The organism is Paenibacillus sp. FSL R5-0517 (assembly GCF_037974355.1).
Taxonomy (GTDB): domain Bacteria; phylum Bacillota; class Bacilli; order Paenibacillales; family Paenibacillaceae; genus Paenibacillus.
On sequence record NZ_CP150235.1, the window covers coordinates 5,420,978 to 5,651,663 of the forward strand.

Annotated in this window: 193 protein-coding genes, 11 tRNA genes, 3 rRNA genes, 2 pseudogenes and 2 other annotated features (2 of these 211 cut by a window edge); of the genes and pseudogenes, 26 read left to right on the forward strand and 183 right to left on the reverse strand. The window is 47.4% G+C overall.

All coding sequences use genetic code 11. The features are described 5' to 3' along the window. Positions 1-103 carry the 3' end of a TIGR04086 family membrane protein gene (locus MKX40_RS24180; RefSeq protein WP_339237035.1) on the forward strand. It extends 290 nt beyond the left edge of the window, so 103 of the gene's 393 nt are visible here — the last part of the coding sequence; its start codon lies beyond the left edge, outside the window; the stop codon is at positions 101-103. A 128-nt stretch (positions 104-231) separates the two neighbouring features. Here MKX40_RS24180 and yajC read toward each other — a convergent pair whose 3' ends face one another. The 66 genes and pseudogenes from yajC to MKX40_RS24510 form a co-directional block, all read right to left on the reverse strand. Then, positions 232-546, reverse strand: coding sequence for a preprotein translocase subunit YajC (gene yajC / locus MKX40_RS24185; protein WP_339237038.1), 315 nt, complete (start codon positions 544-546; stop codon positions 232-234). A gap of 67 nt (positions 547-613) precedes the next feature. Beyond that, positions 614-1,750, reverse strand: coding sequence for a tRNA guanosine(34) transglycosylase Tgt (gene tgt / locus MKX40_RS24190; RefSeq protein WP_253440252.1), 1,137 nt, complete (start codon positions 1,748-1,750; stop codon positions 614-616). Between the two features lie 43 nt (positions 1,751-1,793). After that, entirely contained in the window at positions 1,794-2,822 is a 1,029-nt protein-coding gene (gene queA, locus MKX40_RS24195) for a tRNA preQ1(34) S-adenosylmethionine ribosyltransferase-isomerase QueA (protein WP_339237042.1), read from the reverse strand. 7 nt (positions 2,823-2,829) lie between these two features. Continuing rightward, the gene (locus MKX40_RS24200) at positions 2,830-4,914 is read right to left on the reverse strand and encodes a SpoIID/LytB domain-containing protein (RefSeq protein ID WP_339237044.1); all 2,085 of its coding nucleotides are present in this window, start codon (positions 4,912-4,914) and stop codon (positions 2,830-2,832) included. A 121-nt stretch (positions 4,915-5,035) separates the two neighbouring features. Then, positions 5,036-6,046 (reverse strand): Holliday junction branch migration DNA helicase RuvB, encoded by a 1,011-nt coding sequence (ruvB, locus tag MKX40_RS24205; protein ID WP_091020485.1) that lies wholly within the window; start codon positions 6,044-6,046, stop codon positions 5,036-5,038. Between the two features lie 55 nt (positions 6,047-6,101). Then, a complete protein-coding gene (gene ruvA / locus MKX40_RS24210; protein ID WP_036616866.1) occupies positions 6,102-6,716 on the reverse strand; it encodes a Holliday junction branch migration protein RuvA in 615 nt (204 codons plus the stop codon). Next, on the reverse strand, positions 6,713-7,216 hold the full coding sequence (gene ruvC / locus MKX40_RS24215; protein WP_076252971.1) for a crossover junction endodeoxyribonuclease RuvC: 504 nt from the start codon (positions 7,214-7,216) through the stop codon (positions 6,713-6,715). Before ruvC ends, ruvA begins: the two co-directional genes overlap by 4 nt. A 290-nt stretch (positions 7,217-7,506) precedes the next feature. Continuing rightward, on the reverse strand, positions 7,507-8,199 hold the full coding sequence (locus MKX40_RS24220; RefSeq protein ID WP_339237048.1) for a BofC C-terminal domain-containing protein: 693 nt from the start codon (positions 8,197-8,199) through the stop codon (positions 7,507-7,509). A gap of 244 nt (positions 8,200-8,443) precedes the next feature. Further along, positions 8,444-8,517: transfer RNA gene (locus MKX40_RS24225), tRNA-Pro, on the reverse strand. Between the two features lie 7 nt (positions 8,518-8,524). Continuing rightward, positions 8,525-8,603, reverse strand: a tRNA-Leu gene (locus MKX40_RS24230). A 17-nt stretch (positions 8,604-8,620) separates the two neighbouring features. Further along, positions 8,621-8,697: transfer RNA gene (locus tag MKX40_RS24235), tRNA-Arg, on the reverse strand. 6 nt (positions 8,698-8,703) lie between these two features. Then, a tRNA-Gly gene (locus MKX40_RS24240) sits at positions 8,704-8,778 on the reverse strand. 23 nt (positions 8,779-8,801) lie between these two features. Then, positions 8,802-8,879, reverse strand: a tRNA-Asp gene (locus MKX40_RS24245). A gap of 27 nt (positions 8,880-8,906) precedes the next feature. Beyond that, positions 8,907-8,980 (reverse strand) — tRNA-Met (locus MKX40_RS24250). An 18-nt stretch (positions 8,981-8,998) separates the two neighbouring features. Beyond that, positions 8,999-9,074: transfer RNA gene (locus MKX40_RS24255), tRNA-Val, on the reverse strand. A 6-nt stretch (positions 9,075-9,080) separates the two neighbouring features. Continuing rightward, positions 9,081-9,152: transfer RNA gene (locus MKX40_RS24260), tRNA-Glu, on the reverse strand. Between the two features lie 4 nt (positions 9,153-9,156). Continuing rightward, a tRNA-Asn gene (locus tag MKX40_RS24265) sits at positions 9,157-9,232 on the reverse strand. Positions 9,233-9,316: 84 nt separating this feature from the next. After that, a 5S ribosomal RNA gene (rrf, locus tag MKX40_RS24270) occupies positions 9,317-9,433 on the reverse strand. Between the two features lie 76 nt (positions 9,434-9,509). Next, a 23S ribosomal RNA gene (locus MKX40_RS24275) occupies positions 9,510-12,435 on the reverse strand. 314 nt (positions 12,436-12,749) lie between these two features. Continuing rightward, positions 12,750-14,301, reverse strand: a 16S ribosomal RNA gene (locus MKX40_RS24280). Together the 16S, 23S and 5S rRNA genes with 9 tRNA genes alongside form the textbook arrangement of a ribosomal RNA operon. Positions 14,302-14,847: 546 nt before the next feature. Then, a complete protein-coding gene (locus MKX40_RS24285; RefSeq protein ID WP_339237050.1) occupies positions 14,848-16,476 on the reverse strand; it encodes a LysM domain-containing protein in 1,629 nt (542 codons plus the stop codon). 195 nt (positions 16,477-16,671) lie between these two features. Continuing rightward, the gene (ilvE, locus tag MKX40_RS24290) at positions 16,672-17,556 is read right to left on the reverse strand and encodes a branched-chain-amino-acid transaminase (RefSeq protein WP_339237053.1); all 885 of its coding nucleotides are present in this window, start codon (positions 17,554-17,556) and stop codon (positions 16,672-16,674) included. 146 nt (positions 17,557-17,702) lie between these two features. Further along, the gene (gene pheA / locus MKX40_RS24295; protein WP_339237055.1) at positions 17,703-18,575 is read right to left on the reverse strand and encodes a prephenate dehydratase; all 873 of its coding nucleotides are present in this window, start codon (positions 18,573-18,575) and stop codon (positions 17,703-17,705) included. Then, positions 18,572-19,541, reverse strand: a pseudogene (gene thrB, locus MKX40_RS24300) (homoserine kinase). The gene pheA and the pseudogene thrB overlap by 4 nt, the downstream one beginning before the upstream one ends. Continuing rightward, on the reverse strand, positions 19,538-20,608 hold the full coding sequence (thrC, locus tag MKX40_RS24305) for a threonine synthase (RefSeq protein WP_339237058.1): 1,071 nt from the start codon (positions 20,606-20,608) through the stop codon (positions 19,538-19,540). Before thrC ends, thrB begins: the two are co-directional and overlap by 4 nt. 104 nt (positions 20,609-20,712) lie before the next feature. Continuing rightward, positions 20,713-21,999 (reverse strand): homoserine dehydrogenase, encoded by a 1,287-nt coding sequence (locus MKX40_RS24310; protein ID WP_339237060.1) that lies wholly within the window; start codon positions 21,997-21,999, stop codon positions 20,713-20,715. A 58-nt stretch (positions 22,000-22,057) separates the two neighbouring features. Further along, positions 22,058-22,495, reverse strand: a complete 438-nt coding sequence (locus tag MKX40_RS24315) for an ACT domain-containing protein (RefSeq protein ID WP_017692625.1) — start codon at positions 22,493-22,495, stop codon at positions 22,058-22,060. A gap of 229 nt (positions 22,496-22,724) precedes the next feature. Continuing rightward, positions 22,725-24,035: a GTPase ObgE gene (gene obgE, locus MKX40_RS24320; protein WP_339237061.1), complete on the reverse strand. Its 1,311-nt coding sequence runs from the start codon at positions 24,033-24,035 to the stop codon at positions 22,725-22,727. A gap of 17 nt (positions 24,036-24,052) precedes the next feature. After that, the gene (locus MKX40_RS24325) at positions 24,053-24,790 is read right to left on the reverse strand and encodes a Spo0B domain-containing protein (RefSeq protein WP_339237064.1); all 738 of its coding nucleotides are present in this window, start codon (positions 24,788-24,790) and stop codon (positions 24,053-24,055) included. A gap of 150 nt (positions 24,791-24,940) precedes the next feature. Beyond that, on the reverse strand, positions 24,941-25,252 hold the full coding sequence (gene rpmA / locus MKX40_RS24330; RefSeq protein ID WP_017692622.1) for a 50S ribosomal protein L27: 312 nt from the start codon (positions 25,250-25,252) through the stop codon (positions 24,941-24,943). A gap of 23 nt (positions 25,253-25,275) precedes the next feature. Further along, positions 25,276-25,605, reverse strand: a complete 330-nt coding sequence (locus MKX40_RS24335; RefSeq protein ID WP_036605912.1) for a ribosomal-processing cysteine protease Prp — start codon at positions 25,603-25,605, stop codon at positions 25,276-25,278. A 14-nt stretch (positions 25,606-25,619) separates the two neighbouring features. Beyond that, entirely contained in the window at positions 25,620-25,931 is a 312-nt protein-coding gene (gene rplU / locus MKX40_RS24340; RefSeq protein ID WP_017692620.1) for a 50S ribosomal protein L21, read from the reverse strand. Between the two features lie 14 nt (positions 25,932-25,945). Then, positions 25,946-26,030, reverse strand: a sequence feature (ribosomal protein L21 leader region). Between the two features lie 56 nt (positions 26,031-26,086). Beyond that, positions 26,087-27,337: an Rne/Rng family ribonuclease gene (locus MKX40_RS24345; RefSeq protein ID WP_339237066.1), complete on the reverse strand. Its 1,251-nt coding sequence runs from the start codon at positions 27,335-27,337 to the stop codon at positions 26,087-26,089. Positions 27,338-27,444: 107 nt separating this feature from the next. Further along, positions 27,445-28,305, reverse strand: a complete 861-nt coding sequence (locus tag MKX40_RS24350; protein WP_339237068.1) for a M50 family metallopeptidase — start codon at positions 28,303-28,305, stop codon at positions 27,445-27,447. Beyond that, the gene (locus tag MKX40_RS24355) at positions 28,298-29,146 is read right to left on the reverse strand and encodes a M23 family metallopeptidase (RefSeq protein ID WP_339237071.1); all 849 of its coding nucleotides are present in this window, start codon (positions 29,144-29,146) and stop codon (positions 28,298-28,300) included. Before MKX40_RS24355 ends, MKX40_RS24350 begins: the two co-directional genes overlap by 8 nt. A gap of 150 nt (positions 29,147-29,296) precedes the next feature. Beyond that, the gene (gene minD / locus MKX40_RS24360; protein WP_024633965.1) at positions 29,297-30,091 is read right to left on the reverse strand and encodes a septum site-determining protein MinD; all 795 of its coding nucleotides are present in this window, start codon (positions 30,089-30,091) and stop codon (positions 29,297-29,299) included. 3 nt (positions 30,092-30,094) lie between these two features. Next, a complete protein-coding gene (gene minC / locus MKX40_RS24365) occupies positions 30,095-30,757 on the reverse strand; it encodes a septum site-determining protein MinC (RefSeq protein ID WP_017692615.1) in 663 nt (220 codons plus the stop codon). A 74-nt stretch (positions 30,758-30,831) separates the two neighbouring features. Next, on the reverse strand, positions 30,832-31,365 hold the full coding sequence (mreD, locus tag MKX40_RS24370) for a rod shape-determining protein MreD (protein WP_339237075.1): 534 nt from the start codon (positions 31,363-31,365) through the stop codon (positions 30,832-30,834). After that, on the reverse strand, positions 31,365-32,237 hold the full coding sequence (mreC, locus tag MKX40_RS24375) for a rod shape-determining protein MreC (RefSeq protein ID WP_339237077.1): 873 nt from the start codon (positions 32,235-32,237) through the stop codon (positions 31,365-31,367). Before mreC ends, mreD begins: the two co-directional genes overlap by 1 nt. A gap of 185 nt (positions 32,238-32,422) precedes the next feature. Continuing rightward, positions 32,423-33,457 (reverse strand): rod shape-determining protein, encoded by a 1,035-nt coding sequence (locus MKX40_RS24380; protein WP_024633969.1) that lies wholly within the window; start codon positions 33,455-33,457, stop codon positions 32,423-32,425. A 183-nt stretch (positions 33,458-33,640) separates the two neighbouring features. Further along, positions 33,641-34,330 carry a DNA repair protein RadC gene (gene radC, locus MKX40_RS24385; RefSeq protein ID WP_339237080.1) on the reverse strand — a complete coding sequence of 230 codons (690 nt, stop codon included), beginning with the start codon at positions 34,328-34,330 and terminating at the stop codon, positions 33,641-33,643. 37 nt (positions 34,331-34,367) lie between these two features. Further along, the gene (locus MKX40_RS24390) at positions 34,368-34,979 is read right to left on the reverse strand and encodes a Maf family protein (protein ID WP_339237082.1); all 612 of its coding nucleotides are present in this window, start codon (positions 34,977-34,979) and stop codon (positions 34,368-34,370) included. A 93-nt stretch (positions 34,980-35,072) separates the two neighbouring features. Further along, positions 35,073-35,315 (reverse strand): DUF4321 domain-containing protein, encoded by a 243-nt coding sequence (locus tag MKX40_RS24395; RefSeq protein WP_047841183.1) that lies wholly within the window; start codon positions 35,313-35,315, stop codon positions 35,073-35,075. 145 nt (positions 35,316-35,460) lie between these two features. Beyond that, on the reverse strand, positions 35,461-36,684 hold the full coding sequence (locus MKX40_RS24400; RefSeq protein WP_339237084.1) for an SPOR domain-containing protein: 1,224 nt from the start codon (positions 36,682-36,684) through the stop codon (positions 35,461-35,463). 117 nt (positions 36,685-36,801) lie between these two features. After that, positions 36,802-38,121: a UDP-N-acetylmuramate--L-alanine ligase gene (gene murC / locus MKX40_RS24405; protein WP_339243187.1), complete on the reverse strand. Its 1,320-nt coding sequence runs from the start codon at positions 38,119-38,121 to the stop codon at positions 36,802-36,804. A 56-nt stretch (positions 38,122-38,177) separates the two neighbouring features. Next, positions 38,178-39,554 carry a folylpolyglutamate synthase/dihydrofolate synthase family protein gene (locus MKX40_RS24410; protein WP_339237086.1) on the reverse strand — a complete coding sequence of 459 codons (1,377 nt, stop codon included), beginning with the start codon at positions 39,552-39,554 and terminating at the stop codon, positions 38,178-38,180. Between the two features lie 78 nt (positions 39,555-39,632). Then, positions 39,633-42,299 carry a valine--tRNA ligase gene (locus MKX40_RS24415; RefSeq protein WP_339237088.1) on the reverse strand — a complete coding sequence of 889 codons (2,667 nt, stop codon included), beginning with the start codon at positions 42,297-42,299 and terminating at the stop codon, positions 39,633-39,635. A gap of 67 nt (positions 42,300-42,366) precedes the next feature. Further along, positions 42,367-42,648 (reverse strand) — a binding site (T-box leader). A 155-nt stretch (positions 42,649-42,803) separates the two neighbouring features. Then, positions 42,804-44,318: a LysM peptidoglycan-binding domain-containing protein gene (locus MKX40_RS24420; RefSeq protein ID WP_339237092.1), complete on the reverse strand. Its 1,515-nt coding sequence runs from the start codon at positions 44,316-44,318 to the stop codon at positions 42,804-42,806. A gap of 305 nt (positions 44,319-44,623) precedes the next feature. After that, the gene (locus tag MKX40_RS24425) at positions 44,624-45,529 is read right to left on the reverse strand and encodes an RluA family pseudouridine synthase (RefSeq protein WP_339237095.1); all 906 of its coding nucleotides are present in this window, start codon (positions 45,527-45,529) and stop codon (positions 44,624-44,626) included. Then, positions 45,526-46,830, reverse strand: a complete 1,305-nt coding sequence (gene hemL, locus MKX40_RS24430) for a glutamate-1-semialdehyde 2,1-aminomutase (RefSeq protein WP_339237097.1) — start codon at positions 46,828-46,830, stop codon at positions 45,526-45,528. Before hemL ends, MKX40_RS24425 begins: the two co-directional genes overlap by 4 nt. A gap of 26 nt (positions 46,831-46,856) precedes the next feature. After that, positions 46,857-47,858: a porphobilinogen synthase gene (hemB, locus tag MKX40_RS24435; RefSeq protein WP_017692601.1), complete on the reverse strand. Its 1,002-nt coding sequence runs from the start codon at positions 47,856-47,858 to the stop codon at positions 46,857-46,859. Between the two features lie 100 nt (positions 47,859-47,958). Further along, positions 47,959-49,521: a uroporphyrinogen-III C-methyltransferase gene (cobA, locus tag MKX40_RS24440; protein WP_339237099.1), complete on the reverse strand. Its 1,563-nt coding sequence runs from the start codon at positions 49,519-49,521 to the stop codon at positions 47,959-47,961. A 4-nt stretch (positions 49,522-49,525) separates the two neighbouring features. Beyond that, positions 49,526-50,482 (reverse strand): hydroxymethylbilane synthase, encoded by a 957-nt coding sequence (gene hemC, locus MKX40_RS24445; protein ID WP_339237100.1) that lies wholly within the window; start codon positions 50,480-50,482, stop codon positions 49,526-49,528. A 2-nt stretch (positions 50,483-50,484) separates the two neighbouring features. Beyond that, positions 50,485-51,135 (reverse strand): bifunctional precorrin-2 dehydrogenase/sirohydrochlorin ferrochelatase, encoded by a 651-nt coding sequence (locus MKX40_RS24450; RefSeq protein WP_339237102.1) that lies wholly within the window; start codon positions 51,133-51,135, stop codon positions 50,485-50,487. 5 nt (positions 51,136-51,140) lie between these two features. Beyond that, a complete protein-coding gene (ccsA, locus tag MKX40_RS24455) occupies positions 51,141-51,929 on the reverse strand; it encodes a cytochrome c biogenesis protein CcsA (protein WP_339243188.1) in 789 nt (262 codons plus the stop codon). Between the two features lie 53 nt (positions 51,930-51,982). After that, on the reverse strand, positions 51,983-53,368 hold the full coding sequence (hemA, locus tag MKX40_RS24460; RefSeq protein WP_339237104.1) for a glutamyl-tRNA reductase: 1,386 nt from the start codon (positions 53,366-53,368) through the stop codon (positions 51,983-51,985). A 343-nt stretch (positions 53,369-53,711) separates the two neighbouring features. Further along, positions 53,712-54,113 carry an adenosylmethionine decarboxylase gene (speD, locus tag MKX40_RS24465; protein ID WP_339237107.1) on the reverse strand — a complete coding sequence of 134 codons (402 nt, stop codon included), beginning with the start codon at positions 54,111-54,113 and terminating at the stop codon, positions 53,712-53,714. A 335-nt stretch (positions 54,114-54,448) separates the two neighbouring features. Then, positions 54,449-55,036 (reverse strand): non-ribosomal peptide synthetase module, encoded by a 588-nt coding sequence (locus MKX40_RS24470; protein ID WP_339237109.1) that lies wholly within the window; start codon positions 55,034-55,036, stop codon positions 54,449-54,451. A gap of 267 nt (positions 55,037-55,303) precedes the next feature. Next, positions 55,304-55,960 (reverse strand): ribosome biogenesis GTP-binding protein YihA/YsxC, encoded by a 657-nt coding sequence (yihA, locus tag MKX40_RS24475; RefSeq protein ID WP_339237111.1) that lies wholly within the window; start codon positions 55,958-55,960, stop codon positions 55,304-55,306. A gap of 156 nt (positions 55,961-56,116) precedes the next feature. After that, on the reverse strand, positions 56,117-58,456 hold the full coding sequence (gene lon, locus MKX40_RS24480; protein ID WP_339237113.1) for an endopeptidase La: 2,340 nt from the start codon (positions 58,454-58,456) through the stop codon (positions 56,117-56,119). 86 nt (positions 58,457-58,542) lie between these two features. Further along, positions 58,543-60,297 carry an ATP-dependent protease LonB gene (gene lonB / locus MKX40_RS24485; protein WP_339237116.1) on the reverse strand — a complete coding sequence of 585 codons (1,755 nt, stop codon included), beginning with the start codon at positions 60,295-60,297 and terminating at the stop codon, positions 58,543-58,545. Positions 60,298-60,462: 165 nt separating this feature from the next. Beyond that, positions 60,463-61,560, reverse strand: coding sequence for a flavodoxin-dependent (E)-4-hydroxy-3-methylbut-2-enyl-diphosphate synthase (gene ispG, locus MKX40_RS24490; RefSeq protein WP_339237119.1), 1,098 nt, complete (start codon positions 61,558-61,560; stop codon positions 60,463-60,465). Between the two features lie 120 nt (positions 61,561-61,680). Continuing rightward, positions 61,681-62,934 (reverse strand): ATP-dependent protease ATP-binding subunit ClpX, encoded by a 1,254-nt coding sequence (clpX, locus tag MKX40_RS24495; RefSeq protein ID WP_253440333.1) that lies wholly within the window; start codon positions 62,932-62,934, stop codon positions 61,681-61,683. Between the two features lie 12 nt (positions 62,935-62,946). Then, the gene (gene clpP, locus MKX40_RS24500; RefSeq protein WP_036605886.1) at positions 62,947-63,537 is read right to left on the reverse strand and encodes an ATP-dependent Clp endopeptidase proteolytic subunit ClpP; all 591 of its coding nucleotides are present in this window, start codon (positions 63,535-63,537) and stop codon (positions 62,947-62,949) included. 379 nt (positions 63,538-63,916) lie between these two features. Continuing rightward, entirely contained in the window at positions 63,917-65,257 is a 1,341-nt protein-coding gene (gene tig / locus MKX40_RS24505) for a trigger factor (protein WP_339237122.1), read from the reverse strand. A gap of 138 nt (positions 65,258-65,395) precedes the next feature. Further along, positions 65,396-66,238, reverse strand: coding sequence for a hypothetical protein (locus MKX40_RS24510; protein WP_339243189.1), 843 nt, complete (start codon positions 66,236-66,238; stop codon positions 65,396-65,398). A gap of 327 nt (positions 66,239-66,565) precedes the next feature. Between MKX40_RS24510 and MKX40_RS24515 the strand changes: the two genes are divergently transcribed. Further along, a tRNA-Arg gene (locus MKX40_RS24515) sits at positions 66,566-66,639 on the forward strand. A 652-nt stretch (positions 66,640-67,291) separates the two neighbouring features. Next, on the forward strand, positions 67,292-68,521 hold the full coding sequence (locus MKX40_RS24520; protein ID WP_339237125.1) for an MFS transporter: 1,230 nt from the start codon (positions 67,292-67,294) through the stop codon (positions 68,519-68,521). Positions 68,522-68,643: 122 nt separating this feature from the next. On the opposite strand, the gene MKX40_RS24525 is transcribed toward MKX40_RS24520, so the two are convergent. From MKX40_RS24525 to MKX40_RS24535, 3 genes are all read right to left on the reverse strand, one after another. Next, positions 68,644-72,603 carry a S8 family serine peptidase gene (locus tag MKX40_RS24525; RefSeq protein WP_339237128.1) on the reverse strand — a complete coding sequence of 1,320 codons (3,960 nt, stop codon included), beginning with the start codon at positions 72,601-72,603 and terminating at the stop codon, positions 68,644-68,646. Between the two features lie 382 nt (positions 72,604-72,985). Further along, positions 72,986-73,756, reverse strand: a complete 771-nt coding sequence (locus MKX40_RS24530; RefSeq protein ID WP_339237130.1) for a class I SAM-dependent methyltransferase — start codon at positions 73,754-73,756, stop codon at positions 72,986-72,988. Between the two features lie 370 nt (positions 73,757-74,126). Beyond that, a tRNA-Arg gene (locus MKX40_RS24535) sits at positions 74,127-74,200 on the reverse strand. A gap of 337 nt (positions 74,201-74,537) precedes the next feature. Between MKX40_RS24535 and MKX40_RS24540 the strand changes: the two genes are divergently transcribed. Then, positions 74,538-74,831 (forward strand): DUF4870 domain-containing protein, encoded by a 294-nt coding sequence (locus tag MKX40_RS24540; RefSeq protein WP_253440343.1) that lies wholly within the window; start codon positions 74,538-74,540, stop codon positions 74,829-74,831. Positions 74,832-74,998: 167 nt separating this feature from the next. Here MKX40_RS24540 and MKX40_RS24545 read toward each other — a convergent pair whose 3' ends face one another. Both MKX40_RS24545 and MKX40_RS24550 read right to left on the reverse strand, forming a co-directional pair. Next, positions 74,999-75,355 (reverse strand): hypothetical protein, encoded by a 357-nt coding sequence (locus tag MKX40_RS24545; RefSeq protein WP_339237134.1) that lies wholly within the window; start codon positions 75,353-75,355, stop codon positions 74,999-75,001. Positions 75,356-75,386: 31 nt separating this feature from the next. Beyond that, positions 75,387-75,686 (reverse strand): hypothetical protein, encoded by a 300-nt coding sequence (locus MKX40_RS24550; RefSeq protein WP_339237137.1) that lies wholly within the window; start codon positions 75,684-75,686, stop codon positions 75,387-75,389. Between the two features lie 193 nt (positions 75,687-75,879). Between MKX40_RS24550 and asnB the strand changes: the two genes are divergently transcribed. Further along, a complete protein-coding gene (gene asnB / locus MKX40_RS24555) occupies positions 75,880-77,724 on the forward strand; it encodes an asparagine synthase (glutamine-hydrolyzing) (RefSeq protein WP_339237139.1) in 1,845 nt (614 codons plus the stop codon). A 148-nt stretch (positions 77,725-77,872) separates the two neighbouring features. Here the strand turns inward: asnB and MKX40_RS24560 are convergent, their stop codons facing one another. The 9 genes from MKX40_RS24560 to MKX40_RS24600 all read right to left on the reverse strand — a co-directional run bounded on the left by MKX40_RS24560 (position 77,873) and on the right by MKX40_RS24600 (position 88,047). Beyond that, positions 77,873-79,570 carry a methyl-accepting chemotaxis protein gene (locus MKX40_RS24560; RefSeq protein ID WP_339237141.1) on the reverse strand — a complete coding sequence of 566 codons (1,698 nt, stop codon included), beginning with the start codon at positions 79,568-79,570 and terminating at the stop codon, positions 77,873-77,875. Positions 79,571-79,938: 368 nt separating this feature from the next. Further along, positions 79,939-80,799: an STM4011 family radical SAM protein gene (locus MKX40_RS24565; protein ID WP_339237144.1), complete on the reverse strand. Its 861-nt coding sequence runs from the start codon at positions 80,797-80,799 to the stop codon at positions 79,939-79,941. Beyond that, positions 80,796-82,166 (reverse strand): STM4012 family radical SAM protein, encoded by a 1,371-nt coding sequence (locus tag MKX40_RS24570; protein ID WP_339243192.1) that lies wholly within the window; start codon positions 82,164-82,166, stop codon positions 80,796-80,798. The genes MKX40_RS24565 and MKX40_RS24570 overlap by 4 nt, the downstream gene beginning before the upstream one ends. Positions 82,167-82,251: 85 nt before the next feature. Next, the gene (locus MKX40_RS24575) at positions 82,252-83,037 is read right to left on the reverse strand and encodes an STM4013/SEN3800 family hydrolase (protein WP_339237147.1); all 786 of its coding nucleotides are present in this window, start codon (positions 83,035-83,037) and stop codon (positions 82,252-82,254) included. Next, a complete protein-coding gene (locus tag MKX40_RS24580; protein WP_339237150.1) occupies positions 83,030-84,295 on the reverse strand; it encodes an STM4014 family protein in 1,266 nt (421 codons plus the stop codon). Before MKX40_RS24580 ends, MKX40_RS24575 begins: the two co-directional genes overlap by 8 nt. Positions 84,296-84,298: 3 nt before the next feature. Then, positions 84,299-85,141 carry an STM4015 family protein gene (locus MKX40_RS24585; protein WP_339237153.1) on the reverse strand — a complete coding sequence of 281 codons (843 nt, stop codon included), beginning with the start codon at positions 85,139-85,141 and terminating at the stop codon, positions 84,299-84,301. Positions 85,142-85,492: 351 nt separating this feature from the next. Next, positions 85,493-86,116 carry an XTP/dITP diphosphatase gene (locus MKX40_RS24590; RefSeq protein WP_091011846.1) on the reverse strand — a complete coding sequence of 208 codons (624 nt, stop codon included), beginning with the start codon at positions 86,114-86,116 and terminating at the stop codon, positions 85,493-85,495. Position 86,117: 1 nt separating this feature from the next. Continuing rightward, positions 86,118-86,873, reverse strand: a complete 756-nt coding sequence (rph, locus tag MKX40_RS24595; RefSeq protein WP_253440370.1) for a ribonuclease PH — start codon at positions 86,871-86,873, stop codon at positions 86,118-86,120. Between the two features lie 118 nt (positions 86,874-86,991). Then, the gene (locus MKX40_RS24600; protein ID WP_339237159.1) at positions 86,992-88,047 is read right to left on the reverse strand and encodes a GerMN domain-containing protein; all 1,056 of its coding nucleotides are present in this window, start codon (positions 88,045-88,047) and stop codon (positions 86,992-86,994) included. A gap of 192 nt (positions 88,048-88,239) precedes the next feature. Between MKX40_RS24600 and MKX40_RS24605 the strand changes: the two genes are divergently transcribed. Then, positions 88,240-88,806, forward strand: coding sequence for a phosphatidylglycerophosphatase A (locus MKX40_RS24605; RefSeq protein WP_105601152.1), 567 nt, complete (start codon positions 88,240-88,242; stop codon positions 88,804-88,806). A gap of 160 nt (positions 88,807-88,966) precedes the next feature. On the opposite strand, the gene MKX40_RS24610 is transcribed toward MKX40_RS24605, so the two are convergent. The 5 genes from MKX40_RS24610 to MKX40_RS24630 all read right to left on the reverse strand — a co-directional run bounded on the left by MKX40_RS24610 (position 88,967) and on the right by MKX40_RS24630 (position 93,088). Then, positions 88,967-89,620, reverse strand: coding sequence for a ferric reductase-like transmembrane domain-containing protein (locus tag MKX40_RS24610; RefSeq protein ID WP_339237176.1), 654 nt, complete (start codon positions 89,618-89,620; stop codon positions 88,967-88,969). 36 nt (positions 89,621-89,656) lie between these two features. Further along, positions 89,657-90,700 carry an FAD:protein FMN transferase gene (locus MKX40_RS24615; protein ID WP_339237179.1) on the reverse strand — a complete coding sequence of 348 codons (1,044 nt, stop codon included), beginning with the start codon at positions 90,698-90,700 and terminating at the stop codon, positions 89,657-89,659. Then, on the reverse strand, positions 90,697-91,110 hold the full coding sequence (locus MKX40_RS24620) for a hypothetical protein (protein ID WP_339237181.1): 414 nt from the start codon (positions 91,108-91,110) through the stop codon (positions 90,697-90,699). Before MKX40_RS24620 ends, MKX40_RS24615 begins: the two co-directional genes overlap by 4 nt. Before the next feature lie 214 nt (positions 91,111-91,324). Then, entirely contained in the window at positions 91,325-92,317 is a 993-nt protein-coding gene (locus MKX40_RS24625; RefSeq protein ID WP_339237183.1) for an MBL fold metallo-hydrolase, read from the reverse strand. A gap of 27 nt (positions 92,318-92,344) precedes the next feature. Then, positions 92,345-93,088: a methyltransferase domain-containing protein gene (locus MKX40_RS24630; protein WP_339237185.1), complete on the reverse strand. Its 744-nt coding sequence runs from the start codon at positions 93,086-93,088 to the stop codon at positions 92,345-92,347. Positions 93,089-93,327: 239 nt separating this feature from the next. On the opposite strand from MKX40_RS24630, the gene MKX40_RS24635 reads away from it, so the two are divergent. After that, entirely contained in the window at positions 93,328-94,203 is an 876-nt protein-coding gene (locus tag MKX40_RS24635) for a DUF72 domain-containing protein (RefSeq protein ID WP_339237186.1), read from the forward strand. A 140-nt stretch (positions 94,204-94,343) separates the two neighbouring features. On the opposite strand, the gene MKX40_RS24640 is transcribed toward MKX40_RS24635, so the two are convergent. The 9 genes from MKX40_RS24640 to MKX40_RS24680 form a co-directional block, all read right to left on the reverse strand. Beyond that, the gene (locus MKX40_RS24640) at positions 94,344-95,426 is read right to left on the reverse strand and encodes a nucleotidyltransferase domain-containing protein (protein ID WP_339237188.1); all 1,083 of its coding nucleotides are present in this window, start codon (positions 95,424-95,426) and stop codon (positions 94,344-94,346) included. Positions 95,427-95,583: 157 nt separating this feature from the next. After that, positions 95,584-95,850, reverse strand: coding sequence for a CD3324 family protein (locus MKX40_RS24645; RefSeq protein ID WP_339237191.1), 267 nt, complete (start codon positions 95,848-95,850; stop codon positions 95,584-95,586). A 334-nt stretch (positions 95,851-96,184) separates the two neighbouring features. Continuing rightward, on the reverse strand, positions 96,185-98,344 hold the full coding sequence (locus MKX40_RS24650; protein WP_339237194.1) for a glycoside hydrolase family 88 protein: 2,160 nt from the start codon (positions 98,342-98,344) through the stop codon (positions 96,185-96,187). A gap of 56 nt (positions 98,345-98,400) precedes the next feature. Then, positions 98,401-99,222 carry a polysaccharide deacetylase family protein gene (locus MKX40_RS24655; RefSeq protein WP_339237197.1) on the reverse strand — a complete coding sequence of 274 codons (822 nt, stop codon included), beginning with the start codon at positions 99,220-99,222 and terminating at the stop codon, positions 98,401-98,403. 17 nt (positions 99,223-99,239) lie between these two features. Continuing rightward, positions 99,240-102,593 carry a glycosyl hydrolase gene (locus tag MKX40_RS24660; protein WP_339237199.1) on the reverse strand — a complete coding sequence of 1,118 codons (3,354 nt, stop codon included), beginning with the start codon at positions 102,591-102,593 and terminating at the stop codon, positions 99,240-99,242. A 44-nt stretch (positions 102,594-102,637) separates the two neighbouring features. Continuing rightward, positions 102,638-104,143 carry an extracellular solute-binding protein gene (locus MKX40_RS24665; RefSeq protein WP_339237202.1) on the reverse strand — a complete coding sequence of 502 codons (1,506 nt, stop codon included), beginning with the start codon at positions 104,141-104,143 and terminating at the stop codon, positions 102,638-102,640. A gap of 18 nt (positions 104,144-104,161) precedes the next feature. Beyond that, positions 104,162-105,049, reverse strand: a complete 888-nt coding sequence (locus MKX40_RS24670) for a carbohydrate ABC transporter permease (protein WP_253440410.1) — start codon at positions 105,047-105,049, stop codon at positions 104,162-104,164. A gap of 12 nt (positions 105,050-105,061) precedes the next feature. After that, positions 105,062-105,991: a sugar ABC transporter permease gene (locus MKX40_RS24675; protein ID WP_339243194.1), complete on the reverse strand. Its 930-nt coding sequence runs from the start codon at positions 105,989-105,991 to the stop codon at positions 105,062-105,064. A 332-nt stretch (positions 105,992-106,323) separates the two neighbouring features. Further along, on the reverse strand, positions 106,324-108,729 hold the full coding sequence (locus tag MKX40_RS24680) for an AraC family transcriptional regulator (protein ID WP_339237205.1): 2,406 nt from the start codon (positions 108,727-108,729) through the stop codon (positions 106,324-106,326). A gap of 215 nt (positions 108,730-108,944) precedes the next feature. Here MKX40_RS24680 and MKX40_RS24685 point away from each other — a divergent pair, with 215 nt between their 5' ends. The 3 genes from MKX40_RS24685 (at position 108,945) to MKX40_RS24695 (ending at position 113,630) form a co-directional block, all read left to right on the forward strand. Next, positions 108,945-110,300, forward strand: coding sequence for a dipeptidase (locus tag MKX40_RS24685; protein WP_339237208.1), 1,356 nt, complete (start codon positions 108,945-108,947; stop codon positions 110,298-110,300). Between the two features lie 1,012 nt (positions 110,301-111,312). Then, positions 111,313-111,888, forward strand: a complete 576-nt coding sequence (locus MKX40_RS24690) for a TetR-like C-terminal domain-containing protein (RefSeq protein WP_339237211.1) — start codon at positions 111,313-111,315, stop codon at positions 111,886-111,888. A 155-nt stretch (positions 111,889-112,043) separates the two neighbouring features. Continuing rightward, positions 112,044-113,630 (forward strand): oleate hydratase, encoded by a 1,587-nt coding sequence (locus MKX40_RS24695; protein WP_339237215.1) that lies wholly within the window; start codon positions 112,044-112,046, stop codon positions 113,628-113,630. 586 nt (positions 113,631-114,216) lie between these two features. Here MKX40_RS24695 and MKX40_RS24700 read toward each other — a convergent pair. From MKX40_RS24700 to MKX40_RS24715, 4 genes are all read right to left on the reverse strand, one after another. Continuing rightward, a complete protein-coding gene (locus MKX40_RS24700) occupies positions 114,217-114,588 on the reverse strand; it encodes a hypothetical protein (RefSeq protein ID WP_339237218.1) in 372 nt (123 codons plus the stop codon). Positions 114,589-114,703: 115 nt separating this feature from the next. After that, a complete protein-coding gene (gene nagA / locus MKX40_RS24705; protein WP_339237221.1) occupies positions 114,704-115,918 on the reverse strand; it encodes an N-acetylglucosamine-6-phosphate deacetylase in 1,215 nt (404 codons plus the stop codon). Then, the gene (gene nagB / locus MKX40_RS24710; protein ID WP_221820902.1) at positions 115,915-116,643 is read right to left on the reverse strand and encodes a glucosamine-6-phosphate deaminase; all 729 of its coding nucleotides are present in this window, start codon (positions 116,641-116,643) and stop codon (positions 115,915-115,917) included. The genes nagA and nagB overlap by 4 nt, the downstream gene beginning before the upstream one ends. 4 nt (positions 116,644-116,647) lie before the next feature. Beyond that, positions 116,648-117,511, reverse strand: coding sequence for a MurR/RpiR family transcriptional regulator (locus MKX40_RS24715; protein ID WP_017692537.1), 864 nt, complete (start codon positions 117,509-117,511; stop codon positions 116,648-116,650). A gap of 227 nt (positions 117,512-117,738) precedes the next feature. Here MKX40_RS24715 and MKX40_RS24720 point away from each other — a divergent pair, with 227 nt between their 5' ends. After that, positions 117,739-118,089 (forward strand): hypothetical protein, encoded by a 351-nt coding sequence (locus tag MKX40_RS24720; RefSeq protein WP_339237226.1) that lies wholly within the window; start codon positions 117,739-117,741, stop codon positions 118,087-118,089. Between the two features lie 166 nt (positions 118,090-118,255). Here the strand turns inward: MKX40_RS24720 and MKX40_RS24725 are convergent, their stop codons facing one another. The 14 genes and pseudogenes from MKX40_RS24725 to MKX40_RS24790 form a co-directional block, all read right to left on the reverse strand. Continuing rightward, on the reverse strand, positions 118,256-118,795 hold the full coding sequence (locus MKX40_RS24725) for a DUF4303 domain-containing protein (protein ID WP_339237229.1): 540 nt from the start codon (positions 118,793-118,795) through the stop codon (positions 118,256-118,258). 486 nt (positions 118,796-119,281) lie between these two features. Beyond that, positions 119,282-119,380: pseudogene (locus MKX40_RS24730) on the reverse strand (LuxR C-terminal-related transcriptional regulator); the annotation flags it as partial. A 10-nt stretch (positions 119,381-119,390) separates the two neighbouring features. Next, positions 119,391-120,938 (reverse strand): recombinase family protein, encoded by a 1,548-nt coding sequence (locus tag MKX40_RS24735; RefSeq protein ID WP_339237232.1) that lies wholly within the window; start codon positions 120,936-120,938, stop codon positions 119,391-119,393. 12 nt (positions 120,939-120,950) lie between these two features. Continuing rightward, the gene (locus MKX40_RS24740; RefSeq protein ID WP_339237235.1) at positions 120,951-121,229 is read right to left on the reverse strand and encodes a hypothetical protein; all 279 of its coding nucleotides are present in this window, start codon (positions 121,227-121,229) and stop codon (positions 120,951-120,953) included. A 1,165-nt stretch (positions 121,230-122,394) separates the two neighbouring features. Beyond that, a complete protein-coding gene (locus MKX40_RS24745; protein WP_339237238.1) occupies positions 122,395-123,156 on the reverse strand; it encodes a hypothetical protein in 762 nt (253 codons plus the stop codon). 780 nt (positions 123,157-123,936) lie between these two features. Next, the gene (locus MKX40_RS24750; protein ID WP_339237241.1) at positions 123,937-124,104 is read right to left on the reverse strand and encodes a hypothetical protein; all 168 of its coding nucleotides are present in this window, start codon (positions 124,102-124,104) and stop codon (positions 123,937-123,939) included. Positions 124,105-124,349: 245 nt separating this feature from the next. After that, complete coding sequence (locus MKX40_RS24755; RefSeq protein ID WP_339237243.1) at positions 124,350-125,015, reverse strand: hypothetical protein; 666 nt, start codon at positions 125,013-125,015, stop codon at positions 124,350-124,352. Positions 125,016-125,131: 116 nt separating this feature from the next. Then, positions 125,132-126,520 (reverse strand): amidase domain-containing protein, encoded by a 1,389-nt coding sequence (locus tag MKX40_RS24760; RefSeq protein ID WP_339237245.1) that lies wholly within the window; start codon positions 126,518-126,520, stop codon positions 125,132-125,134. A gap of 1,005 nt (positions 126,521-127,525) precedes the next feature. Then, positions 127,526-127,768: a helix-turn-helix transcriptional regulator gene (locus MKX40_RS24765; RefSeq protein ID WP_339237248.1), complete on the reverse strand. Its 243-nt coding sequence runs from the start codon at positions 127,766-127,768 to the stop codon at positions 127,526-127,528. Positions 127,769-128,026: 258 nt separating this feature from the next. Further along, positions 128,027-129,016, reverse strand: a complete 990-nt coding sequence (locus MKX40_RS24770) for a YhcN/YlaJ family sporulation lipoprotein (RefSeq protein WP_339237251.1) — start codon at positions 129,014-129,016, stop codon at positions 128,027-128,029. Between the two features lie 268 nt (positions 129,017-129,284). After that, entirely contained in the window at positions 129,285-130,244 is a 960-nt protein-coding gene (locus MKX40_RS24775; RefSeq protein ID WP_339237254.1) for a DUF4340 domain-containing protein, read from the reverse strand. Beyond that, a complete protein-coding gene (locus MKX40_RS24780) occupies positions 130,241-131,635 on the reverse strand; it encodes a GldG family protein (protein WP_339237257.1) in 1,395 nt (464 codons plus the stop codon). Before MKX40_RS24780 ends, MKX40_RS24775 begins: the two co-directional genes overlap by 4 nt. Before the next feature lie 4 nt (positions 131,636-131,639). Beyond that, positions 131,640-132,356, reverse strand: coding sequence for an ABC transporter permease subunit (locus MKX40_RS24785; protein WP_339237259.1), 717 nt, complete (start codon positions 132,354-132,356; stop codon positions 131,640-131,642). Further along, on the reverse strand, positions 132,353-133,525 hold the full coding sequence (locus tag MKX40_RS24790; protein WP_339237261.1) for an ATP-binding cassette domain-containing protein: 1,173 nt from the start codon (positions 133,523-133,525) through the stop codon (positions 132,353-132,355). Before MKX40_RS24790 ends, MKX40_RS24785 begins: the two co-directional genes overlap by 4 nt. 244 nt (positions 133,526-133,769) lie before the next feature. Between MKX40_RS24790 and MKX40_RS24795 the strand changes: the two genes are divergently transcribed. Then, on the forward strand, positions 133,770-134,843 hold the full coding sequence (locus MKX40_RS24795; RefSeq protein ID WP_339237264.1) for a glycosyltransferase family 4 protein: 1,074 nt from the start codon (positions 133,770-133,772) through the stop codon (positions 134,841-134,843). A 64-nt stretch (positions 134,844-134,907) separates the two neighbouring features. On the opposite strand, the gene MKX40_RS24800 is transcribed toward MKX40_RS24795, so the two are convergent. After that, on the reverse strand, positions 134,908-136,392 hold the full coding sequence (locus tag MKX40_RS24800; protein WP_339237267.1) for a DHA2 family efflux MFS transporter permease subunit: 1,485 nt from the start codon (positions 136,390-136,392) through the stop codon (positions 134,908-134,910). A gap of 262 nt (positions 136,393-136,654) precedes the next feature. Beyond that, positions 136,655-137,053, reverse strand: coding sequence for a hypothetical protein (locus MKX40_RS24805; protein ID WP_339237270.1), 399 nt, complete (start codon positions 137,051-137,053; stop codon positions 136,655-136,657). A 145-nt stretch (positions 137,054-137,198) separates the two neighbouring features. On the opposite strand from MKX40_RS24805, the gene MKX40_RS24810 reads away from it, so the two are divergent. Beyond that, the gene (locus tag MKX40_RS24810) at positions 137,199-138,437 is read left to right on the forward strand and encodes a glycosyltransferase family 4 protein (RefSeq protein WP_339237273.1); all 1,239 of its coding nucleotides are present in this window, start codon (positions 137,199-137,201) and stop codon (positions 138,435-138,437) included. Then, a complete protein-coding gene (locus tag MKX40_RS24815) occupies positions 138,434-138,604 on the forward strand; it encodes a hypothetical protein (protein WP_253440469.1) in 171 nt (56 codons plus the stop codon). Before MKX40_RS24810 ends, MKX40_RS24815 begins: the two co-directional genes overlap by 4 nt. 182 nt (positions 138,605-138,786) lie before the next feature. On the opposite strand, the gene MKX40_RS24820 is transcribed toward MKX40_RS24815, so the two are convergent. The 22 genes from MKX40_RS24820 to modA form a co-directional block, all read right to left on the reverse strand. Further along, complete coding sequence (locus tag MKX40_RS24820; RefSeq protein ID WP_339237277.1) at positions 138,787-139,320, reverse strand: GNAT family N-acetyltransferase; 534 nt, start codon at positions 139,318-139,320, stop codon at positions 138,787-138,789. 255 nt (positions 139,321-139,575) lie between these two features. Continuing rightward, positions 139,576-140,292: a glycosyltransferase gene (locus MKX40_RS24825; RefSeq protein ID WP_339237279.1), complete on the reverse strand. Its 717-nt coding sequence runs from the start codon at positions 140,290-140,292 to the stop codon at positions 139,576-139,578. Between the two features lie 45 nt (positions 140,293-140,337). Then, positions 140,338-140,478, reverse strand: coding sequence for a hypothetical protein (locus MKX40_RS24830; protein ID WP_339237282.1), 141 nt, complete (start codon positions 140,476-140,478; stop codon positions 140,338-140,340). Between the two features lie 16 nt (positions 140,479-140,494). Beyond that, positions 140,495-141,211: a glycosyltransferase gene (locus MKX40_RS24835; RefSeq protein WP_339237284.1), complete on the reverse strand. Its 717-nt coding sequence runs from the start codon at positions 141,209-141,211 to the stop codon at positions 140,495-140,497. Beyond that, on the reverse strand, positions 141,208-142,149 hold the full coding sequence (locus MKX40_RS24840) for an NAD-dependent epimerase/dehydratase family protein (RefSeq protein ID WP_339237286.1): 942 nt from the start codon (positions 142,147-142,149) through the stop codon (positions 141,208-141,210). The genes MKX40_RS24835 and MKX40_RS24840 overlap by 4 nt, the downstream gene beginning before the upstream one ends. Then, positions 142,131-142,958, reverse strand: coding sequence for an SDR family oxidoreductase (locus MKX40_RS24845; RefSeq protein WP_339237288.1), 828 nt, complete (start codon positions 142,956-142,958; stop codon positions 142,131-142,133). The genes MKX40_RS24840 and MKX40_RS24845 overlap by 19 nt, the downstream gene beginning before the upstream one ends. Further along, positions 142,955-143,941 (reverse strand): polysaccharide biosynthesis protein, encoded by a 987-nt coding sequence (locus MKX40_RS24850; protein WP_339237290.1) that lies wholly within the window; start codon positions 143,939-143,941, stop codon positions 142,955-142,957. Before MKX40_RS24850 ends, MKX40_RS24845 begins: the two co-directional genes overlap by 4 nt. Then, positions 143,934-145,025, reverse strand: coding sequence for a UDP-N-acetylglucosamine 2-epimerase (non-hydrolyzing) (gene wecB, locus MKX40_RS24855; RefSeq protein ID WP_339237292.1), 1,092 nt, complete (start codon positions 145,023-145,025; stop codon positions 143,934-143,936). The genes MKX40_RS24850 and wecB overlap by 8 nt, the downstream gene beginning before the upstream one ends. A 14-nt stretch (positions 145,026-145,039) precedes the next feature. After that, complete coding sequence (locus MKX40_RS24860; protein ID WP_339237294.1) at positions 145,040-146,665, reverse strand: glycosyltransferase family 4 protein; 1,626 nt, start codon at positions 146,663-146,665, stop codon at positions 145,040-145,042. 66 nt (positions 146,666-146,731) lie between these two features. Continuing rightward, positions 146,732-147,871 (reverse strand): glycosyltransferase, encoded by a 1,140-nt coding sequence (locus MKX40_RS24865; protein WP_339237296.1) that lies wholly within the window; start codon positions 147,869-147,871, stop codon positions 146,732-146,734. Positions 147,872-147,931: 60 nt separating this feature from the next. After that, the gene (locus MKX40_RS24870; protein WP_339237298.1) at positions 147,932-149,026 is read right to left on the reverse strand and encodes a glycosyltransferase; all 1,095 of its coding nucleotides are present in this window, start codon (positions 149,024-149,026) and stop codon (positions 147,932-147,934) included. 355 nt (positions 149,027-149,381) lie between these two features. After that, on the reverse strand, positions 149,382-149,723 hold the full coding sequence (locus MKX40_RS24875; protein ID WP_339237300.1) for a hypothetical protein: 342 nt from the start codon (positions 149,721-149,723) through the stop codon (positions 149,382-149,384). Positions 149,724-149,727: 4 nt separating this feature from the next. After that, positions 149,728-150,024 (reverse strand): hypothetical protein, encoded by a 297-nt coding sequence (locus tag MKX40_RS24880; protein ID WP_339237302.1) that lies wholly within the window; start codon positions 150,022-150,024, stop codon positions 149,728-149,730. Further along, a complete protein-coding gene (locus MKX40_RS24885; protein ID WP_017692510.1) occupies positions 150,021-150,362 on the reverse strand; it encodes a hypothetical protein in 342 nt (113 codons plus the stop codon). Before MKX40_RS24885 ends, MKX40_RS24880 begins: the two co-directional genes overlap by 4 nt. A 23-nt stretch (positions 150,363-150,385) precedes the next feature. Next, positions 150,386-150,673, reverse strand: coding sequence for a hypothetical protein (locus tag MKX40_RS24890; RefSeq protein WP_017692509.1), 288 nt, complete (start codon positions 150,671-150,673; stop codon positions 150,386-150,388). 121 nt (positions 150,674-150,794) lie between these two features. Continuing rightward, entirely contained in the window at positions 150,795-151,547 is a 753-nt protein-coding gene (locus MKX40_RS24895) for an amino acid ABC transporter ATP-binding protein (protein WP_339237304.1), read from the reverse strand. Continuing rightward, on the reverse strand, positions 151,544-152,254 hold the full coding sequence (locus MKX40_RS24900) for an amino acid ABC transporter permease (RefSeq protein WP_339237306.1): 711 nt from the start codon (positions 152,252-152,254) through the stop codon (positions 151,544-151,546). Before MKX40_RS24900 ends, MKX40_RS24895 begins: the two co-directional genes overlap by 4 nt. Before the next feature lie 59 nt (positions 152,255-152,313). Beyond that, positions 152,314-153,069 carry an amino acid ABC transporter permease gene (locus MKX40_RS24905; RefSeq protein ID WP_339237309.1) on the reverse strand — a complete coding sequence of 252 codons (756 nt, stop codon included), beginning with the start codon at positions 153,067-153,069 and terminating at the stop codon, positions 152,314-152,316. Positions 153,070-153,092: 23 nt separating this feature from the next. Further along, a complete protein-coding gene (locus MKX40_RS24910; protein ID WP_339237311.1) occupies positions 153,093-153,932 on the reverse strand; it encodes a transporter substrate-binding domain-containing protein in 840 nt (279 codons plus the stop codon). Positions 153,933-154,229: 297 nt separating this feature from the next. After that, positions 154,230-154,562: a hypothetical protein gene (locus MKX40_RS24915; protein WP_339237313.1), complete on the reverse strand. Its 333-nt coding sequence runs from the start codon at positions 154,560-154,562 to the stop codon at positions 154,230-154,232. Positions 154,563-154,833: 271 nt separating this feature from the next. Further along, entirely contained in the window at positions 154,834-155,520 is a 687-nt protein-coding gene (modB, locus tag MKX40_RS24920) for a molybdate ABC transporter permease subunit (RefSeq protein ID WP_339237316.1), read from the reverse strand. After that, positions 155,517-156,389, reverse strand: a complete 873-nt coding sequence (gene modA, locus MKX40_RS24925) for a molybdate ABC transporter substrate-binding protein (protein WP_339237319.1) — start codon at positions 156,387-156,389, stop codon at positions 155,517-155,519. Before modA ends, modB begins: the two co-directional genes overlap by 4 nt. 238 nt (positions 156,390-156,627) lie before the next feature. On the opposite strand from modA, the gene MKX40_RS24930 reads away from it, so the two are divergent. After that, complete coding sequence (locus MKX40_RS24930) at positions 156,628-157,671, forward strand: helix-turn-helix transcriptional regulator (RefSeq protein ID WP_339237321.1); 1,044 nt, start codon at positions 156,628-156,630, stop codon at positions 157,669-157,671. A gap of 144 nt (positions 157,672-157,815) precedes the next feature. Here the strand turns inward: MKX40_RS24930 and MKX40_RS24935 are convergent, their stop codons facing one another. After that, a complete protein-coding gene (locus MKX40_RS24935; protein ID WP_339237323.1) occupies positions 157,816-159,888 on the reverse strand; it encodes a beta-galactosidase in 2,073 nt (690 codons plus the stop codon). A gap of 175 nt (positions 159,889-160,063) precedes the next feature. Here MKX40_RS24935 and MKX40_RS24940 point away from each other — a divergent pair, with 175 nt between their 5' ends. Beyond that, positions 160,064-160,921: an AraC family transcriptional regulator gene (locus MKX40_RS24940; protein ID WP_339237325.1), complete on the forward strand. Its 858-nt coding sequence runs from the start codon at positions 160,064-160,066 to the stop codon at positions 160,919-160,921. 116 nt (positions 160,922-161,037) lie between these two features. Here MKX40_RS24940 and MKX40_RS24945 read toward each other — a convergent pair whose 3' ends face one another. From MKX40_RS24945 to MKX40_RS25085, 29 genes are all read right to left on the reverse strand, one after another. Next, positions 161,038-161,373: a DUF3024 domain-containing protein gene (locus MKX40_RS24945; RefSeq protein WP_339237327.1), complete on the reverse strand. Its 336-nt coding sequence runs from the start codon at positions 161,371-161,373 to the stop codon at positions 161,038-161,040. Between the two features lie 112 nt (positions 161,374-161,485). Next, the gene (rpsN, locus tag MKX40_RS24950; protein ID WP_036605831.1) at positions 161,486-161,755 is read right to left on the reverse strand and encodes a 30S ribosomal protein S14; all 270 of its coding nucleotides are present in this window, start codon (positions 161,753-161,755) and stop codon (positions 161,486-161,488) included. Positions 161,756-161,836: 81 nt separating this feature from the next. Further along, positions 161,837-163,033: a GTP-binding protein gene (locus MKX40_RS24955; RefSeq protein ID WP_339237329.1), complete on the reverse strand. Its 1,197-nt coding sequence runs from the start codon at positions 163,031-163,033 to the stop codon at positions 161,837-161,839. Positions 163,034-163,369: 336 nt separating this feature from the next. Further along, positions 163,370-164,635, reverse strand: a complete 1,266-nt coding sequence (locus MKX40_RS24960; RefSeq protein ID WP_339237331.1) for an MFS transporter — start codon at positions 164,633-164,635, stop codon at positions 163,370-163,372. Beyond that, a complete protein-coding gene (locus tag MKX40_RS24965; RefSeq protein ID WP_339237332.1) occupies positions 164,632-165,825 on the reverse strand; it encodes an MFS transporter in 1,194 nt (397 codons plus the stop codon). Before MKX40_RS24965 ends, MKX40_RS24960 begins: the two co-directional genes overlap by 4 nt. A gap of 14 nt (positions 165,826-165,839) precedes the next feature. Further along, positions 165,840-166,592 carry an ABC transporter ATP-binding protein gene (locus tag MKX40_RS24970; RefSeq protein WP_339237334.1) on the reverse strand — a complete coding sequence of 251 codons (753 nt, stop codon included), beginning with the start codon at positions 166,590-166,592 and terminating at the stop codon, positions 165,840-165,842. After that, positions 166,593-167,402 (reverse strand): ABC transporter ATP-binding protein, encoded by an 810-nt coding sequence (locus tag MKX40_RS24975; protein WP_339237335.1) that lies wholly within the window; start codon positions 167,400-167,402, stop codon positions 166,593-166,595. It abuts the gene before it with no gap. Continuing rightward, positions 167,383-168,279 (reverse strand): nickel/cobalt ABC transporter permease, encoded by an 897-nt coding sequence (opp1C, locus tag MKX40_RS24980; RefSeq protein ID WP_339237337.1) that lies wholly within the window; start codon positions 168,277-168,279, stop codon positions 167,383-167,385. The genes MKX40_RS24975 and opp1C overlap by 20 nt, the downstream gene beginning before the upstream one ends. Further along, a complete protein-coding gene (opp1B, locus tag MKX40_RS24985; RefSeq protein ID WP_339237340.1) occupies positions 168,279-169,211 on the reverse strand; it encodes a nickel/cobalt ABC transporter permease in 933 nt (310 codons plus the stop codon). Before opp1B ends, opp1C begins: the two co-directional genes overlap by 1 nt. A 190-nt stretch (positions 169,212-169,401) precedes the next feature. Continuing rightward, positions 169,402-171,039, reverse strand: a complete 1,638-nt coding sequence (gene nikA, locus MKX40_RS24990; protein ID WP_339237343.1) for a nickel ABC transporter substrate-binding protein — start codon at positions 171,037-171,039, stop codon at positions 169,402-169,404. 215 nt (positions 171,040-171,254) lie between these two features. Continuing rightward, positions 171,255-172,556 (reverse strand): opine metallophore biosynthesis dehydrogenase, encoded by a 1,302-nt coding sequence (locus MKX40_RS24995; RefSeq protein ID WP_339237346.1) that lies wholly within the window; start codon positions 172,554-172,556, stop codon positions 171,255-171,257. Positions 172,557-172,622: 66 nt separating this feature from the next. Next, positions 172,623-173,417, reverse strand: coding sequence for an SAM-dependent methyltransferase (locus MKX40_RS25000; RefSeq protein ID WP_339237349.1), 795 nt, complete (start codon positions 173,415-173,417; stop codon positions 172,623-172,625). Between the two features lie 43 nt (positions 173,418-173,460). Then, positions 173,461-174,321 carry a diaminopimelate epimerase gene (locus MKX40_RS25005; protein ID WP_339237351.1) on the reverse strand — a complete coding sequence of 287 codons (861 nt, stop codon included), beginning with the start codon at positions 174,319-174,321 and terminating at the stop codon, positions 173,461-173,463. 328 nt (positions 174,322-174,649) lie between these two features. Continuing rightward, entirely contained in the window at positions 174,650-175,876 is a 1,227-nt protein-coding gene (locus MKX40_RS25010) for an amidohydrolase (protein WP_339237353.1), read from the reverse strand. 50 nt (positions 175,877-175,926) lie between these two features. Further along, entirely contained in the window at positions 175,927-176,988 is a 1,062-nt protein-coding gene (locus MKX40_RS25015) for an LLM class flavin-dependent oxidoreductase (protein WP_339237355.1), read from the reverse strand. Between the two features lie 239 nt (positions 176,989-177,227). Beyond that, on the reverse strand, positions 177,228-178,100 hold the full coding sequence (locus MKX40_RS25020; RefSeq protein WP_339237357.1) for a LysR family transcriptional regulator: 873 nt from the start codon (positions 178,098-178,100) through the stop codon (positions 177,228-177,230). Positions 178,101-178,169: 69 nt separating this feature from the next. Next, positions 178,170-178,718: an NADPH-dependent FMN reductase gene (gene ssuE / locus MKX40_RS25025; protein ID WP_339237360.1), complete on the reverse strand. Its 549-nt coding sequence runs from the start codon at positions 178,716-178,718 to the stop codon at positions 178,170-178,172. Between the two features lie 123 nt (positions 178,719-178,841). Beyond that, positions 178,842-179,759: an ABC transporter permease gene (locus MKX40_RS25030; protein ID WP_339237363.1), complete on the reverse strand. Its 918-nt coding sequence runs from the start codon at positions 179,757-179,759 to the stop codon at positions 178,842-178,844. 60 nt (positions 179,760-179,819) lie between these two features. Next, positions 179,820-180,752: an ABC transporter permease gene (locus MKX40_RS25035; RefSeq protein ID WP_339237366.1), complete on the reverse strand. Its 933-nt coding sequence runs from the start codon at positions 180,750-180,752 to the stop codon at positions 179,820-179,822. Between the two features lie 41 nt (positions 180,753-180,793). Next, positions 180,794-182,440, reverse strand: a complete 1,647-nt coding sequence (locus MKX40_RS25040; protein ID WP_339237369.1) for an ABC transporter substrate-binding protein — start codon at positions 182,438-182,440, stop codon at positions 180,794-180,796. Between the two features lie 117 nt (positions 182,441-182,557). Beyond that, entirely contained in the window at positions 182,558-183,901 is a 1,344-nt protein-coding gene (locus MKX40_RS25045) for an LLM class flavin-dependent oxidoreductase (RefSeq protein WP_339237372.1), read from the reverse strand. 342 nt (positions 183,902-184,243) lie between these two features. Beyond that, positions 184,244-184,522: a glutaredoxin family protein gene (locus MKX40_RS25050; RefSeq protein WP_253440555.1), complete on the reverse strand. Its 279-nt coding sequence runs from the start codon at positions 184,520-184,522 to the stop codon at positions 184,244-184,246. Between the two features lie 200 nt (positions 184,523-184,722). Continuing rightward, entirely contained in the window at positions 184,723-185,691 is a 969-nt protein-coding gene (locus tag MKX40_RS25055; RefSeq protein WP_339237376.1) for an aminoglycoside phosphotransferase family protein, read from the reverse strand. Positions 185,692-186,113: 422 nt separating this feature from the next. Then, positions 186,114-187,823: a glycosyltransferase family 2 protein gene (locus MKX40_RS25060; RefSeq protein WP_339237379.1), complete on the reverse strand. Its 1,710-nt coding sequence runs from the start codon at positions 187,821-187,823 to the stop codon at positions 186,114-186,116. A 66-nt stretch (positions 187,824-187,889) separates the two neighbouring features. Then, a complete protein-coding gene (locus tag MKX40_RS25065) occupies positions 187,890-188,729 on the reverse strand; it encodes a GT-D fold domain-containing glycosyltransferase (RefSeq protein ID WP_339237381.1) in 840 nt (279 codons plus the stop codon). A gap of 713 nt (positions 188,730-189,442) precedes the next feature. Next, positions 189,443-190,174 (reverse strand): sugar phosphate nucleotidyltransferase, encoded by a 732-nt coding sequence (locus MKX40_RS25070; RefSeq protein WP_339237384.1) that lies wholly within the window; start codon positions 190,172-190,174, stop codon positions 189,443-189,445. Next, positions 190,171-190,944 (reverse strand): glycosyltransferase family 2 protein, encoded by a 774-nt coding sequence (locus tag MKX40_RS25075; protein WP_339237387.1) that lies wholly within the window; start codon positions 190,942-190,944, stop codon positions 190,171-190,173. Before MKX40_RS25075 ends, MKX40_RS25070 begins: the two co-directional genes overlap by 4 nt. Then, on the reverse strand, positions 190,941-192,056 hold the full coding sequence (locus MKX40_RS25080; RefSeq protein WP_339237389.1) for a glycosyltransferase family A protein: 1,116 nt from the start codon (positions 192,054-192,056) through the stop codon (positions 190,941-190,943). The genes MKX40_RS25075 and MKX40_RS25080 overlap by 4 nt, the downstream gene beginning before the upstream one ends. 41 nt (positions 192,057-192,097) lie before the next feature. Beyond that, the gene (locus MKX40_RS25085; protein ID WP_339237391.1) at positions 192,098-193,054 is read right to left on the reverse strand and encodes a glycosyltransferase; all 957 of its coding nucleotides are present in this window, start codon (positions 193,052-193,054) and stop codon (positions 192,098-192,100) included. A gap of 770 nt (positions 193,055-193,824) precedes the next feature. Here MKX40_RS25085 and MKX40_RS25090 point away from each other — a divergent pair. Continuing rightward, a complete protein-coding gene (locus MKX40_RS25090) occupies positions 193,825-195,390 on the forward strand; it encodes a M4 family metallopeptidase (protein ID WP_339237393.1) in 1,566 nt (521 codons plus the stop codon). 173 nt (positions 195,391-195,563) lie between these two features. Here the strand turns inward: MKX40_RS25090 and MKX40_RS25095 are convergent, their stop codons facing one another. Continuing rightward, a complete protein-coding gene (locus tag MKX40_RS25095) occupies positions 195,564-200,813 on the reverse strand; it encodes a WIAG-tail domain (RefSeq protein WP_339237395.1) in 5,250 nt (1,749 codons plus the stop codon). 480 nt (positions 200,814-201,293) lie between these two features. On the opposite strand from MKX40_RS25095, the gene MKX40_RS25100 reads away from it, so the two are divergent. Together MKX40_RS25100 and asd are read left to right on the forward strand one after the other, a co-directional pair. Further along, entirely contained in the window at positions 201,294-202,427 is a 1,134-nt protein-coding gene (locus MKX40_RS25100; RefSeq protein WP_339237397.1) for a YheC/YheD family protein, read from the forward strand. 85 nt (positions 202,428-202,512) lie between these two features. Beyond that, positions 202,513-203,304 (forward strand): archaetidylserine decarboxylase, encoded by a 792-nt coding sequence (gene asd / locus MKX40_RS25105; RefSeq protein WP_339237400.1) that lies wholly within the window; start codon positions 202,513-202,515, stop codon positions 203,302-203,304. A gap of 346 nt (positions 203,305-203,650) precedes the next feature. On the opposite strand, the gene MKX40_RS25110 is transcribed toward asd, so the two are convergent. Further along, entirely contained in the window at positions 203,651-204,436 is a 786-nt protein-coding gene (locus MKX40_RS25110) for an AraC family transcriptional regulator (RefSeq protein ID WP_105601246.1), read from the reverse strand. Between the two features lie 178 nt (positions 204,437-204,614). Beyond that, positions 204,615-206,072 (reverse strand): PLP-dependent aminotransferase family protein, encoded by a 1,458-nt coding sequence (locus MKX40_RS25115; protein ID WP_339243197.1) that lies wholly within the window; start codon positions 206,070-206,072, stop codon positions 204,615-204,617. Positions 206,073-206,227: 155 nt separating this feature from the next. Here MKX40_RS25115 and MKX40_RS25120 point away from each other — a divergent pair, with 155 nt between their 5' ends. The 3 genes from MKX40_RS25120 (at position 206,228) to MKX40_RS25130 (ending at position 208,708) form a co-directional block, all read left to right on the forward strand. Further along, entirely contained in the window at positions 206,228-206,845 is a 618-nt protein-coding gene (locus MKX40_RS25120; RefSeq protein WP_339237404.1) for a pyridoxamine 5'-phosphate oxidase family protein, read from the forward strand. Between the two features lie 178 nt (positions 206,846-207,023). After that, positions 207,024-208,322, forward strand: coding sequence for an aminotransferase class I/II-fold pyridoxal phosphate-dependent enzyme (locus tag MKX40_RS25125; protein WP_339237406.1), 1,299 nt, complete (start codon positions 207,024-207,026; stop codon positions 208,320-208,322). A 260-nt stretch (positions 208,323-208,582) separates the two neighbouring features. Then, on the forward strand, positions 208,583-208,708 hold the full coding sequence (locus tag MKX40_RS25130) for a YjcZ family sporulation protein (protein WP_206759599.1): 126 nt from the start codon (positions 208,583-208,585) through the stop codon (positions 208,706-208,708). A gap of 169 nt (positions 208,709-208,877) precedes the next feature. Here the strand turns inward: MKX40_RS25130 and MKX40_RS25135 are convergent, their stop codons facing one another. The 5 genes from MKX40_RS25135 to MKX40_RS25155 form a co-directional block, all read right to left on the reverse strand. Further along, complete coding sequence (locus MKX40_RS25135; RefSeq protein WP_339237408.1) at positions 208,878-210,095, reverse strand: ABC transporter permease; 1,218 nt, start codon at positions 210,093-210,095, stop codon at positions 208,878-208,880. A 2-nt stretch (positions 210,096-210,097) separates the two neighbouring features. Next, entirely contained in the window at positions 210,098-210,850 is a 753-nt protein-coding gene (locus MKX40_RS25140) for an ABC transporter ATP-binding protein (RefSeq protein WP_253440582.1), read from the reverse strand. 27 nt (positions 210,851-210,877) lie between these two features. Further along, positions 210,878-212,251 carry a DEAD/DEAH box helicase gene (locus tag MKX40_RS25145; RefSeq protein WP_339237413.1) on the reverse strand — a complete coding sequence of 458 codons (1,374 nt, stop codon included), beginning with the start codon at positions 212,249-212,251 and terminating at the stop codon, positions 210,878-210,880. 435 nt (positions 212,252-212,686) lie between these two features. Continuing rightward, positions 212,687-213,460, reverse strand: a complete 774-nt coding sequence (locus tag MKX40_RS25150) for an SDR family oxidoreductase (protein ID WP_339237415.1) — start codon at positions 213,458-213,460, stop codon at positions 212,687-212,689. Between the two features lie 56 nt (positions 213,461-213,516). Beyond that, positions 213,517-213,975: a chemotaxis protein CheX gene (locus MKX40_RS25155; protein ID WP_062837913.1), complete on the reverse strand. Its 459-nt coding sequence runs from the start codon at positions 213,973-213,975 to the stop codon at positions 213,517-213,519. 456 nt (positions 213,976-214,431) lie between these two features. Between MKX40_RS25155 and MKX40_RS25160 the strand changes: the two genes are divergently transcribed. Next, on the forward strand, positions 214,432-215,334 hold the full coding sequence (locus MKX40_RS25160; protein WP_036605798.1) for a LysR family transcriptional regulator: 903 nt from the start codon (positions 214,432-214,434) through the stop codon (positions 215,332-215,334). Between the two features lie 30 nt (positions 215,335-215,364). Further along, the gene (locus MKX40_RS25165) at positions 215,365-216,174 is read left to right on the forward strand and encodes a histidinol-phosphatase (protein ID WP_339237417.1); all 810 of its coding nucleotides are present in this window, start codon (positions 215,365-215,367) and stop codon (positions 216,172-216,174) included. A gap of 471 nt (positions 216,175-216,645) precedes the next feature. On the opposite strand, the gene MKX40_RS25170 is transcribed toward MKX40_RS25165, so the two are convergent. The 6 genes from MKX40_RS25170 to MKX40_RS25195 all read right to left on the reverse strand — a co-directional run bounded on the left by MKX40_RS25170 (position 216,646) and on the right by MKX40_RS25195 (position 223,229). Next, on the reverse strand, positions 216,646-217,278 hold the full coding sequence (locus MKX40_RS25170) for a GNAT family N-acetyltransferase (protein WP_339237419.1): 633 nt from the start codon (positions 217,276-217,278) through the stop codon (positions 216,646-216,648). A gap of 167 nt (positions 217,279-217,445) precedes the next feature. Continuing rightward, complete coding sequence (locus tag MKX40_RS25175; RefSeq protein ID WP_339237421.1) at positions 217,446-218,177, reverse strand: metallophosphoesterase family protein; 732 nt, start codon at positions 218,175-218,177, stop codon at positions 217,446-217,448. Positions 218,178-218,441: 264 nt separating this feature from the next. Further along, positions 218,442-219,416 carry a metallophosphoesterase gene (locus tag MKX40_RS25180; protein WP_339237423.1) on the reverse strand — a complete coding sequence of 325 codons (975 nt, stop codon included), beginning with the start codon at positions 219,414-219,416 and terminating at the stop codon, positions 218,442-218,444. 175 nt (positions 219,417-219,591) lie between these two features. Continuing rightward, positions 219,592-220,356 carry a succinate dehydrogenase iron-sulfur subunit gene (gene sdhB / locus MKX40_RS25185; RefSeq protein WP_339237426.1) on the reverse strand — a complete coding sequence of 255 codons (765 nt, stop codon included), beginning with the start codon at positions 220,354-220,356 and terminating at the stop codon, positions 219,592-219,594. Positions 220,357-220,773: 417 nt separating this feature from the next. Further along, on the reverse strand, positions 220,774-222,516 hold the full coding sequence (sdhA, locus tag MKX40_RS25190; protein ID WP_253440597.1) for a succinate dehydrogenase flavoprotein subunit: 1,743 nt from the start codon (positions 222,514-222,516) through the stop codon (positions 220,774-220,776). A gap of 44 nt (positions 222,517-222,560) precedes the next feature. Next, positions 222,561-223,229, reverse strand: a complete 669-nt coding sequence (locus tag MKX40_RS25195; protein WP_315937826.1) for a succinate dehydrogenase cytochrome b558 subunit — start codon at positions 223,227-223,229, stop codon at positions 222,561-222,563. A gap of 295 nt (positions 223,230-223,524) precedes the next feature. On the opposite strand from MKX40_RS25195, the gene MKX40_RS25200 reads away from it, so the two are divergent. Then, a complete protein-coding gene (locus tag MKX40_RS25200; protein WP_339237432.1) occupies positions 223,525-224,448 on the forward strand; it encodes a LysR family transcriptional regulator in 924 nt (307 codons plus the stop codon). Positions 224,449-224,507: 59 nt separating this feature from the next. Here the strand turns inward: MKX40_RS25200 and MKX40_RS25205 are convergent, their stop codons facing one another. Further along, positions 224,508-225,179, reverse strand: a complete 672-nt coding sequence (locus MKX40_RS25205; RefSeq protein ID WP_091020848.1) for a TrkA family potassium uptake protein — start codon at positions 225,177-225,179, stop codon at positions 224,508-224,510. Between the two features lie 49 nt (positions 225,180-225,228). After that, positions 225,229-226,569 carry a TrkH family potassium uptake protein gene (locus tag MKX40_RS25210; protein ID WP_339237436.1) on the reverse strand — a complete coding sequence of 447 codons (1,341 nt, stop codon included), beginning with the start codon at positions 226,567-226,569 and terminating at the stop codon, positions 225,229-225,231. A gap of 499 nt (positions 226,570-227,068) precedes the next feature. Between MKX40_RS25210 and MKX40_RS25215 the strand changes: the two genes are divergently transcribed. Continuing rightward, positions 227,069-228,766 (forward strand): type II CAAX endopeptidase family protein, encoded by a 1,698-nt coding sequence (locus MKX40_RS25215; RefSeq protein WP_339237439.1) that lies wholly within the window; start codon positions 227,069-227,071, stop codon positions 228,764-228,766. Here MKX40_RS25215 and uvrC read toward each other — a convergent pair. Next, positions 228,735-230,686: the 3' portion of an excinuclease ABC subunit UvrC gene (gene uvrC, locus MKX40_RS25220; RefSeq protein WP_339237441.1), read on the reverse strand. 136 nt of this gene lie beyond the right edge of the window; only the last 1,952 of its 2,088 coding nucleotides appear in the window; its start codon lies off the right edge, out of view; it ends in the stop codon at positions 228,735-228,737. The genes MKX40_RS25215 and uvrC overlap by 32 nt on opposite strands.

Sequence of the window (230,686 nt, forward strand, 5' to 3'; positions counted from 1 at the left end):
GTTGGATGCTTCATTTAATTGGAAAGATAGTTTGCAACTGCTCAGCGCTTTCTTCATTTCAGCTCTCGGTGGCATGTTCGGCGTTAACACACATCGCTCCTAGCAGACTGGTGAAGAACATCGACTTTCCCTCATAAAACAAAAAAAAGAGAACCGGGTCTCCAGGAGATCCGGTTCTCTGCCAGGGAATACGCCATATAAACGCACCCTCGTTATTCTATGTTACAGCAACTATTCAACAGCCGTATCACGAGTTACAGCACTGCTGATTGCATTACGATCAAACGTCAGTTTAGTTACATCGTTTACACGCAATACAACTACATCATCTGTAATCTCAGCGATCGTACCGTGAAGGCCGCCAATCGTTACAATTTTATCGCCCTTTTTCAATTGGCTCAGCATGGAATTCCGTTGCTTTTGCTTTTTGTTCTGTGGACGAATCATCAAGAAGTAGAAAATTGCAACCATGAGTACCAAAGGTACGATCAAAGATACAATGCCTCCGCCCGCTTGTGTTCCTGCTAGAGTCATTCCCTGAAACATTCAAACTCCCCCTTATCGACTATACGTACAGATATTGCTTGTTACGCCGGTTTCCCTAAAAACTCAATCAGAAACCTTTGTCATTGTCATGAAGACCATATTGATCGAAAAATTCATCCCGGAAATCAAGCAAACGATCTTCCATAATGGCTTTACGTACATTACGCATCAAATTCTGCAAGAAATGAAGATTATGGATCGTTGTCAAACGCAGGCCAAATGTTTCATCTGCTTTGATCAAATGACGCAGATAAGCTCTGGAATAGTTGCGACAAGTGTAGCAATCACATTCAGGATCTAATGGCCCAAAATCAGTTGCAAACTTGGCATTGCGAACTACCAGACGTCCTTGGCTGGTCATTGTTGTTCCGTTACGGGCAATCCGAGTAGGCAGAACACAATCGAACATGTCCACTCCACGAATGGATCCCTCAATCAACGCATCGGGCGAACCTACCCCCATCAAATAACGTGGTTTATTGGTTGGCAACAAAGGTAACGTATAATCCAATACTCCATACATCAAATGTTTCGGTTCTCCAACACTCAGTCCACCAATAGCATACCCCGGGAAATCCATGGAAGTCAAATCTGCGGCGCTCTGACGGCGAAGATCTTCATGCATGCCTCCCTGTACAATGGCAAACAGACCTTGGTCATGCGGACGAGCATGACTTTCAAGACAACGTTCTGCCCAGCGACTCGTTCGTTCGAGTGATTTTTTGACATATTCATATTCAGCTGGATACGGTGGACATTCATCAAATGCCATCATAATATCGGAGCCAAGTGCATTCTGGATTTCCATGGCCACTTCAGGAGAAAGGAACTTCTTATCTCCGTTCAGGTGAGAGCGGAAATTAACGCCTTCTTCCGTAATTTTGCGCATCTCGCTGAGCGAGAACACTTGGAATCCGCCGCTGTCCGTCAGAATTGGACGATCCCAGTTCATGAACTTGTGCAATCCGCCAGCTTCACGAATGATTTCATGTCCTGGTCTCAGAAACAGGTGATACGTATTACTTAAAATAATCTGAGCATCCATGGCTTTTAACTCTTCAGGGCTCATTGTTTTGACGGTCGCCTGTGTACCTACAGGCATAAAGGTCGGTGTCTCAATCACACCGTGAGGTGTATGCACACGTCCCAGACGTGCGCCGGATTGTTTGCAAGTTTTGATATGTTCATACGTAATTGCTGCCATTGGTTTTAATCATCCTCTAAAAGTTAATCGTTATTCCGTTATATTAATATATCAACATGGCATCGCCGAAGCTGAAGAACCGGTATTGTTCTTGAATGGCTTCCTGATATGCCTGCATAATATGTTCCCTGCCTGCAAGTGCACTAACCAGCATAACCAACGTGGATTTTGGGAGATGAAAATTCGTAAGCATCCCATCGATCACTTTGAAGGAGTAGCCCGGATAGATAAAAATACTTGTCCATCCGCTGCTTGCTTGCAGTACTCCATCTTCAAACTTGCTGCCCACCGTTTCCAGAGTCCGGCAACTGGTTGTCCCAACCGCGAAAACACGGTGTCCATTCTCTTTGGTCTGGTTAATCAGATCTGCCGTTTCTTGTGACAAGGAGTAATACTCCTCATGCATGACATGATCTTCTACGTTGTCTACCGACATTGGTCTAAACGTCCCCAGTCCTACATGAAGCGTAATGAAAGCGACATTAACGCCCTTGGCACGAATCTGATCCAACAATTCATCCGTAAAATGCAATCCCGCTGTGGGTGCAGCCGCTGATCCTTCATGCTTGGCATACACGGTTTGATACCGTTCGCGGTCATCCAAAGTCTCTTTAATATACGGTGGCAACGGCATCTCACCCAGACGGTCCAGAATTTCCTGAAAGATTCCATCATACGTAAACGTAAGTGTACGTGCCCCCATCTCGCCTTCTTCTTCAATGATTGCCTTCAGTTCGTCTCCAAATACGATAACCGAACCGGCTTTCAGCTTTTTACCCGGCTTAACCAGTGCTTCCCACTTGTCGCCCTCCACATTTTTAAGCAATAAGACTTCCGCTTTTGCTCCGGTGTCTTCCTTTGTACCGAACAGACGGGCTGGAAGAACACGCGTATCATTCAGAATCAATGTATCCCCAGAATCCAGAAAATCGATAATATCAGGAAACGTTTGATGATTAATCTCACCACTATCTTTGTTCAAGGTAAGCAAACGGGAAGCCGTGCGATCAAGCAACGGCGTCTGTGCTATCAATTGCTCTGGTAATTCAAAATCATATAAGTTCACATTCATTTTAGTTTCATTCCTTAACAATAGTCGCATTTTGATAATAGTGTTTCAATATTGTCTGGTAATCATACCCTTCATCTGCCATGCCTTTCGCTCCCCATTGGGACAAGCCCAACCCATGACCATTGCCCTGGCCGATGAACATGAAGTTTTGACCCTGCGTTACCGCTCTCGCTTGACCATCACCACTCATCACCACAAGAGCATTACCGGATGATGAACCTGTACCAGAGGCAGACATTACAGCGGCACCATTTGAACCGGTTTTACTGGCTGTTTTGCCGTCAGCGCCTAATACAGTATAACTTCCGGTTCCTGCAATATCAAATAGAGTACTCGGTAATCCACCAAGCGCAGAACGGTATGTGTCAGCATATTTCACCGTCATAGCTTGGCCGTTGGCAGTGACTTCAAGTGCTCTTCCGGAAGGTCCACGCTTGGTTACTTCCAAGGTTGAGATTGAAGCAGGAACAGGTGCTGTCGTTTTACCCTGAAGGGATTTAACCAACTGGGCAGACGTGAATGGTCCTCTCACCCAAGCATAGTCATTGGATTGAGCCACTTTTGCCAGTACTACAGCTTCATTGCCTGGATTCATTTTGGCTACAGGTTCCACGGTGGACTGAATCAACGGAACAGGACGTACATTGGTGTTCTGAGCCGTTACCGTCACTTTTGCCAGACCCGCGTTGGTCTTGGTTGTTAATTCTTTGATGTTATCCTCACGAATGTACCCGCTAATGCCTGAACTGAGTAGCACATGGTACCACGTATGTAATCCTGCCTGCGCTGATGTATCCCCCGAGCTAATTACATTGGTGAACACACCTGCTCCGCCGTTCCATACCTCAGAAGGATGAGCCGTCTGACCGCCCGCATTGGAGGAGAATACAGCTTCGATGATTTTGCCACCGCTCTTAACCACTTCTCCGGCCGTTGCATCCACTGCACTGGTTACTTTATCGTTCTCCGAACCAATCCCGTTATAGGCTTGGCTGAGTGTCGTATCCACGACATTGGCAATTTTGAAACGCTCTCCTTGTTGAAGCGCATAGGATCGAGCAGCTACTGCTTGAACTTTCAGAGCCTCAGCAGGCCAGGAGGAATATACCTCTGCCCCTACGACAGAGTACAGGTATTGTTCCAGTGGAACGACATTGACCAATGCCAGATCACCGCTGACGATGCTGATTTCCATATCTCCACGATACGTTCGCTGGGAACGTTCCACTACTTTGATGCCATTGCTATTCCCTTGTACCAATGCTTTGGATTCAGTACCTGCAATCGTGTAATGCGGAGCTGTTTTAAGCGCATCCGCACTTAATCCCGCATCCTGACGGATGATGAGACCTGCACTATTGTTAACAGTTGAGAGACTTATCCCTGGAATGGCCTCCACACTTTTCTTCACTGAGGATAATTCCGCATCTGTTACAGCTTCACCTACCCATACCGCATATGCTTGGCTTCCTCCACTCAGTAGGAGGACCGGATAAGCACTACTAACTCCTGCTGATAAAAGGTTCGCTTGCGTTGCCTCTGCTTCCTGAAGCGAACCATACGTTCCAGCAGACAGGCGCTTACTTCCGGTCACAGTTGGCTTTTGACCAGCCAATTGAGCTGCTGCTACCTTTTGTACCCGTGTAACAGCTTGTCCAGCCAGTGCCTCTGTTGCATAGTTACCTGTGTAGAGTTGATAGATGGCATTTCCATTCACAGACGTTGTAAACAGCAACGGCTTATCCGCGGTTGCCTGCAACAATTTGGCTGCTGCAGATGCTGCCTTGAAATCCCCTGTTTCCAACACTTTCACTCTGAATCCATCTGCACTGAAACGGACCTGTCCAGCCGGAAGACCTACATTTGCGCCACTTTCCGATTGGATACTCCATTGTCCCGTTGATTCAAGTGTAATAAGTGGTGTAGTTGATTTATACGTACTGCCCAGATTCGCAAACATGGCTACACGGATTGTCTGTCCATCATTACCTGCTGCATACGCAGGCACTTGAAGACAACCTACTGTCAAAAGAGCTGCCGCCAGTACCTTCAATCGACGACTCCACTTCTTCGTTCGTATTGCTTTTCCCACATTCAGACTCCTCTCCATGCAATGCCTTCACTTTATATCGGATTAACAAACGTAAACTTCAATGTTTATGGTGAACCTTCAATTGGTAAACGTTCAAATCGTGGACTTTCACGTGGCTCGATTATTTTCCGTCTCTTGGTGGAACAGGTAGACCCAAATGATGATAGGCAAGATCTGTTACGATTCTCCCCCTTGGTGTACGCTGAATCATGCCAATCTGAAGCAGATACGGTTCGTAGACATCCTCAATCGTCTGACTTTCTTCACCGATTGTAGCAGCAATGGTATCCAAACCTACCGGGCCTCCCCGGAAGCTGTTGATCATCGATTTGAGCATCTTATGATCAATCTCATCCAGGCCACGCGGATCAATCTGAAGTCGTTGCAATGCTTCTTCAGCCAATGTCTGCGTAATAATCCCGTCACCACGAACCTGTGCAAAGTCACGTACTCGTTTAAGCAAACGGTTGGCAATCCTCGGTGTCCCACGTGAGCGCAATGCAATCTCTTGCGCAGCATCTCCCACAATCTCCACACCCAAAATCTCGGTAGAGCGCGAGACGATATAAGCCAGCTCATCAACCGTATAGAATTCCAAGCGGCTGATAACACCAAACCGATCTCGAAGTGGCGCAGACAGCAAGCCAGCACGTGTTGTAGCCCCAATCAGAGTGAATGGCGGCAGATCCAGCCGAACGGACCGAGCACTTGGACCTTTACCAATCATTATATCCAATGCCGAATCTTCCATAGCGGGGTACATGACTTCTTCAACCGTACGATGCAAACGATGAATCTCATCGATGAACAGCACATCGCCTTCCTGCAGATTGGTTAACAATGCTGCAAGATCACCCGGGCGTTCAATGGCCGGGCCTGACGTAGTTCGTAAATTAACACCCAATTCATTGGCAATAATATTGGCAAGTGTTGTCTTACCCAGTCCAGGTGGTCCATATAACAAAACGTGATCCAATGCCTCATTACGAAATTTGGCAGCTTCAATATATATCTTTAAATTTTCCTTCACCTGATTCTGTCCGATATATTCATTCAAATACCGGGGACGAAGACTCAACTCAACATTTTGGTCTTCCATCATCAGGTTCGCGGAAATAATCCGATCATCCATGTTCATCCCTACCTTTTTTTGCAGGCTACAGCTATATTATAATATGCAATTTGTATTATCCCGTAAACAGCATTTGCAGCGCTTTTTTCATCAACACATCAACGGAATCCGCTGTAGTAACATCCTTTTTCAATTTGAGCCATACTTTATCAAGTTCACTGTCAGTATACCCAAGTGCCTTGAGACCTTCACGTGCCTCATCCCAGGCTGAACCACTTCCCGACTCTTCCGATGGAGGAGCGAACAAACCTGTTGCATACGCTGCCGCTCCAAAACTATCCAGCTTATCCTTGAGATCCAGGATCATGCGTTGCGCTGTCTTCTTCCCGATGCCTGGCAATTTGGTCAAGAACGTTAAATTCTCTTGGTAAATCGCTGTAACCACATGTTCTGGTGTACCTCCAGCGAGTATGCCCAGCGCCACTTTGGGACCAATACCGGATACTTCAATCAGTTTGCGGAACAAGCGCTGTTCATCCCGTGTCACAAATCCAAACAGCAGCATCGCATCCTCACGCACATGATGGTGAGTGTACACGGTAATTTCGCCTTCTTGCTTAGCGAACGCAAATGGATTCGGACAAAATACGCGATACCCCACACCATGAACGTCCAACACAATATAATCATTCTCTACATGAATGAACTGTCCTCTTAGAAAATCAATCATTTTCGCAATACCTCATTCAACTTGGAATTTAATGTATAAGAGTGCGCATGGCACACGGCTACAGCCAACGCATCCGCTACGTCATCCGGTTTAGGAATGACTTGAAGACGCAAGAACATTTTGACCATCTCCTGCACTTGCTTCTTCTCAGCCTTACCGTACCCAACAACAGCCTGCTTGATCTGCATTGGTGTATACTCTGCAATAGGCAAACCCTTCTGTGCAGCAGCAAGTACCATGACGCCCCTAGCCTGACTGACAGACATCGCTGTTGTAACGTTCCGATTGAAAAAAAGTTTCTCTAACGCTACTGCGTCCGGTTTGTACTTATCAATTAATTGCACCATACCTTCATATACATGAAGCAACCGTTCCTCTTCAGGGGTATGAGCTTCCGTCTGAATACATCCATATTGTACGGGTACCACTTTACTGCCGATTTTATCAACAAAACCAAAACCAACAATCGCAATCCCCGGGTCAATTCCCAAAAAACGCAAAACCATCTCTCCCTCACAAAAGCGAACATATGTATCGTTCATTTCATTATAACAAAAGATAGACCCTGCGGCAGGAAAAACTTTGTCTAACCCATTACTCGTCTTTATTCGTGATTTTTTTCATGTTTATTCGTATTTTCATGTATTTCGGCAAAAACGACAAAAAGGACATCTCTTCGATGTCCATCACCACATTCCACGTATATTAGTTCGCGAAACACCAATGCCACTGGTCTCCAACCATCTAATTATTACTTCAGTATCTTAACGTTGTAAGTTAGCACAAAAGATTACCCGCCATTGCGGATTAAATGATGATCTTCATCCACCGCATAGTCACTAAACGTTGAGATTACGCTATCATACTCATCCTTGTCCTGAATCCGGATACCCTGCTGCAATTGCTCCAGCACCCCTTCAGGCAAAGAACTCTCCAACGTCCCCACATCCAACTGAAAAAACGTACGAATAACCTTCTCTTCTGCAGGCTTACCCTCATACAAATTAAGGTTCCCCACAGCATCTATGCTAATATACGCCTGCTGTTTGCAAAGCGGTGAAAGGTCATCTACACGTTGCTTCAAATGCAACTCATCTGATGTTCCAACGGTAGCATCCCATTCCGGATGTTGAACCAGCAGCATCTTCAACTGTGGTCTAGCCATCTTGCCCAACTGTTCTGTCTCCACTCCGCAAATGTACTGTGTTTCCAAAACCACACTCGTTAAATGATCCGGATCAGTATTAAGTTGCTCTACTAACGCCTGAATCTCCTGATCAGATCTGGTCTCCGGCGTAACAGGTCCCATCACACTAGTTGCCTCACTAAAATTAGTGGTCAGCAAACGTTCAATCGCCGATGAGATAGACAATCCGCTGTAAGCCAATATCGTAACTGCAAGCAAAGCAACCGTCATCCATACTGTTCGTTTCCACCGTCGCCAGCGTCTCTTGAATTGTTTCCTGAAGTTAAACGTGTTCACATGAACCCCTTCTATCACTTTTTAAACCTATTGTGACCTAAAGAACGAGGCTTTATGCAAAACTTGTCGTCTGAAGAGTAACCCGTATATTCATGAACCAAGGGACCATGGGCCAATAGCTGATGGCATATTGAAAGTTATGTTAAGCACACATCGTAATCGTATTCCCTTTGTAATATCGCAACGTAATAAAGATAAACACAAAAAAAGTACTATCTATAAGTTAGATAGTACTTTTTCGAGATCGGGATGACACGATTTGAACATGCGACCCCCTGGTCCCAAACCAGGTGCTCTACCAAGCTGAGCTACATCCCGTTATATATACCGGCGAGAGGACTCGAACCTCCACGGTTTCCCACTCGATTTTGAGTCGAGCGCGTCTGCCATTCCGCCACGCCGGCAAATTATGAAGTTATAATGGCGCGCCCTGAGAGATTCGAACTCCCGGCCTTTTGATTCGTAGTCAAACGCTCTATCCAGCTGAGCTAAGGGCGCAAATATTGGAGCGGAAGACGGGAATCGAACCCGCGACCCTCGCCTTGGCAAGGCGATGCTCTACCGCTGAGCCACTTCCGCATACGGTATTGATAGATATAAAATGGCGGAACCGACGGGATTCGAACCCGCGATCTCCTGCGTGACAGGCAGGCATGTTAGGCCAACTACACCACGGTTCCAGATCACTTTCCATTGGGAAAGTATAATTGCGGGGGCAGGATTTGAACCTGCGGCCTTCGGGTTATGAGCCCGACGAGCTACCGGGCTGCTCCACCCCGCGTCGTTATTAAAAATCTTATGGTGGAGGCTGAGGGGATCGAACCCCCGACCCTCTGCTTGTAAGGCAGATGCTCTCCCAGCTGAGCTAAGCCTCCATAATATGACCCGTAGGGGATTCGAACCCCTGTTACCTCCGTGAAAGGGAGGTGTCTTAACCCCTTGACCAACGGGCCTTAATGGCTCCCCGAACAGGGCTCGAACCTGTGACAACTCGATTAACAGTCGAGTGCTCTACCAACTGAGCTATCAGGGAATAATATGCATTTGCAGGGCAAATGCAATCCATCGTACAATGTCCACATGCAGAGCTTGTTTTCTATGTATGATGAAAGAGTTCGCTTGGCGGCGTCCTACTCTCCCAGGACCCTGCGGTCCAAGTACCATCGGCGCTAGAGGGCTTAACGGTCGTGTTCGGGATGGGTACGTGTGGAACCCCTCCGCCATCGCCACCAAACGCATAGCTTACATTTCAGAGTTCGTTCTCTGAAAACTAGATTCGAAACGAAACATGCGAATGATCACTTGCATATTTGGATAAGCCCTCGACCGATTAGTACTGGTCAGCTCCATGCATTGCTGCACTTCCACCCCCAGCCTATCTACCTCGTCGTCTTCAAGGGGTCTTACATACTGGGAAATCTCATCTTGAGGGGGGCTTCACGCTTAGATGCTTTCAGCGTTTATCCCGTCCGTACATAGCTACCCAGCGGTGCTCCTGGCGGAACAACTGGTACACCAGCGGTACGTCCATCCCGGTCCTCTCGTACTAAGGACAGCTCCTCTCAAATTTCCTACGCCCACGACAGATAGGGACCGAACTGTCTCACGACGTTCTGAACCCAGCTCGCGTACCGCTTTAATGGGCGAACAGCCCAACCCTTGGGACCTACTTCAGCCCCAGGATGCGATGAGCCGACATCGAGGTGCCAAACCTCCCCGTCGATGTGGACTCTTGGGGGAGATAAGCCTGTTATCCCCAGGGTAGCTTTTATCCGTTGAGCGATGGCCCTTCCATGCGGTACCACCGGATCACTAAGCCCGACTTTCGTCCCTGCTCGACTTGTAGGTCTCGCAGTCAAGCTCCCTTATGCCTTTGCACTCTTCGAATGATTTCCAACCATTCTGAGGGAACCTTTGGGCGCCTCCGTTACTCTTTAGGAGGCGACCGCCCCAGTCAAACTGCCCACCTGACACTGTCCCCGCACCGGATTACGGTACCAGGTTAGAACCTAGATACGATCAGGGTGGTATCCCAACGTTGCCTCCACACAAGCTGGCGCTCATGTCTCTCAGGCTCCCACCTATCCTGTACAGATCGTACCCAAATTCAATATCAAGCTGCAGTAAAGCTCCATGGGGTCTTTCCGTCTTGTCGCGGGTAACCTGCATCTTCACAGGTATTAAAATTTCACCGGATCTCTCGTTGAGACAGCGCCCAAGTCGTTACGCCATTCGTGCGGGTCAGAATTTACCTGACAAGGAATTTCGCTACCTTAGGACCGTTATAGTTACGGCCGCCGTTTACTGGGGCTTCGGTTCACAGCTTCGGATTGCTCCTAACCACTCCCCTTAACCTTCCAGCACCGGGCAGGCGTCAGCCCGTATACTTCGCCTTACGGCTTCGCACAGACCTGTGTTTTTGCTAAACAGTCGCTTGGGCCTTTTCACTGCGGCCCCCTCGTGCTATTCACACTACCGGGGCACCCCTTCTCCCGAAGTTACGGGGTCATTTTGCCGAGTTCCTTAACGAGAGTTCTTCCGCGCGCCTTAGAATACTCTTCTCGCCTACCTGTGTCGGTTTGCGGTACGGGCACCTTCACCTGGCTAGAGGCTTTTCTTGGCAGTGTGAGATCATGACCTTCGCTACTACAATTTTCGCTCCCCATCACAGCTCAGCCTTATGATGTGCGGATTTGCCTACACATCAGCCTTACTGCTTAGACGGACATCCATCAGTCCGCGTCACTACCCTACTGCGTCCCCCCATTGCTCATAACGGCTTACGGTGGTACAGGAATTTCGACCTGTTGTCCTTCGACTACGCCTTTCGGCCTCGCCTTAGGTCCCGACTTACCCTGAGCGGACGAGCCTTCCTCAGGAACCCTTAGGCTTTCGGCGGATCAGATTCTCACTGATCTTTTCGTTACTCATACCGGCATTCTCACTTGTATAATGTCCAGCGCTCCTTACGGTACACCTTCAACCCTTATACAACGCTCCCCTACCCCTGATGCAAAGCATCAAGCCATAGCTTCGGTGGTGTGTTTAGCCCCGTTACATTTTCGGCGCAGAGTCACTCGACCAGTGAGCTATTACGCACTCTTTCAATGGTGGCTGCTTCTAAGCCAACATCCTGGTTGTCTGTGCAACTCCACATCCTTTCCCACTTAACACACACTTGGGGACCTTAGCTGATGGTCTGGGCTGTTTCCCTTTTGACAATGGATCTTAGCACTCACTGTCTGACTCCCGGAAGTAAGTCTATGGCATTCGGAGTTTGACTGAGCTTGGTAACCCTTGCGGGCCCCGCACCCAATCAGTGCTCTACCTCCACGACTCTGTTTTCCGAGGCTAGCCCTAAAGCTATTTCGGGGAGAACCAGCTATCTCCGAGTTCGATTGGAATTTCTCCGCTACCCCCACCTCATCCCCGCACTTTTCAACGTGCGTGGGTTCGGGCCTCCAGTGCGTGTTACCGCACCTTCACCCTGGACAGGGGTAGATCACCCGGTTTCGGGTCTACGTCCACGTACTACATCGCCCTATTCAGACTCGCTTTCGCTGCGGCTCCGGCTCTTCACCTTAACCTTGCACGGGAACGTAACTCGCCGGTTCATTCTACAAAAGGCACGCCATCACCCCTAAAACGGGCTCTGACTTTTTGTAAGCACACGGTTTCAGGTTCTATTTCACTCCCCTTCCGGGGTGCTTTTCACCTTTCCCTCACGGTACTGCTTCACTATCGGTCGCTAGGAAGTATTTAGCCTTGGCAGATGGTCCTGCCGGATTCATACGGGGTTTCACGTGCCCCGCACTACTCGGGATCCGTCTCGGAGAGAATCAACTTTCAATTACAGGGCTTTTACCTTCTTTGGCGGGCCTTTCCAGACCTCTTCGTTTAACTGACTCCTTTGTAACTCCATGTGAGACGTCCCACAACCCCAAAGAGCAAGCTCTCTGGTTTGGGCTTCTCCGCGTTCGCTCGCCGCTACTGACGGAATCACTATTGTTTTCTCTTCCTCAGGGTACTTAGATGTTTCAGTTCCCCTGGTATGCCTCTACACAACCTATGTATTCAGTTGTGAGTAACTGGAAATTACCCCAGCTGGGTTTCCCCATTCGGACACCCCCGGATCAAAGCTTGCTTACAGCTCCCCGAGGCAGTTTCGTTGTTCGCCACGTCCTTCATCGGCTCCTAGCGCCTAGGCATCCTCCGTGTGCTCTTAGTAGCTTAACCAAATTGCTCCGGTTTCGATCGCTCGCTTCCCTTGTTTTGGACTGCGTCCAAAGCCAAAAGTCGCTCCCAGTCGATACCATCGCAACAGCAATTAACTACCGTTTTTATTGAAACTTGTTTACACAAGTTCAGCTAAAAAGGAATGTTCTAATTCGCATTTACTTTCGTTTCGATATCTAGTTTTCAAAGAACAAGCTCCATGCAAAAGCAAGCTGTTTGAGAGTTTGAGCTCTCAAAACTGAGCAACGAGTGAGTAGTTTTGCAGCTAAGCTGCGTATTTGAATGTTTCCGTTACAGGAAACGATTCTCCATAGAAAGGAGGTGATCCAGCCGCACCTTCCGATACGGCTACCTTGTTACGACTTCACCCCAATCATCTATCCCACCTTCGGCGGCTGGCTCCTTGCGGTTACCCCACCGACTTCGGGTGTTATAAACTCTCGTGGTGTGACGGGCGGTGTGTACAAGACCCGGGAACGTATTCACCGCGGCATGCTGATCCGCGATTACTAGCAATTCCGACTTCATGCAGGCGAGTTGCAGCCTGCAATCCGAACTGAGACCGGCTTTTTAGGATTCGTTCCACCTCGCGGCTTCACAGCCCGTTGTACCGGCCATTGTAGTACGTGTGTAGCCCAGGTCATAAGGGGCATGATGATTTGACGTCATCCCCACCTTCCTCCGGTTTGTCACCGGCAGTCACCTTAGAGTGCCCACCCGAAGTGCTGGCAACTAAGATCAAGGGTTGCGCTCGTTGCGGGACTTAACCCAACATCTCACGACACGAGCTGACGACAACCATGCACCACCTGTCTCCTCTGTCCCGAAGGAAAGATACATCTCTGCATCGATCAGAGGGATGTCAAGACCTGGTAAGGTTCTTCGCGTTGCTTCGAATTAAACCACATACTCCACTGCTTGTGCGGGTCCCCGTCAATTCCTTTGAGTTTCAGTCTTGCGACCGTACTCCCCAGGCGGAGTGCTTAATGTGTTAACTTCGGCACCAAGGGTATCGAAACCCCTAACACCTAGCACTCATCGTTTACGGCGTGGACTACCAGGGTATCTAATCCTGTTTGCTCCCCACGCTTTCGCGCCTCAGCGTCAGTTACAGCCCAGAGAGTCGCCTTCGCCACTGGTGTTCCTCCACATATCTACGCATTTCACCGCTACACGTGGAATTCCACTCTCCTCTTCTGCACTCAAGTCACCCAGTTTCCAGTGCGATCCGGGGTTGAGCCCCGGGATTAAACACCAGACTTAAATGACCGCCTGCGCGCGCTTTACGCCCAATAATTCCGGACAACGCTTGCCCCCTACGTATTACCGCGGCTGCTGGCACGTAGTTAGCCGGGGCTTTCTTCTCAGGTACCGTCACCTTGAGAGCAGTTACTCTCCCAAGCGTTCTTCCCTGGCAACAGAGCTTTACGATCCGAAAACCTTCATCACTCACGCGGCATTGCTCCGTCAGGCTTTCGCCCATTGCGGAAGATTCCCTACTGCTGCCTCCCGTAGGAGTCTGGGCCGTGTCTCAGTCCCAGTGTGGCCGATCACCCTCTCAGGTCGGCTACGCATCGTCGCCTTGGTGAGCCGTTACCCCACCAACTAGCTAATGCGCCGCAGGCCCATCCCCAAGTGACAGATTGCTCCGTCTTTCCAGTTTCCTTCAGGCGAAGAAAACAACTATTCGGTATTAGCTACCGTTTCCGGTAGTTGTCCCAAACTTGAGGGCAGGTTGCCTACGTGTTACTCACCCGTCCGCCGCTAAGTCTCAAAGAAGCAAGCTTCTTATCAACTCCGCTCGACTTGCATGTATTAGGCATGCCGCCAGCGTTCGTCCTGAGCCAGGATCAAACTCTCCAATAAAGTATTGAAAAGAGCGATAAGCTCATTTTGAATCTGACGAGATTAAACATCTCATTTGTGCTCCAGTCGATCCAAGCCAAGGCTTGTTTCAAACTTTCGCTTTCATTCTGCAAGCAGAATGTTTACTCACTCGTTGTTCAGTTTTCAAAGATCAAACTTGTTTCTTCATTTATTGTGTTTCCCGTGTCAGCCGTGTGTTTCAGCGGCGACTTAAATAATATATCATACGGCTGAATCTAATGCAACAGTTTTTTTTCATTTCTTTTCTTTACTAGTTTTGCATTAGCTAAAGCGATCATATCGGTTCCCTAACTTGTCCTATTATCGCGGTACGCTCATAGGGTACAACAAATATTTTAGCACATATATGAAAGGGTTTTCAATATTTCTCTACAAAATGCTCCCATTATTCCTGAAAAATTATATCTCCTTTATATGCAGTTCATTGTTCATTCAGAGTTAGCGGGAAGCCAACTCCCTATCACAGAGTTAACTTCCCGCTAATATTATAGGTAACTTACTTCTCTATCGATCGCAGTCCTCTGGTTAGTTTTGTATCCATGGATTACGACGCTTTTTATTTGATTTCCGTTGGTTGGAAGTAGCTACACCCTCTCTGGATGTTTTTCCTGACACAGATACTTTGGATTTGTTCTTCAGAGGAGCCTTGCTCGTTCTGCGTTTTGCGGCTGCTGGCTTATTTCCGGTTTGCTTGGACTTCGCCTCCGAATCTGATCCAACCTCTTCAATGCTTACCTGACTTAAGTTAGCGTCTTCACGCCCTCCCTTTTTGCCACCACTGCCTTGCCCTTGAGGAGGATACATTTCGCCAAATGCTCCAAGCGGGGACGGCGGAACCATGTTCTGTGTAGGATACGGATTCTGATATGCATACTCGATAGGCTGGTTTGGCATCGTTGATGTAGACATTTCAGGTGGCATACCATACGAAGGACCGTACATGTTCATGTTCCAAGCCGGTTCCTGGTAACCATAAGAAGGATAAGTATACTGAGGGACATGTGTATGTGATCCACATCCGCATGGAGGATACGGAAGCATCGAGTATGGAGATATGAATGGTGGCTGATGATTCATATGACTAGGTGCTGCATACGTTGGAAATGGACTATTCACTTCGCCAGCTGGTGCAATCGGAAATGAGTTGTTTTGCATTTCTGGAGACAGATTTGGCATAACGTTATTGTGGTTATAGCTCTGCTCCGCACCCGTCCACGGGCTGTTAGTCATTTCACTGCCACTGTAAGGGCTAACTTCCGAAATCCCTGGAAACGGCGCATTGTTACTCACTTCTGCCGTGTACATGTCTTGCTGAATACCATACACCTCTTGTGCAGGAACCGGAATTTGAACATAAGGATGCTCCGCTGACGCATGATGCAACTTGTTACCACAACCACAGGGCTTTTTCGTTGCTGGTGCAACCTCAGTTGGAGGCTCGGTATTAGGCATTACAGGCAAAGGCATAATTTCAGGCGAAAGATTAGGCATTGTGTATTTCTTGGATTCCGCTACAGGTTTAACTTGAACTTCGGGTTTAACCTCTTCTTTTTTCGGCATTTCCTTTTCGGGTTTCACTTCAGGAAGTTCTGGCAACTGCGGCAGCACCTCCAGTTCAGGCTTCACATTCGGTTTTTCTGGATTAGCTGGTGGTGGAGCAGGTACTGGGACTGGAACCTCTGATACCGGAGCAGGAGGAGTTGGTGCAACTGGAGCAGGTTGTTCCGGTTCTTTGACTCCCGTGTATTCCTTACCTTCAGGCGACAATTTTTCATTTGCAGCAATGTTGCTGGCACCCGAGTTAGACATCGTGTTTCCTTGTGCATGCATCGAGGGAATGTAGACCGTTTCCCCCACCAGAAGAGCATTCGGATTTTTCAACTGTGGATTGGCATTGATCATATCTTTTAAAGGAACTCCCCAGGCTTGTGCCAACTTCCATAACGAATCTCCTTGCTGAACCTTGTGACTGTGGAGCATACCCTCCGGCTTCGGTGTTACTGGCTCTGCAGGGATTTTGACTTTCATGCCAATAGCCAGCTTGTCGGGATTTGTGATTTGCGGATTAGCCGTGATCAATTTGTCCAGCGCAACATTGTATTTTTGGGACAGCAGATATAATGTGTCGCCTTTTTTCACCATGTGTATTTTCACAGGGAACTAACCTCCTAGACGTCATACTTGGGCAGTACATTCGCCCATACCGTTACTACATCCTATGCAGAAACCGGGCTAATGACATCAACTAAACAAAAAAAATCCTCCTGTCGCTAAAATCCCCATACACCAGGTATGCTGAATTTTATCGGACAAGGAGGATTCCTGTTCCCTATGCTATACAATTCTTACTTAAGATTCCCACACTTTATAACCATCTTTGTCAACAATCTGACGGAATGCTTCCAACAGTCTCAGCGTTACAGGACCTGCGACACCCGTACCAATTGTTCTTCCATCCACTTCACATGCAGCGATAACTTCTGCAGCTGTCCCGGTGAAAAAGACTTCGTCTGCGATATACACATCATGCAGGGTGAATGGCACTTCTTTTAATTCAAGCTCCAGTTCTCCACATAGATCGATAATGGCTTGACGTGTAATCCCTTCAAGAGCACCGAGATAACAAGGCGGCGTGTATACTACACCATTTTTGATGATGAAGATGTTATCACTTGAACCCTCGGTAACGTAACCTTGGGAATTCAACATAATCGCTTCTCCAGCACCTGAATAGTTAGACTGGATTTTAACCAGGATGTTATTCAGATAGTTCAATGATTTAATTTTCGGATTCAAAGCGTCCGGGATGTTCCGACGTTGGGATACGGAGACTGCTTTTAATCCAGTCAGATACGCTTCCTCCGGATAAATCGCCAATTGCTCCACGATGATGATTACGGATGCCTTAGGGCAACGAAGCGGGTCCAAACCAAGATTACCAGGGCCACGTGATACGATAAGACGAATATACCCATTACGCATATCATTGCGGCGCACCGTTTCAGCCATCACTTCCAACATCTCATCCATGGACAGCGGGATGTTCAAACTGATGGATTTTGCCGAATCATACAAACGATCCAAGTGAGCCTTACATCTGAAAATATTTCCGTTATAGATCCGAATACCTTCGAAAATCCCGTCTCCGTACAAAAATCCATGATCATATACCGAAACGGTTGCGTTCTCTTTGGTCACATACTGACCATCCAAATAGATCCACTGCTCTGCCACCGATGACTGCACCTCCATAAAATATCCATTTCCCTAACTCCGAACGTTATAACTCGTCCATTGTACACCAAATGAAAAGCTCTTACTTGTTCATTCTATCCAGAATTACGACAACCTTCTAACATTCCAACCATCATACAGGTCGATTACCTCGAAGGATATGTATAACAAGGATAGCTACCAAGAACACGCACCTGACAATTCAACGCCTCTATCTCAGCCATGGCTGCAGTGAGCAATACCGAATCGACCGTTTCCACAACATCAATGTAGAAATAATAGCTGCCCAATCGTTTCTTCGTTGGACGAGATTCAAGACGGGTCAGATTCAGCTTCCGCCAGGCAAATGCCGACAATACCTGATGCAACGCTCCCGGTGCATCTTCTGGCAATGTCACGAGCAAGCTGGTTTTCACATGATCCGGTTCACGAGGAATAACCACAGGTTCATGGCCGATAAGCACAAAACGGGTATAGTTATTGTCATGATCTGTAACTCGTTCAGCCATAATGTCCAGACCATGCTTCTGAGCAGCAAGCTTGGTACCGATGGCTACCCAGCCCTTACCCGGATTTTTCTTCACAATCTCTACAGCTTCGGCTGTACTGTTCACACCTTCAAGATCCGCATCAGGCGAATGCAGCCGAATAAAGTTCTGACACTGCGGAATAGCCACAGGATGAGACATGATCTTGGTAATTTTACTAAAATCATACTCGCCGCTCTCCGTCCTGAATTCAACCCCATGTCCAATGACATTCTGGATGGACGGGTATATCCACTCTGCTTGCATTGGAATATCCACTTCATTCACAAGCCAGTCCATGTGAAGGCTAACGGAACCTTCAATTGTATTTTCCATCGGAATGACACTGTATTGTGTTTTTCCACTATCTGTTGCTCGAAAAACATCTGAAATCAGCTTGGAGTGAAGCAAATCTAACGGTTCACTGTTAAAAAGGAAATCAATCGCCTCATGGGAAACTGAGCCTTCAGGTAATACTGCAATTCTTTTCATGCATTAACTTCCCCTTTGATTCTGTCCAAAAAAAGGACGTTCGTCTTGATCAGGCAGCACGGTTACACCGTCCAAATCCGGATCGAGCCACAGTGCAGAAGCAGATATGCCCTCCCGCTCCATGGTGTTCAGCAAATATTGTTCCAATTCCGCTTTGCGGGTGTCATGACGATCTACCAAGGTTAATACGGTCGGTCCCGCTCCGCTCAGGGCAGCTCCCAACGCTCCATGATCGACAGCATGTTCCAATATCTCAGCCATGCCTGGCACCAATGATGCCCGGTACGGTTGGTGAATTCGATCTGACATCGCCTTCTGAATCATATCCAGTCGCCCACTCGCCAAAGCGGCAACGAGCAGCGAGGATCTGCTAATGTTATGCACCACATCAGACATGCCAAATTGCTCTGGAATAACATTCCTTGCTTTTGAAGTAGACAGTTGGAATTCAGGTACAACAACCAAAGCCTGCAAATCCTGGTGTGGCTCAATACGAATATGATCTACCCGCACACCATCCCATGCAGCCGTAATAATACCCCCATAGAGTGATGCACCCACATTATCAGGATGCTTCTCGAGGGAGGTGGCTATATCCAGAAGTTTCGCATCCGATAAAGGAGTACCAATTAATGCATTCGCTGCCGCCAGTGCACCAACGATGGCTGATGCACTACTGCCGAGTCCACGCGTAAGTGGAATATCGGAATACATGGAAATCTCCAATTCAGGTACAGACACCCCAGCTTCATCGAATACCATCTGTGCGACTTCGTAAATCAAATTCGATTTATCCGTAGGCAGGCCTGTCAAATGATCGCCGTGTAGATGAAATGTCGTCTGCTCGGCAGGTTTCATCTCCAACCAGGCATACAGAGACAATGCCATACCCAGAGTATCAAAGCCCGGACCGAGATTGGCTGTGCTTGCAGGTATTTTTACAGTTACCTTTTCACGCAAACTCATACAGATTGCTGCTCCAATTGTGCAATGGCCGCCATTACTGCTTCTTCCGTATCTTCAACAACAAGCGGTTCAGTCGCTACTGTTTTGATCGCAATATTCGGATCTTTCAGGCCATTACCTGTCAGTACGCAAACTACAGTCTCTCCGCCTTTAAAGTACCCTTCGCTCTTCAGTTTGTATACACCAGCAAGGGAAGCCGCAGAAGCAGGTTCAGCAAAAATCCCTTCCCGAGATGCAAGCGTACGATACGCTGTCAGGATCTGTTCATCCGTTACATAGTTAATCTGTCCACCAGATTCCTCAGCTGCAGCTACAGCCGTTTTCCAGCTCGCCGGATTACCGATTCGAATCGCTGTGGCTACTGTTTCAGGCTCAAGAATCGGTTCACCTTTGACAATCGCCATCGCACCTTCGGCTTCGAAACCAACCATGCGTGGCAGCGTGTTGGATTTACCAGCCTCTTTATATTCTTTGAACCCTTTCCAATAGGCCGAGATATTCCCCGCATTACCAACTGGAATAGCCAGAACGTCAGGCGCTTCGCCCAGTTGTTCAACCACTTCAAACGCTGCTGTCTTCTGTCCTTCGATCCGGAACGGATTCACAGAGTTTACAAGCGTGATCGGATGTTTGGCTGTGATCTCACGCACAATCTCCAGTGCACGGTCAAAGTTACCATTAATCGCAATCACTTTGGCTCCATAAATCATGGCTTGGGCCAGTTTACCCAGTGCAATGTTATTATTAGGGATCAGCACGATACAATTGAGGCCACCACGTGCGGCGTAGGCAGCTGCAGCTGCTGACGTGTTACCTGTAGATGCACACATGATCGTACGGCTGCCCTCTTCCATCGCTTTGGCAACCGCCATAACCATACCGCGGTCTTTGAAAGATCCTGTAGGATTCAAACCTTCATACTTGAAGTATACTTTTAAGCCGAGCTCCTCAGACAGATTCTCTGCATAAATCAACGGTGTATTCCCTTCCTGAAGCGTAAGCAGTGGTGTATTTTCATTAACCGGAAGGTGCTCTCTGTACGTTTGCAAAAGTCCTTGATATCTCATTGTGGGTAAACTCCTTTATGTTTTAATAATCTGATATGATGACCTGATGATACGGGTATAATTTATAACGGAAATAATGAAGATGCAGTATGGGGTGAGGACAATTATCCTTCGACCCGGTATACACTCTTAATGCGACGAATGACGCTGAGTGATTCAAAATGTTTTAACACTTTATCCATGCTTGCCTTACTTGCATTATGCGTAACGATAATGATCTCGGCATCCGGGTTGTGCTCATTCGGCTGTTGAACAACCGACGCCAGACTGACATCATATTCAGCGAAAATTTGTGTAATCTGTGCCAATACACCGGCTTTGTCGTCCACGTGCAGTAAAATAAAGTTTTTCGACACGATCTGCTCATCGCTTTGCATTCGCTTCTGCTTATAAGGAACAATTGCTTTGAGACCGTTCACGCCAAGTTTGAGGTTTTTGGTAACCGCCACAATATCAGCTACAACCGAAGTTGCCGTTGGCAGTTCTCCCGCACCCGCACCGTAGAACATGGTCTCCCCTACAGCTTCACCGTGTACATATACTGCGTTGAACACACCATTGACTGAAGCAATGGGGTGATTCTGTCTAACCATTGTCGGCTGTACGCTAATCGTAATCTCATCGTCAATCCGGTCCGCAATACCAAGTAACTTCATCTCATAGCCCAGTCTTCTGGCATACGTTATGTCTTCACGAGTAACGGAGGATATGCCTTTAACAGTTACATCCTTCAACTCCACATTAGTGCGGAAACCCAGTGTGCTCAAGATCGCCATTTTGCGAGCTGCATCAAGTCCTTCCACATCGGAGGTTGGATCCGATTCAGCGTATCCCAGCGCCTGTGCTTCGGCCAGCACTTCTTCATAGGATGCACCTTCCTGACTCATTTTGGTCAGAATAAAGTTCGTTGTTCCGTTCACTATCCCCATAATGCGAGTAATCCGGTCGGAAGAGAAACCTTCAATTAACGTACGAATGATTGGAATCCCTCCCGCAACACTCGCCTCATAGAACACATCACATTGCTTTTCCTGCGCCTTCGCCAAAATCTCTGTACCATGCAGTGCCATGAGATCTTTGTTCGCTGTTACGATATGCTTCCCACGTTCCAACGCTTCAAGAATATACTCTTTCGTCTGATCAATGCCACCCATGACTTCAACGATGACATCAATATCCGGATGACGAATGACTTCCCAAGGATCTTCAGTGAGCTTGGCACGGTCTACAGCAATAACACGTTCTTTCTCTGTATTTTTCACCGCGATCTTCTCAATGACAATCGGCGATCCAACCTGACTGCTCAGATCCTCCTGATTTCCTTCCACAATGCGAACGACTCCCGTCCCCACAGTTCCCAGACCCAACAATCCGACTTTTACTGGTTTCACTAACGATCTACCCCCTAATGTCTATTCTTGTCTGTCAGTCCTGTATGTTAAAGCCTCATTAACCTTGGCCTACAATACGTGTGCGTCTTACTCCAGGCATATCTTGCATTCGATCCAGCATTTCACCAATTTCGCCATGAAGATGTGTCGTTTCCACTGAAATGACAACATTGGCTCTTCCTTGAAGCGGTATACTCTGATTAATCGTGAGCACGTTGGCTCCATAACCTGCTACATGTCCAAGCACACGAGACAAGATCCCTGACTGATGCTCCAGATCAATAGAGATCGTTACAATTCTCTCCCGTTCAAGCTGGTTGATCAGATGAATTCCATCCTTGTACTTGTAAAAGGCGCTCCGGCTTAATCCAACCTGTTCAACCGCCTCATGCACTGTTTTAACATCACCAGAAGCCAGTAGTTCTTTTACCTGCATGGTCTTCACCACTGCCTCCGGTAAAATATCTTCCCGTACCAAGTAATAGCGTTCGTTCACAGAACGTCCTCTCCTCAAAGACTCATGTATTCATATAGTGGACATTATATAGGATCTACGACAAAAGGGCAATACATGACATGCCTATTTTTTGAAATGTATTCCTCACAGTATACAAGTTTATGCCTCTCCCATGTCAGGAAAAAACAAAAAAAACGCAGAGCTGCGGGTCAACTTCCCACTTCTCTGCGTCTGTATATCAATCTGTCTCTCCACGGAAGACGGTTACTTAGTAGTAACTGCTGCCTTCCACAAATTCAAATTCAAAGTCTCCAATACGCACGATGGTGCCTTCTACAGCTCCACGCTTACGCAACTCAGCGTCCACACCCATATAACGCATTGTACGTGCGAGTTTCAATATAGCTTCATGCGAGTTCAATTGCATCCGTTTCATCATGCGATCAATCTTGGCACTTTCGACAACGAACATTTCATTCTCACGCAAGATGCGGAAACCATCGTCCTCTTTTTTGTCCAAGCTGTACACTTTACGTTCGGATACGTCTGCTACCTCTTCAACCACTGGCTCGTCCGGAATCTGATCCAGGAGATCAGCGGCACGATACAAGAGCTCTTGAATCCCTTTACGAGTCAGAGATGAAATAGGCATCACTTCAATATCCGGTTGCACCTCACGAACTTGCTGCAAAAATTGCTCCAGGTTTGCTTCAGAGTCCGGCATATCCATTTTATTGGCTGCTACAACCTGCGGTCTCTCAGCCAAAAGCGGATTATACAGTTTCAGTTCATCATTAATTTTCTGCCAGTCTTCAAATGGATCGCGTCCTTCTGAACCCGACATGTCCACCACATGAATAATAATACGGGTACGCTCGACATGACGTAAAAACTCATGTCCCAGTCCGATTCCTTCATGTGCGCCTTCAATCAGACCAGGCAAATCGGCCATAACGAAGCTTCGGCCTTCTCCTACACCAACTACACCCAGGTTCGGTGTAATGGTTGTGAAATGATATGCACCAATCTTTGGTTTGGCTGACGAAACGACAGAAAGCAGCGTGGATTTCCCGACACTCGGGAAACCAACCAGACCAACATCTGCCATCACTTTTAGCTCTAATACGATGTAACGCTCTTGGCCTTCTTCACCATTCTCGGCAAGTTCAGGCGCAGGATTGTTCGGTGTGGCAAATCGGATGTTACCCCGACCACCCCGACCACCACGAGCAATAACAACTTGTTGACCGTGACGTGTCATATCCGCCAGTACTTCTCCACTGTCTTCATCCAGAATGACAGTTCCTGGTGGAATGCGCACAATCATGTTCTCAGCGTTTGCACCGTGCTGACTTTTATTACGTCCCTTCTCACCACGTGGGGCCTTGAAGTGACGCTGGTAACGGAAATCCATCAACGTCCGCAGACCTTCATCCACCCGGAAAATGATGTCAGCCCCTCTGCCTCCATCGCCCCCGGCGGGTCCACCGTTTGGAACATACTTCTCACGACGGAAGGAAATAATTCCGTCCCCTCCGTCTCCGGCTTTTACATAAATCTTCGCTTTATCTACAAACATTGGTTAACCCCTTCTTCCTATATTCCACACGGCATTCTGAATTGTATAAACGTATCCTCAGACGGAAACTGCTCCGTTCTGACTTTTTTTCCTTGGAGTACGGCAGTAAGCTGCCGCAATGTTTCCGGATCGGGTGTTTGATCCCCCTCCAGTCGGACAACCACATCTCCATGATCCTGCCCGAAGTTCAAGGTCAGTTTGCGAACCTCTCCCCAAGAAGACCGGCCGCCGCCATATTGATAGGCTCTGATTGCATCCGCAATCGCCCCGGTAAGTGACTCGCCATCCTCGGGAGAGACCAGAGCACTAAGCTGCAACTCTTCTTCTATTTCCACATGCAATTCCAGCGGCATTCCACTGGCCCGAAAAGATTGAAGATAAAATACGAGCGAAGGAATACCCAACCTGGAGATTCGACTCTCTTCCGTAACCCGCTCTTTTATTCTTTCCACACATTGCAGGGATTTATCAAGTTTGCCCATCCGAAGATATCCATATAACACCTGAAGGTCGTTCATCCAGTCGTGTCGATGATGATTTAATGAAGCAATTGCTGTCTTTTCCATGGATTGTATGATGGTTCTGCGTTCCGCCTCCGCCTGTTTCTTCATCGCATTCACAGAAATGAACAATACTGCGACGGACCACAATGCGCATACGACGCTTGAGATCATCGCCGGATACAACATAACGAAAACCAAAGGAATCAGAAGTGAACATGCCGCAATCCACGGCACTCTTTTCCAAGATTTCATGGCTTCTCCCCGTTCTACAAAACTCGGTTGGTCTACACCCACCGTAACCAAGTATAACATGTCTTTTCTGCCAGTTCATTACCGAATAACCGTTGAATACAAAAAACCTTCGGCAAAAATGCCGAAGGCTCCTTAGGCGGAATGCCGATATTACGCTTCTACTGCTGCTGCTACAGGAGCAACATTAACAGGATAGATGCTTACTTTTTTGCGATCGCGTCCCCAACGTTCGAATTTTACAACGCCGTCGATTTTCGCGAACAAAGTGTCATCTTTACCGATGCCAACGTTAGTTCCTGGGTGAATTTTCGTTCCGCGTTGGCGAACGAGAATGCTACCACCAGTTACAGTTTGACCATCAGCACGTTTAACACCCAGACGTTGAGCATTACTGTCACGTCCGTTCTTCGTGGAACCTACACCTTTTTTCGATGCGAATAACTGAAGATTTAATTTCAACATGATTGGTTGTCCTCCTTCTTTGCTTATTTGAATTGCTGTATTTTAATATACTTCCCGTATGACTCTGCAATATTAGAGAGCATAACCACCATGGATTCGAGTAACAGTTGTACCTGGGACCAGGTTTCCCCTCTCTCCAACAAAGGTAAAGAACCACTTAGAAAGCCATTCTTCATCTTGGCATCCATTTCGACACCGGTCAATGTTTCAATTGAGTTCACCGTACCCACTGTAACAGCGGATACCCCGGCACATACGATATCTTCTCCCCGCTTGGCAAAATTGGCATGCCCTTCGATGGAAAAGCGTTCGATGTTCCCGTCCTCATCACGAAAGATTTGAACGATAATCACTTATCGCACCTTCTTTACGCTTTGATTGTTTCGATAGTTACTTTAGTGTACGGTTGACGGTGACCTTGCTTCACATGGTAGTTCTTTTTAGGTTTGTATTTGTATACGATAACCTTTTGTCCTTTGCCATGTTTCTCCACTTTAGCCGTTACAGTAGCTCCGGAAATCAATGGTGTACCTGCTGTCAAACCTTGATCGTTAGATACAGCCAGGACACGGTCGAACGTTACGCTTTCGCCATCGTTCGCAGTCAATTTCTCGATGAACAGAACATCGCCCTCTTGGACTTTGTACTGTTTGCCGCCTGTTTCAATAATTGCGTACATTTGCCTTGCACCTCCTCATGTCTCAGACTCGCCCGTTCTCAGGTGACAGCCTCCTTGCGGAACTGTTCTTATACCCGGCCAGTGCGGTTACAGCATGTGCAAGACCAATAGGCTAAACACATACTTGAAGATTATATCACGCAATATATCAAAAATCAATGCAAAGGTGAAATATATCTTTTTCCCGTTCCATGACAGGAAGAACACGGCTCAACATAGGGCAACGTACTTTCTTCCCGCACTTTCTTACGGGTAAGTTCGAGCAAACCCAGCTTGGTCCAACCCATTACAAACGCTTTGGTCCGATCCTTTTTGAGTTCACCCTCCAAGGTTGACGCAACTTCATGCCGATTCGAGGCTTCCTCCATATCAATGAAGTCGACAATTATCATGCCACCGATATCCCGCAGACGCATCAGACGGGCAATCTCCACTGCTGCCTGCATGTTGGTCTCCGTCACGGTCTCTTCCAGACTGTCACCGCCAGCTCCTGTATATTTGCCTGTGTTCACATCCACTACAGTCAGAGCTTCAGTATGGTCAATGACAATATATCCGCCTCCGGGCAGCCAGACTTTTCGGGCAAAATCCTTATTCAACTGCTCCTGTACACCATAGGCAGCAAAGATGGATTCTGTACCCCGATACACCTGAACTTTGGGTTGATGACCAGGACTAATCTCTTCCAGCAATGCTTTTACCTCACGGGCTTGTCCTTCACTATCGGTGATGACCTCATCACTGCCTGGTGTGTACACATCTCTGATGATTCGCTGCACCATGCTATGATCCCGATGCAGGAGGCTTGGCGAAGGCAAACTGTCCGCTTTTTCACGAATCAGGTACCACTGCGCACGTAATGTTTCCAAGTCCGACTTGATGGCTTCATGCTGCTCTTCTCCAGATACGGTTCGAATAATAAGTCCTTCTTCATCCCGCCTCAGCTGCTCCCCAAGTGCCTTAAGACGAGAACGATCCCCTTCACGGGCAATCTTCTTGGAAACCGCCACATAGTCGGCAACAGGCATGTAGACAAGCCATCGGCCCGGAAGTGAATAATGAGTCGTCACCCGGGCTCCCTTGCCTCCTACCGGTTCTTTCAGAACCTGAACAATGACTTCCTGACCTGGACGAAGCAACTCCGAGATGGAAGGCTTCACCTTAGGTTGCTTCTCCAGATGGGGATGTAACACATCATCCACATACAGAAACGCATTCTTTTTCTGACCGATATCCACAAAAGCAGCCTGCATACCCGGTAGCACATTAACTACCCGTCCCTTGAAAAAGGAACCCAACAGTCCACGCTCGCGTGTACGCTCTGCTGTAAATTCCACAGCTTTGCCTTCTTCCAGAAGCGCCATTTGCATGAGGTTATGTTCATTATGTACGATCATTTGTTTCATGGCTTCACCTCTAGAAGACAATTCAATTCATCCACATCCATTTCAGCTCTCTTTACCATTCTCATTGTACATGTATTAACCCATTTCAGAACAGGTCCACCAGAACACTACAATTTATCGCCATTTTGTTGAAAATAGGACCCGATAATGCGTTGTTCAGGCAATACGGCCATAATTTGTCCCTGTCTGTTCATCACGTATACCATATGGTATCTTTCTCTCTTTAATAGACGCAAAATAGTGTCCAAAGGTTTCGCTGGAAATGAGATTATTGGCTGCGCCAAACTGCCAGCAGCCGCGTGACGAGTGAACGCCCCTTCTCGATTCATCAGAAAACGAATAAAGCGATAAGGTACATTTCGGTAATCCGTCAGATTGGAATAGAACAAAAAAAGACCGATTAACAGAATGTTTAACGGTAAGCCGTAGTCTCCAGTAAACCATCGGCAGATCGCATACAAAACAACTCCTACGCTAAACAGAATGCTAATTCTGTAAGTCCACATTAATGTTGTATAGTAGGGTGCCCACAGACTGACAAGCGCCTGAACAATTTTTCCTCCGTCCAGAGGAAGTACAGGCAGCAGATTAAATAGGGCGATGAGCAGGTTTCCCTGAATGATATAATTGAGAAAAACCGGATCGCCGAGATGGCCATACTGCAACAATAAAACCACACCAACCATCAGCATGTTTTGTAATGGACCTGCAAGAGCAATCATGATTTCCCGGTAGGCCGTGATCGTACCTCCATCTTCAATAACCGCTACTCCTCCAAAAGGAAGCATCTGGATTGACAAAACACGATAGCCCAGAAGGGCCGCCGCCGCAGCATGTCCACATTCATGAATGAATACGATGGCAAACAGCGTAATAAGTTCAATGAAATGTCCAGTCAGGAGGGAGGCCATCATGATAATTACAAAAAACGGATGAAACGTAATACGGACCCCCCACACCCTAATCAAGGGCAACAACTTCCGCTGGGTCTACGTACTCCTCCCCCTCTTTGACCGCAAAATAGAGCGTGGCCGGTTGCTCACCACCCGTAGCTTTGAGACTCCCCACTGGATTCCCCGCTTCCACCCAATCATTCACGTTCACTTCACTTTCGTTCAGCCGACCGTATATTGCCGTGACATTGCCTGTATGTTGAATCACAACGGTGAATCCACTTGCTGCATCTCCGATAACCTCCATGACACGTCCAGCATCCGAACTTGCGACCTGTATAAGTTCTGCACCAGCAGCATCCGGAACGATCTCAATTCCTTTCATGCTCAGCGCGAATGGCTGAACCACTGTTCCTGAGATTGGTTTACCCAGTAATTGTCGTATGCCTGAGCCATTGACAGCATCCGTCGTATGACCAAGAACAGGCAGAAACGAAGGCGTTCCTCCAAAATGGCGTTCATACCAGGCTGCTGCAGAGGCAAAATCCATATCTCGATGGAGTGCATCGGCAATGACTGTTTTGGGAGCTTTCGTCCACGATGTATCTAATTGAAACAGCCCCCATACTCCGCCGAATATCAAAGCGCTAATGACCGTTCGTTTTAAAAGTGACTTGATTAGGTTGAATCTCGAATGCCCCCCTGGAACGAAACGACCGTTCTCTTTTTTCCACAACCATTCTGGATCTCTTTCTTGTATCCCTTCACTAGGCGTAAACGGTTTCCGGTGCATGATCTCATTCTTGTCCAACAATGAACCTACTTTTTGCTCCTGTAAGACCTCCACAGTGGCTCCATCCATCAGTCGCCGAATGCGTTCTTCTCGTCTCTGCTTGATTCTGAGTTTCGTGTTCATGGAATATCCTCCCGCCGAGGCTTGTTTACTACATCCTATGAAGAGGTGGATGATAATATGAACAAGCCTGCCGGTCAGATAACAAAAAAAGCCGGGCTATGCGCCACGGCTGTCATGTATTTAAAATTATGAATAAGTTCGTTTAACGAGTTAACCCATTCCGAAGAACTTTTTGAAGCGAGAAAAAGCACCCTTTTTCTGCTCCAGCTGCATTAATGGGACCGTATCTCCCAGAATGCGGCGTGCAATATTCCGATACGCAATCGCTGCAAGTGAATCCGGATTCATGACCGTGGGTTCTCCTGAATTGGCAGCTTTGATGACTAGTTCATCATCAGGCACGATGCCAATCAGGTCAATATTAAGTACTTGTAAAATACCATCGATATCTAACATGTCACCCGATTTAACCATATTATTGCGAATTCGATTCACCACCAGTTTAGGTGATTGAATATGTGAACTCTCCAGCAGGCCGATGACACGATCCGCATCACGTACTGCAGCATTTTCCGGTGTAGTGACCACGATGGCCTGATCTGCTCCTGCTACCGCATTTTTGAACCCCTGCTCGATCCCTGCGGGGCAATCAATAATGACGTATTCAAAATCTTTTTTCAATTCAAGGATAATATCCTTCACCTGTTCTGGCGATACCGAGTTTTTGTCTCTCGTCTGCGCCGCAGGCAACATGTATAATTCTTCGAAACGCTTGTCTTTGACCAAAGCCTGATTCAGACGGCAGCGGCCGTCCGCAACGTCGCACAGATCGTAAATAATACGGTTTTCGAGTCCCATCACGACATCCAAATTACGAAGGCCGATATCGGTATCTACCAGACAAACCTTTTTGCCGAGCAGCGCCAGCGCTGTCCCGATGTTTGCCGAGGTGGTTGTTTTACCCACGCCGCCTTTACCCGAAGTGATCACGATCGCCTCTCCCATGAGCTACACTCCTTTAAACACATTAAAATCTCGGCGTAACCGAACGATATTGCTCATTTTGTCTATCTGCATCTGATTGTCCTGTAAGTAAGCAAATTCCATTCCGGTCTCTCGGCTCTCCCATTCATCGGGAGGACGACTGATGATATCCGCAATACGTAGCTGCGTCGGTGCAAATACCGATGCCGCAATGATTGCTTCCTCGTCCCCGCCAATTCCGGCATGAGCCATACCTCTGAGTGAACCCAACACATATATATCTCCGGTACACGTCACTGTGCCCCCCGGATTGATATCTCCAAGAAACAGGAGATTTCCTTCATGATGAAGCACCTGACCAGAACGCACCATACCACACATGGTTACAATCGGCGGCGGTCCTTTAACCTCCGGTTGGAGTGCAGGTGAATCGATGGATCGAATAAGCAGATTCCCTTTTTGTTTCAGTATATCGAGAATTGCTTCTTTCTGGTCCTCTGTCACTTCGCGGGCACCCAACTTGATATCCACATGAACAATCGGTCCGGTCAAAATATTTTGATGGCTGTGTTCCAGCTTATAGCGGAGCTCATAGAGCAATTCCTCGAATTCACATTGATCGTCCAACAGGAAAACCAGGCCGTCTCGGATGCCTTTAATCGTTACGTGATTCGATTTTACCGTCATAAGCCTGTCCCTCCCATCTCATTACATTTCGTGCCCGGGGCCCCAAGTTCCTGCTTTGCGCTCCATAAATGTATTTAGGAAGCTTCTTCTGTCTTGCTCCGTCTCTTGCCGATCCGCTCCAGTTGTTTCCGAAGCGGGACATATATGATCAAGGCAAACACAAAATGAATGAACAAATTAGGAATCATGTATTCAATCAACGCCCAGTCAAAGGTCACGTGGTTAAGTTGGAAGAGCTTGTACAGGAAAAATAGCATGGTGTCATTCAGCAGACTTCCCAAAATGACAACCGATACCATAACGGGCAGTGGTGCACGAGGTGCTTGAAAAATGAGTCCCATCATGTACGCCGATAATCCCATCGAAAATCCATAAGGTCCAATCATCTCGCCGTAGAATACAACGTCATGCAATAGTCCAAAAAATATACCGAGCACTAGTGCCGTGTGTCGGTGATGATATACGGCGATAAACAAAATGACGATATAGACCAGATTGGCAGAAATACGCATCTGCCAGCCAGAAGGAATGAGCAGCGGCAAAATCGTACCTTCCGCAATGAACAAAACGAATAACAACAGGAACAAGACTTGCTTGCGCGTTATCATTATTCTTTTACCTCAGGCGGGATAATGACAATCAACTCTTTCCAATCAAGGAAACTTGCATATGGCTCAATTGTAGCTGTTTTGGTTAAACCATACTCACTTTTCTCGACACTCTTCACTTTCCCAATCCGCATGTACTTCGGAAAATTGTTTATAATTCCAGAGGAGATGATCTCATCATCCTTTTGGATATTAGAATCTTCTGAGATTTTGGTCATCTTGAGCATGCCCGTCTTCGGATCATAACTCTCAATCATACCAAACACTTTCTCCTTACCTACTGCCGTTGCTGCAATGGCGTTGGATGTTGGATCATTGGCGTCCATGGACGTTAACAGATTAACTGTTGATGTATAGGAGCTGACATGACTAATCACGCCGACTAGCCCTTCTTGCGAGGTTACAGCCATCCCCGGCTTAATTCCCGCATTTTCACCAATATCAATGTTAATGGTTCTGCTATTCGGATCTGAATTGGCACTGATAACCTGAGCAATTCGTGAACCATAATTATACCGATTCTTCTGTTCTTCGGTGAAATTGAGCGCTTTCTGAAGCTGCTCATTCACTTGCTCCATATCATTGTACTTCAGCCGATCCCGGGTATAGTGACCCATCGCGATACGAAGCTCTTCATTCTCTTGATATACCGTACGCATGTTCGCTACATCTTTAAAAAAGCCCGCTACATAAGAAGCGGGCTTGTAAAATACGTATTGTACAAATCCAACTGAATCCTTCAGGAATTTCTCCGGCCAGGATAGAGTGGTTCGCGGACTGAGCGTAAAGCCCATTAACGCGATAAATGTAACAAGGCCCACCAGCAAAACAAAAAGTCTTTTGTTGCCTAGCAGTTTAAACAGTTCGAACACCCTCTAACATCCATATTCTCTTCCGAGCCATGCCCGGCGGGGAGACTGTCAGACTTGTAGTCCCTGCGAGAATATCAGCCGATCCTCCCCTGTTAAGCGGGTAATAGCTCATCCCCGGGGTTAACCGGGTCCTCTATAAAGATATCTTGCCACTTATTCGCAATGTCAAGTTAGGCAAATACCGATTAACGTTTGGAACGAACTGCCGAACTGCTTCTGCTTTTGAACAAATGAATATTCTCTAACGCTTTACCTGTTCCGATTGCTACACAATCCAGCGGGTTCTCAGCCACAATGACAGGCATTCCTGTCTCACCAGCCAGAAGCTTGTCCAGATTGCGCAGAAGCGCCCCACCACCTGTAAGAACGATTCCACGATCCATAATATCGGCCGCAAGTTCAGGTGGGCATTTCTCAAGGGTTACTTTTACCGCTTCAACAATTGCATTCACCGTATCAGCCAATGCTTCGCTGATCTCGTCCGAAGTAATCGTAATGGTCTTCGGCAGACCTGTAACGAGGTCACGTCCACGAATTTCCATCGTTTCTACTTGCTCCAATGGCATTGCTGATCCGATGTCCATCTTCAACTGCTCCGATGTACGCTCACCGATCATCAGATTGTATTGGCGTTTGATGTATTGAATAACGGATTCATCCATCTCGTCACCTGCTACGCGAACCGAACGGCTCGTTACAATCCCACCAAGAGAGATAACAGCAACTTCCGTTGTACCGCCACCAATATCGACAACCATACTACCTGTTGGCTCCCATACAGGCAGATCCGCACCAATAGCAGCTGCAAAAGGCTCTTCAATGGTATAGGCTTCGCGTGCTCCAGCCTGTTTGGTTGCATCTTCAACCGCACGTTGTTCTACAGCCGTGATCCCGGATGGTACACATACCATCACGTTTGGATGACGTTGGAACATGGAGCGTTGTTTCTGCGCCTCACGGATGAAATATTTGATCATTGTTGCCGTTGTATCAAAGTCGGCGATAACGCCATCTTTCATTGGACGAATGGCACGAATGTTACCCGGTGTACGTCCAATCATTTTTTTGGCGGCTTCACCTACTGCCTCAATGCTTTTTGTATCTGTGCGTATAGCGACTACCGAAGGTTCGCGCACCACTATTCCTTTTCCTCGTACATAAACCAACGTATTTGCTGTCCCCAAGTCAATACCCAAATCTTTCGTAAAACCACCAAACATAACATAATCTCCTTTTCTGCCTCATATAGCCGCTCTATTCAGATCCAGAGCGTGATAATTTCATTCCCACGTAACACGTGGAGCTAATATTCGCATTTGTTTTTTTGCATTTGTAAAGTGAACCTATCTTTTACGGACAACGCCGTTAACATTCATAGGAAAACATCAACGCCAACCATTATATTATACTAAGCCCTTCTCCTTCAAACTTACGTACGTTCCATCTCCGATAATAATATGATCAAGCACGTCAATGCCAACAATAGCGCCTGCTTCAATCAGTCTCTTGGTTATTTGGATATCCTCCGGACTGGGCGTAGGATCACCGCTCGGATGGTTGTGTGCGCACACAATAGATGCGCTGCTGCATTTGATGGCAGCCCGGAACACTTCACGCGGATGTACAATCGAAGCGTTAAGGCTGCCCATGGAGAGTGTTTCCTGGGCAATAATATGATTTTTGCTATTCAGAAAGAGACACACAAAATGTTCTTTTTGCAAATAACGCAATTGTTCGATCAGGATGTCAGCTGCATCACGCGGTGTGCGGATTGAAGCCGACTGTGTGAGTCTGCTCTTGGCAATCCGATGCCCCAGCTCAATGCCAGCTTTCAATTGTACAGCCTTGGCATTGCCAATCCCTTTCATTGCAGTCAATTCTTCCAGACTCAGATCCATTAACGAGCGAATGCCACCCGTTTCGGTCAGAATCCGCTGTGCCATATGCACCGCGGATTCCTGTCTTGTGCCTGTTCGAAGTAAAATGGCCAGCAATTCAGCATGGCTTAAGGCGCCCGCCCCGTATTCCATCATGCGTTCTCTCGGGCGTTCTTCCTGGGGGATGTCGCGCATCATGTATTGAGGCGACTCCATATGTTCCCTCTTTTCATTTCACAACATTTGGCTTCATTCATGTTCGTGGCAACACATGTACGCCGAACCCGTCCAGCATGTCACTTAGCAAGGATAGCGGCAAGCCAACCACATTAAAATAACATCCTTCAATACGGTCGACCAGTGAAGCGCCAATGCCCTGAATGGCATAAGATCCTGCCTTGTCCGAAGGCTCACCTGTCTTCACATAAGCACGGATGGTCGCATCCGACAGTTCTTTCATCGTTACATCGGTCTGGCGGTAATGAACTAACGACTGTCCATTGCCCGTATCAATACAAGCGACGCCCGTAAACACCCGATGCACACGGCCCTGCAGCCGGGATAACATACGTTCAGCATCCGCTTCATCTACGGGTTTGCCCAGAATCTCACCATCCAGAACAACAACGGTGTCACTACCAACAATAATGGCTTCCTGCTCGCGGCCTTCAAGCCCCCGATACACAGCAAGCGCCTTGCGCAAAGCAAGCTCCTGTACCGTCTGTTCAGGGGTCCACTCTGGCGGTGTATCTTCATTGGCATGACTTGGTATTACATCAAACGCTAGGTGGAGTGATGCGATCAGTTCCTTGCGCCGAGGCGATGTGGAGGCCAGAATAATAGGGCGCTGCTTTGTGTTATCCAAAATGAACGGCTCCTTATGCCACGGCAACATCCTGTCCGGATCACGATAATAGATGTCACTGGTTAATTTTTTTCGTCATAACTCGTCATTCTCCTACAGTCTGCGATATAGCCACACAGCGGCAATCATACCGATCAGACTCAGAAGGCTCATTTGAAATTGAAGTGAAATATCATAACTGATAATATCAAGATCAGCCTGCGGCGACCAACGTATGGTCGTGGCTTTCGTAAGAAAGGCTACTGCCTTAACAGGCTGCAGTGCCTTGGCGATCCACGCTCCGGCCATCCAGCCGAGCAGCAGAAACAGCAATAACATGCCGAAGTTTTTTTTCATCGGTAATCTTCCCTCGCCATTTTTTGACACCCACATTATTATACGGGGTTTTGTACGTCAATACAAACACAAATCCGGCAAGGGGAACTATTTCCAGTTCCTTGCCGGATGGGTAATTCCAAGCGTTGTTATGGGAAAGAGCATGTTACTGCTTAATCGCTTCGAGCCATTTTTTCTGCTGTAGTACATATTCCATCAGATCGGACTGCACGGACCACATGTGCACATCATCCGGATTTTTGTTGTACTCTGCAATAGCCGTTATTGCATCGTTCATTGATTTCTCCATTCCACCAACAATAGGCTGTACCTCCGCAGTCAGGCCGGGTGAGAGACTATTCAAACCGGTTAACCATGACTGGTGTTTATTCTGAATCGCGGCCATCGTTTCTGCAGAGACTGCTGTCGGTGCAGATTGTCCCAACTGCTGAATGGACAAGGTAGACAATTGTTCGACCAGTGCAGAACTGTTTGTGAAGAAAAGCTGCACATCCTCTTGCTTGCCACCGAATATAGCCGGATTGATCTCAGGGTTCACGATCTCCTTGACATACAGTTCGACTCCCTGAGCTTTTAGCCTGGAGCTAAGTAGCTTGGCCTCTTCACGGTCAGCCGAAATGCCTGCATATACTCGATTACCATCTTCAGGATCAGACCCTGCGGCTATACCTGCCTGAGCCAGTTCAAGCTTGGCCTGCTCAGCTCGTTCAGGAGAACTGAACACGCCGTATTGAAGTGCATAATACGTGCTGCCAGTCGCCGCTGTCTGCTGTTCTGTACCTGCAGTCCCGTCCTGACCGGTCACAGTGGAAACTGCCTGATTGGCGGGCAGAAGATCGTCTGGCTTGACGGCTCCTTCTTTATTAAAAAATGAGAGAATCACCATGCCAAAGAGTGCTCCGGTAACAAGTGCCCCAGTGACAGAACCAATCATTTTCCAGCCCCTTGGAGGACGATTGCGCTTATAGGAATAGTTCTCCGAATCTGCAAGCCAGTCGTGGCCCTGATCCTCTTGGGCATTAGACCGATAGCGACGCTCTTCCTCCGGACCTTCTGAATAATTATCATAACCGTAACCGGAACGGTTTCCTAGATAATGGTGCTCATCAAAATTCGAGTTCGAATCAGGGCTCACCCTCTCGTCAGGTTCAGGTACAGTAGAGCTTGTCAGCACCGTCTCTCCCCAGTCTCCGGGAATATCCTCTGGCGTCCATGATGGGGTCGTATCCATCTGCTTAGGCGTTAGCAGTTGATTATGCGGTAATTCTTCACTTAACGACACCAATGGACTGGATGCGGAACTCCTCTTGTTTTCAGGCTTGTCCGACTCATGATCCCCGAAGCGAAACGTCATTCTAGCATTGCTCACCCGTACCCTCTCCTTTGTCCCATTTATATCAGCTATATGCAGAGAAGGCAGAAGACATTCCAATTAACGCAAAAAAACGCCTGCTTCATATCGAAGACAGGCGGTTTCGCAAATGATCTATTTCAAGCCTTGGGCAAGTGTATCTCCAACTTTCCAGATATCACCTGCACCCATCGTAATCACCAGGTCTCCTGGCTGCAAACGATGCTGCAGATCAGCTACAACTTCTTCTTTCGTAGGAAGGTACCGTGCAGAAGCATTACTGTTTTGAACGATTAGTTCAACCAGTTTGGCGGAGGTTACCCCTTCGATCTGTTTTTCGCCCGCAGGAGAATAGATATCCGTAATAAGCACCTCATCCGCTTCCGCGAAAGCACGACTGAACGCATCCAACAGGAAGAACGTACGCGTATAACGCTGTGGCTGGAATACCGCAATAATACGTTTGCCTGTCGCTTTGGCTGCACTAATAGTCGCTTCAATCTCCGTCGGGTGATGCGCATAATCATCGATGATCAGCATATCACGCGCCTCGCCCAATACCTGGAATCTGCGTTTGGCTCCGTGGAACTGGATGATCGCTGCCACAATCTTCTCAAATGGAATACCTGCTTCCAGACAGGTAATTACAGTAGCCATCGCATTATAAACGTTATGCTTACCTGGCACTGATAATTCCACCGTGCCCATAGGAGCACCCTGATGATTCATCGTAAAGGAGATACGGCGATCGCCCAATACAATATCCGTTGCCGTATAATCCGCAGCACGATCAATACCATAGGTTGTAATCCGTGACTTGAGTTCTGGCAAAATCGCTTGAACATTCTCGTCGTCTGAGCACACAATGGCTGTTCCTTCCGGACGAATCTGGCTCAGGAACTGCACATAAGCCTTTTTGAGTTCCTCAAAATCACTGTTGTAATTCTCCAGATGATCTGCCTCAATATTGGTTACAATACCGAGCCATGGATGGTACTGCAAAAATGAGCCATCGCTCTCGTCGGCCTCGGCAACTACCCAGTCGCCCTGGCCTGCCTTGGCGTTGGTGCCCACATTCATGATCTCTCCGCCAATGATATATGTCGGGTCCGTATCACATTTATCCATAACCAGTGCAATCATGGATGAGGTGGTGGTTTTACCGTGGGCTCCAGCCACAGCCACACCTTTACGTTCATTTAACAAACGTGCAAGCATCTGGGAACGATGCAGAATCGGAATGTTGAGCTCTGCAGCTGCTACCCGTTCCACATTATCAGCAGGCGCTGCCGTAGAGTAAACAACCAGGTCTGCTCCAGTGACGTGCTCTGCTGTATGGCCGATATATATTTTCGCTCCCTTGGCTGCCAACTTCTCGGTCAACTCCTGTGAAGCGACATCCGATCCGGTAACGGTGTATCCCATTTCCAACATAACTCTAGCGATGGCACTCATGCCATATCCGCCAATCCCTATAAAATGAACGTGTTCCGATGTATTTAACAAAACTTTCACCAACCTTTTTCAGAATCGGTTTGATGCAAAAGGGCTGCCCGCACATCCGCAATCAGGTACAGTGTGCCGGAGACCACCCCCAGATCCTCCGCTTCCGTCCGTGACTTCAATAGATCAAGAGCCTTTGCCCATTCGGGCTCGACGATGATTTCCAGTTCCTGCTTCGCAAAGGCGGGACGTACCCGTTCGACAATCTGCAGCAATTCATCTGCAGCCATTTTGCGTCGGAAGTCTGGCTCGGTCAGGATCAGCGTATCCACTAGTGGCAGTATATGCTGCAAATATGATTCGTGATGCTTATTTGCCAACATACCCATCATCAAAATTAACTTGTTGTGAGGATAGACATCCGTAATGCTCTTGGCCAGCGACTCTGCCCCTTCCGGATTATGTGCTCCATCGAGCACAATTCGGGGTTCATCGACGACTTTTTCGAATCTCCCTGCCCAGAAAGCATTCTCCAGTCCAAGTGCGATATCGTTATCATCCAGCATAAATGCCATGTATTGTCTAAGCAATTCGAGCACCATCAGTGCGGCCGCTGCATTGTCACATTGGTGTGAGCCCTGCATGCGGATGCGAACGTCCAGGTCACGAAAAGGGCCTGTAAAATGAAAAGATTGTCCGTTCTCATTACTCTCCAGTCGATGATAAGAGAATTGATTTCCAGCCAAATACAGGCTTGATTGAAGCTGCTGTGCTTTCTCCTGAATCACTTTCACAGCTTCGGGTTGCGTCGCGCAGGTTACAACGGGTACTCCCGGCTTGATAATGCCTGCCTTTTCTCCAGCGATCTGCTCAATCGTATCTCCAAGCACATCCGTATGATCCATACCAATGTTGGTGATGACGGACACAACAGGCGAAACAATATTCGTTACGTCCATCCTTCCCCCCAGCCCCGTCTCCCATACCACAACATCAGGGTAGCACTCTTCTGCATAATACAGAAGCGCGAGAGCCGTAGACACCTCAAACATCGTTGGGGAACCAAGCGGTGTAGATGCCATTTCCATAACCAGCGGTCGCAAACGGTTAGAGATCTTCAACAGTGTCTCTTCCGGAATATCCTCGCCGTTGTATTGAAAACGGTTCGTAAACTTGGTGATATAAGGCGATGTAAAGGTACCCACATCATATCCAGCCTGAAGAAGCACTGACGTCAAAAAAGCGCAAGTCGAACCTTTGCCGTTCGTTCCCGCGACGTGAATAAATTTGAGACGTTGGTGAGGATTGCCTAACATAGACATCAGACCCTCGATTCGTTCCAATCCAGGTCGGATGCCAAAAGGAATAAGGCCATTGATCCAGTCCACGGCCTCGTTATACGTAAGTAAAGGAGCTGCTGCATCTGTCCCGTCTAATTCCGTCATCTGATTCACCTTCGGTTCCGAGTTTGAGTGAAAAAAGCGGCCGGATGGCATACTGGCTCTCCATCCGACCCAAATATATTAACCTTTCAGTTCCTTGATTCGTGCGATCACTTTATCCCGTTTATCGGAATAATCTGCTTGCTTGGCGCGCTCTTCCTCAATAACTTTGGCAGGCGCTTTGGCTACAAAGCCTTCATTCGACAGCTTTTTCTCCACACGGAGTACTTCGCCCTCAAGGTTCTGCAACTCTTTCTCCAGACGAGCCACTTCCTGTTCGATATCAATAAGACCTGCCAGCGGCAAGTATAGTTCTGCCCCTGTGATGATTGCAGTCATTGCCTTATCCGGGGAGCTCAGATCCAGCCCACTATCGAACTCGGAGGTGTTACAGAAACGTTTGATGTAATGACTGTTACGTTCGATGATGCTGGACGCCTCAGGGCTGTTTGCTTTCACCATCAATTCAATCTTTTTGCTCATAGGCACGTTCACTTCTGCACGGATGTTCCGAACTGCACGAATGGTATCCATGAGCAGGTTCATCTCGGCAACAGCCTCTGGATTCTCAAAAGCAGGATCATATACCGGCCATGCTGCCAACGTAATCGTCTCACCTTCATGCGGCAGATGCTGCCAGATCTCTTCGGAGATGTATGGCATAAACGGATGAATCAGGCGCATGGTCTGATCCAGCACATAAGCCAGTACGGATTGTGTTTTCTTCTTGGCAACCGGATCTTCCCCATAGAAGGACAGTTTAGCGAACTCAATGTACCAATCACACAGGTCATCCCAGATAAAGTTATACAGCACACGACCTGTTTCCCCAAATTCATACGCTTCGATTAGACGCGTAATATCGCGGGAAGTTTCGTTCAGACGGTGCAAAATCCAATAATCCGCTGTACCAAGCTCTCCGCTGATGTCACGATCCTCATAGGTGAATCCTTCCAGATTCATCAATGCAAAGCGCGAAGCGTTCCAGATCTTGTTGGCAAAATTACGAGCCTGCTCCACCCGTTCCCAACGGAAACGGAGATCCTGGCCTGGCGTGCTGCTGGTTGAGATCATGTAACGCATTGCATCTGCGCCATATTTCTCGATCACATCCAGCGGATCTACACCGTTGCCCAGTGATTTGGACATTTTACGTCCATCTGCATCACGAACAAGACCATGCATCAGCACATCCTTGAACGGAATCTCATCCGTGAATTCCAGTGCAGTGAAAATCATACGTGCAACCCAGAAATATATGATGTCATACCCTGTCACAAGTACACTTGTCGGATAATAACGTTGCAGATCTTCCGTATCTTCCGGCCAGCCTAGTGTGGAGAATGGCCATAAGCCGGAGCTAAACCAAGTATCGAGTACATCTTCGTCCTGTCTAAGCTTGCGTCCTGCATTCTCTGGTAGCGTTGTAGGATCTTCAGCAGATACGATGATTTCACCCGTTTCCTCATCATACCAGGCCGGAATACGATGTCCCCACCACAGTTGACGGGAAATACACCAGTCACGAACGTTCTCGATCCAGTTCAGATATGTTTTCTCGAAACGGTCTGGAACAAAATTAACCCCTTCGCCGCTCTGTTGTTTCTTGATCGCTCTCTCTGCAAGTGGCTTCATCTCAACAAACCACTGAGTAGACAGATACGGTTCAACAACAGCGCCGGTACGTTCACTGTGTCCAACCTGATGCGTATGATCCTCGATGTTGATCAATATGCCTTGCTCTTTCATATCAGCAACAATCTGCTTGCGGCATTCACTGCGATCCAGTCCCTGATACTTACCAGCTTCTGCATTCATTGTGCCACTCTCATCCATTACCGTAATCTGTGGCAGATCATGACGAAGACCTACTTCAAAGTCATTCGGATCATGTGCAGGCGTGATTTTTACTGCACCACTTCCGAACTCTTTATCCACATAATCATCAGCGATAATTGGAATTTCGCGTCCAATGATAGGCAGTACAAGGACTTTGCCAATCATATCTGCATAGCGCTCATCCTTCGGATGAACAGCGACCGCTGTATCACCCAGCATCGTTTCAGGACGCGTTGTTGCTACTGTAACGTAGCCACTTCCGTCTTTGAGCGGATAACGCAGATGGTACAGGTGACCCTGAACCTCTTTATATTCAACCTCAATGTCAGACAGGGCTGTCCGGTTCACCGGGTCCCAGTTAATGATGCGTTTGCCGCGGTAAATAAGGCCTTTTTCATACAGTTGAACAAATACTTTGCGAACCGCTTGGGACAGACCTTCATCCAGCGTAAAACGTTCACGTGAGTAGTCAAGGGACAAACCCATTTTGCCCCATTGCTGACGAATGGTTGTGGCATATTGATCTTTCCAATCCCATACTTTCTCCAGAAACTTCTCGCGTCCCAGATCATAACGAGTCAGACCTTCTTCACGCAGCTTCTGCTCCACTTTGGTTTGGGTAGCAATACCTGCATGGTCGGAACCCGGAAGCCACAGTGCATCATAACCCTGCATCCGTTTGGTGCGGATCAGAATATCCTGTAGTGTAAAGTCGAGCGCATGCCCGATGTGCAGCATCCCGGTCACATTTGGGGGTGGAATTACAATCGTATACGGCTCGGCATCTTTACGTTGACCGGCTTTGAAATATCCGCGCTCCATCCAGGTGGAGTACCATTTGTCTTCTGCCGCTTTAGGATCGTAAGTGGTCGGCATTTCTGTTGCAGCTGATTTTTTTTCCTCAGACATGTGTCATTCCTCCGTTACTTCATCTTCATCATCTTCGCCAAAAAAAACAAAAAAAACCTTTCATCCATCAAAGGACGAAAGGTTAGCTTTCGCGGTACCACCTTTGTTTCACGCCGACAGCAAGGTAGACTTCCCCCTCTGTACATGACGTGACACTTCAAGCAGATAACGGCTGCTACCGGCCCATCCTACCTCAGAAATAAATGACGATAACGCTCATTCATCCCTTGAATTCAAACAGGCAACTCCCGGGCGACTTCGATCAGTTGGTTCCTGCGGAATCTCACAGCGTTGCAATTCCACTCTCTGAAAGGTCATACTGTCTACTACTCCCGTTCCACGTTGTTCTTCAAAAAACCTACACACATCATACCTTGCTCGTGCGCGATAGTCAACCTGACAACAGCGGATAAAGTGCGCTGGAATGCAGGTTTAGGGCAAATCATGCAAAAACCCGCAATCCTCAAGGGGATCACGGGTCATAACGAAGGCTTTAACTGCGGATTAAGGGATGTACAATATCTGACCTTCTTCCACAACTTGTTCAGATAATCGATTATACAACTGAAGTTCCCTCGTGCTCAATTGATATCGATCCGCAATGGCATCCAGTGTATCTTCCCGCTGGACGATACACAACTTCACTTTGCGGAATGGCGTCTGATCCACAATCGTTCCCAGGAACAGATTCTTCCATTCCACATCCTCAGGTGCATACGTTTCTTCCTGTATCACACCGGCTGGTACCTCTTCGCCTCTCTCCACTTCAGCATCTCGTGCTGATCTGCCGGAGGATAACAAGGAAGAGATCCCCACACCCTCCTCTTGTCTTGGTGCGGATTCCTTTTTACTGCCAAAAGCAACCTTCATCTCCGGCTTGTCTTCCGTCTCAGCAACAGGTTCAGGGACAAATGCTTCATTCTGCACAAACTCATCTACCTCAGTCGCTTCAAAAGACTGGCGTTCTTCCTCTGCATTGCCTGCTTCGGACGTACCGAATACACCTTGCCAGTTCTCCGCTTGTGGTTCAACCGGAACATCAACTGCCTGATTCTCCTGCTGAGGTACAGATCTCGCTGATTCGAAATGCCATACGTCCGGTCCGTCCGGTACATCTGCTGCTGCGAACTCATTAGATGATTGAGCAGCAGGTTCTTGGACTTCTTGATCTGAATTTCTAGGCTCTGTAGGCAATGCATCCACGGAAGGCTCGGACCACGCTGAAGACTCATCTTCCAGAGGAAGCAACGGTTCCGACTCTGGGTAAGAAGCTAACCGATCAGCGGTCTCAGCCATAAATGACGAGATGGGAGAAGGTTCGCTGTATGGCTCCTGGGATGCCAGTTCATCTCCATTCGCTGTCAGAGATGCAGGATCTTCGTTTGCATCAGGTTGTCTGTTTTCGTTAGCGTACTCCGCACTTTGCTCCGCCGAGGATAAGTTCGCATATTCCTGATGATATTCGGGGGCACCATAGGCAAGCTCTGCTGCATTCGCAAGTCTCTCTTCCTCACTCCGCTGGAGCAGATACTCTTGTGCAAATGTGTTAGGATCGCTATCTGTCTCTTCTGCTTCATCGGAACGGTTGGATTGCTGAGCATCCGGTGAGTGGACTACTGTAAACTCATCTGCTGACCACACTTGCGGCTCTTCAGCATGAAAGCCCTCGATGCCTCGCAGCGACAACACGCCAGTAATGTTCAGACTGCGGTTGGACAACAGATCCACGTCAAAATTTTCGATCTCAATGGAAATATCCTCAATTGATCTGACTCGGTTCAGCGGCACTGTAATCTCCACGGGAATGAAATGTTTGAGCTCTTCTGAAGCCTCATTTTCTCCTCTGTACGCACCTGTAAGTAAAAGATGCCCTCTTAAGGTGGCATGATCATCCTGCCCTATGACTTGAATGCGCGGGTATAATTCAATCTCCTCCAATTCCTCAATCGCAGGAACTCCCTCAGACAAATGAACGCGCTCATAAATATCGAACCGCAAACCATAAGGTTGATTCAACAAAGGTGGCGTCCTCCTTTCGGCATATGTTCACCATGATCCTTCTCATGGGACTGATCCATGGTCCAAATCCTTCGTTACCCCATCTATATGCCTTGAATGAGATGAGCATGCCACCTTTTGAAAAACCTTGCTATATAAAGCGAAATAGAGAATGTTGCACCTAGCCACTTCGATGACAGAATAACCTTCCGATCACTGTTATCCCCAGATTTTTTTGATTCCCTTCTTCAAAGGGAAAATCCGGGGATAGACTATGCTTCCGAAGCAGCTTTCTTTCAGAAAGCTTTTAGGCGACATAAATAGTATTAATACATCTTTTCGCGCTCTGCCAGTTGTGTAAAATCGGACGGCCAAGGGTCATTTACTTCAATCATGGCTCCAGTTAACGGGTGGTTAAACTTCAACACTTCTCCGTGAAGCGCCTGCCTATCAATGGCATCCGCTCTTCCTCCATACAACTCATCACCGATGAGCGGATGTCCCGCATAACTCAGATGTACACGAATTTGGTGTGTGCGTCCTGTGTCCAGCTTCAATCGTACAAGAGTTGCCCGTTCCCACACTTCGACGATCTCCACATGCGTAACAGCTTCTTGACCACCTTCAGAGACACGTCTGCGCTGTTTGTGATGTCTGTCCTTGCCAATGGGACCATCAATTTTGTGCAGTTCGCGGGATAGTTGTCCCCCTGCAATGGCTACATAATGGCGACCAATCTCTTTGCGGCGCATCGCTTCATCCAGTTTGGCGAGGGCAAAAGCATTTTTGGCATACAGGACAGGTCCGGTTGTATCCTCATCCAGTCGATGAACATGGCGTACACTTGCCTGTATTCCGTTCATCTCATAATAGGAGGCAACCACATGATCCAGCGTGATGGCCTGATCAGCGCGGCTTCCATCCGGATGAAGTTTCATGCCTGCCGGTTTGTGCATAACCAAACAGAAATCATCCTCAAACAAGACCTCCGCCTCAGCCCAGCGTGGTTCGACATCGATTGGCTGAGACGCAAAAAGGGCCAGCCGAAGCCGGTCCCCTGCGAGTTGTATTCCTCGGTTTGCTTTAAGCTGACGTAGCAGTTTCTCCGGAAACTGAAGTTCAGACAATAGCCATTGCTCTGCAGCCATCTGTTTGTCCGAGCTGCCGGTTACGGTTTTTCCTGGCATCAGCTCAAGCCATTCCCCACGGCGTTTCCAACTTTTGATCGTCATAGCGATTGAAGAGCTTTACGATTCGCCTCGATCGTATCGTCAATATCCTGCTCCGTGTGCACACCAGAGACAAACATGCCTTCGTATTGCGAAGGCGCAACACTCACACCTTGATCAATCATGGCCGCAAAATAACGACGGAATTGATCCAGATTGCTTTCTTTGGCAATATCATAATTGGTTACCGGAACGGCACTGAAGAATGGACAAACCATGGAACCCACCCGGTTAATGGTTATCGCGACACCCGCCTCAGATGCATTTTTCTCGAATCCGGCTTGCAGACGTGCAGACAGTGTCTCCAGACGGTCATAGACCTCTGGTGTTAACAATTTGAGCGTGGTATATCCTGCGGCCATAGCCAGCGGATTCCCGCTTAGTGTACCTGCTTGATAGATCGGTCCCGTAGGAGCAATCTGTTCCATCAGATCCCGGCGACCACCATAAGCACCAACCGGGAGTCCGCCACCGATAACTTTCCCCAGACAAGTCAGGTCGGGTGTAACCCCATATCGTCCCTGGGCACAGTTCAACCCTACGCGGAAACCGGTCATGACTTCGTCAAAAATAAGCAGGCTGCCATATTGCGTCGTCAAACTGCGCAAGCCTTCCAGGAAGCCGGAAGCCGGAGGTACAACCCCCATGTTACCCGCCACAGGTTCCACAATAACAGCGGCAAGTTCTTCACCATAACGTTCAAAAGCAAGTGTCACAGACTCCAGATCGTTATAAGGTACCGTAATGGTATTCACAGCTACGCCTTCAGGCACACCTGGACTATCTGGCAGCCCCAGCGTTGCAACACCTGAGCCAGCCTTGATCAACAAGCTGTCCGCATGTCCATGATATGATCCTTCAAACTTCAGAATTTTACTGCGTCCGGTTACCCCACGTGCCAGTCGAATGGCACTCATGGTTGCTTCCGTACCGGAATTAACCATCCGCACAATATCGATGGAAGGTACACGCTCACAGACCAGTTTCGCCATCTCGGTCTCCAGCAAGGTAGGTGCACCAAAGCTTGTTCCTTTAAGGGCTGTCTCACGCAAAGCTTCTACAACGTCAGGGTGTGCATGTCCCATGATGAGTGGACCCCACGATCCTACATAGTCAATAAAAACATTGCCATCAATATCGTAGATTTTGGACCCTTCGCCGCGCTCCGCATAGATTGGCGTAAGTCCCACCGATTTGAATGCGCGTACAGGGCTGTTCACCCCCCCGGGTATGTACTGCTTCGCTTCCTCAAACGCGCTACGTGAGCGCTCATCATTACGACGATTACCTTGTTGTACAGTCATGTGTATCCTCCCCAATGTCGATTATTTTATTTCTCAGCCAACCAGCGAGAAGCGTCTTTTCCGTAGTAGGTAATGATCATATCTGCACCCGCGCGTTTCATACTGAGCAGGATTTCCATGGCTACTTTTTTCTCATCGATCCAGCCTTGAATCGCCGCCGCCTTAACCATGGCATACTCGCCACTTACATTATAGGCAACAAGCGGAAGATCAAATTGATCCTTGATGGTGCGCATAACATCCAGATAGGAAAGGGATGGTTTTACCATCAACATGTCCGCTCCTTCCAGCACATCCGTTTCGGCTTCACGCAGAGCTTCTCGTGCGTTGGCCGGGTCCATCTGATACGACTTGCGGTCCCCGAATTGTGGCGTTGAATCTGCTGCCTCGCGGAATGGGCCATAGAATGCAGAAGCATATTTTACAGAGTAGGACATGATCGGAATGTGACTGAATCCATTCTCATCCAGCCCGGCACGGATCGCTTGTACAAATCCATCCATCATGTTGGATGGTGCAATAATGTCCGCTCCTGCTTTGGCTTGGGACACTGCCGTTTGCACGAGCAGATCAAGTGATTCGTCATTTAACACATCTCCGCAGATGTGACCGTCAATCTCCACGGTGTGTACCATACCGCAGTGACCGTGATCTGTGAATTCACACAGACAAGTATCTGCAACAACCAGCAGCTCTGGGTACCACGATTTGATCAATCTCGTCGCTTCCTGCACAATGCCATCTTCAGCGAAGCCAGATGAACCCACACTGTCCTTCGTCTCAGGAATACCGAACAATAACACGGCTGGAATTCCCAACTCGGCAATTTCTGTTACTTCTTCCTGAAGACGATCCAGCGAGAAACGGAATACCCCAGGCATGGATTTGATTTCGGATTTAACATTTTCTCCATACGTTACATAGATCGGTTGAATAAAATCATCCACGGTTAGATGGGTCTCTCTGACCATATTGCGAATACCTGTGGATTGGCGTAAACGGCGATGCCGTACAATTGGAAAACTCATACGTGTAAACCTCCCTGAAAGTGTAATAGAGCAAAAAGGGAAGCGCGCTGGTATCCTATCGAATTCAGCACGCTTCGTATGTCAACATATTACTTGTGTATTAATTCCGAAGAACGCCTTCCTTGGCGCTTGTCCGTTTCCAGTCACATAGAACTGTGATCAAGCTATCCATCGTCGCTTCCTCTGCCATGAGCGTAACACGCAGTCCAGCGGCCTCTGCAGTCTTCGCTGTAACCGGTCCGATACATGCAACCTCCACATCTTTTAACAAAGGCAGCGGATCTTGCAATCCCATCCGTTTCAACATACTCATGAAGTTGGTAACCGTCGATGAACTTGTGAAGGTCACCGCATGTATACCGCCTTCTTCAAGCAGCTTGAGCAGTTCATCATCATCTTCACCAGCGAGGATCGTATCATAGATGATGGCTTCGGTGACTTGAAGTCCTCGTTCTCGCAGCTGGTCACGTAACCACGTACGAGCCAGATCACCGTGCGGAAGCAGGACTTTCTGGCCTTCCTTCAGTTCACTTTCAAAAGTCTCAAGCATGCCTTCGGCCTGGAAAGGACCTTTGACAACCTCTGCAACGATGCCATGTTTGCGCAAAGCGTCTGCTGTGGATGGTCCTACGGCAGCAATTCTTGCCTGATGAATGGAGCGAATATCCTTGCCTTCCTGTTCCAGATGGCGGAAGAAGAACTCCACGCCGTTCACACTTGTGAAAAATACCCAGTCATAGGTATTTAAAGCACTGAACGCGTCTTTGACACTTTGCTGCGCAGATTCACTGGAAGGCATGACCGTCTCAATGACCGGAAACTCATACGGTTCGCCGCCGAGTTCCTCAATGCGATTCACGAGTTCACTCGCCTGACTGCGAGCACGGGTCACCAGAATTCGTTTGCCAAACAGCGGCAGCGCCTCTGCCCATTTCAACTGTTCCCGTTGATTCACGACATCCCCTACCACAATAACAGCAGGCGGTTGGAAATTGGCTGCGATCACTTTCGCTTCTATATCTTCAAGGGTACCTGTAATGGTATCCTGTTCCGCTCGTGTTCCCCAACGAATCAGTGCTACTGGTGTTTGTGCTGGACGACCATGACGAATCAACTGTTCGCTGATATAGCCAATTTTGGCAACACCCATCATAAATACAAGTGTACCCGTCGCATTCGTCACTTTATCCCAATGGATGCTGCGATCGAGCTTGTCCGGACTTTCATGCCCCGTAATGATGGAGATAGAGGACGCATAGTCACGGTGTGTCACGGGAATTCCGGCATACGCTGGCACACTTATCGCAGCTGTTACCCCAGGCACAATCTCAAATGGAATGCCGTTTTTGTGCAGCAAATCCGCCTCCTCGCCCACGCGTCCAAAGATCGTCGGATCGCCACCTTTAAGCCGTACCACAACCTTGCCTTCCAGAGCCAGATCAACCAACAGTTGATTGATCTCTTCCTGTTTCATCGTATGCCGATCCGGGCGCTTGCCCACGTAAATCTTGACCGCGCCAGGTTTCATTTGTTTCAACAATCTCGGACTTGCCAAACGATCATAGACTACAGCATCGGCTTTACCGATGGATTCCCACCCTTTTACCGTAATTAGCTTTGCATCCCCAGGACCTGCTCCTACCAAAAAGACCTTCCCCACCATGTCTTCATCCCCTAACTTCTGCCAGTATCTGCTCTGCTCCCCGTTCGATCAATCTCCAAGCCACTTCTTCTCCCAGACGAACCGGGTCTTTGCCAGTCAGAGCTTCCTTAAGAATCAGTCCACCATCCGGTGTACCGACCATACCTGTTAATTGTAACGTGTTTTTGCCATTCAGGGAATCTGCATCTTGCTGAGGCAGCCACACCGCATGAGCACCAATCGGGACCTGACAGCCCCCATTCAATACACTGAGAAAACGGCGTTCCGCCTGTACAGGAAATGCTGTCTCGGGATCATTATACAGCTGCAACAAGTGCAACAATTCCTCATCGTCTTCACGGCATTCGATACCAAGCGCCCCCTGGCCCACAGCCGGAAGGCAAGCTGTTTCGGTCAAGTACTCGGTAATCCGGTCTTCCCAGCCCATTCGGTACAACCCAGCAGCAGCCAGAATAATCGCATCAAGGCCTTCAGTCTCCAGCTTCCGCAGACGGGAATCGATATTGCCGCGAAGCGATTCCAATTGCAAATCTGGACGATAGGCTTTTAATTGACTGGATCGGCGCAGACTGCTTGTCCCAACTCTTGCGCCTTCTGGCAATTGATCCAGCGTAAGTCCACCATTGGAAATCAGCGCATCCCGTGGATCTGCACGACGGGGAACAGCGCCATTAATTAATCCTTCGGGTAACTCGGAGGGCATATCCTTCATGCTATGCACAGCCATATCAATGGTACGATCAAGCATCGCCTGTTCAATTTCTTTGACAAACAATCCTTTGCCTCCCACTTTTGACAGCGTTACATCCAGAATGAGATCTCCCTTTGTAACAATCTTATGTACTTCAAAGTCAAAAGCTAATCCTTCCCGCTCACAAATGTCGCGTAAATCCTGAATGACATGACCTGTCTGGGTTAGCGCAAGCGCGCTCTGTCTACTTCCAACTTTAATTGTACGCATATCTATACTTCCTCCTGATTACGGGATATCCAGTCCCCGATTTCTTCTTCGGTCCACCACCGGAAATGGCCTGTACGAATATCTTCTAGTATGTTCATCTCAGTTAACTGCCGAAGCAACGTACTTCTAAGACTAGCAGAAGATACGCGTGCCTTCACCTCGGTCCTCATCTGGTGCAAAAACTCAAGATACGTCTCATACTCATCACCGAACTGTCGTTCGAGTGTGGCTCGTATCTCAGCAGCTGCTGCCGGCCCCGCCCCTGCTGTGGATATCGCTATGCTTAATCTTCCACGTCTGACTACGCTTGGCGTAATAAAGCTGCTGTGCTCCGAAGACATCGCGTCATTCACCAATATGCCCGCATTCCCAGCATCCCGAACCACAGTTGAATTGACCTCTGATCGGTCAGTCGCTGCATATACGAGAAAGGCCCCCCGCAAATCTCCATTGCGGTAGGACCGGTCTATCCATTGAATTCGGGATTCATGATGCAGTTGTTTTAATAAGGGAGTAAGCTCCGGACTAATGACCGTAATCTGAGCCTCGGCATGCAGCAATCCCTTAATTTTACGTTCGGCAACACGTCCACCACCAACTACACAGCACTTCTTGCCTGAAGTATTCACAAATATTGGCGTGTAACGCTCCATTTCCCTCACTCTCCCGTCCAACGATGAAACGCTGAATACGCATTGGATAAAAAGCTCACAATGACCAATCCGTATCCAATCAGTGTCCATCTTGCCATGATGATCGTAGAGAACTGTTTTCTTCTCTTGAATACGAAGTAACCTACGTAGATGGCTATAGCAAGACCTGTAGCAATTACTTTGAGGTCCAGTAGCAAGATCCATCGTCTTTCCGCCACAATGGATAATACGGCAAGCATTACAGAAACACCAAGGAGCGGCGTTCCTATCAATGTAGCACCATCCATGTACTTACCGATCACTTCCAGGCTTGGCAGCCGGCGCATCGTATCATTCCACTTTTTTTTCTTCAACTTATGGTGCAAGAAAAGATATAACAAGGCAAATACCGTAGCAACGGTTAACGCCGCAAAACCAAGATTCGCCAAGGTGATATGCATGATGAGTAATCCATGTACTGTTTGCCAGTTATGCAGGGATATCTCTCCGGCCGTAAACCACAGGCGGTTTAATACCGTAACGGAAAAACCTACAACATTCAGCAATAAAATCACAAATTCAGAACGCTGGATACGAGTCATGACAAGAGACATCAGCACAATACTGAATGAAAATATAAACAAAAAATCAAAGGTGGTGTAGATTGGAAAATGTCCTTCAGTCCACATGCGCAAAATGACATGTGTGACCTGAAGTCCCCAAACAACGACAAGAAACCCTGTGCCTGTCCGCTTCGCCCCCGCATTGCGTCGAATGCAGTCCGAGAAATAGAACAGTAGGCTCAGGGCATACATATAGATTAAAGCTTCATAGACTTGTTCAGCAACGGTCAAGCTGCCCACCCGCCTTATACGCCTGCCGGAGCATAAGCCGGCACGGGGTCTTGCCGGTTTTCGTTAAGGTGAGCGGCTGGTTTAGCCAGAGCTGTGGCGTCACTCTGACTCACTTTTTCAGCGGCCATCTCCACTGCATTTTCCAAAGCGAAAATCTGAGTAAACATGCGCAGAGCTTCATCACCTTGCTTCGTTCCTGCCATTTCCTTAATCCGATTAATCGGATCTGTCGTCATTTGATTCACAATACTCTTGGTCAAACGACGAATGACTTTACGCTGATGTTCATCAAGCTCAGGCAGTTTATTAAACAGGCTATCCATCGTTTCTTCATGAATGGAGACACCTTTTTCCTGCAAAGCGCGAATAACGGGACGAACACCCAACGTTTTGAGCCAATGGTAATAATCTTCCATCTCAAGCTCAATCATTCTCTCAATCTTGGCAGCTTCCACCTTACGCATCTCCAGGTTGCTCTCCACGATTCCTTCCAGATCATCAATGTCATAGAGATATACGTTGGATAACTCAGCAATCGCCGGATCAATATCCCGTGGAACCGCAATATCAATCAGGAACAATGGACGGGATTGACGACGCTTCATGCTCTCCCGTACCACTGCCGCATCCATGACATAACGTTCAGCTCCAGTAGAACTAATCACAATGTCCACTTCATTAAGACGATCTAATGCTTGTTCCATCGTACAAGGTGTGCCCCGGAACTTGGCTGCCAACTCTTCGGCTCTTGCGAGCGTACGATTTGCCACGATGACTTCGGATGCCCCGTTGGCATAGAGATGTTTCACGGTTAGTTCACTCATCTTGCCGGCACCCAATATGAGCACCTTCTTATCTGTGAACATGCCAAAAATCCTCTTACCAAGCTCAACAGCAGCATAACTGACAGATACGGCGCTCTCCCCGATGGAGGTCTCCGAATGGGCCCGTTTGCCCAGTGTAACTGCCTGTTTGAACAGCATATTAAACCAGGTACCTGTTGATTTCTCTTCCTGAGCTTTAAGAAAAGCCTGTTTCACCTGTCCAAGTATCTGAGTCTCACCAATGACCATGGAATCAAGTCCGCAGATCACACGGAACAAATGGCGCATGGCTTGGTCATCTTCATATATATATAAGTGTTGCGTAAATTCTTCCCGTGGTACATTAAACCATTGTTCCATGAATGTTCGAATAAAATAACCACACATGTGAAGACGGTCCACCACAACATACAACTCGGTACGGTTACATGTGGCTACGATTACACCTTCCAATACACTCTTGGTCAGCTTGAGCTGCTGCAGCGCTTCAGACAAGTCCTTTTCTGCAAATGTGAATCGTTCCCTAACCTCTACAGGCGCCGTGCGATAATTCAAACCAACGACAACGATGTGCATTGCAAGTTCACCTGCCTAATAAATTTCCAATCAAAGTGCTTACTGCATATGTCTATCCATTTATGATTGACATGGTTAATTATATCACACATCATAGCCGTGACCGGGTCATTTTTATGAAATGTTTATGAAATCCCCATGTTCATCATCATATGCACTGTCATTTATTGTAGTGTCTCACCAAAGTTCCCCGTTATGCGTTAAAAAGTGTCGATTATGAATATTCATAATGATATGGACATTTAAAACAAATAGCCATGGAATAATTCCATGGCTATTAAAGTTTGGGAGGTTATGCGTCCATCCCGATATGTGAACATTGTGTATGCAATATACTATTTATTTAAACCCATTCTGAATGTTTGTTCATCTCTGGTGTTTCAACTTGCAATTCGCCCAATCCACGTACCAGCTTCTTTGCATACGTTTTTTCCGGCTTTAATACGGATACCAGGTAGTCAATGGCCAACTGTGGGTCAACGGTATCCCCGCAAGTGTAACAATCAATTGCTGCAAAACCTCTCTCAGGATACGTATGAATGGAGAGGTGACTCTCCGACAAGAGTACAAGAACGGTCGCTCCCTGTGGGTCAAACTGCTTGGACTGCACGGACATTACTGTCGCACCACATGCCTCCGCTGCTTCAACCATTTGGGCTTGCAAGTACTCCGCATTGTTCAGTAGATTAAAGTCGACACCCCAAGTATCAACAGCAACGTGTCTTCCGAAAGTTGAATATTCCACCCTTCGGTTCCCCCTTCCTAGGAATAAAATGTTTGAAAAATTTCATCCGCTAGGACCTACGTCATTCACTTCCCGAGGGAAAAATCTCTCGCAACATATAATGTCCTGAGTGAATCCTGGTTCCTATATTGTTTTCAACGAGATTAAAAATAACATTGAATCCGAGTGAAATCAACCCTTTTCCAGAAGATTGTAAAATAAATATTTTCATTCGGGATGATTTGACCCTACAACAAAAAATCCCCCTGAAACCTCCGCATTGGCAAGTGCCAAGACCCGGAAGATACAAGGGAATTCATTACATTTTTATACGTGTATAGACATACACTTTCAGGTTAATAAGCTTCAAGCTCAAACAACCGTTTTTGATAACGAACAAGAGTCTCATCAATCTGATGAAGCTGATCAGCAGTCGCATCTTTTCTAGTGTCCAGCAGTGAATCAATCTCGGCATACACACGGTTGATTTCGCGTTCTACATCTCTGGCCAGGAACAGATGTTGCAATTCGAGCAACGTATTTTTGTATTCATAGATCACTCGGGTATTCTCCCCGGTTTTCTCCACAATTTTACGGACAGTGCCTTGAGCATAAACATACGTCATGGTGAACCCTTTATAGATTCGATGAACGACCCCGTCACCCTTAAAAGTCATAAAGAGCTTCCGGACAACATTGGTCAGATGCAGATTCACCAGGCGGCAAGATAACTCACAGATATAAAATCCTTCTATGCGATCAAAAGGGAAATGAACCTCTTCTCCACTTACATCCCCCAACACAACCTCCTGACATCCATTGTCCAACACCTTAACCCGATGATGGAGTCGGCCGTCTTCCGTCATGCGCAAAAACTGATGCATCTGGGGTTCTGACAATTTCATAGTGGCCTTAACATACTCTGTGGCTAACCGCTGAGCCATACAAATCTCCTCAATTCTTTCCCGATTGTTTTGCCTTCCTGCACTGTAGCAGTAATCTCAAAATTCTTCAGGCCGGCGAAGCCGGTGTTTTGGGTACTGTTGGCAACATGCACCTATGCTCATTATACACTACCTTAACGCTATATTTCTCCAGACCCAGATGATGAATTCTCACGAAATCCCATAAATAACCGGATTAATCTTGATCTCATCCAAGATTCACTTAACATGCTCACTTTCCCACACTAAAACTGTATACTATCTCGGTTATCCGTTAATTTCGTTGTTTTCTTCCTCTTCAGCAGTACCCTCTGCATCCAGAACTGGTGCATACTTATCTATGCGGGCATGGCGGGTAATGATGTCCCATAACTCCTCTTTCCCCAATCCCTCTTCGGATGAAAACGGCACAAACAAATCCCCTGAACGAAGACCCAGTGATTCCTTAATAACTTTGATATGTTTGGCTCTACGTGTTTTGGGAATCTTGTCCATCTTGGTTGCTACGACAACCAAAGGCAATCCATTGTGACGAAGCCATTCATTCATCATCTTATCTTCCTTGGATGGCTCATGTCTCATATCCACCATCTGCATAACCAGTTTCAATTCCTCGCGTCCGAGCAGGTATTTCTCCATCATTTTACCCCAGGCAAAGCGCTGCTCTTTGGAAACCTTGGCGTAACCATATCCCGGGAAATCGACGAAGTAGAGATCCTGATTAATTTTATAATAGTTCAGCTGCTGTGTTTTACCTGGTGTCGCACTCGTCCGAGCCAGATTTTTACGATTGATCAAACGGTTGATCAGGGAAGATTTCCCCACATTGGATCGACCCGCCAACGCAATCTCTGGCAGACCGTCCTCTGGGTATTGTTCAGGCCGAACGGCACTGATAATAAATTCAGATTGATTTACTTTCATATTGTATCTTTCCTCTCTTGAACGCCTTTGCTATGCATAACCTGTTGAAGTTATTATGCCATGGATTGTTCTATCATACCAAAAAAACCGTTCCAGCGGACGCCGAAGCCTCCGCAGAACGGTCTACTCTTCATACGAACCTTTCGGATACGTGGATTACAGGTGGATTCCTGCCTGCTCAACAAGCGCATGCTGCAATACCTGATCCATATGGGCGACCGGGACAAACTCCACATCTTCCTTGATGCTGTCTGGAATGTCACGCAGATCCCGTTCGTTATCCTTAGGCAATAATATTTTTTTATAACCTGCACGATGGGCTGCCAGTGATTTCTCTTTCAAACCACCAATTGGCAACACACGTCCACGCAATGTTATTTCACCAGTCATGGCGATATCCTTGGATACATGTTTGTTCGTCAGAGCTGAGATTAACGCTGTTGCCATCGTAATCCCGGCAGATGGACCATCCTTCGGAATCGCTCCTTCCGGAACGTGGATATGAATATCGTTCTTCTCATGGAAATCAGGCGCGATCCCAAGCTGCGTAGCTTTGGAACGTGTGTAACTGAATGCGGCTTGTGCCGATTCCTTCATGACATCCCCCAGTTTACCTGTAAGAGTCAATTTACCCGTTCCAGGCACAACAGTCACCTCAATGACAAGGGTATCTCCGCCAACTTCAGTCCACGCCAGACCCGTTACGGTACCAATCTGATCTTCCAGTTCGGCCATGCCATAACGGAACTTGCCAGGTCCAAGATAGTCTTTGATCTCATCTGATGTGATGTTAATCTGACCTTCCACACCAGACACGATATTCTTGGCAGCTTTCCGGCACAACGAAGCCATCTGCTGTTCCAGATTACGTACACCTGACTCCCGTGTATATTCACGAATTACACGCAACAACGCGTCATCCGGGATTTCCAGTTGCCCTTCTTCCAGACCATGGTCCTGCTTCTGTTTGGGCAACAAATAGTTTTTCGCAATTTGCAGCTTCTCCAGCTCCGTGTAACCAGGGATGTTGAGCATTTCCATCCGATCCAGCAATGGACGCGGAATATTGTGTACCGTATTGGCAGTTGTTACAAACATAACGTTGGATAAGTCAAACGGCAATTCTACAAAGTGATCACTAAACGTATTATTCTGTTCCGGATCAAGGACTTCAAGTAACGCTGCAGAAGGGTCTCCGCGGAAATCTGAAGCCATCTTATCAATCTCGTCGAGCAGGAATACCGGATTAAGTGAACCCGCCGTTTTCATTCCCTGAATGATACGACCAGGCATGGCTCCTACATAGGTGCGTCGGTGTCCACGAATCTCGGCTTCATCGCGCACGCCGCCAAGAGAGATTCTGACAAACTCCCGTCCCAGCGATCTCGCGATCGAACGGGCAAGTGATGTTTTACCGACCCCTGGAGGTCCAACTAGGCAGAGAATTGGCCCTTTAAGCTTCTTGACGAGCTTCTGGACCGCCAGATATTCAAGCACACGTTCTTTGGGCTTTTCCAATCCGTAATGATCTGCATTGAGCACATCCTCGGCTTTTTGGATATCCAGATCATCTGCTGTCATCTGGCTCCAAGGAAGGCCAAGCAGCCAATCCACATAGTTGCGTATGACTCCGCCCTCGGCTGAGCTTGCAGGCATTTTCTCCAGTCGATCAATTTCTTTCTCAACCTTTTCTTTCACCTTGTCCGGCAAGCCGAGTTCTTCCATCTGCGTGCGAAGTTCCTCAACCTCACCCGCTCGGCCTTCTTTTTCACCCAGTTCTTTCTGGATTGCTTTCATCTGCTCACGCAAATAATATTCCTTCTGCGTTTTCTCCATCTGTTTCTTCACACGTTGGCTGATCTTGCGTTCAAGCTCCAGCACTTCGCGCTCATTGTTCAGGATATCCAGCAATTTCTCCAGACGTTCCCGAACGTCGATGGTCTCCAGAATTTCCTGTTTATCCTTGATCTTCAAGGACAGGTGACTCGTGATGACATCGGCCAAACGCCCTGGTTCTTCAATGTCAGACACCGCAGCAAGTGTCTCTGGCGTCACTTTTTTGGACAGATTAATATAATTCTCGAACTGGTTCAGAACGGTACGCATCAAGGCATCCGTCTCCGGATGGGTATTCTCCTCTTCAGGCAGCTCTTTTGCCAGTACTTCATAATATTCCTCGTTGTCCGTATATTCAATAATTTCAGCCCGTTCCAAGCCTTCCACGAGTACACGAATCGTACCATTCGGAAGCTTCAGCATCTGTCTGACCTTGGCCACGGTTCCGATTCTGAAAATGTCTTCTTGTGTTGGTTCTTCAATATTTACTTCGGCTTGGGAACATAGGAGAATCAGATGTTCTTCTACCATCGCTTTTTCTAAAGCCTTGACCGATTTCTCCCGGCCCACATCGAGATGCAGTACCATACTCGGGTAGACGAGAAGTCCTCTTAAAGGCAGTAAAGGAAAACGACGACCTTTCGCTTTGCTCGGTCCCATCGCTTTCGCACCTCCAATGGCTCTCAGGTTGTAGTCATTCATTATTCTATCAAATGTTCACATAAAAAACCAATGAAGGGAAGCGTTTAGCAGCTTCCCGAATCTGTAACCTGTCCTGGACGAGGCACGTCAGCACGCAAATAGGAAGCAGATGCCGGTGGAAAAATCTCCGGTGCAGGGGTAACTGTCTCCTCTGCAAGCTTCGTCTGTTCCAGCTGTTGTTCCGGAACCCAGGCGAACACTTCACGGAATACGTCCTGTACCGTATCTACCGGAATAACGCGCAAGCCATCCAAGTTCTCGAAAATGGACTGCCAGTTCTCGGCGGGAATAATAACCGTCTTCGCTCCCGCCTGAAAAGCAGCCTCCACCTTGGCCAGCACGCCACCAATTGGCTTGACCCGACCATGAATACTGATCTCGCCAGTCATCGCTGTCTCATGATCCACAGGACGTCCCTGAATGGCTGATGTAATGGCAGTCGCCATGGCAATTCCGGCTGATGGACCATCAATAGGCGTCCCACCTGGGAAATTCACGTGTAAATCGTAATCATTCGGACGAATACCCATGGCTTTTAATACGGTTAACACATTTTCAACCGAGCCTTTAGCCATACTTTTCCGCCGGAGTGTACGCGAACCGCCTCCAATCTCTTCTTCATCCACAACGCCTGTGATGTTAATTCGGCCTTGATCTTTAAGAGCCGGAACAGCAGACACTTCAATTTCCAAAATGGTTCCCATATTCGGTCCGTATACCGCCAAGCCGTTAACAAACCCCACCTGAGGCTGTGAAGGGACCTTTCGGTCAGGCCGTGGCTGAATCTGACTGCTACCAGCCACCCACTCTACATCGGAAGCTTGAAGCGTCTCACGCTTCTCTGTCAGCGCAAGTCCAGCAGCCAGCTGGATGATATTGACCGCTTCACGTCCGTTGGTTGCATATCGCTTGACCACCTCAACGGCTTCCGGACACGGACTGAACCCTATTTTCTGGACAGCATCTTCTGCAATTCGTCCAATCTCTTCAGGCAACAAAGGACGGAAATAAACTTCCATGCAGCGCGAACGCAAGGCCGGTGGCAGTTCATGAGGGGAACGTGTCGTTGCTCCAACAAGGCGGAAATCGGCCGGCAGGCCATTTTGAAAAATATCGTGGATATAAGCAGGAGTATGCGTGTCTTCAGAGTTATAGTACGCACTCTCCAAAAACACCTTGCGATCCTCCAACACTTTCAACAGCTTATTCATCTGAATCGAATGCAATTCACCAATTTCATCAATAAAAAGCATTCCCCCATGCGCTTTGGTCACAGCCCCCGGTTTTGGTTGGGGAATACCTGCAACGCCCATGGCTCCTGCTCCCTGATATATCGGATCATGAACCGAACCAATTAAGGGGTCCGCAATACCACGCTCATCAAAACGGGCTGTTGTTGCATCCAGCTCGGTGAATTTCGCGTCTGGTTTGAAAGGGGAAGATGGATTCTTCTTCGCCTCTTCTAGCACAACCCTTGCGGCAGCTGTCTTCCCGACTCCGGGAGGGCCATAAATGATAACATGTTGCGGATTCGCACTGCATAATGCAGCTTTAAGGGCACGAAGCCCGTCTTTTTGCCCAACAATATCATTAATGGTAGCTGGACGCGTCTTCTCCGACAGCGGCTTGGTGAGTGAGATCGAGCGCAGCTTGCGCAGTTTCTCCAGTTCCTTGCGAGATTCACGCTCAACAGCACTGCGGTTGGTTTTCTGGCCACGCAGCAGGTTCCAGAAATACAAACCAATCACCACTCCAAAAAATAACTGAATCAACATTATGAACATTCCGAAATCACCCATGTCTCAACATCCTCCTTCTGTCCCTATTCTCATATGAGATCATGCTAATACTTGGTAGTATAGCCTTTTCAACGAGACGTAAACGGGCAATGCGGAATTTGTAGACGAGAATATAAAAAGCTCGCCATTGCTGGCGAGCTTTTGTTGTGACAGGATATGAATCAATCAGTGCGAACGACCAGGAATAACACCTGTCTCTTCGTAAGCTTCGACGATTTTGTCGATCTCTTTTTTCAATTCCTCAACCATGATTTCTTCAGGCACTTTACGGATCATCTTGCCATGACGGAACAAGAGACCTTCTCCACGAGCACCGGCAATCCCGATATCCGCTTCTTTAGCCTCACCTGGACCATTAACCGCACATCCCAACACCGATACTTTAATCGGCACCTTAAGTTTGGAGATATACTCTTCCACTTCGTTGGCAATGGAGAACAGGTCGATATCCAAACGTCCACATGTTGGGCAGGAAATCAAAGTAGCTGCATTCGTAATCAGTCCAAATGTTTTGAGCAGATCACGAGCAACCTTGATTTCTTCTACAGGGTCCGCACTCAGTGAGATCCGCATCGTAGAACCAATACCCATGGACAACAAGGCTCCCATACCTGCAGAGCTTTTGATCGTACCGGAGAACAGTGTACCTGCTTCGGTAATCCCGAGATGCAACGGATACGGAATGATCTGAGCTGCTTTGGTATATGCCTCAATTGCCATCGGCACATCCGATGCTTTGAGAGACACGATGATATCGTGGAAATCAAGCTCTTCCAGAATACCAATGTGATACAATGCACTTTCTACCATAGCATCAGCCGTAGGATACCCATACTTCTCAAGAAGGTGGTTTTCCAGAGACCCCGCATTTACCCCGATCCGAATTGGAATACCGCGTTCTTTACATGCTTTCACGACTTCTTCCACTTTGGAACGTTTACCGATGTTACCTGGATTAATCCGTACTTTATCAATACCGTTCTCAATCGCAAGCAAAGCCAGCTTATAGTTAAAATGAATGTCCGCTACGAGCGGTATATTAATGCGTTTTTTAATTTCCTTGATGGCTGCGGCAGCTTCCTCGTTATTCACCGTGACACGTACCACTTGACAGCCCGCTTCTTCCAGTCGCAGAATCTCTGCAACCGTTGCTTCAACATCTGCCGTTTTGGTTGTACACATACTTTGGATAATGACTTCGTTACTGCCACCGATCGTTACGTTTCCCACTTTCACGGGACGTGTATCCTGTCTTAAATACATGAGTGATTTCTCTCCCCACAACGTCAAAGCTCCACCCTGACAGAGACATGAATTCGCCTTCTGCCAAAGTGGAGAACTGACAAGTCTATATTTCAGAGTTCAACGGGATTCAGGCCTTCATTAGGCGCTTTCTTCCTGCTTATCGTCCTTCGATTGGCTTAGTTCAGGCACAACTCTTTTCTCAACCACTTCTTCGGTAATGACACAATTCGTAACATCTTCACGTGAAGGCACTTCATACATGATTTCAAGCATGATCCCTTCAATGATGGCACGTAATCCACGTGCACCTGTGTTACGTTTAATTGCTTCTTTGGCAATCGCAAGCAATGCAGCTGGTTCAAATACCAGATTCACATTATCCAGCTCAAGCAGTTTTTGGTACTGTTTGGTAAGCGCATTTTTTGGTTCGGAAAGAATCCGTACCAACGTATCTTCATCCAGCGGCTCCAAAGTGGAGATGACTGGCAGACGGCCTACAAACTCCGGAATCAGACCAAATTTCAGCAAATCTTCCGGCAATACCATGCCCAGGTATTCGCCTGGTTTCAGATCTTTTTGCTCGGAAACGGTATTGAAGCCAATGACTTTTTTACCGATACGGCGTTTGATCATTTGCTCCAGACCATCAAAGGCACCGCCACAGATGAACAGAATGTTCGTTGTATCGATCTGAATGAATTCTTGATGAGGATGTTTGCGGCCACCTTGTGGTGGTACAGAAGCCACAGTTCCTTCAAGAATTTTCAAGAGAGCCTGTTGCACACCTTCGCCCGAGACATCACGAGTGATGGATGGGTTTTCGGATTTACGCGCTACTTTATCAATCTCATCGATATAAATAATGCCACGCTCTGCTTTTTCCACATCATAATCAGCAGCCTGGATCAGTTTGAGCAGGATGTTCTCTACATCCTCACCCACATAACCTGCTTCTGTTAATGACGTAGCATCCGCAATCGCAAAAGGTACATTCAAAATTTTTGCCATCGTTTGTGCAAGCAACGTTTTACCAGAACCCGTAGGTCCTAACAGCAAAATGTTACTCTTCGACAATTCAACGTCTTCGATCTTGCTTTGGGTGTTGATCCGTTTGTAGTGATTATACACAGCAACAGACAATGATTTTTTCGCTTGTTCCTGTCCAATAACATATTGATCCAGAATATTACGAATTTCTTTTGGTTTTGGAATATCTTTGAGGTCTATTTCTTCATCATGACCGAGTTCTTCCTCAACGATTTCGGTGCAAAGTTCGATACATTCATCACAAATGTACACGCCTGGTCCAGCGACCAGCTTACGTACCTGCTCCTGAGATTTACCGCAAAAAGAGCATTTCAGTTGCCCTTTCTCATCGTTAAATTTAAACATGAAACCACCCCTTTAGGAATTGATCGGTCTACTGAGCACCTGGTCAATAATGCCGTACGTCTTAGCTTCTTCAGCGCTCATGAAGAAGTCACGGTCTGTATCCCGCTCAATTTTCTCAAGAGGTTGACCCGTACGATCGACGTATATTTGATTCAGTTTCTGACGTGTTTTAATAATCCATTCTGCGTGTATCTTAATATCCGCAGCCTGTCCTTGAATACCGCCAAGTGGCTGATGAATCATTACTTCACTGTTCGTCAGCGCATATCTCTTGCCAGGTGCACCGGCTGTTAGCAATAACGAGCCCATGCTTGCTGCCATCCCTACGCAAATGGTAGATACATCCGGCTTGATAAATTGCATCGTATCGTATATACCCATCCCTGCGGTGACAGAACCACCAGGTGAGTTAATGTACAAGCTGATATCCTTTTCAGGATCGTCGGCTGCCAAAAACAAAAGCTGTGCTATGACAAGATTGGCTACATCGTCATCAATCGCACTGGTTAGAAAGATAATGCGATCTTTCAGCAAACGTGAATATATATCGTAAGACCGCTCGCCTCGATTGGTTTGTTCTATAACCATTGGCACCAGACTCATGAGACCAACCTCTTTTCTACATGTAATTAGACATAGGCCACCTGTAAAGCAAACCCAAATTCATTCTAACACTTTCCTGTGACAATGTCATTTTTCACAAGAGGGGTCAGATATCAGTTTGATTACTTTTTTAGCCTGATCATATTTAACCATGTTTTCTATGTATGTGCAAATTGAAGCCATCCTATGCCGTCTTGCCGTTTTTTATTTGCTTGAAGTACATAGGTATGTAAAAAGTGTACACAGATCAATAAAATTAGTTTACATCCATATAATTACTTCATTTTCTATAAAATGGATGTAATAATTTAAAAATAAGGCACGCAATAATTCACGTGCCTTATCGTTTATTCAACTGACAAGTTGATCACAGCTTGTCTTATTTTTCGTCAGCTTCTGCAACAACTTCTTCAGCCGGAGCTTCAACCGGTTCAACAACTGTGCTGTTCTCAACAAGAACGTCAATCGTTTTACGCAGTTTCACTTCATCGCGAAGGCTGTCCAGGGAACCATTACCTTCGAGGATGCCACGGATCTCTTCAGCAGGACGCTTGTAAGATTCAGCCATTTTCTCGAGTTCTTGATTCACTTCTTCATCAGATACTTCAATGTTCTCCGCTTTACCTACAGCTTCAAGCACCAGGTTGTTGCGAACACGTTTGGAAGCATCTTCTTGCATTTGTCCTCTCAGGTCAGCTTGAGTCTGGCCAGAGAAGCTCAGGAACATTTCAAGGTTCATACCTTGGTTACGCAGACGGTTGTCGAAATCACGCATCATGTTTTGTACTTCGCTGTCAACCATTGCAGCCGGAATGTCCACTTCAGCGTTCTCAGCCACTTTTTCTACAACTGCATTTTCTTGTGCAGCTTTAGCTTCGTCTGCTTTACGGGATTCCAATTGTGTTTTCAGGTCAGCTTTGTACTCTTCAAGCGTGTCAAATTCGCTAACATCTTTAGCAAACTCATCATCCAATGCAGGAAGCTGTTTGCGCTTGATTTCGTGAATTTTCACTTTGAATACCGCTTGTTTGCCAGCAAGTTCTGCTGCATGGTAGCTCTCTGGGAAAGTCACTTCAACGTCTTTGAAGTCACCTGTGGACAGACCCACAACTTGCTCTTCAAATCCAGGAATGAATGTGTTGGAACCCAGTTCCAGGGAATAACGCTCAGCTTGTCCACCTTCGAAAGGTACGCCATCAACGGAACCGTCGAAGTCGATTACTGCAACGTCGCCGTTAGCAGCGGAACCTTCGTCAAGTACAACGAGTTCAGCGTGACGTTGTTGAAGACGCTCAAGTTCTTCAGTCACGTCTGCTTCAGTTACTTCACCTTTTGCTACAGCAACTTCGATTCCTTTGTACTCACCCAGAGTCACTTCAGGTTTCACAGTTACTTTCGCTTTGAACTTGAATGTTTGTCCTTTAGCGAATTGTTCAACATCTACGTCAGGACGATCAACCGGGAAGATATCCGTTTGGTCGATTGCTTCTGTATAAGCTTCAGGAAGCAAAATGTCGATTGCTTCTTGATAAAGACTCTCTACACCAAAACGTGCTTCGAAGATGGAACGTGGTACTTTACCTTTACGGAATCCAGGTACGTTTGCTTGTTTAACCACTTTATTAAAAGCTTTGTCGAGTGCTGCGGTTACACGATCCGCATCCACTTCAACCTCAAGAACCCCAAGGTTCTTCTCTATCTTTTCCCAAGTTGCTTTCATTGTATACTTTCCCCTCCAAAATTCACATGTTCACGTAGGCAATCACGTACAAAATAACCATTTTAGTATAAACAAGATTAGATTCTTTTTCAAGGGGAATCCCTTGATAGAGTTTAAGGAAAACGTTTCCGGCCTCGATTACCCGTCCAAACCGGCAGATACAAACTGTTTCATGGAACGATAAGCCTGCTCGAGTCGAAAGCGCATCGCCCCTGTCACAGCATACATTGAGCGTGTATTCTCCTCATCATGCGAACCACCTAGACTGTCTGCAACGGTCATATGTAGGGCTGCTGCCCATATATCTGTCATGGAATCATTTTCTTCCAGCATCGATATATAATCGCGGGTTCCATACACCGCCATGACATATTGTATCCACAGTTCCTGGGCAAAGTAAAAGAGCGTAGGTTCGTGAACCTCCGTCTGATCTGCCACTCGTTCCAGAATCTGAACAATTTGAAGCGGGAATTCCTCTGGTTTAAGAGGCACCGTATCGATCTCGACTTCAACCTGCTCTTCGCCTCTCGTAAACTGGATCATACCTTGAACACCTCGGCGACGCAAGGTTTGCAACACCCGAAATTGAAGCAAAGGGTGAAGCGTCTTGTCTTTTAACCAATGGGTTAGTGCCTCGTCAATCTTCGGTAGATCCAGATAGGCCAGCTGCTCCAAGGCCAGCATCGTCTGTTCGGATAGCGGCTCCTCCATTACAGTACGAAGCATCTTATCTGCATATCCATCATCCTGTTCAAGCTTCATTCGAGCATGATGCCGTGCCATGTCATCCTCACTGATCTCTTCTTCCTCTTCCCGTTCTTCAAGAATGGCAGGCGAGGTTTCTTCATATTGAGGGAACGCCGCCTGAAGCCATTCGAGCAGGGCCCGCCATTCATCATAATGGCGCTCTTCCTGTCCCTGACATTGCAGCAAAAAGTGAAGCAATTTCATCGCTTCACCATACCGTTCATTTTCAAGCATAACTGTCAATTGAATCTGGTAATAGTCCAGCGTCTTAGGAAACAGCACAATATTGTTGTTATGCTCGGTTTCCGGGGTCGTGGATTCCTTAATGGGAGCACCTCCTCTATATCCTGAATCTCCAGTTGGAATCAACTTAAATAGATGTATATATTAAAACGAATGTCGATCTATTTTTTGAGTTCTCCTGATATTCTAACATAACCGTAAATATAATGAAAAAAACGTTACTGCCGCCAAATATCATATACGAAAAACAGATTAAAATAAAATGCTTGATATTCCTGTATGCATATGATAAAATCAATTTTGCTTGAAAAAATTCATGTCTCAGTAGCTCAGCTGGATAGAGCAACGCCCTTCTAAGGCGTCGGTCGGGGGTTCGAATCCCTCCTGGGACGTAAAAAAGAGAACTTCCTTCGGGAAGTTTTTTTGCGTTCTGGGGATGAGAACCCCAACGGTTCGTCGAAGCATTCGCTTCGGTAGCACCACTTCTCAGTCTCGACTGCAAGGAGAGTATCCCTCCTGGGACGTAAAAAAAGAGAACTTCCTTCGGGAAGTTTTTTTGCGTTCTGGGGATGAAAACCCCAACGGTTCGTCGGAGCATTCGCTTCGTTACATATCTATGTCCCTTCATCAATATGTTTGCATTAGCTCATTCCATGGGTCACCATTTCTTAATATCGATGTTAGTATCGAAGATCTAACGAACCTAGGACACTTTATTAGACCCAAACACAGCATCATGGAATTCTAACGAATTTTAGAGAGCTTATTTCACCATTCCGGCGGATTAACTCACACAGATTGCAGTAAATTACCTGATTAATGTTGCTGAGGTTCATTAGAATCTGCGCATAGCGGTTATCCATTACTATAAGACCTCTGCGATTCGTTAGAGGTTTGTCAGGACCATGATCGTCAGAGCTCCGCATTCTTGTGGGTGCTTTTTTCATTTCATTGCTCAATATTGACACGGAATGTTATGCTTGCGAAGTGGATAATGTAACAATCCATACATATCAACTTCATAGAAAACAGGAGATTTTATCAATGTCATCTTCAATACAGCAGCACTCGTCCCTCCATGCCGAGGAAGAACATTCTTCGACATCCAAAAGATTCGGCCTGTTATTAGCAGGCATTATCGTTATCGCCGCTACCATGAGGTCACCGATCACAGCAACCGGACCTGTAGTGGAGATGATTCGCTCAGATACAGGTATCGGCCATACGATGGCCGGGCTTCTGACCTCACTACCTTTGCTCGCCTTTGCAGCAGTCTCTCCTTTTGCACCACGTCTTGCCAAACGGTTAGGACTGGAATCTGCTCTGCTATTGGCTGTTATCATCGTGACCATCGGAGTGGCCTTACGCTTGTTGCCTTCCGTTCTCTCCTTATATACCGGAACCGCAATATTGGGATGTGGCATTGCATTAAGCAACGTGCTTTTGCCAAGTTTGATCAAACGTGATTTTCCATTGCGGGTGGGGATCGTCACCGGGTTATATTCTGTATCCATGAACATATTTGGCGCCATCGCCTCAGGCGTGAGCGTGCCCTTAGCTGGATCTACATCTATGGGTTGGCGCGCTTCGTTAGGTATGTGGGCCCTGTTGTCCATACTTGCGCTTCTCTTGTGGCTCCCCCAGATCGCAGCAGGACGCAAGCAGATGTTATATGTTACCTCCCAGAGCGAAGGGACACCCGTGCGTCTAAGGACCTCTACACTAGCCTGGTTCATTACTTTATTTATGGGTCTGCAATCTCTAATATTCTATACGACGATTACCTGGCTACCCGAAATTCTCGCTGAGCAAGGGTTCAGCCCCACTTCAGCAGGGTGGATGCTCTCCTTGATGCAGATGGTTAGTGTACCGGCTACCTTTATCGTTCCGATCCTGGCCGGCCGAACGCAGAATCAGCGTGTTCTAACCACGATAACGTGCTCTTCATTAATTGTCGGGTATGCATTATTGCTAAGTGGCATCGCTTCGCTCGTTACCATCGGTGTCACATTGGCCGGAATCGGTGCCGGAGCTTCGTTTGGACTGGTAACCATGTTCTTCGTCCTTCGCTCAAAAGATGCCAGACAAGCTGCCAGCCTGTCCGGTATGGCCCAGTCCTTCGGATATATGCTGGCGGCAGTGGGACCTCTACTGTTCGGCATGCTTCATGACTGGACAAAAGGATGGACCCTTCCGTTGCTCATTCAGGTCATTCTGGCCATTGCTTTATTAATCGCAGGGCTTCAAGCCAGTAAAAATCGGATGATCGGTTAGTCATACCATTCATTAACAAAAAATAAATTAACAAAACGGCCTCTATCCTCGAAATCAGGATGGAGGCCGTTTATGCTAGAACCATTCCTTCATTAAATTACTCAGTTTCAATGAGGAAGAACTTACTTCACCTTTACCTTAATCGTGTCTGTGCTGGTAACTCCAGCTGCGTTAATTAATTCGGCCCGATACGTATACGTACCCGATGCTTTGCCGGACAGTTTAGTCACAGCACTTTGCGCAAGAGGAGATACCGCACGGAGTTCTTGCGTGTCGATCAACTTATCATTCTCATAGAGACGATACTCGGTAGCATTGGTCCCCCACCATAGGTTCATGGTCACCTTATAATTGCCATCGCCGTCCCAGTTATCCTGAGATAGAACTGCTTTGCCTGGCGCTGCGTTGGTAACCTTAACAGTCAACGTCTGACTCCGCGTTGTTCCCTTGTCGTTAGTGAGCTCAGCCACGTACGTATATGTGCCATTGGCTTTGCCTGTGATTTTCGTCTGAGCAAACTGCGCCCAAGGCGCGTTGTAAGTCAACTTCTGCGTATCAATTAGAACCCCGTCCTCATATAACTTGTAGCTAGTTCCGTTCTCGCCCCACCATAGGTTCATGGAAACGATATACGAACCCTCTGGCAGGCCGTTACCTATCCAGTTATTGTGAGACAATACAGGTGTACCCGGAGCCTTGGTAGCCGGAGTTTCAGGTTCGGTCTCCACAGCTTCCAACTTCAGTACCGTATTGGCTGTACCCGAAAGCCCCTGTTGGTCTTTTACCGTAAGTTCAACGACATACTCACCTGCTTCTATTCCTTCCAAAGGAAGGCTAAAGGTGCCATCAGCTTGTACCTCAAAGCCCCCCTCTTTATAAACCGAACCATCCTCTTTACTCACAACATACGTTGCTTCCAGGGAAGCTGCCGCATCAAAAGCAATGTCCCATCCGCTGGCAAGCGCAGGCGCAACACGGAAGTACAAATCTTCCACGCTACCATTAAGGACAGCAGACTCATCCGCTTTGAACTCCAATGTTTCTGGTGCAGTTACAGCCGGAGCTGTCTTTTTCACCAAAAATGGCGAAGTGTCTTCCTTATAGGTTTTGCCGTCCGTTCCAATAGTAGTGATATCAACGGTGTATAAACCATCCGGAATCTCTGTCACTTCATCGGTTGTGTAATCCGCATATGTGCCATCCCAGGCAAGATTATATCTTGCGTTAGCATTGAAATTATAATAGTTACCGAAGATGGAGCCGATATAACCATCTTGATAATATCCACCTTCCGGATTAAGACCATCAAAAATCTCAATCAGGGCGAATGTCATCGGATTGTAGAATTCCATCGCTACATTAAGCGTATCCAACGTACCATCAGCCTTCAATGGATAGTGGAAAGGATTTTTTTCAGTGCCTTTTACGGTTTCAATATATTTAACTCCACTCAACGTAACGTTGAAATGAGCAACATATGGCACAGTAAATGTATTGGTTCCGTTCGAGAACTCAATGTATCCTTGTGCTTCTGTAGTCGCAGTAACCCCTCGCGGAACGGTAATTGTCACTGCAAGTTCTTCCTCACCATTCAGTGTGAAGGAACTCTTGTCTACCGCAACGGATACACCAGCAACATTACGAGTTGGATTCACATTTACAGTGTAATCCCCTCCACTGCCATTCCGCGCTTCAACTTTAATCGTTTTGGTAATCGTCTTTTCATCCGTGCTCAGGAAATTACCGTAGTTGATGCTTCCGGTGATATTCTCCTTTTCAACAACAGCGCCACTTTCGGTATATTGAGTTACATCAAGCACTTTGACAAAAGCAGCAGGATCAATAGTATTCACTGCTTGAATACGGCCAGCACCTTGATCAAATACATCAAATTGGGTTGTATCCAACACTTTACTATTGTTCATCAGCGCAACTTTGATATCAAATGGCGTCCAGTCCGGATGCTTCTCAATCAACAGTGCAATCAATCCTGCTACATGAGGTGTAGCCATACTTGTACCTGATTTACGGTCATAAGCTTGTGCGTAATCTGCGTCTGGCTCATCCTTGCCGTAGGCAGGAATCGTAGACAGAATGCTTGTACCTGGTGCAACAATATCCGGTTTGATGTCCAGTGTTACCTTGGCAGGTCCGCGTGAACTGGATGAATTCATTTCATCACCCGGCGTTTGGCTGCGTTCAAAATCACTAAAGCTCACTTCAACGGCTTGGCCTGCGTCCAACTCAGCCTTGATAACCTCTCCATCTTCCTTGGACATGCTCAGTGTTGGAATGAGTTCAAAGTTATCGCCCAGACTTACACCGATTGGGCCCGGAATGTTGTTATATACAATAACAGCCACGGCTCCAGCCGCTTTGGCATTGGCGATTTTCTCTACAAATGCGAGTTCACCACGTTGTATTAATGCTACTTTGCCTGTAAAATCCTTACCTTCAAAATCAGTGGGCTTACCCAGTGCTGCAAATTCAAGCTCATATTTCCCAGTCAAAACAGTCTCAGGGTCTGCTGACAGGCTCCATCCCATCACATCCAAACGGTAAACCGACTCTGTAACAGCCATTGGAGCTTCAGTTGGAGCAATTACAGGCTCTTCTTCCACAGGAGCAGCTTCAGGAGAAGCTTCAACTGGTGCAGAAGGTGATGCAGATGGCGTATTTTCTTCAGTTGCAGCCTCTTCTACATTCGAAACTCCAGCTTCGTCAGAAACGACATCCTCCACAGCTGCTGCACTATCTTCAGTAGCAGTTGCGGGTACACCTTGCTCCGAACCTTCAGGCTCTTCTGTTTCAGATGCCGTCCCCAGTTCAGGAGATGATTCAACCTCTGGCACCGGTTGTTGCTCAGGCAGAGTCTCTTCGCCTTCCTCACCAATCCAGAAGTGAGTATCCGCTGTAATAAGCTGGCTAGGGCCCGTGGAGTTACCTACAGTGATGGCCATGGCAGATGCCCCCGGAGAACCGAGTGTATAGCGGTTCGGTCCGTCATTGCCACTGGCAACTACTGCTGTCACACCAGACAGCATCGCATTATTCAGGGCTACCGAGGTAATATAACTTGGATCGTTAGCGGCATTCCCCAAAGAGAGATTAATTATATCCATGCCATCTTCAACGGAACGATCAATTCCGCCGAGCACCCATGAGGTTTGACCACTACCATACGGCCCAAGTACACGGTATGCATAGATATCTGCTTCAGGAGCAACGCCAACAATCCCGTAATCCCCTGCTTCACGAGCAGCAATGGTACCAGCTACGTGCGTACCGTGGGATGTGTAAAAGGCACTTCCCCTTTCGTTAAACTCAGGTTCCCCTGAACTTTTCCATTCCTGATATGTCGCTTCATACGGATCATTGTCGTTACCAACAAAGTCCCATCCGCCTTTGTAAGCTTCCTGCAAATTAGGATGCTCATAGTCAATCCCTGTATCGATGACACCCACTTTGATGCCATTTCCTTTGTAACCCAGATCCCATACTTCAGGTGCACCAATAAAAGGCGCCGTGTCTTTCATGTACGGGTTCACTTCATCGGTCTCAGGCGCTATTGTAACTTCAAGGTCAGGATATACGCTGACCACGCCAGGTATTTGAAGCAATTGTCCCACTTGGTTTCCTTTAAGCTCAATCGCTACACCATTTAGGGCATATGCATACTCTTCCAATACTTCATGTTTGATTTTCTTCTGAGTGAGGCTATGTACAAATGACTGTTGTTGTTGCTCAACTTGAGTCACAGCCTTTGTTTCCATAGAGGAGGTAAAAGATTTTCCGGAGAGGGTTGATTCACCTTGCGCTACTGCAACAGGTTTATTGGAAAGCTCAACGATCACTCGGGTGTTCTCTCCACCCAGCCCTTCCAGGCTTTTATCCAAAAATGGATCTGCGGCAAGTTTGGCTTCCCGTCCTGCAAGAATTTCTCTCCATTGTTTGGCTTCGGCTGTACTCGGTAAGTTTTCAAGCTGAATAAATGAATCTGCGGGAGCGGCTCCAGCCGCGGGGAGAATAATGGAAAAGACCATCAGAACACTTAATAACGTGGATATCAATCGTTTACTCAAGGCTTTGCCCCTCCTTTTAAATGTGAATACCTCACCAAATGATGGGTTCCTGCTGTTTGTGCGTACTGCAATACGCACTCCAATTTCACCACCTATCTGCAAGAAGATTGACCCTTGGTAAATTATTCTATCAAAATACCACATTTTCCTTCTAAATACTTACATAAATGATATAAAAATTACTTATATGGGTCTTGAGTATGATAAAAATATCTACTTGTAATTATTTGTCGTTCGAATATTTTATTTTTAAAATAATGCATTAAAAAAAAGACCAAGCGCCTCTTTGTCAGCAAGAGAATCTTGGTATATGGTAAAGTCATTTAGTGTACAAAGCATAAAATCAATTCGGTTAACATCGATAACTATCACAAAATCAACTTCATTCCGGCTTCACGGCTTCAATACGCAGACGCTTGTAATCTGCATACAAAGCATCACTCTTCCAAAGTTTAGGCACCACGATCTGACTGGTTTCATGGCATATTTGTTGTATCTCATCATGACTGAAACCTTCAAAATAGTCTCCTCCAAAATGAGCCAACCAGCCTACTATACCCTGCTCACCATCTTCCAATCTGGTAGGACGGTCATAGTGATAGGCATGACGTACCAGAAATCCGCCTTGTTCCAAAATATAGCTATATTCTCCGATCGACGGAAAATACCAAGGATTACGTTCAGAAGCACGAATGCCCGTGTTTCGCTCGATAACCTCTTCCAAGGCATTCACGATAGTCTGCACGTTCCCTTTACCACCGAATTCTGCAACAAATCGCCCTCCGGGCTTCAAAGATTTCCATATACTGTCCACCACTAATCTCGGAATTCGCATCCAGTGCAAGGCTGCATTGGAGAAGACGGCATCATACTGTCTATTCGTCTCAAACTGATGACCGTCTCCTTCCACGAACTCAATTCCAGAGAATTTCTCCCTCGCACGGCGAATCATGTCCAGCGATGCATCCATACCAACAACTTCAGCTTCGGCCAGAGAAATTTCGTACGTCAAATCCCCCGTACCGCAACCCAGATCAAGAATGTATTCCCCTTTTTGAGGTTGAAGCCAAGAGATCAGATTTTTGCCATATTCGGAGACAAAAGCCAGTTTGTTGTCATAGTCATCTGCTTGCCATTGATTTATTGATTTCATGGATACCACCGTCGCTTCCGTTATTGATATCCTCATTGTGGCACAGAATTGTTTATTATTTAAATATATAAATTCTATATTGTTTATAGGTATAACCAATAAACAAATTCAGGAGGGATACTCTCCTTGCAGTCGAGACTGCGAAGTGGCGCTAACGAAGCGAATGCTCCGACGAACCTTCGGGGTTCTCTTCTCCTGAACGCAAAAAAACTTCCCGAAGGAAGTTTTCTTTTTTTACGTCCCAGGAGGGATACTCTCCTTCCAGTCGAGACTGCGAAGTGGTGCTAACGAAGCGAATTCTCCGACGAACCATCGGGGTTCTCTTCCCCTGAACGAAAAAAAACTTCCCGAAGGAAGTTTTCTTTTTTTACGTCCCAGGAGGGATTCGAACCCCCGACCGACGCCTTAGAAGGGCGTTGCTCTATCCAGCTGAGCTACTGAGACAAATATGTATTATAAATTTTCGGCGCGGTTCTTATTATACTCTGATTTCTATATTTTTCAATAGTTTTATAAAAAAATTAATAATTATACTTCAATGCGAGTTCCACAGGCATCCTTCGTAATCAAATTCGGAATTTTTGAACAACCTTTCTAAATGTACTTTCGGTATTATTCTCATACTCCATTCCCTTTAAGAATATGATTACTTGAACCAGGTTATATTGAGGAGATGGGGACATTTAGAGCAAGATTAACATAAGACATGTTCAATGTTAGAATTGCTGGGTAATCTTTTGCATACATACATTTCAATGATGCATTTAAGGAGAGAATCGTCATGAGACAACTTTTATCAGCCCTATCCTACTTTAGTATTTTCTTTGCCCCGTTCCTGTTTCCAATCATCGTATGGATTGTTGCCAAGGATGCTTACATTGAGGGACATGCAAAACGCGCCTTATTCTCACATGTATTCCCCTTTCTTGCTGCCATCCCGCTATTTTATTTCTTCGTGACTGCACATAGTTTGGGTTCAGCCGTCGGCTTTGTCGTTCTATTCTTTGTGATCTACGGATTAAGCTTTGTATATAACGTGGTCAAAGGGATTCAAGTGCTGCGTGAGTACGCTTGATCACCTATCCGCCCGGACTGACTTGCATAACAAAACCCCGCTGTTTATTAACAGCGGGGTTTTCCAGTTGCAGCTGTGGTTAGAACAATTCGTTTACTATCGATGTATGGTCGACATGGAACTCCTATTCTGCCATCCATCAATCCAACTTATACAAACGTTCCCGGTTAAGCCTTTCCGATCAGATAACGCTGAAGCGTTGGACCAAGCAAACCAAAGGCAAATAACTCATTTTGAAACTGAGCCTTATCTTCCTCCACCGTCATACCTTCGCTGTTCTCAAAAGCGGTTTCTGTCGCCTCTTCAAATGCGGTGTGCATATTATTGTTATACCAGTCGATCGCTGAATCAGAGTGATTGCGTACAATCCGAACGACTTCCAGTGAATTTCCAGGTTGAGTAGAGGCCACGTATACAAGTAATGACGGATCTCCGGCATTTCCAGGTTGTACTTCCACTTCTGCACAAGATAATCCATCTACCTCGGTTAATCTGCGTATTTTAGCATCTTGAATGGCATACATTGCTCATCGCGCTCCTTTTCTTTTGTGCTTATCATGTCGTTTGTTCAATCTGGTATCGTGTCTCCGGTGTGCCCAATCGGTAAATCTCCCGATACACCTGCTGTAATATCGTTTCATACGCCCGGTTTACGGACTCCTCCGGTGTATCTGGCCATGGGAACACCATGCCAGGAAAGGCCTCTTCCTCCTTTTCCTGCATGAGGCTCAGCAGTCCCAGTAAGTGCTCCGCTTCCTGCGGCGTTGCCTGAATGATCCATTCATACGATGTTACCGACGGATCCGGAATAACGGAGCGGCCCATGACAGACACATAATACTTCATACTGTCCATTGCACGTTCTCTCCTTCACAGGCATGTTTAGGTCGTTGTCCCTAGAACTAGTTTCCGAAGAGGACAGACATTTTATGCCTGCTTTCGGCATATATTTGTTACGACCTCTGACGAAAAAGACAACATTTGCTGGTTGCCCGTAATTAAGCAGCCATACGGATGAATGACTCGACCAAGAAAGGATGAACAAACCATGTGCGGTATTACCGGCTTCATACAGTGGAATCGGGATCTGACCCAGGAATCAGAGCTGCTGGTCCGTATGACGGATAGCTTGTCGAACCGGGGACCCGACGCTTCAGGTACATGGATCTCCAATCCTTGTGCCTTTGGACATCGGCGTCTTAGTGTAATGGACCCCGAGAACGGGGCACAGCCCATGCATGCGTTACAGGGAGATACCTCCTATACCGTCGTGTATAACGGAGAACTATACAATGCACCCGAGTTGAAAAAGGAATTGCTACAGCGGGGGCATCCGTTCCGCACGCAATGTGATACGGAAGTGTTGCTCGCCTCTTATATCGAGTGGGGACCGGCATGCGTTGACCGGTTTAACGGTATTTTCGCTTTTGCCATATGGGACGGGGGACGCGAACAGGTTTTTATGGCACGAGATCGCCTTGGCGTGAAACCTCTGTTCTACAGTAATGCCAAAGACACACTCGTATTCGGCTCAGAGCCCAAAGCTCTGCTCATTCATCCAGATGTAGAAGCCGCGGTTGGCCCGGAAGGGTTGGCCGAAGTGTTTATTGTAGGACCTGCGCGGACACCAGGACACGGTGTATACTCTTCACTGAGTGAACTCAAGCCTGGGCACGCACTGATCTACAACCGAAACGGGATCCGAACCTATGCCTACTGGAAACTGGAAAGCCTGCATCACGAACATAATCTGGAAGAGACAGCAGCCGAAGTGCGAACACTCTTGCAAGATACACTGGAGCGCCAGTTGGCTTCGGATGTCCCAGTATGCTCTCTTTTATCAGGAGGACTGGACTCCAGTGCCTTGTCTGCTTTAGCCGTGGATTATTACAACCGGACCGGGCAAGGCCAAGTCAGTACGTATTCTGTCGATTATGTGGATAACGCCAAGCATTTCCAGGCACATTCCTTTCAGCCAGGTGCAGATGGCCCCTGGATTAAACGAATGGTAGATGAACTCAAGACCGATCATCACTGGATTGAGATTGAGAACGGAGAGCTGGTTCATGCCCTGACACAGGCTATGCTAGTAAGGGATTTGCCGGGCATGGCAGATGTAGACTCCTCGCTCTATCTATTCTGTAAAGAAATCAAAAAAGGGGCCACGGTTGCCATTTCAGGCGAAGCAGCGGATGAAGTGTTTGGCGGTTACCCCTGGTTCCATCGAGAAGATATGCTGAACTCCGGTACGTTCCCGTGGTCTGTAGCACCTGACATGAGAGCAGCGCTATTATCCCCGGATATTCGGGAATGGATTCGGCCACTCGACTATTTGGCAGACCGCTATTCCGATGCAGTGGCTGAAGTGCCTCTTCTGGATGGGGAAACGGGTAAAGATGCACAAATGCGGGTGATGTCCTACCTGAACATTACACGTTTCATGCCTACACTTCTGGATCGCAAAGATCGGATGAGTATGGGGGCAGGATTGGAAGTGCGGGTTCCATACTGTGACCATCGCCTAATTCAATATGTATTCAATATCCCTTGGGAGATGAAAATAACGGGCGGGCGGGAAAAAGGTATTCTGCGCAAAGCACTCGAAGGTGTCCTGCCTGATGATGTGTTATATCGCAAAAAGAGTCCTTACCCGAAAACACATAATCCGCAATATCTGGCCGCGGTTAAACAACAGGTCCTTGACATACTGGACGATCCAACCTCGCCAATTTTGCCTTTGATCGACAAAGCCCAAATTCGCAATTTAGCTTCTTCTGCAGATGCCGCATCCAATCTCCCATGGTTCGGACAATTAATGTCTGGTCCACAACTGTTCGCCTATCTAACGCAGATCAATACCTGGTTGCGGACGTATAAAGTCGCTATTCGTTAACCTATCTTATCTTGCAGCACATTGTTCTAGATCAAGACCAAAAAGGGTGCCCCGACAGCAGTTAGCTGCACGGACACCCTTTATTATGTGAGAGGCTACTTAAGCCTACCCCCAACCTTTCACCCACACTTTACTCTTAAGCCGGAATTTATTGAACTTTAAATTGACGGACAGTCTGTTGCAACTGCTCTGCCATGGACGAGAGATCATTGGCTGCGGAAGCGATCTCCTGCATTGCAGACAACTGTTCCTCTGAAGAAGCACTCACCTCTTCCGTTCCCGCTGCTCCACTTTCCGTCACTTCCATAATGGTTTTCATGGAAATACTAATCTGCTCTACACCTGCTGACATCTGCTCGATTGAAGCAGAGACTTCTTGTGTTTGACCCGCTACATTACCAACTGCTTCCCGAATTTCATTAAATGTAGCACCTGCCTGGTGAACAAGTTCAATTCCCTCTTGCACCTCTGCCGTCACTAAACTCATGGATTGAGCAGCGTTCCGCATCCCTTTCTCCATGGAGGCTACCAAAGGCACAATCTGTTCCGCTGAACGTGCTGATTGTTCAGATAATTTACGAACCTCTGTGGCAACAACCTGGAACCCTCTCCCATGTTCACCAGCTCTAGCGGCCTCAATGGCAGCGTTAAGGGATAAAAGATTGGTCTGGGCTGATATTTCAGAGATGCTCTCCACCATTTTCACAATATCCCGAGAATGTCTGCTCAATTCTTCGATAACTGCCGACAGACCTGAGACCGTATCATGTATGGAATTCATCTGTCCTACAGCGGATTCAACGGACTCACTGCCAGATACCGTCTTCGCTGAAACTTTCGTCGCTTCCTCTGACATATTTAAGGTGTTCACCGTAACCTGCTGAAAACCTGTCGTCAACTCAGTCATCGTCTGGAATCCGTCACTGACCATCCGTACCTGGGTATCCATTCCCGTCGCAATCTCCCCCATCGTGATGGCCACTTGTTCCGTGGCGGTGGATGTCTGCTCCGTACTTGCGGTCAGTTCTTCGGAAGAAGCAGCTACGTGTTCTGCGCTATTCCCAACCTGATGAATAAGTGTACGCAGATTCCCGGACATGATGTTGAAGGCTTGGGCCAGATCACCAATCTCATCCTTGTTACGAACTGTAATAGGTTCACCAGTCAGATCCCCTTCCGCAATGCGACTTGCGGCTTGAGCAACTGCAGCGACAGGCAGGGAGATCAGTCTGCCTATGATGAACGCAACGAGTGTTCCAATGAGAATGGAAGCGACCCCAATAATAGTAATCCAACGAAGAACTTGAGCAATCTGAAGATTGGCATTCACAACGCCAGCATCCATGGAGTCTTGTTGATGTTTCTCCATATTATTGACAATGGCTTCAAACTCACCGATCAGAGCTGGAGCCGTATCCTGCATTAGTCTCGAGATCTCGCTGTTATTCCCCTGTCTTGTCAGTGTCATAATATTCTTGGCAAATTGATGATACTTACTCATCGCTTCATCTGATTGGGTGAGGTAGTCTTTCATGCTCTGACTTGTAACCGTTGATTGTAACTCCTTGCTTAACGCTATGTAGTCTTCATATGCCTTATTGAATTCATCCTCGTTAACCTCATTGTCTTCCATCACAAAATTCCTCAAAGCAATCTGCTGTGTTTTAAGATCTATCGTCATATTTTTGATGAGCAATAGTTTACTTGTTCTATTATTAATTAATTCTGTATACGTTTTCTCAATGGATACAAATTGGGTATACGCTATAACCGTTACAGCCACCAGTAATAACAGTACCGATGAGAAACCCATAAGCAACTTGCGGCTAATTGATATTCTTTTCATGTCTATTCCCCCGAGATTCAAATAACGTGCGCGTTTCCCCGACATCGGTCCCCCTTCCTCAGATTAATAAAGATAAGACTTTAGACCTATAAATAGATACATATACAGATTGTATGTATAAATACTATTTGAAACAGGTCTTTTTTCCTATTTATATTAACCCAAAAAACACAGGATTTGAATCATAAACCCGGAAAATTTTTCAAAAAGAATAGTCAAGACCCTTTTTCATCAAAAATATTAAACAATATGTATCTGAGAATATCAAAAAAAACACACTTTTCAGCGTAGCCTGTTCAAACCCAAGGTCTGATCCCGCCTACACTGAAAAATGCATTTCAGAGTTATGCTAACATATGAAATTCGGATCAAGGAATCAGGACCGGATTACGCTCCAACAGCCCACTACCAAATGTTTCTCTGAAGGGAGAATCCTCCATATGAATGTAGCCGATGTAACAGCCACATTTTTTCATGCGGCAAGGCCGATCCTCGGCCAAAGCTTGCAGACCATCGCGATAGAGATGCCCAATGATCCGGCGATCCTTGTAACACCGCTTCACATGCCCTGACCCTTGTACATAAAATACTTCCGAACCGGCAGCACAACGTTTGCCCAAACTCTCATAGTCCTGCAGATTACCTTCAAAAAGCGGATCGATCCCACGTAAAAACTGAATTTCCTCCGGCGTGTAATACTTGGGCCGATCTTTGAAGGCATTTACCCACATATACACATCATCCGGCAAAGCCTGTCTCATGGACTCAATTGCGGGGAAAGCACTACGGAGTCCGACAGTACCGACACTAAAAGCAAGTCCCATCTGACGCAAGGTCAGACATTGTTTTACAAAAGAAGACTCTTTTGTCTCACGAGGATGATACGTCGCCCAAAAAGCTGCTTTATTCGCATCCAGCTCCCTCGCCCAATCCAGCTTGACGGACAGATTGGTTTGGATCGCAACTTTATCCACATGTGGCATATGTGACAGCTCAACCATAGCTTCCCGATACCAGCGTCGTACCAACGCTTCACCATAAGGATTGAAGAAAATGGAGAAGCGGTGACCTTCGTCTTCCTGAGCCTTAACCCAATTCACAAATTGACGCAATTGTTGTTCATCCACTTCCAGCGTCTCTTTGGAATCGATGGTTTTACTAAAAGGGCAGTATGGACAGTCATAATTGCAGGAAGACAACTTGCCGCGATAATACAAAGTCGCTCTCATGAGAAAACAAACCCTTCCATCTGTTCACGAATTTCGGCGGATATAAGCCAATCTCCAATTGCATCGGAGTAACCCAGTCCTTCTTCTGTCAGACGTAATACACGTTCGCCTTCCTCCAGTTCAACCCGCCCCATATCTTCCGTAAACAACTCGCTAAGCCAAGGATAATCAGCCATCACATCGGTACCGAAGCGCTGTTGGTAGTCAGACAACGTCAATCCCTCCCGATGCAGCAAGGCTTTCAGAATAAAGCGGCGTCTCTGTTCCTCACGACTTAACACGATACCATAATCCGCCACATCGTAGCGTTCAGTCGCCACATAATCGGCAATGATGCTCTGTGTAGCCTTGTAACTCACACCGTACTTGGAAGCATAGTGTACCTCACTCGTATAAGAGCGTGCGCCGCATCCCAGACCAACCATGCCCTCCTCCTGACAGCTATAAGGCAGAAGCACTTTGGAGGACGATTGTTCCTTGGCAAATCTTCGCATCGAATACTGCACATACCCTTTACTTTTTAAAGTCTCACGTGCAGCAATATACAGCTCCATCCGAATGTCAGGTCCCTGACGACGAATATCATCAGGCTTCACGATTGTATTTTCCCGAGTATACAAAGGATAGATAAAGACTTCGCCCGGCTCGTAAGCCAAAACTCTTTCCAGTGAATAGATCCACGATTCGACCGTTTGACCTGGCAGACCATAGATCAGATCCAGATTCAACAATGGGAAATCATAACGGGTAAGCTTCTCAAGCGCCCGTTCGACCTCCTGCGGTTTTTGTGGACGATAGATGGCAGATGCTTCAGCTTCTATGAAACTCTGGATACCCATACTAATACGATCCACACTTCGCTCCTTCATAATAGCCAGCTTGGCTTCCGTAACGGTATCCGGGGACGTTTCCACCGAAATCGATGCTTGCGCAGGGTCCAGCCCCATCACATGTTCAGCAATATCAAACAGACGATTCAACTGAACCTCATTTAATAATGTAGGCGTTCCTCCACCAATCGCGAACCGCGAATACGGTCTTCGAGATGTAATGGGTGCCCACTGTTTCGCCTGACGTTCCAGCGCATCCACATAACGTTCATGCGTATCATCCCGTCGATCCGGCAGGGTGAACAGATTACAGAATCCGCAACGTGCAGCACAGAAGGGAATATGCATATATAAAAAATACGTATCGGTATTTTCTCGTTCCCACATTGGTCCCAGCGGCAGTGGTGGGTCAAGCTCCCGATATGCGGTCTTGTGCGGGTATGAGTACAGATACGAACGATAAGGGAATGCGAGTACTTCACGAAGACCTGTAATCGTTGTATTGGATCCGGACTGATCGGAATCACCTGTTGTCATGGGTTGTGAATGATTGTCCATCGGTCTCCTCCTGTCTCCGGTTGTTATCATCATCATAAGATTAATACGTTAAGAGCAATACGTCCTATACTAAAAATTCACGGTATGGCACCGTCCAGACGACATCATGTGCAAGCCGGTGTCCTTGATACCCGTCTTCACCGTAAGCTGTACCATGATCGGAAAAAGCTAAACAAAAGGCAGGCCGGGAACGTTTCCTCATCGCCTCGAACAATGGCCCAAGTGCCTTATCTACATATCGAAGTGCAGCTCGCTGAGTCTCCACCGAGTCCTCCCTGGCACCTTCCACAAAGTAACGATTGGGGCCATGAATGGCAGACACGTTCAAAAACATAAATATCTTTTCATCCGGCGGCGTCTGTTCAAGCAGCTTTAATGCATGCTGTACCTGATGTTCTGTCGATTTGGGGTTGGTTACCCCAAAGTTCATTCGCCAGTAGCTCTGTTGGAAATAGCCGGGCAATACTTTCGCAAGTGGGTTTTTTTTCGTAAAAAAAATGACGCCGCCAATACAGATGGTACGGTAACCTTCAGCTGCGAACCCGGACACGATATCCGGTGTATCAAACAGCCAGGTATGCGGATGAGTCTTGAGTCCGGTATTCCGGGAATGGAACAATCTTATATGCGATGCCTTATCCGTATTGGCAGGGGTCGGCATAAAACCACCAAAAAAAGCATGGTGTGCCGCATATGTAAAACTGCCTGGAGTATGACGCTTCTCCCACGGACCGGAACCACACAGATTGGGACAATTCGCCTCTTCCAGCTTGGCTACGTCATAGCGTAACGTATCCAGCGTAATCATTAACAGATCATGGGAGCCCACAATGGTGTTCATATCAGGCATGTTGAATAGGCTCCTTTCGCAAAAGTTCCATTTCCCACTCATAGGTTCCAAGACCATGATGCTCAACCCTGTATAACAGATCTCCAAACGGATTCACATCCAGCACATAGGCACGCAGATTCGAATCACTTGTAAGCATCACATCAATCCCGGCTGACCACGAGTTGGGAAAAGCAGACATGGCTGCCTGCGCTGCCGTCCGAACCAGCGACATCCGCTGTTCATCCAGACCAGCTTCAGCAGGCAACATACGTTCATTGCGCAGATGCAGATTGGTTATAGGGGTACGACTTAGTCGCATAATCGCATGGCCTGCCTGTCCACCCGCAACCAGTTGGCGAATATCATAGGCCCGCTGATCAAACGTGGCTTTGGGCATCCACCGTTCAATCTGTGCGCCTTCTGCACATAACCAGTTCATTAACGCAGCAACCTCGCCATTACGGGAATACTTGCGTAAACGTCCTTCATTATAAAAAATTGTCTTGCCCTGCGCCTGTTCCATTCCCATCGTCGTTATGGCGATTTCGTCACCCGTACGTGGGTTAATCTGATACGCGACAACACCTGAGGCACCCGAACCACACGCAAGCTTCACAAATACACGGTTCATACCGGCCGATTGCATCGCTGTACGCAAGTCAGTGTAACTTCGAATCGGCAGTGAAGACTGGAGCGTAGGAGGTACATGAACCCCCTGAGAGTATAGATGCTGCTGACATGTTCTCTTGTCAAACATCAATTGGATGTCAGCAGGATCATTCATGAATCGAACTTCAGGCCATATTTCCCGAGTCTCACGGCCGATTCGATCCAGACATGCTTTCCAGCCGCGGAACCACTGAGCAGGGGCATAGATTCTTCCCCACTCCTGTTCCAACGCAAGTACCTGCTCTGCTGTGAATGCCTCTGCCGCCATTTCTTTTGTTAAGCATGACGTATCATTCATAACTCCAAGGAATAACAATTCACGCTCTACTTCCCAATCCTCACCAGGAGCGTCAATCCGAACGAGGGGCACAGGCAGATTGGAATCTACTATATCAACGATCGTTCCCCCCTGTCTCCAGTTCTGGAGCAATTGGGCATAAGGCAATACAACGGCAGGTTTCATCCCTAATCTATACCTGGCTTCTTGCATCCCTTGCGTTCGTCGGTTATGAGGATTTCCGATCAATAATAATGGCTGCTCCCGATCCAGATCAGGAACATCATCTGATTGATGCAGACTTTCAACTATTTTCGTAAAACCTGACATCCTCTACTCCGTTAATGACGGGTAACGCCAGTCATCCTCATCACTTTGTTGCTGGTCGCTAACGTCTACGGATATACCCGATTGGTTCCAGCGACGGATCATTTCATCGGTCATGTAATGGTAACTTAGATCGAGATGTTTCAGCTGCTTGATCTTGTCACTGGCAAGTAAGGCCTCTGCCCCTTCATCGGACAACGTTCCTTCCGATAGATCCAGTACTTCAAGTTGATCCAGAATAGGTGCTTCCGCTGCTGCTTTCGCAATCTCATCCTGAATTTCACTATCTTTTAGACCCAAGTAAACCAGCTTTGGAAATAATCCTTTTTCTAACAAAGGCAGTATATCTTCAATTGAACCATTGAAGCCATAATTATCGACGCCAATATATAATTCCAGTTTACGCAATTCAGGTAATTTGGCATGGGTGATCGAAGATAACACTTCTTTCGGGAGACCGCCACAGATAATAATCAATTCTTCAAGCTTGGCATGCTGGAGCGGTTCCAGACTAAGGCCGCTACTGCCCTTAATCGAGAATGATGTTAATTCTGGAAAGGCACCCAACAAGGGGGTAAGATTCGTCTGAATAATCCACGACACTTCACATTCTTCGAATCCCATATCCCCGATGAACAGTTTCTTCAATGACGGAAAGCTTGAAGCCGACTGGATGAGTGTGCTCATGAACTCTTGAGGTGAGCTCTCATAAGCCTGTCCCCAATCTCCGATGACCAGACTTTCCAGTGAGCTGGCCTCCGGTTTAGCCGCCAAATCCTTAATTAATTTTTCCATACGAATGCCGTCCTCATAATCATCGTAGGATACAACAAGCTTCACTTCTTGCATGAGCAAATCCCTCCGTTTAAGGTTCATATATGATTCGTTAATTTGAATGTTAACCCATACCACACACAGCTTGCAACTTCTTCCAACTCCAGTCCCAATGAGGTTCCCAATCATGCAATGTTAAGCATTTCTTATGTAGGTACAGGAACATACGTTCTGAAATGAAGTCGCGGAAATAGCCCCCATCATTAGGTATATGGAAGGAGCTTCCCTAACCCCGTTGGACAACTTCAATTCATATAAAAAAAGCGTTAATGGCTGGTGAATCATTCCATCGGAATGCTCCTTTCCTTCCATTAACGCTTTTGATGTTCACATCTGATACGCTAAATCAAAAATTCTCGTTGCGACTCAGCCTTCAAGTCTGGATACGAGTGCTCTCAGCGCATGACCACGGTGGCTAATCGCCTGCTTTTGTTCCAGCGTCAGCTCTGCCATTGTCATCTCGTATTCAGGTACATAGAAGAGAGGGTCATATCCAAAACCACCAGCACCCGCAGCTTCAGCCGTGATCCAGCCTTCCGCAGTGCCTTCCGATTCATATTTATCACCAGTTGTCGGGTCGTACAGGACCAATGCGCAGACGAATCGAGCCGGACTGAGAAGCGGCTGCTCAGTGTCCTCACCGGATTTCAACGATTCCAGCGTCTCCAGCAACTTCGCATTGTTCTGTGCATCCGTTGCTCCTTCGCCTGCATATCTCGCTGAATAAACTCCGGGCTCCCCATCCAACAGATCTACACAAAGTCCAGAATCGTCTGCCAGTACGGGCAAACCAAGCGCGTCGCCTACCGCCTTCGCTTTCTTCCAGGCATTTTCCGCAAACGTTACGCCATCTTCCACCACATCCGGCAGCTCCGGATAGTCAAACATGCTCTTGACCTCTTTGCCAAGCGGTGCGAAAGCATGTGCGAACTCACGGACTTTACCCGCATTGCGGGTAGCAACAATGAGGATTGGGCTGTCCAAACTCATCTTAGGCTTCTCCTAATCCACGCGCGCCAATCTTGAGCGCAATCGGTCCAAGTACTTCTTTTTGACGCTCGATCATCTCTAAAATTCCCTGCTCGCCCAGTTCCAGCATTGCGTTCAGCTCACGGCGATCAAATGGCGCTTCTTCACCTGTTCCCTGGAGCTCGACGTATTTGCCGCCGCCTGTCATTACCAGATTCATATCCACCTTGGCTTTGGAATCTTCATCATAGTTCAGATCCAGTACAGGCTGTTCACCCACAACACCTACACTTACTGCTGCTATGAAATCCGTAATCGGGAATACTTGCAGTTTGTGTTGTTGAGAAATCTTGTTCACAGCGAGTGCCAACGCTACAAACGCACCGGTAATGGACGTTGTGCGTGTGCCTCCGTCGGCTTGAATAACATCGCAGTCTAGCGTAATCGTACGCTCACCAAGCGCCTGCAAATTGACCACTGAACGCAGTGCCCGACCAATCAGACGTTGGATTTCCATGGTGCGTCCAGTCAATTTGCCGCGATTGGCTTCACGTTGGTTACGAGTATGTGTTGCACGTGGCAGCATGGAATATTCAGCCGTTACCCAGCCTTTCCCTTGCCCTTTCATAAAGGGAGGAACACGTTCCTCCACTGTAGCTGTACAGATCACCTTTGTATCTCCAACTTCAATCAGTACAGAGCCCTCGGCGTATTTATTCGTGTTCACTGTTAAATTCAGCGGGCGCAGCTGTTCGCTGTTTCGTCCGTTTGATCTCATTTTTTCTGCCTCCTACGACTTAAGCATCCTGTAATGTTGAGCTTGTTAACAATTTTACGAATCCCTTATATTTTACCAAAGAGTTCAATTAAAAGCATCCTTATGCATTCTGCGTTCATTAAATCGGAATTTCGTTGATATATTCAGGCTTGGAAACAGGCGTACTGTAATCCCGGTTATCATCACCCATGACCGTTTTTTGGCCGTTCCATTCGATCTGCACTTTGGCATCCTTGCCGGCTGTATTCTCCGCAGTGGTTAATACAACAGACTGTAACAGTTCGCTAGGTACGATATCCCCTTCGGCAAACATATCATCTTTCAAGGCAACTGTTACTGTGCCATCCTCGGCCGTTTTGACCGATTGCAGCTCTGTTCCGCCTGTCATGACTTCTTCCAGTTCGCCGCCTTTGTCAGGTCCCTTGATCAGCTCATTCAATGCTGCCTGCACCCGATCTTCGCCAGGGGTAACGAGACGTGTAACTGGAACATAATATTGGATGCCTGCTGGTGAAGCTGCTGAGAAATAGACCGTGACCGGACTGCTGTTCGCCACCAAAGTATCACCCAGATCCAGATTGATTCCCACAGCCCGATTCAGCGGTTCAGGCAACGGCGTACTGTTTACCGGCATTTGTGTTAACTTTTTGCCATCCACCCAGATCTGCACATTCTCCACATCTGGTGTTCCCGTCAATGTCCAGGTAACAGCTTCTAGCATTTTCCGTTCTTCCTTCGCATCATACTTGGCAAAATTACCCGAGAACTCCACGACTGCCAGCTTGTCATCCGCGTGAATCGTTACATTCTGTACAACCGTTCCCTGCGGGAGCACGCCCTGGAATCCTTCTGGCAACATACCCGCGTAGGCCCCGCCTGTGACAAGTGTATCCAGTGCTGTCTTGGGACTGCTGGCATCTGTTCCAGAAGGAAGAGTCAGGGATACCGGAGCGAGCAGTCCCTGCTGGTCTTGCAGATATACTGTCGTTAACGGGAGCGTTGCGAGTGCCCCATTCCCTTCGGCTGCCTGAATCATGGCTGCTTCCTGAATGGGCGGTGGCGGATCAACAGCTTCGGAAGACTGGGCTCCAAACATGCCACAACCTGACAACACCATAGGAATGCTCAGCAGCGCAGCTGCCGATACCGTACGCAAAGATTGGATCTTTCTCATGATCACGTTCCCCCTCATCATTTTTACAGTTTGTACTACCATGTATACGAGCCTTTGTCCAAAAAATAACTAAAAGATAAAAGCTTCGCTGAAAAGTTATACGTTCGATGATCTTAAAGAAACGTAAAACCGGTTAATACGTATTAGGAAGCAAGAGTAGGGACATTGCTAACTTCAGAGGAGGAATCGCCCATGGAACATCCTGAGCAAGAAAAAATCCCTTACAGCCTGAATAGCCGCAAGGTCGCGGAGGCAACTAGGGAATGGCTGCATAAGCGGGGCGTCACGATCCCTGAGATCGCAGAACTGGTCATGTTATTGCAGAAAAAATATTATCCTGGTCTTACGATGGAAGAGTGTATCGAAAATGTGGAGATGGTTCTCCGCAAACGTGAGGTACAGAACGCCGTCCTGACCGGGATTCAGCTTGATATTCTGGCGGAACAGGGGCAGCTCATATCTCCTTTGCAGGAGATGATTGAGAATGACGAAGGGCTGTATGGCGTGGATGAGATTTTGGCATTCTCCATCGTCAATGTATATGGCAGTATCGGATTTACGAATTATGGCTATGTGGACAAGCTGAAGCCAGGGGTGCTCGAACGACTGAATGACAAGAGCCTGGGTCCTGTCCACACCTTTTTCGATGATATTGTCGGTGCAATTGCATCGGCAGCGAGCAGTCGGATCGCCCATCGCAAACAATCCGAGCTTGAAGAAGCACTGGGAGAAAAACCGGTCAGCGATGACACGGTATAACACGTAACTCGTTTCGTACTTGAAATCAAGTGAAAGATTGGACATGTATGTAGATGCTTAGTGCAATAACTGTTTGAAGAAATAACTGTTCATGGAAAAAGCGGCCTGATGGCCGCTTCTTTTGCATGTGTACCATAATTTTTGGATGATCCACATGTTATTATTTGAGATGTTTAGGTCGTACCGTTCCCGCCAGACCATAACCTTCAACCCACTTCTGCTCGGCAGCTGGCTCAGCGGATGTCCATTTCGGTCCAATCGTGATCTCCGGGCCCTTGCGTTCTCGCAACATGCCACGTAATACGGTGATACCAAGTATACTGAGTCCGGTAAATACATACATCATTCGCATGATAATGTTGCCAGAATCTGATCCTGTTACCATGCCGTGAACCAGCAGACCAATGAACACGGGGTAGGACAGCATGTGGAACAAGAACCACCATTTGCGGCCCAATTTGCTCCGCAGGTCACTGGATAACAGGACGATCACTAATCCGTAGAAGGATAACGTTCCCAGACCACTGCCAATCGGATGCACGGAGGCGGTAAAAGGAATCAGAAGTTCTCCCCAGCTAAATGGGCTGTAATGATCAATATATAACGTTAACGCATGCACGAGTCCAAGTCCGAAGGCGAGCCAGGTCGTTCGAGTATGCCATTTGAACATGGCTGCTTTTGGTTTGCCCTTGGCCATAGGCATCCCTTGAGCAATGCCCAGAAATACACCGGCAAAGAGCAGCACATAAGCAGCAATTCCACTAATTCGAATGATATTCCACGTCGGCAGGTAATCTACAATCCATTGTGCCATAACCGGCTCCCCCATATCTGTTAGACTTGTCCTCGTTTAAATCAGACTGAAGCGATGATCCGGATCAAAACCGGGCCAGTGCTCAGCGAGCGTATCCGTATTTCCTCTAAAATAAGTGCTTCCCTCCTGTGTTATCCACAGGACGTCATGACGATCATAGTGTCGGTTTAACCAGCCCACCGCCTCGGCACTCCCCAGAATGCAGACCGTCTTGGCAATAATCTCGCATTGCGACGCATGCTGTCCCAAAACGGTACACTGTAGCACATCCGTATCCGCCGGTTCCATTGTCCGGGGGTCAATGAGATGATGCGCAAGGCTTCCGTCTGAATTTTGCCATTGCCTATGCGAGATACCCGAAGTGGCAACAGCTCCTCGCTGTAAACGAATCGTACCTGACACATCCCCCTGTTCTTGCAAAGGATCTGTTACTTTCAAGGTCCACTGGGGATAGTCCGGTGTACCCCATACTTGAATATCTCCACCCGCGTTAATTAAACCCGCCGGGATATGCAATGTTCGCTGCAACCAGTCCGCAATGCGCTCCACTGCCCATCCCTTAACAATTCCTCCCAGATCCAACTCAGCTCCAGGGTCCAGATGAACCATCCGGCTACCTTCCCGCTGAATCCATCCCGGACGACTGTGGTCATGACGATCTTCCATCATTCCTGAACTTTCAGGTGTTCTCGTTCGCAAAATGCGTTCAAGCAGCGGGCGCTGCAGTTGTCGTTGTTGCACTTTCTCGAAGCTTAGATCATATCCAGAAGCCTGAAGAGCCTGCGAGATACCCGGTTGGAAAATCCCTTCAGTCAGTCCAATATACCCATAGGCCAGACTCAAAACTTCATCCATCGCAGCGGAAATGGGCATCCATCCGTTTGCATGATTCAGACGATTCAGTTCACTATCTGCGACAAACCGGCTAAAGCGCTGCTCTTGCGTCTCAAACCAATTCTTCACTAAGTTTGCTGCATGTTCAACTTGTTCCTTCCCAGCAGACAGCTGTACTTCAACATCCGTGTTCATCGCACGGAATTGAAACCGGAGCGGACGAGCAACTTGCACTGTGCGGCTCATGATGCACCTGTGCGTGACTGATAGTTGCCACTGCTATATCCGGAATCTGAATCCTGATTATGTTGGCTCGGACGTTCAGAATCTGAGTACCTTCTCTCGTTATTCATGCTCTGATCAGGCCCAGCAGATTGTGTGTTATCGGTTGTTCCATTATATTGACTATCATCATTATCATTGTCCTGTGTATTCCAGTTGTTGCTGTCCGTTGTGCTGTTGAACCATTCATCCATCACATCATCCCGCGTATCCACCTGGCTTGAAGCAGTAACGCTTGTGTCTGTACCATTCGCTGCGTAGGCTACATCAAAGGCATCCGAAGTTCTTACATATTGAAAGAGTGCAGCCACAGTCAACGTTGCTGCCGCTGAAGCTTGCCATTTTCTCCATTGATTTCGTTTTTTTCTGGTCATCGCTCATCCCTGCTTTCTTTAGGGTGTGTCTCATAATCTGCTTCCTTCGGAGTTCTAAGACACGCCCTAGCGAAGTTCATAGTTGTATGATAGACGCGGTGGCTTAAAAATAGATGAATGAACTGTTAAGACAGGCTAAAAAGACCCCGAACAGGTGAGTTTCCTGTCCCGAGCCTCTATATAAGATCGAATTATCATTTTCTTAACGATATCATCATTCCGTATAGATTTGAAAATAGAGCGTACCATCCGATTGCTGCACTTGCTTCACTACTTCACGTCGAATTAACTCCTGCAAATGAGCCAACGTCTCACTCATGGCAAACCGCAGTTGATGGGTACCAAGCCGATTGCCAAACATGTATAGACAGATGTCATACGCATTCGCGGGTGACTCCTGCATTCGATCCGCCAGCTTCTGAAGTCGTTCCTCATGGTGTTCGAGCAGTTGAACGGTCCGTTCGTTGAATGTGGAAAATGGATTCCGATGCCCCGGATATGCCTGCTTGACGTTCAGCTCTCCGAGACGTTGCAATCCTTCCATATAAGACAATAATGGCTGAGGGTCACTGCCGGGTTGCAGACTGATATTCGGTGAAATCTGTGGCAAAACTGCATCTCCGCACAGAATCTCCATGGACTCTGGCGCATAAAAGGATAAATGGCCTGGGGCATGTCCCCCCGTCTCGACAGCAACCCAACGTCGCCCGCCCATATCGAGCCACTCGCCATCTTCAACAGGTATGACATTCGGAAGGGGCGTGATCTGCGAAGTAAATGTCTTCATATGTTCATATATCTGTTCAGTCTTGTCTACCGGCATACCATGACGACTATAGTAATCAGGTAATATTGTATTAATGTGTGAATCAGATCCCCACATATAATCGGCTTCTTCGCGTGAGCGTGTGGACATTCGGACGGGTGCCCCCGTCATCTGTTGCATCCAACCCGACAACCCAAGATGATCGGGGTGATGGTGGGTCAGTACAATTTGACGAATATCGCCAAAGGTCAGACCGAGATCTGCCAGCGCTTCACTCCACTCCTGTTCTGTTTCCGAATTACGCGGTCCGGGATCTATAATGGTTATCTTTCCATCCGGTTCTGATAACACATAACTGTTCACCCATCGCAAGGGAAAAGACATGCTGATCTTGACCCGGTATATGCCCTCTGTCATGGACATCTCTTCTGTTCGCTTCATATGATCCCCCTTCCTCACGATCTCCGTTCACTCCACAGGACGACGCCCCACAAAAATCATGCGTGGAGAAGTCTGCTCGTCATATTTCTCTTCATCATAGCCGCCGTGAACCTGATCTACCCGGAGCCCAGCTGCACTTAACATCTGACTCAGTTGATCACGTGTGTACAACTTTACACGCTCCTGATATACTCGCAGTTCATGTCCGGATGTGGTGTCGGTAATACGAATTTCCTTTTGCACAAATCCATCTTCAATCTTGCGGAATTCCTCAATTCGCTGCCCTTCATCCTCTCGGACGGAGTGCGGCACCAGATGACGAGTCACATACGCCGTATTCATAAAATCAATAATATAGCTGCCACCCGGCCGAAGCATGCGATGAATGGCTCGTAATACTTTCAGTTGTTCTCCGTCCTCCAGGAAATAACCAAACGATGTGAACAGATTAACTACGGCGTCGAAACCACCTTTCAGCGGCAGTTCACGCATATCCGCATGACACCACGATACTCGGTGTTCGGTATCTGTTAGGCGCGCTTCGCGTAAAAGCACATCGGACAGATCAACTCCGGTCACTCGCAATCCTGCATCAGCAAGTGCCAGGGAGTGTCGCCCCATACCGCAGCATAGATCCAATACTTCAGCATTAGGCTTAAGCTTCAACCAATTGATCATTTTATGTACTTCATGATAGGCACCGTGCACATCCCGGTGCTTGTATACGAGAAGATAATCTTCTCCAAAACTCTTTTCATACCATTCCGTCATTCAATCTCGCCCTCCACCTGGTCCTTGGCCCTCTATCTGTAGTGCGCTTTGTACAGGCCTGGTCATTTCCCCTAGCTTTAATGTATTGTAACGTCTTTATTCTGCAAACTCAAAAAAATCCCGGTACATTGCCTACATTGAAGAGCCAAAATGTACACGATATAATATTAATCATACGCATATCCCTGCGAATCGGGTAATTATAAGAGGTTGTTCAAAAAGCAACAGGAGGTGTTCTTATGATTCACATCGGACTTACCGGATGGGGGGATCAGGAAGATCTCTATCCGAACCGTACCAAAGCCAAAGACAAGCTCAGTCTATACGGACAATATTTCTCCACCGTGGAGGTGGATAGTTCCTTCTACGCCGTACAGCCGCGGGATCGCATGGCACGATGGGCTGCTGAGACGCCTGAATCCTTTGCTTTTATCATCAAAGCCTATCAGGGAATGACCGGACATCTTAGAGGCAAACCCTACTTCACCAGCACGTCGGAGATGTATAAAGCCTTTCGGGAATCACTGGAACCCGTCATAGAAGCGGGCAAAATGCAGGCAGCCTTATTTCAATATCCGCCCTGGTTCGAATGTAATAAGGACAATGTGAAAGAGCTTCGTGAAGTGAAGCTTCGAATGGAGGGCATTCCGTGCGCCCTGGAATTCCGCCATCGCAGCTGGTATGAAGATGACATGCGTGAGCGAACACTTGCGTTCATGAAAGAGCAAGGCTGGATTCACAGCGTCTGTGACGAACCTCAGGCGGGTTTGGGTTCCATTCCCATCGTGCCCCAGGCCACGGATTCGGACATGACACTGGTTCGCATGCATGGGCGCAATGTGTCCGGCTGGCATCAGAATGGTGCACCCAATTGGCGCGAGACCCGTTATCTGTACCGTTACAACAAGGAAGAGCTGTTGGAGTGGAAAGGTTATCTGGAGCAATTGCAGGAGCAGAGCAAGGATGTCTATGTTATTTTTAACAACAACTCCGGTGGCGATGCAGCGGCGAATGCACAGATGATGATGGATCTGCTGGATTTGCCAGTGAAGCCTTTTCCTGATCGCACTGAACCGGAGAAGGAAGAAGGACCGGAGCAGTTGGAATTATTTTGATCCATGTTTGGGGTCAACTAAAAGCGGCAAGCCCGAGGGCATTGCCGCTTTTTTCATCTCGTTATCTATAGCCACTATATCGATTGTCTTCATTTGAATTTATCGAACTTTCGTTAATTATTCAGGGCTCTAAGGTAAGGTCAATGATTCATATAATGGGCATATAGTTGCTCGAAGGTTGTAAAACGTTCGACTTTTCTGCCGACCTTATCATATTCGTCTAGATATTCATCCATCACTTCAAGGAACTTTTCTTTCACAACTGGTAAATTACTTGCATCAAAGTACTGCATAATATCAAATTTCTTAGTTCCTTTCTCCAGAGCCATTTCATCAAGATACCCTTGTGCTCCATAGACCGAAAGAAAGACGTAGGAAGCATCGTTCGTCATAACACTGTTCAGAATTTTATTGCGGTAGTTGCACCACAATTCTTCATATGTTCCCCTCAGATTATCAAAAGTCGGAGCAGGTTTAATTATGAAGTTATCACACATCGTGCTATATAACCTCGTAACACTATTCAACATATTAAAAGAGGCTATTCGAATATCTTCAATGGTATGAGCTTCGATGATTGACATGTATAAGGAATCGAGATCATCAGGAACATAGCGAAACGTACGAATCTCTTCCAAATATCGCTTGATTCCTCGTTGTATGCACGTGTTATTCATACTAACCAAGGCATTGACTAAATTAAACAGAACGTCTGCAGATGCATGTCGCACTGAACCGATATCTTCACCTAGCATCGTATCACTGTATGCTTGCTTAGCCAGATCGATCCATTTATTTGCTCGATCAAGACACGCTTCTCCTATCGGGTTCGCAAGTGCATCAAGTGCTTTTTGCCTGAAGTCGTTCAATCTCTCCAAATCCTCAGGCTTTGCATAGTAGAGTATTTTGAGCTCAGTTAAGCTCGATACGTTGGGACTCTCCAAAGTGGATTGCTCTTGTATTCTTGAATTCCATGGCGTGCAATAGATGTCATATCCAACGTCATCTAAGATAAAGCAATCGGATATTTCCCATCCTTTTTCTGTATTATTAATGATAATTAAATCAAGATCACTCTTCTCGTGATAGTCTCCGGTGCTAAATGAACCTGTAAGCCCAATTATTGCGATATCGTCTATAAAATCTCTTTTTACACGTTCAATCACCATGTTAATGAGTCGTTCATTTTTGCCCAGTAGTGTCTTCTTTATAATTTCGTCCATTCGTTGGCACCCCTTCTTATGATCGGGCCGTTCTTTATCACAACAACCTTAACTTGAGTCTATCGATTTAGATGTGCAGTTACTATGTATAAGTTGATTTAATTCATCTTTGAACAAAATCCGCTAAACCGTCGATAGGACGATTTAGCGGATTTCATTAGTTCTTTGTATAGACAATTTTCTTTATGCTTTCGCAGGACAAGAAATATCGCCCCGCCAACTCCTCTATGCTGACTCCATTGTGGAATAAAGATTTAATCTCAGCGTTTCGAGCAGAGACTCTACTCTTGCTGTTCGTTTTCTCGCCCCATTTTAAATGTGCCTCTTTGGGTTTGGGGATATAAACCAATTCCCCTTGAACGTATTCTTGAATGATACGTAGCAATTCTTCCGGAAAAATTGACTCGGCTTTTGAATATTTCACGGGCCTCACTCCCTTATTTAATAAATCAATAAGGTGCAAAGCCAGTCAGTAGAATATTACGATTCATCGTTGGCAATATGATTGTTTCTAAACTCTATGCAAAGCATTGCCATATCCTCCACTGGCTTTGCATAGAGCCGTACATGTAAGAATCCTACCCCGATTGTTTTCAATAGCCTCACCTCCATGGAAAACAGATAGTTGTTATGTGCTATTATATCAGAGCCTGTTGTTCAAGTGTTTAACGGATGAGTCGCCCTAATGCAAATTGACGGCACCAAAATTCTAAGTATTTTCTGAAATACTTATAGGTAATTATCCGATCCTTTTTTGGTTAAGCCTCAGATAGATGCCTCTGACGGAGCTGCTGGTTCATCTTATGTGCTTCAATACCTGCCAAGAGCACAATGCCAATCCCATGGGTGTCGTTCAGATTCCACCCCAGGTCATCGCGATAATACAAGGCAGTAAACGAGTACCCGGAACCCCGGCATACCCCATATACATTGCCCTTATAGTCAATTGACAAGCGCGTCATTCCCTCCCATCCTTTGCGTACCGCCTCCAGATAAGGCTCTGGCTGTTCCAGCCAGCCTTCGCGAATACCACGGGCATAAGCGTAGATGAACATGGATGTGCAGGAGGTTTCTTCATAGGAATCCGGGCGATTCAGCACCTGATGCCAAAGTCCATTTTCCCCTTGCAGCGCCAGATACCCTTGACTTAGATCACGATAGAAACGTAACAGTTCCGGCCGCTTCGCATGATCATGTGGCAAGATCGTTAACAGTTCGGTCAATGAAAAGAGCACCCACCCGTTCCCGCGTCCCCATGGAATACCTGTTGCCCGACCACGCACAAAATCATACACATGGGACATGATCTGTTGTTCGGGAAGGTATAGGTATTTGCGGAACATCAGGAATTGATTGATCGCATCATCCCAGTACGCCCTATCTCCTGTCAACTGACCATAACGCATCAGAAATGGTGTACTCATATACAAGTCATCACACCACATCGTCTCCTGACGCATCTCCCCGCTGCCGCGAACCCGGTAAAAGGCGCCATCCTCCAGACGTTCCTGCTCATCCGTTATGTAACCCGCAATCCGATCCGCGGTATCTCTTCCACCACGAATATCGCCCAACTCCATCGCAGCAAGCAGCGTGGACCCAAACGAACCGCAATCATCCAGACTGTCGATGGCAGACAGTTGATTATTGATCCCTGCCGCACCGTATGCTTCCCGATCCCACAGACCATAGCGGTCAAATGAAGTGCTCAGTTCAATATGTTGCCGAACATACTGAATGTAATCGTCCCGTCCCAATTCCTGTCCTGTCCGGAGCAGTCCAAGCAAAGTAACACCAAGCGGATAATTCCACTTTCCGTAATGTGTGTTCTCCAGGTAAGGACGAACATGGGTATCGGGAAGATCTACCCGCCAATAGACACCTTGTGCCCCATTATCATACACGGTATCAGTTCGCACGATTTCGGCATGGGATGGTTCAGCGCCAGGAGCAAACACACCTGTGTACAGCCAGGGGTCAGAGCACCCCGCAACCGGATGAGGTGATTTTAGTCTCCAGCCTGTGGAATCCGAACTTACGTCATCTTCCAACCTGAATCCCCATGAGCCACCTTGTTCCTGGATTTCACCTTTCACGACTAGATCCCAAGAACCGTAACGGCGCGGGAGTTCAACGTGCAATTTAGCACTGCTTCCAGCAGAGTATATTTCCTTGCCATCCACATACAGAGTCAAAGCACCATCATGATTGCCTTTTAAAATAATTGGCGTTGATCTTGGTAAGGTTACATCCAGCCTCGTCCAAGCATAGGCCACAGCAGGCTGTTCCATACCATAGATGCGTGCAAATGAACCCTTGCTCTGTTCCTCCCCTGTCCAGTTCCTACGTGGATACCAGGTAAGACCTGTTTCTTCTTCCGCCATGCCATCACGAGGAAGAGATAGTACAGGTTCATCGACAGGTTCTGAATATAACCAGCCTTCCTGACCCTGACGATCTGTCCCAGGAGTAAGGAAATGCAGCGGAAAATTTTTGAATGAGGCTGTTCCGTAGACACCGCCGAATCCCACTTCTGTTTTGACAAAACAAAGCAACACATCATTCCACCCATAGCTCACGGAGATCGGAATCTGGGTTCTTCGCTTGGGAAATAATTCCTGTAACAACTCGGACTTGAATACCTCTTCGCCGTTCACATAAATCGTCACTGGACTATAACAGTTCAGGCCTGTATTTAACGTTGCATTCTGCTCGCTCCATAACTTGCCCCATACATACACGTACTGCCCTGTACGCGCCTCTGCACATTTCTCATTCAGATTCAGGTCGTAGCGATAATCCCCCAGTCTGCGAAAACCTCCCTGATGATAAGCTCTGAACAAAAAGGATTGTTGCGGGTGATCGCCAATATAACGCTGAGCCACCGTGGTCAATATATCCGGAATTGAATCGTACACCTTGCCTGCAATCGCCTCGTTCTCATGGAAATAACGAATGATCGTCAGCCCCTTCCTTATACCTTGATTCGTTCGCTTAGCCGCAATGTCTCCCCACCCTGCACTTCAACTACCTGCTGATCTGCCGTGAACCAAACCGGGATGGCAGACGGATTATGAATGATGGATCGATCGGCTGAACACTCCAGTCGTTGCACCGCTTTCCAATAGGCAATCACTTCGATGTTCGTGGCGTACCAGATGTCGTTCCTGCGACCAATCTTCTCACCAAACTGTTCGATGATCTCCCAGTTGTCGTTATCATTGAACTCATAACTGTGGCCCCAGACGTAGAGTAATAGTGGTGTACCTGTTTTGGAATGTTGGATAAAACGTTCAGCATGCCCCGCCAGATCATGGTTATGATGACAGGTCGGATGCCATTCAAGCGGCCGGTCTGGCAGTGTGTATTTGCTATGAGATTCAACGGTACGAGCATAGTCGATGCCGAGCCACGCAAGCTTTGTGCTTAACGCACGGTCGTATCCTCCATTGGGATAAGCCATGCCTCGAACCGGATAACCGACGAGCTTCTCCAACGCTTTTCGGTCCTCGATAATCTCTTCGGTCAATAGTTCATTCGGAACATAAGGCAGCGTAGGGTGAGTAACCGTGTGAACGGCCACTTCATGACCCGCATACAGTTCAGCAACTTCCCCCGCCTCAATACGTCCTGGATTACCCAGGGTACCGGAGTTCAGATTAAAGGTTCCCCGTAGACCATACCGATTACAGATCTCCACCAGTCTGCGATCATGCACCACTCCGTCGTCATAACTTAGCGTTAACGCTTTCATCACACCACCTGGATAGCGGTCAAACTGAATACGATGTCCCATCCCTTACTTCCACTCCTTTATCCTAATTCTTCAACAGGTACATGACCTGCATCCTGTAATTGATGATGTTCTGAATCAAAATAGGTACCTTCCAGCAGACCAATCAACGTGTTGGTAATCCTCACCTCAATGTCGTTCGCCCCAGGACGCAACCATGAGGTATCTCCCTTCCAGCGATACGGAGACCAGCAACGTACACCCAGACTTTGTCCGTTCACCCGCACTTCCGTTACATCCTGCACCCGCCAATCGCTGAATTCCAGTTCAAATGAGGCAACATCTTCCCCTGGCTCATCCAGCCAGAACGTGCGTTTATAACTCATTTCCCCGGCAAAATAGGGATACAGCGGCTGCGGTTCAGGTCCGATACGAAGGGCCGTGTCCGACTCCCGTACAAGCGAGGTCATGCCTTCATGATGGAACTCCACGCCGAATCTTCCCTGTAGATACAGGGGATCCACGAGGCCATCCTCATCTTTCGTTACCTGCACAATCACTGTCATTTCGTTAAGACCGCTGTGCAGCAGCTCTGTAATATCACAAGCGATATTATTGTAGTCGGTTATTTCAATTGGATCGAATTGTTCCTTTTCAAGCAGATGCCCATTAATCTCCATCGACCAAGTGCCCGAGATCGCCGCTCTGTCCATGAATAAAAGGCATGCAGACAATGCCGTTCTCAGCTCAAATGTGGTCGTATAACGGCACTCGATCGGGTAAGCAACGGATGCCTTTTTCGGTGTGCCAAATACCTGATTAAACTGGACTGGCAGATGCTGCTGCTTCGATAATTCTGCCGCCTGATCAATAAACGGTTTTACAGCTACATGCTGGCTTTCCAGAATCACACCATTAGCATTGGAAGCCTGAAGATGGAATTGTCCCATTCGCAGGATGTTAGGCTGCACCGTTTCCAGTCGCCATGGTCCCTCCGCAGGAATACTGATCTTAGTGGCTTGCTTCACTTCTGCTGAAACATCCGTTTGGAATGTCGAATTTATTGGGTCTGTGACATCCACCTTCGTTGGTCCCGTCTCTACCTTCACTGGTTGTAAAGTAAGGCGTACAACATGCGCTTCGTAAGGCGCCAGCGTTAGTGAAATGCACCATTCCCCGCCACTGCTCGTATACGGCAATGCCTGAAGCTGTCCCGTCTCCAGATCAAGTCGTTCTGCCACCAGACAAGCACCATCTATCAGCTCCGCTCCATCCCACAGCTGTCGGGCAACCAACTTCAATTGCCCCTTCAACTCCTGACCCTCCTGATTAGTCAAGAAAATCATATGCTCCCCAGCCGACAATTGACGGGTGTGCATCAGCAGAGAGGCACTTTCCTCCTCCATGATCCAGCAGATGGGTTCAGGCAATACCTGATCGAGCAGGAGAGAGATTAGCTCCAGCGAAAAGTCATCTCCCTGCCCTGTTCCTGCGGGTAGAAAATAGGCATTCCCCTCACCTTGATGCCACATGGTTTCACGGTTATCGTGATCGGTTGTCACGCTACGGCCCCAGTACACCTCTTGCGGCTGCTCGCCCGCACCAAAGAACTGGGCAGCTTCATCTCCCTCCGGACTTCCCGGCTGGATAGCAATATGCGGAGGCATCCCAACAGAAATGGTGGTCCCTCCCTGCTGAACAAATCGCTTCACCTGTTCCCAGGCCGCGACCTCCAGATTCAGCATCGGTGGCAGAATCAATACGTCATAACGGGCAACGCCAATCTGAATGATGCCATCCGTTAAGTCAGCTTCAGCCAACAATTCGGGATCAAGGTGGTCATAGTCACGTCTGTTCTCGAGCAGATGTGTCGTGATCCGCATCCAGTCCTTCGTCAGACGATTCAATTGCACCCGTTCTGCTTCGTCTTCGCCGCTATACTCGAATCCATGCAGCGGATTGCCCATCAGACTCCAGAATGTCGTCGTTGGGTCAAGTACAGCAATACGAATGTCTGCTGCTCCGGTGCTCATGAGATAGCTCAACCGTCCGGTGTAATCCCCCAACTGCCGGAAATGCTTCCAGTAGGGATTTTGCAAAAATTGAGACGGCGGTGCATCATGCTTCGCAAGCCCACCGATTGTATAAAAAAAGGCGTGAAAATTATAGAAATTGGTGCCCATGGCGGCCATGCGGTCAATCATCCACTTGGCATCCTGTAGCGTCATGGACCAGCCTACACTGTGGAAACATTCAATCAGATTGCGGCTTCGGCCCAGTTGTCTGGCAAGCGAACTGACCATCTTGGGATTGTCACGCATCTTTTGGCCATATCGTTCCAGAATCCACGATAAGGATCGTCCGATTTTCTCATGTGCTGAATCACCGCCTGGCATATGGCTGAACAACTGGGTGGTCATCCGTACGCCAGGTACCTCAGCCGCGTAATTGATTCCTGCTTCCTCACACCAATCATGCACCTGTTTGTGATAGGACTCCCTGAGAAGCAGATGCAGGGACTGATAGTAGTCATACCGAATCCGGTACGCGTCCGGAACATCAGCATATAACAGGGCCGGTAGCGAATCGATCAGACTATAACCACAACGCTCACTGAAATAACAGGGAAGCTGTTGGGACCAGGGGATACGGCCCAGCGGTGCGATCTCATCCGAGAACATGCCTTTGATTACGCTCTCAAATTGATCTCCAACCGCTGCCTTATAACGCTCATGTGTCAGTTCAATAAAACGACTCATCGCTTCCTTATGGCAAGGATCAACAAAGTTGCCGTAATATTTGAAATCATCGATCTCCATCTCTTGAAATATAATCAACTCCCAATCACCCTCGGGCACATCCCACAACAATCGAAACGCTGTTTGGTAGGTGAAGAACCTCTTCCGGTTATACGAGGTGAGTCCGGTCTCCTGATACACCTGGTCCGTCTGGATATTGCCAATTTTATTTCGCAAGTCAATGAATTCATGCCACAACCGTTTGCCCTGTGCATCCTTGGGAATTGCCTTGGCAACCAAGACTCGTCCCCATGGCAGCTCCAGATTCACAGCTTCTCCGCCCTGAACCATCAGTTGATGATGGATGAGCTGACGCTGCTTGGCTTCAGGAAAATCAAGAGTCACTTCCCCGCCAGCCATTCCACTCGGATAAGGATACTCGTCATATAACCATACCTGCATGCCGTGAGCGGCCGCCGCTTCCACTGCAATCCGCACCTTATCAAACCACGCTTCGGAGAGATAGGGAATTTGCAGTCCTTGACGTGGACAGATAAAGAATCCACCCACGCCTTGCACGGCCATCTCAGCCACCTGCCGCTTCATCTGTTCTTCTTCCATATCCCCGTTCCAGAACCAAAAGGGATGAACCCGGTACTGCGCCTCGGGATTACTAAATGCATCCCCGTTCCACATGTCGCCTTCCTCCCTGCCTGTTCAAGAGTATCGTTGGTCTCCAACTACTTCAGTGCAGCGTACAGTTCATTGACTTCTTTCACATAATCATCTCCGCCGTTGTTCTTCCACAGGGTAACAGCATCTTCGAATCCTTTCTCATCAATCTGACCTACAATATATTTGATACGTGCATCGTTAATGATATTGTCCAGCTGCGGCCCTTTCTGAGCATAAACATCAGAGATCAGCGGTTCGCCAGGATTGGCAATGACAATCTCTTCGTTGGCTTTCTGTACCTGTGCAACTTTTTCACGGACAGGTGTCTGTTGCACGCGAAGGGTTTTGTCCTCCGGTACAAACATCAATATCTGATTCAAGCCCTGCAGATCGCGGAGAGCAAGCTTGTCAGTGGAAGGAATGATGTAGTTTTCTTTTTTCTCATACTGCTTGCCTTCCAGTCCATTCCCAAGCAGCGCCTGCAATTCTGGTTCATTGAGTTGGTCCAGGAAGCGCAGTACCTTCTTCAGTTCCTCTTCCGTTTTGACACTGCCTTTGGAGATGGCAATCATTCCGGAATATCCGGACGTTGGCATATCACGCAGCCCCTTCGGACCTTCCATGGCTTGCAGCACATCGACACGTCCTGTCGCATTCGGATCTTTATCCAGTATCTTCTGGTCCATGCGCTGGGCATTATCTGCTACATCCACCATGACACCCGCTTGCCCATTCACAAATGGATCAGGCAGTTTCGTTGCATCCATCACGGCAAAGTCCTTGTTCACCAGACCCTCGCTGTAGATCTGACGAAAAAATTTCAGGGCTTCCATGTATTCTGGTGTCTCATGCGCAGGGATTAGCCCCCCGTTGCCATCATCTCCCCATTTGTTGGGGGCACCGAACCATACCTGCATATTATCCCATGGGCCCGTGAACTTGCTGGCTACCAGACCGTACGTATCATCCTTTCCGTTACCGTCCGGGTCATCCTTCGTGAACGCTTTCAATACATTGTAAAATTCATCAATCGTCTTCGGCTCTTCCAGCCCCAGATTCTCCAGCCAGTCCTTACGGATAGTCACCCCATTACGTCCCAGAGGGCGAGCCCGATATATCCCATACGTTTTGCCATCGATAGAGGCATTGTTGGTGATGATTTCATTCATCTGGCTCAGATTTGGATAGTCCTTCAGATAAGGACCCAGTTCCCAGAATGCCCCTGTCCGGGCTGCATTGATAAAGCTTGGGGATTTCCCCAATACGACCATAATTTGCGGAAGTTTGCCCGAAGCCAGTGTGATATTGAATTTGTCCTCATAGGAACTGCTGGGCACCCATTGCAGATTGACATCAACCTTGGTCAATTCCTCCAGCTTCTGAATCACAGGGCTGTTGTCCGGCGGATTCTCCGCTTCAAAGTTCGGCAGCATAATCGTGAGCTGATCGGTGCCACCCGCAGCGGTTCCTGAATCTGCTTTGTCCGTGGAGCATGCGCCCAGAATTGTACTAAGTACCAATGACGCTGAGAGCAGCAGTGCACCTTTTTTGAATCCAGTTTTTTGTCCCATACGTTCTCCCCCTTGGCTTTAGCCTTTGATTGAACCTAACATGACACCTTTGGCAAAATGCTTCTGCAAAAACGGATACACCAGCAAAATTGGAATCGTACCTACAACGATTACCGCCATTTTGATCGACTGCTCTGGTGGCTGGACAAAATTAGGGTCCATGTTTGCCATATCTCCGACACTGGCTTGCGAGAGCAATACGATCTGTCTCAGCATGACCTGCAGCGGCCATTTGTCACTGTCGGAAATGTACAGAAGTGCCGAGAAAAAGTTGTTCCAATGTCCCACGGCGTAAAACAAGGCAAACGTGGCAATGACCGGCTTCGATAAAGGCAGTACGATTCGCCACAGCACGCCGAGATCCGAACAGCCGTCGATGCGGGCCGCTTCCTCCAGCCCGGGCGGCATTTGCTGAAAAAAATTTTTGACTACTATTAAGTTAAAAGCGCTGATCGCGCCAGGAAGCATAAGGGCCCAGTAAGAATCGAGCAGTCCCAGTCCACGAATGACGAGATACGTTGGGATCATGCCACCGCCGAATAACATGGAGAAGATCACCATGTTCATCATGACGTTACGGCCCCAGAAGTCACTTCTGGATAGGGGATAGGCCATCGTCAGGGTGAAGAACAGATTCACCAGTGTACCTGCCACTGTGATGAAGATGGAAACGCCAATGCTGCGAAAGATCGTGGAAGAAGAGAAAATATACTCATATGCACTGAAAGAAAACACCTTCGGAATAAGGAAAAAACTCCGTTCGGTGATCTCGGCTTCCGTTGCGAAGGAATTCCCTATAATATACAGGAAAGGAAGGACAGTTAATATGCCCAGAATCCCCAGCATGGCGTAATTGAAGATATCAAATACCTTGCCGGCAGGGCTGTTGTATAGACGGCTGTTCATGGGCGCTCCTCCTTAATAAATTCCGGGGTGACCGAATTTTTTCGCAAGTTTATTACTGCCAAGCACCAGAATGATGCCCACCACAGACTTGAATAGTCCAACAGCGGTACTGTAACTGAATGCCCCTTGCGTAATCCCCACCGTGTACACATACGTATCAAATACGTCTGCGACATCCCGGTTGAGGGAATTGGTCATCAGATAGATCTGCTCAAATCCGGTATCCAGAAAATTCCCCAGTCTGAGAATGAGCAAGATGACTATGGTCGTACGAATCGCGGGAAGCGTAATATGCCACATTCGCCGCAATCGTCCTGCTCCATCCACAATGGAGGCTTCATACTGTTCCGTATCCACACCTGCGAGGGCCGCCAGGAAGATAATTGTGCCCCAGCCCATCTCCTTCCACATCATCTGAACAATAATGAGCGGCCGGAACGAACCCGGACTGGAGAGCACATCAATAGGTTTGCCTGTAATCCAGGCGATCAGATCATATAACACTCCGCCCTGCGGGGTCAGAAACACGTACGTGATACTCGCGATAATCACCATGGATACAAAGTGGGGTACATAGACCAGCGTTTGAATGGTTCTTTTGAAGAATGCAACCCGAATTTCATTTAATAACAAAGCGATAATGATGGGTGCCGGGAAAAAGAAGATCAGATCATACAGCGCAAGGACCAGCGTATTGCGTAATAGTCGGAAGAAGTCCGGGTTGGAGAAAAAGTTCGTAAAGTTCTCCAGCCCCACCCAGTTGCTCTCCCGGATGCCCAGAAAAGGCTGGTAGTCCTGAAAAGCAATAATGATTCCCCACATGGGCAAGTATTTAAAGATGACAAAGTACAAAAAGCCGGGAAGCACAAGCACATATAACCATTTGTTTCGTTGGATCTGCCTTTTCCAGTTCGACTCTCGTCTCATGGGCCTTGTTGCCATATCCGCTTGAGCAGTGGCAGTGGCGTTGGTGTTCCAGTCTGTCTTCCCCTTCATCATGTCTCCCCTCCCCTAGTTATGTAAGCGTTATCAATAATCCTGATACTCAGACTATACAGCCCTTCTTTTTCCGGCAACCTTCATTTTTTGCATCGCTACGACTTGATGGTCTAGAAGCCCGCTATAACGCCATTCTTCCTTGATATTGGACATATCGTAGCAGATAGAATTGCACATTTTTGCAGGTTTATCCTTCTTTGTATGACGGTAAAAAAAGAAAAAAACGACATCCGCTAATGCTGGATGCCGGTCAGAAATGACAGACGGATGAACGGTTATTGTCCAAACCATTGTTCGCGATACTGACTCGGGGTAATGCCCTCCTGTTTCTTGAAGATCCGATTAAAATAACTATGCTGATAGCCCACAGCCGCCGCAACATCATTGATTTTCATCGTTGTCTCCCTTAACAATTGCTTCGCCGCATCCATTCTCACACGTGTCAGATAATCAATAAAATTGATGCCTGATACCTGTTTGAATGCCTTGCTCAGTGCATAGGGTGTCATCTGCTCCGCGTCAGCGCAGTTTTCCAGCGAAATATCGCTACGATAATGCGTATCGATATACAACATTGTACGTTCCACCACCTGTTTCAGCGGTTCCTGGGATCGTGCTTCAATCTCTTGGATATACGGTGTGAATACCTCATTCATCATCCATTGTCTCATCTGAAAAGGTTCACGAATACCGGATAGCCGTTCATACATGTTGCAACCACCAAACAGCTTATAAGGTGTCACTCCCGTTTGCAGCATCATGTGCTGAATACTGCCGAGTAATTGCAGCATCATCTGCTGCACCTGAAATTCGGTACTACCCGTCCGCGTAATCTCGCTCATGAATTGTTCCAGCACACGTTCCGCTTCGTCCTGCTTGCCCAGCCTGATCGCCTGCAGCAACTCACGTTCCAGTCCAAGCGGATAGGAAGCTGCTTCGTTTCTGTGGAAACACGCCTCATCCTCCAGATCGAGTATCTGACTTCCTTCCTCCACACTGCGATATGCCACGGCCTGTTCCATCTCGACGAATCGTCCGGGCAGTTCCTGAAGTGAAGCTGCTGGGCGGCTGATCATCAAGGTCACCTTCATTTTGAGCGTTCGTCCAATCACCTCCATGAGCTCCTGTCCCCATAACATCGCTTGTGACTTCACAGGTTCGTCCTGAGGAGCGATCACAAGCATGGCGGAAGACAGGTCATGAAAGTTCATGACACTGATCTGCCTGAAATGATTTTTTGCCACTTCCTGTGTGATATTCACTGCTGCAAAGGTGACTAAACCCTTGTCCTGGCTTCCGAATCTGCCTTGCAGCTGCTCGTATCCCGTAAAATACATCTGCACCAGCAAATACTGCTGACCCTCCAACTCAAATCCGAGATGACGCATCCGCTGCTGGAGATCCTGCTCGTTATAGGCATATAAATGTCCCTGCACAAGTTGTAAGACAAAGCTGTCGCGCAGATGGGGAAGCTGCTCCTGCAACTGGCGATGTGCCGTTACACTGCGGGAGGTCAGTTCGTTCCATTGTTGCTCCAGCAGCTCAAACTCGTCCAGCTTCTCATCCGTTGGTGTAGTTTCGTTTCTGCCAGGCGTAAGCAGGTGCAGCATCCGTGCTACAGGCGAATAGATGCGGCGGGAAGCAAACCAGGATAACAACAATCCCAGGATGAGACTGCCTGCACTCGCAATGACGATGATCTTGGATACCAGCTTGACGGGCGAAGTGACTGAGGTCAAAGGTGCTGCGGAGACGTACGTCCAGTCCGAATCAATCCGACTCAACGAGCCATACGAGACAGAATAGGTCTGATCCTCATATCGGAACAGGAATGAGCGGCTATCGGCATGCAGGGCCACTTCTTTTTTTAGCTGCTGTTCAAAAGCAGAAGTCTCCCCCGCCGTTCCCGGATTCCCTGTAACCAGTGTGTTGCCTTCCTGATCCATAAGGAACGTTAAACCTTCATCATAAGGCGTAAGCGTTTTCAATAAACTGGCGACTTTCTCGTTATCCAGCGTAATAATCAGTGCACCAAATGGATTCATGCTCTCCCCTGGGATCTTATGTACGAGAACGAGTGCATTGCCTGCATCCGTATGCAGTAGACTATTGTTGGTCGAAGGGGCGGTATCTCGGTTGATGCCCGAAACCCAGTCTGTCCAGTACACGTGGTTGCCCATGGAGAGATAACGATCATACGCTTGTACTTTGGCAGCATCATTCAACTCGTTATAATCCCGATTAAACAAGATCGGCTTCGGTTCCTGCAAATATAGCTGTGCTGACTTGATCAACGGGTGGGAACCTTGTAGTACATATAATGTAGTGACGATCTCCTGCGTTTCATTAAAATAATACACAAAATCCAGCGTTCGTAACGCATTGCCAAACCTCGGTTCAAAAGCCCAATGAGATAAGTTCATCTCCAGATAGGCCAGTTGATCATCCACATTGCGTGCCCGATTCTCGATCTGGTTCTGATGCATCCGATTGAATTCGGTTTCCATCCGGCCAACCACCTGTTGATACATCACGATACCTGTGATTAACCCGGGAATACTGGCAATGAGTAAAATAAGCATCAGGCTGTTTCGATAAAATCGTCCTTTATGTCTTCCTGCTTTGAAATCGGATAACCGCTTGAATCTGCCCAATATTCGATCATTCCTCGTCGGTTCCATCGCTACTCACCTGCCTGCTTGCATCGGGTCTGACTGTCATGGAAACTTCCTCAACTCCCTTGAGAATATATGGATGAAATCCTTTTCTTGTATTATACGCATAATCATCAGGTGAATGAAATGATCTGTAACCGATCATTTTTTTAACCAATGTTTTATTAACATGACAAAATGGATTACAATGAGATAAAGCAAACATCAAGGAGGCCTTTTTAATGAAAGAACAGACTTACTTTGAACAAAATAGAGAAAAACACCTGGCAGAACTGAATGAATGGTTATCCATTCCAAGTATCTCCGCCATTTCAGAGCATAAAGAGGATGTTAATCGTGCAGCACAATGGGCAGCAGATGCGCTCACACGTGCAGGCATGGAAAACGTAGAGGTCATTCCAACGGCTGGACATCCGATTGTCTATGCAGATCACCTGCATGCACCCGGCAAACCGACAGCTCTGATCTATGGTCATTATGATGTACAACCTGTAGATCCCCTTAATCTGTGGGACACGCCTCCTTTCGAACCTACCATTCGTGATGGCAAGCTGTTCGCTCGTGGTGCAACGGATGACAAAGGACAGATCTTCCTACATATCAAGGCTGTAGAAGCCATTCTCGCCGAAAACAAAGAACTACCGGTTAACATCAAGTTCTGTATCGAAGGTGAAGAGGAAATCTCCAGTCCGAACCTGCCCATCTATCTGAATGACAATACGGACAAGTTGCGTGCAGACATGATACTGATCTCGGATACGTCCCTGCTTGAAAAAGGGAAACCGGCGATCTCCACTGGCCTGCGTGGTCTATGTTCGCTTCACGTAGATCTGAACACAGCCAATACCGACTTGCACTCCGGTTCATTTGGTGGTGGTGTACCCAACGCACTGCATGCACTCGTATCCCTGCTCGCATCGTTGCACGATGAACAAGGCCGTGTGAGTGTAGATGGATTTTACGATGGCGTTCTGCCACTGTCTCCTGAGATGAGAGAAGAATTTGTGAAACAGGGCTTCAATGAAGAACAGCTTCGTCAAGACCTCGGACTGGAGCAATTGTACGGCGAAGAAGGTTACTCGTTCGTGGAACGTGTTGGCGCTCGTCCAACATTGGAACTGAATGGGGTATGGGGTGGTTTCCAGGGTGAAGGCAGCAAAACGGTTATTCCGAAGGAAGCTCATGCCAAAATCACCTGCCGCCTCGTAGCGGACCAAGACCCACAACATGTATTGGATCGTATCGAAGCACATCTGCGCGCTCACGTTCAACCGGGTGCAACCCTGCATGTGAAACAGATCGAGAAAGCTTTTGCTTTCAATATCGATCCTGCCAATCCCATTCTGCAAAAAGCGGCAGATGCATATGAGCATGTGTATGGCGTTCGTGCCCTCTTTACCAAAGATGGCGGCTCCATTCCGATTGTTGAGAAGCTCTCACGTGTACTCGAAATCCCTGCTGTGATGATGGGCTTTGGTTTGCCGGATGAGAATCTGCATGCACCGAACGAGCACTTCAACCTGGAGAACTTTGATAAAGGGTTGTTGACGATTGTTCAGTTCTTGAAGAGTTTGTAGTCATCACGTTTAAAACCAGTTCATGCTGAGAGCGTGCGGACGTGACGTTCCGGTGCCGAATCGTTCTTTCGATCGCTGTTATCGTCGGATTTTTTGGATTTCCCTTCTCGAAGGGTAAAATCCGACGATAAAGGCGAACGCTCCGCTTCTTCAGAATCGATTTCGTCCCCTTCACTACGTTGCAGCTCTCGCAGACTGATTTTAGGATTGATCCTAACTTTTTATATGGGTTAGGTAATAGGGACAGTAAAAGGACGGTCTTCGGGTCGTTCTTTTTAATTTGATTTTGTTTTTTCATTTGTTTTCTGGTGTTTTTGTTGCTTTGCTACTTTCGGGCTTTGGGGCTTTGTTCTTTGTTTCTTTTGTGATGTTGTAGTTATTTTATTTCTTTAGTGATGCTCTAGTTTGTCCAATCGCTACTTTTCATGATGGAGGGCATTAGTAATATAGAGAGGATAAAAAAACTTGGCTACTGACAACTCTTTGAATGTTGTCTCGATTGTTATGTAATAGCTTGTTTTATCATGGTTGCTTAGAGGATTGGGTGTGAATTGGATGGTGTAGTGTAGCAGATAATCAAAACGATGGGCTTCGGGTTCTCGTACTGTTTTTTGATTTATTCTTCTTCACTCGTTGTAGTTCTTCCTATGACTGATTTTATAGACGGGGTCCCGGTTTGAATGGTTTAGTGTATTAGAGATAACATACGCGACGGCTTATCGACCGTTTTATTAGATTAATTAAGTCGAGGTTTGTTTGGAACGGTGATATCTGGAATATCCACTGGTGGAGTCACATGGTGCGGATCGGGTAACAAATGCCTTAATAGCTATAGGTGCCCTGCTTCACTACAAGGGTGGTCAGCCACGGGGATATCTGAATGGGAGGGTCTTTCGGGATTCCTGCGTTTTGACTTGCTTATGTTCAGCGACTTCGCTTTGGGACTTTTGTCATGAGTGTTTACCTGCTGTTGCGCCCAAGCAAGCTAATCCAAAATGATGAGGTGAATGTTATGTCTGCTTCTCACCTAACCAAACATGCGCTGGCTCACTCGCTCAAATCACTGATGGAGCATACTCCGCTGAACAAGATTACGGTCAAACATCTGGTGGATCATTGCGGATTGAATCGGCAAACCTTTTATTATCATTTTCAGGATATTTACGCGCTGCTTGGATGGATCTATCAGACTGAAGCAGTGGAGAGCCTTACGGAATACCGAAGCTACAGCACATGGACGGACGGATTCTATAAAATCTTTTGTTACATTGAGAACAATAAATCATTCTGCTGCAATACACTCGACTCGCTCGGTCGCACCCACCTGGATACATACCTCTACGAAGTAACGCATGATCTGATTATGGGTGTGATTGATGAGCTAGCCTGTGGGATAAAGGTCCGCAGTGAAGACAAAGAGTTTATCGCCAACTTCTATACCCTGGCCTTCACCGGGCTAATCATTCAGTGGATGAGGGGTAATATGCAAGAACCGCCAAAACAGATTATTGAAAAGCTCAGTGAGCTGATCCAAGGCAATGTCCTGAGGGCACTGCACAGATATGAGGATAAGCTGCCATCCGATTAGGATGCGCGGCTTTTTTTTGCATACAATCTAACCCTAGGTTTTAGACATTTTTCCAAAAGTGACTAAAAACCAGACATACCTATTCTTTTGATCATACCTTACGGGACCTGCAAGGTTTACATTAGGGATGTGACTACAGTACCTTTTGGAGGCGAATGATCGTGAAGAAAGAACACGGTAATAAACGGGTCTATTTTGTAGGCGGCGGTATTGCATCATTGGCGGGTGCAGCTTATCTAGTCAGAGATTGTGGCTTTCCAGGAGAACACATTCACATTATCGAAGAAATGCCGATTCTCGGTGGTAGCAATGATGGGGCTGGTAATCCCGATCAAGGATATATCATCCGCGGCGGTCGAATGCTCAATGACGAGGCTTATGAAAATCTATGGGAGTTGTTGGCGTCCATCCCTTCCATCGACCGTCCGGGCATATCTGTCCGACAGGAAATTACCGAATTTGACGATGCCAATCCCACACATTCTAATGCACGGCTCATCAACCGTGACGGCAAGGTCGAGGATGTGCTCTCCATGGGTTTTGATATGGCGGATCGTCTGGCGATGGGCAAGCTGATTATTACTCCTGAAGACACGCTGGGTAAACTGCGAATCAACGACTGGTTTGGCCCTCACTTTTTCCAAACGAACTTCTGGTATATGTGGGCGACCACCTTTGCCTTCCAACCTTGGCATAGCGCCGTGGAATTCAAGAGATACATGCTTCGCTTTTTTCACGAATTCCCAAGAATTCAGACGCTGGAAGGTGTCACTCGGACACCCTTCAACCAGTATGACTCGATCATCCTGCCACTGTATAACTATCTGGAACCGTTTAGCATAGATTTCACGCTGAAATGTACTGTCACCGATCTGGACTTCAAAGAGGGCGACGGCATTACGGTAAGTCGGATGCATGTGCTCAAGGGAGGTAAAGAGGAGGTCATTGACATCCACGAAGGCGATCTGGTCATTGTCACCAATGGCTCGATGACCGAAGGGGCCGACCTCGGCTCCATGACTTCTGCACCGAAACTGAACGGCAAGGGCAGCTCATGGAAGCTGTGGGAGAACATTGCCGCCAAGAAACCGATGCTGGGTAATCCCTCTTCATTTAATGATTATGTGCATGAGTCCAAATGGGAGTCGTTTACGGTCACCTTCCAGGATTCGGTCTTCTTTGATCTGATGGAGAAATTCACACGCAACCGGGCAGGTACCGGCGCTCTGGTTACTTTCAAGGATTCCAGTTGGTTCATGTCTGTCGTTCTGGCCTTCCAACCACATTTCCGTGGTCAGCCGGAGCATGTCAAGGTGTTCTGGGGATACGGATTATACCCGGATAATGTTGGCGACTACGTGAAGAAAAGAATGAGTGATTGTACCGGGGAAGAAATTATGCAGGAGTTGATCGGCCATCTTCATTTTCAGGAACATCAAGAGGCGATCATGGCTACCGCCAACTGCATTCCATGCATGATGCCTTACATCACTGCCCAATTTATGCCTAGACTGAACAGCGACAGACCAAAAGTTGTGCCTGAGGGCTCCACTAACCTGGCCTTTATTAGCCAATTCTGCGAGATTCCCGATGATGTGGTATTCACGGAAGAATATTCGGTCCGGGCAGCACGGATCGCCGTCTACACTCTTCTCGGAGAGAACCGTCCAATTGAGCCAATTAACCAGTACCAGTATGATGTTCGGACGCTGTTCAGCAGTTTTGTGACTTCGTTTAGATAACTGTTTAGCATGAGGATTGCGAAATAACAGAAGCTTGATTTTCGTCGAACCAGTCAATAAGTTAATGTTGGTGTAACGTCTGATGCCGGATTGAAAGGTTTTTTATAAGGCAAATAGAGATTTCCGTCAGTGATGACAGAAATCTCTATTTCGTTGAGTATGAAGCCACACACATAATCTCCATCAAGATTGCCAACTGTCGTCTAAAGAACCTTAAAGGCCTTATTGCTCGAAATTTCGCAGGTTTGAGAATCTAACGAATCGTAGGCGCCTTATTTTGAGTCTAAGCATAGTTTTGTAACGTAATATCGCTCATTTTCATTACATAGCGTGTCTGAGATTCGTTACATTTTGTATCACAGCAAAATCTTGGAAATAAGACTTCGCAGGTTCGTTAGAACTGAGCGTCCCTTCAGAGATTATTACGTATGAGAGGCACTCGTTGTCATGTCTTATTGTCGAGATCCTAGTCCGTACTTTATTGAAACCTGACTTATCATGCTTCCGTGTTGCTCATGTATACTCATGTGGTTGTTCTTATTATTCTTGGTGTTACTTTTCATTTTTTCATTGTTACCCATCGCGCTTATGTGCGGAAAGTCGTAAACTTCAGCATGTGCACAAGTTTGGAGAAATGTGCGATCTCCTGTTGGACGCCAGAAGTATCAGTCCCCGACATGGCCTGATTCGCTCGTAATGTTCTACGGGTGTTCAGCATACCTTCGATCAGTTTCATGACCGTGTTGCGGCCACGATGATCGACAATCATATACTTTTTGCGTGCATCTAGCTCTACCCACACGATGTTGCTGAATGATGTGAACAGATGCTTGCGGTACTGCTCCATATCGGTTTCATTGTAATGCTCGCCATAAAAGGCATAGTATCCGTGTATGTGCAACTTCTCCGCCAACACTGTGATGAACGGATCATGTTCGAGCATAGCGTTACGTTCCATGTTTCACGCCTCCGTTATGCGTGATCCGCAGATCCCGTCTTTTTGAGATCTATTTTAACATAATACGCAAGCTGTTGCCTCTCTTGCCTCTCCGCAAACATGTCCACGCTACAACTTACTCGCCGACCCGTCTGCCCTTCACCCACACACCCTCAATATCCAGCTCCGCATTCAGCAAAACGATATCTGCCTGTTTTCCCTGAGCCAGGGAACCTGTCCGGTGATCAATGCCCAGCAGGCGTGCGGGGGTCAGACTTGCTGCACGTGATGCAGCGTTCAGACTCAAGCCAACTTCCTGTACCAGGTAACGGAAACCGCGAATCATCGTCAGTGTGCTTCCGGCCAGTGCGCCGCCGTCCTTCAGTCTGGCCTCACCGTGCTTCACGATGACGGGCAAGTCGCCGATCTTGTATTCCCCGTCATCCAATCCCGCAGCAGACATGGCATCTGTGATCAACACGAGTTGATCATTATGTTGCTTCAATTGAGCGAGGATGGAAATCGCCGCAGGGTGCACGTGAATACCATCGGCAATCACCTCAGCACTGATACGCGGATCACTTAGCACCGCTCCGGCAGCTCCCGGTAGCCGGTGATGCAGCGGTGTCATCGCATTAAACGTATGCACCGCATGATGAAGTCCGGCTTCAACTGCTCGCTCCACCTCTTCATAGGTCGCATCGGTGTGGCCGAGTGCCGCTGTAATCCGCTGTTCACGCAGCCACGAGATGACTTCCAGTGCGCCTTCACGTTCCGGTGCCAACGTAACTTGACGGATTAGGCCGGGATATTGCTTCTCCCATGTTTCAAGCCAGGATACATCAGGTAGAATGATATGTTCGGGATTTTGCGCACCAGGCCATTTCGGACTGAAAAACGGACCTTCCAGGTGCACACCCTCAAGCTGTGCATACGGCATCTCACCGGAACGATAACGAGCTACTTCAGCAAGTACGCTGTCCAGTCGCTCTTTCGGAGCGGTCATGGAAGTCGCAAGCATCGCTGTTGTTCCCTGCGTACTATGAAAAGAAGTGATCTTGTCCAACACCTCCGGGCTTGCATCCATAAAGTCTTCTCCGTTCCCACCATGCACATGGATATCAATGAATCCAGGCACAATGAGGCCATGGTCCGGTACAGACAGCTGCAAAGCTTCTCGCCGAATCTGTTCAGGCAGACCTTCCGGTACCCCAGCATAAAGGATTTTTCCATCCCTCCAGGCTAATACACCGTCTTCCAATATCTCATTGGAAAGGAGCAGCTTGCCCCGAAGAAGAGAAATATTTTGTTCACGCTGGCTCCCAGGTTCATGATTATTCGCTCCGGTCATCTCACCAGCCTCCCTGCCGCACGGTCCAGCAATACCACCACATTTGGATGACATTGCAATAGCGATGCAGGACAGGCCGTTGTAATTGGGCCCATGAACGCTTCGCGAATAATCTCGGCTTTTTCCTCCCCACGGGCAATGAGCAGAATCTGTTTGGCTTTCAAAATGGTACCAACACCCATCGTAATCGCCTGAGCCGGAACCTCATCGATGCTGTCGAAGAAACGTGCATTTGCCTTACGTGTCTCTTCTTTCAGATCCACAACATGTGTTCGTCCTGTAAGTTCAGTTCCCGGTTCATTGAAGCCAATGTGACCATTATGTCCAATGCCCAGTAGTTGCAGATCCACGGGTCCACGATCATCCAAGCGCTGTTCATAAGACTTACATTCCTGTTCCAGATCGGCAGCCTGACCATCAGGTACATGCGTTCTCGCAAGATCCATATCGATATGATGAAATAATTGTTCGTTCATGAAACTGCGGTAACTTTCGCGATGCTCTGTTGGAAGTCCTACATACTCATCCAGATTGAATGAAGAAGCCTGCGAGAAGCTGACCAGTCCCTTCTGGTACAACGTGATAAGCTGTTTATATATGCCTACAGGCGAACTTCCCGTTGCAAGTCCGAGGACTGCACGTGGTTTGGTCTGCAATAAACTTGCGATGACTCCTGCACCTGTGGCATTCAAATCTTCTTCATTTTCAAAAATACGTATATTCATCTGTTTAAGCACCTCCGTTGTGTTGTACGCGATAGGACTGCACGTTGTGATAGGATTGTTCCAATCTGGGTATAAAACGGTCGAAGTCGGCACTTACCATGCCTGTGAACAAAATATCGACCACATGCAGCAGTGCAATACGTGAAGCCATATCTCCACGCCTCATGCCCTCTTCCAGAGAAGAGGTGAACAGTGGGATATCAGATACCGTTGCGAGTGTATTACTTCCATAGGAAGTCAGTGAAATCGTAGAAGCTCCGGCTTGTTTGGCACAATGCAGGGCATCAATGGTTTCGGGTGTTTCGCCTGAATAGGATACGGCCATTGCGACATCCCCCTCAGCGAGCGAAGATGCGGATGTGATCTGCATGTGGGAGTCGGAGAAAGCAGTACAACTTTTGCCAATCCTCACCAACTTCTGATAGAAATCCTGTGTCACAATCGACGAGGTCGCCACACCGTACAGATCAATACGGCGAGCCTGGCACAATAATTGCACCGCCTGCTCCAATCTGCCCAGATCCAGCAAACGGGTAGTATCAGCAATAGACGCGAGGTGATTGGCTTCGATCGCTTCAACAATTTTGGATAGTGAATTGCCCGCTACAATGTCCTGATACGCCGTTTCATCAGAAGCGTGGGACAATTCTGCGGCGAGCTTCATTTTGAAATCGGGAAAACCTTTGAAATGAAACGACTTGCAAAAGCGGGTCACCGTCGCCGCACTTGTGCCACTCTGCTCTGCCAGATGACTAATCGTCCAGCCGGGAATGTCCGACGGAGATTGCATAATGACTTCGGCAATACGTCGCTCCTGAGACGGAAGGTTATTCAGTTCTTGCTGCAACGCACGTAATATGGCTGCCATAAGGACCTCACTTGTATGAAAATTATTTTTATATATTTTTAAATAAATAAGAAAATCATTTTTATAACTTCATTCTAATCAAGACGATCCTGCAAATCAAGAGCAATTTCTCACGACTTTCGCAATGATACTGAACTTGTATAGACACTCACCAGCTTGATACACATCATAGGTATCCTTTATATTGAGAATCGAGATATGATCGTATTAAAAAAAGGAGCGATTCAATGAATCGAAGACAACGGGAAAAGTTCATTCCTTCCATCTGGCTTATTGCTACCAAACCAACAGAAGGACACGCCTATTATGCCCTCTATGCCATCGACTGGAAACGCGGAGGTCGGCTCAGTTGGGAAGGCTGGAATCAGCTCGAAGATCTGCTGCAATTTCATATTCCGATCAAACGAAAAGCTGGAGGACGGAAATCTTCTTCCACGCCTGCCACCAAAATAGCGAAAAGAGCGCTCCATCTTCACCTGAATGAAGCACAGTTCGAGGAACTGGAGCAGCTCTTTTATCAGCCATTTTCGAAGAAAAGATGGAGGACGTTTATTCGAATGAATAGGAATCAGACGTGATAAAGTGATAATGAATGCTTGTTTCATTTTTTCACGCTAAAAGAAAAAAGCCTCTTCCCTTCTTTAGATAAAATAAAGAATTAGGAAAGACTTTCGCGGTATTAAAATTCAATTCGTTTTCATTTAATTTGCATTTAACTCAAAACTCAACTCAAGTTAACTCGTTCTAATTCATGTCATCATATCGCTTTAGGAACGTGCTGACTAAGCCGGGTACCGTCATTTGATGAACCGATTGATTCTCAATCTCCTCCGCCAGATCGTCATCTGTGAGGGAAACGAAGAACGTAATGTCTGCTTTAGTTTGTCCATATCGAGCAAAAACGTCATCGGCTGTCTCATTCACGACTTTAGCGATGATTCGAATGATCTCATTCTTATACTCCCGAACCTCTTCTGTTGCATACAACAATCGGCTGATGTGGTTAAAGTGCGTATCCTCGCCATACTGATATTCGGAGCAGCCCCATCTGTAATAGATCTCGTCCTCCTCACTGTCGCATAGGCCTTGCTCTTTCATTCTCGAAATGTGCGTTGCCAGGGATTCCTCGGTATTCACCGCCATAAACAGCGTTACCCAATCACTGTCCGTTCCAAATGCACAAGCATATACTTTCTCATGCTGCACCTTAGCCAGCGTCTGTTCCAGATCGGGTAGAAACCCCGCTCTAAATTGTTTTTCAAATTCACTTAAGAAACGTTCCATTCAGCTCATCCTTTCATGTTTTATATAAGTTGAATACCGAATCGTTACACTTGCCACTTCGCTGACAGAATAACCTTCTGATCACTGTTATCCCCAGATTTCTTGTATCACTTTTTAAAAGTGGAAATCTGCGGATAAAGGCGACCGCTCCGCTTCTTCAGGTCATTTCTGCCCTCTCCGTTCTAGTGTAAATATGTAGTTTAACTTATATAGATGTAGTACAAAAAAATCTCAACCAATTTGTTCAAGCTATTGTTTCACTTCAAAGCCTTACCTACAATCTTATCTACTTCAATATATGTAAATCATTATGACCTAGTAAAATAATGAAAACAAGCGATGCTACGTTTCGGATATTCCCTCAAAAATATTGATAGTTCCCTGAGTCCATGGTCCATACCAGCAAAAAAGCCTTGCCCCATTCTTCATGACAAAGAATAGAGAAAGGCTTTCATGCTGCTACTTCATCCTAACTGTAATTCGCAACTAGATCTTCAGTTCTCCAAGCTTAATCAGCTCGACAACTGCCTGCGAACGACCCTTAACATTGAGTTTCTGCATCACATTCGAAATATGGTTTGAAACACACAAAAAACTATAGCCTACCCAATACGGAATGAATCTCAACATTGTTTGCTTTATCAACTGTAATGTTTGAAACTAATTTTTTCAGGATCAGGTTTACTTGGTCTACTTCAGTAAATTGTCCTAGATCTGATAATTCATCAAGTGAGATGTTTATTTCCTTAAACTGTTCACTGTCATTCAAAGCTCGTTCTAATTCAGATTTCATTTTGGACAACTGTTCTTGTTTCTGTTTAATCTCATGTTCATACTGTTCCTTCTCAAACTCATATTGCTCATCATCAATCTCATCATTTAACTTTTGCTTTCGGATCTCAAAAAGCAATTTACGTGCATTCTGTATCTGCTTCTCATATTTAGCAACTAGCTTTCCGGTATCTTCTCTCGCTTTTTTAGTGAAGGTTATAGTCTTACCCGACTTTGTTTTACTTCTCAGTTTCTCGCTCAATCTTTCAATTAAAGCATATTTGAAATCATCGTATGGAATCCTATTGTGATTGTCGCATCCAGTTTCGCCCTGTCTTCTTCTCTTAGAACAAACTAAGTAACGATAGCTGTTCTTCTTGCCGTTGGAGGTCACAATGTTCAAGGATGATCCACAATGCTTACACTTGATTATGCCAGCAAATACATTAACCTTGTTTCTTACCCCTCCACGCTTTCCACCGCCACGCTCTAACCGTATCTCCTGTGCCTTTCTAAATAGCTCCTCACTAACAATTGCTTCATGAGTCTGCTTACCGCTTTCTTCCCATAGCTCCTTGTCACGCTTAACCAACTTTCTAGTTTTATCAGAGATATTGTTGATATCGTTATAAACCTTTACAACTGTAAATTTATTAAATATGTTTTTACCTGTATATATCTCATTCGTTAGTATACGCTCTACAGACGTTACTCCCCATTTCCCTCCTCTGTAAGAGGGAATTTTCTCTTTATTCAGATACTTTGTTATAGCTTTCTCACCCATCTTTTGATTGACATACATATCAAAAATGAGTTGAACGATCCTGGCACGTTCATTAGGTATAATGGTTTTCCTATCATCGACCTTTATTTTGTCATAGCCCAATGGTGCAATAGTACCTAAATAATTTCCTTTCATTCCCGACTGACGTATACCTCTTCGTGATGATATGCTAATTTGCTCACTCAACTTTTGGTTAACTGCGGAGAATATTTGAAATTTAAACTCGTCATGATCAACTTGTGAATCATAGTTCTCGTCCAAGGATACAACCCTTAAACCAAGTTTATCCACAAGAGTTCTCTTCAAACCTAACGAGTCATACGTATCACGAGAGAATCTAGATAAAGAAGAAAAGAGGATGGTTTTAAAGTAACCCTTACCTGCATCCTCAATTAGCGTCTGAATAGATGGTCTTCCAACAATGGATGTACCACTATCCCTGTCTACATATATGTACTCTTCACGAACCTTTAAACTTAGCTGTCTGGCTTTTTCTTCACAATCCATCCGTTGGTGTTCTGGACTGAACTTTTGTGACTCCTTTGTTGTGGATACCCTAACATATATTGCTGCATCCTCATATCTCATGTGACTTTCCCCTCAGTCTGTAGATTTAATTGTGATATCATAGTCTGTAGCAGGGAAATTTTTGATCGCTCTTTGTACTACAGTATCAACTACAAATTGAATTGCTGCTTTTGCTTCTTCTTCGCTACGGTTATCGTCTATAAAAATAAAGTTGAATGATTTAGATTTTTTCTGCTTGTTTGTCTCCTTCATCCGTTGTACACCACCCGTATGACTTTCGTACGCATAATGTATGCGAATGCTGCTTGGACGAATGACAGACAATGTTTTTGCTGCACTTTGGATATTCACTCACCTCCTCACCTTGTATATTCGAGGTGATAGTAGTTTGTCACCCTGACACCCACGAGACTACTCAGTATTCTAAGACATGTTCCTTTGTGTTTAGTGTAATTTAGAGTGCGATGAATAGATGGATTACAATTGAGTCTAGAGATAATCTTGCATGTTCTTTTGTTTTGTAATTCTATTCTTAATCCTGCAACTTAATTTTCATTTGTTCAAAGGTAAACGGTTGATGCACATTGTATATTTGACCATCAATCTCTATCTGTCCTATTGGTATGTATCCTTTATACACTTTCTGTTCATTCTCATTACTGTTTACTTCAATGCTTTTTTGACCAGTCGTTAATTGCTCCGATTGAATCAAAACTATTTTTCCATCTTGAATGTTTTTTAAAAAACTCTAGTATCGTTTTCTAGCTTAGGTAGGTAAACCCAAGTCTTTCTTTGCATCTGTTATCGAATCATATCTTCTAAATGTGGGAATTACATTGGATTGCATGTTTCCCATCTCAAATGCATAAACTGGCTTAGCCTGTGCCTTATATGAAAAGTTAATATGGTAACACTGGGAATCCTTTATTTAGAAATGATTCCTACGTCTCTGATTCAGTCAACTTCGATAAGCTTAAGTGGGTAGTTGCATCCCCTCTCCTACATGGGAGAGTGTTGAGAACCTTTATCCTCAGATGTTGAAAATGTACAATGAAGACTTGCTAGTTTTGAACAAATTGCAGACCACCAAAACAGACTCGTGGACTAAAAAGCAAATGTATAAGGATAAGCGAGCCACTTTGCTTACAACTAAAGAAAGAGGAGTAACAAGACGTGCTCGTGACTTTGAGAGGATATATGATTTGCACTTTGTTGATGGATTAGCTTTTATTCAAATTTATAAGGGATATGGATTAAGTCCAACTTACTGTAAATAGGTGCTCCAAGAAAACATACACAAGTTTGAAAAATGAAAAAAATGCCCCTCAAGAATAATATCTCAAGAGGGGTTTATTTTTACCTATATTTGTTATTTATATTTGAGTGCTAAATTGCTGAACATTAGAACAGTTACAATTCTTCATCTCAAATTCGTTACTTATAAGTGTATTACCTATAATTTAACAAGTAAACATCATTAACTCCTTGTATTTTTCACCATGCCATTATTCTATTATTAAAACGCCACCCAACCATTGGTAGGTGTCATATTAGAATGACTGGTTGTAAAAGAATAATATCTATGAGATGGCGTTGAAGCTTTAATATTTATTCCTAATGTATCGCTTATAAAGCCGGCAGCCCCTGTTGCTCTCATAGTCCAAGTGCCCGATGCATTGAAGTAGCCTTCAGAAATGTAACCAGGACTGTTGTTTGATGTTTCACTCAAAAGGTATAATGGGTTCTTATTCGTATGACCTTGTATGACTTGAAGAGGTTTTACTGCCACGCTTCCATTATGTTCCCAACTTACTGTCAGAGTGATAGTGGTTGTATCAATTCCGAAAACTGCTAATTTAACAGATCGGCTAACTGATGCACGTTGGTTGGCTTGTGCGGCTAAAGCATTCGGTGAAAAATGATTCGATTGACTATCTTCTGTTGTAATAGTTTTCACATCAATAGAAATTTCCTTATACTTGTCATCATATAATGAACCCTCCTTACCTGATAACATTTCGCCTACCGCATTTACATAATCTTCTGAAGCGATAAAGTTAAGGAAAGCGTTTTGTTTAGATGGATCTAAGTTGGTAAATTGTTCTAGAGTCTCAATTGCTCCTGTATCTCCCTCACTAATAAGTTGATTTAAATAATTTACATATTCCTCAACAGTGTATTCTACTGGTTCTGATGATGCATCTGCACATGCTATAGATGCAAATAACATTGTTACAAGAAATAGTACGAGTGAACTTTTTGATAATTTCCTTAACATTGAATCAATTCCCTTCAATTGGTTATATAGTAGTATAGGCAAGGTGATATTAATAAGTTACCATTAATAAGGAATATTGAAACAAATATCCTAAAATATCTCAAAAAGGTGATGATAACTTGAAAAAAAATGGACTTGTGTGGATTTTGATAGTTGTAGTAGCTATATTGGTCGTAATGGGAATTTTATATTTCTTCGTTGAATCTGCATAAACAATAAGGGAGCCAGCTGAGATACTATCTCTGGTCTCCCTTTGATTTTATAGTCTAAAGATAATTGTTAGTCATTTCACTCTAAAATATAGTTCTTTTATAAAATCACATTTATTAACACAGAAATACCAAAGTATAAAAATGTAAGTTGATTATTTTTTTACTTGTCTTTGTTTTTTTGTGTAGATCGGATGGCAGCATGGTGAGTAAATTATTCATATTATTTTAATCATTCATTGTTAATCTTCGTGTCGAAGTGGAAGTGCTAGAGGTATATTTTTAAAAATGGATACTGTTTGAGATTTAAAATAGCCCCACCTATTAATAGATCAGCTAATATGAATCGTTAATGAATTCAACTTCATGAAACAATTACAAGTGCTATAGCATATAGCACTATTTTGGAAATACCAGCTGATTTCAGATGTAAATATACCCCATACATATTCAATCTCATATCTAAGATAATTCCCGAATCTCAAAAAGCCTAAGCACATGACCTAGGCTAATGAATGTTCATATTCCTTTACCCTTCGATAGAATGTATTGGGCTTCATATCTAGTTCCTTCATTGCGGCAACTGCTGTAATCCTTCCATGTTTCCATTCGGTGTAGCTTGCTTAAACTCCTCGTTGATCGCTTGCTTTGGTCTGCCGAATACAACACCGTCATTCTTAGCAGCCGCGATACCTTCAGCTTGTCTACCGTTTGTCCACTCACGTTCAGACTCAGCCATATATGATAAAAGTTCTAACAAAATAAAGTAAAAAATCAATTTATAACATCCATTAAGCTCTCATAGCCACATAATGAATGGACGTTGAAACTCCGCTCACTTTAAATGATACATTCGATGCTTAGACATAAACTTTACAGATGGAGTGCTGAATTAGCAGTGAGGACACCTATCAGCTTACTACGGGGTATGGTAAGAGCGGAAAATTCATGTCGGAAGGATCTTTACATACAGACTTCAATTAGTTAATTATTTCCTATAGCATCGTTATTATTCCATATATCAGGATTATTGATCGTTTGATTTTCTCCACGTACAGTGAAATCATAACTATCCTTTGCATTAGTATACCAGTCAACAATGACTAACTTTCCATTCGCACCTTGCACAAGAAATTCAGTAGGTTCAGCAAAACTGCCTACATCCTTTTTAACTTGTGCATCTAATTTAAGATAGAAAAAGTTCTTACCCTCTCCGACATACTTTACTTCTGCTACCTCAACATCAACACCTGTCACCAGATTATGAGTAAGATTGTTCTTAAGGAACAAATCGTATTGAGAGGTGATTTTTTTTTCCGTATATTGTTTAAGGTTTTCGTTATCTATATAAGTATCCAATTCAATGTCAGAACCGTTCCAGATCGCCCTATAATATTTAGACAAAGCATCCGTACACATTTTGTATGCTGTTTCAAAATCTGAAGCGGTTAGACCACTTTCGTCTTTCGCTAAAAAATAGGAGGAATCTTTTGATGAATTTCCTTTTGTTACAGGCGAAACTCTTGTGTTTTCAGCATTATTAATATCTCCAACAACGGGAACATTGTTATTTTCATTGTCACTAGTACTAGTCTGTTCGCATGCACAAAGAGTTAATAAAATCAATAATAACAGGTAAGCACGTTTCATTAAGTTTCCTCCTATGAAAATATTCTCGAACTCCAGATAATTAAGGAGGAGAAATTAGTTTGATGCACAACACATCAAAAAACCAATGAAGTGTTGTGCATCTCCCCTCAAATTTTTCACTTGTAATAACCGGTCAATTTTATAACCCTTTTGCTATCACCAGGATAAATTTCCTCCGCCTTTTGGTTGTTGTTATAACTATTTTTACCAGAGCGTCCTGTAACCAATGCTCCAAGAACTGACATCGTATTAGTTTCGTAGTATTCAGTAATAATAGTCGAATGCCGCCAATTATTGTAAGATCCGCTCAAATAAAATTGCAATACATCTCCAATTTGATATGGATAGCCTGCACTAGCATTATATTTGAACGTTGAGTATGTAGTACCCGTCCCAGCCGGACCCTTCGTTGTGTTATTCACCAAAAAATTATACAGGTTTGGTACACCTGACCAGGATGAAGCTCGATTACTCAAACTTCTATAATACCAGCCTGTAGAGGCAATGCCTGTTCCATTAGTATCGTAAGTAATTGCACCACCAGCGAGTAATGCATGAGATACAAAGTTTGTACAGTCCCAATTCCCAGTTATTTGTGAGAAATCGTAGTAAGAAACATTCGAACCACCACTTGCAGGCTGATCTTTTGCTTTATTATTTTTCGCGTAATTTGCTATCGCTGTCTTATTTAATGAAGATAATGTTGCAAAAGGCGTAATAACCTGATTAGATGATCCGTCATTTTCTAAACTATTGATTTGTACTGGAGCTTCACGATCAACAGAAAAATAATCGGTGATTTTATCATTTAATTCCTCTTGTCTTTTAGCGGTATAAGAGCTATCCAGCTTAGAGTTGATATTAACGAGATTACTTATATGATCCCCTTCACCTCTAACATATTCATCATAATAGTCATATGGCATATACCAATCTGAAATAGTAAGCCCTGCATCTGTATTGCGAAATAACATTTTTGACACTTCGCCAAATCCAGACTCCACTTCCATTCCCACGTAATTGAATGAGGCCTCAGTACCTATTGTCAAGAGGATGCCTTCTTCGGTAACTTCAGAGGACAGTAAATTGAATTTCAAGACGTAATTTTCTTTTTGTGCATTTGCGGCATCTACCACAAATTGTTTTGTTTTCATTTTCTTTTCCAAGTAATCAGACAGTTCGGAATCAAGCAATTCTGTTCTGACAGTTGATTTGTTATCTAATTGCTTTGTTCCGAGATCGATATTTTCATAGTAATTCTTCAACAATTCTTTTGCAAGGGAATAACTAGTTGTCACGGCAGATAAGCTAATCGCTCTATCCTGAGTGTTCAATTCAATTTGTAATGGACTACTGGGTTCAACATACGAATCATCAAAATTATGGTCTGGTAGAATAATATCTTGAGTATCAATCTCAGGTGGGTTACTTTGAGCCTGAGCAGCTGGAATATTCATGGAAAGTACAAGTGCACCTACAATCACATTGCTCATTATTTTTTTCAAAAAAATCATTCCTCTCATCTCAGTTGTATAAAAAAACAATATTACAAACATGAAATCCAAAGTTTTTTTGCAATCACACCTCCTAGAACGATCATTAATAATAATCCTAACAATCGTTTCAATCAGCTATTTTTACGTTTTGAAAAAAGTAAAAAGATTACATTTTTTTTGAAATCTTTTCCAATATAAAATAATACATTAAATCTGTCAATTATAATAGATAAAAACAATAATGTTATAGATTACATTCCTTTAGCCTAAAGTAGAAGCCGCTGCTAAAAAGGAGGGCTCTGTAGCTAAAAAAGTGGCGTATTACCAAAAGCAAATCAAGAAACTTAAACATTTGATCACTAAGGTACAAATCGAACGTAGTACAGAGGTTAAAAATTCAAAAGGTTATAGCAAGTCTTGAATTGGAAAGGAAATATTTCAAGCAAATTTTGTATTATTCAGTGAAAATTCTTTGAACTTTATAATTAATCTGCAAGCACTCCATTGGGTTGGGGTGCTTCTATCGTTCCACTGTTGATTGTTTCGATGTCTATCATTGGGAGACAACTTAGTACATAAGCTTCCCCGAAATGTTCGTGGAAGCTGTCCCTCAAATTTGAGGATCAGGTATGTGTACACAGAGTACACAGTTAAACTTGTCAGATTGTCATGTGGGTAGTATGGGAAATGATTTATATGTACGGACTTATTCGGGGAATCCCGAAAAACTATGACAAAACAGGAGGAATAGATAAGTGGTGGAAAACTTTTCACAGGGTCAGAAAGGAAACGTCATATTGACGTATTGATTTCTTACGGGTACTTGAAGAGGATACATACTATACTATGGATAAGTTAATGTGTGACCCCCTTTTGTCTAATTCAAGTCATCATGGATCAGAGTTAACCAAGTTGGTTATGACTCAACTTGCTTCGCGTTCGCGATACGATAATCGAATTCAGACCTTCTGACTCCCTTCAATCTGACTGTGCAAAGTTGCGTAGTGAACGGGTTTACGTCACGTCAACCTGCAAAAATATACAACACACACGAACTCTGTTCCACCCGTTAATTCTGCCTATTTTATAAACAATTTCAAACTGCATCACATTCGAAATATGGTTACGCACCGTTTTCTCGCTGATGAATAACTGCCCTGCGATGTCACGCGTTGTTTTGTCTTGAACCAGTAATTCGAATACTTCGCGTTCACGGTGGGTTAACAAAAATTTGCTTTTATGATCGATACCCTTCAATGTTCACCCCTCCTTGCTCGGGTTGTGTTGGTGTAACAAGGTTAAGGGGATACAGTCAACTCATCTTATGTCAGATCAAGGGCGTTGGTTCAGTTTTATAAGAAAAATGGGCAGGAATTATGTGTTTTATTGTCCTAAGTAAACCTGTGCCGTGGCATATGTAATCCAGCATTTGAATCATCGATATTAAAACAAACATGCCTCTGCAGCTGATGTTACCATCCCCGCAAAGGCACACTTGTTCATTGAGCTTGGAATCTACCGATTCATTCGATTCATGACCCCACCATTGTGATTACGGTTCATCAGGCCATCGTCAAGGATGCCATCGCGGTGATTCATTCCTGCTCCGTTGGTTGGGAAGATACGCTCCACCATCGATTGGAACGTATCAATCATGCCACTAACGGGCTTACCATTACGAATATCTGTGGCATAGTTCTCGACATGCTGCACAAATTCCGGATTGGCTGATACATATACATTCTCGATGTTCGGCGCAAACTGCTTGATTTTGGCTGAAATCTTGCCTTTAATCTCAGCTGATGTGTTATCATCCGTGCTATCTACACGTTGTCCTTCACTTTTCATTCCATAATGACCATCGTTCGTCCCACGTGCTTTGCCGCTGTTTGTGAGACCACGCATCATTCCAACCGCTCCTGTACCCATCGTGCCGTAGATGCCACGATCATTGCCCATATGGCTGCGATCCGTTGCTGAATTCGTGTTCAGCCCTGGAGCAATTCCACTTGTGCTGTACGGTGACATTGTGCCTGTACCGCCATTCACACGCATGCCTCCCATATCGTGGTTCATGTTGCCACCACGCATGGTATCACTCGCATGATTACGCATCGTTCCATCCAGCATGCTTGTACGACCGTTGGACTTGCTCTCCAACTTGCCTGCATGACCATCTGCCAAACGCACCGCAACATAAGCATTACGATCCGTTAACATGACACGGGCGGATTTCACTTCCTTCATCTCCGTAATGCGTTTAGCCAACTCTTCACTGGATTTCAGGTCAGTGACATTATGCATGCGATAACTTTTCGCACGAATGCCATCCATGCCATTCGTTTCCACACCATAACGGTTAATGCCGCTCGCTTGCTGACGGACACTTTGCGTATGCATATTGTTGGTATCCCGATTCGTGCCACATCCTGTCAAACCGGCCATTACAAAGATTGCAGTAGACAATGATAACGTAATAGCTGTTGCCTTTTTGACTGCTGGCATGTACTCATCCTCCAATGTATGTTGGTTTTGGTCACAAAGATAGGATGCGCTTCTGTGCGTGCCGATATGCTGAAAGGATATGGTACCTTACCCTGTAGATTTGGATGCTCAATTTTTGCTCACAGCTTATTGATCTTTGGGTTTTGAAATGCAGACCATAAGGTCTTCGCTATAAAATAAAAAAACAGTACTGCGTGTTCGCAGCACTGTCTACATGTAACTTAAAATTTATTTCAAGTCATTGATGAACTCTTACCTTTTGCGCCACTCATTTTCCTTCGGTTGATGTCTTAATTGTATCCGGGAATTTCTCGGCTTCCGTTAGACTCGTCGTCTCCAAGGCATATGCCCATTGACCATCCGGCGTAACGACCCAGATCTGATCCGGTTCGGATGGCAACGTAAGTCCCCGATACACATCTCTCACTTGTTGCCCATTGACCGTCTGCTCAACAGACAGGGTGAATCGTGGAACAGTACCTTTCAGCTCAGACGCTTTGCGCACATCATCTGCTGTTGACAGGTTTTTGATTTTACCGATAAGGGATACGGCGTCCGTGGCTTCAATCGTTTTTCCATTCAATGCCCAGGTCTGCTCTGCAGCACCGTTCTCCGATGTCGATGTTAACATCCAGGTAGCGGCTTCACCTTCCCACTCCAGAGACCCCACATTTGTCTCATCCATGTTGAACGGTGTAGTATCCAACAGATCACGACGTGACAAGGCTATGTTATTAATCGCCTCTGTCTGTACGGCAACTACGGGACCCTCATCTACGCGCACATATCGTGCGTCATCTGCTGGAAGCTGGCCACCAATCGCCAGTTTGATCTCCCGATGATCTTTGAGTTGGATATCCATACGTGTTGCATCTGTTCCTAATCCGTACTTATCCAGATCTGCCGGCGCTTCTTCCACCACCATTTCCTGGTTCGCGCCACTCAGAGCATCTAACCAACTGCTAACACTATAACCGTTCAGAGGATAAGCTTTCGGCTCAACCATCTGCCATACGCCATGTTCAAGCGTCAAAGTTGAAGATGCTGCTGCACCGGATGTTTCTGCGGTGGAGTCATGTATTGTGATGGATTGAATATCTTCGGATTGAATACCGAGCAACTTGGCTTGCACCGCTTCTTCCTCCCGAAAATAATTTTGACTAGCCGCGTACACCCAACCCACAATGAGTACGATGACCACCAGAATCGTTGGAACCCATTTTCTCATACCCGTCTGCGCCTCCACCATAAGAGTACACCGATGATCACAAAGATAAGCGGAAACGCTACAATAGCCACGAAGAAAATCGTTCTGGCCTGTTCGCCGCTCAGGTATGCCGTCTCATATCCGGCTTGTACCCGTGGACGAATCGTCAATCCATTTTCTTTCTCACTCAAATAATTCACGGTATTCAAAATAAAGTCCCTGTTTCCGCCATTCGCAATTTCCGAATCCTGCATGAAAATCGACGAGCCCAGAATAACCGCCTTCGGTTTGCCATCCGTCGTATCGGCTGCATACCCAAGTTCCACTGGCCCCTGAATATCCTCTTTAGCATCATTGGTTGTTTCATTTTGCAATAAGCCTCCGATATTCGTCTCCCCATAACTGTCATTGGAAGAATGGATTAACGGTGAAAGGGTGTATTTATCCTGTTCTTTGCTGGTCAGCGCGATCGACAGCGACAACATCGGGTACAATTGGCTTGCAGCAAGTTTGTCCGTAATTGCATGTGTTCCATACTCCGGTACCACCCAGAGTGGTCCCATCGTACTGGCTTGTTGATTATCCACCATCACTGCATGCTCATCAACGACACCATAGTCTGCCATGAGGGCATCGATGTTTTTCCAGCTGGATTTCATATCTTCTACGAATCCGAGGGACAATAACAGCTTGCCTCCATTACTCAGATATGTGCGAATGGCCTTCATTTCTGCATCACTGAGATCACGTTGTGGACCTATAATGGCAAGCACATCTGCATCTTCCGGAACCTTCCCGGCCTGATTCAACTGCAATTCTTCTGTCTGCACATTATTTTGTTCCAATGAGGATTGCAGCGTAGTCATCTGATCGAGACTCAGCTCCTCATGTCCGGTCAGGAAGACCATTTTATGCATCTCGGTGGATGACATATTCATAAGCGCCTGTGTCAGCTTTTCCTCACCTGTGAACTGATAGGATCCGTCACTGCCGTCACCTGCCGCGGTGAACAAACTGGCGATATCAATCACTTTGTGTTGATCTCCCTGCTCCAGCACAATGGAGCTGCCTGTTATGCCGTATTTGGATGCAAGCGCAGGTTCCTGCGTCAGATTATACTGTTTTAGTTTCAGCTTACTGTTCCGTTTCGTGTATTCCTCCACCATATCCGTGACCTCACGGTTCAGCACGGTGTTGTTGGCATTTTCGACGGTTAACACCAGAATGTTGACGTCATCCTTCACGTCTTTGATCGCAGTAAGAGACTGGTCAGACAACGTGTATTGTTTATTCGAGGTCAGATCGAGCTGGAAGCCGCCAAGTGAATTCAGGAACAGTGTTAGCAAAATAAAGATGCCAATCACCGCTACAGACAGCACGGTACTGTTGGTATGACTTAACCATTTTTTCATCTTCTCACCTCCACCGCTTCCGTTCGACAATTTGAATGCTTAACAGCAGAAACACACCTGAAAGTGTGACATAGTACAATATATCCGGTCCGCTAAGCACGCCTTTCATGAAGCTGTCAAACCGGTTAGTCAGGGCAAACGGATCGAGCCACTGCTGCAAAGCAGATCCTGTATTACCTGCGAATGAATCAAGCATCCACAAAACGAGCAAAATAATAAAACCCGCCACCGCAGACACCATCTGATGCTGGGATAACGTGGAAGCGAACAGTCCTATTGCCATCATGCTTCCGCCCAGGAACAATAAACCCAGCGCAGACATCCATACTGTCGTCATATCCAATGTTCCATAGAACGACATGATGAAGGGGTACACCAGACTGCACAGGATGAGCACGACCAGAATGGCCAGAGAAGCAAGGTATTTGCCAAATATAATCTCTGTTACACGCGCGGGGGAAGTCAGCAGCAGTTCATCCGTTCCTTGTCTGAATTCTTCCGCAACAAGCCGCATCGTTAACAAAGGCACAACAAACAGCAGCATGGATAAGGTATCCCCCAGCACGAGTCGATAATCGACAATACTCGGCTGGTAATATACGAAACTGGAGTAGAACAGCAAGCTGGTCATCAGTACATATACGGCAAAAGCAAAATAGGACGTTGGAGACAGAAAATAAGCTTGCAGCTCTTTGTTACACACCGCCATCATTCGTCTCATTTGGAGTCCTCCCCTTTGCGCGAATGGGACGAAGCATCCGTTGAAGTGTTCGTTAATGTACTACTTGTTGGACTCGGTGATGTTCCCGATACACTCGACGAGTCGTTGTCGGAAGTTACATTCGCCTGATCCATCACTGCCCCAGCAACCTGATCCCAATCTGCCGAATCCGCGTTTGTATCTTTTATATCCGTTGTTGTCTCGGTTGTGGTCAGCTTCAGGAAAATCTGTTCCAGACTGAGATTCTCCTTTTTCATCTCCAGAATCGGTAATCCTGCACCGGACAAAAGGTAAAATAGCTCCTCCCGGAAATCTTCCGAGTTCTCTCCAGTAAGAAGCATTTTAACCGTATTCGCTGTATCAGAAGTAAGTGAAGTATCTCTGGTGGTATTCGCATCTGATGTTTGAATGACTTCACTCCGCACTTTCTCCCATGGTTTCAGCACATTATGTAATTGCTCCGCAGTGGCCTTCACTTCAATCGACACCTTGAACTGATCCCCCATTGCTGATCCGAAATGCTGTGGTGAACCATCCAGCACGAGCTGCCCCTGATTAATGATCAACATTCGATTACAGAGTGTGCTCACTTCAGGCAAAATATGCGTACTGAGCAACACCGTATGATTCTCCCCCAGTTCCCGAATCAGATCTCGGATCTCGATAATCTGATTTGGATCAAGGCCCGAAGTTGGCTCATCCAGCACCAAAAGATCCGGCTTGTGAATAATGGCTCCTGCCAGCCCTAGGCGTTGCTTGTATCCTTTGGATAACCCACGTACCATTTGTCTCTCCCGACCCTGGAGTCCCAATCTGCTTACCATCTCGCTGACCCGCAGCTTAACCTCACGTGCCGGAACATCTCTCAAATTCGCTACGAATTTAAGGTAGGACTGCACTGTCATATCCGGATACAGTGGCGGAGTTTCAGGCAGATATCCAATCTTGGAACGAACACGCTGACCTTGGTCATGCACCGATACCCCATCCACCAGGATGGAACCCGCGGTTGGATGCACATAGCCCGTAATCATACGCATCGTTGTTGTTTTTCCGGCACCATTGGGGCCGAGAAACCCGACAATTTCACCACGTTCCATGGTGAAATCCAATTGATGTACGCCGCGCTGCCCTTCGTAAACTTTGCTGACCTGTTTCACTTCGAGCACATCATTCATCCTTTCCCGTTAAAATACCCGTGTACCATCGTTTAAGGTAGATGTGTACACGGGAAGTTCCTTGTATAATACGTGATCTATCCTAAGCCCAGCTTAATGTCACTTAAAAGAAAGCTTAAAAAAATGTGTCCAAAATGTGTACACACTAAACAACACCCACACCCTATACTTCAAGCCAACGTAACATAGAGTACAGGAGAATGTGCTCCTGACCAAAAGTCAGAGGGTGAATCGTGTGAAAGTATTATTCACGTTTTATGTTCCAAGCGGTGGCGTGGATACGTTAAACCGACTGCGCACCGCTGTTCTGAAACGCCATGGCATTGAAGCGCACCTACTTTATCTCAACACAGGCTCGGGATTGCAGAACAACAGTGATACCCCCATTTTCACCGCATCCAGTGACGAGGATATCCATCATATCATTCATACTCATCATTATGATGCCATCATCGCCACTTCAGACATCGCTATGCCCGGCCGCTTGAGAGCGCTTGGCTATACAGGAAAAATTATTTTTGAAGCGCAGGGACTCGGAACACGCGATCAGGCTCTGGAAACGATACAGATGGGTGTACCTTACCTTCAGGCCCATTGCGATGCTGCCGTTATCCCTCCCACAGACCACCTTCTGGATATGTTCATTCATATCTGTCCTTGGCTACATCGGTTTGTTATTCCCAATATGCTGGATACAGACACCTTCGCACCGGTTCTGGTGGATACTCCACCCTATCCAGTGCTGGCTTGGGTAGGACGACTTGAACACAATAAAAACTGGCGGGAATATTTAATCATTTCGAGTGAAATCATCAAAAAAAATCCGAAAGCCAGACTATGGTTATTCCATGATCCCACTTTGGCTAATCCAGAAGATGAAGTCATGTTCCGGCACATGTTGGCAGAATACGGGCTTGAGGATCGGATCGGCATCTTCGTCAATGTTCCCCATTCTCAGATGCCCGCATACTATTCGATGATTGCTGCGTCAGGGGGAATCATGTTATCCACTTCCCTGCTAGAAGGATTCGGCTATGCCGTCGCTGAAGCCATTAGCTGCGGTTGCCCAGTGCTCAGCACAGATTCGGATGGTGTGCGCTCATTCATCACACATAATAAGACTGGAAAGTTTTATCCCATTGGAAATATAAAGGCTGCTGTAGACGAAGCAAGAGACCTCATGAAGAACAAGAAACTGCGGGAGTATATCCGCATTCAGGGCAGACAGCATATGAGCTTGTCTTTCTCACCTGATCGATATGCCCATTCTTTCCGTGAAATGATGACAGCACTGCGAATTTTTCATTGAGCATAACAAAAAGGCAGTTCAGCAAGATTCTCTGAACTGCCTTACTATGTCACTTTAAAAAGTCTTAGTGTCCCATCATCATCGCGGGATCAGGCTTGTCGCCATTTTGAAGTTCTTCTTCCGGCATCGGTTTTGGTTTGCGCAGAATCAGACTGAGCAGACATCCAAACAATGCAATACAAGCGGCCAGGAAGAACGTATCATTGAAACCACTCACCAGACCTTGAACTATAGCGGTCGGCTCTGCACTCGTTGTATTGTCTGCGATTCTGGAAGTAAGGAAACCTGTGAGCCCTGCAACCGCAAAGGACACGACCACTTGCTGTGCAGCGGCCGTAAGCGGTGTAACCCGTCCAACCAGCTTACGTGGTGCAGCATTCAATACATGCGTATTGAGTGGCATCATGGACAAGCCCATACCCAGACCCATCATGATCAGGGCCGTGATAATCAGGCCAAGACCTGTCTCTGCCGTGATGGAGGACAGAATAAACAAGGCTCCCGAGATAATTCCCAGACCCACGAAGGCCAGAGGTCTGGCACCAATTTTATCAAACAACCGACCACCAAGCGGCATACCCACGCCGGAAGCCAGAGCCTGCGGAAGCAGAATCAATCCCGTTTCCAGTGCAGTATACCCTTTGATCTGCTGCAAATAAAGCGGGATCAGGATCATCGCACCGAACAGCGCCACTTGCGAAACCCATGCGAGAATAATCCCACGCGAGAAATCAGATGATTTGAATACCCGGAGTTCGAGCAATGGATTTTGATGACGAAGTTCCACAATAATGAATAAGATGAGCGCCACGCCACCTACGATTACACCAGTCAGTGTTGTTGTAGATGTCCAGCTCGTTCCCCCCTCACTCACACCGTAAGCGAGCATTGAGAATGCGATTGGCGCCAGAATCATGCCGAGCAGATCCAGTGCAGGCGTGCGTCCACGATCTGTATCAGGCAAAAATTTGATACATAGAATGAAAGCTGCAATACCAATGGGCAAGTTAATCAGGAAGATCCAGTGCCAGCTCAGTGATTCAATAAACCAACCGGACAATACCGGGCCCAGTGCAGGGGCAAGCAGCATGGGAATTCCGAGCATGCCCATGATGGAACCTCTTCGTTCAGGAGGAGCCAGTCGAAATACCATCGCCATACCAATAGGAGCAACCATGCCTCCCCCAAGCCCTTGAATAACACGGTAAATGATTAATTGCTCAGGTGATTGGGCAATGGAGCATAACACAGAACCCAAGGTAAACATGGCAATGGTGAACAGGAATACTCTTTTGGCACCGAAACGGTCAGTTAACCAACCTGCCAGCGGAATAACTGCAGACAAAGCCAAGGTATATCCTGTAACCGTCCATTGGATGGTCTTCAGATCCGTCTCGAAATATTGAACGAGATTCGGAATGGCCACATTAACAACGGTACTGTCCAGAATAACCATGATCATGCCGACGATAATAGCCAGGAGTGGCAAAATAATGGTTTTAATCGAAAACTCTGCCGGCTCCTGTGATACTGCTGTTTGTTCTTTCACGTTCTCCACACTCTTTTCCGGCAGAAGAACACAGGCTGCTGCCTGCATCTCACTAGCCTATATTCTCTCGACTGATTTCAAACTATCGTTTTAAATCGTCGTTTTAAACTTTCGTTTAACACTGATCTAATTCTAATGAAAATACCTTTGCTGTCAAGCTATTTTTTCAGAATTTTCTACTATGGATGCAATATAAAAAAATGGAACAGGCACTTCCCTGCTCCACACGTGGGTTAATCACGACTATTCAATTATGTCCATATCAATCTGCAAGCTTCATCATCTGATATTCTGACATTATGCCCAATGTCTGACCGTGAATACTTCTGTAATACATGCGAATAACCAGATGATTCGGTGAAGAGCTGTTGCTGATAATCCTCAGCTCATAAGGATCGGAAGATACATCCAGATTATGAATGACTTGATTACCACCCGCTCCCCCCGAATTCGAACTTATATGAAAAAGATGTCGATACAGTTCTCCGTGCCTACTGGCTCCGCCAACAAATACATCTGTCCCTTCATCGCTCCCCACATAGGCCAACTCCACGTCCATGTATTTGATGGGAACAAACGTCTGTAACAAATTTTCATGGATATTTAGCACATATACAGCCACTGTAGATCCCTCCTTCGGCGTATGAGCCTTTCTATACATAGGATATGCTCCCCCTTGTCTATTGTCATTTGCATTCACCCATTTTCAGCCAGATACACAAAAATGCCCGACCTTCCGGTCCCCTTTTTTCATAGAATAGAAGCATAGAAGCTCGGCCGGTGCAGGCCGTGACAAGGGGGTAGCTATGAGAGTTCTGCTCGTTACGTATTGGGAGCTTACACATATGGGAGGCATATGGACATATGTTAAACAACTGGCCGACAGGCTGATTTCACTTGGTGTAGAGGTTGATATCATGGGCACAAATGGTGCTAAAAACGAGGTATATGTTCGTAATCTGAACCGCGCTTTCTCCAAGGATACGGTGTGGCCCATGCTGCAAGCCAAACTCAATCCGACCGATCTGCCACAATTCACTGCCGATCCGCTTCTCGCTTATTATGAACTGAATAGATATGCCTTCGAGATGGCCGCCGCTTATCTGGGAGTAGACCACTATGACGTAATCCATGCGCAAGATCCCGTAGCCGCCGTAGCCATTAAACGCATCTTGAACCGCAATATCCCACTGGTCACCAGCTATCATGGGGCACTTGCCCGCGAGGCCTTTTACGATGCTCAAAACTCCAACCCGCAACTTACTCTTTCTACCTATCTGCAATCCAAACGCGGACGTTATTTTCTCTCATTGGAAGAGCGAAGTGCAGCACAGTCTGAGCTGATTCTGGTGTCCAGTCATTGGATCAAAAGTACACTTACAGAACTCGCGGTTCCAGAGTCGAAGTTCAGGCAAATCCCCTATGCTATCGACCTGCCAACCTACCGTGCCTCAGCAGCCGTGAAATTTCGCCAACGACCACCCGCGGGCAAGAAAGTCATTGCCTTTACCGGAAGGCTTGAATACATCAAGGGTGTACATGTATTAATCAAGGCTTTAGCCAGTCTGAAAAGCAAACGTACCGATTGGGTGTGCTGGATCGCAGGAGAAGGCAATCTATCCGATGAGTTGCGGGCACAGGCCACGGCAGCAGGCATTGGCGCTGATGTTGTGTTCTGGGGCAAACTCGACAATATCCCTTCCTTCCTGCGCCACGCAGACATCTATGTCCAGCCCAGCCTGCAGGATACTCAGCCGTTCTCCGTGACCGAAGCACAACTGGCGGGTATACCTGTTATCGTCAGTGGTACAGCCGGCATGCCTGAGATGGTTGAACCGGGACGTACAGGATGGGTTGTTCCTCCACAGGATGTCGACTCGCTCAGTGAACTGTTGAATGCATTACTGGAGGATAACGTTACCCGAAGAACAGTGGGGGCGGCGGCAAAAGCCTGGGCTGAACAACATCGTTCATTGGAAGAAATGGGAATGCGTACTTTTCAAGTCTATCAGGAGGCTATTTACAGAGGAGGACAACCGATATGACGTTGCTTGTACCGAGTGATCTATACAATCGCTGGTTTTCGACTCCAGTTTCCACGCCTCACATCGACGTGGATTACGCTATCATGAATCAATTGATGCAGAAGCTGCCCAAGGGCTATGTATTTCCCGATCCCGTGTCGATGGAGATCATGTATTCAAAGGATTAAGTTGTTCCATTCCATACTGTCTTCATATAACATGCCGGAATATCAAACAAGGGGTATACCATTTGTCATACGAATGACGGTGGACACCCCTTGTTTGCTTTTATTGTGTTGTGTTCTAGCGAATCCAGAACACGCTAATTGATTCTTTTTGCACAGATCCGACATGTAACGAATTCCAGAGCTTATTCATCTGTCGCCAACTTGGAATACATATTCAGATCGTTGAACGTTTCGCCTGCCCTTTCGTATGCTCTGAGGGTACCTTCGTATGTGAAATTGAGCTTTAATAATAGCTTGATAGAATTCACATGATCGGGGTCAACCTTTGCTTCAATTCGATTCAGCTTCATCGTCGAGAAGGCATGAGCTAACAAAGAAGAGATCGCTTCTGTCGCATATCCTTTTCCCCAGTGTGATCTGGCAATGTCATACCCAATTTCTGCTTTGAGATTGTCATAATCCAGTAAGTTATAACCGCATGAACCTATAATTTCATTGGACTCTTGCGCGATGATAGAGAATCGAATAGCCTTGTTTTCCTGAGAAAGATCGTCCAGAATATTAATCATGGCTATGGCTTGACTTTCATCCGTAAAAGGAGTGATATTCATGAATCTAGTAACCTCCGGATCAGACCAAATTTCAAACAAGCTGGCCGCATCCAATACGTTCATTTTTCGCAAAAATAACCGTTCTGTGTGTAACTCTGTAATCAATACTTCACCTCCATTCGTTTATTAATGATTCGGTGTAAGATATTGATATCTGCGCATAGTCCAGTCCCTTCCGTGTATGAATCATTTCATTATACAGAGACTTCGGCATCCCTTCTACCTACCTGTCCATGGATCGTCATAGAACAAAAAAAGAGCTCCCCCACTTATAGCACATTAAACATGCTTCATAAGGGTGCTCTCATATCCATTTAACCACCTATTCCATTCAAGCCATCATCTGCACACACGTCTACTTCACTTCCAATACCCGCCGACCTGAAGCAAATTGAGCAAAATAGGTCTGTGCTTCGCCTGAACACGTTCCATCTCGGCCACCAGAGCCTTGAAGTGACGTTTGGTCCCCATTGAATCATGCAGACGATAACACATCAGGGGTTCATTGTAATAGAACAGCTCATACATCGGAAACAGTCGCAACCACATCTCGTAGTCATGAGTGTAGCGAAAATCAGTATCGAACAAGCCAAACCGCTCAAATGCATCCATCTCCAACATGACGGTACAGCCATTGATCGGACAACCTTCAAGCAGTACCTGCAACATCTCCAGACGACTGCCCACTTCCGGATGCACCGTATCCAACCACTCACTCTTCTCATTCACATAGTGGTAGGCACCATGACAGAATGAAGCCTTGACCTCACGCATAAACTTCAACTGTTTCTCCACACGGTCCAGCAGCATCACATCATCTGAACTGAGCCAGACAAAGTATTCCCCTGTCGCCTGTTTGATGCCCTCATTCAATGCCGTTGCGGTACCACCGTTTTCTTTGCGGATATAATGGATAGAATCCATGAATGGCTCTAGTCGCTCCACGTGCTCGGTTGACCCATCATCCACCACGATCACTTCAATATGCGGATAGGTCTGGTGAGTGGCACTGTGAACAGCCTGCTCGATATACGCACAATTATAAAAAGGGATGACGATCGATACTTTCGGCTCCATTCGGGGCCCCCTTCCTCCGCTTATCTCTGCATAGCGATTGCTTTCCTACATTTTATGAAGATCCATTCGATCGGCATTGGACATCTGCGGTGTTACGGAAGCACATTTCATTCTGATACCATCTTTACTGTCATCGGGTAAAATGCTGCGCAAAGAGGGCGTCACTCCGCCAACTTGTGGCTTCATAACTGCCCTCCCAACGCTAATCCCCAAGCGCCGCTATGCGCTGCAACAACGGTTCGCGATATCTCGACCATACCATGGATGCCTCTCTGCCGATGACATCCGCATGACGAACTGATCCCATTCCCCCATGCCACCGATAGGCCGTAAGCGGTTCGTTCAGGTATGGGAACCGATGACCGTTCAGTACAATCCGCATCCAGAGATCCAGATCATGCGTGTAAGGCAGAAGCTCATCGAACAGCCCTACTCCGCTGAACAGATCCTTACGAATCATGACCGTGCAGCCATTGACCGGATTGCCGTTGACAAACCGCCGCAGTAAGTCCAGATCGGACATCGGTTCTGGCCCACCATGCATTTTGGTAACGGCTGAATGCTCGTTGATATAGTGAAAATTCGTGTACGAGACGAGCACATTCTCGCGCTGCATAAACTCGAGCTGATACCGGATTTTATCTGGATACAGAATATCGTCCGAACTAAGCCAGGCTACATAATCACCAGAGGCATGACGAATCCCATGATTAAGTGCCGAGGCCGTCCCGCCATTGCTTTTGCCAAGCACATTAATATAAGGAAGATAAGGCTGAAGCAGCTCTGCATGCCGGGTGGAACCGTCATTCACAACAACGATCTCCACATCCGAATATGTCTGGTTCAGCGCACTTTGAATCGCCTGAGGCACATAAGGGCAGTTGTAGAATGGAATGACAATGGATACTCTCGGACTCAACCTGTCGTCCTCCCTTGCTGGTCACGAACATCACTCAGGATATCCTGAAGTGATGTGGCAAATGGAATCATCGGCTGCCAGCCAAGCTTGCGCAGCAGTGATAATTCCTCCTGTTTCCCCGAACCGTCCGGACCAGAAGATGCCCCATCCCAGCGAACAGGGACTTCCGCTTCTGTCATGGACAACAGCAGATCTGCAACTTCACCAAGACTCCGCTCGGTGCCAGACACCACCGGGTATACTGTACCGCTGGCTCCCTGTATCAGGAGGGTTGCGTACGCTCTGACTGCATCCCGCACATCCAGAAAGTCACGGGTATTGTCCCGTCCCGACAGGCGGAACGCCTCCGTTTTGCCCGCCTGCTCACAGGCAACAACATGGCGTGCAAGCAGGGAACAGATGCCTGTGGAAGGACCCGCCCCAATCAGATTGCCCGGCTCCGCCAGCATGATCTGTTGTCCGAAGAGTGACATCCACGACAAGGACACCATCTCTTCCAGCGCTTTGCTGAGGCTATATGGATGTGGAGGCTGGGGAATCCGGCCAGGTTCCTGCGTATATTTTAACCTCGATCCTACAATAACGGTTCGTGCTGCCGGACAACTGCGAAGCGCATCCAGCAAATACAGCACGGCCATCACATTGGTCTCCAGGACCAGTAACGGATCAGACCATGAATCAGGCACTGAATTTTTGCCAGCGAGATGCAGCACATAGTCGGGCTGCACCTTGCCGATCAGATGACGCACTTGCTGTTTATCATTCAGATCACAGACATGGACTTGGGTACCTATTCCAAACGAATGTACATCCGGTCTCCGGACTACCGCCGCAACCACTGCACCAACTTCTCGAAAATAAGATACAGCATGTCGCCCGGTAAAACCGGAAGCGCCTGTAATTAGTACTGTCTTGCCCGTCAGCTCTGCTCCATCCATAATGCCAACTCCTTCAGCATTGTAGAATAATCCGGCAGGTCTGTCTTCACATCCTCGCGAGTGGACACCAGCGTACGGTCCTGTACTACACTGTCATCACGCACAATCGTCACATCCTGCTTGTTCCAGGTCTGCTTGAACAACACAAGCAGATCATGCTTGCTGACAGGTGTTGGATGAGCTAGATGGATCAGACCACTAATGGATGAGGCCAGGTAATGGTCAACCCATTTGGCCAGTTCAAGTGTGGTCACACCATTCCAGAATACGCGGGTATACCCGCCGACTTCACCTGTGCTGGACATAAACCATTGCATCAGACCAATGCCGCCCTGCCGAATTTCGGGTCCAATGATGGACGTACGAATCGTCAGATGACCTTCATCCTGGACTTCACCAAGTGCTTTGGTAATGGCATAAGCTGAAGTCCCATCCGTAACATCATCTTCCCGGTATGCTCCCCGATCTCCGCTGAACACACAGTCTGTGCTGATATGAATCAGACGTGCACCAATCGTATCCGCAACCCGCCGCAGACGATGCGGCAGAAACCCATTGATATGATAGGCCGTAATTTTGTCCTCATCTGCAAAGCTGTTCAACACACCTACTGCATTAATAATCACATCCGGGTGCACCGCTTCTACCAATCGATCAACCATGAAGCTGTCGTTCACATCCAGGAGCAGACCATTGGGGTCCGTTACATCACGAGTTGTGTAGAAGACGCTGTGTACACCTTGACGGCGGAAATAGTCGACAAGAATATGGCCGGCCATTCCGTTTCCACCAAGTATCAGCAGTTTCATGACAAGAATCCTCCGCGCTTGAGAATTTCACGAATCTCCTCTTTGGTCATCAGTTGGTGTTCAGAACTGAAGCTGTTAAAGGAGACCGGTGGACAATTGGTATAATGTTCACGCAGACCTGGTATGCCCAGGGTGGGAAGAATTACCAGATACTGCTCATCGTAGACAACGGTGGTCATGCTCTCGAATTCACTCATCAATATTTCATGAATTTTCTCACCTGGACGAATGCCCTGTTCCACAATGGCCACATTCTCCACACCGGAATCCTCAATTAACACTTCCGCGAGATCCACGATTTTGCAGGTTGGCATCGTCATGACAAAGATCTCTCCGCCGACACTTTCCACCGAGGCTTTGAACAACAGGGTAATTGCATCCTTTAGCGTGAGAAAGAACCGAGTCATGCTCATATCCGTGATGGAGACCTGGCCTTTCTGACGAATCTGATTCTTGAACAGATGTACCACACTGCCGTTCGTTCCCAGAACATTTCCGCCCCGTACCGTAACAAACTTGGTGTCACTGTGTAACAAATTGGCATATACAATTAATTTCTCGCCGATTGCTTTGGTCATGCCGTAGAAGTTGGACGGATTGGCAGCTTTGTCAGTCGAGATATAGATTACTTTTTCCACCTTATTTTCAATGGCAGCCTCAATCACGTTTTGTGTACCAATCACATTGGTTTTGAGCGCTTCATACGGTTGGTCTTCACACACTGGAACATGCTTGAGTGCCGCCAGATGAAATACATAGTCCACATGCTGGCAAGCCGCCGTCAAGGCATCCTTGTCACGAATATCTCCAATCCGGAAATGAAGACGTGGGTCCTCAAATTCACGACTCATAGCCACTTGGCTGGACTCGTTCCGGGAATATACAATAATTTCTTTGGGCTGCTGGGGCAGCAGTTGAGCCACAAGTTCATAACCCCATGATCCCGTACCGCCAGTCACGAGTATACGCTTATTTTCAAACATGCATTTTCCCTCCAAGCAGAAATTTAACTACTTTACCGGATACATCTGTTGCTTTGTAACCTTGCGGGCAATCCCAATCAGTGGACATCTGCGTCATGACTTTCACGCAATCAGCGATGCGTGCCGCATCCAGACCGGAGACCACATTGCTGCCGCAATCCACCGTTTCCGGACGCTCGGTAGTTCGGCGCATGGTTACGGTCGGCACGCCCATAATGCAGCACTCTTCCTGCACCGTACCACTGTCCGTGAGCGCACAACGTGCATGACGTTCGAGCATCACAAAATCGAAGAATCCAAACGGCTCGTGAAACTCTACCAGCGGGTTCATCTCCAGTTGCAGATGCTCCGCAATCCGAATTGCTGTACGCGGATGAATGCTGCAGATTACACGCAGCCCGTGTTCCTCTGCGACCTGATTAAGTCCTTTCATAATCTCCAGCAGATGAGGGGCATGATCCACATTCTCGGCTCGATGGGCAGTAACCAAAAAATATTGCCCGGACTTCAGCTTCAGCTTTTTGAGGATTTTGCTGGAGTTCACCTGTGCGTCATAGTGCTGCATCACTTCATAGATGGGATTGCCCGTGAGCACAATGCGCCTGCTTGGTACACCTTCGCTGACCAAATGTTTCTTGCTCTGTTCCGTGTAAGGCATATTAATGGTGGAGATGGCATCAATAACCTTGCGATTCTTCTCCTCAGGCACATCCAGATCAAAGCAACGATTGCCTGCTTCCATATGAATAACAGGAACACCCATGCGCTCAGCCAATACTGCACATAATGCACTATTGGTATCCCCGAGCAGCAGCAGTTTATCGGGCTTCTCCTGCAATATCAGATCTTCCATTTGCGTAAACATCGAGGACAGCTGTCGTCCCAGAGAGGCCGCTTCATCCTGAAGAACGTAATCCGGTGCGCGCAGGCCCATTTCCTTGAAAAAGAGACCACTGAGACTTTCCGTGAAGTTCTGTCCCGTGTGCACCAGAATATGTTTGGACGCATACTGGTCCAGCTTGGAGATGATCAGGCTGAGCCGTATGATCTCAGGTCTCGTACCCAGCACCGTCATGATCTTCATCGTAATCCCTGCCTTCATCTTGTATTGGAACCCTTGCGCCCTGCTCGGCTGCGTCCCGCCTTGGCAGATTTGCGTCTGCGGGTAGCTGATTTGCCCATATGCGGACGCGGTCCCTTCGTTGTACGGGATCTCCCTTTACGTCGGCCAGTTCCGGAAGTACGTTTCAGCCCCTCACGGCCTCGGCGAGAATGAGATGCAAGTGACTTACGACGGCGTTTCCGCGTTTTGCCCCTCTGTTGAATCAGCTTTGCAGCTGGGCCAGTACTTGAGGCTACAGGGGCATCTTGACCCAATGCGATCGGAGGTAATGAGGAATGTGGCAACGCCTGTATGACCGTCAGCGGGAATAACAGTGCCCGAACCGTAACCGGCTCCAGAACCAGTACCGTGCGTAGTCCTCCCTCCCCATGGGTATACACAGGTCCATTCGGAGGTTGGATATAAGCAAACCATCCGGGAAAACGCAATAACCACTGTGTCACCATCGTATGCAATTTCGTTCGGTAGGTTTCAACCCCGTAGAGCCTTTCCGCTTCTGCCCGATTGCCCCACCCCGTATTCGAAGCCAGCTCCGAATCATTCAGCAAGGTTGTCGCCAAGGTGACAAGCGCTTCGGTATCCCCGGGCGGGGCCAAAAATGCACCACTGCCTACGGATTCCATTAATTCCTTCAGTCCACCCTGAGCGAAAGCGATGACCGGTTTGGCAAAATAGAGACCCTCCAGTGCGGTCATGCCAAATCCTTCTTTGACCATGCTTGGGATGACCACGATATCCATGGCGCTATACGCCAGAGATACGTTCTCTTCAAACGTAGTGAAGGTAAATCGGCGTGAATACCCGGATTTTTTCACCCGTGATACACACTCGTCGTAATACTTTTTATCCGATGGTGCCCCAATGATCCAGAAGCGACAGCGCGAATGCGTTTCACAGATCCTCAAGGCCATATCCACAAAAGGTTTCAACCCTTTGGCATCATATATAAAGGAAGAAATATAACCGATACAAGTCTGTGATGCCTTAAGACCAAGTTCCTTGCGCTTGCGTTCACGCAGATGAACCCAGCGGTCCGGTGCGGGCAGAGCCGGTTCCCATGTCGGCGAAATGACGGTTAGTTTGTCACTCATGCCAGCTTGATGAAATGGAGCGACCGCTGTCTCGGATATACCGATAATCCAGTCTGCATAGCGACCAATCATCTGAATCGCCTCGGCTGTATGTTCATTCGTATGAATGATCTCGGTAATCTTCCAGATAATCGGAATCTGAAGCGACTTCGCCGCTACAGCCGGCATCACATTGACACAGGTATTCGTTAACACGAGATCGGGAGCAGTCTCCCGTATGAGGGAGACCACTTCCTGATATGCTGGTGTATGGCGAAGTTGCTCCGCATCATTTGCAATGCCCAGGTAAGGTGTGTACACACCGTGAAGCATCGGCAGATTGCATATTTTGACCTGAATGCCGAATCTTCGTGCAAGCCCTGCCAGCTTCCCATCCTGGGGTACAATGAGCACACACTCAAAGATCGTACCGATCTCTCTCATAAAATGAAGCAGCAGCTTCTCTGCACCTGTAATGCTGCGAGTATTGCACACATGTGAAAATAACATCATCTTTGGTTTCGTTGCCATGGCCGCACGGACCCTGTATGCGGATATCCGATACAGGGTACTGTGCACACCTCCTCCCGGCCAGGATTAAGGAAATATGATGGTTAACATTTCATTAATTCTTTTGCCATACGTGTGGTCTTTCAGGGTACGCTCGAGTCCACGAAGGGCAATCTCACGGCGTTCCTTTTCATGAGTAAGATAATATTCCACCTTTTCGAGTAACTCCTGCGGCGAGGAATACGTCTCAATCTCCACACCCGGTTTGTAGAAACGCGTAATGTCATCCCTTGCGTCGGTCAACTGTAGTGTTGTGGAAGCGGCAATTTCAAACGTTCTTGGGTTCGGTGAGGCTGGCGGGATTTTGAGGTGATTATTATTGACGGAATCATCTTCGTGGGATCGATGCAGGTTAATGACAATTTTGGTGCCATTGTACACATCATTGGTCTCCTGTGGACTCATCCAGCGGCCAAGTTCAATCTTCTCGCCATAGGCAGTGTAGTCAGGCAGACGGTCCCACCAGATTCCGTTAAATACTGTATTGTGTGACATCAACTGAGGCATGATTGGATTAAAGAAGTATACCCGGTTCCAATAAGCCGAGCCGATAAAGCTGACATCCCGTTTTAACGGGGAAGGGGTTGTAATCGGAAAATAATGATTGGTGAACGCGGCAAAAGGGAGATAATGGACTGACGCGCAGCCGTTTTGTCGATATAGATCGATACAGTTCAGTTCCAACGTGAAGATATGATCAAAATGTTTGACGATATCAAGCGTCATGTCTGTATAGTACGGATCATCAGTCAGCCAGATAGCCGTCTGAATGCCGGCTTGGCGGATCGCATCGATATGCTCGATGGGTATATCCATTCCATCCAACACAAGCACCAGATCAGGACGCGTCTGCAGCGCAATCTCAGAAACCGGTTGACGCGGATCCGTGAGGGTTACCTGAGCTACCATTCCCTGTAGCGTGGCCATGATGGCCTCATCCAACGGGGAGTATGGGAAACCTTTACCCGAAGATACATACAGCACGTGAACTTGTCGGAAAGGCAACGGTTCCTGTGCACAATTTACAATATAGTTGGCGCGACCGCGCAGATATCCTTCTTCTTTACCTGCGTCATATCCGGCATGTTGCCCATTTTTGCGCGCTTGATCAGCCAGGCTCAGTACCGGTGCATGAACCTTTTTGGTTTTACGGTGTTTGAGAGACATACCGCCACTCCTTTATTTTTTGGGATAGGTTACTCGTTGTGCTGTTACTTCAGACGGGGGTTACAGATGTTCCAGCAACTGACCGATACGGCGAGTGAACGTGTGCTGGTTCATCGTGGTGAGAAGTCCCCGCCATGCCATCGCCTGTCGTTCTTCTTCATGCTTCAGATAATAGTGGATCTTGCGCTGAAGTTCTGCTGCGTTGGTGAAGGTCTCGATGTCATATCCCGGCTTATAATAACGGGGCAAATCCGCACGTGCATCCGTAATCTGCATGGTGCCGCAGGCACTAATCTCATACGTGCGCGGGTTAATGGAATGACCTTCAAGATGATGTGTGTTGCGATTGTCTTCCCCATTCTCGCAAGTCCGGTGAATATTAATGACAATCTTAGCGCCATTGTAATAATCGACTGTCTCTCCCGGAGCAATCCATCCTTCGTGGATGAAGCGGCCTAGTACATCAAAACGTGCCAGCCGGTTCCACTGACTACCTGCAATGAATACCTTTTTGTCCGCAAGAAATGGAGCCAGCTCATCAAACAAGGCAATCCGGTTCCAAAATCCGGTACCGATAAAACAAATATCATGCTGATGCTGCGGTGCCGCGCGACGCGGTTGAAACATCCCCGGATTCACTGCGAGTGGCATATAGATAACCCGGTTCGCTCCATGTCCTTGATAGAATGGTACAGCGGCCTCTTCATGTGTGAACACGACATCATAGTGTTGACACAGGGACACAGTATCCTCGGTAAAATACGGATCATCCACAAACCACACAGCTGTTCGAATACCGAGTGCACGTATGCCCTTCACCTGCTCCAGATGATCCGGGGGAAACACATGCAGACCATTCATAACGAGCACAACATCTGGCCGATGCTGACTGGCTTCCTGCAACATCGTTGCTGGCGATCCAACAACGCATTCACGTACAGACTGTTGCAGGGCCAGGGTGACACCTTCATCGATGGCATCGAACCCTTGCGGAATATACAGCACCTTCATGTCCCGCAGGGTCGGTTCAAACATCTGCACCCGCTCCATCATGGCTTGACAGCCGCCAAATCTGCGGCCTTCTGCATATCCGCCGCGGTAAGCTGTCTCCGCTTCAGTTAGCGGACGGTGTCTTCGTTTTGCCACATTCTTCACCCTGTCTTCCTTCAGGAGATCTCACTTCCAGACTCTCCCCGAGATTGGTCTTCCCTCTAAAGGATATGCCTCGGGGTCAGATGCATCATGGACGGGTGTCCTGCAAGGCGCAAAATTGGCGCTTGCCCTCCACATCCGCCTGTACGGGCATGTCCGCTTTTGCGGCGATGCAAATAACCCGGGGGGATCTGTCCCCCCGGGCTATCATCATTTGTTTGGCATCACCAGCATCGAATATGGAATACAGCCGAAATAAGCCGATGCTTACGAAGGTTGCTTCGGAAACAGTGCAGTTGCTCACGTAGTCTTCCCTACGCTCCGCTGCTCCATTTCTAGCTTCATTCCATCTTCTCAGTTACTGTGCTTTGTACGCCAGCTGATGTCCGTCCTCGAATCCCTTGGCGAAACCCGCGTTGAATCCCTCGTTGTACGCCTCGTTGTATCCCTGGCTGTACGCACCGTCCGGATTCGGATCGGTAGGGGTAGCCGGGACGATGGGTTGTACAGGCTTCGGACTCCGGTACCGCCGTACCGTCCGTTTCTTTTTTTTGAGCCACGCACTGCGTCCTTTAAGTGGGCGTTTGTGAAGAACACGTTTGGCTCTGAGCGCACGCAGCTTGCGAATTTTGCGCAGACGGGCTCCACGAGTTACCAAAGCTCTTTTGGTTCTCAGTCGTATTTTCTTCTTCTTTAACATGTCATCATTCCTCCTGTATATCCCGAACGATACGAATTGCACACTCGGGGTCTTTGAGCCACGGCAAGCCTGGCTCCCCATGCTGGATTCGAGCCAGCCTGATTCCCGTTACCATGCGAGACATCTCTTCCTGATAGCGACTCAGCAGACGAATGTTTTCGGCCAGACTGCGGGCGGATACTTCCGAATGAGCAGTTACACTGGCTACACTGTCCAGAATGCGTGCCAGCGCCTGCTGACTGTGTGCAATGGATTCAATGAGGGCCAGTTTAGCTTCCTGCTCACGCCGCATCAGACTCATTTTCCCATGTCTCCCAGATCCATGCCGCCAAACATGCCACCATCCATACCGCCGCCATCTTCGCTGTCGTTCTGTACCATCACCGCTTTGAGATTGTTGCACAGTCCGGTCTCCATCCGGGTTAAACCTTCCAGCAATTCCACCAGCTGATCATGCATTTTGAGTGGCTCGCCGACCTGATCCCCATGCGTCAGAAAAGTATCCCCATTCAAATGATTCAGCGTCCAGTTCCGTACCTTCTCGGCCTCAATCGCTTTTGCCTCCAGAATCAGGGCAATATTCCACTGCATCTTGGCTGCTGCGTCCAGCATCAGAATGAGGCTCTGTTCTCTACTCATGTTCCTTCACCCGCCTTCCGGGCTTATTCTTCCTCTTGAACCGCGATCTCCCGCATGACTTGGGTCAGCGTTTCGGCTACAGCCTCTTCCAGATCTGCAAGGCCTCCCAAGTAAGAGATAATGCTTTTGTTGATTTGCCCAGAGCTATCCAGCAGACCGTCAACGCCATCCAACTCCGGTTCGATATCTGGCAAATGATTGATGATTTCAGACATGCGCACAGCGACTTGGCGTTTGGCATCCAGCACACGTGCGATCTGCTGGTGAGAGTGTGCAATATGTGTGATGATTTCATCGATTTTGCTCTGCATGGTCCTCCTCCTTACCGTCACGGCCTGCTTCACCCATAGAAAAACCCGGCCTATCAGCATTTGCCTGTTACAGCATATGCCGGGCCGGGATCGTCAGTTACTACAGCTTGCGCCTATATCGTCAGATGACATAACTCCAGTCAGAAGAATACCGACTGAGGAATTGGCGAGTCCGTTCCTGCTTGGGACGCACAAATACCTCTTCCGGGGTTCCTTCCTCTACAATGGAACCCCCGTCCATGAAAACAACCCGATTTGCCACCTCACGGGCAAACCCCATTTCATGGGTAACGACAATCATGGTAATCCCCTCTTGAGCAATGGAGCGGATGACAGACAACACCTCCCCTACAAGCTCGGGGTCCAGCGCCGAGGTCGGTTCATCAAACAAAATCACTTCGGGATTCAGTGCCAGTGCTCTGGCGATTCCTACCCGCTGCTGTTGTCCACCGGACAACATACTTGGATATTCATTGATTTTGGCAGACAGTCCGACTTGTTCAAGCACACGCAAGGCACGAGTACGGGCATCAGCTTTGGATATTTTCTGGGCAATAATCAAACCCTCCGTGACGTTATCAAGCACCGTCTTATGTTTGAACAGATTATAATGCTGGAAGACCATCGCTGTTTTCCGTCTCAATTGCACAATGTCATGTTTGCGTGCATGCTTGCAATCTACGGTCAATCCACTGATCTGAACCTTGCCTTCATCGGCACGTTCCAGAAAATTGACGCAGCGCAGCAGCGTTGTTTTACCTGATCCACTCGGTCCAAGGATCGCAACGACATCACCCTGCCCCACCGTCAGATCAATCCCCTTCAATACGTCCTGCTTGCCAAATGTTTTGTGTATGTTCGTTAGTGTAATCATGACACGCCTCCTTTGCTGTACACGGCAACCCGACGCTCAAGCAAAGCGGTGATCCGCTCGGCAATGAGGGTCAGCCCCCAGTAGATGAACGCAGCGGCGATAAAGGCCTCCAGAAATTTCAGACTGACGGATGCCACCACATCCGCTTTACCGAGAATGTCCATCTGTGACACGGTAAAGGCGAGTGTTGATCCATGCAGAAACCCGACAAACATGCTGCACAGATTAGGCAATACCGCCCCGATCGCTTGAGGAATGATGATGCGCCTTAAAGCCTGGAATGTGCTCATACCCACAGCGTGTGCAGCTTCCATCTGACCGATATCAACGGCAAGAATGCCTGAACGGATAATCTCGGACATATAGGCGCCCGCAGTAAGCGAGAAGGCAATGAGTACAAATACGAGAATCGGGATCGATGAAGATTGGAAAGCCCAACCGTAACGTTCCGCCAGCTTATCAATAATCATCGGAATACCATAATAGATGAGGAATAGATGCATCAGCATCGGTGTTCCACGCAGGAAAGAAACGTAGAAGTCAGCAATGCGATGAATCCACCGCACACGATAAATACGGATCAGAGCCGTAGCCAGACCAATTCCGAAGCCTGCAATCAACGGAACAATCGTAATGACGAGTGTCAGTGGCAATGCCTTCAGAATTTGAAAAAAAGAGGTATAGATAAACTGGAGATCAATCGACATATGCTCACCCCTCTATTCGTTTCAGTGCGAGTTCAAAAAGTCTGGTTTTCAGTACCGAATCAAAAGCGGACTTTTTGAACAACCTCTCTCAGGCGTTTGGCGCGAACGGTCGATTTGTGTACAACCCTCTTGCGTTCATGGCGCTGTAGTCTGCGTTCTGCAACGGCAAATCCTTTTTCGAGTACAATGACAATGACATAATAGACCACAGACAGACTGATATATACCTCAAGTGCGTGGGACGTGGCGGAGATTAACGTCTGCCCTCTGCCCACCATATCCATGACACCAATGGAGAAAGCCAAAGAAGTATCCTTTAATGAACCGATTAACGTATTGGCCATGTTAGGAAAAGCAACAATCAGTGCCTGCGGAACGACAATCCGCCGAAAAGACTGGAATGTCGTCATACCCGCAGCGTAGGCTGCCTCCGTCTGACCTTTATCCACACTGCGCACTGCTCCGCGAAAGATCTCGGCAAAGGATGCCGCATCACTAAGCGCATAGGTCACAATGACAAATAACAACGGGTCGGTTCTCGACAGGTCGATGCCAATCGGTTTGAGCAACTCGGGAAGTCCGTAATACACCAGGAACAATTTGATCAGGATCGGTGTGCCCCGCATGAATGAGACGTACAGGGTAGCCAGCTGGCTTAGTACCGGAATCCGATACAGACGGGGAACGGCCAGAAGCACGCCGCCCACCAGTCCGAGCACGATGGAGCCACCCAATACAATCAGTGTTATATGCAAATATCGTAGCAGTTCCGGGATGAAATCCAGAACCAATGACAGATCAAATGATTTTCCCATGACCGCTGCACACCTCTCTCAGACTACTCTTCAACCGTATAGTCAGCCCCAAGCCACTCTGTACTCAGCTTGCCTAATGTCCCATCTTCTTTGATCGATTTGAGCGCTTCGTCCACTTTGGTTTTGAGCTCCTGCTCATCCTTGTTCAGAATGAAATACACTTTGGAGTTGGAGAGGGCATCTCCCACCGTTTTCAACTGGGCATCCACCGCTTTATTCTGATAATCAATGGCAAACTGAGTGCTGATCGTTGCATCCACCCGGCCTGTTTTGATCTGGGTAATGGTATCCTCACCTGCTCCGGAATAGACGATATCAATGCCGTTACCGTTCGCTGCATTCCATTTCTCAGCAAGTACAGCCGCATTACTCGTAGCGCCGACAATCAGTTTTTTTCCCTTCAGATCCTCAATCGATTTTACTTCCTCATTTTTCTGACTGACGACAATTTTATTTGGGAAAATATTATAGGCTTCATCATTAAACAGGAACTTGGCCTGTCTCTCTTCATTTACTTCCATCTGGTGAGCGATCAAGTCAATTTTTTTCGTTTCCAGACTCAGCAGCAGGTTTTTGAAATCCATAGTGCTGAATTCGAATTCGTAGTCAGGCAAACGTTTGTCGATCTCCCGGATCAATTCCACATCATAACCTGTTAACTTGCCATTTTCATCAATGAAGCAGACATTCGGGAACTGTGTACCTGTTCCTACAATGATTTTTTTCACTTTGGTATCGCCTGCTGCCGAAGCAGATTCTGACTCATTACTTGCAGTACCTGTGCTGCATCCAGCCAGAACCGCCAGCATTGTAATGAACAGCAGTGCTGTCCGGAATTGTTGAATCCCCCGTTTTTTAACCATTCCCAATCTCCTCCACAGGCTGTTATCACAGCAAATATGATGTGTGCTCCTATTCCGATACTCATTAACAAACCATTCTTACTTGTATAGTCGGAATTAGGTTGAACAAAGAATATCATTACAACTTATCTTTGGGCAATAACTAAACTAATAGGACATCCTGATAAGGTTATAGAACTTCTCTATCGTACACAAAGAAGCCATCCCCAATATCATTGGTAGATGGCTTCTTGATGTATGACTCTCGTTCAATTATATTTTTTTGGCGTTACACCATATCTTGCTTTACTCTCTCATCTATCTGCGACTTGCCCATTTAATTTTACGCGCAACTTCCACTCGCTGTAATTGCAAGAGGCCGATCCGTTCCTCGAACTTCTTGCGTTCATCTATGGAATGAGCGGCATGAATCTGATGGCACAGACCAGTAAGTTTACTGTTAATATAATCGAACCTTGTCCATAATTCCTCTTCAGGTGTGCGCTGCTGGTCCGTCGCCGTCTGAAATATTTTAAGTTGGTGGATTAAGGATTGCTGCCATTCCTGATCTTGAATTTGGATGGCAAAATGCAAAAGATCCAGATAGTCATCGATTTGCAACGAAACGCCGCAATCAGGTCTAGTGTTCATCGTCGTCTCTCCTTATTTCAGTACTTGGCTGGAATCAATTACTTCTATCTTACAGGAACAAGCCCACTGAAAGCGAGTACTGAATGATTAAATTTTGGAATTTTTTTTATTTTTTTATGTTAAAACAGCTTTACATTTCCATTCGTTCCAATTCAGTTAACATTTGATATTAATGCATATGAAATATATGATAAAAACCCGCGTTAAGGAAGAAGTTTTTTCCTTAAAACGGGTTTTACGTGATGAAATATATCGTATATCTATTTAAATTTCAGTCGTTTTTACCATCTCGCTGCTGTCTGGTCATCAATAACATGATAAACGAGATGATGATAATGGAAACAGTCCATGCCCAAGCCATGGTCTGATTGCCTGAATCCACAGCGACATAGATTGCCGTGGGTACTGTTTGTGTTTTGCCCGGAATATTGCCTGCAATCATCAGTGTCGCTCCGAATTCCCCTAGTGCCCGGGCAAAGCCCAGGATGAAGGCGGTCATCAGCGCTCTGGCTGCGAGCGGCAAGGAAATGTAACGAAAGACCTGCCACTCATTCGCCCCAATCGAACGACCTGCATCTTCCAGATCCCGATCGACACCACTGAATCCCGATTTCATGGTCTGATACACGAGTGGAAAAGCAACCACCACCGCAGCAATCACCGCAGCCCACCAGGTGAAAATAACCGGTGCAGAGAATATGGCTTCAATCCATTGTCCAAGCAGACTTTTACGCCCCAGTATGACAAGTAACAGAAATCCGACCACCGTTGGTGGAAGAACTAGTGGCAGCATAAATGCCGTTTCCAGCAGAATCTTTCCCCGAAATGAAGTACGTGACATCTTCCAGGCTACCGCAATTCCGAACACAGTGGCCACCACGCTGGATAACAGCGCAACCTGAAGCGACAGGCGCACCGGCGACCAGAATACGGACCAGTCTATGGCGTTCATATTCATTCCGGAATTGTGAATCCATATTTCACGAAGATATCCAGTACTTCAGGGGTTTGCAAATACGCATAGAATTGTTCGGCCTCTGTGCGGTGTTTCGTTCCTTCAATAATGCCTATCGGATAATTGGCGGGTGTGTAGCTGTTCTTGTCCACCTCAAACGCAATTTTCACCTGATCTGAAGTAAGAGCATCCGTTTTATATACAAATCCGGCATCTGCATTACCTGTCTCTACATATTGAAGGACCTGTCTAACGTCTTTCCCCTGCACTAGCTTGCTTTCCAGTTCATCCCACAGCTTGGCGTTGGTCAGAGCTTCCTTGGCATAGGTTCCCGCAGGCACACTTTCCGGAATGCCAATCGCTACCGTCTTGATGGAGTCATTGGTGAGATCCGTTTCGCCGGTTACGGTATTGGTCCCATCTGCTGGCACAATCGCCACCAGTGAATTCTGTAGCAGATTCTTCTGATCGCCTGATGCAATCAGGTTCTCATCCACTAGCGCATTCATATTTTTCGTTGCCGCCGATACAAAGATATCAGCCGGGGCGCCCTGTTCAATCTGCTGTTGCAAGGCACCCGAGGCGCCAAAGTTGAAATTAAGTTCTATATAAGGATTAGCTAGCTCATAATTGGCTTCAATCTCTTTCATCGCATCGGTCAGACTGGCAGCCGCCGAGATCGTCAGATCTACCGTTTCCTGAGGATCACTGTTGCCCGCTGATGAACCTTCACCTGATGCCGCTGGCGTTGAAGTCGTTCCTTCTGCACCCGTGGATGTATCCGTAGTGATCGTGCTTGCGCCACAACCAGCCAATACTAGAGCCAGTCCCAGTGACATACTTCCCAAAATATATCCGATTCTCTTTCTCATTCAGTTCTCCCCCAACGTTATCTTTGGTTATAACTAGTTATAATTAATTATATCTAATTATACACAAGACCAAAAAAATGGGAAGGTGATTTCAATCACAATTGATTTTTGTTACCTGTCTTCTGCGTTTCTTGCGTGTTCTCAGGTTTATGGCATTCCTCAATTAATGGTATAGTACAATAAACATTGCATTACGATGAATGATCGGATCTATATCTTTGAAGGAGGATCTTCACTTATGACGGAGGAGCAATCCTACACAACCGAAGAAATATCCAAGCTGCTCAAAATATCGAAACTGACAGTCTATGACCTGATCAAAAAGGGAGACCTTGTCGCCTACCGTGTGGGTAAACAAATGCGGATTGATGCAACGGATCTGGAGGCATATAAACGCCGATCCAAGCAACTTCAGTCCTCAGGTCAGCGTATCCCGAATACGGTTCAGACCTCGGTATCAGGGACTCAGTCAGGTCATGTTGATGCTCAGGAAAACTCCTTACAAGCGACTTCACCCGTTGGGTCTGCACATGCGATTACACCAGCGAGTTCTACCCATACAATGACTTCTGCACCACGGCATCTGGTCATAACAGGTCAGGATGTCAGTCTGGATATCCTAATGCGCCATATGGAAAAACAAACCCGGGACATTCGTCCGCTGCGCTCGTTTATGGGCAGTCTGGACGGACTTATCTCAATGTATCGTGGTGAATCCGATCTGGTCAGCACCCATCTGCTCGACGGAGATACCGGTGAGTATAATCTGCCGTATATTCGCAAAATTCTGACAGGACGATCCTATGTTGTGGTAAACCTGCTGTCACGTCCTGCCGGGCTATATGTACAGCGTGGCAACCCGCAGAACTTGCAGCATTGGACCGATCTGAGCAAGCCTGAACTAAGACTAGCTAATCGGGAGAAGGGTTCTGGTGCGCGGGTATTGCTGGATGAGCAACTTCGGTTGCATGGTATTTCTGCCGCAGGCCTGATCGGATATGAAATGGAAGAAACCAGTCACATGGGCGTGGCTGCCAAAGTGAGTTCTGGCGAAGCCGATGTCGGAGTTGGCATTGAGAAAGCTGCACGACTTGTGGGCCAGGTTGATTTTATCCCGCTCGTTCAGGAACGCTATGATCTGGTCATGCTGAGGAAGCAGGGTAATGAAGCCTGGACAGAATCGGTGCTGCGAATTCTCCAATCCCCGGAGTTCAGGCAGGAACTGCAATCATTCGAGGGCTATGATGTATCGCGAACAGGTGAAATTTTGTATGAAGCATAGTTATACCGAATGCAGTCCATAACAGTTCATGCTCAACGTGAATTACACATCACATCATGCATATATCAAACGCCTTGCAATGGATGCAAGGCGTTTTTGGTATTTCTTTGTATATATAAGTCATGATATGGATGAATGTATGGATTAATATGGAAGATCAATCTCTAAAATGAACACACCATACGCAGGCATGCTGATCTCATCCTGAAGTGTTGTACCCGACAGCAACTCTTTGGCTTGCTTTTTAAGCTGGATGGCCACTTGGTGATCCGAGTAGTTGAGTAAAAATACATAAGCTTTATCCTTACCGGAACGGATCCCAAGCTCAACTTCGGACGGCACCTCTACCAGATCATCCACAGGCGAGACTAGCCCGATTTCATCCAGAAGAGCATCGACGACCGGTTCATTGTAAGCCGCACCATAATACCATACCTGCCCCTGACCCACCGTACGTTTGGTCAATGCAGGACTACCTGCATAATATTCGGATGCATACTCGGCCACGACCTGTACGTCGGGATGCTCCACATGAAGAACTTCGTTAAATCCCGCGGTGGGTGTTCCTTCCTGAAGTCGCTCACTCTCCCCAGTCCATTGCAAATCAGCTGCAGACACAGTTCCTTTGATTAATGTGAAGTCCTCTACGGTTACACCACACAACTCAGCGACAGCCCCTGGGAACGGTCTCATATAACAATGTCCCTTGAGATCCTTATAACCGGTGCGTGCACCGAAAAACAGGGTGCCCCCTTGACTGACATAGGCTTGCAGAAGTTCTGCTGTCTCGTCTGTCATGATGGCCGGGTGAGCATAGATGATCACCTTATATTCGGTTAACGCCTCCAGTGTTGTCGTGGATTGCAGGGTCACCAGATCCGTCGGAATATGACGATACTGGAGCTGCTTATACCAGGAGCGTACACTCTGTTGCTGAAGCGGACCGTGCCACTCATCCAATTCTCCGTCCCAGATGTTATCGTAATCCTGCAGGATCGCAACATTGGCTTGATAAGTAGTGCCCGCAATAACGCGCCCGATCTTGGCAAACTCTTCGCCTACTTGCGCAACCTCGCGTACCCTTCTGTTGGGTTGATTATGGTAATCATTGATGCCATGCCAGTACATCTCGGTGCCAAATGTTGCCGTCCGCCAGCGGAAGTAGACAAGTAGATCTGTTCCGTGGAGAACAGATTGATATGACCATAATCGGATCTGCCCCGGTCTTGGTGTGCCCATGCCTATACTATCTACCCAGCCTCCTGGCCCAGACTGCTGTTCCATGACGCAAAAGTTCGGTGACATATTGCGTACATTGGACAGTTTCATGCTCCAGGCCCGGTCCTGTAACGAATTGTCGTCTGTCCCCGGGAAGATCGTGGCAAACTGTGGATACGAATCATAGGAGAAGAAATCCAATAAGTCCTCTGTCATTTCATGATTATCCAAGTGCCCAAACGTACCGTTTGTGGTGATCCAATGTTTCGGGTCCAGTTCCCGAATAATGTCCACCTGAACCTTGGCAAATGAAATAGTATTGGCTGAGATGAATCTCTTTTCATCCAATGCCAAATGAGGATTTGGCGATGTACTGACCATATTTTGGGTAAGGTGGACTTGCTCCCAGTCGGTATAGGTCTGACTCCAGAAAACGGTTCCCCAAGCCTGGTTCAGATTCTCTAATGATTCATAACGATCCTTAAGCCATTCACGGAAAGCGACATGATCTGCCTCAGCGTAGAACACATCCATATGGCAATTGAATTCGTTATCGATCTGCCAGCCAATGAGAGCCGGATGATCTTTATAGGCAATCACCATATTACGCACGATTTTTTCACATTGCTGTCTGTAGATGGGGCTGCTGTAGTTGGTATGGCGTCGCATGCCGTGTTGATACAATACGCCGTCTTTATTCGCATTTAATACTTCAGGGTATTTTGAGGTTAACCACGCTGGTGGAGTTGCAGTTGGTGTTCCTAAAATAACGCTCAAACCATATTGATGTGCCAGATCCATTGCCTTCTGGAAAAAACTAAAATTAAACTGGTCTTCTTCCGGTTCAAAGATGGACCATGCGAATTCAGCCATCCGAATAACAGTAATATTCATCTCTCGCATTCTGCGGAAATCGTCCTCCCACAACGCTTCCGACCAATGCTCAGGGTAATAACAGACCCCCATTTTCAATTCATCCATATGTATAGACTTTGCCATCTTCATTTGCCCCCTTAACCTGCCATATTGCCTCCATTCTATTGGAACCTTCACTTATAATAAATGACAAGATTATGCGACTTATAATAAAATATTGTCATTACTATAGATTCAAATCACAGTTGGCTGAATCTATTTGCATTGATTACATAAAAATATTGCGTTCAAATGGAGGATGCACGTGAAAGAACACATCTTTCTCCCCAAGCCGATTTTCCCCAGACATGTATGCTTTCCCGATTTTATTGGAGGGTACAGTGACTTTCCGAAGCATCGTGTGCATCGAGAATATGGCACTACTGAAATTAACTTGGATCAATGTTACAACCTGCACCTTGTACTCAGCGGCAAAGGATTCCTTGACACCGGAACCACACGATATGAGTTAATGCAAGGGCAGGGATTCCTCTATGGCCCCGGTCTCAGACAAACCTACTACTCCGATTCGGATGATCCTTGGAGTATTCGTTGGATTCACTTCTACGGCGTTCGTCTCGAAGAATTGTTAAATGGAAAAGGCGTTGACGAGCCATGGCTGTTTCAATGTTCCAACTTCCCGGTGGTTACCGCGCTCATGGATCGATTAATGGGGCTCGGAAGAGGTTATCAAGTGGAAGACGAGCACAGCATGGCAGCTACGCTGTATGAGCTTCTGACCCGATTGCAATCTGCGGCGAGCCGAATCAATGTTTCGCTTAATCACACTTCAGAGCGAATTCGTGAAGCTGGGAATTATATTCGTTCCCATAGTAACGAGCACATCACGCTTGAACATGTAGCGGGAATTGCCGGATACAGCACAACGTACTTTAGCCGTAAGTTCAGTCAGACGTTTGGCATCTCCTTCCCGGAATTCCTCATGGAATCCAGATTACTCCATGCAAAGCAGCTGCTCGCGACAACCAACCTTTCCATTAAACAAATTACGCTGGAAACGGGATTCTCACAATCAAGCTACTTCATCCGATGTTTCAGAACCCAGGAAAACGTAACACCCCTGCAATTTCGCATGATGCACAATCATTCGTTATAGGCACGGCACATATTTCTTAATCAAGCTGACGCAAAAGAAGACACTGCATACAACATACAGAGTCTTCTTCGCTCATTTTTCATAAGTGCTCATTCGTATCCTCGTCATCGTCGCCCTTACTCACGCCAGAACAGTCCAGCCTCATCCCGTTCCACCTGTTCAAGCATATCCTCAAAATCAGAACAAGGTGTAATAATATCTACCGGGTTCCAGCTGCTTTGTTCATCTCTGGCATACACTTTCCACTGATTTTCTTCCCAGTAGAATCGGGCAATGTGCATCTTATCCCATTGATACCGTTCCTCGGCGGGTCTTTCTTCGGTCAGGATCAGTTCATTGTCATTCATCTCATATGTCAACTTCACCATCGTACGCAGTGGCGCAGGTACCTTCTCATGAATATATCCGTTCATTACGGACTGAATTCTTCGTAACGTAAACAAGTCCAACATGAAGATGCACACCCTTTCAGCAAAATAACACCCTGCTCTACACACCGCATGTAGCCAAACACACAACAATCTGCCTTCATGCAAAGAGGGTCAGCCACATCCCTTGATCATTTTACCAGCTGGATTTAGTTACACCTGGAATCTGTCCTTGATGGGCCAGTTCTCTGAACTTGATTCGAGACACCTTGAACTTGCGTAGATAACCCCGCGGGCGGCCCGTCACTTCGCAACGGTTCTTCAGTCTGGTCGGAGATGCATTACGCGGCAATTTCTGCAAGGCTTCGTAATCCCCTTTTTCCTTCAATTCCCGGCGCAGATCCGCATATTTCGCCACGATCGCTTGGCGTTGCTTCTCACGTACCACTTTTGATTTTTTAGCCATGAAATCCAGCTCCTTTATCCCTTGAATTTAGTTTACATGGTGATACCGCTCTACTCCAAATACAGAACATCATCTTCCGACTTATACAGCTTCCACAGACCATGGTAGGGGATTATCAAAATGGCCCCAGTCGGCCAGCATTTCTTCATCACTGAGCAGGCATTGGTCCAGCTCATCTTCAATACTGGCACGTTCCATGTCGATTCCAATCATGACAAGCTCCGTCTGGCGATCTCCCCACTGGGCATCCCATTTCTCCAGCACATCCGGCTCGTTACGCAAAATTTCTTCTTTGTCTGCTTCCGGCAAAGCCGCGACCCAATGTCCCGCAGGACCAAATTGAATGGATGGTCCTGCCTGACTCAGGCTTGCAGCAACATCTCCTTGGGCGGCAAGCCATACCAAGCCTTTGGCACGTACCACTTCTTCCGGCCAGTAACTCATGAATTCAGCCAGACGGGAAGGGTGGAATGGCTTTCTGCGGCGATAAACGAAGGAAGCAATGCCATATTCCTCCGTTTCCGGTGTATGCGACTCCTTCTCCAGCTCCTGAATCCATCCAGCGGACATGCTCACCTTTTCAAAATCAAAAAGGCCTGTATTCAGAATCTCAGACGGATTCACCTGTCCATTCTCAGTGCGAATGATTTTGGCATTAGGCTGTAGCTTGCGGATGATGCCTTCCAGCTTGTTCAGCTCGGTGTCATCGACCAGATCACATTTGTTCAGCAGCAGTACATCACAGGTTTCGATCTGATCAATCAACAAGTCTACGACGTCACGGGTGTCCTCATCTCCGGTCGCCTGATTACGATCCAGAAGACTCTGTCCTGATCCAAAATCATGCCAGAATCGATTGGCATCCACCACAGTTACCAGACAGTCCAGTCTGGCCAGGCTAGTCAGGTCAATGCCCGACTCCTCATCCGCATATGTAAAGGTCTGTGCGACAGGTACAGGTTCACTGATACCAGTGGATTCGATCAAAATATAATCATACTTGCCTTCATTCACCAGCTTCTCAATCTCCTGCATCAGATCATCCCGCAAGGTGCAGCAGATACAACCGTTCGATAACTCCACCAGCTTCTCTTCGGTTCGAGACAAGCTTGCCTCCCCCTTAACCAGCGCAGCATCGATATTCACCTCACTCATGTCGTTGACGATTACGGCAACCTTAAGCCCTTGTCTGTTGTTCAACACGTGATTTAAAACGGTTGTTTTCCCTGAACCGAGGTAACCACTTAGTACGGTTACCGGAATTTGCTTTTGTGTCATAGAAATCTACTCCTTATATGTGCAGTCTGCGTAATGCAGACTTTAATAGTAATTATTACGATTAACAACATTGACTATAATCCTGTTGCACAGTCGTTGTCAAACTATTTTTACGAAATACTCCAGGAAAATGGATATGAGAAACATCTATCGACGTACTTTCAGAGAAGGTAGACCGTCTTCAGTTGAAGTTTTTCTTAAGATAATTGAACTGTTCAGATCCTTTGAAAACTTATAAATTTTAAGATATAAAAAAGACCCATGATCTGTCTCCTGCCGCTTGTATCCTGATGATACGTGCCGGAAAATTCAGTTCATGAGCCTTTACTTTACTATTCAGCTTGCTGCCACAGATCTAGCCTTATTGCCCGCTTCCATCCGTTGCCTGAACACCAGCACCAGAACCATCGCTGCAATAGACAGCAACGTACAGATCATGAACATAGTCGAATATGAACTCACCTGCACAATAAGCCCCATTGCCAGTCCACCCAGAGAGAATCCGAGGTCATACGAGGACATGAAGATGCCCATGAGTACATATCTGGAATCCGCAGGCAGCACAAAAGACAAGTATGTGGTTAATGTCGGGTACAACAATGCCAGAGCAAAACCGCTAAATACAGCAGAAAGATACACCAGTGGCCCGATGGTCTCCATGAGACTGAGCAGCTGGGTTCCCATTGCTGCACACAGCATCAGCCCTGCCATAAGCCAGGTATTCCAGCTGCCGTCAGACGGAATTTTTTTACGCAAAATAAACCTGCACAGAATGACAACCAATCCCTGAATCGTCAGAAACACGCCTGCACTTGCCATTCCGGTGGATACCATATACAAGGGAAGAAAGGTCGCTGTTGCCCCAAAAACGCAGGACGCAAATAACATCACTACACTGCTGATCAGCAGTGGTGTACTGCGCCAAATGCCGCCGAATGAACGAAACATGTCACCCAAGGTATACGATTTGTTCTGCACGGTACTCCGTGGCAGATCCACATTATATCCAATCAGAAGTGGCAGAGCAGCCAGTCCGATCATTAGCAGCGTAAACGCCAGATCACTGGCATTTTCCCAGATTTGTATGGCAAGGATCGGAATGACCAGAGAAGGAACCATCGTAAACAGGGTGTACATGGACAGCCCTTGTGCCCGGTCTTTGTCCTCCAGCTTTTCCACAATGCCTGCCTGCATCGTCATGGAGAAAAAGGCCGTAGCCACCCCTTGCAAGGCCCGCAGCCACAGATACGTCTCCACACCAAAAACAACAAATAACAGCAGCGTTCCGGCATGCAAAAGCAATAACCATTGCATCACACGAAGTGGGCCATGCTTACCCAGCAGCTGTGCTGCGAAAGGTCTCAAGAGCATACAGGTGAACATATATGCCCCCATCATCAGACCGATCTCAGCCTGATTCAATCCGGCGGCTTCACTTCGCAAAGGCAGAATAATCGTCAAAGCCGAATTCGCCGCAAAAAACAAAAAGGCCAGCATATAAAACCGGATAAACGAAAAGGATACCGGATTTAATTTTCCATTGGATGTTGCCGTCATCGAAGACTTCAAACGTTCGTCACCACTTTCTCTTCTGGCAGTCAACTCACAGATGTACCTGTCACGGGTCTACGCCGTTCATAGGCAAAAACGATCATTACCGCTCCTAGGATAGCACACATCCTGTACATAAATGAATAGGAAGAGAAGTCAGCAACGGGTCCCATAATCACACCACCCAGAGAAATACCCAGATCCGCCATCGCGATAAATAACCCGATCAGGACGTTCCGATTCAGCTTAGGCAACACAAAAGACAAATAGGTCGTAAGTGTTGGATACAGGATCGCCTGAGCAATTCCCATGAATACAGCCCCCACATAGAAAAAGACTACGCCTCCTGTCACGGCATAACTGACACATTGCGCAGCTACGACGAGCAAACACATGGTGCCCATCATGAAAGGAGAATGCCAACTGCCATCAGACGGAATCCTTTTCCTAAGCATGATTCGAGCCAGCACCACCGTCCCAGCCTGAAGCATCAGATACACACCCGCATTCCCATTTGGTACTTGACTCGCATACAGCGGAATAAAGGTGGTAATCGCACCAAATACAACGGAAGCGGCGAGCATTAACACACTGCATCGAAACAGAAACGGATTCTTCACCAACTGACCAAAGGATTCCCACATACTGACGTTCTGCTCCGAAAGATTCTCAGCAGGTTGCTCCTTGTTTGGTTCCATTTTGGCGGTGTACCCGAAGACGCCAGTACAGACGGCAATGCCGATCAGAACCACTGTAAAATAATCCATGCCTCCCGCCTGCCAGATTCCTAACGCGATAACAGGCCCCACGATTCCCGGAATATAACTGAAGAGTGAATAATATGAAATCCCCTGAGAGCGATCTTTCTCCGGAAGGGCATCAATAATGCCAATCTGCAAAGCCATGGAGAAGAACGCTGTGGAAACTCCTTGCAAAATACGAGCAACCAAATAACCGCCGAGTCCCGTAAAGGGATATAAAATCAGCGCAAATCCATTGATAATCAGAATCAGACGCAATATTTTGATCGGTCCGTACTTTTGAATCATCCGACCTGCCCATGGTCTGAAAAACATGGTTGTGAACATATAAGCGCCCATGATCAGTCCGATCATTGTACCGCTCGCGCCCAAGAACTCCCCTTGCAATGGGATGATCACGTTAAGAATGGCATTGGCACTGAAATAAAGAAGAACCAATATGTACAAGCGCAAAAAAGGCCAAGACATCGCTCCACTCACAATGGGTATTCCCCCTAAAATGGTATTAAATGATTCAATAATCTCTTCGCATAGTCGGACTGTACGTCTTTGAGTTGCTTGATTGGAACGATCTCTACAACCTGTCCCTCTCTGAAAATGATCACCCTGTCACAGATATAGGCTGCCGCCTGTATATCATGCGTGATAAAGACATAGCTTAGCTTGTAGATTTCCTTAAGCTCTTTCAACAATTGCAGCACCTGAATCTGGACAGACACGTCCAGTGAGCTGATCGCTTCATCCAACACAATGCATTTGGGGGCGGTGGAGATGGCCCTGGCTATACACACTCTCTGTGCCTCCCCGCCGGACAGTTCGTGCGGATATTTGGATCTATAGGAGGAGTCCAATCCAACTTGGTTCAGCAGCAGATCGACCTTCGCCGAGTTGCCCTGATCCTTCCGCAGCTTTTGCTGCGCTTGCATGGGTTCCATAATGGCAGCTTCCACGGTAAGAAATGGATTGATGGAAGACGTATAATTTTGAAAAACGGCGCTGATGTTACCCATCCGTGCACGTCGATCCTGTACGTCTTTACCATCCAGCGAGATCATTCCACGATCCGGCCGTTCAATGCCGAGAATCAGACGGCCCAATGTGGATTTGCCGCTTCCGCTTTCACCGATGATGCCCAGACATTCGCCATGCTGGCATTCAAAGGTAACCTGTTTCAACACTTGTTGTTGGTGCTTGGAGAACAGTCCGCCCTGGTTATATGATTTTTCGATACCTTCCACCTTTAGCATCTATGAGTCCCCCTGCATCAACGCCTTAAAATGATTGCTCAGCTCAAGCCGGGTAGAGACCAGATACTGCGTATAGGCATGCTTAGGCTGTGTCAAAACAGAATGCATGCTGCCACGCTCGACGATCTTGCCGTCTTTCATGACCATCACGTCATCTGCAATCTTCTGCACGACGCCGAGATCATGGGAGATGAACATCATGGAACAGCCCACGCGTTCGCGTAATTGAATCAATTGTTCCACCACTTCATATTGGGAGATCGTATCCAGCGCCGTTGTCGGTTCATCCGCAATAATCAAATCGGGCTCAAGCACCAATGCCAGTGCAATCATGATTCGCTGCAGCATCCCACCGGACAGCTGATGTGGATATTGATTCAGAATCTCGCGCGGATGTCTGAGCATGACGCTTTCCATGGCATGGATGATTTTCCGCTCAATCTCGCGGGTGTTCCAGCCAAAATGCTGCTGAAGTGTCTCCCTGATATGCACACCAATGACACAGGAGGGATCAAAAGCACTCATGCCATTCTGCAAAATCATACACAGATGCTTGCCCCGCTTACGCCGCATCTCCGGTTCCGAAAGCTGGTTCAGGTCTTCGCCCTGAAATAAGATCGTGCCCGATTGGCGAATCCACGGCTTGTTCAGTCGCATGATGGCCCTGCACGTGACGGACTTGCCGCTACCACTTTCCCCCACGATGGCCATACAGCTTCCCTGTTTAACTTCGAATGAACTGTTATGAATGATCACTTTGTCTGTGTTGATGTCCCATACTTTCAGATGCTCAACCTCGACTATATTCATAAGCGGCCTTTCTCACCTCACTTTCGTAAGACTTGTCAGACTTACCTTGAGAGGTCATCAATTTGGGGTCCAGAGCCACTTGAAGGGCATCCGATAGAAAATTAAAAGCAGACACCACCACTACAATGGCCAGGCCCGGTGCCAACATCAATTCAGGTCTGGAGAACATGACTTCCCTCGCCTCATTGAGCATCATCCCCCACTCCGCATGCGGAGCTTGAATGCCAAGCCCCAGAAAGGAAAGGCCGGAGATCTGCAACATCATTGAACACATGGAGCCACTCGCAATGACGGCAATATCGGCAAAGGTAACCGGAACAATATGTTTGGTTATAATTCTCAGATTAGGTGTGCCGGAGGCTTTGGCGAATTTCACATAATCCATATCGGAGAATTGCATCACAGATGTGCGAATAACGCGGGCAAACCAGGCCCATTTCATGCACACAAAAGCAATCAAAATGTTCTCCAGTCCTGCACCCAAAATGCCAACCACCGCCAGTGTCATCACGTATCCGGGAAAAGACAGCATAATATCACAGACTCTCATGATCCATGCATCCACTTTTCCCTTGAAGTAACCCGCGACGAATCCAACAATGGCCCCGATCAGAACAGACAGACTAAGTGCAACCAGAACCCATAACACACTTGGACGGATGCCATAGATAAGCCGGGATAATACACATCTGCCCAGATGATCATTGCCTAGTAGATACTCCCAGGACGAGGAGGCATAACGAAGCTTCATATTCACTTGTCCAGGATCATGCGGCGCAATAAGAGGGGCGAGAATTCCCGCCATAAGCGTTGCGATAATCACCACCAAAGAGGTCATGGCCAGCTTGTCTTTACTCAGATTTATCAGTATACGCATCAGAATTCCTTTCTCAATCGGGGATTCATCGCCGCATTCAAGATGTCGGATAACGTGTTAAACAAGACAAAGGTGACAGCCAACATCAGAACATACGCCTGAATAATCGGAAAATCCCTGCTTAAAATGGATTTCACGCTGAGTCTCCCTAGCCCCGGCCAGGAAAACACATTTTCGATGACTACCGTACTGCCCAGCACGATCGGGATCGCCATACAAAAGATGGACACGGCCACCTGTAATGAATTTCTCAGAATATGCAGGGTAACTTTCTTCTCGCTCAGACCACTTGCCCGTGCATATAACACATAGTCCTCATTCATATTGCTCAACATGGAACTTCGAACCGTTCGGAAGTAAATGCCCGTATAACTCACCGTGATTACAATCACCGGTAGAATGTAGCTTCGATACGAGTCCATGCCACTGGTAGGTAACAGGTCCAGCTTGACGGAAAAATACCAGATCATCATGGCTGCAAGCCAGTAAGATGGCATGGCGGTAAGGAAAAATGATACACCTCTGACCGATCGATCCAGCAGCTTGCCTTCTCTCATCGCACAGATCACACCCAGCAGAATGGACAGCGCAATAATGAATACCGATGAGACAAGTGTTAACTTCAATGTGTTCATAAAAGCAGGCCCCATCAATGACCACACGGGTTCACCTGATACATAAGAGTTGCCAAAGTCCAACTGCACAACAGCCATGATCCAGTTCACATACTGGATCATGAACGGCTGATCGAACCCCAATGCCTGGTTGGTCTGGTCAATTAATTCCTCTGTAATCTGCGGAACTTCCTGTGCCTGTAAGACAACAACCGCCGGGTCCAAGGGAGATAGATTAATCAGAACAAACGTTATAAATGAAATGATAATCAGTAAAGGGATGGTTAACAGAATCCTTTTGACGATATAACTTCCCATATCCATCTCCGCTCTATTTAAATTGAACTAAACAATATTTACACTACACTCCGATGACAGAACAACCTTCCGATCGCTGTTATCCCCAGATTTTTTTGATTCCTTTAAATAGGGAAAATCCGGGGATAAAGGCGAACGCTCCGCTTCTTCAGGCTCTTTCTGTCCTCTCCGTTTTGTGTAAATGTTTAGTTCAATTTATATATTTAAAATTCATTTGTTCAAATGGTAGTTCATATTGGGTCTGCTTGAATGAGATTCCATCAAGATTCTCGGGAGCGACAACAGTGACACGCCCGTTGGTAATCGGAATGAACACCGCTTCATCATGGACGATCTTCATAATGTCAGCATACAGGGATTGGCGGGAGTCCTCATCCGTGGAGATCATGACCGCATCGATTTTCTTGTACAATTCATCCGCTTCGGCAATTCCGCTTGTCGTATGCTTGTATGCTGAATCTGACGTAAATGCAGCAATGGTACTCTGTGGATCATAGGCCAGTCCCCAGGTTTGATTAAAGAGCAGGTCATATTCCCCGGTGGCTCTCCGATTCGCAATGGAAGTGGACTCTTCGCCCAAGATTTCAAGCTGAATTCCCAATTCTTTCATGGAATACTGGATCAATTCGGCCTGTATTTTCTGTGAAGACGAATTGCTGTCATAATATAATTTCATGGCTAAAGGCTGACCGTTCTTCGTTCTCACAACTTCACCATCTGCCAATGCCCAACCAGCTTGGTCCAGAAGCTTTTTAGCCAATTCCGGATCATACTCCCGTTTCTTAAGGTCTACCTTGGCGTAATTGACATTGGCCGAAAATAGCGTATCCGCTACAGTCTGCGTTCCGTTGAAAATATCTTTACTGATCGTTTCCCGATCAATGGCAACCCATAGCGCTTCCCGCACTGCCGTTTCCTGAACCGGACTATTCTGGCGACTGCTGTTGGCTACGATCATATTGGTGTTCATCGCTTCACTTCGAACCACTTGATAATCACCAGATTCAGCTAATTGGTCCATGGCCTCGACATCGATACTATCTGCTCCCCGGTCATCGGTGAACACAAAGTTAATCTCTCCTTTTTGCAATGCCAGAAATGTTGTTTCCCCTGCCGGAAGAACCTTGGATGTGATCTTCTTAATTGCAGGTGCACCACCCCAATAGTCTTCATTGGCTTCAAACGTGGCGTTCTCTTCGACTTTATGAGCAGTAAGCTTGTAAGGTCCTGTACCATGGAAACCACTTACTCCGTCTTTGGTTCCGCCATCCTTGAAATCCTTGGGGGATAAGAAGACGTAAGGTCTTGTCATGGACAATTCCACCAGTGCCGGATAATAGGGTTCCGAAAGTGTGAGCTCCACCGTATGCTCATCGATAACCTTCACATTCGTGATTTTGGTAGACAGCTTGATCCAGGCATGTTTTTCAGCGTTGGCCTGTACTGCATCGATATTTTGTTTAACCGCCTCTGCGTTGAACGGCTCTCCATCATGGAATTTCACATCTTGTCGCAGATGAAAGGTATAGATCTTGCCATCCTCGGAGATATCCCATGATTCTGCCAGCAATGGCTTGATTCCATCAGGGGTGTTTTCCACCAGTGACTCATATACCATCCCTTGGGCAGGCATGGAACCTGTGTATAGATGGGGATTCATGTCATTAATATCTTTGGCAGAAGCATAGATAAGTTCCGTTTGTACCTGGCTATGGGCAGGCTCCGTTTGGGCGCTCTCTTTCTCTTTTGTGCTCTGAGCGCATCCTGCCAGCACCGTAATGGCAGATACCAGCAATAATATAGATGTAAAAGTAAGACCCTTTTTCACAACATTTCCTCCCGATGAGCAAATAAAATTCAAACATTACACAAGACCACTACGTGGTCAGAACAACCTTCCGATCGCCGTTATCCCCAGATTTTTTGATCTCTTTTCCAAAGAGAAAATCCGGGGATAAATGCGAACGCTCCGCTTCTTCAGGTTTTTTCTGCCCCCTCCGTTACTGTGTAAAACAAAATTTAATTTGCATTATTTAAATGTAACTAGACCCTACTACTTACAAGTCCGGTGCAGATCATGCGGATATCCTCTTCAAAGGATTGGATCACAAAGGCATCGGATAAACGTTGATCTGTTTTCGTACGGGCAACTTCCTGAATCTTCGCCTCGTATGTGGCGATAAAATGATCCATGGTTGGACAGCTCACATCCAGGTGTCTGGCTATGCCCTGAATGATTTTGATGCGGTAGTAATCTTCATTGGGCATACGGGGGATGTCCAGTTCCCCTTCGCGGTTCATGAACGTTTGACGGAATGGGACTGCTGAAAAGTCAAAATATTTGCCTTCCGAATCGGGTTCCGAGAATGGATCAATCAATAATGAGGTGTACCGTATGTATAATAAATACTCTTGATGAATGACCTGCAGCTGATTGAAATTCTCGATATCCTGGCGTGATATACTCTCTAATCGAACCGGATAGTTGTCATCCGTCATGAATTGAAGCAGGTTCACTCCCTGGATATGGAGTCGGTCCGTTATATTCATAATCTCCTGCCACTGTGCCCGCATATCCCGTATCAAAACTTGAGTAATCGGACCTTCGGGATACATCTTGTATACATATTTCTGAATATCCGATGCTTCAAAGATGGCCTTTAATGAGAAGTCGTTCATGAACAAGGGCGGATGCACATACAACGAGATATTTCTCGTTTCCGCCTCCAGTGGGGAAGTCATGACTTCCAACGCAATACCCAAACGCTCATAAGCTTGGCATAGCTTGTTAACCTGTTCAGACGGGTATTGATTGGAACCGATATAGACCTTTTTCTTGACCCCCGTTGTCATGACATGATTAGACGGATGTTCGTGCATCCAACGGGTATCTCCGAGGTAGGTCGAGAAACTGATCACTTCAGGCACTGTATTACGCTCTCTCATATAATGGGTCACTAATCGATTCGACCCAAACGTCGGAGAGACCAAAACGATACATTTCAGTTGTTTGATGAATTGTTCACTCATTTGTTCCAATACATCAATATAAGCATCCGTAGTTACAGCCAAAATGAGCGTGTCCCACTCACCCTGAATGGTGTCATATCCCTTGAACACATGATCAACGAAACATTCACCTGCAAGCGGTTGATGTTTCTCATTTTGAATGCTGACCTCAACACGCCCATTGCTCTGTTCAAGGGCTGCGAATACGGACGCTGAACGAACCGATGGTCTCCCCGCAATACCAATGCAGCAGTTGAGATAATCTTTGAATGTTACCGCAAGCTGAATGGATGCAGGGCCGGTTCCAAATATCAGAATTCGCTGAAGATTGCTCATAATAACCTCCTATATTCAAAGTTCAACCTGGAATCCATTTGGACGTACTTGAGACGCACTTGCATTCTATGCTTTCTGGTACAACGCAATATCGAACACATCATCCGGGCGCAGGATATGGTCTATCAGCTTCCACTTGGTACTGTCCGTCGCTCTCATCGGATAATTAAATAAGGACTTTAACTGGTCACCATATCTCATGGCTACAACCACCTGTGCATTTGTCAGGGCATGCAGTTGATCAAGCAGATCATATTTAGGGGCCACGGTAGAGCTGAAAATGATATGTGTTGCTTCCTTGGTATACTCCAGATTTTCCAGCAAGGTTGACTCCAGATGAATCTTCAAACCTGCGCCCAGCGTCTTTACCACCTTCTGCCCGAGTGTAATGGATTCTTCATCAATATCGATCCCGACAACCTGTGCACCTGTTCGCTTGGCGATGAGTAATGGTGTCATGGGGAAGGAACCGGAGCCTACCAGCAATACTTTGGAATCGGAGGTAACCTGGAAGCTGCCGAATTCTTTATCGATACACTCTTCGATGTTTCTGAAATAATCGGCAATCTGTACATCCCCGTTCTCTAACTTCAATGCACGATATTTCTCCATGATCGCCACACACTGGGCGGATTTATTTCTTAACTGCCATATAAGCGAATCCAGTTCTTCCAACTCCGAATGCCCCAACTGTTCCCAAGCTGCCTTATTCTCCGAATCGGTCACAAAGAGGGAGTAGTCATTGATCACAGCCTCCAGCTCTGCACTATGCTGAATCGTATGATCGTACTTGCTCGCGAGCTTATCGAATTTCTCTGCAAACTCACTCAAACATGTCTGAAAATGGACCAATGTGATCATTTCTTTTCCCCCTATATGTTGTCTCGATCATCTATCATGTACCTCATGCGTTTACAACGCTCCATTCTGCTGGAGCATCTATGAAGGCTTTGCCTTGTGCGACAATGCCAACAGATCCCTCAATCGTAATACTCTCAAGTTCCGCGGCATTCCACTGGACCATCACTTTGATCGCACCACCAGGCTGCTTGATGTACTGCGTAATCTGCCTCTGCTGGCTCCATGCGAGATAGGCACCCACGGAGGCCGTACCCGAACCACACCCTCTCTCCCAGATCAGACTATCCAGCTCTGGAACATAGATGAGAGGAGCCATTTCTTGCGAGTGCGATTGATATAACAAGATACCGATCAGCTTATCTCCCAGGGTTACTCCCAGTAACCTTGCAAGGGTCTGTGCCCTCTTCTTCATCGGATCGTCGAAGTCATCCACTTCAATCACGATATGGATGAACTCGGCGTACCGGATGATTACCATATCCAGCTCGATGCCTTCGTACCGGATGGTTCGCTGTTCAATCTGCTTTGGAACCGGCATGGTTACCCGGCAGTCATATTCATTCTGCTGCTTCTTCACATGGCACATGATCAATTGATCGATTCCGGAAACTTCCAGCACGATGTCCATAGATTTCTCTTGTGCCAGCCCTGCTTCAGATGCGTGGTGTGCTGCAAGTGCCATGCAGGCATTGCCACAGAACTCGCCGCCGGACATTTCCAGACGGGCCACAGCTTCCGGTCTCCTTGTTGGTTCAATGAATCCCACTTGCTCGGCGTAAACGTTATCATACGACATTAGGCGGGTAGCAATATGACTGTATTGCTCGGCTGCATGATCCGTTTTAACCAGAATCGTCATGTTTTGAGTGGGACTGAACTTGATAAAATCGATCTCCTGTTTCATCGCAGCGACTACTCCTGTTCTTCTTTTTTGTTTAATAGTAATAATTACGATTAAAAGGTCGAGAAAAATATAGCACATCCTTTTGGAAAGCGTCAACAAATATTTCCATTTTAAAAAGACTGCAACTCATTCGTTCCTTCATTTCCCCTCCTGCAAAAAACCAAACAGAGCTGACGTTTCTGCGCCACCCCTGCATAAATATACCATCTGATAAGATTAAACGAATTGATGTTCCTACCGCTCTTGCTATAAAAGAAATACAAAAAAAACGGTTGCCGCAGAACGGAACCGTTTCGATCTGGATAGGATACAAAATTCATTGTACCTATCACTCTTGATGTGCTTGCACATTGTGCAGTGCTTGCTCAGCTAATGCAGCCAGAAGATGTGCTCCCAGCGGCAATGCCCGTTCATCCACATCAAAGCCAGGGTGATGCCACTCATGCGGGCCAGAGGTGCCCAAGAAGAGGAACAGGCCCGGAACTTCTTTTTGATAAAAAGAGAAGTCCTCCCCTGCTGGAGAAGGCAGCGGTCTAACGCGATTTAATCCAATCTCACTTGCAATTTGTTCCGCTGCAAACGCGAGAGCTTCATCGTTGACCACGGCAGGTGGTCCTTGAATCCAGCGAACCGTAGCCCGTGTGCCATAAGCTGCCGCCACACCGGTCACCACCTGATTGAAACGCTCGCGAATCCGTGCACGCACTTTCTCATCAAAGGTGCGCACTGTGCCATCGAGTATCGCTTCATCTGGAATGACGTTCCAGGCTGTACCGCTGTGGAGCTTGGTAACGCTGATGACGGCGCTCTCCTGTGCTCCTACATTACGACTCACAATCGCCTGTAGAGCCGTAACGATATGTGCGGCAACCACGATCGGATCAATGCCTGCTTCAGGCACGGCTGCATGGGTGCCTACACCTTCCACTTTGACAACAAAACCGTCTGCGGCCGCCATCAATGCGCCTTCCCGAATGCCTACCGTACCCACCTGAAGATCAGGTTTGTTATGCAACCCGAATACGGCCCGAACATCGGATAATGCGCCGCTCTGGATCACTTGCCGTGCACCCGTTGCTTTTTCCTCCGATGGCTGGAACAACAAGCGTACTTTCCCCGGGAGCGTGGACTCGCGCTGTTTCAGTAATCGTGCAGCACCAATCAGAATCGCCGTGTGTGCGTCATGTCCGCAGGCATGCATCTTTCCAGCCACCTGCGAGGCAAATTCCAGCTTCGTCTCTTCCTGAATGGGCAGCGCATCAATATCCGCTCTTAGGGCGATCACCGGGCCGTCTCCTTGGCCTACTTCAGCGACAAGCCCTGTCCGCAGCACATATTCGTCTGCAATACGGACACCTTCCTCTTCCAGCCAGCTGCGAATGGCTGCCGTCGTTTCCTTTTCCTCGCCAGACAATTCCGGGTTGCGATGCAGGTGTCGCCGAATGGTGATTAAATGTTCCGCGAATGCTTCCTCCCGTTCACCGTGAAGCTCATGCTCGGGGCCCTGTATTTGCTCTACAGCCTGCTGCTTGGGCTGTTCCAGATCACTTTTCATCACATGGCCTCCCATTCGTATATATTCTCTGCTATATTAACTGCCTACTTCTATCCGATTGCGGCTTCCTGTGTCTTGGATTCCAGTGCAAATTCGCTTAGTCCCTGCTCTGCCAGAATTTCACGCAACAATTCAAATGAACGAATTCGCTTGGTAAAGTCCCGTGTAGCTGTAGTCACAATGAACTCTTCCACCGCAAAATCCTGCTGAAACTTCAGCAGTGCCTGACCTACGATTTCCTTCGTACCCCGGGTCACACTTGGCTCCAGAATCTCGATCCGATAGCTCTCGTTTGATTGACGTCCGAATTCTTCCGCCTGTTCCACAGAACCCACCGTCAGCACCTTTCCACTCTCCAGATGGATCTTCACCAGCATATGCTCGCTCGCAAGTCCTTCCGCTTCTTCCTCACTCTCCGCCACAATCAGGGATAAAGCCAGTGCAGCGTAAGGCACCCTTCCCTGAGAACGATCGAATTGCTCGCGATATACACGGATGGCCTCAAGCGCTACCTCAATATTACTGTTAATGAACAGTGAAAAAACATATGGGAGTCCCAGTTCCGCAGCCATGCCTGCACTATCAACACTGGCTCCAAGTACGTACAGTTCCGCTGGAATGTCGGACACAGGCGAAGCGCTGAGACCTGCAAGTGGATGGGATGGATCTTCAAACGGCTCATTGTGGATGTATCGTTTCACCTGAACAATTTTCTCTTGAAGTGATGCCGCACCCTGAATCCCTTCCTGTAACGCCTGTGTTGAACGCGGTAATCCACCTGGTGCACGACCAATTCCCAGGTCAACTCTTCCTGGTCCGAGCGCTGCGAGGATATTGAAATTTTCGGCGACTTTGTATGGACTGTAATGCTGGAGCATCACTCCGCCAGACCCCAGCCGAATCCGCTTCGTATGCGCAAGCAAGTGGGAGATGAGTACCTCCGGGGAGGAACCTGCAACATGCCCTGAATCATGGTGCTCCGATACCCAGAACCGATGGAATCCAAGCTGCTCTGCCCGCTGTGCCAGCTCAATCGTATGCCGAAAAGCATCCACCGCCGTTTCCCCTTCATAGATGGGAGTCTGATCCAAAATGCCCACACGAATACTCATATCCTTCTCCTCCTTGATTGTGCTGAACCGCTGATATTGAATCACTATTAAGTTGAACTAGAGATGTTACACGTTATCACTCCGATTGCAGTACCAGCTTCCGATCGCTCTTATCCCCAGATTTTCTGTACTCCCTTGGTGCAAGGGAAAAATCCGTTGATAAATTCGCACGCTTCGCTTCTTCAGATTGGTTCTGCACTCTCCGTTTTGGTGTAAAAGTCGGATTCAACATAGACGCTCTATAACTGTCGCAGCAGTTCCCCGAAGGGCTCTGCCAATGGCGAATATTCTTCCTTTAACGTGACAACGCTGATCTGCAATGATACACCTGCCACCTCATGTACCTGAATGGGGAACAACTCCTGATTCTGCACTTCCTTCTTCACCGTGAGTCCCGGGAGAAAAGCAATGCCTGCCCCTTGCATAACCAGTTTCTTCGCTGTCTCCGAATTGTCGACATGATATGTAATATTCGGAGGATGTTCCAGCGAGTCGAAAGCCCGGTGAATGCGAAGCCAGTCCAATGAACCACATTCGAAAAAGACCAGTTGCTCATGCCGGATCGCTTCCATGCTGACATGCCCGCTCTCCATGAATGGATGTCCTTTGTACACATAGAGCTGAATTGGATCTTCATAAAAAGCAACCGTACGGATCGCAGGATGCATCACCTTGCGTACAAAAGCAAGATCGATCTCCTGACCAAGCAATTTGGCAATCAGCTGATCCGTCGTTGCCGTCGTCAGTTTGATATTAATTTCGGGGTAAGCTTCCTTGATCTTGGGTAGAAAATCGGGAATGACATAATTCGAGACCGATACTGTACTCCCCAGTCGAAGTGCATCCGGTGTTGTCTTGCGTTGTTGAATCTTCTGCTTGCCCTTCTGAATGACTTGCAGCACTTGCTGCGCATACGGCAGGAATTTCCGACCTTCTTCTGTCAGGACAATTTGCTTGCCAAGCCGATCAAACAACTTGCAGCCCAGCTCCCTTTCCAGTGACTGAATGCGAGCTGTGACCGAAGGTTGGGACAAGAAGAGTACTTCGGCAGCCTTATTGAAGCTTCCATAATGATTGATATATACAAATGCTTCAATATTCTCGATATTCATGAGCGCCTCCGTATCCACGTCCGCAGACGTTTGATCTTATATTGATTTATCCAATACACTTACTTGGTTTTATGATATCGTAATCCCATCCTTTTCCAGTGTCAATCTCAATTCATCCAGCGAGCGATCCAGACGTGTAGTAATATCTGCCGAGAGTACGAATTGTCCATCATTCAGTCGTTCAATTCCCTGATCCACAGCATACACACCACCCAGGATATGTCTTCCACCAAGGGCCGCCAGTACAGGCTTCAATGCATAATCAATGGCGAGCAGATGAGCAATAGAGCCACCGATAACGAGTGGAAGTGTCAACTTGCCCCGTAGACCTTCTTGCGGAATCAGATCCAGGAACAGCTTGAGCACTCCCGAGTACGATGCCTTGTATACCGGCGTAGCTACAATGACTGCATCCGCGGCTTCAACGACAGCCAGTGCATCCCGAATGAATGAGCTGCCGAACCGGGCTTGCACCAGATCCTCAGCGGGTAGATCCGCAACATGAATGACTTCAACGGTGATGCCTGCCTCCGTTAATTTTTGGCTGCTGTAATCCGTCAGACCTGTCAAACGCGAACGTTTGGAAGGTGATCCGGCAATAATGACGACATGTGGCATAACGTATTCCTCCTCAAGCGTAAACTGCTGTCGCCGTCCTCTGGTGGCACAGCTACCGTTTCGCAGTGAAATATAAAAATGGATAGGGTGAAAATTATAACTTCTTATATTTTGGTATAGCGGTCAGGCCGCTCCTTTTACTTTGGGGTCCAACCGATCGCGAATATCGTCTCCAATCAGATTAACCGCCAGTACAAACAACGTGATCGCAAGCCCCGGGAACGTACAGATCCACCAGGCAACCGTTAGATACCCTCTACCTTGGGAGAGCAATGCACCCCAATCCGGAATTTCTTTCAACACCCCAAGCCCAAGAAAACTCAGTCCTGAACCCGTTAAGATCGATGTCCCTACGCCCAACGTAGCCATGACCAGCAACGGTGACAATGAATGTGGCAGTACATGTTTCCAGAAAATACGTGTATTGGAACCACCCAGTGAACGTGTCGCTGTAATGAAAGGCAGACCTTTGACCGATATGACTTGCCCACGCATGACCCGTGCGTACCCCGGAATGGAGGAAACAGCAACAGCCAGTGCAATGTTCATCAGTCCTGGCCCGAGAGCAGCGGCAACAGACAATGCCAGGAGCACGCCGGGTACAGCCATCAGAATATCAACAGCTCGCATGGTAATCGTGTCGACAATGCCTCCGGCATAACCGGAGATAATACCAAGCGCACTACCGACAATACCGCCTACAAGTACCGAAGCGAATCCAATGAGCAATGAATCTCTGCTCCCATGTACAACCACACTGAAGATATCCCTGCCAAAATAGTCCGTCCCGAACAGGTGTGCAGCGGAGGGAGCCTGCAGAATGGCATCCGTCATCATCTGCGTTGGATCATAGGGCGCAATCCATCCCGGCACAATCGCACATGCTACGGTAAAGACCACCACCAGCAATGCTGCATAAAAGAATAATCGGGATACCGCGAATGAGACGCGATAACGCCAAGGGCGGCGATTCCATAGACGGATACGTCCTGCACCGCCTGCCCATGCTTTTTTGTCACTAACCAAAGGTTTCATGCTCATGAGCAACAACGCCTCCTTCCATACTCCTAGTCAGGACACTGCTGACTATTCCATCCAATATCATGTTCGGACTGCACGCCGAACCCGGGGATCAATGTACGAATACGAAATATCCACCAGCAGGTTCAGGACCACATAGATAATGGATGTAAAGAAAACAACGCCTTGTACCACGGGCAGATCCTTGGCCATTAGCGCATCCGCAATGATCCGGCCGATTCCTTGTCTGGAGAAGACGGTCTCCACCACAACGGTTCCAGCAAGTAGATCACCGATCAGCATGCCGATTACTGTTACAGCAGGGATCAGTGCATTACGAAGTGCATGACCATACATGATGGCACGTTCCGAAAGGCCTTTGGCCCGTAAAGCCACGATAAACGGTTCGTTGATGACTTCCAGCATACTGTTCCGTACCATCCGTACAATAAATCCTGCACCCACGAGACCCAGTGTAGCCGCGGGAAGAACCAGTGAACTGAAACCGTCGGAACCCATGGCCGGGAACCAGCCAAGCTGTACCGAGAATAACAGGATGAGCAATATCCCCGTCCAGAAGGTTGGCATGGAGATGCCGAACAACCCAACGAGCCGGGCGACAAAATCAATTACGCCATTGCGATGAATGGCAGACAATACACCGAGTGTAATTCCGATTGTAATGGCAATGATTGAGCTGAGAGCAGTCAAAGCCATTGTAGCTGGAAAATGTTCCAGTATCTTCGGCAAGACCGGATCAGAATTGATCATGGATTTGCCAAAATCCCCACGCAGCATATCACCGAAATAGTTGGCAAACTGAATGTAAAACGGCTGATCCAATCCAAGCTGCGCCCGCAGATTCTCGATCATCTCCGGCGTAGCCGAGGATGGATCCAGCATGAGCAGAACCGGATCACCCGGCAGAAGATACATGATGCAGTATACCAGCACCGAAGCTCCGAAAATAACCAGAAGCGATGTTGCAAGTCTCGACAGTATCGTTTGAACCATACCGGGATATCTCCTTCCTGTATCTGGATTGACCCTTCATGCTAGGGCTGAATACGAACATCATTGAAGAGGGGATAACCCAGGGAATCAAACTTGATACCTTCCACCTTTTTGGATGCTGCAACGGTATACGGGAATACATAGATCGGCAGAATCACCGCTTGCTCAATCAGATATTGTTGAATCTGATTGTAGATCTCGACACGTTTATCCGCGTCACTCTCAACGGCCCCCTGCTCCAGCAGTTCATCGATCTTTGGATCAGACAAACCGGATAAGGTCGGACGCTGCCCCTCTGCACTCGTATGATAGAAGGCGTACAAGGCATTTGGATCAGAATTGACCTGGCTATTGCCATAGAGATCATAATCCCAGTTCTGATAGATGACCGTTGCTACGTCTTTCGTAATCTCCACTTCAACGGCGATGCCTACCTGTTTCAGCTGTTGCTGGATAATCGCAGCAATGTCATTGCGTTTCTCCCGATTGGGTGAACCATCGACATAACGCAGGGTCAGCTTCTGGCCGTCTTTGGCACGAATACCGTCTGCACCTTTCACCCAGCCTTGTTCATCGAGCAGCTGATTGGCTTTGTTGATGTCAGGGTTAATGCTTCCTTCCAGCGATGCATCATAACCCAGAATTCCAGGAGACAGTGCAGACCACGCTCGTTCGTAGTTGCCGAGATACAATGTTTTGACAATCGATTCCACATCTACGGCAGATTGTACCGCCTGTCTTACTTTCACATCATCCCAAGGCGCTTTGCGCAGATTGAAAAAGAGTGTGTACGGCAATCCAACTGTATTAGCCTGCAACAATTGTTGGTTCGGATCGTTCTTTAATGCAGCGATATTTTGCGGCGGAACGGTCTCGGCAGCGAGTACCTGACCACTCTGAACACTTCCAATGCGTGTCGCTTCTTCCGGTACGATCTTGAATGTGATCGTATCCACATGAGGTGCGGCTTTATTTTCAACCGTCTCAGGTCCCCAATTATAATCCTTGTTTTTGGCAACGACGATATCCGCATTTTCATCCCATTTCACAAAGGTATACGGACCTGTGCCCACCGGATTTTTACCTAACTGGTCGCCATATTTTTGGGCAGCTGTAGGGGATACGATCCCCAGAAGTGCCTGACTCAGATTGCCGAGAAAAGCCTGCGATGGTGAATCCAGATTTACCTTGATGGTATATTCATCAATGACCTCGGAGGAGCTATAGGGTCTAATCAGGGCTAGAGAATTGGCAGCTTTGGTGGCCGGATCAATCACTCGGTCCAGATTGTATTTCACGGCTTCCGCATTAAACGGCGTACCATCATGGAACTTCACGCCTTCACGCAGCTTGAACGTATAACTCTTGCCGTCCTCGGATACGCTCCATTCTGTGGCAAGCCAAGGTTTGATGGAGCCATCAGGCAGCTGCACAACCAGATTGTCGTAGATCGTCCGGATGGCGCGTACCGTTACGGCAAGCCCACTGCGATGAGGGTCCAACGTATCCGGTGAAGTCGCGAGTGCAAAAGTCAGGTTGCCTCCTTCGGCTTGCTCGCCCTGTTCTCCGCCCGAAGCCTGAGCAGCACCGTTCGCACTGCCCCCCGCCGCTGCTCCGCAACCGGATAATACCATCACCAATACTGCTGCCAATGCCATATATTTCATCCATGAGATAGACCTGTTCATATCGCTTCCCCCTCTGTGTATACAGGTGTCATTATAATGATGCGTATATCTAATACTTGATATATCCTATGAGTTAAGTCGGTTTTAAAATAGTGTGAATGGTTGAGTTCATCTCAATTATGCCAGATCAGATACCACTTGCTCCCTGGCAGCCGTATAACGGTTAACCGGAATTTTCACCCCAAGATTACCTCGCAATGTATCGTGTTCATAGTCCGTACGATAGAGGCCGCGCTCTTGCAGAATTGGAACAACCAGTTTTACGAAATCAGACAATCCACTTGGCAATTCGGAAGCAATAATGAAACCGTCAGCCGCTTCCGTCTCAAACCATTCCTGAATTTTGTCAGCAACCTGCTCCGGTGTGCCGAGGAATTTGCTGCGTGGTGTTGCTGCCCGCAGTGCCACTTCACGCAAGGTCAACCCTTGCTCCTTGGCATCCTTCTTAATCTTGTCCGTGCCACTGCGGAAACTGTTGCTTCCAATTCCGTTCAACTCCGGGAAAGGTTCATCCAATGGATATTGGGAGAAATCATGATGTTCGAAGAATCGTCCCAGGTAATCCAATGCTTTGTCTATCGTGACCAAGCTTGCGATTTCCTGATATTTCTGTTCAGCTTCCTCTTCCGTCCGTCCAACAATAGGATTGATACCTGGCAGAATGACAATATCCTGTGAAGAACGTCCATAGGAAGCGGCCCGTGTTTTGACATCCTTATAGAATGCCTGAGCATCTTCAATCGTATCGTGTCCGGTAAAGACAGCATCCGCTTCTTGCGCAGCCAGGTTTTTGCCATCTTCTGAAGAACCTGCCTGGAAAATTACCGGCTGCCCTTGCCGTGAACGGGCAATGTTGAGCGGACCCTGTACGGAGAAGAATTCTCCTTCATGATTAAGGGTGTGCAGCTTGGATGGATCGAAGAATACACCGCTCTCTTTGTCTCTTACAAAGGCATCATCTTCCCACGAGTCCCACAATCCTTTGGTTACCTGCAGATATTCCGTAGCGATGCGGTACCGTTCCGGATGCGTTGGATGATTACTCTTGCTATAGTTCTTCGCTGTACCTTCCAGCGGGGAGGTCACAACGTTCCAGCCTGCACGGCCATCACTGATCTGATCAAGAGAACCGAACTGTCTGGCTACGGTGAAGGGATCACTATAGGATGTCGATAGGGTACCCACCAGTCCAATCCGTGAAGTAACGGCAGCCAAAGCGGACAGGATACTGATTGGTTCGAAACGATTCAGGAAATGGGGAATGGATTTCTCGGTAATATACAGACCGTCTGCGATAAATACAAGATCGAACTTGCCTTCTTCCGCTTTCAGCGTCTGACGTTTGTAGAACTCAAAGTTAACGCTGGCATCTGCCTGAACTTCCGGGTGTCTCCATGTCGTATTGCTGCCTCCGACGCCGTGTACAATTGCTCCGAATTTCAAACTGCGTTTCGCTGTCATGTGCATTCCGCCTTCCTTGGATTAAAATCTTCAAAAGAATGTTCAAGGGTCGTTCTGAAGGGTTAACATATGCGAATCAACTAAAAGTTAACTATTCCTATGAGTTTGGTTTGTTTTAATTTCACAAATCTTATCACTGCCCCGTAAAAGGGTCAACAGCGCGACTAATAGATTTTTTCTATATGTGTATTGAAGATGTGAATGTACGTATCATGGAGTTAGATGCAGAGCATTTACATCTCCTAAAGGCCTCCGGTTCATAAACATTCCAACTGCTGCATCATGCCTATTGCATCATGCAACAGCTGGAACTGCCAGATTCAAAGTGTACATGGATCCTCGTCAGACTGCTGCTGCTTCGTCCGGTTGTGCCAGAAGTTCGGCCAGCTTTTCCAGATCAGGTTCCAGCAAGGCTTCGAACTTGCCGTCCCCTCCCACTTCAATAACGGGTACATGCCGAATGCCATATTTAGCTTCAAGCACATCACGCAGTACGTCATTACCCTGTACTTCAATGTTCTCGAAAGGCTGGTTTCGCTCTGTCAGAAATGCTTTCACTTCCCCGCAGAAATGACAGCCTGTTTTGCTCCACAGCACGACTTTTTTGGTTGATGATGACATCGACATACCTCCTGCTAGGTTTTAAAATTAAGGTCCGGGGAATTCCTCCGAATGCTCTAGACCTTCAATTCCCATCTGTTATATAAGAATTATGGCTATAAATGTACTCCTGCGCCCTTCATGCGTCAATGGATCTGCTAATAGAATAATCCTATAGTTAAATAGAAAGATTAAATTTTATATTTGAAAGATGAACGATTTTACAGGAAAGATTGCCTATTATTTCGACAAACCTGTTCAAAAGCTTGTTTCGCTAATACAGTGTAAAACTTGATCTGATCCGGACTTCGATCTATAGCCCACCTTAATGTATCGAAAGCTTTCAACAGCAACACATGTCTCGCTTGATTCAGTTCATGTTCCTGCTCTTGTATACTTGTCCCATAGCCTTCTAAAAACGCTCTCAATTGTTCGTTATCAGGCCCATTCCCTTGTAGCTGGCATTGCATGAGTTGAATGATATCCCCATACGGCACGACAGTAACCTCTGCATTTCCCCAATCCAAAAGGGTTATCTCACCCGTAGAACTCACAATTGTATTCTTCAAGGAGAGGTCGCCATGGCACAAACCAAAGCGGAACTTTTGCATTTTTAATTGTTCAAACCATTGCCTTACGACCTGTGATTCCTTCATCGTAATGACACCAAGCTCGATCAGCGGGTCCTGCTCCGTCAGACTATTGATATTGTACTGAACATAACCTTGCCAACTGCCATCTGATCCTGGATGCGGGGGAGAATAAAATTGATTTTGTACCTCATCGTGCATTTCCCTTCCAAAGCCATTCACTGAGATGGATTGAAACTGTTTTGTGTACTCTCCGAGTTTTCTCCAAATCACGGTTGGAGACACTGTCGTGTCCAAACCGTTATCCCCTTCCACAACCGTTTGAATCATATAGGCATGTTCGGCGTTGACTCCAACGGATAATGTCTTTGGCACAGGGATACCGGCACTTGCTGCCCGTTCGATACACCATTTTTCTTTCACAAAGGTGGAATATGTATCTGGATCGTTCATGCGTACAACCACTTTACGACTTGCCGTCTCCACCAGGCAGACTTGATTGACAAAACCTTTGCCGAGGATATGATGAGAGCATTTTACTTTTTCAAGCAGAAAATCACTGGCAATCTGTTCAGCTTGTCTGACTACAGAATTCTTCATCCCGTATCCTCCCTCAATCGCTTTACTTTAAGTGGTCTATATAAGTTGAACTAATCATTTATACGATAACGGATAGGAAAGAAAAAACCTGAAAAAGCGAAGCTACAAGCTTTCTGCAAGAAAGCTACTTCGAAAGCATACACTTCGTCTACAAGCTTTCTGAAAGAAAGCTGCATCGGAAGCATACGCTATCCCTGGATTTCCCCTTGAGAAAGGGAATCGAAAGCATCTGGGGATAACAGCGATTGGAAGGTTATTCTGTCAACGTAGTGTCAGTATAAATAATCTTCAGTTCAAATTATATAGTTAACATCTCATATGTAATATTCGGATGCGGAATGAATCAGAGCGATTACACAGGATATCGCTGCATCTTCCATTCCGCATCATGCTGCTGATCCGGATATACAGATTGCCTGACATTACAGATCCGGGTTCAAGAGCTGAGGTGGGGCGATAATCGGCCATCCTTCTTCCAACGAATTCAGCTGTTCCGCAGACACGCTGATAATATGCCCGGAATGTATACCCCAACGTTCTGCGGCATAGACCGATACAAATCGTCTCCGCTTGCCTCCGCTGATCTGATATCGAATCTCGGGTGCATCCACTGCGGCAACAATACTTCCTTCTGCCCAGAGATGTGGAGAATCCTGGACCGCTTTATTCTGCACCTGATGTGACTCCATCGTCCAACCTTGCACGTCACCTGCTGATATCAGTGCATCTCCGGCAGGAATGGCGAGCAGATCCGGTTTGGCCACCTGAACAGGTGATATTCCACGAGGTACAGGAATGTTCAGCTTACGCCGCCGACCGCCAGTTAACGTATAGACATCACCTTTCGCATCCGACAGGAACGCACCTTCCGGGTAGAACTCACAACTTCGTCTAAACTGTAATGCTGGATCTTGGCTACCCTGTGTTGAGATTCGCTGACGCGAATCGATTGTGCTCATGTCTCTATCCTCCTGTTGGCCGGATGAGGTACCAGAGGTGTGTTGGCTCGCCAACCGGGACGTCTCGGCAACCAGGCCATGAGGATCTCCCCACTTTTGGTTATAAAACTGCTCGTTATCCTTGTTCACTACTGCAAAATCCTGCTCACCCAATGCTTTCATGCTGACACTTCCAAAGTGATGGATAAAGGCATCCCCGGCTACCGCAAGCTGGTATCCTGCCAGCTTCACCCGAATGATCCAGTCGTCATCTTCATAATTGCCCACCGCGTACCCTTCGTCCAGATAACCTACCCGTTCCAGCAGTTCCCGCGAGAATAGCCAGCAGAATCCGACCAGACGATCCGTGATTCGATGTTTGTCTGCATCGGGACGATTCTGTGTGGCGGCAAAAGACCACATCTCTCCTACCTCACGATATGGAACCTCGATCTGCTGATCCCCGCCAATATAGTTGGTCACCGGACCCACCACACCAATCTTCGGATCACTGGCAAGACATGTCATCATATTATCCAGCCAACCCGGAGTAACCAGCGTATCGTTGTTCAGTACAATGATATGTCGTCCTCTCGCCATCATCAGCCCGTGATTAACACCTCCGGCAAACCCCCGGTTTTGATCCAATGCTGCTACCCTCACCATGCCGCCTTTGCGGAGCATAGCCTTGGCAGTTCCATCCTTGGAGGCATTATCCACGACAATGATTTCGTAGGGGGCAGGTGTATGCTTTTCAATACTGGACACACATTGCAGCACATACTCCCGTTGATTGTACGTGGGAATAATGATGCTAACTCCTTCAAAAACCAGACCAAATGAACTCTGTCCCTGGCGGACACCTTCGTCGTATCCTCTATGATAACCCTGTTTGTAGAGCCTGGCTCTGGTTGCGCGGCTGCTTTTACCGTTGCGTCTGGATTTCCGCGTTGAGCGACGACCTGCTGCATGCAGGACGACCATGGCAGGTCGCGAGACATCGCGCTGTGAGGCAGGGCGAGCCGTTTTTTTGCCGCTGCTTATACTCCCATTCCGGCTGTTTTCACTGCGAGTGCTGTTATTTGACGTGATGTTGTGATGACTGTGACCCTTTCGACGGATGTCGTTTCGAACATTAACCTTCTTGCTGCGGCCATGACGTTCTTCCCCGCGCTGTTGATCGGGTGTGCTCATATTGCTCCCTCCATTTCCACTCGTCCGTGAGGCCAATGCGCATATGACCAGCCTCCGGACGGTCCACTAGAGTTGAAGCTCTCCTTTTACCAGTTTGTCAGCCAAATGTCCAAAATCAAAAGCGACCTTGCCGAGTTCACCCGCGATTCGTCGACACAGAATGACCGCCGGAATACCCGCTGCCACCAATGCAATATCGAAGGCATGTTCTGCGGTTAGCTGCATCACACTCGGAATGTCCATCACTCCCGTCACAGAACCAATGATGCCTGTGACATGAATCCCCCGGTTATGCAGCAGCGCTCCAAGCTCTGCGGCCTGGCTGCCTATAAGCAAAACCCGTCGCCCTTGCAGCAATGGCAGCAGCAAGCCGGACTGGTGCAGACTGTAATTGATGGTAGAGCTGGTCAACTTCAGCCGGGACCAGTCGATTCCGAAGTGACGCAATACGGGGAAGAGCAGCCCCTGGAATGTGGGCGCCCGCGAGATCGGGACGCCAACCCAGTCGGCGGCCTGAATGGCTTCCGCAAGCATCGCGCGGATGTCGGGGGTTGAGCATGGCACCCCTGCATAGGGCAGAAACGGTGCCAGCTCCTGCACTTCCTGGCCGGGCAGCACCGTATCGGCTGCCAGCGTCAGCAGTTCGCCATCTCCGAGGCGAACGACAGACAAGGGGCGCTGCGCATCCAGCGCCGCCACGATGTGTCCAGCCATCTCATGCGGGCTGGACAGCCGGGTCAGGCTGGGCGCGTATTGGCGAAATCCCGCCGCGATCAAATCTGCCGCCGCCGCGACAGGCAGAATGTGATCCGGCGGGATATGCTGCGCCACCAGCGCCTCCCCGCCGGCGAATACGCCGTCGCGGTAGCCCTCGGCATAGCCGCCGGGCACGGCCTGCGCCTGCACTGCGTGCTCCGCGAGCTGTGCAGGCGCAGGCAAGCCCTTGGCGCTGCCCGCATGCGCGGCGGCAGCGCCATCCCGCCCCGCGGGAGCGACACCCTTCGGATGTGTCGCTTGGCGCGGGGCGGGGCCAGCACCGCTGGCAGGCATCGCCTGTGGCGTGCTGGCTTGCGGTGCTGGCATGGGCGCACGGCGCATCGCCGTGCGCTGCTTGGCGCGGGCAGCGGCACGCCCGCCCCGCGTGGGTGCAGGCTTGCGCCCAGCAGTGGCCTGGCGCGGGCCGGCTTTGCCTTTGCGGGTGCGGCTGGCTCTCGCCGCTTTGCTCGCGCTCGCAGGGCCAGCTTTGCCTGCTCTGCCAACAACAGTGCCTGGGCTGCTCGCTTTGCCTGCACGAACCTTATGCGCTGCGCCGGCAGATGTCCCCGCTTTCGTCAGGGTACTGCGTTTCCCTGACTTCACACCTTTGACTCCAGCAGGCCCGGTACCTGCTGCTATCGGAGTGCCACTGCCCATTAATACAGCCGGGTGGATGCCCCGGGGCTTACCTGACACAGTGACCTCAGCAGACCCGGTGCGTGTTACTACTCTCACGCCATTCCCTCCTTTGGCATGCACGAGGATGGTCGCTGCGCAAAGCGCCGGAGCATCCTTCCAGCTCCGGCGCAGGGTGTTCTGCTCCCATGGGGCACCGCACAGCGGCAGCATCAGGCGCATTCATTTTAGGGCAATTGTCCTTTCATGCGAACGGCTGCTTCCTGGAGCGAATCAAATGTACCTGCATCACTCCAGTATTTCTGCAAAATGTCGTATTCCAGTCCGCCAGCAGACGCGTAGTGATTATTCACATCCGTAATTTCGAGTTCTCCGCGCGCAGACGGCGAGATATTACGAATCAGGTTAAAAACATGATCATCATACATGTATATTCCTGTCACACAATAAGAGGTTTTCGGCTGGCTTGGCTTCTCCTCAATATACGAGATTCGCTGCGGATGCTGTGGATCAAAGACAGGCACCCCGTAACGTCGTGCATCATCCACCTCTTTGAGCAGGACTCGTGCTGTACCCACAGGTTGCTGCATGTAGCGGTCCACATAAGGCTTCAGATCATCACTGAAGAGATTATCGCCGAGAAGCACAACGAATTTTTCGCCAGGAAGAATAAAGGATGTCGCCAGATCCAATGCTTCCGCGATCCCGCCTGCCTTTTCCTGAATACGATAAGTCAACTTGACCCCATGATCCGCTCCGCCACCAAGATACTCTGTATATAGCCCGGCGGAATGTTTGTTAATCACAATCAATATTTCATCAACACCTGCCTGGCGGAGCCTGTCAATGCCGTACATAATCATCGGATGTTTTCCGACCGGAAGCAGATGTTTGTTAATGAGCCGGGTCAGCGGATACAGTCTAGTTCCTGTTCCGCCGGCAAGAATTACACCTTTCATTCCACGTTCCCTCCTTCATCGGATATGTCCATATATTCAAGCGGATCGACATGCCATTTGTTCATAAAAATCGAACGATTACGCTCAAGCAGTTGTTTCCATGCTATCGGATCTGTCTTCTGGAAGCTGGCACTTCCCTGATGATGCACGAGAACATCTCCACATACCAGCAAGCGATAACCCTGCAATCTTGCTCTATAACAATAATCATCATCTTCATAGTGTCCCGGAGAATAGGCCTCGTCAAGCAGTCCAACCGATTCCACGACATTTCGTTTCATCAGCATGCACAGACCGACAATCCGACGAACTTCCCTCCACCTTGAAGAATCCGCAATATTATTGGAATTGGCCAACTCCTGAAAATGTTCCATGTCACGGAACGTCAGTTCAATCTGCTGGATGCCGCTTGCATAGTTCGTAACAGGACCCGTGATCCCAATACTTACGTCACTGTACAGAGCCATTCGCAGATTCTCCAGCCAACGGGGCGTGACCGTAACATCATTGTTCAACAGCAGCAGTTCATCCCCGCAAGCTGCTCGAAGTCCAGCGTTACACGCGGCCGGAAATCCCCGATTGTCCGGAAACCTTACAAATCGAATTCGCTCTAGCGCGCAATATTCAGCCGTTCCATCCGTCGAGCCGTTATCAACAACGATAATTTCATACGACGCAGGATCGCCTGAGTATTGACGTATGGCATCGATGCAGGGCCTGATCAGATCCAGACCGTTGTACGTTGGGATAATGATACTCGTCAGTGTCATCTGGCGTTCCTCCTGTAAGCCACTTCTGCACGGGAGAGTGTGTGAGCCTGAGCTGAATTCCAACCTGTACCCAGTAATGTAGCCAGTGCCTCCAGATGATCTCCGATGATCAATCTGGCGACATCATTCCCACTTCCCGTGTTACCAGGACGCAACCGATTGGAACGAATAACATCCACCTGACTTGGTGCGGAGACGTTCATTCCATGCTGAATAGCTAGACTTTGTGCTTTAGGTGGAACGGCCAGTGATGCTGGCTTCACCGTCTGAATCATACGACGAGATAATGCATGAGGCACGGCTGTCATGGAGTTGGAACCGAGATCTGCCCGGCCTAATATTCGGTTCAGATATGCTTTGATCCTGCTTACCTCATCCTGCCCGGCAAACGCAGGAAGCAAAGACGTCAGATTATTCAACGCCACATCCTGTCCCCGATCAACGGCGAACAGAAAGGGTGCAAGCTGTTCAGCCGGGACGACCATATCTCCATCCACAAAGAGTACCGACTCCGCATCCGTCATCTTGGCTCCAAGAGCCCGCCCGACATCATGTCCTGCCCGATCCGGTTCATAGACTACTGTAAGACCAGGTTGCTTTAGTACCTGTTTCAAACTGTCATCTGTCGTTCCATTCAGTACGACAATGATATCCGTCAGAGGCAATCGCTTTAATTGCAATAACACCTGCCCCAGTGTGTGTTCCTCATTACAGGCACAGACAACGGCAGCAGCCGAATGACGAAGGGGAACTGGCACGATCTGCAATGAATGTCCCGAGGCATGAGCATAACCCTGCATAAATGCCTTACCTGCCTTCAGGGCTAGATCGAAGTTGCTTAGTTCCTTAACGTTCGCCGCGTGTGCATTCCATACGAGACGTGCGTGTTTGTCTGATGCTGTATTGTTCGCCTTCGCCTCGTTTCCTGCAACTTGCCCCGCTTCCCACATCAAGTGCAGATCCACTTGGCCAGACGTTGATCGGCTTTTTCTTGTTTTTTGAAGCTCCACATGCTTCTTGTTCCCACGACGCCTGTTAATTCCTATTCTTGCTACTCTCGTTCGTCTATTTGTTGTCCGCCTGCGGCGGGCAATCCCTGATCGTCCCTTCATTTCCTCACCTCCAGCATGTTGCATCATCCGATGCGACATGCTTACCTCGCCAGGTTGCGAACACGTTTCAGATCGGTATACCCTCCGCGGGGGCCGAGCGTATCCGTAATCCACTTAATCGCTGCCATATGATCATTCAGCACCACTTGACTTAGCGGATCAGGTCCGCTTCGCTTTTTGATTCGTACTGCATTCATTCTACCCACAGGTACGTGGTGAACAGCGCGTACCCGAAGTCCACCGATCACAGCCTTGGCTTGTGCGAGTGGCGGAACTTCCAGTGAGGATATTCCCATGACCTCAAGTCCTTTTCGGCTTATTGCATGTGGGATAGCTGTCATGGATGCCCCCCGGAGATCGGATCTTGCGAGTATGCTGTTCAACATGTGTTTGGCCTCCACGACCGGATGAACAGGATGACGAGTAACTGGCCCATGGTAGTCGTTAAGTGCCACATCCGTTCCCTTCAGCACAGCTTTCACATAAGGTGCAAGGTGCTCTGCAGGAATGGAAATATCTGCATCAGTAAAAAGCAAAACCTGACCACAGGCCGCCTCTGCGCCTACTTTTCGTCCTCCATCATGCCCCAGTGCTTCTGCATACGTAAGCACTCGTGCTCCAGCTCGTTTGGCTGCGTTAGCCGTGCCGTCTGTTGAGCCATTCACAATGACAAGCACCTCAGCATCACGGCATATCCGCAGCGCTTCACGTACAACTGTACCAATCGTTTTCTCCTCATTCATAGCAGGGATAATCACCGACAGCAGCGGACGCTGAGAACCATCCCCATGGGCAGGTGCATCACTCATGCCATTTTCCGCTCCATTCTCTACTCCATCCCTAGCCTTTGACATCAGCTGTCTGGATGGGATAACGAACGTATAGGCCTTTGTACCCTTTTTGTGTCCAGACTTCCCTCTTCGTTTCTTCAGCACTGTTTTTCTGCGTGTCTCATTTGAGCGGGCTGCATAACGTGCTGTGGTACGGGTTTTGCGCAACAGTTTCACCTCCCGCATTCAATCATCGGCATGCCAAGGGAGTACACGTTATTCTATGTATTCGTGGAGCAGTGGAAACGGCGTATGTCCTTGCACGAAGCAGGTTCTCTCTGTGAACACGAGGGTACAGGCCTTGATTTTAGACAAAATACGTCAAAATATGTGAAAAACGCTACCTCTCCCCTACTTCAGACACAATTTTAAAAAAAATCTAAATTTGCATCTTTTCCAAAGTTTTACACTGTGATAATATACGTTCCAAGCAGTTTTATTTACAAAAATAACCTTATGATGAACATAAGTTCCCATTTGTCTTTGCGAATCTATTTATTGACCTTAGGTTGATTAGATAATGATCTCATTCACAGAACCTGTTAAACCGATTCATTCTACTCTTGAGAGGAGTGATGCCGTTCAGAACACACTGCCTTCGTCATTTATGCAAACCCGGATTGAACACCCCAGTTTTTCGTAAACGAATCTTCTGCCCGCGCAATTGGACAACCCCCGGCTTTCTGAAAGTGGAGCACAATAGACGATTAAACCTTCGGACTGAACTGAATAAAACGGTCACCCTTTCGTTTGGTGTCGTACTTAACACCTCCCGAGCTAAGGCCCAAGCCAATTTTGTTCCAATCGTTTCTTGTCTGATTCCACGCTTCAGGTTCAGCCCCACACTCCGCGCTGCCTAGTTGCAGACGGAATTCCAACCGAGATTGGCATGATCATTTTCCAACCAAAAAATAAGCTAAAGAATGGGAGAGTTTACTATGAAATTCGCCAAAGTTATGCCAACAATTCTTGGAGGAGCTCTTTTGCTCGCTTCCGTATCCTCTGCTACTGCAGCTCCATTGTCTGATCAATCCATTCCACTTCAGGCCCCTTATGCCTCCGAGGAGGGTATTCCATTGAACAGTGGAACAGATGACACCATCTACAATTACCTTGGACAGCAGGAACAATTCCTGAATTCCGATGTGAAATCCCAGCTCAAAATTATCAAAAGAAACACAGATACATCTGGTGTGAGGCACTTCCGTCTGAAACAGTATATTAAAGGTATCCCGGTATATGGTGCAGAACAGACGGTTCACCTGGACAAAACTGGAGCCGTGAGCTCTGCACTTGGCGATCTTCCACCGATTGAAGAGCAGGCCATTCCGAACGATGGTGTAGCCGAGATCAGCGGGGAAGACGCAATCCAGATTGCAACCGAAGAAGCAACCTCTCGGATTGGAGAGCTTGGTGCCCCGGAGATCACACCTCAGGCTGAATTGAACATCTATCATCATGAAGAAGATGGACAGACGTATCTAGTTTACATTACGGAAGTAAACGTACTGGAACCTGCCCCTTTACGGACCAAATATTTCATCAATGCAGTAGATGGCAGTATCGTATCCCAGTTTGACCTCATTAACTTTGCCACTGGAACAGGTACAGGCGTACTCGGTGATACCAAAACACTGACAACCACCCAATCCGGCAGCACCTACCAACTGAAAGACACCACTCGCGGCAATGGCATCCAAACGTACACAGCGAACAATGGCTCCTCGCTTCCGGGTACCTTGCTCACGGATTCGGATAATGTATGGACCGATCGTGCTGGTGTAGATGCTCACGCCCATGCAGCTGCTACGTATGATTTCTACAAAAGCAAATTCAACCGTAACGGGATTAATGGTAACGGATTGCTGATTAGATCCACCGTACACTACGGCTCCAACTACAATAATGCCTTCTGGAACGGAGCACAGATTGTCTTTGGTGACGGAGATGGAACGACGTTCCGATCCCTGTCTGGTGATCTCGATGTTGTGGGTCATGAATTGACGCATGGTGTCATTGAATATACGGCCAATCTGGAGTATCGTAATGAACCAGGTGCACTCAACGAAGCCTTTGCCGATATTTTCGGTAATACGATTCAAAGCAAAAACTGGCTGCTCGGTGATGATATCTACACACCTAACATTCCAGGAGATGCACTGCGCTCCCTCTCCAATCCTACATTATATGGTCAACCTGACAAATACAGCGATCGCTACACAGGCACACAGGACAACGGCGGTGTCCATATCAACAGTGGTATCATCAACAAAGCCTATTACCTTGCTGCTCAGGGCGGAACACATAATGGTGTGACTGTTACCGGAATCGGCCGGGATAAAGCGATCCAGATTTTCTACAGCACACTGGTGAACTACCTGACACCAACGTCCAAATTTGCCGCTGCCAAAACAGCTACCATTCAAGCAGCCAAAGATCTGTACGGAGCGAATTCTGCTGAAGCTACTGCCATTACCAAAGCATATCAAGCTGTGGGCCTGTAAAATCTTACTTTATCGTGATTGAACTTATAATGTAATCATCCTAATGGTATCCAAACGTTCAGACACCCCCCACCGTCCGAACGGATTAAGCTTAGTTCTAACCAAAAGCGGTGTCCCGGACAACTCTGGACACCGCTTTTGTCATTCGTGTAATAAGGATACAACATCCTGCACTATCCTTGCGAAGGTCCCGCAGCAATCCATGACAATAACCCGTACGTATGCTTGCAATCTGCCGTACGCGACACCTCAAGCACTGCTTCGTCTTCACTTTGCGAGAGCAGGGAAATCTGGAATCCCCGATCATTGCTCATACCCACAATCACATAATGTTCTGAAGCAAATGACTCTTCAAAAACAACGGTTACCTCTGTGCTTCCTTCACTCTCTGGCAGGACAAAAGCTTCCATTCCGAATTGTTGTACAACCGGTTGCTTGCTTACGCTGCGAACGGGTTGGAAGGCCAGATGTTTGGCCTGAACTGCCCCCGATTGCAACTGGCTGCTGCCTACGGCATCATTACACAGATGCTCCTGTGTAACCGATTGTTCACTTAACACAAACTCCGTCGTTCCAGCGTTCTCCTGTGACTGTTCAAGCTGCGGTTGCTGAGCCTGATCTGCCTGTTCTGTGGTGAACAAGGCCGCCTCTGGTTCGCCAAGCTGATCACTTGGAGATAGCAACTCTTGTTGTTGCTCCGGCTCCTGATTCGATGTCTCGTGAATTTGTGTTACTTCCAGAACAGGACCGGGTATTCCTTCGACCAGGGTCTGCTGTAAAGGCTCTGCTGCTTCGCTCTCCGTTTGAATTAATCCCTCTTGTCTTCGGATCGCTGCCAGTTGCTCCAGCGTTTCTCCACTGAACTGACGAATCGCATTCCATATCTCTTCGCTCAAATGTGCCGGACCTACAATCCCTGCATTTAAGTGATTGGAAGTAATACTCTGATCACTCAGTTTGCTGCCGTTCACGCTGCCATCGGCCAATTTGGCACTAGTGACGGACCCATTTTGCAGATGAACACCGCTTACCGCTTCTTCTTCCAGATGGGTTGTGCGAATACTGTGTTCTTGAATATGTTCAGCAAGGATCGATCCATCCTGAATATGCCTAGATTGCACACTGTTGTCTGCCAAGTGGATAGCCGATACCGCACCTTCAAGCAATTTATTACCGTTAACACTGCCGTCCGCCATTTTGGCACTTGTTATGGAACCATTGTGCAGGTGAATCGCACTTACCGATTCTGCTTTGAGGTGAGAGATCCCAATGCTACGCTCCTGAATATGGTCAGCATGTATGGCTCTCTCCTGGATATGACGGGATTGTATACTTCCATTTGCAATGTGGACATCCGACACCGCATCTTCAAGCAATTTGCTGCCCGTTACACTGCCATCGGTCAGTTTGGCACCCGTTATTGACCCATCTTGCAGATGAACCGCACTTATTGCCTCTTCCTCTATATGGGACGTACCGATGCTATGCTCCTGAATATGATCAGCAAGGATTGCTCCTGCCTGGATATGGCGAGTTTGCACACTTTCGGATGCGATATGGCTCCCGCATACAGCATCATCGAGCAATTTGCTGCCGTTTATGCTACCGTCAGCCAATTTAGCACTTGTGACCGATCCATTTTGCAGATGAACGGCACTTACCGCTTCCTCTTCCAGATGGGTTGTGCCGATGCTTCGCTCCTGAATATGATCAGCATGAATGGCTCCTGCCTGAATATGCCCGGATTGTACACTGTCCGATGCGATATGAATCCCCGATACCGTGCCTTCGAGTAACTTGCTGCCCGTTATACTGTTATCCGCCAGTTTGGCACTTGTGACAGATCCATTTTGCAAATGAATAGCACTTACCGCTTCCTCTTCCAAATGTGCCGTGCCGATGCTCCGCTCTTGAATATGATCAGCATGAATGGCTCCTGCTTGAATCTGACGGGATTGCACACTATCATCTGCCATGTGGATATCCGATACCGATCCTTCAAGCAGCTTGCTGCCCGTTACACTGCCGTCGGCCAACTTGGTACTTGTGACAGACCCATTTTGCAGATGAATGGCACTTACCGCTTCCTCTTCCAAGTGATACATGCCGATGCTGTGCTCCTGAATATGGTCAGCCAGGATTGCTCCTTCCTGAATATGGCGGGATTGCACACTTTCGGATGCGATATGGATTCCCGACACCGCATCTTCGAGCAATTTGCTGCCGGTTACACTGCTGTCGGCCAGTTTGGCACTGACGACGGACCCATTTTGCAGATGAACGGCACTTACTGCTTCCTCTTCCAGATGGATTGTGCCGATGCTTCGTTCCTGGATGTGTCCAGCATGAATGGCGTCTGCCTGAATATGCTCGGATTGCACGCTTTCGGATGCAATATGCATCCCCGATACCGTACCTTCGAGTAACTTGCTGCCATTTATACTGCCGTCCGCCAGTTTGGCACTCGTAACAGATCCATTTTGCAGATGAAACTCACTCACGGACTCCTCATCCAGATGAATTGAGCCAATACTGCATTCTTGAATATGATCAGCCAGGATTGCTCCTTCCTGGATATGACGCGTTTGCACACTTTCGTTGGCAATGTGAGTAGCTGATACTGCCCCTGCAGCTAATTTGCTGCCATCAACACTACCGCTTGCTAGTTTGGAGCGTGTTACGGATTCATCCTGCAAAATAATCGTACTTACCGCCTCTTCTTCCAGATGAGACGTTCCGATGCTGCGTTCATGGATATGATGAGGAAGAATTTCACCATCCTGAATATGACGGGAATGTACAGCTCCTTGCTGCAGATGAACAGCACTTGTCGACTCTGCCTGGAGATGCAAACCACTGATCAAACCTGGCTGAAGATGAGCCGCTGTAATGGATAAAGGGGCCAGATGGTCTGTTTCGACAGATCCAGGTGCCAAGTGATGTGATGTGACCACCTGTTCAGCAATATGCTCCGCATGAATGATGTCTGCCTTCAGATGCTGTGAGCTTATTACTTGAGTTCCCAAATGTTCAGCTTTCACGCTGCCTTCAGCCAAATGCACGGATTGTACTACAGATGGCTGCAAGTGCTCGCTACCTACAGCACCCTGTTGCAGTTCTGTCCCGGATACCGAGTCTGCTGCCAAATGGTCCGCACTTACGGACCCGTGCCGAAGTTTGTTTCCCGTAATACTTCCATCAGCAAATAATTCCGGTGTGCGTATTTCCTCCGACAAATGTTCCAGGGAAACGGCATGCTGCTTCAGGTGATATCCGCGAATCGTTCCGGCTGGAATATGTTTGGCATTAATACTTTCTGCCATAATTTTGGAAGAAGTCACGCTTCCGTCTGCCAGTTTAGCTGACGTAACTGCAAAATCCGCCAGTTTATCTGTGGCAACACTCTCTGGTGAGAGCTTCGGTGAGGTAACCGCATGATCGGTTAGATGAGGTGGAAAAATGGACCCACCAGCCAACTGGGCTGAAGTTATACTGCCAGGAGCCAATTTTTCCGTTGTGACCGCCGCCCGTGCAATAGCATCTGTTTCAACACTGCCTGGTTGAAGATGAGGTGCGCCTACGGCATGTTCTGTCAGATGATCTGATTTCACTGCATACGGCCTCAGGGCCTCGGAACCCACGCTCCCTGGAGCGAGATGTGTACCTGTGACTCCACCGTTCGCAAGATGCGAGGAACTAACACTTCCCGGGGCAAGCACTCTGCTGCTCACCGATGCCGTTCCAAGCTTTTCTGTTGTCACACTTCCATCCGCGAGCTTAACATCTGTAACAGCAGCATCCTGCAATTCATACGTACCTACGGAGGTCTCTGCAAGATGCCGCTCAGATACTACGCCATCTGCGAGTGCATCTCCGGATACACTTCCTGTCGACAGATGAGTTGCCTCGATGCTTCCACTAGCAATATGAATGGAATGAATTGCGGAATTATCCACATGTACTGGCGTGATTCCCCGATTTGCAATGTGTTCCGCACGAATGGAACCTTTGGCAAGATGTTTACCCTGTACGGCTTCATCCGCAATTTTGGAAGAAATGATGCTTTGATCAGCGATCTTGGAAGCCGTAATGGATTGCTCCAGCAATTTTGCTGTTCCAACAGACTGGTCTGCCAGTTTGCTGCTGGTTACTGCACCTTCCGTCAAATGCTCACTGCCCACTTCTCCATTGCCAATCTGTTCCTTGCCAACGGCATGAGCGCGAATCTGGCTTGAACCGATTGAACCGTCCAGTAGATGTCTTCCACTTAGTGAACCCTCAGCCAAATGTCTAGTTTGTATGGACCCATCCTCAATCTGGTCACTTCCAATACTGCCACTCGATAGTTGTGAACGGCCGACAGCCCCTTCTGCCAGATGAGTCTGTTTAACAGCACCTGCCTGAATATGGTGAGACTCGATGGATAGTTCTTCAATTTTGCTGCCTGTGACAGCAGCTTCACGGATTTTGGATGTAGTCACCGCATCATCAGCCAGTTTGGAAGTATGCACTGCTCCTCCGGTGAGGTGCCTTGTATCCACGCCGCTAATCGCGATCTTGTCTCCAGTTACGGCATGATTCTTGATTAACTCTTCCGTTACCAGCATGCGGCTGAGATGTCTTGTGCCGATCGAACCATCGGCAATTTTGGTCGAATCGATGACCTGATTGCCAAGCTTCTGAGAAGTTATACTGCCATCTCTGATTTTCTCACCGGCGATAGAAGCATTTCGTATTTTGTGACCAGATACAGAACCGTCAATCAAGTGCTCCTCAGATACCGACGCTTCTGCAAGTTTCGCGGAAACAATGGCCCCGTCTGCAATATGAATGCTGGTCACTGCATAATCCTGCAATGCTTCACTGCCGACCGCATCCGGTTTCAGCTTGGAGGCATCCACAGAGAAAGGAGCCAGTTTGCTCTCCGTAACAGCAAATTCACTCAAATCATCCGTGTAGATGTAATGTCCGGTATGACCCGGCATCTGGTTCTGGTTCAGGATCTGCAGCCGATCCCTGTTTGTGATCTCTTGTTTGTTGATGTCCTGCTTGTTAATGTCCTGCTCTTCTACCAGAGCGGGCGGAGCCACGCTGCTAACCTGAAGCTGCTTTTCGGAGTCATCTTGCGTCTCAACTTCCTTACTATCAGACGCTACGTGGTCCGTCTTGATTTCGGCTTCGGTCTCTAGCTCCACCAACTCGTTCATTGTTGCAGGTAGTTCTGTTGATTCTAGCAGGAATTCTTCCGAAGCCTGAACAGCTCTCGAATCCCTTTTATTCGTATTCAATCGTTCTTCCCTATTCACAGTGAAACCGGAATTCATCTTGTCTGCCCTGCGATCCGTCAGTTCCAATTCCTTGAATTTTGGGCTCACATGCCGCAGTTTCGGCGTCGGAACCTTCTTTTTGCCATTTTTACTCATGCAGCTTGCTCCTTCCTCAAACGTTCATCTCCGGCATCATATGCTTCCATATGGGCATCTGCCACTTCATTTATGACTTTTGCGAATGCCAGAGCACCAATGTATAGGCATCAAGACAGGAAGGTTCGATGAACTTCGTGGAAATAGGCGTGTCAGGATGGTAGAGGAAAGGCGGCTGTCCACGCCCCCGTCCCAATCATGTCATAGAATATTATGTCTATGTCGTGTCTGAGAACTCCTGAAGTACATCGTTCACCGTCTTTTCTCCCCGTGCTGCGGCACTTTCCCTTGCTTGGAACGAAAATTCGGCCAAACCTGCTTCCTTCGGAGTTTTCAGTCATGACCTAAGCTAACGCTCGTGCATAGCGATGCACTTACACACCGGTCTGCGTTATCGCGATGTCTGAGCCATGCGGTGACAGGCCGGCATTCCATGAATGGACGATCCATGGTCGCGATAACATCGAAGGAGGAACGGTCATGCTCCAAGAAACGATCGGTATTATGTTCGATTCACGCATGTACCGGGGGATACCGGCCGGAAGGACCGGTCAGGAATCACTCGCGAATTATGAACAGGCAGCGGCCAGTTATGGATTAACCCCCTGCTTTTTGCGGCTGGAAGATATTGATTCGGATCAAAAAACATGTTTAGCCTATGTAAAAAAAGAAGGCAGATATGTTCGCGAGCGCATGTTATTGCCCTCCGTCATTCATAACCGTTCACTTCAGCTTCGACGGACAGAACAGCATCAGATCAGCAAGCTGATGTTGCAGGGCATTCAGGTATTCAACGTTCGCAACCGGTACCGTAAAGATCACATTCATGACATGCTTCATCAGGATCTCATCTTAAGAGAACACCTGCCCCATGCCGTTAAAGCTACGCCAGAATCTCTGGCCTATATGATGGAACATTATGATGACCTGGTCATCAAACCATGCAGCGGTAGCATCGGTCATGGTATTATGCGTGTCTTTGAACGAGATGGACAGTGGAAACTAACCTGTGAGACGAAGGCTGCACGTAGAGGATGGGCAACCTTCCGATTGAGCAAAGGACAGCTTCCTTCCTCCACCCTAAGGCGGATCTTTCGTCATGCCTACCTCATTGAACAGCGTATCCCTCTGGTGCGTTATGAGGGCAGACCGGTCGATCTGAGGGTATCCGTACAGCGTGGCGGTGATGGCTTGTGGGGAATTACAGGCATGTTTGCCAAAGCGGCTCCTGCGCATACGTTTGTCACCAACATCGCCCAAGGCGGTAAAGTCATGAAACTTGCAGAGGCTCTTGGTGGGGCAGTGGAATCCGAATTTGATCTAGCCCGACTGGAGCACAGAATTGAATTCGTTGCACTCCGAATTGCCCGTATATTAGCGGCCAGTCTTCCACATCTGGCTGATCTGGGCCTTGATCTCGGGATAACGCGCAATGGCCAGATCTATTTTATTGAATGTAATGGACGCGACCAGCGTTATGGATTTCGCAAGGCGGGAATGTCGGAACAATGGAAGACAACGTACAGCAATCCCATGGCTTATGGTCGTCTGCTGCTGGAACAGAATTCGAGAATTCCAAGACAACCGCAGACATACGATAGGAGATCATATTGATTTCGTGTGCATTCTGTGTCAATATTATGCAGAACGGCCGGTCTTGCCGGCCTTGAAGTTCGCATTAACCCTAAGGGGGATATTCATGGCAAAAACGCTGTTGCGATTAATGACCGAGCTTTCTTCGCGCAAATGGATCTCCCGGACTGTGGGAGCCTTCTCCAAAAGCCGGGGAAGTAAGGCATTTATCCCTTATTTTGTCCGGACCTACGACATCCCTGTTCAGGAGGCCGAGAAAGATTGGAAGGAATACCGTTCACTGAACGATTTCTTTACCCGCAAGTTAAAGCCGGGCATGCGCCCGTTGGAACTTTCAGAGCATGCACTGATCAGCCCGGTAGATGCCAAGATTACGGCAGCCGGTCCAATATCTGCAGGGACACTCCTGAATGTTAAGGGACAAAATTATACACTTGCTGAATTATTAAACCATTCTCCCCATTTGGAGAAGTACAAGCACGGATACGGATTCGTTCTCTATCTCAGCCCTCGCGACTATCACCGCATTCATGCACCTGTCAGCGGCCGCAAAATAGAGAGCGAACACATCAAGGGCAAAGTTTATCCCGTGAATGACTTTGGGCTGACCCATATGAAATCCGTGCTTAGTCGAAACGAGCGGCTCATTACGTATATCGCACACGATTACGGTGAAGTGGCGGTTGTCAAAGTGGGTGCAATGAACGTGAGTAGCATACAGTATGCTAACGCGGACACAAGTACCTGGGCACAAGGCGATGATCTGGCCTATTTTGAATTCGGTTCCACTGTTGTTCTGCTCACGCAGAGTGGTACATTTGAACCAAAACCAGGCCTACAGCCAGGCGATTCGGTCAAAATGGGTGCATTGCTTGGACGTTTGAAACCGAAGAATTAATGGTCCATACGCAAATAAAGAGGATGGCGCAGCACCTGTAACCAGGTATTGCGCCATCCTCTTTATGTCTTCATATCGATCCATGTATACATGCAATACGAAGCTTCGCTCCGTCATTATTGGTCTGCTGAGTTCTCCTCAAAACCACACATCTTGCAAGTCTTCTGCCGGTTTGACACGACGCAGACGGTTCCGGAAAATATTGCATCCCTTCGTAGAGCATCCCCGGTTGCGGACCCGACGTTTTCCGTTCATCACAAGTTCCCCCTTTTGGTCATCTGGAATGCTAGATATTTACCCTTGCGTTCCAGACTTGAAACGTTGTCATGTTCTTCCCATCCGAATTTTAACGAATCTCGGACGGGCTTTTGCCTGTATACTGCTTGAACTGACGACTGAAGAAGAAAATATCCCGGTATCCCAGAGCATCTGCCACTTCGGTCACATTCATGCCGGTATGCACCAGCAGATGTTCCGCCCGTTCAATACGCATGCGGATAATATAAGATTGCACCGATGATCCGACCAGTTCCTTGAACTTGATCGAGAAGTACCGGGGCGATAAGCCCGCTCGGGCAGCCAGATCTTCCACCCGATGTGTAATCCCTGGATGCTGACGCACATAATTGGCGACCTCCTGGATAACATCGGACAACTGGTTGCTTACCTTTTTCTCCACAGGTTCTTCCGTATCGGCGCGCAGCAAATGAATCATCAATTGCTTCAGAATCAATCGACTCTCTTCATCACGTCCGTACACATCCGATAAGAACAGTCTTACATAACGTGCCAGCAAGTGCTCAAATTCCACCGTTTCCTGTACCTCACGATAGGACTGAGGCACATCAGTCACAGGTCCGTCCACATCGAAGTGAATATACGTAAGTACCAACGGTTTTTGTTTATTATGTGTTGCAGTAGGATGATCTCCTGGCCTGAATAAAAAACAACTCCCCTTACCAACTTCATACGACTGGTCATTCAGTACAAGCGTTCCTTCACCACTCCATACATAAAATAAATCATAGTTTTGCATCGGTTTTTCCCGCTTCTGCCACTTCCAGCCCGGTTCACAGACAATTTTGGCGACAGCGGGCAAAATAACAAATGATGACGGCGATGCCTGCAGCATGTCGCCACTCCCCCTTGATAGTTAATCTCTCTGCATATGGCATCATTCTGATCTGAATCTCACATCTTCAATCAAGGCCATATGTATTTCAGCATCTAGCATCATTCAATCCAACTTGCTCATATATGATCTCTGCTCTTACAGGAGCGAAATGTCTTATCCTATTATACAGCGGAATTCACCGAAACGAAAATGTGCACTTCTCCCAGGCTATCCGCATTCGCCGGATTCCCTCTGTCATCTCTTCTTTCTCCAGATGTGCAAAAGCAAAGCAGGCCGCCGGATGACCTGAAGTCAGCCGATATCGCTCTGCATCCCGAAACAGTATGCCATCCTCCCGAGCGAACTTTTTAAACCGCTGATAACTGTCTGCATCGCCATTCCAGGTAGCGTAGATATGCAGTCCTGCATCACCAAGCTGCATCTTGAATGCTTCCGGCAACTGTAGCTCCATCTCTCGGACAAAAAAATCATGCCGTTCCCCGTATAACCGGGTTAACCGCCGTAAGTGCCTCAGGTAACCCCCTCTGGTCATAAATTTGGCCAGTGCGCGCTGCTCCAACAGCGCGGGAGGTACCGGCTCATACAGCGCCTTGGCAGCAAGGAGAGGTTCCACCAGACCAGGTGGCAATACGGCATAGCCAAGTCGGAACGAAGCAACCATCGTTTGTGAGAATGAACCGACATAGATGACACGCTGTTCACGATCAAGCACTTTGAGGGGTTCAATTGGTCTTCCGCCCCATCGGAATTCACTGTCATAATCGTCTTCGATAATGACCGCATTCCGCTTCGAGGCCCACGCAAGCAAGGCACGTCTTCTGTCCAACCCCAGCACGGCACCTGTTGGAAACTGACGGGTAGGGGTGACAAATAACGTCTGTGCCTCCCAAGGCTGCGGAATAATGCCTGCAGCATCCACATCTGCCGGGATGATGTACCCGCCACAGGACTTGACGGCATGGGCGATACCCGGATAACCCGGATTCTCCAATACAACTGCTGCATTCTCCGTAATCAGCAGTTGAGACAGTAAGGTTATGCCTTGCATTGACCCACTGAACAATACAATCTGAGATGCTTCAGCCTGGATGCCACGAGTCCATCTGAGATGGGAGGCGATGGCCTCACGCAGTTCCGGATCACCAGCTGCACCGCTCGATTCTCGCCAACCACTGCGATGAACAGCAGCGAGCGCACTCTTCCATTCCCCTAGCGGGAAATGTTCGGCAGGCATGCGCTGCATTTGAAAATCAATGACGGACGGCTTCGGTGAAGACATTGTGGTCCGCAGGACCTCATGTTGCGTATTCAACCTCTGTACCCGCTCGCCCCAGGGAGAGAGACTGAGAACGGCTTCCTGTTTCTCATTTTCCTGGGCGGATAATGTTTCGGTTACAAAGGTACCTCTTCCCCGATGCGCATGGACATAACCATCCGCAAGCAGCATGTCGTATACCTGAGCTACCGAGCCACGTGACATCTCATATTGCCTTGCCAACTCACGGGTGGAAGGAAGTCTTGTGCCTCCCGCCAATGTGCCTGCATGAATGGCATCACGTAACGCATGGTACAATGCCTCATACTTGTATCGATGCTGAAGTTCATAGGTATCCATCGGCAGCCACAATTCCATCATGCACCTCTCTTCATTCGTCTTCATTATGTATCCTGACCAATTGGCCTACTAAAGTGAATCTAAATTGGATCTATTTCATTGTCAATGTATGAACTATTGTTATCCATAAGATATGGCGTTCTATTATACATTTCATTGATGGGGGAATACACATGAGACGGAAAGAATTCACAGTAGATGAAGAACAAGAAATTACGGCATTTCTGGATCAGTGCTCCTTCGGGTTTCTGGGGACGGTCAGTCCGGATGCACAACCACGGGTTACGCCACTGAATTTCGTTTATATGGACGGTTGCTTTTATTTCCACGGCAGTCTGGCTGGCGAGAAGATGAAACAGATCAAACAGGATTCGTCGGTCAGTTTCACGGTAGCTGAAGAATTCTCCTTGATTCCATCCTATTTCAGTGATCCCGAGCTTGCTTGCCCAGCGACTTCATTCTTCAAAAGTGTCATGGCCTTCGGTCAGGCAGAACCGGTTAAGGATCTGGACATTAAGGCTAAGGTACTGCAACGATTCATGGAAAAACTCCAGCCGCAAGGCGGATATGTACCGATTGATGCTACTGACCCGCGTTACACAGGCAACCTCAAAGCTGTAGCCGTTGTAAGAATCATCCCCGAACGAGTCACTGCCAAATTTAAATTCGGACAAAATTGGTCCATTGAACGCTTGGATCATATACGGGGTGAACTGGAACAGCGCAATGAGGGACGAGATGCTGAAACCGCTGAGATGATGCAGAAATATTGTCCATTTCATCAGCAATAAATTTCATTTTCAGAGGATTCATCCAAGGATAAATTCAGCTAATTCGCACCTCGAAACCCTCTGCAACAACGCGGTAAAGTGATATAACTGTCATATTGCGTAATTTCCGTGACGGGGGCATGTCAAGGTGATATAATGTTAGGCAGTTGAATCACAAAGACTTGGAAGGATGAAAAGAATGAATCCACTGGCTGAACAGTTGAACGAAAGTATTCAGACAGGCAGCAGTCACGTCTACTCCATGCTGTCACAGCTTGGCAAAGAAATTTATTTTCCAAAAGAGGGGATTTTGAGTCAATCTGCTGAAGCAGCAAGCTTGGCCAAGACCCATAATGCCACGATTGGTATCGCCCTGGAGGGTGGTGTGCCGATGCATCTCCAGGTTATTCAGGAGAAGCTGTCTGCATTCCAGCCAAAGGATCTGTATCCTTACGCTCCACCTGCAGGCAAACCTGAATTGCGGACCGTCTGGAGAGACAAGATGCTGAAGGAGACGCCTTCCCTGGAAGGCAAAACATTCGGCAATCCGATTGTAACCAATGCATTAACCCATGGACTAAGTATCGTAGCCGACCTGTTCACCGATGAAGGGGACGCTGTCATATATCCGGATAAAAACTGGGAAAATTACGAGCTGACCTTCGGCATCCGTCGTCATGGCCAGTTGGTTCATTATCCCCTGTTCGATGATCAATTGAACTTCAACAGTGACGGTCTGCTTCAGGCGTTGCTTGATCAAAAGGACAAAGGTAAAGCCATCGTGCTGCTCAACTTCCCGAATAACCCTACAGGTTATACGCCTGGAGCCAAAGAAGCAGATGCCATTGTAAACACGATTCGTCAGGCAGCTGAAGCTGGCGTGAACGTGGTTGCTGTAACAGATGATGCGTACTTTGGGCTGTTCTTCGAAGATTCCATTCATGAATCCCTGTTTGGCAAGCTTGCCAACATTCATCCACGTGTGTTGACCGTAAAAGTGGATGGTGCAACCAAGGAAGAGTTCGTATGGGGCTTCCGCGTTGGATTCATTACGTATGCCCATGAAGATGCAGCCGTTCTGCATGCATTGGAACAAAAAACACTCGGTATTATCCGGGCAACGATCTCCAGCGGCCCGCATCCTTCCCAGACTTTTGTATTGGATGCACTCAAAGCACCGGAGTTTGAAGCACAGAAACAGGAGAAGTTCGAGATTATGAAAGGCCGCGCCAATAAAGTGAAGGCCATTCTCGATAGCGGAAAGTATGATGATGCATGGGATTATTATCCGTTCAACTCCGGTTACTTCATGTGCCTGAAGCTGAAAGAAGTTGGCGCTGAAGAACTTCGGAGCCATCTACTTCACAAATACGGCGTGGGTACAATCGCGCTTGGTGAAGCGGATCTGCGCATCGCATTCTCCTGTATTGAAGAATCCGGATTGGAAGATCTGTATGAAACCGTCTATCGTGGAGTTCAGGATCTGCGGACGACTTAGTTAAAACAGACCTGAACCCTGAATGATATAAGAACCCTCTGTATGCCGGGACGACGTTACATGTCTCCGAATATATAGAGGGTTTTTGGTTCTTTTTGTGTTTTACAACTCGCCAGATATCACTGCTACACCCGGACAGCTGCCCAAAAGCTCGAAATTCTGGCTTTACCGGGCATCGGCCCAATCAGCCCACCCCCAAGGCACATAGTATACGATGTACGCAAGGGCGTGCCAAACAACCACTTGAAAGGGGAATGACCATGTCTGGAGTTGAAGATACAAGAGGCGGTTATGGATGCGGCGGTTACGGAGGATTTACGAACACAGGTGCCATTCTTGTTCTGTTCATCTTGCTCGTTATTATCACGAAATCATTCCTCTGTTAGTACTGAATACACACACATGCGCGGAGAAGCAAGTGATCTGATGGCAACATGAAGAAGGGTATTCCGGGACACAGCCCGGAATACCCTTCTTTGTTGTTCTATTAATGATCACCGTCCAACTCAACCACCATCTGGGCTGGAGTGAGGTACATTAGGTTCAATCATTCGTTCACTCATCTTCCTCTTCCTTCAACCACTTGTTGCCTTGCGAACGGCGCATAATCACAATCACCAGTATGCCCAAAATAAGGGCTACTCCGGTGACAGTCAGTCCACTCGCTCCGGCAGCCAGCATAGGCAGCCACATGAACAACGCAGCCAACGCATGTAGATGGAATATGAACCCCAACACCTGAGAACGACGACTCTCTCCCGAGATCGGATAGATCATGATCCAGAACGATTCACTATGACTGCGGCGCAGCGCACCAAGCTGTACACCTGCAAGCAACAGGAAGAACAGATACACGCCTACACCAAAGTAGCTGCCTGCTGTCCACCAGGATAGTAACATGCCCAATACAACTAGGCGCAACACGATGGAGAATACTTCGGTTCGAATAAACGTTTTGGTTATTAAGTAACGGTAAGCTTTCCCCGCGTTCCATGGAAGACCGCTCCCCCATTTGCTAAGCCAACGACGCGAACTTACTTTCTGTCCGGATGAAGGTACATCCACAAACCAGCCGAGCGTCCGCATCACCCTGCCAGCCTGCCCCTGCTCCACCTGAATCAGTCGTTCCCACGCTACCCTATGTTTCACCGGTATACGCAAGGCGACGATATAGACGACAGCCAGTAACAGCAGGAACCATACGCTGCGCTGTGGTGGTTGCCACAGCCATGCGCCAACCGCCAGCACTGCCAGAGCCCAACGCAAGAGACGATATGCTCTTGATGCCCCGACCTGAACCATTCTTAGCTCTTGCCATGCTCCATAACTGGACAGCCCTTTCCACAGCAGCAGGAATACGATGAACCAGCCAAATGGCCGTGCATCCAGATCTGCTCTAACATAGAGAGGCCACAGTGTAACAAACACAAGCAGCAGACCCAGACTTTTATAGATGATGCCCCGGGCAAAGCTGTTCTTCAAATATTCCTGCATCCGGTATTCCTGTGGTCGCAGGAACACAATATCTGCCGGAAGCAGATATGTACGATAACTGCTAAACAGCACCAGTGGCGCGAGCAGTAACAATGCAATCCAGCGAATCGGGAATTCTGCGGGAATGTTCTGAACAAACGATGTATACCAGGCGGAGAACGCAATGACGAGAAATAAAAAGACCATAGCTACACCGCTCTGGATGACATATCCCAGATAAGGAAGAATTCCGTTCCAGAATCCTGTGCGTCTTTGCTTCCATAGCAGCTTGAGATCCATGCTCAATCCCTGCCTTGTACTAGGGAATAGAACATGTGCTCCAGCGTGGCATCCGATTCCCCGAATTGAAGGCGCAATTCATTCAATGTCCCTTGAGCAATCACCTGTCCGCGGTGCAGAACAATAAAACGGTCACAATAATTTTCAATCGTGGACAGAATGTGTGAACTCAGCAGGATGGATGATCCCGAAGCTTTCATCTCAAGCATAAAATCAAGCAAGGAGCGAATACCCAGCGGGTCCAGCCCCAGAAAAGGCTCATCAATAATGTACAGTGGCGGTCCTGCCACAAAAGCACACATAATCATGACCTTTTGCCGCATGCCCTTGGACAGGTGAGTCGACAGACTTGTACTTTTTTCATTCATACGGAATAATTGCAGTAATTTCTCCGTACGTTGCTTGAAGTCAGCCTCCGACACATTGTACGCTCTTGCCGTAAACTCCAGGTGCTCCATTACCGTCATCTCATCATACAGTTCAGGTGATTCCGGTACGAATGCCATGGCCGATTGATAGATCTGGGCATCCTCGTCCCGCTTCTTGCCCATCACTCGTACTTCACCCTGTTGAGGTGTCATCAAGCCGAGAATATGTTTCATGGTTGTACTTTTGCCAGCACCGTTTAAGCCGATTAGTCCAACCATCTCTCCACGTCCGACTTCCAGATCGATACCGTGAAGGACCGGCCGTTTGGCACTATAACCTCCGCTTAGCCCGCTGATTTGCAGAACAGGCGATTGAACATTTTCCATCTATTCCTGCACCCCTTTCGTCAGATTCTATTCTTCGGAGCGTGGCGTTTTGTCTTTACTCCACTTGGGTGCTCCCTTGTTTTTACGATCCTGATCTCGCTCCGTGCGTCCTGTATTGCCAGCAGGTTTGCTGCCCGATGGACGCGAATTGGAAATCGTAGCTCGGGTACCGCCATTGCGGCTGCCCTGACCTGGTTTACGATCTCTGGATTGTCCTGGTTTTCTGGAGAACGAATGTCCCTCCGGGCGCGTATCCGGACGCGGATCAGCCTCCAATACTTTACCGCCGAAGAGTACACGTTCTGACAGTTCGATTCCAAGCTCGCGAGCGAATTTGCGCATAATGAAAATCTGAGTTTCATCCACAATGGAGAGTACAATACCCGAACGTCCCATTCGGCCTGTACGACCTGCGCGGTGAACATAGTGCTCCGAATCAAAGGCAGGGTCATAGTTAATGACCATTGGCAATCCTTCGATATCCAGTCCTCTGGCAGCGACTTCGCTGGCAATCAGCAATTGCAGTTTGCCATTACGGAAGGCAGACAATACGTTACTTCGGGTCACTTTGTCAGCATCCCCATACAGTGCAGCAGCGGACAAGCCCAGATGATTCATTTTTGCTTCCACTTCACCAATATCTTCGGTTGCATTCACAAATACGATTGCGCGATCCGGATTATACTGTCTAACCAGACGACGCAGCATGTCGATTTTGTTACGGTTTTCTTCTACAAAATAATAATGCTCAAGGCCCGCAGCCGTAGCGCGATCCGGTTCGATTCCGATCTGAACAGGCTCTTTCATCTCACGCTTCGCGAGTCCAGCCGTATGCTCATCAATCGTTGCGGACAGGAAGATCAACTGACGGTCCCGCAATGCGCTTTTGAGTACAAAGTTTACGTCACTTACGCCACCAAGTTGGAACACTTGGTCCGCTTCATCGATAACAATCGTAGAGACGTTGTGCATTTTCAGTTTTTTGAGTGTAATCAATTCCTTCAGTCGTCCCGGTGTGCCCACAACCAATTGTGGATGCTCACGCAGCTTCTCGATCTGACGTTTTGCCGCCGCGCCACCAATCAGACCCAATACACCAATTTTGCGTTCTTCCCCGTAGCGCTGTGCCTCACGTACAATCTGCATCGCCAGCTCTTGTGTAGGTGCAATAACGAGTTTCTGCGTACCTTTGACATCCATTTTGATGGATTGTAGCATTGGCAGGAGATATGCCAGCGTTTTCCCTGTTCCCGTCTGGGATTTGGATACAACATCCCGGCCTTCCAGAATAACTGGTATGGTCTGAGCCTGTACAGGTGAAGGTTCGTTAATGCCATGTTTCGCCAAAACGGCCTCCAGATCCTGTTCCACGCCAATTGAAGCAAATGTTTGATTCGTCATGTATGTCCATCCTTTTAAATTATTCATTTTGATGTTATATAAGTTCAACTAATCATTATTTACACTGACACTTCGAGGACAGAACAACCTTCCGATCACTGTTATCCCCAGCTTTTTTTGATTCCTTTTTTAAAAGGAAAAATCCGTTGATAAAGGTGAAGCGTATGCTTCCGATGCAGCTTTCTTTCAGAAAGCTTTTAGCTTCGCTTCTTCAGGTTATTTCTGTCCTCTCCGTTATTGTGTAAATGTTAGTTGAACATATAAGTTGCTTGTACGGATATAACCGAAGCCTGTCATCACATTACCTTTCATTATATGCGAAAAAAGCCCGTGTACCAAATCTTATTCCAGGATTGTATGTAAACACGCCAAAAAAAAGAAAAGCCCCTCGGCGGAGCCTTTCTCTCATCCCGTATATGATGCCTCGTATCACATTTACTTCTGATTCATTACACCGTGCGACAATCGATCTGCAAGACGAGGAAATAGCTGGTACAGCCATATGCCAGCAGAAGCAAGTCTTGGCAGATTCACTTCTTCCTTGCGCTTTTTCATTGCCCGAATCATATGACCCGCAACATCTTCCGGTTTCAACATCATCCAACGTACATTATTCACATAATTGCCAGATGGGTCAGCCCGTTGGAAGAATGGTGTATCAATCGGACCTGGATTAATCGTTGTCACCATGACGCCGGTCTTGCGAAGCTCTTGACGAAGCGCATTACTAAATCCGAGCACAGCATGTTTCGTTGCTGTATAGGAAGCGGATTTGGCTGTACCGATTTTGCCAGCCATCGAGGCCACGTTCACGATCTGACCTTTGCCCCGTTCCAGCATTTGTGGAAGCACTGCTTTGGTGCAGCGGACAATGCCCATGTAATTCACGTCCATCATCTCATCGAATTCCTGTACAGACATCTCCGTCATTACCGCGAATTTCCCGTAACCAGCGTTGTTCAACAAAATGTCGATTCGTCCGTATTTATGCAATATTGCCTCCACAGCTGCCTGAACCTGCTCACTATCCGTAACATCAAGTGTGAGTAATTCATGCGGCCCTTTCAGCGAAGCACCAATCTCTTCCAACTTGTCCCGCGAACGGGCAGCCAGAATCGGGATGGCTCCTTCTTCTATCAGCATCTGCGCACACAGCGCACCGATACCACTCGATGCACCTGTAATAAACACTACCTGGTCTTTCAGCATACCCGATGTCCTCCCGTATTGAACACATATTGCCTCTTGAGGCATATGGCTCTATTCTACGAGATCATGACCTGAATATCCATCTCACCAATGCCATCCATCAGCAAAGGAATGCTCAGTGCTTTTGTTGCACTAAATGTGGTCAGATGTTCGGACTTCATCACTTGTGGAGGTGTAATATCAACTACAACACCCTGGTTCGACAGGATGGTGCTGGCATTACCACTGATCATATTACCCAGTTCCGAAATTGCACTTTTGCTCATTTCATCCATCTCTGTAATGACAAAACCGCCCATCATTGCAGATACAATTTTCAATGCAACTTGTTCATTGATTCCAAATACTATGTTTCCGCTAAGTTGTCCAGTCATTCCAATCACGATCCAGACATGGTCTGCAATGAACTCTACATTTTTCACGCCAAGACTCCCGGTGGAAGGCGAAACCTGGATGAGCTGTTCGAATACGTTCCGTGCCGATTCCAGGAAAGGATTAATCACTTCCGCTTTCACTGTCTATGTCCCCCTCACACTGGGTTATTGGTCACACACCAAAAGTCCCATATTCATTAAATTTATTATACTTTATCACGTACAAGAATTCATTAAGAATTCGTTAAATCATGTGTACTATAATTTATCGTCATCCGTGGGGCAAATGTTTATAGCTGATTCTAGCGAATAAACGGAGCTTTTCACTTCTTTTGAAGAAAGCATTTCGATCATCGTGCGTGGTAAAAGGCATTTAGGACTTTATTACTGCTTTTTCATAACTGTTAAAAAAATCAAATTCTTGTATTCACGTTTTTTTCACAGTCTCTTGAACTACTTTTACTCCCGATAATTCCCTTCATTGCTCTGCTGTCCTGAATCACCTATAATTTAAGATAACGGAACAATAACCAGTTACGGGATTTCATCACACCACATCTACATATCGAAGATACTTTTCCTGCAAGGAGGCCACCTATGAACATAAGCCAACTGGAGACACTAATTACCATTTCCAAAACGATGAGCTTCCGCAAAGCGGGTGAACTTCTCAACTTGACTCAGCCTGCCGTCTCAGCCCAGATCAAAAGCCTCGAAGACGAATTCAGCACCGTTCTTGTGGATCGTAACCAACCCGTTACCCTCACAGACCGTGGACAGGTATTTCTGGAACATGCTGAACGGATGCTCGACATCGTTGATGAGTTGAAACAAAAATTATCTGATCTCGATGAAACGCCTCAGGGACGGATTGTGTTAGGCACAACGACTTCCATTGCTATTCAGATCTTGCCAAGGGTGTTATCCTATTTCCAAGATCAATTCCCGCTCATCAAAACCAGTATTCAATCCCTTCCTTCATCACAGATCTATACCCAGGTCGAAAATGGTCTGGTTGATATTGGTATCGGTTATCTCACGGAGCGTAATCCCAACCTGAATACGTCTGTGCTGTACTATGACACATTTGAACTCGTGGTATCTCCTTCCCACCCGTTGGCGAAGAAAAAACATGCTGCAGTGGATGTACTCCGGAGCACTCCATTGATTCTGCTGTCTCCTGATACCGTAGGGCGACGATTTACGGAAACCATTTTCAAGAAACATAATATTGAACCCAATATTGTAATGGAGTTGTCCAGCAGCGAAGAAGTGAAACGGATGGTCGAAATTGATCTCGGGGCAGCTGTCATCTCCAAACAATCTGTTGCGCATGAGTTGCGTCAAGGTACATTGCGTATGATACCCTTAAGTGAGCTGGAGGTCAGTCATCCTGTTGGTGTCATCTATAAGTCCAGCCGGTACCTCAACTCCGCGATGCAGCAATTCATAAGTGACCTCAAAGGCATGCCGGAAACCCAATTCATCAGTTCAGAATGACAATGAGCCATGAGAAAGGAAGGATTCCATATGAAATTTGATCTTCATACCCATCATTTTCGTTGTGGTCACGCAGACGGCAACATCCGCGATTATATAGAGGCAGGTATTAAGGCAGGGCTTCAGGCCATCGGGATCTCGGATCATACGCCATACTTTGGCAGTGAGCTTGAGCAGGCATTTCCACGGATCGCAATGGGCAAGTCTGAATTGCAGCATTATGTGAAAGAAGTCCTTGCTCTGAAAGAGGAGTACGCTGGTAAAATCGATGTGTTACTCGGCATTGAATCGGATTACTTCCCTGTTCATGCAGAATTGTACCGTACCACACTGGGACAGTATCCTTTTGACTATATTATTGGTTCCGTTCATCATACCGAGGATGTAAGCATCTTCAACAAAACGCGGTGGAACGGACTGAGCGATGCTCGCAAAGTTGAAGTGAAAGAGAGCTATTATTCATTAATCCGGCAATCGGCACGCAGCGGCATGTTCCAGATTCTTGGACACATTGACGCGATGAAAGGAAATTATCCACCGTTCTCCGAAATTATTGCGGATCAGGCCATTGATGAAACGTTGCAGGTCATTGCAGAATCCAATGTAGCGATCGAAATTAACACATCTGGCAAAACCAAACTCAGCGGTGGCTGGTACCCTTCAGATGCCATTCTGGAACGCGCCCATCATTATGGGGTGAAGGTGACTTTTGGATCGGACGCTCATAAACCACAGCGGGTTGCAGATGAGCTGGATGATGTTCGTACACGTCTGCTGGAGATCGGATTCACTGAATGGGTGTATTTTAAGCAGAAACAGATGCAGGTTGTATCACTGTAAAAAATATAGAACCACAGGTAACCCCCACAGCGCGCTTGTTTACGCCGTGGGGGTTTTGTATTGCCCTATATAAGGAAATATAATTAAATTTTACACGATAACGAAGAGGACTGAATAACGTGAAGAAGCGAAGCGGTCGCCTAAAAGCTTTCTGAAAGAAAGCTGCATCGGAAGCATACGCTATCAACAGATTTACCCTTTTCAAAAGGAAATCAAAAAACCTGGGGATAACAGTGATCGGAAAGTTATTCTGTCATCGGAGTAGCCAGTGTAAATACCCCATAGTTAACTTATATGGACAAAAAAAATGAACCCGCTCGCGCGGGTCCCAACAGCATTATCTATTATCAAAAAGGGGGTCATGAGATAAGTTTACCCCCTGTCTGTTAGAGTTCAATTGCAGCTATATTTCAATTGTGTAACAAATGATTGAAGTTCGATTCTTTCACGTTTTACTACTCTTACTCTATGTTATTGCGGCTTGTCAGATACCAGTGTGTGCAAGTCTTTCTCCTGAAGCGGGCGTACGTATTGTTCCCGATACATGCTATACACTTTAACATCCATCAGAGATTCTGATCCTTCGTCATCCTCATCATGCAGTCCAAATGAGGGAAGACTCCGTTCGTAAGTCATTCCTATTTTGCTTAGCACCCGTTGTGACGAAACATTGGCCTCATAACAACGTGCCTCCACCCTCCACAGATGAAGATCGTCAAATCCAAACTGCAGCAGCCGTTGTACCGCCTCGGTAGCCACACCTCTGCCCCAACAGGACCTGTTCAGGATATAACCAATCTGTGCGGTACCATTCTGATCATTCCAGTGCTGGAAAGAGGTAATCCCAATGACCTGTTCCTTACCTCTCCAGCAGATCCCATAATGTAACGAATCCAGCTTGGCACTGCTGCTTCGTATCTGGTTCAATAACCGTCTCGCCCTGATCGGTGTGGGCTGGCTTCCCCGATTCACATATCGTATGACTTGAGGATCGGAAAAAAGTTCCGATAATGTGCTGTAATCACTTTGACGCAATGCTCGCAGGACAAGACGCTCTGTCCACAAAGCCGGCAGACCTTGAACCAGCATTTTTCGGGTAAGCATGACAATCGCTCCTTTTGCCTAACGGGCTTGAGTCCGGTAAGACAAGCATGCTCTGAAGGTGATCCGGCGTAATATCATATAAACGAGTCCACGAACTTTAGTATTCGCATTATAGTATTAACATATTGCATCATTCAATTCCTAACGCTAAAGAGCCCAGGTGTTGACTACTCCTGCAACCCGCGGTAGATGCCCGTACGAATCTCACGGATATAGAAATCCAGTGCCGGAACATTCGCGGACTGCGCAATCTGTACTTCTCGCTCAATATCATAAGGTACCCGCACAAATTGAACATTGAACGGGGTATTGCTATCGTTGCTCTCTTCACCCTCCAGAATACAGTAGGAAGCCTGGGGAAGATCTAGCGGATTACCGACACTGCCTGCATTAAACAGTAATTTTCCATTCATATACTGCAAATATGCATTATGCACATCCCCATAACCTACAACATCTGCAACACCTTGCACAGACTCATCAGTCGGAGAATCAAACATCGCCAATCTCTTTTCCATTGCGTCCCAAGGCTGCACACGATGGTACACACTTTGAGGTGATGCGTGGACCAAACGGATGGTGCGACCGCTCAGTTGAAATTGATGACTGAAGGGCAGGCTCGCCAAATACGCCAATCGTTCCTCACCCAACCGTTCTGCTTGCCACGTAAAGTTCTCGTTGTCCTGGTTAACCGCAACCAGTTCATCCCAGTTACCGCGGATGACAATTTCACACGCCGCTCTAATCCCATCCACAACCTGCACCGGTTCTGGTCCCTTGCCCACGAGGTCACCAAGACAAAAGATTCGCTTTACGCCGCGACTTTTGATATCTTCCAGCACTGCTTCCCAGGCAGTCATGTTGCCATGAATGTCGGATACAATCGCAATTCGTTCCATCTGGATAACCTCCATTCATGTTGAATCGTTCACTGTTGTACGTTTACACTTGCCACTCCGATGACAGAATAACCTTCCGATCGCTGTTATCCCCAGATTTTTTTATTCCCTACTTCAAAGGGAAAATACGGAGATAGCGTATGCTTCCGATGTAGCTTTCTTTCAGAAAGCTTTTAGGCGAACAGTTCGCTTCTTCACGTTATTTCTGTACTCTCTGTTCTCATGTAAAAAGTTTAGTTGAACTAATATGATCTCATATTCCTTTTATGTGGTTAATCCTTTAAGCTCAAAAACTGTTAATTCCGGTCTGCACAAAAAACGAATGGGCAGTTGGGTCATGCCAAAACCACGATTCACATACACGGGCATCTGTGTCTGAGTGGAGTAATATACCCCCTGGACATTCGTGTAATACAGCCCCTGAACATACTTGTGTGAACCTCGGGGAGTTGTCAGTGCCCCTACCCATGGAAATCGTACCTGTCCACCATGGCTATGACCGGAAAGCTGCAATCCGAAACCATAGGGCGTGGCAATGTCGGCATAATCCGGTTCATGCATAAGCAGCAATTTCCACAAATCTTGATTCAATCCCTTGATGGCTTGGGCAGGATCAGGCCTGCCTGTAAGTGCGTCATCCAAACCAGCTATGGCCAGACGTTCGCCCCCTTGTTCAATCACCACATGTTCGTTCCTTAACAACTTGAACCCTGCTTCATGGAACATGGCAGCCACTTCATTCTGCTGTCCGCCCCGATAATCATGATTCCCCAAAACAGCAAATTTGCCATACTTGGCTTGCATGGAGGCGAGTAACGGAATACATTCACGCATCGGCTCTGATTCCCTCTCGACTATGTCTCCGGTAAAACAAATCAAGTCCGGTTGCTGCTCCTCAATCGTTGCCGCCAGCTTTCTCATCTCTTTCACTCCGGTATGAAAACCAAGATGGGCATCACTGAACTGAACTACACGCAATCCGTCAAACGCCTTTGGGAACTTCGGAAGTTTCAGTTCCACTTGCTTGATTTCCAGACGACGTGGCTCCCAAAGCCAGGCATAACCCCCGGTGAGCAAGCTCGCACCCGCCGTCATCAAAATCATGCGCAATAAGAAACTTCGGCGAGAGGGATCATGATCCTTTTCCTCTCCAGGAAACACAGACTCTTCTGAACCCGGTGCCTTGTACGAGCGCTGGGACGGCGAGTTTTTGCTACCCTGACGCGGTGTCTCTGCCATATCTCCCCCTCCTTCTACGCTCCATATCCATCCCCTTAGTATATCATATTCTTCATGGGTAGCCCGGTTCCTCTGCTTCAGCACAAAAAGAAGCCGGGATCTCCGGCATGTTGCTGCACGGGATCACGACTTCTACTATGTTGCAGATTACACTTCTGCACCTGTTATGACGAGATTATACACCCAACCAGCGTTTGAACATATGCTTGGTTGTTTGTTTGTTCATTTCCGCAATGGAGGTTGTCAATGGAATGCCTTTTGGACAGGATTGCACGCAGTTCTGTGAGTTACCACAGCCCTCAATGCCTCCGTCTTCCATCAACGCTTCCAGACGATCGTCGGCGTTCATCTCCCCTGTTGGGTGAGCATTGAACAGGCGCACTTGGGACAGTGCTGCTGGACCGATAAAGTCTGTTTTCTCATTGACGTTCGGGCATGCCTCAAGACATACACCACATGTCATGCATTTGGACAGCTCGTATGCCCACTGACGCTTCTTCTCAGGCATCCGTGGACCTGGACCGAGGTCATAGGTACCATCGATTGGAATCCATGCTTTTACGCGTTTCAGGGCGCCAAACATCCGGCTACGGTCAATGACCAGGTCACGAACCACCGGGAAGGTCTTCATCGGTTCGATACGAACAGGCTGTTCGAGCTTGTCGATCAGGGCTGCACATGCTTGACGTGGCTTGCCGTTGATAACCATGGAGCAGGCACCACAGACTTCTTCGAGACAGTTGGAATCCCAGCATACAGGAGCAATGGATTTGCCATCTGTATTGACCGGATTACGCTGAATCTCCATCAGGGCGCTGATCACATTCATGTTGGGACGGTACGGTAGCTCAAATTCTTCGTTGTACGAAGATGACTCCGGGCTGTCTTGACGGGTGATGATAAACTTGACGGTTTTGTTGGCTGTAGCTTGTTCCGCCATATCGTTGTCCCCTCCTCTGGTGACGATGATTGTATTGCTGATGCGCAAAGTTACTGGTTTGGTGCACGGGAGACGCTTCGTCAGCGGAATGCCCCTCTGATCGCTGTTATCCCCGGATTTTTTTGATCAACCCTTCACAGGGTTAAAATCCGGGGATAAAGGCGAGCGCTTCGCTTCTTCTGGGCATTTCCGCTTCCTCCGCTACGTCGTGCACTGAGTCACTTTGCTGGAAACTGCACTCCATTCATGCTGGATGGGCAGTATTGAAGTGCTGAAGCATTGCTAGGCGCTTGCTTCTTCTGGGTATTTCCCTCACGTTGATGGCAGTAACTTTGAAGAAGGCTCTGCTTCTCCAAAGTTCTCCTGCCTCTCCGTTCAGGTGCTTACTATTTAACCTTATAAATAAATCCGTGATATTTAATCCTTGGAGTAATCCCGGATACGTGGTGGGATCAGGGATACGTCTACTGGCTCGTACGAGATTTTCGGGCCTTCCTTCGACCAGCTTGCGATGGTCGTTTTCAGGAACTCTTCGTCATTACGTTCCGTGAATTCCGGTTTGTAATGCGCGCCGCGGCTTTCGTTACGGAGCAGAGCGCCGAGAGTCATTGCTTCTGCCAGTTCAATCATGTTCCACAATTGACGGGTAAACGCTGCACCCGGATTGTTCCAACCGGAGCTATCGTACATGTTGATTTTGCCATAACGCTCTTTCAATTCCTTGATCTTGCCAATCGTGGCTTCAAGCTTGTCGTTGTAGCGTACAACCGTCATGTTGGCTGTCATCCACTCGCCAAGCTCTTTATGAATAACATAGGCATTTTCTGTACCCTGCATTTTCATGATGCCTTCGTATTTATCGCTTTGTTGTTTGGTGTGTTTCTCAAATACGGAAGAAGGGATATCCGCGGACGATTTTTTGAGTCCTTTGATATATTCAGCCGCTTTTGGTCCAGCCACCATACCACCATAGATCGCGGATACCAATGAGTTGGCACCCAGACGGTTTGCACCATGGTATTGATATTCACATTCACCAGCTGCGAACAGCCCTGGAATGTTGGTCATTTGGTTGTAATCTACCCACATGCCGCCCATGGAATAATGGACTGCCGGGAAGATTTTCATTGGGATTTTACGCGGGTCATCGCCCATGAACTTCTCATAGATCTCAATGATTCCGCCCAGTTTAACGTCCAGTTCCTTCGGATCTTTATGAGACAAGTCGAGATAAACCATGTTCTCACCGTTCACGCCCAGCCCCATATCCACGCAGACGCTGAAGATCTCACGTGTTGCAATATCACGCGGAACCAGGTTTCCGTAGGAAGGATACTTTTCTTCGAGGAAGTACCAAGGCTTGCCGTCTTTGTAAGTCCAGATCCGTCCACCTTCACCACGCGCGGATTCGGACATGAGACGCAGCTTGTCATCCCCTGGAATGGCTGTTGGGTGAATCTGAATGAACTCCCCGTTTGCGTAATTTACACCTTGTTGATACACGGCACTTGCCGCTGTACCTGTGTTAATGACCGAGTTAGTCGTTTTACCGAAGATGATACCCGGACCACCACTCGCCAGAATAACCGCTTCTGCCGGGAAGGTCTGCACCTTCATCGTTTTCAGATCCTGAGCTACAATCCCGCGACATACGCCTTCATCATCCAAAACCGCCTGCAGGAACTCCCAGTTCTCATATTTCGTAACCAGGCCCGCTGCTTCCCAGCGACGTACCTGTTCGTCTAATGCATAGAGCAATTGTTGTCCTGTTGTCGCTCCGGCAAATGCGGTACGGTGATGCTTCGTTCCCCCGAAACGACGGAAATCAAGCAAACCTTCCGGTGTCCGGTTAAACATTACGCCCATACGGTCCATCAGGTGAATGATGCCAGGTGCTGCTTCGCACATCGCTTTAACCGGAGGTTGGTTCGCAAGGAAGTCACCGCCGTATACCGTATCGTCAAAGTGTACCCATGGGGAGTCACCCTCACCCTTGGTATTTACCGCTCCGTTAATGCCGCCTTGTGCGCATACAGAGTGGGATCGTTTAACAGGAACCAGTGAAAATAAATGAACATGGACTCCGGCTTCAGCCGATTTGATCGCCGCCATCAAGCCCGCGAGACCGCCGCCCACAATAATTACATTCGTTGATGCCATTGATGTTCACTCCCTTATAAGTCAGCATTTAACTCGATAAATGCTTAGATTAGAACTGTTTTTACTACGTCAACCATTGAAGTTACTGCTTGGAAATCCATGCTCCGGAAAGCGAACAAGGAAGCAATAAACATAATGGAGATAATACCGAACAAGCTCATGCATACATAAGAGGACACACGCTGCGCACGCGGACCCACGGTAATCCCCCAGCTAACAAGAAACGACCACAGACCGTTGGCAAAGTGGTAGGATGCCGCAACTACACTGATCAGATATAGAATAAATGTTACCGGGTTCATCACGATATCGTGAATAACACCGCCTAGCTGTTCGTGGGTGACTGTACCCAACGCAACCTGCACCCGCGTCTCCCATACATGCCAGATAACGAATACAAACGTAATAACACCACTGACACGCTGCAACGTATAACGCCAGTTGCGCTCATTGCCATAACGTCCCACGTTAGGCTTGGCCTGATATGCAATATACAGACCGTATACACCGTGATAGAACAACGGTAACCAGATAAGGAGCGTTTCCAAAACAATAACCAGTGGCAGACTGTTCAAGAATGCAACAGCACCGTCAAAAGCTTCTTTGCCGCCTTCAACTGCCGAGAAGTTCGTCACCAAATGCTCAACAAAAAACAAACTGAGCGGAATGACGCCAAGCAAGGAGTGCAGCTTTCTGGAGTAAAACCCTTTCATAAAATGTCGATCCCCTTTCGCTAAATACAACGTTTTCATAAATAATTTTACTTATCATGACACGAATCCTTTTCCATGAAAAGGTTCGACAAATTGTTCCGTTTTCCCCAGGTGTGAACAACTTGTGTCACGCTTCATGTTACTCCTTTTTTTCTTATAAGGGAATTGCAATATAATTATTAAATGTTATAACCTATAGGTATAAGTAGTGAAACATTGGGTTTACAGGCCATACAACATGGAAAACGATTAATCAAGGGCAAGAATCACACTCATGGAAAAGAGGTCATTGTTCATGTTCGAGGAGTTAAATGCATTTGCAGCGGTTGTGGAGCAGTCCAGCCTGAACCGTGCATCCAAGTTACTGAACTTGTCCCAACCCGCACTCTCACGCAAAATATCCAAATTGGAGGATGAACTCGGGGTCGCTCTCTTCCACCGCCGCGGCAAACGACTGGAGTTAACCAGTGTGGGCCAGTTCGCCTATACCTTCGCGGTTGAACAGAAGCAGCAGCAACAGAAATTCCTCACCATGCTCGCCCAGTATAAAGACGAAGAACAGAGCACCATTACACTCGGAGCCAGTCTGACGACGCTTCAAACCACGTTGCCACCTCTCGTCAATGCCTTTATGGAGAAACATCCAAATGCCGAACTAAAACTGTTGACGGGAAAAACACATGAGATTGTCTCGTTTGTGCGTGACAAAAAAGCCGATGTGGGCATTGTCGCCTCCTCCATCAGTGAAGTGGGGCTTAACTGTGTGCCGCTCTTTGATGATCACCTGGAACTGGTTGTGCCGCTCACACACCCCCTGTCCGGTAAGGAAGCCGGGATGGAGCACTTGCAGGATCTGCCGATGATCACGTTCTCCAAAGGTACCTGGTATCGCAAATTAACGGACGACCTTTTTCAGCGCTGTGCCGTAATGCCGGATATTCGCATGGAGATTGATTCCTTCGAAGCGATCATCCGACTTCTGCCTTCCGCCAAAGCTGCTGCGCTATTGCCCAAGTCATATCTTCGTCCACAATTGCTCGCGGACAATGATCTTGTTTCTGTTCATTTGCCACAATTACAGCAGACCCGAAGAACAACCTGCATGATCTATGGGGATAAAGAGGGCCTCAGCGAGACCTCCAGACAATGGGTCAAGGAGACGGTTGCACTCTTTACAGCAAAGGCGCCATTGCCCTCACGGAGGACTACGACGCCTTAGCTTTGATCTGAATGAGCCAGGCTCCAACGTCTGGCTTCCATTTTAACTCATGATGATTATCAGCTCTCCTGGCTAATAACTTCTTCTTCAAATCGGTCGATATCTGCATTATTACCAATAATGACCATGATATCCCCCATCTGAAGCGAGTCTAGTGCTGTCGGAGCAATAATGACCCCGGCTTCTTTCTGTAACGCCACAATGCTGCAACCAAAGCGTACACGTGCATTCAGGGTTGATAATGTTTTGTTGTGCAGACAGGCGGGAACCTTCATCTCGACAATACTGTAATCATTGGATAATTCAATGTAATCCAGCAAGTTCGGGGTAACCAGCTGATGGGCAACCCGAATACCCATATCCCGCTCGGGATAAACCACACGATCAATCCCCAGCTTATCCAGTGCTCTTCCGTGAAGAACGGATATGGCCTTGGCTACGACCGTCTTGACGCCCAGTTCTTTTAACAGGATCGCGGTGAGAATGCTCGTCTGAATATCATCCCCGATAGCTACGATACCACAATCAAAATTGCGAATACCCAGAGAGCGTAACACTTCCTCATCAGTCGCATCGGCTACAACGGCATGGGTGACCAATTCACTCATGTCTTCGACGACTTCTTCATTTTTATCGATACCGAGTACCTCGTAGCCGAGTTCCATTAATTCCTGTGCCAGACTGGAGCCAAAACGCCCAAGCCCAATCACCGCAAACTGCTGTGTTTTCATTGTTCTTCACGAACCCCTTATCCAAATCAAATTCATAACTCACCAAATTTTATCCAATAATCATTTTGCCTTCCGGATACCTGTATAATTCCTTACCCTTTTTCTGCCCAAGTGCATACGCTAATGTAATAGGTCCAAGCCTTCCTGCAAACATCGTAAAACAGATCAGGAGCTTGCCCAGAGTGGTCAGCTTCAGCGTCAGTCCGAGCGATAATCCCACGGTGCCAAAGGCTGAAGTTGTCTCAAATAGGATCATCATAAAACTGGCTTCTTCTGTGGTGCTCAGCACCATTGTTACGGCTATGATGAACAAGAGCGCCAGTAATGTAATGGTAAGTGCCTTGAAAATCCGTTCCTGTACGAGACGATAGCGGAAAAACACGATATCTTCACGTCCACGCATCATCGCGATGACGGCACCAGCCATAATCATAAATGTCGTTGTTTTGATCCCGCCTCCGGTAGAGCCCGGTGATGCCCCAATGAACATCAGGATGATCATAAAGAACTGCGTTGCCTGTCGGAGCCCGGCAATATCTACCGTATTGGCTCCTGCTGTTCGCGGCGTAACGGACTGGAAGAATGAACCGAGAATTTTGCCACCCCAGTTCAGGCCACCGAGTGTCCGCGGATTGCTGAATTCGAATACGAAAATGACAAGTGCACCAAAAACAATCAACAATCCAGTCATTAACAGGACAACTTTGGAGTGCAGAGACAGCTTTCGCGTTTTGCGGTAATCCACCAGATCTGACAACACCACAAAACCGATACCGCCAGAGACAATCAGGAACATCGCTGTAAAATTCACCAGCGGGTCATATACAAACCCAGTGAAACTGCGAAAATCACCGAACATATCGAATCCGGCATTGTTGAACATAGAGATGGCATGCCAATATCCATAATAGATCGCCTGTCCGACCGGCATGTCAAATGACCAGCGAATCGCAAACAACGTGCCACATATGCCTTCGATAATAAGCGAGTAGATCACAACTTTGCGAATTAGCCGGACAATGCCCTCCATCGTGCTCTGATTCATCGCTTCCTGCAGAATCAGCCGTTCTCTAAGCGAAATCCGCCGTTTGAACGCAATGGCAACCAATGTAGACATCGTCATGAAGCCCAGTCCGCCAATCTGAATCAGGATTGCAATGACAACCTGACCCAGCACTGAGAAATGAGTTCCAGTATCCACCACAACCAAACCCGTGACACAAACGGCCGAAGTTGCTGTAAAGAGCGCATCAATAAACGCAAGACTGTCGCCGCTACGGCTGGATGCCGGAAGCATTAAAAGCAATGTGCCTACCAAAATGATGCCAGCAAACCCTAACACAAGAATACGGGGTGGCGATAATCGCATCCATTGAACATTCAGTTTCACTTGAGTATCTTCCACCTCTTCTGCAATGAAAATAACTCCACGCCCGTGGAGCCTTCTTCATCTGAAATGCTGTTGCCAAACGTTAAACATGTATGAATCAGATTAAAACGACATATATAATGAAGTTGGAATATATTCTATTCGTTCCCTTGTTGGGCGAAAGACATGCGAATCGTTGCACATTTGCTTCAAAATTATAAGCGCTGCAGCGTTTGTAGACAAAACGGTTTTTGTGTAAATAGCATCGAATTCAGCCAAAAAGGGAAAAACTCAGATATGACGACGAATGAATCAGATTCTTTCGATCCTTTTCATTCATTTTCAAGGATTTACACCAGTTTTCGTTACATCATTGGCATTCGGTGTATGGCCTGTGCTATGTTAACTTAATATCCATATTAGTGCGTGTTCAAAAAGGACGGTTTTCAGTACCAAGAAGATGGGATGAAGCTAGAAACTTTTTGAACAACCTCTATTAAATAAGGAGGAACAACATTACATGAATCCCTTAGGGCAGCCTTTGCTACTCAAGGCTAACTTCAAGCGTCTGGGGTTGCTTGCGGCGATTGGCCTGATTCTATTTTTTGTATTTCAGATCTTTCCTGCTACCTCATCGCAAACAACCGAAATTTCGTCCACGTCCTTCATAAGCAAGGAGCAGGCGACGCAAGCCGCACGATCATTCGCAGCTTCTGTGGATGACTATACTTTGCCAAATGATGGTGGAAAACCCTTGGTAACCTACCAGACACATTCCGATATCTACGGGTATATGGCCAAAACCAAACAACTTGATACCTATAACCAGAAATGGGAAACAAGCTATCCTTACGATGTATACCGCGTTCGTTTGCCTGACCAGGACAGAGGCGGTTATCTTCATGTTGACGTACATATGAAAACAGGAAAAGTGGTCGGCTTCAAACGGGAACTGCCTTCTTCCCTCTACACCGCCATTGAGGCGGAGCAGAGCACCGGGAAAGTGACCACATCGCAAGTACTTGCCGAAGGCAATATGTCACTGGATGAGAAAGAACAGTTGGCGGCTGGCGTTCTGACCGAATTCGGTTATGAAGTGCCCACACTTCAACTGGATACTCGCGATGGTGAAGCGGGACTGAAGTATACAGATCCTGCAAAAGTCATTGGAGATTCCAAACTTGAACTGAATTTTACGTTTGAAGATGGTGCCGTACGATCATTCGATCCTGGCTTCTCGGTCCCTGAATCCCATACCGACTATGTAAAAGCTCAAACGCGCCAAGCCAATTGGATGACGTATGGTGGCTATGCATTCCTGACCTTTGTTCTGGGCGTGCTCGCCATCATCTATAGCATTCTGACCCGAGCACATACGTCCTTCAAACGCGGGATCATTCTCTCGCTGGTGTATTTTGCAGCATCGGTTATTGGTACGCTGAACATGATTCCACTATTTCAGGCACAAGGGCTCTCCAGCTTCATGTTAGCGTTCCTGATGTTATTGCAGACAGGTATTACGCTGGTCATGAGTGCAACCATCTATCTGTCCCTCGTTGCCGGTGACGGCATGTGGCGTAAAATAGGTCTGAATCCTTGGCCTCGTGCCAAAGAACCGGGATACGGAAAATATGTACTTCACAGTATGTTTGCCGGTTACCTGTGGGCATTCATTCTGTTGGGTGTTCAATCCATCCTGTTTTTCATTCTGGAGCGAAGCATCGGCACATGGTCAACGACGTCAGCAGATCAATCTACATTTAACATGACCTATGCCTGGCTCTTCCCGATCATGGCCTGGATGGCCGGTATCGGTGAAGAAGCCGTCTATCGACTGTTCGGCATTCGCATGATGCAGAAGATTGTGCGTAACACGTTTATTGCCTGTCTGATCCCAACGATCATTTGGGCACTTGGACATACGTTATATCCGATCTACCCGGTCATAACCCGGCCCATTGAGCTGATGGTCATTGGATTGCTGTTCAGTCTGATCATGCTGCGTCACGGCTTCATTGCCGTTGTATTCGCCCATGTGATCTTCGACAGCTTACTGATGGGACTCAGCCTGGTCTTTATGGGAGATGCCCTGAATATGGCTGCCGGACTCTTCTGGATTGTACTCCCGGCCATCGTTGGATATCTTGTCTACAAATTCAATCCAAAACAAAAAGAGAAGCCGTATGTTACGACTCCTCATCCCGAAGTGCTGCAATAATCTGATTTGCCAACTTGTCACCAATAGATAGAGGCCGGAAGTCTTCGACGCTGGCCTCTTTTATTTTGCGCAAAGAGCCAAAATGCTTCAACAGCAGTTTACGCCGCTTCTCTCCGATCCCCGGAATGGCATCCAAACGTGATGTTACCATCGACTTGCCACGCTGTTCCCGATGGAACGAGATCGCAAAACGGTGGACCTCTTCCTGTATCCGTTGCAACAGGTAGAATTCCTGACTATCCCGAGGCAGGGAGATGACTTCCGGTGGATTACCGATCATCAACTGTGAAGTCTTATGCTTCGCATCCTTCACCAGTCCGCATACCGGAATAAACAGCCCCAGCTCATTTTCCAAAATATCGACCGCAGCCGAGATCTGCCCTTTACCACCATCGACCACAATCAGGTCAGGCTGGGTCAGGTTTTCTTTTAATACCCGCTCGTAACGGCGACGAATGACTTCCCGCATGGTTTCATAATCATCCGGTCCTTCAACTGAACGGACCTTGTATTTCCGATATTCCTTCTTATCCGGTTTACCATCGGTAAATACGATCATGGCAGATACCGGGTTTGTACCCTGGATGTTCGAGTTATCAAACGCTTCGATACGGTGAAGCTGATCCAGTCCAATAAAACGTCCCAGTCCTTCAGCAGCTTTGGATGTCCGTTCTTCATTTCGCTCAATCAGGCGGAACTTCTCTTCCAATGCTACACGTGCGTTATCCACAGCCATGGTGATCATCTGGCGTTTCAATCCACGTTGCGGGATGAGCACTTTGACCTCCAACCACTCCTGTAAAGCAGCAGCAACCTGAGTCGGGTCTTCCAGACCTGCTGGGAGCTTTTCAGTTGAAGCGGTTGTATCCGTTGTAAGAGCATCCTCTTGCATACTGTCAGGCTGTTCACCTTCTGACTCCGCGGAACTTCCATAAGCTGCACGGGTCTCAGCAACCAGTGGCTGGTTAGCGGTACTTTGCTCCGCTTGTTGCGCCTGATCAAACTCTACCGTAACTGCGGCAGGCACCGATCCATCAGCATCAGAACTCGTATCCGTACTGTCATCACCGGTCGGCATATCTTTGGGCATTTCCGGCAACAAAATTTCTTGTGGCAATGCCGGATTATCACTGTAATATTGCGTAACGTAGGACATGAAGTCACTATACGCCTCACCGTAAAACGGGAAAGTGGATACGTGACGTTCAATCATTTTACCCTGACGCATATATAGAATCTGGACACACATCCAGCCTTTATCAATGGCAAACCCAAATACATCCCGGTCTCTGGCATCGGCCATCGTAATTTTCTGTTTTTCCATCATCGCATCGATGGCGATCACCTGGTCGCGCAGTTCCTTGGCCCGTTCAAAATAAAGATCCTCCGCGGCCTCCTGCATCTTGCGCTGCAAGTCCTTCTTGATCTCTTCGTGACCACCGCTTAGAAATGAACCAATCTCTTGTGAAATCTGGTCATACTGCTCCTTCTCCACTTCCTTCACACAAGGGGCAAGACATTGTCCCATGTGATAGTACAGGCACACTTCTTTGGGCATTACACCACATTTGCGCAGTGGATACATACGATCGAGCAATTTTTTCGTTTGGTGTGCCGCATACGAGTTCGGATAAGGTCCGAAGTATTTGGCTTTATCTTTCAGCACACGCCGGGTTACTTCCAGACGGGGGTGCTTTTCATTCGTAATTTTAAGATACGGGAATGTCTTGTCATCCTTAAGCAACACGTTATAACGCGGCATATGTTTCTTGATCAGGTTACACTCCAGAATGAGTGCTTCCATATTGCTGCCCGTCACGATATATTCGAAATCACGGATTTCGGACACCAGACGCTGAGTCTTTCCGTTATGACTGCCGATAAAATAAGAGCGTACGCGGTTCTTCAGCACTTTGGCCT

Excerpts from the sequence above, each read along its gene's own strand:
- yajC (WP_339237038.1), bottom strand. The coding sequence starts at position 546 with ATGTTTCAGGGAATGACTCTAGCAGGAACACAAGCGGGCGGAGGCATT.
- tgt (WP_253440252.1), bottom strand. The coding sequence starts at position 1,750 with ATGGCAGCAATTACGTATGAACATATCAAAACTTGCAAACAATCCGGC.
- queA (WP_339237042.1), bottom strand. The coding sequence starts at position 2,822 with ATGAATGTGAACTTATATGATTTTGAATTACCAGAGCAATTGATAGCA.
- ruvB (WP_091020485.1), bottom strand. The coding sequence starts at position 6,046 with ATGGATGATCGGATTATTTCCGCGAACCTGATGATGGAAGACCAAAAT.
- ruvA (WP_036616866.1), bottom strand. The coding sequence starts at position 6,716 with ATGATTGATTTTCTAAGAGGACAGTTCATTCATGTAGAGAATGATTAT.
- pheA (WP_339237055.1), bottom strand. The coding sequence starts at position 18,575 with ATGAAAAGAATTGCAGTATTACCTGAAGGCTCAGTTTCCCATGAGGCG.
- thrC (WP_339237058.1), bottom strand. The coding sequence starts at position 20,608 with ATGAGATATCAAGGACTTTTGCAAACGTACAGAGAGCACCTTCCGGTT.
- obgE (WP_339237061.1), bottom strand. The coding sequence starts at position 24,035 with ATGTTTGTAGATAAAGCGAAGATTTATGTAAAAGCCGGAGACGGAGGG.
- MKX40_RS24325 (WP_339237064.1), bottom strand. The coding sequence starts at position 24,790 with ATGAAATCTTGGAAAAGAGTGCCGTGGATTGCGGCATGTTCACTTCTG.
- rpmA (WP_017692622.1), bottom strand. The coding sequence starts at position 25,252 with ATGTTGAAATTAAATCTTCAGTTATTCGCATCGAAAAAAGGTGTAGGT.
- rplU (WP_017692620.1), bottom strand. The coding sequence starts at position 25,931 with ATGTACGCAATTATTGAAACAGGCGGCAAACAGTACAAAGTCCAAGAG.
- MKX40_RS24345 (WP_339237066.1), bottom strand. The coding sequence starts at position 27,337 with ATGAAACAAATGATCGTACATAATGAACATAACCTCATGCAAATGGCG.
- MKX40_RS24355 (WP_339237071.1), bottom strand. The coding sequence starts at position 29,146 with ATGAACACGAAACTCAGAATCAAGCAGAGACGAGAAGAACGCATTCGG.
- minD (WP_024633965.1), bottom strand. The coding sequence starts at position 30,091 with ATGGGAGAGGCGATCGTGATCACTTCGGGTAAAGGCGGCGTGGGTAAA.
- minC (WP_017692615.1), bottom strand. The coding sequence starts at position 30,757 with ATGACGGTAAAATCGAATCACGTAACGATTAAAGGCATCCGAGACGGC.
- mreD (WP_339237075.1), bottom strand. The coding sequence starts at position 31,365 with ATGATAACGCGCAAGCAAGTCTTGTTCCTGTTGTTATTCGTTTTGTTC.
- MKX40_RS24380 (WP_024633969.1), bottom strand. The coding sequence starts at position 33,457 with ATGTTTGGTGGTTTTACGAAAGATTTGGGTATTGACTTGGGGACAGCA.
- radC (WP_339237080.1), bottom strand. The coding sequence starts at position 34,330 with ATGGAGTCGCCTCAATACATGATGCGCGACATCCCCCAGGAAGAACGC.
- MKX40_RS24395 (WP_047841183.1), bottom strand. The coding sequence starts at position 35,315 with ATGAAAAAAAACTTCGGCATGTTATTGCTGTTTCTGCTGCTCGGCTGG.
- murC (WP_339243187.1), bottom strand. The coding sequence starts at position 38,121 with ATGAGTGCCATCGCTAGAGTTATGTTGGAAATGGGATACACCGTTACC.
- MKX40_RS24410 (WP_339237086.1), bottom strand. The coding sequence starts at position 39,554 with ATGACGGAATTAGACGGGACAGATGCAGCAGCTCCTTTACTTACGTAT.
- MKX40_RS24415 (WP_339237088.1), bottom strand. The coding sequence starts at position 42,299 with ATGTCTGAGGAAAAAAAATCAGCTGCAACAGAAATGCCGACCACTTAC.
- MKX40_RS24425 (WP_339237095.1), bottom strand. The coding sequence starts at position 45,529 with ATGACGATCAAAAGTTGGAAACGCCGTGGGGAATGGCTTGAGCTGATG.
- hemL (WP_339237097.1), bottom strand. The coding sequence starts at position 46,830 with ATGACTGTACAACAAGGTAATCGTCGTAATGATGAGCGCTCACGTAGC.
- hemB (WP_017692601.1), bottom strand. The coding sequence starts at position 47,858 with ATGAGTTTTCCAATTGTACGGCATCGCCGTTTACGCCAATCCACAGGT.
- cobA (WP_339237099.1), bottom strand. The coding sequence starts at position 49,521 with ATGGTGGGGAAGGTCTTTTTGGTAGGAGCAGGTCCTGGGGATGCAAAG.
- hemC (WP_339237100.1), bottom strand. The coding sequence starts at position 50,482 with ATGCGTACAATTAAAGTTGGAAGTAGACAGAGCGCGCTTGCGCTAACC.
- MKX40_RS24450 (WP_339237102.1), bottom strand. The coding sequence starts at position 51,135 with ATGGAGCGTTACACGCCAATATTTGTGAATACTTCAGGCAAGAAGTGC.
- ccsA (WP_339243188.1), bottom strand. The coding sequence starts at position 51,929 with ATGTATGCCCTGAGCCTACTGTTCTATTTCTCGGACTGCATTCGACGC.
- hemA (WP_339237104.1), bottom strand. The coding sequence starts at position 53,368 with ATGCACATCGTTGTCGTTGGTTTGAATTATCGCACGGCGCCTGTAGAG.
- MKX40_RS24470 (WP_339237109.1), bottom strand. The coding sequence starts at position 55,036 with ATGGCTCAGCGGTTAGCCACAGAGTATGTTAAGGCCACTATGAAATTG.
- yihA (WP_339237111.1), bottom strand. The coding sequence starts at position 55,960 with ATGAAAGTAAATCAATCTGAATTTATTATCAGTGCCGTTCGGCCTGAA.
- lon (WP_339237113.1), bottom strand. The coding sequence starts at position 58,456 with ATGGGACCGAGCAAAGCGAAAGGTCGTCGTTTTCCTTTACTGCCTTTA.
- lonB (WP_339237116.1), bottom strand. The coding sequence starts at position 60,297 with ATGGGTGATTTCGGAATGTTCATAATGTTGATTCAGTTATTTTTTGGA.
- ispG (WP_339237119.1), bottom strand. The coding sequence starts at position 61,560 with ATGTATTTAAGACAGGATACACGTCCCGTGAAAGTGGGAAACGTAACG.
- clpX (WP_253440333.1), bottom strand. The coding sequence starts at position 62,934 with ATGTTTAAATTTAACGATGAGAAAGGGCAACTGAAATGCTCTTTTTGC.
- clpP (WP_036605886.1), bottom strand. The coding sequence starts at position 63,537 with ATGAGTCTGGTGCCAATGGTTATAGAACAAACCAATCGAGGCGAGCGG.
- tig (WP_339237122.1), bottom strand. The coding sequence starts at position 65,257 with ATGAAAGCAACTTGGGAAAAGATAGAGAAGAACCTTGGGGTTCTTGAG.
- MKX40_RS24510 (WP_339243189.1), bottom strand. The coding sequence starts at position 66,238 with ATGCTTGAAAATGAACGGTATGGTGAAGCGATGAAATTGCTTCACTTT.
- MKX40_RS24520 (WP_339237125.1), top strand. The coding sequence starts at position 67,292 with ATGTCATCTTCAATACAGCAGCACTCGTCCCTCCATGCCGAGGAAGAA.
- MKX40_RS24530 (WP_339237130.1), bottom strand. The coding sequence starts at position 73,756 with ATGAAATCAATAAATCAATGGCAAGCAGATGACTATGACAACAAACTG.
- MKX40_RS24540 (WP_253440343.1), top strand. The coding sequence starts at position 74,538 with ATGAGACAACTTTTATCAGCCCTATCCTACTTTAGTATTTTCTTTGCC.
- MKX40_RS24545 (WP_339237134.1), bottom strand. The coding sequence starts at position 75,355 with ATGTATGCCATTCAAGATGCTAAAATACGCAGATTAACCGAGGTAGAT.
- MKX40_RS24550 (WP_339237137.1), bottom strand. The coding sequence starts at position 75,686 with ATGGACAGTATGAAGTATTATGTGTCTGTCATGGGCCGCTCCGTTATT.
- asnB (WP_339237139.1), top strand. The coding sequence starts at position 75,880 with ATGTGCGGTATTACCGGCTTCATACAGTGGAATCGGGATCTGACCCAG.
- MKX40_RS24560 (WP_339237141.1), bottom strand. The coding sequence starts at position 79,570 with ATGAAAAGAATATCAATTAGCCGCAAGTTGCTTATGGGTTTCTCATCG.
- MKX40_RS24565 (WP_339237144.1), bottom strand. The coding sequence starts at position 80,799 with ATGAGAGCGACTTTGTATTATCGCGGCAAGTTGTCTTCCTGCAATTAT.
- MKX40_RS24570 (WP_339243192.1), bottom strand. The coding sequence starts at position 82,166 with ATGACAACAGGTGATTCCGATCAGTCCGGATCCAATACAACGATTACA.
- MKX40_RS24575 (WP_339237147.1), bottom strand. The coding sequence starts at position 83,037 with ATGCCTGATATGAACACCATTGTGGGCTCCCATGATCTGTTAATGATT.
- MKX40_RS24580 (WP_339237150.1), bottom strand. The coding sequence starts at position 84,295 with ATGTCAGGTTTTACGAAAATAGTTGAAAGTCTGCATCAATCAGATGAT.
- MKX40_RS24585 (WP_339237153.1), bottom strand. The coding sequence starts at position 85,141 with ATGCAAGAAGTGAAGCTTGTTGTATCCTACGATGATTATGAGGACGGC.
- MKX40_RS24590 (WP_091011846.1), bottom strand. The coding sequence starts at position 86,116 with ATGAGTTTGGACAGCCCAATCCTCATTGTTGCTACCCGCAATGCGGGT.
- rph (WP_253440370.1), bottom strand. The coding sequence starts at position 86,873 with ATGAGATCAAACGGACGAAACAGCGAACAGCTGCGCCCGCTGAATTTA.
- MKX40_RS24600 (WP_339237159.1), bottom strand. The coding sequence starts at position 88,047 with ATGAGAAAGATCCAATCTTTGCGTACGGTATCGGCAGCTGCGCTGCTG.
- MKX40_RS24605 (WP_105601152.1), top strand. The coding sequence starts at position 88,240 with ATGGAACATCCTGAGCAAGAAAAAATCCCTTACAGCCTGAATAGCCGC.
- MKX40_RS24610 (WP_339237176.1), bottom strand. The coding sequence starts at position 89,620 with ATGGCACAATGGATTGTAGATTACCTGCCGACGTGGAATATCATTCGA.
- MKX40_RS24615 (WP_339237179.1), bottom strand. The coding sequence starts at position 90,700 with ATGAGCCGCACAGTGCAAGTTGCTCGTCCGCTCCGGTTTCAATTCCGT.
- MKX40_RS24620 (WP_339237181.1), bottom strand. The coding sequence starts at position 91,110 with ATGACCAGAAAAAAACGAAATCAATGGAGAAAATGGCAAGCTTCAGCG.
- MKX40_RS24625 (WP_339237183.1), bottom strand. The coding sequence starts at position 92,317 with ATGAAGCGAACAGAAGAGATGTCCATGACAGAGGGCATATACCGGGTC.
- MKX40_RS24630 (WP_339237185.1), bottom strand. The coding sequence starts at position 93,088 with ATGACGGAATGGTATGAAAAGAGTTTTGGAGAAGATTATCTTCTCGTA.
- MKX40_RS24635 (WP_339237186.1), top strand. The coding sequence starts at position 93,328 with ATGATTCACATCGGACTTACCGGATGGGGGGATCAGGAAGATCTCTAT.
- MKX40_RS24640 (WP_339237188.1), bottom strand. The coding sequence starts at position 95,426 with ATGGACGAAATTATAAAGAAGACACTACTGGGCAAAAATGAACGACTC.
- MKX40_RS24655 (WP_339237197.1), bottom strand. The coding sequence starts at position 99,222 with ATGGGACATCGTATTCAGTTTGACCGCTATCCAGGTGGTGTGATGAAA.
- MKX40_RS24660 (WP_339237199.1), bottom strand. The coding sequence starts at position 102,593 with ATGTGGAACGGGGATGCATTTAGTAATCCCGAGGCGCAGTACCGGGTT.
- MKX40_RS24665 (WP_339237202.1), bottom strand. The coding sequence starts at position 104,143 with ATGGGACAAAAAACTGGATTCAAAAAAGGTGCACTGCTGCTCTCAGCG.
- MKX40_RS24670 (WP_253440410.1), bottom strand. The coding sequence starts at position 105,049 with ATGAACAGCCGTCTATACAACAGCCCTGCCGGCAAGGTATTTGATATC.
- MKX40_RS24675 (WP_339243194.1), bottom strand. The coding sequence starts at position 105,991 with ATGGCAACAAGGCCCATGAGACGAGAGTCGAACTGGAAAAGGCAGATC.
- MKX40_RS24680 (WP_339237205.1), bottom strand. The coding sequence starts at position 108,729 with ATGGAACCGACGAGGAATGATCGAATATTGGGCAGATTCAAGCGGTTA.
- MKX40_RS24685 (WP_339237208.1), top strand. The coding sequence starts at position 108,945 with ATGAAAGAACAGACTTACTTTGAACAAAATAGAGAAAAACACCTGGCA.
- MKX40_RS24690 (WP_339237211.1), top strand. The coding sequence starts at position 111,313 with ATGTCTGCTTCTCACCTAACCAAACATGCGCTGGCTCACTCGCTCAAA.
- MKX40_RS24695 (WP_339237215.1), top strand. The coding sequence starts at position 112,044 with ATGATCGTGAAGAAAGAACACGGTAATAAACGGGTCTATTTTGTAGGC.
- MKX40_RS24700 (WP_339237218.1), bottom strand. The coding sequence starts at position 114,588 with ATGGAACGTAACGCTATGCTCGAACATGATCCGTTCATCACAGTGTTG.
- nagA (WP_339237221.1), bottom strand. The coding sequence starts at position 115,918 with ATGACCGGAGCGAATAATCATGAACCTGGGAGCCAGCGTGAACAAAAT.
- nagB (WP_221820902.1), bottom strand. The coding sequence starts at position 116,643 with ATGAATATACGTATTTTTGAAAATGAAGAAGATTTGAATGCCACAGGT.
- MKX40_RS24715 (WP_017692537.1), bottom strand. The coding sequence starts at position 117,511 with ATGGCAGCCATATTACGTGCGTTGCAGCAAGAACTGAATAACCTTCCG.
- MKX40_RS24720 (WP_339237226.1), top strand. The coding sequence starts at position 117,739 with ATGAATCGAAGACAACGGGAAAAGTTCATTCCTTCCATCTGGCTTATT.
- MKX40_RS24725 (WP_339237229.1), bottom strand. The coding sequence starts at position 118,795 with ATGGAACGTTTCTTAAGTGAATTTGAAAAACAATTTAGAGCGGGGTTT.
- MKX40_RS24735 (WP_339237232.1), bottom strand. The coding sequence starts at position 120,938 with ATGAGATATGAGGATGCAGCAATATATGTTAGGGTATCCACAACAAAG.
- MKX40_RS24745 (WP_339237238.1), bottom strand. The coding sequence starts at position 123,156 with ATGTTAAGGAAATTATCAAAAAGTTCACTCGTACTATTTCTTGTAACA.
- MKX40_RS24750 (WP_339237241.1), bottom strand. The coding sequence starts at position 124,104 with ATGGCTGAGTCTGAACGTGAGTGGACAAACGGTAGACAAGCTGAAGGT.
- MKX40_RS24755 (WP_339237243.1), bottom strand. The coding sequence starts at position 125,015 with ATGAAACGTGCTTACCTGTTATTATTGATTTTATTAACTCTTTGTGCA.
- MKX40_RS24770 (WP_339237251.1), bottom strand. The coding sequence starts at position 129,016 with ATGCCAGCAGTCAAAAAGGCAACAGCTATTACGTTATCATTGTCTACT.
- MKX40_RS24775 (WP_339237254.1), bottom strand. The coding sequence starts at position 130,244 with ATGAGAAAATGGGTTCCAACGATTCTGGTGGTCATCGTACTCATTGTG.
- MKX40_RS24780 (WP_339237257.1), bottom strand. The coding sequence starts at position 131,635 with ATGAAAAAATGGTTAAGTCATACCAACAGTACCGTGCTGTCTGTAGCG.
- MKX40_RS24785 (WP_339237259.1), bottom strand. The coding sequence starts at position 132,356 with ATGAGACGAATGATGGCGGTGTGTAACAAAGAGCTGCAAGCTTATTTT.
- MKX40_RS24805 (WP_339237270.1), bottom strand. The coding sequence starts at position 137,053 with ATGTATAGAAAGGCTCATACGCCGAAGGAGGGATCTACAGTGGCTGTA.
- MKX40_RS24810 (WP_339237273.1), top strand. The coding sequence starts at position 137,199 with ATGAGAGTTCTGCTCGTTACGTATTGGGAGCTTACACATATGGGAGGC.
- MKX40_RS24815 (WP_253440469.1), top strand. The coding sequence starts at position 138,434 with ATGACGTTGCTTGTACCGAGTGATCTATACAATCGCTGGTTTTCGACT.
- MKX40_RS24825 (WP_339237279.1), bottom strand. The coding sequence starts at position 140,292 with ATGGAGCCGAAAGTATCGATCGTCATCCCTTTTTATAATTGTGCGTAT.
- MKX40_RS24830 (WP_339237282.1), bottom strand. The coding sequence starts at position 140,478 with ATGAAGCCACAAGTTGGCGGAGTGACGCCCTCTTTGCGCAGCATTTTA.
- MKX40_RS24840 (WP_339237286.1), bottom strand. The coding sequence starts at position 142,149 with ATGGATGGAGCAGAGCTGACGGGCAAGACAGTACTAATTACAGGCGCT.
- MKX40_RS24845 (WP_339237288.1), bottom strand. The coding sequence starts at position 142,958 with ATGAAACTGCTGATACTTGGTGGAAACGGAATGGCCGGCCATATTCTT.
- MKX40_RS24850 (WP_339237290.1), bottom strand. The coding sequence starts at position 143,941 with ATGTTTGAAAATAAGCGTATACTCGTGACTGGCGGTACGGGATCATGG.
- wecB (WP_339237292.1), bottom strand. The coding sequence starts at position 145,025 with ATGAAGATCATGACGGTGCTGGGTACGAGACCTGAGATCATACGGCTC.
- MKX40_RS24860 (WP_339237294.1), bottom strand. The coding sequence starts at position 146,665 with ATGGCAACGAAACCAAAGATGATGTTATTTTCACATGTGTGCAATACT.
- MKX40_RS24865 (WP_339237296.1), bottom strand. The coding sequence starts at position 147,871 with ATGTCTCTCAAACACCGTAAAACCAAAAAGGTTCATGCACCGGTACTG.
- MKX40_RS24875 (WP_339237300.1), bottom strand. The coding sequence starts at position 149,723 with ATGTTAAAGAAGAAGAAAATACGACTGAGAACCAAAAGAGCTTTGGTA.
- MKX40_RS24880 (WP_339237302.1), bottom strand. The coding sequence starts at position 150,024 with ATGAGTCTGATGCGGCGTGAGCAGGAAGCTAAACTGGCCCTCATTGAA.
- MKX40_RS24885 (WP_017692510.1), bottom strand. The coding sequence starts at position 150,362 with ATGAGTAGAGAACAGAGCCTCATTCTGATGCTGGACGCAGCAGCCAAG.
- MKX40_RS24890 (WP_017692509.1), bottom strand. The coding sequence starts at position 150,673 with ATGCAGAGCAAAATCGATGAAATCATCACACATATTGCACACTCTCAC.
- MKX40_RS24895 (WP_339237304.1), bottom strand. The coding sequence starts at position 151,547 with ATGATTACACTAACGAACATACACAAAACATTTGGCAAGCAGGACGTA.
- MKX40_RS24900 (WP_339237306.1), bottom strand. The coding sequence starts at position 152,254 with ATGTCGATTGATCTCCAGTTTATCTATACCTCTTTTTTTCAAATTCTG.
- MKX40_RS24905 (WP_339237309.1), bottom strand. The coding sequence starts at position 153,069 with ATGGGAAAATCATTTGATCTGTCATTGGTTCTGGATTTCATCCCGGAA.
- MKX40_RS24910 (WP_339237311.1), bottom strand. The coding sequence starts at position 153,932 with ATGGTTAAAAAACGGGGGATTCAACAATTCCGGACAGCACTGCTGTTC.
- MKX40_RS24915 (WP_339237313.1), bottom strand. The coding sequence starts at position 154,562 with ATGAACACTAGACCTGATTGCGGCGTTTCGTTGCAAATCGATGACTAT.
- modB (WP_339237316.1), bottom strand. The coding sequence starts at position 155,520 with ATGAATATGAACGCCATAGACTGGTCCGTATTCTGGTCGCCGGTGCGC.
- modA (WP_339237319.1), bottom strand. The coding sequence starts at position 156,389 with ATGAGAAAGAGAATCGGATATATTTTGGGAAGTATGTCACTGGGACTG.
- MKX40_RS24930 (WP_339237321.1), top strand. The coding sequence starts at position 156,628 with ATGACGGAGGAGCAATCCTACACAACCGAAGAAATATCCAAGCTGCTC.
- MKX40_RS24935 (WP_339237323.1), bottom strand. The coding sequence starts at position 159,888 with ATGGCAAAGTCTATACATATGGATGAATTGAAAATGGGGGTCTGTTAT.
- MKX40_RS24940 (WP_339237325.1), top strand. The coding sequence starts at position 160,064 with ATGCACGTGAAAGAACACATCTTTCTCCCCAAGCCGATTTTCCCCAGA.
- MKX40_RS24945 (WP_339237327.1), bottom strand. The coding sequence starts at position 161,373 with ATGTTGGACTTGTTTACGTTACGAAGAATTCAGTCCGTAATGAACGGA.
- rpsN (WP_036605831.1), bottom strand. The coding sequence starts at position 161,755 with ATGGCTAAAAAATCAAAAGTGGTACGTGAGAAGCAACGCCAAGCGATC.
- MKX40_RS24955 (WP_339237329.1), bottom strand. The coding sequence starts at position 163,033 with ATGACACAAAAGCAAATTCCGGTAACCGTACTAAGTGGTTACCTCGGT.
- MKX40_RS24970 (WP_339237334.1), bottom strand. The coding sequence starts at position 166,592 with ATGCTAAAGGTGGAAGGTATCGAAAAATCATATAACCAGGGCGGACTG.
- MKX40_RS24975 (WP_339237335.1), bottom strand. The coding sequence starts at position 167,402 with ATGAATATAGTCGAGGTTGAGCATCTGAAAGTATGGGACATCAACACA.
- opp1C (WP_339237337.1), bottom strand. The coding sequence starts at position 168,279 with ATGCGTATACTGATAAATCTGAGTAAAGACAAGCTGGCCATGACCTCT.
- opp1B (WP_339237340.1), bottom strand. The coding sequence starts at position 169,211 with ATGGGAAGTTATATCGTCAAAAGGATTCTGTTAACCATCCCTTTACTG.
- MKX40_RS24995 (WP_339237346.1), bottom strand. The coding sequence starts at position 172,556 with ATGAGCAATCTTCAGCGAATTCTGATATTTGGAACCGGCCCTGCATCC.
- MKX40_RS25000 (WP_339237349.1), bottom strand. The coding sequence starts at position 173,417 with ATGATCACATTGGTCCATTTTCAGACATGTTTGAGTGAGTTTGCAGAG.
- MKX40_RS25005 (WP_339237351.1), bottom strand. The coding sequence starts at position 174,321 with ATGAAACAGGAGATCGATTTTATCAAGTTCAGTCCCACTCAAAACATG.
- MKX40_RS25010 (WP_339237353.1), bottom strand. The coding sequence starts at position 175,876 with ATGAAAAGTGATCTGGAACAGCCCAAGCAGCAGGCTGTAGAGCAAATA.
- MKX40_RS25015 (WP_339237355.1), bottom strand. The coding sequence starts at position 176,988 with ATGAGTATTCGTGTGGGCATTTTGGATCAGACTCCCATCTATGAAGGG.
- MKX40_RS25020 (WP_339237357.1), bottom strand. The coding sequence starts at position 178,100 with ATGAATATCGAGAATATTGAAGCATTTGTATATATCAATCATTATGGA.
- ssuE (WP_339237360.1), bottom strand. The coding sequence starts at position 178,718 with ATGCCACATGTCGTCATTATTGCCGGATCACCTTCCAAACGTTCGCGT.
- MKX40_RS25030 (WP_339237363.1), bottom strand. The coding sequence starts at position 179,759 with ATGAGCATGAAACCTTTGGTTAGTGACAAAAAAGCATGGGCAGGCGGT.
- MKX40_RS25035 (WP_339237366.1), bottom strand. The coding sequence starts at position 180,752 with ATGGTTCAAACGATACTGTCGAGACTTGCAACATCGCTTCTGGTTATT.
- MKX40_RS25040 (WP_339237369.1), bottom strand. The coding sequence starts at position 182,440 with ATGAACAGGTCTATCTCATGGATGAAATATATGGCATTGGCAGCAGTA.
- MKX40_RS25045 (WP_339237372.1), bottom strand. The coding sequence starts at position 183,901 with ATGACAGCGAAACGCAGTTTGAAATTCGGAGCAATTGTACACGGCGTC.
- MKX40_RS25050 (WP_253440555.1), bottom strand. The coding sequence starts at position 184,522 with ATGTCATCATCAACCAAAAAAGTCGTGCTGTGGAGCAAAACAGGCTGT.
- MKX40_RS25055 (WP_339237376.1), bottom strand. The coding sequence starts at position 185,691 with ATGAAGAATTCTGTAGTCAGACAAGCTGAACAGATTGCCAGTGATTTT.
- MKX40_RS25060 (WP_339237379.1), bottom strand. The coding sequence starts at position 187,823 with ATGAGCACACCCGATCAACAGCGCGGGGAAGAACGTCATGGCCGCAGC.
- MKX40_RS25070 (WP_339237384.1), bottom strand. The coding sequence starts at position 190,174 with ATGAAAGGTGTAATTCTTGCCGGCGGAACAGGAACTAGACTGTATCCG.
- MKX40_RS25075 (WP_339237387.1), bottom strand. The coding sequence starts at position 190,944 with ATGACACTGACGAGTATCATTATCCCAACGTACAACGGTCTGGATCTG.
- MKX40_RS25080 (WP_339237389.1), bottom strand. The coding sequence starts at position 192,056 with ATGAAGGGACGATCAGGGATTGCCCGCCGCAGGCGGACAACAAATAGA.
- MKX40_RS25090 (WP_339237393.1), top strand. The coding sequence starts at position 193,825 with ATGAAATTCGCCAAAGTTATGCCAACAATTCTTGGAGGAGCTCTTTTG.
- MKX40_RS25095 (WP_339237395.1), bottom strand. The coding sequence starts at position 200,813 with ATGAGTAAAAATGGCAAAAAGAAGGTTCCGACGCCGAAACTGCGGCAT.
- MKX40_RS25100 (WP_339237397.1), top strand. The coding sequence starts at position 201,294 with ATGCTCCAAGAAACGATCGGTATTATGTTCGATTCACGCATGTACCGG.
- asd (WP_339237400.1), top strand. The coding sequence starts at position 202,513 with ATGGCAAAAACGCTGTTGCGATTAATGACCGAGCTTTCTTCGCGCAAA.
- MKX40_RS25110 (WP_105601246.1), bottom strand. The coding sequence starts at position 204,436 with ATGCTGCAGGCATCGCCGTCATCATTTGTTATTTTGCCCGCTGTCGCC.
- MKX40_RS25115 (WP_339243197.1), bottom strand. The coding sequence starts at position 206,072 with ATGGAATTGTGGCTGCCGATGGATACCTATGAACTTCAGCATCGATAC.
- MKX40_RS25120 (WP_339237404.1), top strand. The coding sequence starts at position 206,228 with ATGAGACGGAAAGAATTCACAGTAGATGAAGAACAAGAAATTACGGCA.
- MKX40_RS25125 (WP_339237406.1), top strand. The coding sequence starts at position 207,024 with ATGAATCCACTGGCTGAACAGTTGAACGAAAGTATTCAGACAGGCAGC.
- MKX40_RS25130 (WP_206759599.1), top strand. The coding sequence starts at position 208,583 with ATGTCTGGAGTTGAAGATACAAGAGGCGGTTATGGATGCGGCGGTTAC.
- MKX40_RS25135 (WP_339237408.1), bottom strand. The coding sequence starts at position 210,095 with ATGGATCTCAAGCTGCTATGGAAGCAAAGACGCACAGGATTCTGGAAC.
- MKX40_RS25140 (WP_253440582.1), bottom strand. The coding sequence starts at position 210,850 with ATGGAAAATGTTCAATCGCCTGTTCTGCAAATCAGCGGGCTAAGCGGA.
- MKX40_RS25145 (WP_339237413.1), bottom strand. The coding sequence starts at position 212,251 with ATGACGAATCAAACATTTGCTTCAATTGGCGTGGAACAGGATCTGGAG.
- MKX40_RS25150 (WP_339237415.1), bottom strand. The coding sequence starts at position 213,460 with ATGCTGAAAGACCAGGTAGTGTTTATTACAGGTGCATCGAGTGGTATC.
- MKX40_RS25160 (WP_036605798.1), top strand. The coding sequence starts at position 214,432 with ATGAACATAAGCCAACTGGAGACACTAATTACCATTTCCAAAACGATG.
- MKX40_RS25165 (WP_339237417.1), top strand. The coding sequence starts at position 215,365 with ATGAAATTTGATCTTCATACCCATCATTTTCGTTGTGGTCACGCAGAC.
- MKX40_RS25170 (WP_339237419.1), bottom strand. The coding sequence starts at position 217,278 with ATGCTTACCCGAAAAATGCTGGTTCAAGGTCTGCCGGCTTTGTGGACA.
- MKX40_RS25175 (WP_339237421.1), bottom strand. The coding sequence starts at position 218,177 with ATGGAACGAATTGCGATTGTATCCGACATTCATGGCAACATGACTGCC.
- MKX40_RS25180 (WP_339237423.1), bottom strand. The coding sequence starts at position 219,416 with ATGGCAGAGACACCGCGTCAGGGTAGCAAAAACTCGCCGTCCCAGCGC.
- sdhB (WP_339237426.1), bottom strand. The coding sequence starts at position 220,356 with ATGGCGGAACAAGCTACAGCCAACAAAACCGTCAAGTTTATCATCACC.
- sdhA (WP_253440597.1), bottom strand. The coding sequence starts at position 222,516 with ATGGCATCAACGAATGTAATTATTGTGGGCGGCGGTCTCGCGGGCTTG.
- MKX40_RS25195 (WP_315937826.1), bottom strand. The coding sequence starts at position 223,229 with ATGAAAGGGTTTTACTCCAGAAAGCTGCACTCCTTGCTTGGCGTCATT.
- MKX40_RS25200 (WP_339237432.1), top strand. The coding sequence starts at position 223,525 with ATGTTCGAGGAGTTAAATGCATTTGCAGCGGTTGTGGAGCAGTCCAGC.
- MKX40_RS25205 (WP_091020848.1), bottom strand. The coding sequence starts at position 225,179 with ATGAAAACACAGCAGTTTGCGGTGATTGGGCTTGGGCGTTTTGGCTCC.
- MKX40_RS25215 (WP_339237439.1), top strand. The coding sequence starts at position 227,069 with ATGAATCCCTTAGGGCAGCCTTTGCTACTCAAGGCTAACTTCAAGCGT.